176 protein-coding genes and 1 pseudogene (1 of these 177 cut by a window edge) are annotated in these 196,339 nt (G+C 64.9%); 80 read left to right on the top strand and 97 right to left on the bottom strand.

Annotation, left to right across the window (positions count from 1 at the left end; genetic code table 11):
• Positions 1-353: 353 nt before the first annotated feature.
• The 5 genes from JLZ96_RS21955 to JLZ96_RS21935 all read right to left on the bottom strand — a co-directional run bounded on the left by JLZ96_RS21955 (position 354) and on the right by JLZ96_RS21935 (position 9,823).
• Positions 354-1,763, bottom strand: a complete 1,410-nt coding sequence (locus JLZ96_RS21955) for a plasmid pRiA4b ORF-3 family protein (protein WP_201011245.1) — start codon at positions 1,761-1,763, stop codon at positions 354-356.
• Between the two features lie 219 nt (positions 1,764-1,982).
• On the bottom strand, positions 1,983-2,531 hold the full coding sequence (locus JLZ96_RS21950; RefSeq protein ID WP_201011244.1) for an LpqN/LpqT family lipoprotein: 549 nt from the start codon (positions 2,529-2,531) through the stop codon (positions 1,983-1,985).
• Positions 2,532-2,701: 170 nt separating this feature from the next.
• Positions 2,702-3,541 (bottom strand): HAD family hydrolase, encoded by an 840-nt coding sequence (locus JLZ96_RS21945; RefSeq protein ID WP_201011243.1) that lies wholly within the window; start codon positions 3,539-3,541, stop codon positions 2,702-2,704.
• A gap of 28 nt (positions 3,542-3,569) precedes the next feature.
• Entirely contained in the window at positions 3,570-4,787 is a 1,218-nt protein-coding gene (locus tag JLZ96_RS21940) for a metallophosphoesterase (RefSeq protein ID WP_201011242.1), read from the bottom strand.
• Positions 4,788-4,888: 101 nt separating this feature from the next.
• Positions 4,889-9,823 (bottom strand): AAA domain-containing protein, encoded by a 4,935-nt coding sequence (locus JLZ96_RS21935; protein WP_201011241.1) that lies wholly within the window; start codon positions 9,821-9,823, stop codon positions 4,889-4,891.
• Between the two features lie 216 nt (positions 9,824-10,039).
• On the opposite strand from JLZ96_RS21935, the gene JLZ96_RS21930 reads away from it, so the two are divergent.
• The 3 genes from JLZ96_RS21930 (at position 10,040) to JLZ96_RS21920 (ending at position 17,220) form a co-directional block, all read left to right on the top strand.
• Positions 10,040-10,642: a dihydrofolate reductase family protein gene (locus tag JLZ96_RS21930; protein WP_201011240.1), complete on the top strand. Its 603-nt coding sequence runs from the start codon at positions 10,040-10,042 to the stop codon at positions 10,640-10,642.
• Positions 10,643-10,656: 14 nt separating this feature from the next.
• Positions 10,657-11,328, top strand: coding sequence for a TetR/AcrR family transcriptional regulator (locus tag JLZ96_RS21925; protein WP_032371643.1), 672 nt, complete (start codon positions 10,657-10,659; stop codon positions 11,326-11,328).
• A gap of 414 nt (positions 11,329-11,742) precedes the next feature.
• Positions 11,743-17,220 carry a carboxyl transferase domain-containing protein gene (locus JLZ96_RS21920; protein ID WP_032389984.1) on the top strand — a complete coding sequence of 1,826 codons (5,478 nt, stop codon included), beginning with the start codon at positions 11,743-11,745 and terminating at the stop codon, positions 17,218-17,220.
• 140 nt (positions 17,221-17,360) lie between these two features.
• Here JLZ96_RS21920 and JLZ96_RS21915 read toward each other — a convergent pair whose 3' ends face one another.
• From JLZ96_RS21915 to JLZ96_RS21900, 4 genes are all read right to left on the bottom strand, one after another.
• Positions 17,361-17,576, bottom strand: coding sequence for a hypothetical protein (locus JLZ96_RS21915; RefSeq protein ID WP_032383864.1), 216 nt, complete (start codon positions 17,574-17,576; stop codon positions 17,361-17,363).
• Positions 17,577-17,675: 99 nt separating this feature from the next.
• Entirely contained in the window at positions 17,676-18,551 is an 876-nt protein-coding gene (locus JLZ96_RS21910; RefSeq protein WP_201011269.1) for a pseudouridine synthase, read from the bottom strand.
• Between the two features lie 3 nt (positions 18,552-18,554).
• Positions 18,555-19,397, bottom strand: a complete 843-nt coding sequence (locus JLZ96_RS21905; protein WP_048315819.1) for a rhodanese-related sulfurtransferase — start codon at positions 19,395-19,397, stop codon at positions 18,555-18,557.
• Between the two features lie 18 nt (positions 19,398-19,415).
• Complete coding sequence (locus JLZ96_RS21900; protein ID WP_201011239.1) at positions 19,416-21,068, bottom strand: alkaline phosphatase; 1,653 nt, start codon at positions 21,066-21,068, stop codon at positions 19,416-19,418.
• A gap of 127 nt (positions 21,069-21,195) precedes the next feature.
• Between JLZ96_RS21900 and JLZ96_RS21895 the strand changes: the two genes are divergently transcribed.
• On the top strand, positions 21,196-22,668 hold the full coding sequence (locus tag JLZ96_RS21895) for a cryptochrome/photolyase family protein (RefSeq protein ID WP_201011238.1): 1,473 nt from the start codon (positions 21,196-21,198) through the stop codon (positions 22,666-22,668).
• A gap of 278 nt (positions 22,669-22,946) precedes the next feature.
• The gene (locus JLZ96_RS21890) at positions 22,947-24,374 is read left to right on the top strand and encodes an HNH endonuclease signature motif containing protein (RefSeq protein ID WP_201011237.1); all 1,428 of its coding nucleotides are present in this window, start codon (positions 22,947-22,949) and stop codon (positions 24,372-24,374) included.
• Positions 24,375-24,524: 150 nt separating this feature from the next.
• Here JLZ96_RS21890 and JLZ96_RS21885 read toward each other — a convergent pair whose 3' ends face one another.
• Positions 24,525-25,586 (bottom strand): iron-siderophore ABC transporter substrate-binding protein, encoded by a 1,062-nt coding sequence (locus JLZ96_RS21885; protein ID WP_201011236.1) that lies wholly within the window; start codon positions 25,584-25,586, stop codon positions 24,525-24,527.
• Between the two features lie 101 nt (positions 25,587-25,687).
• On the opposite strand from JLZ96_RS21885, the gene JLZ96_RS21880 reads away from it, so the two are divergent.
• Together JLZ96_RS21880 and JLZ96_RS21875 are read left to right on the top strand one after the other, a co-directional pair.
• Positions 25,688-26,512 carry an SDR family oxidoreductase gene (locus tag JLZ96_RS21880; RefSeq protein ID WP_201011235.1) on the top strand — a complete coding sequence of 275 codons (825 nt, stop codon included), beginning with the start codon at positions 25,688-25,690 and terminating at the stop codon, positions 26,510-26,512.
• Positions 26,509-27,003, top strand: coding sequence for an SRPBCC family protein (locus JLZ96_RS21875; RefSeq protein ID WP_201011234.1), 495 nt, complete (start codon positions 26,509-26,511; stop codon positions 27,001-27,003). Before JLZ96_RS21880 ends, JLZ96_RS21875 begins: the two co-directional genes overlap by 4 nt.
• A 3-nt stretch (positions 27,004-27,006) precedes the next feature.
• On the opposite strand, the gene JLZ96_RS21870 is transcribed toward JLZ96_RS21875, so the two are convergent.
• Entirely contained in the window at positions 27,007-27,516 is a 510-nt protein-coding gene (locus tag JLZ96_RS21870; RefSeq protein WP_027497983.1) for a DinB family protein, read from the bottom strand.
• A gap of 97 nt (positions 27,517-27,613) precedes the next feature.
• Here JLZ96_RS21870 and JLZ96_RS21865 point away from each other — a divergent pair, with 97 nt between their 5' ends.
• Positions 27,614-28,648 (top strand): NADPH:quinone reductase, encoded by a 1,035-nt coding sequence (locus JLZ96_RS21865; protein WP_201011233.1) that lies wholly within the window; start codon positions 27,614-27,616, stop codon positions 28,646-28,648.
• Position 28,649: 1 nt separating this feature from the next.
• Here the strand turns inward: JLZ96_RS21865 and JLZ96_RS21860 are convergent, their stop codons facing one another.
• Positions 28,650-29,123: a phosphoribosyltransferase gene (locus JLZ96_RS21860; protein ID WP_027497985.1), complete on the bottom strand. Its 474-nt coding sequence runs from the start codon at positions 29,121-29,123 to the stop codon at positions 28,650-28,652.
• A gap of 84 nt (positions 29,124-29,207) precedes the next feature.
• Here JLZ96_RS21860 and JLZ96_RS21855 point away from each other — a divergent pair, with 84 nt between their 5' ends.
• From JLZ96_RS21855 to JLZ96_RS21845, 3 genes are all read left to right on the top strand, one after another.
• Positions 29,208-29,876: a class I SAM-dependent methyltransferase gene (locus JLZ96_RS21855; RefSeq protein WP_081371415.1), complete on the top strand. Its 669-nt coding sequence runs from the start codon at positions 29,208-29,210 to the stop codon at positions 29,874-29,876.
• Positions 29,877-29,886: 10 nt separating this feature from the next.
• The gene (locus tag JLZ96_RS21850) at positions 29,887-30,249 is read left to right on the top strand and encodes a VanZ family protein (RefSeq protein WP_201011232.1); all 363 of its coding nucleotides are present in this window, start codon (positions 29,887-29,889) and stop codon (positions 30,247-30,249) included.
• A 153-nt stretch (positions 30,250-30,402) separates the two neighbouring features.
• Complete coding sequence (locus JLZ96_RS21845; protein ID WP_176457011.1) at positions 30,403-31,902, top strand: stealth family protein; 1,500 nt, start codon at positions 30,403-30,405, stop codon at positions 31,900-31,902.
• Here JLZ96_RS21845 and JLZ96_RS21840 read toward each other — a convergent pair.
• Positions 31,899-32,810, bottom strand: a complete 912-nt coding sequence (locus JLZ96_RS21840) for a phosphodiesterase (RefSeq protein WP_027497988.1) — start codon at positions 32,808-32,810, stop codon at positions 31,899-31,901. The two genes, JLZ96_RS21845 and JLZ96_RS21840, sit on opposite strands and share 4 nt — an antisense overlap.
• A gap of 158 nt (positions 32,811-32,968) precedes the next feature.
• On the opposite strand from JLZ96_RS21840, the gene JLZ96_RS21835 reads away from it, so the two are divergent.
• Complete coding sequence (locus JLZ96_RS21835) at positions 32,969-33,778, top strand: alpha/beta hydrolase (RefSeq protein WP_201011231.1); 810 nt, start codon at positions 32,969-32,971, stop codon at positions 33,776-33,778.
• Between the two features lie 69 nt (positions 33,779-33,847).
• Here JLZ96_RS21835 and JLZ96_RS21830 read toward each other — a convergent pair whose 3' ends face one another.
• Both JLZ96_RS21830 and JLZ96_RS21825 read right to left on the bottom strand, forming a co-directional pair.
• Positions 33,848-34,975 carry an acyl-CoA dehydrogenase family protein gene (locus tag JLZ96_RS21830; protein WP_201011230.1) on the bottom strand — a complete coding sequence of 376 codons (1,128 nt, stop codon included), beginning with the start codon at positions 34,973-34,975 and terminating at the stop codon, positions 33,848-33,850.
• 16 nt (positions 34,976-34,991) lie between these two features.
• Positions 34,992-36,167 (bottom strand): acyl-CoA dehydrogenase family protein, encoded by a 1,176-nt coding sequence (locus tag JLZ96_RS21825; protein WP_027497991.1) that lies wholly within the window; start codon positions 36,165-36,167, stop codon positions 34,992-34,994.
• Positions 36,168-36,245: 78 nt separating this feature from the next.
• On the opposite strand from JLZ96_RS21825, the gene JLZ96_RS21820 reads away from it, so the two are divergent.
• From JLZ96_RS21820 to JLZ96_RS21805, 4 genes are read left to right on the top strand one after another with little or no spacing between them, the layout of a single operon-like run.
• A complete protein-coding gene (locus JLZ96_RS21820) occupies positions 36,246-36,800 on the top strand; it encodes a histidine phosphatase family protein (protein WP_032392500.1) in 555 nt (184 codons plus the stop codon).
• 14 nt (positions 36,801-36,814) lie between these two features.
• Positions 36,815-37,297 (top strand): RidA family protein, encoded by a 483-nt coding sequence (locus JLZ96_RS21815; RefSeq protein ID WP_032371653.1) that lies wholly within the window; start codon positions 36,815-36,817, stop codon positions 37,295-37,297.
• 39 nt (positions 37,298-37,336) lie between these two features.
• Positions 37,337-38,827: an ABC transporter permease subunit gene (locus JLZ96_RS21810; protein ID WP_201011229.1), complete on the top strand. Its 1,491-nt coding sequence runs from the start codon at positions 37,337-37,339 to the stop codon at positions 38,825-38,827.
• Positions 38,824-39,570, top strand: a complete 747-nt coding sequence (locus JLZ96_RS21805; RefSeq protein WP_027497994.1) for an amino acid ABC transporter ATP-binding protein — start codon at positions 38,824-38,826, stop codon at positions 39,568-39,570. Before JLZ96_RS21810 ends, JLZ96_RS21805 begins: the two co-directional genes overlap by 4 nt.
• A 181-nt stretch (positions 39,571-39,751) precedes the next feature.
• Here JLZ96_RS21805 and JLZ96_RS21800 read toward each other — a convergent pair whose 3' ends face one another.
• The 4 genes from JLZ96_RS21800 to JLZ96_RS21785 all read right to left on the bottom strand — a co-directional run bounded on the left by JLZ96_RS21800 (position 39,752) and on the right by JLZ96_RS21785 (position 45,190).
• Positions 39,752-41,818: a xanthine dehydrogenase family protein molybdopterin-binding subunit gene (locus tag JLZ96_RS21800; protein ID WP_201011228.1), complete on the bottom strand. Its 2,067-nt coding sequence runs from the start codon at positions 41,816-41,818 to the stop codon at positions 39,752-39,754.
• Positions 41,815-42,828 carry a xanthine dehydrogenase family protein subunit M gene (locus JLZ96_RS21795; protein WP_201011227.1) on the bottom strand — a complete coding sequence of 338 codons (1,014 nt, stop codon included), beginning with the start codon at positions 42,826-42,828 and terminating at the stop codon, positions 41,815-41,817. The genes JLZ96_RS21800 and JLZ96_RS21795 overlap by 4 nt, the downstream gene beginning before the upstream one ends.
• Positions 42,825-43,325, bottom strand: coding sequence for a 2Fe-2S iron-sulfur cluster-binding protein (locus JLZ96_RS21790; RefSeq protein ID WP_032386333.1), 501 nt, complete (start codon positions 43,323-43,325; stop codon positions 42,825-42,827). Before JLZ96_RS21790 ends, JLZ96_RS21795 begins: the two co-directional genes overlap by 4 nt.
• A 98-nt stretch (positions 43,326-43,423) precedes the next feature.
• Positions 43,424-45,190, bottom strand: coding sequence for a DEAD/DEAH box helicase (locus tag JLZ96_RS21785; RefSeq protein ID WP_236254199.1), 1,767 nt, complete (start codon positions 45,188-45,190; stop codon positions 43,424-43,426).
• A 310-nt stretch (positions 45,191-45,500) separates the two neighbouring features.
• On the opposite strand from JLZ96_RS21785, the gene JLZ96_RS21780 reads away from it, so the two are divergent.
• Positions 45,501-47,288: a long-chain fatty acid--CoA ligase gene (locus JLZ96_RS21780; RefSeq protein ID WP_201011226.1), complete on the top strand. Its 1,788-nt coding sequence runs from the start codon at positions 45,501-45,503 to the stop codon at positions 47,286-47,288.
• 90 nt (positions 47,289-47,378) lie between these two features.
• Here JLZ96_RS21780 and JLZ96_RS21775 read toward each other — a convergent pair whose 3' ends face one another.
• Positions 47,379-47,996: an alpha/beta hydrolase gene (locus JLZ96_RS21775; RefSeq protein WP_032375181.1), complete on the bottom strand. Its 618-nt coding sequence runs from the start codon at positions 47,994-47,996 to the stop codon at positions 47,379-47,381.
• 81 nt (positions 47,997-48,077) lie between these two features.
• Here JLZ96_RS21775 and JLZ96_RS21770 point away from each other — a divergent pair, with 81 nt between their 5' ends.
• Positions 48,078-51,527, top strand: coding sequence for a bifunctional RecB family nuclease/DEAD/DEAH box helicase (locus JLZ96_RS21770; RefSeq protein ID WP_201011225.1), 3,450 nt, complete (start codon positions 48,078-48,080; stop codon positions 51,525-51,527).
• Here JLZ96_RS21770 and JLZ96_RS21765 read toward each other — a convergent pair.
• Together JLZ96_RS21765 and JLZ96_RS21760 are read right to left on the bottom strand one after the other, a co-directional pair.
• Positions 51,497-52,711 (bottom strand): alanine racemase, encoded by a 1,215-nt coding sequence (locus JLZ96_RS21765; protein WP_201011224.1) that lies wholly within the window; start codon positions 52,709-52,711, stop codon positions 51,497-51,499. The genes JLZ96_RS21770 and JLZ96_RS21765 overlap by 31 nt on opposite strands.
• Positions 52,712-52,794: 83 nt before the next feature.
• On the bottom strand, positions 52,795-53,436 hold the full coding sequence (locus JLZ96_RS21760) for a TetR/AcrR family transcriptional regulator (RefSeq protein ID WP_027498003.1): 642 nt from the start codon (positions 53,434-53,436) through the stop codon (positions 52,795-52,797).
• Between the two features lie 75 nt (positions 53,437-53,511).
• On the opposite strand from JLZ96_RS21760, the gene JLZ96_RS21755 reads away from it, so the two are divergent.
• Positions 53,512-54,825, top strand: a complete 1,314-nt coding sequence (locus tag JLZ96_RS21755) for a D-arabinono-1,4-lactone oxidase (protein WP_201011223.1) — start codon at positions 53,512-53,514, stop codon at positions 54,823-54,825.
• 61 nt (positions 54,826-54,886) lie between these two features.
• Positions 54,887-56,374, top strand: coding sequence for a molybdopterin-dependent oxidoreductase (locus JLZ96_RS21750; RefSeq protein ID WP_201011222.1), 1,488 nt, complete (start codon positions 54,887-54,889; stop codon positions 56,372-56,374).
• 1 nt (position 56,375) lies between these two features.
• Here JLZ96_RS21750 and JLZ96_RS21745 read toward each other — a convergent pair whose 3' ends face one another.
• Together JLZ96_RS21745 and JLZ96_RS21740 are read right to left on the bottom strand one after the other, a co-directional pair.
• Positions 56,376-57,317: an adenosine deaminase gene (locus JLZ96_RS21745; protein ID WP_201011221.1), complete on the bottom strand. Its 942-nt coding sequence runs from the start codon at positions 57,315-57,317 to the stop codon at positions 56,376-56,378.
• A gap of 10 nt (positions 57,318-57,327) precedes the next feature.
• The gene (locus JLZ96_RS21740) at positions 57,328-58,119 is read right to left on the bottom strand and encodes an enoyl-CoA hydratase/isomerase family protein (protein WP_032375185.1); all 792 of its coding nucleotides are present in this window, start codon (positions 58,117-58,119) and stop codon (positions 57,328-57,330) included.
• A gap of 86 nt (positions 58,120-58,205) precedes the next feature.
• Here JLZ96_RS21740 and JLZ96_RS21735 point away from each other — a divergent pair, with 86 nt between their 5' ends.
• Positions 58,206-59,351 (top strand): acyl-CoA dehydrogenase family protein, encoded by a 1,146-nt coding sequence (locus JLZ96_RS21735; protein ID WP_027498008.1) that lies wholly within the window; start codon positions 58,206-58,208, stop codon positions 59,349-59,351.
• Positions 59,352-59,403: 52 nt separating this feature from the next.
• Here JLZ96_RS21735 and JLZ96_RS21730 read toward each other — a convergent pair whose 3' ends face one another.
• From JLZ96_RS21730 to JLZ96_RS21720, 3 genes are all read right to left on the bottom strand, one after another.
• The gene (locus JLZ96_RS21730; protein WP_201011220.1) at positions 59,404-60,867 is read right to left on the bottom strand and encodes a DHA2 family efflux MFS transporter permease subunit; all 1,464 of its coding nucleotides are present in this window, start codon (positions 60,865-60,867) and stop codon (positions 59,404-59,406) included.
• A complete protein-coding gene (locus JLZ96_RS21725) occupies positions 60,864-61,481 on the bottom strand; it encodes a PadR family transcriptional regulator (RefSeq protein WP_052054800.1) in 618 nt (205 codons plus the stop codon). Before JLZ96_RS21725 ends, JLZ96_RS21730 begins: the two co-directional genes overlap by 4 nt.
• A 272-nt stretch (positions 61,482-61,753) precedes the next feature.
• On the bottom strand, positions 61,754-61,957 hold the full coding sequence (locus JLZ96_RS21720; RefSeq protein WP_008714360.1) for a cold-shock protein: 204 nt from the start codon (positions 61,955-61,957) through the stop codon (positions 61,754-61,756).
• A gap of 194 nt (positions 61,958-62,151) precedes the next feature.
• Here JLZ96_RS21720 and JLZ96_RS21715 point away from each other — a divergent pair, with 194 nt between their 5' ends.
• Positions 62,152-62,895 (top strand): GNAT family N-acetyltransferase, encoded by a 744-nt coding sequence (locus tag JLZ96_RS21715; RefSeq protein WP_201011219.1) that lies wholly within the window; start codon positions 62,152-62,154, stop codon positions 62,893-62,895.
• A gap of 63 nt (positions 62,896-62,958) precedes the next feature.
• A complete protein-coding gene (locus JLZ96_RS21710; protein WP_045840759.1) occupies positions 62,959-63,972 on the top strand; it encodes a glutathione S-transferase family protein in 1,014 nt (337 codons plus the stop codon).
• Positions 63,973-63,981: 9 nt separating this feature from the next.
• Here JLZ96_RS21710 and JLZ96_RS21705 read toward each other — a convergent pair whose 3' ends face one another.
• Positions 63,982-64,362 (bottom strand): VOC family protein, encoded by a 381-nt coding sequence (locus JLZ96_RS21705; RefSeq protein WP_201011218.1) that lies wholly within the window; start codon positions 64,360-64,362, stop codon positions 63,982-63,984.
• Between the two features lie 233 nt (positions 64,363-64,595).
• On the opposite strand from JLZ96_RS21705, the gene JLZ96_RS21700 reads away from it, so the two are divergent.
• The 6 genes from JLZ96_RS21700 (at position 64,596) to JLZ96_RS21675 (ending at position 75,994) form a co-directional block, all read left to right on the top strand.
• A complete protein-coding gene (locus JLZ96_RS21700) occupies positions 64,596-65,315 on the top strand; it encodes a hypothetical protein (protein WP_167326850.1) in 720 nt (239 codons plus the stop codon).
• Positions 65,316-65,358: 43 nt separating this feature from the next.
• Positions 65,359-66,198 (top strand): LLM class F420-dependent oxidoreductase, encoded by an 840-nt coding sequence (locus JLZ96_RS21695; protein ID WP_032375503.1) that lies wholly within the window; start codon positions 65,359-65,361, stop codon positions 66,196-66,198.
• Positions 66,199-66,304: 106 nt separating this feature from the next.
• Entirely contained in the window at positions 66,305-67,345 is a 1,041-nt protein-coding gene (locus JLZ96_RS21690) for an ATP-binding cassette domain-containing protein (protein ID WP_032390658.1), read from the top strand.
• 8 nt (positions 67,346-67,353) lie between these two features.
• Positions 67,354-68,112, top strand: a complete 759-nt coding sequence (locus tag JLZ96_RS21685; protein WP_230591922.1) for a hypothetical protein — start codon at positions 67,354-67,356, stop codon at positions 68,110-68,112.
• A 65-nt stretch (positions 68,113-68,177) separates the two neighbouring features.
• Complete coding sequence (locus JLZ96_RS21680; protein WP_201011217.1) at positions 68,178-72,086, top strand: ABC transporter ATP-binding protein; 3,909 nt, start codon at positions 68,178-68,180, stop codon at positions 72,084-72,086.
• Between the two features lie 110 nt (positions 72,087-72,196).
• A complete protein-coding gene (locus JLZ96_RS21675) occupies positions 72,197-75,994 on the top strand; it encodes a multifunctional oxoglutarate decarboxylase/oxoglutarate dehydrogenase thiamine pyrophosphate-binding subunit/dihydrolipoyllysine-residue succinyltransferase subunit (protein WP_201011216.1) in 3,798 nt (1,265 codons plus the stop codon).
• 279 nt (positions 75,995-76,273) lie between these two features.
• On the opposite strand, the gene JLZ96_RS21670 is transcribed toward JLZ96_RS21675, so the two are convergent.
• A complete protein-coding gene (locus tag JLZ96_RS21670; RefSeq protein WP_032371667.1) occupies positions 76,274-76,921 on the bottom strand; it encodes a TetR/AcrR family transcriptional regulator in 648 nt (215 codons plus the stop codon).
• Between the two features lie 69 nt (positions 76,922-76,990).
• Here JLZ96_RS21670 and JLZ96_RS21665 point away from each other — a divergent pair, with 69 nt between their 5' ends.
• Genes JLZ96_RS21665 through JLZ96_RS21655 form a run of 3 tightly spaced genes read left to right on the top strand, consistent with a single transcriptional unit; the run spans position 76,991 to position 80,358 of the window.
• On the top strand, positions 76,991-78,559 hold the full coding sequence (locus tag JLZ96_RS21665; protein WP_027498020.1) for an NAD(P)/FAD-dependent oxidoreductase: 1,569 nt from the start codon (positions 76,991-76,993) through the stop codon (positions 78,557-78,559).
• Positions 78,556-79,389 carry an SDR family oxidoreductase gene (locus JLZ96_RS21660; RefSeq protein WP_027498021.1) on the top strand — a complete coding sequence of 278 codons (834 nt, stop codon included), beginning with the start codon at positions 78,556-78,558 and terminating at the stop codon, positions 79,387-79,389. Before JLZ96_RS21665 ends, JLZ96_RS21660 begins: the two co-directional genes overlap by 4 nt.
• Before the next feature lie 12 nt (positions 79,390-79,401).
• A complete protein-coding gene (locus tag JLZ96_RS21655; protein WP_032371669.1) occupies positions 79,402-80,358 on the top strand; it encodes an alpha/beta hydrolase in 957 nt (318 codons plus the stop codon).
• Here the strand turns inward: JLZ96_RS21655 and JLZ96_RS21650 are convergent.
• On the bottom strand, positions 80,314-81,207 hold the full coding sequence (locus JLZ96_RS21650; RefSeq protein ID WP_094692845.1) for a glycine betaine ABC transporter substrate-binding protein: 894 nt from the start codon (positions 81,205-81,207) through the stop codon (positions 80,314-80,316). The genes JLZ96_RS21655 and JLZ96_RS21650 overlap by 45 nt on opposite strands.
• Before the next feature lie 209 nt (positions 81,208-81,416).
• On the opposite strand from JLZ96_RS21650, the gene JLZ96_RS21645 reads away from it, so the two are divergent.
• From JLZ96_RS21645 to JLZ96_RS21630, 4 genes are read left to right on the top strand one after another with little or no spacing between them, the layout of a single operon-like run.
• The gene (locus JLZ96_RS21645) at positions 81,417-82,391 is read left to right on the top strand and encodes an ABC transporter substrate-binding protein (RefSeq protein ID WP_032365502.1); all 975 of its coding nucleotides are present in this window, start codon (positions 81,417-81,419) and stop codon (positions 82,389-82,391) included.
• Entirely contained in the window at positions 82,391-83,542 is a 1,152-nt protein-coding gene (locus JLZ96_RS21640) for an ABC transporter ATP-binding protein (protein WP_032390505.1), read from the top strand. The genes JLZ96_RS21645 and JLZ96_RS21640 overlap by 1 nt, the downstream gene beginning before the upstream one ends.
• Positions 83,539-84,204 (top strand): ABC transporter permease, encoded by a 666-nt coding sequence (locus JLZ96_RS21635; RefSeq protein WP_032390316.1) that lies wholly within the window; start codon positions 83,539-83,541, stop codon positions 84,202-84,204. Before JLZ96_RS21640 ends, JLZ96_RS21635 begins: the two co-directional genes overlap by 4 nt.
• Complete coding sequence (locus JLZ96_RS21630; RefSeq protein WP_027498027.1) at positions 84,201-84,893, top strand: ABC transporter permease; 693 nt, start codon at positions 84,201-84,203, stop codon at positions 84,891-84,893. The genes JLZ96_RS21635 and JLZ96_RS21630 overlap by 4 nt, the downstream gene beginning before the upstream one ends.
• Before the next feature lie 80 nt (positions 84,894-84,973).
• Here JLZ96_RS21630 and JLZ96_RS21625 read toward each other — a convergent pair whose 3' ends face one another.
• The 4 genes from JLZ96_RS21625 to JLZ96_RS21610 form a co-directional block, all read right to left on the bottom strand.
• Entirely contained in the window at positions 84,974-86,173 is a 1,200-nt protein-coding gene (locus JLZ96_RS21625) for an NADP-dependent malic enzyme (RefSeq protein WP_201011215.1), read from the bottom strand.
• 262 nt (positions 86,174-86,435) lie between these two features.
• Positions 86,436-86,729 carry a hypothetical protein gene (locus JLZ96_RS21620; protein WP_048315904.1) on the bottom strand — a complete coding sequence of 98 codons (294 nt, stop codon included), beginning with the start codon at positions 86,727-86,729 and terminating at the stop codon, positions 86,436-86,438.
• Entirely contained in the window at positions 86,726-87,340 is a 615-nt protein-coding gene (locus JLZ96_RS21615) for a MarC family protein (RefSeq protein ID WP_027498030.1), read from the bottom strand. Before JLZ96_RS21615 ends, JLZ96_RS21620 begins: the two co-directional genes overlap by 4 nt.
• Positions 87,337-88,173 carry a PHP domain-containing protein gene (locus tag JLZ96_RS21610; RefSeq protein ID WP_027498031.1) on the bottom strand — a complete coding sequence of 279 codons (837 nt, stop codon included), beginning with the start codon at positions 88,171-88,173 and terminating at the stop codon, positions 87,337-87,339. Before JLZ96_RS21610 ends, JLZ96_RS21615 begins: the two co-directional genes overlap by 4 nt.
• Positions 88,174-88,252: 79 nt before the next feature.
• Between JLZ96_RS21610 and JLZ96_RS21605 the strand changes: the two genes are divergently transcribed.
• The gene (locus JLZ96_RS21605) at positions 88,253-89,341 is read left to right on the top strand and encodes a magnesium and cobalt transport protein CorA (protein WP_027498032.1); all 1,089 of its coding nucleotides are present in this window, start codon (positions 88,253-88,255) and stop codon (positions 89,339-89,341) included.
• Between the two features lie 90 nt (positions 89,342-89,431).
• On the opposite strand, the gene JLZ96_RS21600 is transcribed toward JLZ96_RS21605, so the two are convergent.
• A complete protein-coding gene (locus JLZ96_RS21600) occupies positions 89,432-90,025 on the bottom strand; it encodes a suppressor of fused domain protein (RefSeq protein ID WP_201011214.1) in 594 nt (197 codons plus the stop codon).
• Between the two features lie 70 nt (positions 90,026-90,095).
• On the opposite strand from JLZ96_RS21600, the gene JLZ96_RS21595 reads away from it, so the two are divergent.
• The 3 genes from JLZ96_RS21595 (at position 90,096) to JLZ96_RS21585 (ending at position 93,226) form a co-directional block, all read left to right on the top strand.
• Positions 90,096-90,812 (top strand): metallophosphoesterase, encoded by a 717-nt coding sequence (locus JLZ96_RS21595; RefSeq protein ID WP_027498034.1) that lies wholly within the window; start codon positions 90,096-90,098, stop codon positions 90,810-90,812.
• Positions 90,802-91,665, top strand: a complete 864-nt coding sequence (locus JLZ96_RS21590; RefSeq protein ID WP_027498035.1) for a hypothetical protein — start codon at positions 90,802-90,804, stop codon at positions 91,663-91,665. The genes JLZ96_RS21595 and JLZ96_RS21590 overlap by 11 nt, the downstream gene beginning before the upstream one ends.
• A 124-nt stretch (positions 91,666-91,789) precedes the next feature.
• Positions 91,790-93,226 carry an MFS transporter gene (locus JLZ96_RS21585; protein ID WP_057472857.1) on the top strand — a complete coding sequence of 479 codons (1,437 nt, stop codon included), beginning with the start codon at positions 91,790-91,792 and terminating at the stop codon, positions 93,224-93,226.
• 66 nt (positions 93,227-93,292) lie between these two features.
• Here JLZ96_RS21585 and JLZ96_RS21580 read toward each other — a convergent pair whose 3' ends face one another.
• From JLZ96_RS21580 to JLZ96_RS21555, 6 genes are all read right to left on the bottom strand, one after another.
• The gene (locus tag JLZ96_RS21580; protein ID WP_032375493.1) at positions 93,293-94,462 is read right to left on the bottom strand and encodes an ABC transporter ATP-binding protein; all 1,170 of its coding nucleotides are present in this window, start codon (positions 94,460-94,462) and stop codon (positions 93,293-93,295) included.
• A gap of 5 nt (positions 94,463-94,467) precedes the next feature.
• Positions 94,468-95,301 (bottom strand): carbohydrate ABC transporter permease, encoded by an 834-nt coding sequence (locus tag JLZ96_RS21575; protein ID WP_027498037.1) that lies wholly within the window; start codon positions 95,299-95,301, stop codon positions 94,468-94,470.
• The gene (locus JLZ96_RS21570) at positions 95,301-96,245 is read right to left on the bottom strand and encodes a carbohydrate ABC transporter permease (protein ID WP_032406323.1); all 945 of its coding nucleotides are present in this window, start codon (positions 96,243-96,245) and stop codon (positions 95,301-95,303) included. Before JLZ96_RS21570 ends, JLZ96_RS21575 begins: the two co-directional genes overlap by 1 nt.
• Complete coding sequence (locus JLZ96_RS21565) at positions 96,242-97,564, bottom strand: ABC transporter substrate-binding protein (protein WP_027498039.1); 1,323 nt, start codon at positions 97,562-97,564, stop codon at positions 96,242-96,244. The genes JLZ96_RS21570 and JLZ96_RS21565 overlap by 4 nt, the downstream gene beginning before the upstream one ends.
• 196 nt (positions 97,565-97,760) lie before the next feature.
• Positions 97,761-98,249: a general stress protein gene (locus JLZ96_RS21560; protein WP_027498040.1), complete on the bottom strand. Its 489-nt coding sequence runs from the start codon at positions 98,247-98,249 to the stop codon at positions 97,761-97,763.
• Positions 98,250-98,347: 98 nt separating this feature from the next.
• On the bottom strand, positions 98,348-99,304 hold the full coding sequence (locus JLZ96_RS21555) for a CoA ester lyase (protein WP_032369628.1): 957 nt from the start codon (positions 99,302-99,304) through the stop codon (positions 98,348-98,350).
• A gap of 60 nt (positions 99,305-99,364) precedes the next feature.
• On the opposite strand from JLZ96_RS21555, the gene JLZ96_RS21550 reads away from it, so the two are divergent.
• The 6 genes from JLZ96_RS21550 (at position 99,365) to JLZ96_RS21525 (ending at position 105,715) form a co-directional block, all read left to right on the top strand.
• Positions 99,365-100,639 (top strand): magnesium transporter MgtE N-terminal domain-containing protein, encoded by a 1,275-nt coding sequence (locus JLZ96_RS21550; RefSeq protein ID WP_027498042.1) that lies wholly within the window; start codon positions 99,365-99,367, stop codon positions 100,637-100,639.
• Positions 100,640-100,659: 20 nt separating this feature from the next.
• Positions 100,660-101,190 carry a DUF1003 domain-containing protein gene (locus JLZ96_RS21545; protein WP_045840756.1) on the top strand — a complete coding sequence of 177 codons (531 nt, stop codon included), beginning with the start codon at positions 100,660-100,662 and terminating at the stop codon, positions 101,188-101,190.
• A 125-nt stretch (positions 101,191-101,315) separates the two neighbouring features.
• The gene (locus JLZ96_RS21540) at positions 101,316-102,188 is read left to right on the top strand and encodes a lytic transglycosylase domain-containing protein (RefSeq protein WP_027498044.1); all 873 of its coding nucleotides are present in this window, start codon (positions 101,316-101,318) and stop codon (positions 102,186-102,188) included.
• Between the two features lie 70 nt (positions 102,189-102,258).
• A complete protein-coding gene (locus JLZ96_RS21535; protein ID WP_201011213.1) occupies positions 102,259-103,395 on the top strand; it encodes an Mrp/NBP35 family ATP-binding protein in 1,137 nt (378 codons plus the stop codon).
• A gap of 92 nt (positions 103,396-103,487) precedes the next feature.
• Positions 103,488-104,945, top strand: a complete 1,458-nt coding sequence (locus tag JLZ96_RS21530; RefSeq protein ID WP_201011212.1) for an amino acid ABC transporter substrate-binding protein/permease — start codon at positions 103,488-103,490, stop codon at positions 104,943-104,945.
• A complete protein-coding gene (locus JLZ96_RS21525; RefSeq protein ID WP_051365249.1) occupies positions 104,942-105,715 on the top strand; it encodes an amino acid ABC transporter ATP-binding protein in 774 nt (257 codons plus the stop codon). The genes JLZ96_RS21530 and JLZ96_RS21525 overlap by 4 nt, the downstream gene beginning before the upstream one ends.
• A 161-nt stretch (positions 105,716-105,876) precedes the next feature.
• Here JLZ96_RS21525 and tatB read toward each other — a convergent pair whose 3' ends face one another.
• The 4 genes from tatB to sigE all read right to left on the bottom strand — a co-directional run bounded on the left by tatB (position 105,877) and on the right by sigE (position 108,919).
• Positions 105,877-106,341 carry a Sec-independent protein translocase protein TatB gene (tatB, locus tag JLZ96_RS21520; protein WP_167327612.1) on the bottom strand — a complete coding sequence of 155 codons (465 nt, stop codon included), beginning with the start codon at positions 106,339-106,341 and terminating at the stop codon, positions 105,877-105,879.
• 18 nt (positions 106,342-106,359) lie between these two features.
• On the bottom strand, positions 106,360-107,865 hold the full coding sequence (locus JLZ96_RS21515; protein WP_032383844.1) for a S1C family serine protease: 1,506 nt from the start codon (positions 107,863-107,865) through the stop codon (positions 106,360-106,362).
• Between the two features lie 84 nt (positions 107,866-107,949).
• Positions 107,950-108,276, bottom strand: coding sequence for a hypothetical protein (locus JLZ96_RS21510; RefSeq protein WP_032365497.1), 327 nt, complete (start codon positions 108,274-108,276; stop codon positions 107,950-107,952).
• A gap of 16 nt (positions 108,277-108,292) precedes the next feature.
• Positions 108,293-108,919 (bottom strand): RNA polymerase sigma factor SigE, encoded by a 627-nt coding sequence (gene sigE / locus JLZ96_RS21505; RefSeq protein WP_374758061.1) that lies wholly within the window; start codon positions 108,917-108,919, stop codon positions 108,293-108,295.
• 239 nt (positions 108,920-109,158) lie between these two features.
• Between sigE and JLZ96_RS21500 the strand changes: the two genes are divergently transcribed.
• Positions 109,159-109,770: an O-methyltransferase gene (locus JLZ96_RS21500; protein WP_032365496.1), complete on the top strand. Its 612-nt coding sequence runs from the start codon at positions 109,159-109,161 to the stop codon at positions 109,768-109,770.
• A gap of 61 nt (positions 109,771-109,831) precedes the next feature.
• Here the strand turns inward: JLZ96_RS21500 and glgC are convergent, their stop codons facing one another.
• Complete coding sequence (gene glgC / locus JLZ96_RS21495; RefSeq protein ID WP_027498053.1) at positions 109,832-111,046, bottom strand: glucose-1-phosphate adenylyltransferase; 1,215 nt, start codon at positions 111,044-111,046, stop codon at positions 109,832-109,834.
• Positions 111,047-111,122: 76 nt separating this feature from the next.
• Here glgC and glgA point away from each other — a divergent pair, with 76 nt between their 5' ends.
• Positions 111,123-112,286, top strand: coding sequence for a glycogen synthase (glgA, locus tag JLZ96_RS21490; protein ID WP_027498054.1), 1,164 nt, complete (start codon positions 111,123-111,125; stop codon positions 112,284-112,286).
• Here the strand turns inward: glgA and JLZ96_RS21485 are convergent.
• The 12 genes from JLZ96_RS21485 to JLZ96_RS21430 all read right to left on the bottom strand — a co-directional run bounded on the left by JLZ96_RS21485 (position 112,256) and on the right by JLZ96_RS21430 (position 121,910).
• On the bottom strand, positions 112,256-113,134 hold the full coding sequence (locus JLZ96_RS21485) for a putative RNA methyltransferase (RefSeq protein WP_201011211.1): 879 nt from the start codon (positions 113,132-113,134) through the stop codon (positions 112,256-112,258). The two genes, glgA and JLZ96_RS21485, sit on opposite strands and share 31 nt — an antisense overlap.
• 142 nt (positions 113,135-113,276) lie before the next feature.
• Positions 113,277-113,444, bottom strand: a complete 168-nt coding sequence (locus JLZ96_RS21480; protein ID WP_008714277.1) for a DUF3117 domain-containing protein — start codon at positions 113,442-113,444, stop codon at positions 113,277-113,279.
• Between the two features lie 96 nt (positions 113,445-113,540).
• Positions 113,541-114,149 (bottom strand): DNA-3-methyladenine glycosylase I, encoded by a 609-nt coding sequence (locus JLZ96_RS21475; protein WP_201011210.1) that lies wholly within the window; start codon positions 114,147-114,149, stop codon positions 113,541-113,543.
• Entirely contained in the window at positions 114,146-114,577 is a 432-nt protein-coding gene (locus JLZ96_RS21470; protein ID WP_052068750.1) for a DivIVA domain-containing protein, read from the bottom strand. Before JLZ96_RS21470 ends, JLZ96_RS21475 begins: the two co-directional genes overlap by 4 nt.
• Before the next feature lie 55 nt (positions 114,578-114,632).
• Positions 114,633-115,562 (bottom strand): glucosyl-3-phosphoglycerate synthase, encoded by a 930-nt coding sequence (locus tag JLZ96_RS21465; RefSeq protein ID WP_027498057.1) that lies wholly within the window; start codon positions 115,560-115,562, stop codon positions 114,633-114,635.
• Positions 115,559-116,419 carry a dihydropteroate synthase gene (gene folP / locus JLZ96_RS21460; protein WP_027498058.1) on the bottom strand — a complete coding sequence of 287 codons (861 nt, stop codon included), beginning with the start codon at positions 116,417-116,419 and terminating at the stop codon, positions 115,559-115,561. The genes JLZ96_RS21465 and folP overlap by 4 nt, the downstream gene beginning before the upstream one ends.
• 53 nt (positions 116,420-116,472) lie before the next feature.
• Positions 116,473-118,248 (bottom strand): long-chain-acyl-CoA synthetase, encoded by a 1,776-nt coding sequence (locus JLZ96_RS21455; RefSeq protein ID WP_032375483.1) that lies wholly within the window; start codon positions 118,246-118,248, stop codon positions 116,473-116,475.
• Between the two features lie 91 nt (positions 118,249-118,339).
• Positions 118,340-118,903, bottom strand: a complete 564-nt coding sequence (locus JLZ96_RS21450; RefSeq protein ID WP_230074810.1) for a TIGR00730 family Rossman fold protein — start codon at positions 118,901-118,903, stop codon at positions 118,340-118,342.
• Complete coding sequence (locus JLZ96_RS21445) at positions 118,900-119,670, bottom strand: TIGR00730 family Rossman fold protein (protein ID WP_201011209.1); 771 nt, start codon at positions 119,668-119,670, stop codon at positions 118,900-118,902. Before JLZ96_RS21445 ends, JLZ96_RS21450 begins: the two co-directional genes overlap by 4 nt.
• A 10-nt stretch (positions 119,671-119,680) precedes the next feature.
• Complete coding sequence (dapE, locus tag JLZ96_RS21440) at positions 119,681-120,766, bottom strand: succinyl-diaminopimelate desuccinylase (RefSeq protein ID WP_032365377.1); 1,086 nt, start codon at positions 120,764-120,766, stop codon at positions 119,681-119,683.
• 10 nt (positions 120,767-120,776) lie between these two features.
• Entirely contained in the window at positions 120,777-121,697 is a 921-nt protein-coding gene (locus JLZ96_RS21435) for an SMP-30/gluconolactonase/LRE family protein (RefSeq protein ID WP_236254197.1), read from the bottom strand.
• A 69-nt stretch (positions 121,698-121,766) separates the two neighbouring features.
• Positions 121,767-121,910: a hypothetical protein gene (locus tag JLZ96_RS21430; RefSeq protein ID WP_155289047.1), complete on the bottom strand. Its 144-nt coding sequence runs from the start codon at positions 121,908-121,910 to the stop codon at positions 121,767-121,769.
• A gap of 204 nt (positions 121,911-122,114) precedes the next feature.
• Here JLZ96_RS21430 and dapD point away from each other — a divergent pair, with 204 nt between their 5' ends.
• Positions 122,115-123,068, top strand: coding sequence for a 2,3,4,5-tetrahydropyridine-2,6-dicarboxylate N-succinyltransferase (dapD, locus tag JLZ96_RS21425; protein ID WP_027498065.1), 954 nt, complete (start codon positions 122,115-122,117; stop codon positions 123,066-123,068).
• A 91-nt stretch (positions 123,069-123,159) separates the two neighbouring features.
• On the opposite strand, the gene JLZ96_RS21420 is transcribed toward dapD, so the two are convergent.
• The 4 genes from JLZ96_RS21420 to JLZ96_RS21405 all read right to left on the bottom strand — a co-directional run bounded on the left by JLZ96_RS21420 (position 123,160) and on the right by JLZ96_RS21405 (position 126,561).
• Positions 123,160-124,527, bottom strand: a complete 1,368-nt coding sequence (locus tag JLZ96_RS21420; protein WP_201011207.1) for an HNH endonuclease signature motif containing protein — start codon at positions 124,525-124,527, stop codon at positions 123,160-123,162.
• A 505-nt stretch (positions 124,528-125,032) separates the two neighbouring features.
• Positions 125,033-125,488 carry a 6,7-dimethyl-8-ribityllumazine synthase gene (locus JLZ96_RS21415; protein ID WP_032383855.1) on the bottom strand — a complete coding sequence of 152 codons (456 nt, stop codon included), beginning with the start codon at positions 125,486-125,488 and terminating at the stop codon, positions 125,033-125,035.
• Positions 125,489-125,498: 10 nt separating this feature from the next.
• A complete protein-coding gene (locus JLZ96_RS21410) occupies positions 125,499-125,930 on the bottom strand; it encodes a DUF1810 domain-containing protein (protein WP_201011206.1) in 432 nt (143 codons plus the stop codon).
• Between the two features lie 46 nt (positions 125,931-125,976).
• The gene (locus JLZ96_RS21405) at positions 125,977-126,561 is read right to left on the bottom strand and encodes a TetR/AcrR family transcriptional regulator (protein WP_201011205.1); all 585 of its coding nucleotides are present in this window, start codon (positions 126,559-126,561) and stop codon (positions 125,977-125,979) included.
• A gap of 16 nt (positions 126,562-126,577) precedes the next feature.
• Between JLZ96_RS21405 and JLZ96_RS21400 the strand changes: the two are divergent.
• A pseudogene (locus JLZ96_RS21400) lies at positions 126,578-127,385 on the top strand (SDR family NAD(P)-dependent oxidoreductase).
• Positions 127,386-127,388: 3 nt separating this feature from the next.
• Here the strand turns inward: JLZ96_RS21400 and JLZ96_RS21395 are convergent.
• From JLZ96_RS21395 to JLZ96_RS21375, 5 genes are all read right to left on the bottom strand, one after another.
• Positions 127,389-127,874: a CoA-binding protein gene (locus JLZ96_RS21395; RefSeq protein WP_032365367.1), complete on the bottom strand. Its 486-nt coding sequence runs from the start codon at positions 127,872-127,874 to the stop codon at positions 127,389-127,391.
• A complete protein-coding gene (locus JLZ96_RS21390) occupies positions 127,871-129,169 on the bottom strand; it encodes an O-acetylhomoserine aminocarboxypropyltransferase/cysteine synthase family protein (protein WP_027498073.1) in 1,299 nt (432 codons plus the stop codon). Before JLZ96_RS21390 ends, JLZ96_RS21395 begins: the two co-directional genes overlap by 4 nt.
• Positions 129,170-129,173: 4 nt before the next feature.
• Positions 129,174-129,686, bottom strand: a complete 513-nt coding sequence (locus JLZ96_RS21385; RefSeq protein ID WP_201011204.1) for an OsmC family protein — start codon at positions 129,684-129,686, stop codon at positions 129,174-129,176.
• Between the two features lie 190 nt (positions 129,687-129,876).
• Positions 129,877-130,536, bottom strand: a complete 660-nt coding sequence (locus JLZ96_RS21380; RefSeq protein WP_201011203.1) for an SDR family oxidoreductase — start codon at positions 130,534-130,536, stop codon at positions 129,877-129,879.
• A 47-nt stretch (positions 130,537-130,583) separates the two neighbouring features.
• Positions 130,584-131,984: an acyl-CoA synthetase gene (locus JLZ96_RS21375; protein WP_201011202.1), complete on the bottom strand. Its 1,401-nt coding sequence runs from the start codon at positions 131,982-131,984 to the stop codon at positions 130,584-130,586.
• Between the two features lie 17 nt (positions 131,985-132,001).
• Between JLZ96_RS21375 and JLZ96_RS21370 the strand changes: the two genes are divergently transcribed.
• Positions 132,002-132,424: a hypothetical protein gene (locus JLZ96_RS21370; protein WP_032375457.1), complete on the top strand. Its 423-nt coding sequence runs from the start codon at positions 132,002-132,004 to the stop codon at positions 132,422-132,424.
• A 13-nt stretch (positions 132,425-132,437) separates the two neighbouring features.
• Here the strand turns inward: JLZ96_RS21370 and JLZ96_RS21365 are convergent, their stop codons facing one another.
• The 5 genes from JLZ96_RS21365 to JLZ96_RS21345 all read right to left on the bottom strand — a co-directional run bounded on the left by JLZ96_RS21365 (position 132,438) and on the right by JLZ96_RS21345 (position 138,186).
• Positions 132,438-133,055 (bottom strand): LysE family translocator, encoded by a 618-nt coding sequence (locus JLZ96_RS21365; RefSeq protein WP_032383859.1) that lies wholly within the window; start codon positions 133,053-133,055, stop codon positions 132,438-132,440.
• Positions 133,056-133,307: 252 nt separating this feature from the next.
• Positions 133,308-134,411 carry a succinyldiaminopimelate transaminase gene (dapC, locus tag JLZ96_RS21360; RefSeq protein ID WP_201011201.1) on the bottom strand — a complete coding sequence of 368 codons (1,104 nt, stop codon included), beginning with the start codon at positions 134,409-134,411 and terminating at the stop codon, positions 133,308-133,310.
• Between the two features lie 4 nt (positions 134,412-134,415).
• Entirely contained in the window at positions 134,416-134,739 is a 324-nt protein-coding gene (gene fdxA, locus JLZ96_RS21355) for a ferredoxin (RefSeq protein ID WP_027498080.1), read from the bottom strand.
• Between the two features lie 114 nt (positions 134,740-134,853).
• Positions 134,854-135,609: a hypothetical protein gene (locus JLZ96_RS21350; RefSeq protein WP_201011200.1), complete on the bottom strand. Its 756-nt coding sequence runs from the start codon at positions 135,607-135,609 to the stop codon at positions 134,854-134,856.
• A 36-nt stretch (positions 135,610-135,645) separates the two neighbouring features.
• Entirely contained in the window at positions 135,646-138,186 is a 2,541-nt protein-coding gene (locus JLZ96_RS21345; protein ID WP_268963062.1) for a bifunctional FO biosynthesis protein CofGH, read from the bottom strand.
• Between the two features lie 134 nt (positions 138,187-138,320).
• Between JLZ96_RS21345 and JLZ96_RS21340 the strand changes: the two genes are divergently transcribed.
• From JLZ96_RS21340 to JLZ96_RS21330, 3 genes are read left to right on the top strand one after another with little or no spacing between them, the layout of a single operon-like run.
• Complete coding sequence (locus tag JLZ96_RS21340; protein WP_201011198.1) at positions 138,321-138,800, top strand: PH domain-containing protein; 480 nt, start codon at positions 138,321-138,323, stop codon at positions 138,798-138,800.
• Entirely contained in the window at positions 138,797-140,314 is a 1,518-nt protein-coding gene (locus tag JLZ96_RS21335) for a PH domain-containing protein (RefSeq protein ID WP_201011197.1), read from the top strand. Before JLZ96_RS21340 ends, JLZ96_RS21335 begins: the two co-directional genes overlap by 4 nt.
• A gap of 26 nt (positions 140,315-140,340) precedes the next feature.
• Complete coding sequence (locus tag JLZ96_RS21330) at positions 140,341-141,042, top strand: uracil-DNA glycosylase (RefSeq protein WP_027498085.1); 702 nt, start codon at positions 140,341-140,343, stop codon at positions 141,040-141,042.
• Here JLZ96_RS21330 and JLZ96_RS21325 read toward each other — a convergent pair.
• The 7 genes from JLZ96_RS21325 to JLZ96_RS21295 all read right to left on the bottom strand — a co-directional run bounded on the left by JLZ96_RS21325 (position 140,969) and on the right by JLZ96_RS21295 (position 147,939).
• Positions 140,969-141,421: a hypothetical protein gene (locus tag JLZ96_RS21325; protein WP_201011196.1), complete on the bottom strand. Its 453-nt coding sequence runs from the start codon at positions 141,419-141,421 to the stop codon at positions 140,969-140,971. The genes JLZ96_RS21330 and JLZ96_RS21325 overlap by 74 nt on opposite strands.
• 86 nt (positions 141,422-141,507) lie before the next feature.
• On the bottom strand, positions 141,508-141,666 hold the full coding sequence (locus JLZ96_RS21320; RefSeq protein WP_008714214.1) for a hypothetical protein: 159 nt from the start codon (positions 141,664-141,666) through the stop codon (positions 141,508-141,510).
• Positions 141,667-141,693: 27 nt separating this feature from the next.
• A complete protein-coding gene (mshB, locus tag JLZ96_RS21315; protein WP_201011195.1) occupies positions 141,694-142,587 on the bottom strand; it encodes an N-acetyl-1-D-myo-inositol-2-amino-2-deoxy-alpha-D-glucopyranoside deacetylase in 894 nt (297 codons plus the stop codon).
• 106 nt (positions 142,588-142,693) lie between these two features.
• Positions 142,694-143,377 (bottom strand): haloacid dehalogenase type II, encoded by a 684-nt coding sequence (locus tag JLZ96_RS21310; RefSeq protein WP_236254196.1) that lies wholly within the window; start codon positions 143,375-143,377, stop codon positions 142,694-142,696.
• On the bottom strand, positions 143,374-145,155 hold the full coding sequence (locus JLZ96_RS21305) for an ABC transporter family substrate-binding protein (protein ID WP_201011266.1): 1,782 nt from the start codon (positions 145,153-145,155) through the stop codon (positions 143,374-143,376). The genes JLZ96_RS21310 and JLZ96_RS21305 overlap by 4 nt, the downstream gene beginning before the upstream one ends.
• Before the next feature lie 103 nt (positions 145,156-145,258).
• A complete protein-coding gene (gene typA / locus JLZ96_RS21300; RefSeq protein ID WP_032365354.1) occupies positions 145,259-147,196 on the bottom strand; it encodes a translational GTPase TypA in 1,938 nt (645 codons plus the stop codon).
• Positions 147,197-147,513: 317 nt separating this feature from the next.
• Positions 147,514-147,939, bottom strand: a complete 426-nt coding sequence (locus JLZ96_RS21295; RefSeq protein ID WP_032375450.1) for a (deoxy)nucleoside triphosphate pyrophosphohydrolase — start codon at positions 147,937-147,939, stop codon at positions 147,514-147,516.
• Positions 147,940-147,953: 14 nt separating this feature from the next.
• On the opposite strand from JLZ96_RS21295, the gene JLZ96_RS21290 reads away from it, so the two are divergent.
• Positions 147,954-148,238: a 4a-hydroxytetrahydrobiopterin dehydratase gene (locus JLZ96_RS21290; RefSeq protein WP_201011194.1), complete on the top strand. Its 285-nt coding sequence runs from the start codon at positions 147,954-147,956 to the stop codon at positions 148,236-148,238.
• Positions 148,239-148,272: 34 nt separating this feature from the next.
• On the opposite strand, the gene JLZ96_RS21285 is transcribed toward JLZ96_RS21290, so the two are convergent.
• Entirely contained in the window at positions 148,273-149,466 is a 1,194-nt protein-coding gene (locus JLZ96_RS21285) for a mannosyltransferase (RefSeq protein ID WP_201011193.1), read from the bottom strand.
• 301 nt (positions 149,467-149,767) lie between these two features.
• On the opposite strand from JLZ96_RS21285, the gene JLZ96_RS21280 reads away from it, so the two are divergent.
• Entirely contained in the window at positions 149,768-150,628 is an 861-nt protein-coding gene (locus JLZ96_RS21280) for a hypothetical protein (protein ID WP_045840775.1), read from the top strand.
• A gap of 105 nt (positions 150,629-150,733) precedes the next feature.
• Here the strand turns inward: JLZ96_RS21280 and JLZ96_RS21275 are convergent, their stop codons facing one another.
• Entirely contained in the window at positions 150,734-151,483 is a 750-nt protein-coding gene (locus tag JLZ96_RS21275; RefSeq protein WP_094622663.1) for a DUF1906 domain-containing protein, read from the bottom strand.
• A 225-nt stretch (positions 151,484-151,708) separates the two neighbouring features.
• Between JLZ96_RS21275 and JLZ96_RS21270 the strand changes: the two genes are divergently transcribed.
• Both JLZ96_RS21270 and JLZ96_RS21265 read left to right on the top strand, forming a co-directional pair.
• Positions 151,709-152,287: a TerD family protein gene (locus JLZ96_RS21270; RefSeq protein WP_201011192.1), complete on the top strand. Its 579-nt coding sequence runs from the start codon at positions 151,709-151,711 to the stop codon at positions 152,285-152,287.
• A 123-nt stretch (positions 152,288-152,410) separates the two neighbouring features.
• Positions 152,411-153,232, top strand: a complete 822-nt coding sequence (locus JLZ96_RS21265) for a hypothetical protein (RefSeq protein WP_032390341.1) — start codon at positions 152,411-152,413, stop codon at positions 153,230-153,232.
• A gap of 62 nt (positions 153,233-153,294) precedes the next feature.
• Here JLZ96_RS21265 and JLZ96_RS21260 read toward each other — a convergent pair whose 3' ends face one another.
• Positions 153,295-154,668, bottom strand: coding sequence for a sialidase family protein (locus JLZ96_RS21260; RefSeq protein ID WP_201011191.1), 1,374 nt, complete (start codon positions 154,666-154,668; stop codon positions 153,295-153,297).
• Positions 154,669-154,861: 193 nt separating this feature from the next.
• Here JLZ96_RS21260 and JLZ96_RS21255 point away from each other — a divergent pair, with 193 nt between their 5' ends.
• Both JLZ96_RS21255 and JLZ96_RS21250 read left to right on the top strand, forming a co-directional pair.
• Positions 154,862-156,241, top strand: coding sequence for a wax ester/triacylglycerol synthase domain-containing protein (locus JLZ96_RS21255; RefSeq protein WP_201011190.1), 1,380 nt, complete (start codon positions 154,862-154,864; stop codon positions 156,239-156,241).
• Positions 156,242-156,314: 73 nt separating this feature from the next.
• Entirely contained in the window at positions 156,315-157,187 is an 873-nt protein-coding gene (locus tag JLZ96_RS21250; protein ID WP_201011189.1) for a PE-PPE domain-containing protein, read from the top strand.
• Between the two features lie 6 nt (positions 157,188-157,193).
• On the opposite strand, the gene JLZ96_RS21245 is transcribed toward JLZ96_RS21250, so the two are convergent.
• The 3 genes from JLZ96_RS21245 to JLZ96_RS21235 all read right to left on the bottom strand — a co-directional run bounded on the left by JLZ96_RS21245 (position 157,194) and on the right by JLZ96_RS21235 (position 160,550).
• The gene (locus tag JLZ96_RS21245; RefSeq protein ID WP_032375443.1) at positions 157,194-157,553 is read right to left on the bottom strand and encodes a VOC family protein; all 360 of its coding nucleotides are present in this window, start codon (positions 157,551-157,553) and stop codon (positions 157,194-157,196) included.
• Between the two features lie 54 nt (positions 157,554-157,607).
• Complete coding sequence (locus tag JLZ96_RS21240) at positions 157,608-158,561, bottom strand: alpha/beta hydrolase family protein (RefSeq protein WP_032369664.1); 954 nt, start codon at positions 158,559-158,561, stop codon at positions 157,608-157,610.
• 75 nt (positions 158,562-158,636) lie between these two features.
• Complete coding sequence (locus JLZ96_RS21235) at positions 158,637-160,550, bottom strand: alpha-amylase family protein (protein ID WP_201011188.1); 1,914 nt, start codon at positions 160,548-160,550, stop codon at positions 158,637-158,639.
• A gap of 71 nt (positions 160,551-160,621) precedes the next feature.
• Here JLZ96_RS21235 and JLZ96_RS21230 point away from each other — a divergent pair, with 71 nt between their 5' ends.
• Positions 160,622-161,581, top strand: coding sequence for an SDR family NAD(P)-dependent oxidoreductase (locus JLZ96_RS21230; RefSeq protein ID WP_201011187.1), 960 nt, complete (start codon positions 160,622-160,624; stop codon positions 161,579-161,581).
• Positions 161,582-161,587: 6 nt separating this feature from the next.
• Here the strand turns inward: JLZ96_RS21230 and JLZ96_RS21225 are convergent, their stop codons facing one another.
• The gene (locus JLZ96_RS21225; RefSeq protein ID WP_201011186.1) at positions 161,588-162,127 is read right to left on the bottom strand and encodes a hypothetical protein; all 540 of its coding nucleotides are present in this window, start codon (positions 162,125-162,127) and stop codon (positions 161,588-161,590) included.
• A 59-nt stretch (positions 162,128-162,186) separates the two neighbouring features.
• Entirely contained in the window at positions 162,187-163,926 is a 1,740-nt protein-coding gene (locus JLZ96_RS21220) for a GAF domain-containing protein (protein WP_201011265.1), read from the bottom strand.
• Positions 163,927-163,997: 71 nt separating this feature from the next.
• On the opposite strand from JLZ96_RS21220, the gene JLZ96_RS21215 reads away from it, so the two are divergent.
• Together JLZ96_RS21215 and JLZ96_RS21210 are read left to right on the top strand one after the other, a co-directional pair.
• Positions 163,998-165,371 (top strand): FAD-binding oxidoreductase, encoded by a 1,374-nt coding sequence (locus tag JLZ96_RS21215; RefSeq protein WP_201011185.1) that lies wholly within the window; start codon positions 163,998-164,000, stop codon positions 165,369-165,371.
• Positions 165,372-165,406: 35 nt separating this feature from the next.
• The gene (locus JLZ96_RS21210; protein ID WP_201011184.1) at positions 165,407-165,967 is read left to right on the top strand and encodes a DUF2716 domain-containing protein; all 561 of its coding nucleotides are present in this window, start codon (positions 165,407-165,409) and stop codon (positions 165,965-165,967) included.
• Between the two features lie 50 nt (positions 165,968-166,017).
• Here JLZ96_RS21210 and JLZ96_RS21205 read toward each other — a convergent pair whose 3' ends face one another.
• Entirely contained in the window at positions 166,018-167,364 is a 1,347-nt protein-coding gene (locus JLZ96_RS21205; RefSeq protein ID WP_201011183.1) for an MFS transporter, read from the bottom strand.
• Positions 167,365-167,534: 170 nt separating this feature from the next.
• Here JLZ96_RS21205 and JLZ96_RS21200 point away from each other — a divergent pair, with 170 nt between their 5' ends.
• The 4 genes from JLZ96_RS21200 (at position 167,535) to JLZ96_RS21185 (ending at position 171,520) form a co-directional block, all read left to right on the top strand.
• Positions 167,535-168,302 carry a metallophosphoesterase gene (locus JLZ96_RS21200; protein WP_201011182.1) on the top strand — a complete coding sequence of 256 codons (768 nt, stop codon included), beginning with the start codon at positions 167,535-167,537 and terminating at the stop codon, positions 168,300-168,302.
• A 4-nt stretch (positions 168,303-168,306) separates the two neighbouring features.
• On the top strand, positions 168,307-169,476 hold the full coding sequence (locus JLZ96_RS21195; protein ID WP_201011181.1) for a winged helix DNA-binding domain-containing protein: 1,170 nt from the start codon (positions 168,307-168,309) through the stop codon (positions 169,474-169,476).
• Positions 169,477-169,613: 137 nt separating this feature from the next.
• Positions 169,614-170,516: a glycosyltransferase family 2 protein gene (locus tag JLZ96_RS21190; RefSeq protein ID WP_201011180.1), complete on the top strand. Its 903-nt coding sequence runs from the start codon at positions 169,614-169,616 to the stop codon at positions 170,514-170,516.
• On the top strand, positions 170,513-171,520 hold the full coding sequence (locus tag JLZ96_RS21185; RefSeq protein ID WP_201011179.1) for a polysaccharide pyruvyl transferase family protein: 1,008 nt from the start codon (positions 170,513-170,515) through the stop codon (positions 171,518-171,520). Before JLZ96_RS21190 ends, JLZ96_RS21185 begins: the two co-directional genes overlap by 4 nt.
• Positions 171,521-171,545: 25 nt before the next feature.
• On the opposite strand, the gene JLZ96_RS21180 is transcribed toward JLZ96_RS21185, so the two are convergent.
• Positions 171,546-172,163 carry a class I SAM-dependent methyltransferase gene (locus tag JLZ96_RS21180; RefSeq protein WP_201011178.1) on the bottom strand — a complete coding sequence of 206 codons (618 nt, stop codon included), beginning with the start codon at positions 172,161-172,163 and terminating at the stop codon, positions 171,546-171,548.
• Positions 172,164-172,719: 556 nt separating this feature from the next.
• Complete coding sequence (locus JLZ96_RS21175; RefSeq protein ID WP_201011177.1) at positions 172,720-173,094, bottom strand: hypothetical protein; 375 nt, start codon at positions 173,092-173,094, stop codon at positions 172,720-172,722.
• 1,007 nt (positions 173,095-174,101) lie between these two features.
• Here JLZ96_RS21175 and JLZ96_RS21170 point away from each other — a divergent pair.
• Both JLZ96_RS21170 and JLZ96_RS21165 read left to right on the top strand, forming a co-directional pair.
• Entirely contained in the window at positions 174,102-175,133 is a 1,032-nt protein-coding gene (locus JLZ96_RS21170; protein ID WP_201011176.1) for a nucleoid-associated protein, read from the top strand.
• Positions 175,130-176,086 (top strand): GTP pyrophosphokinase family protein, encoded by a 957-nt coding sequence (locus tag JLZ96_RS21165; protein WP_032375430.1) that lies wholly within the window; start codon positions 175,130-175,132, stop codon positions 176,084-176,086. Before JLZ96_RS21170 ends, JLZ96_RS21165 begins: the two co-directional genes overlap by 4 nt.
• 735 nt (positions 176,087-176,821) lie before the next feature.
• Here the strand turns inward: JLZ96_RS21165 and ychF are convergent.
• Positions 176,822-177,901, bottom strand: coding sequence for a redox-regulated ATPase YchF (gene ychF / locus JLZ96_RS21160; protein ID WP_027498119.1), 1,080 nt, complete (start codon positions 177,899-177,901; stop codon positions 176,822-176,824).
• A gap of 85 nt (positions 177,902-177,986) precedes the next feature.
• Entirely contained in the window at positions 177,987-178,823 is an 837-nt protein-coding gene (locus JLZ96_RS21155; protein WP_201011175.1) for a helix-turn-helix domain-containing protein, read from the bottom strand.
• A 102-nt stretch (positions 178,824-178,925) separates the two neighbouring features.
• Between JLZ96_RS21155 and JLZ96_RS21150 the strand changes: the two genes are divergently transcribed.
• Positions 178,926-179,696 carry an SDR family NAD(P)-dependent oxidoreductase gene (locus JLZ96_RS21150; RefSeq protein WP_201011174.1) on the top strand — a complete coding sequence of 257 codons (771 nt, stop codon included), beginning with the start codon at positions 178,926-178,928 and terminating at the stop codon, positions 179,694-179,696.
• 22 nt (positions 179,697-179,718) lie between these two features.
• Here the strand turns inward: JLZ96_RS21150 and JLZ96_RS21145 are convergent, their stop codons facing one another.
• Positions 179,719-180,021: a CD225/dispanin family protein gene (locus JLZ96_RS21145; RefSeq protein WP_052057009.1), complete on the bottom strand. Its 303-nt coding sequence runs from the start codon at positions 180,019-180,021 to the stop codon at positions 179,719-179,721.
• 194 nt (positions 180,022-180,215) lie between these two features.
• On the opposite strand from JLZ96_RS21145, the gene JLZ96_RS21140 reads away from it, so the two are divergent.
• The 5 genes from JLZ96_RS21140 to JLZ96_RS21120 all read left to right on the top strand — a co-directional run bounded on the left by JLZ96_RS21140 (position 180,216) and on the right by JLZ96_RS21120 (position 185,975).
• Complete coding sequence (locus JLZ96_RS21140; RefSeq protein ID WP_027498123.1) at positions 180,216-182,489, top strand: carbon starvation CstA family protein; 2,274 nt, start codon at positions 180,216-180,218, stop codon at positions 182,487-182,489.
• The gene (locus JLZ96_RS21135) at positions 182,490-182,660 is read left to right on the top strand and encodes a YbdD/YjiX family protein (RefSeq protein WP_072692145.1); all 171 of its coding nucleotides are present in this window, start codon (positions 182,490-182,492) and stop codon (positions 182,658-182,660) included.
• A gap of 57 nt (positions 182,661-182,717) precedes the next feature.
• Entirely contained in the window at positions 182,718-184,184 is a 1,467-nt protein-coding gene (locus tag JLZ96_RS21130) for an AlkA N-terminal domain-containing protein (RefSeq protein ID WP_201011173.1), read from the top strand.
• The gene (locus JLZ96_RS21125; protein WP_201011264.1) at positions 184,184-184,678 is read left to right on the top strand and encodes a methylated-DNA--[protein]-cysteine S-methyltransferase; all 495 of its coding nucleotides are present in this window, start codon (positions 184,184-184,186) and stop codon (positions 184,676-184,678) included. The genes JLZ96_RS21130 and JLZ96_RS21125 overlap by 1 nt, the downstream gene beginning before the upstream one ends.
• Before the next feature lie 70 nt (positions 184,679-184,748).
• Positions 184,749-185,975 (top strand): AI-2E family transporter, encoded by a 1,227-nt coding sequence (locus JLZ96_RS21120; RefSeq protein ID WP_032386274.1) that lies wholly within the window; start codon positions 184,749-184,751, stop codon positions 185,973-185,975.
• Between the two features lie 6 nt (positions 185,976-185,981).
• Here the strand turns inward: JLZ96_RS21120 and JLZ96_RS21115 are convergent, their stop codons facing one another.
• Together JLZ96_RS21115 and JLZ96_RS21110 are read right to left on the bottom strand one after the other, a co-directional pair.
• The gene (locus JLZ96_RS21115) at positions 185,982-189,002 is read right to left on the bottom strand and encodes an AAA family ATPase (protein WP_201011172.1); all 3,021 of its coding nucleotides are present in this window, start codon (positions 189,000-189,002) and stop codon (positions 185,982-185,984) included.
• The gene (locus tag JLZ96_RS21110) at positions 188,999-190,189 is read right to left on the bottom strand and encodes an exonuclease SbcCD subunit D (RefSeq protein WP_094692918.1); all 1,191 of its coding nucleotides are present in this window, start codon (positions 190,187-190,189) and stop codon (positions 188,999-189,001) included. The genes JLZ96_RS21115 and JLZ96_RS21110 overlap by 4 nt, the downstream gene beginning before the upstream one ends.
• A 123-nt stretch (positions 190,190-190,312) precedes the next feature.
• On the opposite strand from JLZ96_RS21110, the gene JLZ96_RS21105 reads away from it, so the two are divergent.
• Complete coding sequence (locus JLZ96_RS21105; protein ID WP_094692916.1) at positions 190,313-191,479, top strand: DNA recombination protein RmuC; 1,167 nt, start codon at positions 190,313-190,315, stop codon at positions 191,477-191,479.
• A 20-nt stretch (positions 191,480-191,499) separates the two neighbouring features.
• Positions 191,500-192,606 (top strand): DUF6542 domain-containing protein, encoded by a 1,107-nt coding sequence (locus JLZ96_RS21100; RefSeq protein WP_179274086.1) that lies wholly within the window; start codon positions 191,500-191,502, stop codon positions 192,604-192,606.
• Positions 192,607-192,636: 30 nt separating this feature from the next.
• Here JLZ96_RS21100 and JLZ96_RS21095 read toward each other — a convergent pair whose 3' ends face one another.
• Positions 192,637-193,644: a 4-hydroxy-3-methylbut-2-enyl diphosphate reductase gene (locus JLZ96_RS21095; RefSeq protein ID WP_032375426.1), complete on the bottom strand. Its 1,008-nt coding sequence runs from the start codon at positions 193,642-193,644 to the stop codon at positions 192,637-192,639.
• A gap of 96 nt (positions 193,645-193,740) precedes the next feature.
• On the opposite strand from JLZ96_RS21095, the gene JLZ96_RS21090 reads away from it, so the two are divergent.
• Genes JLZ96_RS21090 through JLZ96_RS21080 form a run of 3 tightly spaced genes read left to right on the top strand, consistent with a single transcriptional unit; the run spans position 193,741 to position 195,871 of the window.
• Positions 193,741-194,358: a lipid droplet-associated protein gene (locus JLZ96_RS21090; protein ID WP_201011171.1), complete on the top strand. Its 618-nt coding sequence runs from the start codon at positions 193,741-193,743 to the stop codon at positions 194,356-194,358.
• Positions 194,355-195,617, top strand: coding sequence for an exodeoxyribonuclease VII large subunit (xseA, locus tag JLZ96_RS21085; RefSeq protein ID WP_027498132.1), 1,263 nt, complete (start codon positions 194,355-194,357; stop codon positions 195,615-195,617). The genes JLZ96_RS21090 and xseA overlap by 4 nt, the downstream gene beginning before the upstream one ends.
• A 29-nt stretch (positions 195,618-195,646) precedes the next feature.
• A complete protein-coding gene (locus tag JLZ96_RS21080) occupies positions 195,647-195,871 on the top strand; it encodes an exodeoxyribonuclease VII small subunit (RefSeq protein WP_027498133.1) in 225 nt (74 codons plus the stop codon).
• On the opposite strand, the gene JLZ96_RS21075 is transcribed toward JLZ96_RS21080, so the two are convergent.
• On the bottom strand, positions 195,868-196,339 hold the 3' portion of the coding sequence (locus tag JLZ96_RS21075; RefSeq protein WP_027498134.1) for a DUF4245 domain-containing protein. 98 nt of this gene lie beyond the right edge of the window; 472 of the gene's 570 nt are visible here — the last part of the coding sequence; its start codon lies off the right edge, out of view; its stop codon occupies positions 195,868-195,870. The two genes, JLZ96_RS21080 and JLZ96_RS21075, sit on opposite strands and share 4 nt — an antisense overlap.

Raw genomic sequence — 196,339 nt, 5'->3', positions numbered from 1 at the left:
CGAATGCATTCACCAAATAAAATTCGGCACTGACATTCATCGACACACTGTTGAGTTCTCAAAGAACACGCACACACTCGAACCCCACGAACACACAATCCGTAGGCCTCAAGGGCAACTGTTCCAGCCTATCCCAGCTTGGTCTCGGACACAAGGCCCGACTCTTGGGGGATAAAACCTGCCGAGCCACACGTAGAACCTCGTTCACCCAGTCCGTGAAGACCGGGTCGGTGTCCGTCGCTCTGACTCGACAAAAGTTACGCCACCAACCCCACACACGCAAATCGGCTGGTCAGGCCCCTGGAGACGCGTCGAGCCGGCCGAGACGGCACCGAACGCCTCGGAATCGGCGGTCAACTGGACAAAGCGTCGCGTGCAAATCGACGGGACCAACTCGGTGAGTCCGATACGGCTTCCCGAAAGTAGAAGCTCGGGCCATGGGCACCGATGAGGTCGAGAAAGCTCATGGTCGTCTGAGCAGCGAACTTGGCGTCGAACACACCGGAATCCTCACTGGCCCAGCCTAATTCGGAGACCGTCTCGATCAGCATCTCGTTACGGTGGGCCGCTGAGGCCGATGCGGCCAGAGAGATCAGGAACAGCGTCGCGGCATCGGTCTCGTATGTCTCCTTCCCCAGCGGAAGCCGCGAGGCCGCATGCCGCCACATGCCGATCGGGTCGTCGGCCAGTGATTCGCCGAGCTTCGTGCGCAGCAGCCGCCCCTTCGCGATGCGGGTCAACCCGAGGTGTCGGACCGCCTCGCGCAAGTCGGTGACCTGATGGTGGTCGATCTCGCGGCTGCTCGACCCCACCCACCCCAGACCCCAATCGAGCTCGTCGCGGATCGCTGCAACGAAAGCGGGCTTGAGGTAGCCGGCATCGGTGAGGACAGCGCCGCCGTCGCCGACCTTTCGGAGGAACCAGGTGAGCTTGGCCATCGCGATCTCGGCAACCGGCAGGTCCACCGAACTTTCGACGGTGAGCTCGCACCGGGGCAGCAACGCCATCAGTGACGGCACGTGGGTGGGTCGTACTCGGTCGAACAGTCGCCCGATGGCCGGTGCGGCCGCGACAGCTTCGGCGAGCGTCGACCTACCGACATCTGCGGATTGCAGCACGCGGTTGACTGCATCGACCTCGAAACGGGCCGGGTCGAACGTCGGACCCCACTGGGAGAGAAGTTCGGAGTGTTCGGGGTCGGACGAGTCTGCCGCGATGTCCAGCGCCTGGGTATAGCGCGACGGACCGCCCGAGGACTCGGGAGGACACGCGCGGGCACCGTCGAGACAGATCGAACGAAGGTCGTCGATATCGGAGTCCTCGTGTTCCAGCTCGACTGTGTGGGTCCACCCGTCACCGAAATCGTATTCGTACGTCATGACGGATCCCGGGTGCGTCAACACCTCGTCGACGCGTACCCGCTCCTCACTGGAGGCGTCGTCGTCCGGTTCGTCGTCGAGGGTCTCCTGCATCTCGAACCGTCGGGTCGCCCCTGCGGTTCTGACGCTGAATGCGTGCAGGTGTCGGTCTTCCCAGCCCACGGCGATCTGCAGTACCGAATGCAACTCGGACAACAACAGATCCGATCGCACGCGCACTCGTCGCCAGATCGACGGCCGCGTGTGATCGATACTCACCCTCAGCACCAGATTCGCCAGGCCACGCGCGGCACCCTCCGTTGCGCTGGGTTCGGCCGGCTCGTCGGCTTCGGGGATATCCGGCACCACCGACAGGTGCCGAACGCGGCCGGTTCTGATCGACATGCGAACGACCCTAGCCGGATCGGTGCGGCATACCCAGGTGTCGCTGCCCGTCGCACTCGGTCGCCGTCTGCGCCGATGGAGCGGACAGGCATCGCCTACTCTCGCGCGGAGCAGACTCCGTGTGCCCTGGACTGCTGCGGCTCGGTTGCCAGGGCGTCCGCCCGACTGCATCTTTCCCGGCCCGACAGCACGGGGTTGGCATAGAAAATCCGAGTGCCTCTACGCCGCGGGAAGCGTCAGTCCGTCGTTGATCGCGGACACGTCGAATGCGAGCGCATCCAGCTGAGACTCGAGCGTCGTCACGGTCAATTGGACCAAGTACTGAGCTTCCTCGCCGACCACTGCGTAGCGCGTCGTCACCGCAGCCTCGAGCCCTTGGGCGACGTAGGTGCCCCGAATGAACCGTGACGGCCACCCGGCCCACGACGCCGTACTCGCCTCCCGCTCGACCCACCCGGGCATCGCGCGCCCGTCACCGAAACCCAACGCCATCAACGCTTCCGGGTCGATGGAGTGAGAGAGCTTCCCGACCAGCAAGACAGCATTCGGCGCGAAACCGTTCTCCACCAGGTTCGGCTCGACCGTCACTTGGGTCGCACCGGGAAACTGTGCCGGATCGAGCGTCTGCCACCCCGCGGGAACCGGCACCGTGATGCCGAGATCGGCCGCCGCAGCGCCGTCCAGCGGCAACACCTGCAGTGCATGAGCGTCGAGATACTCGGCGATCGTGGTGGGTTCGGACGGTCGGGTCGTGGGAGAGTCGTTCACTGCAGGCCCTTCGTGGTGGTCGATTCGGCACGACCGAGGCTACCGGCGTCCGCCGAACCTACCTCGACGACTCCACACAGCAGGTCACTGTTGTTCGGAGACAACGCCATCCGTGATGTCGGACCCAGATGGGTCGAAGGCCGGTCGACCGAGAACAGTATCGCGAACGACTACCGCTGCACTCGACGCTCGGTGAGTTCTTCGAGATAGCGGGCAACCGCATCGTCGTCGTGCGAATGCAGTACACGATCGGCCACAGCGCGCACCGGCTCCGCAGCATTCGATGGACACAGCGCGGTACCGGCCCACGCCAGCATGGGAAGGTCGTTGCGCGCATCTCCCACCGCTGCCACGTCGTCCTGAGCTACGCCCCACTGTTCGCACAACTCCGCCAGAGCAGTGGCCTTGGATACCCCGGCGGCGGACATCTCGATGTACGGTGCCCCGGAGTGCGTCAGCTCCACACCGACGAGACCTGCCTCGGCCACCAACGCGTACAACTCCTCGCTCGGCGTATCACTGTGTCGTGCAACAATTTTGACTGTCGGCTCGATGTCGGCCGACAGACCGTCCTCCGACAGCTCCATCTCGTGCGGGTGGCGGTGATGGTCGGCGAAGACACACAGCTCCGCGTATCGCGACTCGGCGACGAAACGAGTGGCACCCACAGTTGCGAACGCCACGCCGGGAACCAGAGATCGAACGGCGGAGGTGACAGCCGCGACCGTCTCCGTCGGCACCGACCTGGTCGCGACGATGACCGGGCTGCCATCGGCAAGGTCCAGCACCACCGCACCGTTCGCTCCCACTGCCGTACCGGTGAACCCGCACGACGTCGCGAGCTCGGCGATGGAGTGCCGCGCCCGCGCCGTCGCCCACACCACCCGGATACCCGCGGCTTCGGCCGCGGCCATCGCATCTGCAGTCCGCGCCGACACCGTTCGATCCGAACGAAGTAGCGTGCCGTCGAGATCGGTTGCGACTACCTGGATCTCTCCCGTGTGCCTCACCCGTCCGATACTGCCAGGTGCCGACGCGTCAGCCTGCCACCAACGTCAGGACCGAGATCTCACTCGGTGCGAACACCCGGAACGGCGGCCCCCAGAATCCCGACCCCCGACTGGTGTAGAGCTGCGTACGCGCTCCATGCCTGCTCAGTCCGTGCACCACCGGCTGGTCCAGTCGAACCAATGCCGCGAACGGCCAGATCTGACCGCCGTGGGTGTGGCCGGACACCTGCAGATCGACGCCCGCTCGGACGGCGTCGCCGATCTGTTTCGGCTGGTGGGCCAGCAGCAACACCGGGATCGACGGATCGGCCCCGGCCAGTGCCCCAGCCAGATCGGCACCGTGACCGGGGGCACCCGACCCTGCTGCCGTGGCGTCGTCCACACCGGCGATGACCAAGGCATCGTCACCTCGATGCAGCACGACATGACGATTGTGCAGCGCGTTCCACCCGATGCTCTGCATGTGGTCCAGCCACTCCTGCGCCTCACCGAAATACTCGTGATTCCCGGTGACGTAGACGCGGGCGGCGGACGCGCGCATCGATTCCAGCGGCGCAGCCTGTTGCCTGCGCGTGGACACGGAACCGTCGGCAATGTCGCCGACGTGCGCGAGCACGTCCGGTTCGAGCGCGTTGACGGCGTCGGTCAGTCGCCTCGACCACACGGTTCGGTTCACCGGACCGAAGTGGGTGTCGGTGACCAGGACGACTCGCAGGCCGTCGAATCGGGCACCGAGCCGGGCGATGCTGATGCTCGTGTGCCGAACGCGCGGAGTGCGCATGGCCTCGTAATGGCCCCAGAGGGCAAGGCCGACGATCACTGTCACCGTCGCCGCCGCCGTGATTCGCGACCGCAATGGATCGTCGACACCGGCCGCCCACAGCCCGAGCCTGAGCAACAGTGAGAGCGCCGACCATACGAACGCGATCCAGGCGAGACCCAGCAGGACGTCGCCGAGACGCGCCCAGGCGTCCCTCCTGTCCCCCTCACTGCCGGGCCGGTGACCGAGATACATCGCGGTGGGCAAGGCGAGCGCGGCAGCGATCACCAGTGCCGCGCCGAGCAGCCGGACCACCGGCGGCCACTGCGCCCCCGCGAACAGCACGGTCCACATGGGCAGCCCGAACAGCACCGCACACAGTGCAACAACCGTGGCCGGCAGCAAGATTCGCCGACGAAGCGTTCGGTCGGGCCGTTCGGGCACCGCCCTGTCGGCGTGCAGCCCCTGCGTCTGTCGATCTGCCATCGGCGGAGACCCTCTTTGCTCGAACGTGCGCGAATACCGCGAACCAGACTACGACGGTAACGAGCTGCACGCTGACGGGCCGCGACTCCCGCGGACCACACCTACGGGCTTCGGCGCGTGGTGTATCCCCGCAGTCCGTTGAGAGGCAGTTGGTGCTCGGCGACCACCTCGTCGACCGAGCTCTCGGACTCCTCGTCGCCACCACTCGATTCGACTCCGTCGACCGCGCCCCGCACTTCTTCGGAGCTGTCGACCGAATCGGATGCACCCGGTCCGTCCGAGTCCGCAGCTGCAGCAGGCTCTTTCGGTGCTGTCGGGGGTGTGGACGCGCGCGGAGCTCCGGTCGCGTCGATCGTGCTCGAACCGTTCGCAGCACTGGTTCCGTTGGTCAACCCCGACCGTCTGGATGTGCCGGTTCCGTTCGTGGTGTCGGTGTCGACGGTGTTGTCGGTAGGTATGTCGAGGCGGGGCATCGTCCACAGAGACAGCACCGAATCATGCCGAACGGGTGCGTTCGTTCGTGTCGCAGCCTCGAAAGCCCCGGAATCGTCGAACTGCGAGGACTCGAGCGGTACCGGTGTCCAGGTCTCCTCGGACGCCGTTCCGCCTTCCGCACCAACGGCACCGGGCTTGATTCCCAATCGCGCGAGGGTGAACCACAGACTGTCGAGAGCACCGTCACGATCGAGGTGGTACTCCGATTCCCGCACGCGCCAGAACGTCCACCCGCATCGCTTGAGTTCCTGCTCGCGTTGCAGATCCGCCGATCGTTGCGCGGGGGTGGTCGAGAACGAATCGACGTCGCATTCGACGGCGAGGCGAGAGGACTCCCCCGTGACGACGAGCGCGATACGCCGATTGTTCACTTCGACACCGGGATTGACGTGGAAGCCACGCTCGACGAGGTCGTTGAACAGCTGCTGTTCCAGCAGCGTCTCGAACGGGGCTTTCCTGATCTCGCGCGAGACGTTCTGGGGCATCGGATCGGCGGGAGCGGGTGAGACCGACGTGACGTAGGAGAGCAGAGAGTTACGCAGGTCTGCTCGTTTGAGGCGATCGACGGTGACCGAATGGAACAGCCACAACTGATCCTGCGCCCGCGACGCGGCCACGTTGAACCGACGCTTGTACTGGTTCGAGGTCAGGGTGGCGAAGTTCTGATCCGGTGCCACCACCATCGACAGGAACACGACGTTGCGCTCGTCGCCCTGGAAGTCCGGTGGGGTGCCCACTCGCAAGCGGCGTTGTTCCCACTGTTCGATGCCGATACGTTTGATCAGCTCGTTGCGAATCTCGTCGACCTGCGACTGCCCCTGCAGCACAACGACTCCGAAGGTCAGGTCGTCGTACGCGGCATCGGCGAGGCACTCGGATATCTGCTCCGCGATGGCAATGGCCTCGGTCCGGTTGACGAGCGAGGCGTTCTTTCCGGTGACCGTCGCCCCGCGAACGTACGTGTGCCGAAGCGGCGGCAGTCGATCGGAACCGAACTGCCGCACCGGCACCAGTGGCGAGTCTCCGTAGAACTGCTGACTCGACCAATTGATGATCTCCGGCATCGAACGGAAGTGCTCTCGTAGTCGCACCACCTGACCGAACCGGGTGCGCAGCATGGAGAACAGACTCGACCGCGGTGTCAGCGTCGCCCGCACGTGCTCCGGTAGATCCGGGAGATATACATCGAGGCGGTCGAACACGTCCTCGAGCGTGCCGGCCTGAGGGACATCGGCGGGCGCGCACTGCCGGTCGTCTCCCACCACGATCACCCGAGGCGCGAGGTACAGCAGGAACAGGCTCGTGATGTCGGCCTGGCTGGCCTCGTCGACGATGACGACGTCGAAGCTACCCGGCACCGGCGGAATCGACGCGAGCACCTGGGAGAGCGGCATGACCCAGGCGGGCACCGCGCTCTGTGCCTCTCGCATCGCCGATCGTGCTGCGCTGCGGTAGGTTTCGGCGTACTTGCCGGCACCCGAACCGATACTGGAAATGTGCTCGCGGTAAGTCTGCAGTGCGCGAACCTCGACGGCCGTCATCCGCTGCAGGCTGTTGAGCCAGGCACTGGCGGCAGCGAGACGAGTCGTGAGATAGGCGATGTCGACATCCGCGGCGGCCAACTCCGCTTCCAGCTGCTGCTCGAGACCCCCGTGGTGCTGCTCACCGACCCATTCGCGCGCGCGACGCCACGCCCACGCCTTGGACAGCTGCCAACTGAGCTCGTCCCATTCCGGGTCTGCCGCGGTGTCCTTGACCAACTCGAACAGGGCCGGCGCGACTGCCGACAGTGTGGCCGACATCGACTCGAGCAGCAGCTGATTCTCCTGCTCCGCGCAGGCCTGCGCGTAGGCGGAGACCGCGCCCGCCAATTCCGCAGGATCGGCAGCGCCGAGGGCCGTCACCAGATTCAGACCTTCGGGCGACGGTCCCGCGTCGATACGAGTGGCCACCGCGAATTGCAGAGCGTCCAGCTCGGCGCGGGCGATGTCGATGTCGACGCGCGCGGAGATGGCCGCAGCGGCTCCGGCTATCTCCTGAGCTTCGGCGAGGCTCCGAATCCACGGCGCAGCAGGCGACACCGTGTAGAGCCGGTGTACCAGTGCGTCACGAGCGGCAACCACGGCCGCTACGGAACGGAGTCGATCGGCGATCTGCGCAACGGTGTTGACGCGAATCGATCGCGGGCCGTCGAGCGGGACAACGATCGCCAGGTCGGCCAGCAACACCGCCGCCGTCTGCACGGTGTCGAGAGCCCGAATGTGTTCCGCGACAAGCCGAGCGGCCATCGCACTCGTCGCCGGTTGCCCGTCGACGGTGGCGACGATGCCGAGAGCTTCGACGGTCTTCTGCTCCTCGCTACGACGAAATCGCGGCTTCCATTCGATTCCCGATTCCAGCGCAGCTGCGAGCGCATCCATAGCCTGCAGAGTCGCAGCAGACGTGGACGAGCACTGCACGTCGTGCGCGCCGATGTACCGGTCGGACGCTGCGGCAGTGGCAACGAGGTCGTCGATTCCGCTGACCCGCGACCACAAGTGAGACGCTTCGCCGGACAGCACCGAGTCGGTCACCCGCGCATACGTGGCATCGAGCTCCGCGACCACTCGCACGCGAGCCGCCAATTCCTCGCAGAGAGAACGGATGTCGGACGAGACCGCAGGTTCGACGCCGCCCAGCAACGTGATCAGGTCGGCAGCCAGCGGCGGGACGGCGTCTATCGGCGTATGCACACGCCGGCACAGCGCTGCGAGTTCGGCCGAATTCGGCAGCATCGTTTCGGGACGCGGCAGCACCTGGCGCGATCGTTGCTCGCGGGCACCGTCGGAGGTCGCAATCAGCGCTCGGAGTTGGTCGACCTGGGCACCGTCGAACGGTGGCCGGTCGGCGAGCAACGGCCCGGGCAGCCACTCGTGGGCTCCTTCGGCTGCTTTGACCTTACGTACGATCGACGCCACCGTGCCGTCGTAACCATCCGAAACATATTCGTGCACAACGTTTTCGGATTCGCGAAGGGCGCTGACACGGTTCAGTAGTTCCGTCCGACGAGCGAGCGCGGCCGCGCGGCGGGTGGTGAGCGCGTCGATCTTCTGCTGCTCACTGGCTTCGTCGAACGAGGTCTTACGCTCGGCGATCTTGGCGACGCTGCGATTCAACTCGTCCGAACCGCCACGGGAGAGGTCGGTGATCGAGACACAGAGCTCCTGCAACTCGGGCGGCAGCTTGTCGCGCAGGACTCGCAAAGCTTGTGACTTTTCACTAGTGACCAGAACCCGCTGACCTCGCGCCAGCAGCCCGGACATCAGGTTCGCGATGGTGTGGGTCTTCCCCGTCCCGGGCGGCCCTTCGACGACCACACCGCTGTCGCGTCCGAGTCGTTCGATGATCTGCGACTGCTCGGCATTGGCCGGCAGCGGAAACAGAGGATCTTCGGCCAGCGCCGCCGACGCGCCGGCTCCGGTCCGTTCGAGCCATGCCATCCGATCGGCCGGCTCGATCGCGTCGACCAATTGCGCGAGGCCCAGCGGAACCGGTGAGTCGGCGGCGTCGAGATCGGCGATCATCTGCTCGTAGTACTCGACCAGCGCGAACGAGTCGCGGGTTCGGAGCACGAGTGCGGGTGAGACCGTCAGCGTTCGATCGTCGTCGATGTACGCGAGAGCTCCCGGGGGCCCGAGGCGATCGAGCACCTCGATCTCGTGACGGGGAACTCGCGTCGCCCATTCGCGCAAGAATTCTTCGACGCTCTCACCGAGGGGCGAGTCGACGTTGCCGTGCAGCTTCTCGGCGAGGGCCACCGAGCCGGAGGTATCGAAGTCCTTCGATCCGGTGAGCAGCTGGCCGTCCTCGAGACGCGGGGCACTACCGGCGACCAGTCGAACCAACAGGTCGCCGGTCCGCACATCACGTTCGATTCCGGCCGACTGGGTGAGGAGGTGAGTACGCACGCTGCGCTGGGGGTCGGGGTTGCTCGACGTCAGCAGACCCGACGCCACCACCAGTTCGATCGACTCGGGACGCGAGGCGAGCTCTTGCATCATCAGTTGCAGCGCCTGATACAGCGCTGCCTTGGGCCGCCGGTCTCGATCTTCCTGAGCCCACTGCTTCCAGGACTCCGAGTACTGCTCGAAAGCCTTCTTGATCTCGTAGGCCTTGCGAATATCGAAATCGGCGTCGGACTCCTGCGCCTCGCCGCGACGACGTGATGCCGCCGTCGACGCGTCGGCGAGCTCGATCTCGCGGTAGCGACTGTCACCGACGACCTGGGGATCGAGCCAACCCGTCAGAAGCGCCGGTGGCTCGGGTGGGTCGTCGACGGCGATGCGCGGCGCCCGAAGTACGACCCCGCCCTGGCCGGCCTTCGGGTCCAGACGAACCGGAATCTCACTGGAGTACAGCCACTCGACCTGGACATGATCGTCGAACCTCAGGACCGGATTCGACCGCGCCTCGACTATCTCGCGCAGGAAGCGCAACAGGCGCGCAACCCTGCTCTTGAGCTCGTCGTCGTATTCACGACCGGTAGCCGCTGCAGCCGTCACAGTTTCCCCACAAATGCTCGAATGGCCGTCCCGCCAGGGGACAGTGCTTACGCACCCGCGTCACAGTAGCCGTTGAAAAGCAGTTGTTCACCGGGGTCCGAGCACACAGAATGCGTTCTAGTGTTCGGTCACAAAGACCGACTTGGTTGCTTGGAACAACAACAGAAAACGCGGCCCGTCCGGACACGCGTCGGCCGCCGATCGCAGGAGCGTCGTATGCGCAAGCTGGTCTACTACATCGCCGTCACACTCGACGGATTCATCGCCGCGCCCGACGGCACCTACGACTGCTTCGCGACCGAGGGTGATCACCTCGAGGCCATCGTGACCGAGCTGCCCGAGACGCTGCCGGTGCACGTCCGCGCCGCACTCGGCATCGATTCCCCGCCGGCGCGGTTCGACACCGTGGTGATGGGCCGGGCGACCCTGCAACCCGCACTCGACATCGGCATCACCAGCCCGTACCCCCATCTGCGGCAGTACGTGCTCTCCCACACGTTGCCTGCCGCGACGGACCCGACCGAGCCGATCGTCGGCCGGAACCCGATCGACCTGGTTCGAGAACTCAAAGCCGAGGACAGCGACGCCGACGTGTGGCTCTGCGGCGGCGGCCACCTCGCGGGGCAGCTCGTCGACGAGATAGACGAGCTGTTTCTCAAGGTCTATCCCGTCGTGCTCGGCCGAGGCATCGGGCTGTTCGCGCCCGAGACCGGACCCGAGCCGCCGATCGCACGACGGTTCGAGCATCTGCACTCACGCCAGTTCGACAGCGGCGTGCGGTTCACCCGGCTGGTTCGACCCGACGGCGGTGAGCGATGACGTATAAAGACTGAATGCCTGCCGCACCGGTGTCCGAAGGGGAGCAGCCGACTCGCCGGCCGACGACCCAGCGCGGGCTACGGACCCGATCCGCCTTGGTGGCAGCCGCCCGACGCGTGTTCGAGGACAGCGGCTACCTCGACTCCCGGCTGATCGACATCACCAGAGCCGCGCACTGCTCGGCTGGGACCTTCTACACGTATTTCACCAGCAAGGAAGAGATTCTGGCCGCGGTGCTCGAACAGGCCAGGGACGACATGCTGCACCCCGGCACGGAACGGGTGGACCCGCACGACGATCCCGCTGCCGTGATCGCAGCCAGCAACCGGGCGTACTTCGAGGCATATCGGCGCAACGCCAAGCTGATGGCACTGCTCGAGCAGGTCTCCAACATCGATCCCGACTTTCGCCGCCTGCGCCGCGAACGCGCCGACGCGTTCGTTCGACGCAACGCACGCAGTATCGAGAGCCTGCAGAAACGCGGCGTGGCGGATACCGACCTCGATCCCCTGCTCGCCTCCCGCGCGTTGTCGTCGATGATCAGTCGTCTCGCGTTCAACCACTTCGTCGTCGACGCCGAGGACGGCAATCCCGACGCCGACTACGAGGCGCTGCTCGCCACTGCGACGAGGCTGTGGGTCAACGCGTTGCGGATACCGGACAAGAGCGTCGGACACACCGGATGAACGCCTCCTCGGCAACCTGCTGCTCGTCCGAAACCGCCTTCGTCGACCTGTACCCGTCGGTAATGTACTCGCCGGTAGCCAGAGATGGTGAGGAATCACGAATTATGCTTCCCGACAACGCTACTCGTGAGTACGAATCCGATGTGAGGCAGAGTAAAGAAAATGTCCAGTACGGAATGCGTTGTCACAGAATTGAATTGGCTCGTTCGTGATCAATCACACTCAACCCGAACGCCGTTGGCACGGCACAGGGCCCGGTTGCCGCTAGAATAAGTCGACCGGAGTGCTGCATGGGCGCAGGACCGGAGCCTGCGGAACGACCCGACAACCATCAAACGGACATGCCCAGCCGGACCCACCTCCCATCGAGTGCACAGACGCGATGTGCGCCTACACCGAGCGAAGAGAGATACGTTGTTCAAGCGGATTGCAGTAGTCAACCGAGGCGAGGCAGCAGTACGGCTGATCCGAGCCGTCCGAGAGCTCAACGCCGAACACGATTACGGCATCCGCACCGTAGCGCTGCACACCGAGGCCGAGAAGCGGGCCATGTTCGTCCGCCTGGCCGACGAAGCGGTCACGCTGCGTAAGCCTGCGAGCGGTTCGGCCTACCTCGATTACGGCGTGCTGGAAGCGGCACTGGTGGAATCCGGGGCCGACGCCGTATGGGTCGGCTGGGGCTTCGTCGCCGAGGACCCGACGTTCGCCGACCTGGTCGCCCGCTTGAACATCACCTTCATCGGCCCGTCCGCGGACGCGATGCGCCTGCTGGGCGACAAGGTCGAGGCCAAGATTCTCGCCGAGAAAGTCGGCGTTCCCGTTGCACCGTGGTCCGGCGGCCCCGTCGAGACCCGCGCCGACGCCCGTCGGCACGCCGCGGCGATCGGCTACCCGTTGATCATCAAGGCCCGCTCGGGCGGCGGTGGCCGCGGTATCCGCAAGGTCTTCCACGAGGACGAACTCGAACTGTCCCTCGAACGCACCCAGGGTGAGGCCGAGCGCTCGTTCGGCGACCCCGTCGTGTTCCTCGAGCGTCTGGTCACCGACGCCCGGCACGTCGAGGTCCAGGTCATCGCCGACAGTCACGGCAACGTGTGGGCCCCCGGTGTGCGCGACTGCTCGATTCAGCGTCGCAACCAGAAAGTCATCGAGGAGTCCAGCTCCCCGCTGCTGACCAAGGAACAGTCCGATCAGCTGCGCACGGCCTCGGCCGAGCTGGTCAAGGCAGCCGGATATCAGGGCGCGGGCACCGTGGAGTACCTCTACCAACCCGAGCAGAAAATCTTCACCTTCCTCGAGGTCAACACCCGCCTCCAGGTCGAGCACCCGATCACCGAATACACCACCGGCATCGACCTGGTGAAGCTGCAGATCCTCGTCGCCGACGGCCAGGCACTGCCCGGCGACTGCCCGCCCGAGTTCGGTCACGCCGTCGAGGCCCGCCTCAACGCCGAGGACGCCGACAACGGCTTCGCACCGGCCCCCGGCACCGTCGAGCTGCTCAAGTTCCCCCTCGGCACCGGCATCCGCGTCGACACCGGCATCGCCCAGGGCGACGTCATCCCACCCGACTACGACTCCATGGTCGCCAAGGTCATCGCCTGGGGCCGCGACCGCAGCGAAGCGCTGGCGAGACTGCGCAACGCACTGCGCGAGACCACGGTCGTCATCGACGGCGGCACCACCACCAAGTCGTTCCTGCTCAGCCTGCTCGACCGCGAGGAAGTCATCTCCGCCTCCGCCGACACCGGCTGGCTCGACCGCACCGAAGCCGGTTCCCAGGTGGGGCCGACCGCCGTCGCCGACATCGCCATCATCGCCGCAGCGATCGACGCCTACGACGCCGAAGAAGGCCGCGAACGCACCTCGTTCCTCAACTCCGCACGCGGCGGGCGCCCACGCGCGACACACGCCATCGGCCGAACCGTCGAGCTGAACTACCAGGGCCAGGCCTACAAGCTCGAGGTCGGCCAGACCGGTACTCACCGCTACAGCATCGAGAGCGACGGCATCGGCGAACTGCAGGTCGACGTCGAGCGCCTCGGCACCTACGAGAGCCGCCTCGTCATCGGTGACCGCCGCTACCAGGTGGTCACCGTCGCCGGAGCCGCCCACTTCCTCGTCGAGGTCGACGGCATCAGCCATCAGATCTCCCAGGACGAGGCCGGGCTGGTCCGCGCGCCTGCACCCGCTGTCGTCGTCGCCGTCCCGGTCGCCGTCGGCGACGAGGTCGAAGCAGGACAGACCCTCGTCGTCCTCGAATCGATGAAGATGGAAACTGCCGTCCGGTCCCCGTACGCGGGCACCGTGCGTGAGGTCCTGGCCTCGGTCAACGGACAGGTCGACGCGGGAGCTGCACTGCTGCGCGTCGATCAGGCCGGAGAACAGAAAGTATCCGAGCAGGCACCTCGGGTGCAGTTCCGTGGCGTCGACGACGCCGCGCAGCGCTCGCCGCAGCGTCGCGCACTGGATCGGCTCGACGAACTTGCAGCCCTCATCACCGGCTTCGACGTCAGCGGTGCCCGGGCTCGAAACCTGTTGTCCACCTACGAGACTCTGCGTGCCGAGGTGCCACGCGACGATTCGGAGCTGGTCACCGCCGAACTGGCGTTGCTGAACACCTTCGCCGACATCTGCGAGCTCTCCCGCAACCGTCCGACGATGGACGAGGAGAACAACGACGAGCGAGTCCACTCCCCCCGCGAGCACTTCCACTCGTTCCTGCACTCGCTCGACGCGGACGTCCAGGGTCTGCCGGAGTCGTTCCGCGCCAAGCTCACTCGCGCGCTCGCGCACTACGACGCCGCCATCGACGAGGGCCGAACCCCGGCTCTCGAAGAGGCCGTCTACCGTGTCTTCCTCGCCCTGCAGCGCATGGAGAACCAGGTTCCGGTGATCGCGGCCCTCCTCGGCCACTGGCTCAGCGACTCCTCCGCCCAGCCCGAGGCCACCCCGGCCATGGCCGAGGTACTCGAGCGCCTCATCGGCGCCACTCAGGCCCGCTACCCCGTCATCGGCGACGTCGCCCGCAACCTGCGCTTCCGGTTGTTCGACGAGCCGCAGATCCGGATCGCGCGCGAGAAGGTCTACGACGGTGTCCGTGGCAGCCTGCAGTACCTGGCCGAGAACCCCGACGCAGCCGACTACTCGGCTCGTGTAGCCGCTCTCGTGGCGACACCGGAACCGCTGATCGAGCTTCTGGCACAACGGATCACCGATCCCGGTGCTCTGCTCGAGGTGATCACCCGTCAGTACTACGAAATTCGCACCCTCGAGGATGTCAAGGCCTTCGACCGCGACGGTAAGCACTTCGTTACCGGCAACTTCGAGCTCTCGGGCGAACGACTGCATCTGATCTCGACCGCGACGGACTTCGATTCCCTCGCAACGACTCTCGACGCTGTCGAGGACATCGCCGGCCCGTCGCCGGAAAACCTGGCCGTCGACCTGTACCTGTCGTGGCCGGACGCCCCCGCCGACGGCGACGTGCTCTCGGCCCGTCTGCAGGAAGTTCTGGCCGCCCACTCCGGGTCCGGCCGCTGGCGCCGGGTCACGGTCACCGTGTTCGGCGCGGTCACGCGAAAGATGACGTACCGCCGCACCACGGTCGAGGGATCCGAGCCCCTCGCCGAGGACACCATCATCCGGGACATGCACCCACTCACCGGTCAACGACTCGACCTGTGGCGACTGAAGAACTTCGACGGAGTTCGCCTGCCCGCCAGCGCCGGGACCTACCTGTTCCACCTGACGTCCAAGGCCAACCCGTCGGACGAGCGACTCGTCGCCCTCGCCGAGATCCGCGGCATCACAACACAATTGGACGACGCCGGAAACATCGTCGCCGTGCCGGAGATCGAACGAACCGTCGCAGCCTGCCTCGACGGCATCCGCCGCGCACAGGCCGGACGCGGCAAGAAGCGTCTCGACGCCAACCGCGTCGTGCTCTACGTCTGGCCGGTACTGAACGTGCCCGCCGACCGCATCGCCACCATCGCCCGGCACATCGCGCCGCTGACCATCGGAGCCGGACTCGAAGAGATCACGCTGATCGCACGCCTGGCCGAAACACCGGGCGCGACGCCGCGCGAGGTGGCTCTGCGCCTGTCGTACCGGTCCGGTGCCGGCATCGTCGCCAAGGTCACCCCGCCGCCGACCGAGCCGATGCGCCCACTGGACGAATACACCCAGAAGGTGCAGCGGTCCCAGGCCCGCGGCACCGTGTACCCGTACGAGCTGATTCCGTTGCTCAGCAGCAACGGCGGCACGTTCACCGAGTACGACTTCGACGCAGACGGCGTGCTCGCCCCGGTCGATCGTCCCTACGGCCGCAACTCCGCGGGCGTCATCGTCGGTGTGGCCACCACCCCGACCGCCAAGTACCCCGAGGGCATCACCCGCGTCGCACTCTTCGGTGACCCCACCAAGGCGCTCGGCACCGTCGCCGAGGCGGAGTGCTCGCGGATCGTTGCGGCCATCGACCTCGCCGAACAACTCGGTGCCCCCGTCGAATGGTTTGCATTGTCCTCCGGCGCAACGATTTCCATGGAATCAGGCACCGAGAACATGGACTGGGTCTCGCGCGGACTGCGCCGCATCATCACCTTCACCCAGGCCGGCGGAGAGATCAACATCGTCGTCGCAGGCATCAACGTCGGCGCGCAGCCGTACTGGAACGCCGAAGCCACCATGCTCACCCACACCAAGGGCATCCTGGTGATGACCCCCGACAGTGCGATGGTGCTCACCGGAAAGCAGTCCCTGGACTACTCCGGCGGCGTCTCGGCCGAGGACAACTTCGGTATCGGTGGCTACGACCGCGTCATGGGCCCCAACGGCCAGGCGCAGTACTGGGCACCGAACCTGCGGGCCGCATGCGACATCCTGTTCGCCCACTACGATCACGCGTATGCCGCACCGGGAGAACGCTTCCCACGCCGTGCAGCCACCGCCGATCCCACCGAGCGTGACGTGCGCACCTACCCGCACGTGCACCCGTCCAGCGACTTCACCACCGTCGGCGACATCTTCTCCTCGGTCACCAACCCGGACCGCAAGAAGCCGTTCGACATTCGCACCGTGATGCGCGCCGTGGTCGACCAGGACCACTCGGTGCTCGAGCGGTGGGCCGACATGGCCGACGCCGACACTTCGGTGGTGTTCGACGCCCACCTCGCCGGAATCCCGGTCAGTGTGATCGGTATCGAATCGCGAGCCATCCCCCGCAAGGGCTGGTTCCCGTCCGACGGCCCCGATCAGTGGACCTCGGGAACCCTGTTCCCGAACTCGTCGAAGAAGACGGCACGCGCCATCAACGCTGCCAGCGGAAGCCGGCCGATCGTGGTGCTGGCCAACCTCTCCGGCTTCGACGGATCACCGGAATCGCTGCGCAACATCCAGCTCGAATACGGCGCCGAAATCGGCCGCGCCATCGTCAACTTCGACGGACCGGTCGTGTTCTGTGTCGTCTCGCGCTACCACGGCGGCGCGTTCGTGGTGTTCTCCGGAGCACTCAACGACAACATGGAGGTCCTCGCGGTCGAGGGCTCCTTCGCCTCCGTACTCGGCGGTGCCCCGGCAGCCGCAGTGGTGTTCACCCGCGACGTCAACGCCCGCACCGCAGCGGACGCCGACGTCAAGGAGCTCGAAGCACGACTGAACGCAGCCGAGGACGACGCCACCCGCTCGGCTCTGCGCGTCGAGCTGGCCACCGTGCGAGCGAACGCCCGCAACGCCAAACTGGGTGAGGTGGCAGCCGAATTCGAGGCCATCCACAACATCCAGCGCGCACAGAGCGTCGGATCGGTGCACCACATCGTCCCCGCTGCCGAACTGCGACCGCAGCTGGTCGCCGCCGTCGAACGCGGAATGGCGCGGTCGCTGGCCAAGTAGGGCTCAGGCTCCACGCACACGCGCGCGCGTTTGCTGGATGCGAGCGGAATGGTTACCTGTTCCGCGAGCGTCCGGCGAACGCGCGCGCGTTTGTCGGTGCAGGGGGGTTTGTCGGTTGGGGGTTCAGTACAGGGCGTGCGCTACCAGTAGGTCACGTCCGTTGCGACGATTCCGGTGCACTGACCGGTGAAGATGGTCACCGAGCAGGCCTCCCACAACCGGGACAGATCCGAGAACAAGCTCGACACTCCGTTCGCGCTACCGGTGCTCGCGCTTCCGGTATCGGCCACGGCTACCGCCGGCGACGCTATAGCGATGACGGCAGCTCCCAACACAACAGCAATACGACGCTTCACGCAGTTCTCCTCTGTTCTTCCATCGGACATATCTGCTCGTCACGCTAAAAACCTCGCGCCCGAATTGTCACCATCGTCCGAACGAACGATTCCTGGGCGTCAGAGCTGGAGTTCTCGGGCGCTCGCGAATCGCCGCTGTTCGCCGGTCAGCGGGTCGGTGAAGTCCAGTGCCCGGGCCAGGAGTTGCAACGGCCGAGTGAAGTCGTCGGCGGGAGTCGATGTGTACACCGGATAGTACGGATCGTTGACGATGGGAATCCCCAACGACGACAGATGGATTCGCAGCTGATGGGTCTTACCCGTCTTGGGGAAGAGTCGATAGCGGGCGAGGTCGCCGAAAGTGTCGATGAGCTCGATTCTGGTTTCACTGTTCGGCTCCCCCGGCTCCTCGTACGCCGTCATGACACCGTGTTCCTTGAGGATCCTGCTCTGCACGAAGCACGGAAACTGCAGTGCTGCATCGAATTCCGCGACGGCCTCGTATTCCTTGGTGACGTTGCGCGTCGAGAAGAGTTCCTGATACGGCCGTCGGGCATGCTTGGTCTTGGTGAAGAGCAGCACTCCAGCGGTGGCGCGATCGAGTCGATGCGCGGGCGTGAGGTCGGGGCAGTCGAACTGCTTGCGCAGCCGCACGGTCGCGGTTTCGGTGACGTGCCGACCACGCGGGATGGTGGCGAGGAAATGTGGCTTGTCGACCACCAGCAGATTTTCGTCCTCGTGCAGGATGCCGATCTCGAACGGCACCGGAACCTCTTGCGCCGGAACACGATAGAAGTACACCAGACTGCCGGCGCGGTAGCGAGTGTCCAAAGTTATGGGCCGACTCTTCTCGTCCACCAGTTCGGCGTCGCCGATTGCCCGACGCCAATCGTCGTCGGGCATCTCACGTTCGAGATATTCGACGATGGTCGCGGACGGATCACCATGCGGTAGAAGCAGTCTCAGAGGCGCGAGACCGTCTCGAAAAGGCAGCATCACTCAGGCGCAGTCGAGACAGATCAACCGCAAACCACGGCCGGCATCACCGTCGAAGTCCTGGTAACGCGACGTCGGGTTGCCGCACGCACTGCAGCGACCGATGACGGCGGTGTGGTCGGAGAAGTTCTGTGCCATCCGCTTGTCGAAGACGAAGAGCGAGCCCTCCCAGAGCGCGTCGTCGCCGAAAGTCTCTGCGTACCGGACGATTCCGCCGTCGAGCTGATAGACCTCCTCGAACCCGCGAGCCACCATCAACGAGGACAGCACCTCACACCGCACTCCCCCGGTGCAGTACGTGACCACCGGGGACTTCTTGAGATGGTCGTAGGCACCGGAATCGAGCTGCGAGACGAAGTCCTTCGTCGTCTCGACGTCGGGCACCACCGCGTTCTTGAACTTGCCGATCTGCGCCTCGAACGCGTTGCGGCCGTCGAAGAAAACCACGTCGTCACCGCGGGAATCGACGAGCTCGTGCACCTGCTGCGGGCTCAGATGAGTGCCACCGCCGACCACGCCGTCGGTGTCGACCTTCAGTTCCCCGGGGGCTCCGAACGTGACGATCTCGTCGCGCACTCGCACGCTCAATCGCGGAAAGTCGTTGCCGAGGCCGTCGGACCACTTGATGTCGGCCGACTTGAAGGCCGGATAGCTGCGGGTGCCGCGGACGTACCTCTTGACGTCGTCGACGTCGCCGCCCACCGTCGCGTTGATGCCGTGTTCGGAGATGAGGATGCGTCCGGTCAGGTTGTTGGACGCGGCCAGCGTCTGCTGCCACAGCCGGATCGCCTCGGGATCTGGCAGCGGAGTGAACACGTAGAACAGGACGATTTTCGGTACAGCCACGCCGTCCAGTATGGCGGGTCAGCCCAGTGGCGGTGCCGCCGCCCGAAGCCGCTGGGTGCCGGAGTCGACGGTGTAGCCCGCTCCCCAGTACACGCCGGTCCGCGGATCCTCCTTGGCGGTGAGGAACCAGTGGTCCATCCGAGCCGCCGTCTTGGTGACCTCGAAGACGCCGAAACCGTGACTGTCGAGATCGACGAACTTCACGTGCTGGTTGAGCGCCTTGAACGCTTCCTCGGCGACCCGGCCCAGCGTGTGCGGCGGAGTGTGCGTCAGATCGTCGATGTTGGCCGAGCTCACCGAGGTGACGACGAGCTCGGTGGCAGCCGGTTCCGTCGTTGCGTAGTGCGCTGCGTCGAGGGGTACCTCGCAGGCCCAAGCGGAGTGGATGTCGCCGGTGATGAAGACCGTGTTGTCGACGCCTGCGTCCACGATCGCACCGAGCAGCTTGCGGCGGTCGGCCGTGTATCCGTCCCAGGGATCTGCGTTGTAGGGCAAGCCGCCCTCCGGGATTCCGAGGAGCGAGGTGACGGCCTTGGCTGCGTCTCGATCGAGCGGTGGGATCAGAGTGGGCGTGATCATCACCGGGTTGCCGACGATCTTCCACTGCGTCGGCGACGACACGATGCCGTCGGTGAGCCACTGCATCTGCTCGGCACCGGTGATGGTGCGGTTCGGTGAATCGACCTCGGGGCCGTTGAACGGCAACACCTGCTGCGAGCGGTAGGTGCGCAGGTCCAGCATCGAGAGTTCGAGCAAGTTGCCGAACCGCAGCCTGCGGTACAGGTGACGGTTGGTGGCAGTGCCTGCTGCGCGGACCGGCATCCACTCGTAGTAGGCCTTCTCGGAGTTGGCCTTGCGCGTGTACCAATCGCCCTCGGTGGCCGGCGTGTGGTTCTCGGCGCCGCCGTCGTACGCGTCGTTGGCCGACTCGTGGTCGTCCCACGTGCAGATCCACGGAACGTCGACGTGGGCGGCCTGCAGATCCGGGTCGGACTTGTACTGACCGTGCCGCTGGCGGTAGTCGGCAAGGGTGACGATCTCGTGGGTGGGCGAATGCTGCCGGACGACGCCGTCGCGCCCCGGAAAGCCGCCCGTCTCGTACTCGTAGATGTAGTCGCCGAGATGGACGATGGCGTCGAGGTCTCCCCTGGCTGCCAGGTGACGATAGGCACCGAAGTAGCCCGACTCCCAGTTGGAGCACGAGACGACGCCGAAACGCATCGCAGAGATGTCGGCATCGTTGGCCGGGGCGGTGTGCGTGGTCCCGACGGCCGACGCCGCGTCGTTCGTGCGGAAATCGTAGAAGTACGTGGTGTCTGCGCTGAGGCCGTCGACGTCGACCTTCACGGTGTGATCGGCGTCGGGGCCGGTGGAGACGGTTCCGGAGGCGACGACGCCGCTCATGTCTACGTTCCGGGCGATGCGCCAGGTCACCGATACCTGCGGGCCGACGCCGGAGCCCGGGGTGGCGTCGGGCGTGGGGGTGATGCGGGTCCACAGGATGATCGCGTCGGGCAACGGATCTCCCGATGCCACCCCGTGCAGGAAGCCTCGATCGCTGCCCTGGGCGTGGGCGACCGCGGGCAGTGTCGTGACGACTCCGGCCACGGCAACAGCGACCGACGACGAGCGAAGAAACGTTCTTCTGGACAGCGCAGAATCAGCGGGCATCGGGTCAGTCCATGCGATGGATCGTCGGTGGTCAAGTAAGGCGCGCCTGGGTCGGCCACAGTGTTCACCAGCCGGCCATGCTGCGGACGCTGGTTTGCCGTCGTCGCTGCGGGAGCACACTCCGAGAATGGACGCTCTGTGGTTGTTCGGTGATCAGCTCGGCCCGCACTTCCACTCCGTGGACGAGCATGCCGAGCGAGACGTGCTGATGATCGAGTCCCGGCGCGTGTTCCGCCGTCGGCGATACCACCGACAGAAGCTCCATCTCGTGCTGTCGGGGATGCGTCATCTGGCCGACGAACTGGGTGATCGCGTCACTTATCTGCAGACCGAGACGTATCGCGAAGCCCTGGCCGAGTACGGCAAGCCCGTGGTGGTGTTCGAGCCCACCTCGCACGCGGCGGAGAAGTTCGTCGCTGCCTTGCACGAGGAGGGTCTGGTCTCGGAAATTCTGCCGACGCCGATGTTCGCGCTCCCCCGGGCCGAGTTCGCCGACTGGGCGGCCGAGCGCGGCACCTTCCGCATGGAGACGTTCTACCGCGAGCAGCGCAAACGATTCGATGTACTGATGGACGGTGCCGACCCGGTCTCGGGCAAATGGAACCTCGACGCTGAGAATCAGTCGCCACCCCCGAAAGGTCGGCTGACCCTGGGCGTGGAAGAACCATGGTGGCCGACCGAGGATGCCATCGACGACGAGGTGCGTGCCGATCTCGATACGTGGGAGCTGGACACAGTCGGAGTCGACGGGCCCCGAGTGTTCGCGGTGACCGCTTCCGAGTCCTCGGAAGCGTTGTCGCACTTCGTGAATTACCGCTTGGACGACTTCGGCAAATACGAGGACGCGGTGATGGCCGACGACTGGACGATGTCGCACTCGCTGTTGTCGGTCCCACTCAACCTCGGTCTGCTGCAGCCATTGGATGTGGCGCACGCCGCCGAGGACGCCCATCGCGACGGCACCCCGCTGGCGAGCGTGGAGGGATTCGTTCGTCAAATACTCGGTTGGCGCGAATACGTGTGGCACCTCTACTGGCATATGGGGCCGGAATACCTCGAACGGAACAAACTCGAAGCCCATGAGCCACTGCCGGATTGGCTACTCGAGTTGGACGGCGACGCCGTGGTGGCGAAATGCCTGTCCAGTACCGTCGACGGCGTACGCGACCGCGGCTGGGTGCACCACATTCCGCGGCTGATGATCCTGGGAAACTTTGCGCTGCAACATGCCTGGGACCCACGAGCGTTGACCGAGTGGTTCGCCACGGCATTCGTCGACGGATTCGCCTGGGTGATGCCGGTGAACGTCATCGGCATGAGCCAGCACGCGGACGGCGGACTGATCGCGACCAAGCCCTACGCCTCGGGCGGGGCGTATCTGAACCGCATGACCGACTACTGCGGCACATGCGAATTCAATCCGAAAAAGAGGCTGGGTGACGACGCCTGCCCCTTCACCGCCGGCTACTGGGCCTTCGTCCACCGACACCGCGAGATGCTGGCACTGAACCACCGCACCGCGCGACAAGTGTCGTCGATGAACCGATTGAACGACCTCGAGCAGGTGCTGGAACAGGAACGTCAACGCGAGGTGTACTGACGCGCCCCGGCAAATTGTGCACGGCCGGACCCTGTCGAGTGGTCTCTGTTGGTATCGACTGCGCAACGCGCACCACTATTACTGAGGCGCTGACACGGGAGCCGGCCGTGTTCCACAGCTCCTGTCGCCGCAGAATGGCGGCCTGGTGCGATCGTCGGGGAGATCGAGCCTCTACCACGGACCACTGACAGGTTTCGGTTCCCGAATCCTTATGCAGGGCAATAGTTTTCGATTGCACCATCATTGTGTATCGAACACACGTTCGATACACTTGGTCCATGACGACGGAGATCTGGCAACTGAGCGAAAGCGAACTCCTCGCCGACGCTGCTGATGTCTCCCACCGAATCCAACTGCTCGAAGCCCGGCGGATCGCCCTCGTCGCCGACATCGACATTCGCGTCAGCCGGGAGAAGCTCGGCTTCCCCGGCCCCGCAGGGTGGCTCACCTCCACCACCCTCCTCACCCCCAGCAAAGCCACCAAGATCGTTGCCCTCGCCCGCGGACTGAAGAACTTCCCCGACATCGCCGACGCCGTCAACACCGGCGTCATGTCCGTCGACCACGCCGCCCTGATCCTCACCTTCGCTGAAACACCACCGAAGAACCTCCCGCAAGAGGGTCGCGACATCGCCCGCACCGCGATGATCGCCGCCGCCACCGGGCCTGGGGCACGCACCGACAAGATCCGTGAAGCGATCACCAAACTCGAAGACACCTACGGCAGCGACAAGCCGCCCCCTGAGGACACCGACCGCAACGAACTGTTCGCATCGAAGATGCTCAACCAACGCCTGTGCCTCAAGGCCGACTTCGATGCCGTCACCGCAGAAAAGCTCTTCACCGCACTCTCACCGCTGACCGAACCTCGGCCCGCAGCCGACGGCACCCCCGACGAACGCAGTCCTGCGAGGCGACGCGCCGACGCATTCGGGCAGATCCTCGACCACTACCTCGCCTCGAAGGATCGCCCCACCGAAGGCGGAGAGAGACCCCACATCAACCTCCACATCCGGTTGCAGGACCTCCAGAGCCTGAGCGGTCAGAACAGCGACGACATCACCGACGACGAAACCACCCGCGCTGCAGCAGAATCCGACAACGCCGATCCAGCCGACCCGGTGGACATCGACGCCGGCAACCCGATCCACTCCGACCCAATACGATCCGACCCGACCGAGTCGGACGCGGCGAATGAACTCGAGACCGACAGCGCTGCCGGACCGAGCCCGGATCGCGGCGCGTATCGCGACTTGTTCGGTGACGGCACGTCGGTCGGGTGGCTACCGTGGATGGGACCCCTCTCCCGCAACACCTCTCGCCAACTCGCCTGCGATTGCCTTCTCACCGCCATCGTCATGGACGAGAACGGCAACCCACTCAACCTCGCCCGCACCGCCCGTACCGTCACCGCGAAACAGAAACGCGCCTTGACGGCCCGCGATCACGGCTGTGCGTTCCCCGGCTGCGGAAAACCCGCCGCCTGGACCGAAGGTCACCACATCTGGCACTGGGCCGATGGTGGCCCCACCGACATGAACAACCTCGTCCTCCTGTGCGGATTTCATCACCGACTCATCCACCACTCCGATTGGGAAGTGTTCATCGGCAGCGATCAACACCCCTGGTTCGTACCCCCGGCATCCGTCGACCCCTACAGACAACCCCGACAATCCCACGCCCGAGCCGGCCCCCACATCGCATAACCACCTGAACGCACACCAGCCCCGCACCGAGAACACGGTGCGGGGCTGGAAGAGATTGCTCAACAGATTGATTCGAGTAGACCGCCGTGGGCTTTCTGCACCGCCTGCGACTCGATGGGGTCGAGATCAACCGTCTCTTCTACGCTCCGCTCAATTGGTCGAAGACATGCCGGCGTCGACCTTCGCAACAGCCTCGTCGATCATCGGCACGTAGCGCTCGAGTGCCCACGGCACTGTCAGCGGGTTGATGATCGACGACCCGGTGACGAAGGACTGATCCGTCGGCGCAACGACCGAACCGCGGGACACGGCCGGAATCTGCTTGTACGCAGGCTGATTTTCGGTGTCGGTGCGGTTCTGCGGATCGGAGTAGAAGGTGAAGATCAGATCGGAGTCGTTCAACAGATTCGCGTTCTCCAAGCCGATCACGGATGAGTCGGTGCCCTCAGTCTCGTCGAGCGTGTTCACCACCGGATCGACCTGCAGCCCGAGGCCGCGGACCATCGCGACGCGCTGCTCGTCGGCGAGGAACACTCCGAGCGTTCCGGGGCCGGTGTTGTAGATGTAAGAGAAGCTCACGTCCGAATACTCGGGGTGCTGGGCGGCAGCGTCGGCGAAGCGGTCCTCGATCTTGTCGATCTCATCCGCCGCCTTCTGCTCCTCGCCCATGGCCTTGCCGATGACGGTGATCTGGTCCTGCCACGTCGTGGTCCACGGCTTCTCCTCGTAGGCGACCACCGGGGCGAAGGCACTGAGCTTGTCGAACTGATCCTGCGTGACGCCGGACCACGGTGCCAGAATCAGATCCGGTTCGAGAGCCGCGACGGCCTCGATGTTCAATTCGGTTCCGCCCGTGAACTGCTGAGGAAGCTCGGCACCCAATTCGGTGACCGCGTCGTGCACCCACGGGAGGTAGCCGGTGTTGTCGGCACCCCAGGAATACTCCTCGACGCCCACCGGGACGGTACCCAACGCGATCGCCGTTTCGGCCGAGCCCTGGCCGAGCGTCACGATGCGCTCCGGCTTCTCGGCGATGACGGCCTGACCCAGCGCCGAATCGATGGTGACGGCCGCGAAGTCGCTGCCCGCCTGTGGTTCCTCAGCGGTATCGGTACTCGAACACGCACCGACCACAAGGGCCGACACCGTGAGCGCGGACAGCAGGGTTGCGCGGCGCGCAGTCCGTCGACCGGTCGGTGAAACAGAGAACATGGTTACCTTTCGACAAGCAAAGGGACTTTAAAGTAACCCTAGGCTAACCTCTCATCCGGATTCAAATGCGTTGCACAGCGGGCGTTCGCTACGGTGGGGGCATGAGCCTCCCTCGCCCCGCACCCGACCGGACTGCCGTCGTGACCGGAGCGTCTTCCGGAATCGGTGCCGCCATCGCTCGCGAACTCGCCTCCCGAGGTCACGGGGTCACCCTCGTCGCCCGCCGCGCCGACAAGCTCGACGAGCTTGCGGACGAGCTCCGCTCGCGGGGAGTTCGCGCAGAGGTGCTCGCAGCAGACCTGTCCGATCGCACCGCCCGCGCCGAATTGCTCGGGCGCATCACCGAACTCGGACTGATACCGGACATCCTGGTGAACAACGCCGGGCTGTCGACGCTCGGCCCGGTCGTCGAATCCGACCCCGAAGCAGAGATGAACATGATCGAGGTCGACGTGGTTGCCGTCGCCGATCTCTGCACTCGATTCCTCCCCGGCATGACCGAGCGACGACGCGGCGCTCTGCTGAACGTGGCCTCCACCGCCGCGTTCCAGCCGCTTCCAGGCCAGGCCGGATACGGCGCATGCAAGGCGTTCGTCCTCTCCTACACCCAGTCTCTGACCGGAGAATTACGCGGAACGGGAGTGACCGCCACCGCGCTGTGCCCTGGACCGGTGCAAACCGGTTTCGGCGAGGCCGCGGGCTTCGCGAAAGACGACGCCGAGAAGGCACTGCCATCGATCATGTGGGTGTCGGCAGAAACGGTGGCCAAGACCGCCGTCGACGACATGGCCAAGGGACGGATGGTGTCGATCCCCGGGCCCGCCAACCGCATCGGATCGATCTTCGCCCAGATCACCCCGCGAACATTGTTGGTGCCCATGCTCACTCGTATTCATCCAGGCCTGAAGAACGGCGCATCCTCATGAGCCGCGAGTTCACAGTGTCCGACAGCGTCGTTGTCAACGCCGACGCCGACACCCTCTACGCTGCGATCAGCGACCCCACCAAGATGGGCCAGTGGAGTCCCGAAAATACCGGTGCCACTGTGCACGATCCTCGCGAGAGCGCCTACGTGGGAATGGTATTCGACGGAACCAACAAGCGCGGCCGGGCGAAGTGGATCACTCGCTGCACCGTGACCGCAGCCGACCCGGGCAAGACCTTCGAGTTCCGCGTCCACGCCATCGGCAAGAGCGCTCCGAAGATGAAGGGCGCGAACGCAACCTGGCGATACGACTTCGAGCCGGTCACGGGCGGCACAAAGGTCACCGAAACCTGGACCGACGACAGAACGAAATGGCCCGATGCCCTGGCGCTCGTGTTCGACAAGATCGTCACCAGCGGCAAGACGTTCCCGCAGTTCCAGCGTCGCAACATCCGAAAGACGCTGGAGAACCTGCAGAAGCGTTACGCCTGACGGCTATGCCTGCCGGGTGTACAGGCCGAGAACGTACGACGCCTGCCCGGCATGCTGAAGGTCGTCGGAGACCACGGACACCAGGCGCGCACCCAACGTGACCGGCGGATCCCAGTTCTCGTCGACGATTCGGTCCAGATCGTCGGTCGAGATACCGCTCAGGTACGCAACGGTTTTCGAGTGCACGGCGTCGTGGTATTCGCGCAACAACTCGGCGCTCGAGGTGACCTGAGCGACGTCGGAGGACGATTGGCCGTACCCGATGTCGGACTTGTCGAACGGCAATCCGAAACGCTCGAACCACGAGTCCGACGTCCAGACCTGTTCGCTCCCGGCCACACCCGCGATGTGGTCGTCCTGCACACGCGTCAGGTGCCACAGCAACCACGCGATGCTGTTGGCATCGGCGTCGGGCCGATAGGTCAACGCGGCAGCGGGGATGTCGTCCAACACCGAGTGAACGAGTTCCTTGATTCGACCGAATGCGTCGGTCAGCAGGTCGTTGTGGTTCATCGAGTACGCCTCTTTCGTCGAGCACTGATAGCCAGTCGTGCATACCCCGATTGCCGCGAAGGGAACATCGGCGCCCTCCAGGCGCGTTGAACCCGGTATGACTTCTCCAGCAATTGTGTACACCCGCACCGGCGATTCGTCCGTCCTCGAACCGAAAGATCGCGAGGTGACCGAGCCGGCCGCAGGCGAAGTGCGCGTGCGCGTCGTGGTCTCGGGCGTCAATCCGACGGACTGGAAGAACAGGACCGGTTCCGGACCGGGCGAGAAGCTGGCGTTCGACGAGGTGGTTCCGAACCAGGACGGTGCCGGAGTGATCGACGCCGTGGGCCCTGAAGTCGAGGGGCTGGCCGTAGGAGATCGCGTCTGGGTGTACCTGGCCCAGCATCAGCGCCCGACCGGAACGGCGCAGAAGTTCACCAACCTTCCCGCATCACGTGTGGTGGCTCTCCCCGACGGCGTCAGCTTCGACGTCGGCGCGAGCCTCGGCGTACCCGCGATGACGGCACACCGCGCACTGACGGTGTCCGAGGACGGCCCGTCTCGCTTGCATCCCGGCGCGTTGGAAGGCAAGTCGGTACTCGTCGCCGGTGGCGCCGGTGCCGTCGGCCATGCCGCGATCCAATTGGCCCGCTGGGCAGGCGCGACCGTGGTGACGACCGTCAGCGGACCGGAGAAGGGCGCACTGGCCACCGCTGCCGGCGCGCACCACGTGGTGAACTACAAGACCGGAGACGCCGCCGCTGACATCCGCGAATTGGTGCCCGGCGGAATCGATCTGGTGGTCGAGGTCGCTCCCGCACAGAACGCCGCACTCAACGCGGCCGTGGGAGCGAACCGAGCATCCGTAGCCGTCTACGCCAACAACGGCGGCGACACCATCACCCTCGACGTCCGGCCGAACATGGTGCTCAACACTCGCTACCAGTTCGTGCTGCTCTACACCGTGGGCGACGAGGCTCTGCGCAACGCCGAGGCGGACGTCAGCGCGGCGGCGGCAGCAGGTGTGCTGGAAGTGGGCGAAGCCACCGGCCTGCCACTGCACCGCTTCCCTCTGAGCGAGACCGCGGCCGCACACGACGCCGTCGAGAACGGAACCGTCGGCAAGGTGCTGATCGACGTCTCCAGCGAATAACTCAGGTGATGACCGGCAACGTGGACCACGGGAAATTGATCCACTTGTCGGTCTCTCGCCACGAGTAGTCCGGCTGCACAATGGTTCTGGGCTTGGTGTAGATCACGGCCGACCGCACGTCGGCCGTGTGCGCCTTCAGTAGATCGATCACCAGCGCCAGGGTGCGGCCGGAATCGGCGACGTCGTCGACGACGAGCAGCTTCTTGCCGACGATCGCGTCGGTATCCAGAAGTGGTTCGAGCACAACAGGATCGGGCAAAGTCTCTTCGATATCGGAGTAGAACTCGACGTTGAGGGTGCCGGCAGCCTTGACGCCCATGGCGTAGGAGATGGCACCGGCAGGGATGAGTCCGCCGCGGGCGATTGCGATGACGATGTCCGGAACGAACCCGTCGCCCACGATCTTCTTCGTCAGATCGCGCGAGGCGTCTCCGAAGGTCTCCCACGTCAGTACTTCGCGTTCCGGTTCGGTCATGACGGATTACTTTACCCAAGGCCTATTTTTGCCGAATGAGCAAATTCGTTTGCGCTCGGGGACGACAGCGGGCAGTCTCGAACCATGGCCGACCACACACCTGCGCACACTCATCCAGCCGACCCGACCCACCCGGAACCGGATTTCGAGAACGGTGCCTTCGACGAATCGTTCTGGGACAACCTCTACAACCAACGCACCGCCATCTGGAGCGGAAATCCCAACGCCGTGTTGGTACAGGAAGCGTCCGAGCTGATTCCGGGCCGCGCCCTGGACATCGGCTGCGGTGAAGGTGCCGACTCACTCTGGCTGGCCGGCGAAGGATGGAACGTGACCGGCGTCGACATCTCCGATGTGGCCCTGGGCCGCGCTCGCGCCGCACAGCAGGCACTCGGGTCACAGACGCTCGCGGTGGATTGGCGTCAGGAAGACGTACTGGACTGGACTCCCCCGGCCGCGGCGTTCGATCTGGTGTCGGTGCACTTCTTGCAGGTGCCGCCGGACGAATTAGAACTGACCACCCGCAGGTTCGCCGCGGCGGTCGCGCCGAAGGGCCGTCTACTGATCGTCGGTCACAGTCCCAGCGACAGCCACGCCTCGCAGCACCCGGCCAAGCACCGACTGTTCGCACCGGAACCGGTCGTCGCTGCGGCGGGCGACGGGTTCGAGGTGATCCACGCCGAACACCGCACCCGGACGACGCCGGACGGCGACGAGCGAATCGACACAGTGGTGGTGCTGCAGCGCCGGTAAACTCTTCGCAGTGATCTCGCAGTCGACGTACCGAATTCCCCTGGCCGTCACGTTCGTCGTCGCGCTGATCGTTCTCTTCACCCCCGCGTCCGGGGTGCCGTCCGGCTTTCAGCACAGCGACAAGATCATTCATTGCATCCTGTTCGCTGCTCTCGCCTACACCTCCCGACTCGCCGGCATCGGCTGGGTCAGCACCGCACTGTGGGCGTCGGCGTTCGCAGTGGTGTCGGAGTTCCTGCAGGCGATCCTGCCGCTCGGTCGCTCCGGATCGGCCGCCGACGCACTCGCCGACGCCGTCGGTATCGCACTGGGCCTGGTCGCAGCGAGCAGGGTTCTACCGCAGCGCGTCCGAAAGGCACCGCACCTGCACTAGACTGAGACGGCACCGGGGTTCCTCGGCCAGCGCGAACACTCCGGAAGGAACGTCATCACCTCGTCTTCTGCCCCGCACGATATCTACCTCGTTCCACCGGAGCACGAGACCAACGATGCCGTCACCCGAGAATCCGACGCTGCCGCCGCGCGCTTGAGCGAACGGTCCGACGTCGTCAGCCACGACGGCCGCTACGCACTGACCATCACCTCGACCACCCCGCACCAGGCGATGGTCGAAGATCTGCTGTTCGTGCGCGCCGTGCTCGACGCCGCGCGGATCAAGTACCTACTGGTGCGCGGCAACGACGAGCGTCCCGTCATCGCCATAGAACTGGCCGCTCGCGAGGCACTGACCACGGCCCTGGTGCATGCCTGCCGCGCCGAGCCCTTCTATTCCAAGACCGTCGACGCCCGCGGAAAAGCGGTACTGGTAGCCGATGGCACCTTGTCGCCGTCGTCGAACGCGCGCATCGTGCGGCTCTACCGCCCACGTGTCGAGCCGTTCAGCGGGCTCTACTACGGCGCATCGACCGCGGTGCAGATCGAGCTGTGGTCGTTCTCACCGTCCGAGATCGTGCTGCCGATCGAGAACTCGCTCACTCGCCGCAACATCCGGCCCGACGAGGCCGTCCGCGGCACCGTCGAGCGCTTCGGCCGAACCTGGCCGACCATCGAGAACATGTTCGCCGACCACGCGTCGGACATCAATTTCGACATCGACATCGTGTTCTCGTGGGTCGACGGTTCGTCCGCGGAATTCCAGGCTCAACGCGCCCGCCGGATGGCGAACTACGTCGTCGGCGAAGGCGACGATTCGGCCGCCCGGTACCGGCAGATCGACGAACTGAAGTACGCACTGCGGTCGATTCACCTGTACGCACCGTGGATCAGGCGCATCTTCGTCGCCACCGACTCCCCGAGGCCGGCGTGGCTCGCCGACCATCCCAAGGTGACGTTCGTGCCGAGCGAGGCGTTCTTCGTCGATACCTCCGTACTGCCGACGCACAATTCGCAGGCCGTCGAATGCCAGCTGCACCACATCCCCGGGTTGTCCGAGCACTTCCTGTACTCGAACGACGACATGTTCTTCGGTCGCCCCGTCAGCCCGTCGATGTTCTTCTCCCCCGGCGGAATCAGCATGTTCATCGAGGCGACGACGCGAATCGGATTGGGCTACAGCGACGCCGACCGCAGCGGCTTCGAGAACGCGGCACGCGTGAACCGTCGGATCCTGCAGGACCGCTTCGGGATGACGACCACCCGGCACCTCGAGCATGCGGCAACGCCGTTGCGCCGCAGCGTGATGCAGGAAATGGAGAACGAGTTCCCCGACGAGTTCGCCTCCACCGCTGCCAGTGCATTCCGCGCGAGTACGAACATCTCGGTCACGAATTCGCTGTACCACTACTACGCGCTGATGAGCGGACGCGCCGTGGTCCAGAAGGATGCGAAGGTTCGGTACATCGACACCACGTCCGTCGCGGGTCTCGAGTTGATGGAGAAGCTGCTGCCCAAAAGATCGGTCGACTTCTTCTGCCTCAACGACGGCAGCTTCCCGGAGGTCGACCTCGATCTGCGCACGCGCACCGTGACGCAGTTCCTGGACAAGTACTTCCCCATCGTCGCGCCGTGGGAACGCACCCCGAACTAGGCGTCGCTGAACAACTTTCGACGGGCGCTGTCGGCAATGGTCACTCCCGCTGCGTCGAGCCGGCGCGCGGTCTCCTCTGCCGACACTGCCTCTCCCACAGTGTCGTACGAGCCCGTCGGTACCACCGAATGGACGACGGTGTCGTCGTAGAGGTGAACCAGGTTGTAGCCCTGGGCTCCGTCGCGACCGCGTAACCCGCCGGCGGGAACATTGAGATCCTGGGTGTAGCACGTGGCCGACGCGACCGAGACGGGGATACCCGCGAACGTCGCTGTCGTCGAATAGTGCAGATGCCCTGCGAGTATCGATCTCACGTCGCTGCCGCGCAGCACGTCCGCCAGGCGCGGCTGATCGATGAGCTCGACCAGAACTGCGAGATCGAGCACGGTCGGTACCGGCGGGTGGTGCATCGCCAGAATCGTCCCGAACTCGGCAGGGGTTGCGAGAGTGTCTGCGAGCCAAGCCAATTGCTCGTCGGCGAGCTCACCGTGATGCTTTCCGGGGACCGTCGTATCCAGGGTGACGATGCGAAGCCCGTCGACGTCGTGCACGCGATCGATGGACTGCCCGCTCGGTTCCGCGTCGAGCAGGGTCCGACGGAACGTCGCGCGGTCGTCGTGATTGCCCATCGCCCAGACGATCTGCGCGCCGAGCTCCTCGGCCACCGGCTCGACCAGAGCGCGGAGCTTCTCGTAGGCACCCGCCTCGCCCTTGTCCGTCAGATCACCGGTGAACACCAACGCATCGGGCCGCACCCCCGAGTTCCGAACATCGGTCATCACTTGTTCGAGCCGCAACTCACTGTCCACGCCGCCGTACAAGCGACCGCCGCCGTCGACGAGATGCGTGTCGCTGATGTGCAACAAGCAGTGATGGGGACGTGGGTACTCGGCCATCCGAGACTTCATCGAACTCTCGCTCACGATCGGACCTACCGTTTCACGATCACCCGGTCGGGCGAACGCCACTGCCACAAGCCAAGCATACGAGCGTTCACTGAGAAAAAGCTGGTCGAATCCGGACGGTGAACACCGTGGAAACTCCTGGCGTGTGGCAGGTTGAGAACATGACGTCTTCCAAGTGGACCTCCCTGCTCGCAGCCGCGGCACTGACCGTGGGCACGATGCTCGGGATCGGGGTGGCTCCGGCCGCTGCGCAGGGCCTGCCGACCGTTGTCCTCGTGCACGGTGCCTTCGCCGACAGCACCAGCTGGGACGGTGTCGCGGCCGACCTACGCGGCCGCGGCTACCCCGTCGTCACCGCCGAGAACTCACTGCGCGGCCCGGCGATCGATGCGGCCTCGGTGACCGACGTCGTCGAGAACATCGACGGGCCCGTGGTGCTGGTCGGCCATTCCTACGGCGGCACGGTGATCAGCAACGTGCACGCGGACAACGTGGAGGCTCTGGTCTACGTCGCGGCGTTCATGCCGGTCGAAGGCGAACCCGTCGCACTCGAACTCGACCCGTTCCGATTCCCCGTGACGGCTCTGGTCCCACCGGTGATCGGGCTGTCTATCGTCGACGATTCGTCCAACCTGATCGGCAAGAACGTCGACTCGTACATCACGCCCGCGCTGTTCCGTCCGTTCTTCGCCCCCGACGTCACCGAGGAGCAGGCCGCCCGCATGGCCGCTCACCAGAAGACCATCGCTGCCGGTGCCTTGCTCGAACCGAGCGGTCCGCCGTCCTGGGCGCACACCCCGTCGTGGGCGCTGATCCCCCAGCAGGATCAGATCATCCCGACCTCCGCCGAGCGGTTCATGGCGCAGCGGGCCGGGGCCCGGGTGACCGAGGTTCCGGGCTCGCACGCGATCCTGGTTTCCAACCCCGCAGCTGTGGCCGACCTTGTGGTGCAGGCGGATTCGGGTAGCTGACGCGTCCGAGAGACGAGAACGGGCCCGACCACCTGGACGAGGTGGCCGGGCCCGTATCCTTTTACCGGATCAGATTCCGATGAGGTCGTGATCGGCGACCTTGTCCGACAGGATGCGCAGGTGCTCGTCGGCCCCACCGAGAGTGTGCTCGATGGCAATGAGCCGACTGGTGTAGTGCCCGACGGGATATTCGGCCGTGACGCCGATTCCGCCGTGCAGCTGAATTGCCTCCTGGCCGATCTTGCGACCGGAACGCGAGATCTGCAGCTTGGCGCGCGAGGCGATGGTCGTGTCGACATTGCCGTCCGCCAACGACATCGTGGCGTAGAGGCTCATGCTGCGGGCCAGCTCGAGTAGCACGTACATGTCCGCCGCACGGAAGGTGAGCGCCTGGAACTTGGCCAGCGGAACCCCGAACTGCTTGCGCTGCTTGAGGTAATCGGTGGTCAGCCGCAGCGCCTCCTCCATTGCTCCCACTGCCTCGGCACACAGTGCGGCCTGTGCGCGCACCTCGGCACCGGTGATCGCCGCGGCTGCGTTCTCGGCCGAACCCAGCGGTTCTGCAGCAACGTCGGAGAATTCGATCTGCGCGGCGCGCTGCCCGTCGTGGGTGGCGTACGACTTGCGGGTCAGCCCGGTCGCGTCGCCGTCGACGACGAACAATCCGGTTCCACCGCCGGGGAGCACGGCACTGACGACGATGACGTCAGCGCTGCCGCCGTGCGGAACCGGGTTCTTGACGCCGCTGATCGACCACGATCCGCCGTCCTCGGTCGCCGTGGTGGCAACCTCGACGTTCGGCCAGCGGCTGCCGGATTCGTTGTGCGCGAACGCCAACATCGACGAGCCCTCGGCCACGGGTGGCAGAAGTCGCTTGCGCTGATCGGCTGAGCCGAGCTCGGAGATGAGCCCGCCGGGCACCAGAACGGCGTCGAGAATGGGCTCCGGCGCGAGCCGTCGTCCGACCTCGGTCATGACCGCCATGATCTCCACGGGACCGGCGTCCATACCGCCGTCGTCCTCGCTGAACGTCAGACCCAGCAGACCGACCTCGGCCAGCTGCTTCCAGACGTCGGTGCTCCACCCCAGCTCACCGGCCACGATCTTGTTGCGCTTCTCGGTGTCGTAGGCGCGCGAGAGAACCTCACGGGTGGTGTCGCGCAGCAGTTTCTGCTCTTCGTTGAGTTCGAAATCCATGTCTTCAGATGCTCCCTTACAGTCCGAGAATCGCCGACGCGATGATGGTGCGCTGAACCTCGTTCGAGCCGCCGTAGATCGAGACCTTGCGATAGTTGAGGTAGTTCGGTACCGACCGCTGTGCCCAACCGTCGCTCTCGATGTCCTCGCCTGCCTCGTAGGGCAAGGAGTCCGGCCCGGCGATGTCCATCAGCAATTCGGTTGTGGTCTGCTGCAATTCGGAACCCCGCAGCTTCAGAATCGACGATGCCGGGTTCGGCTTGCCGTCGTCCGAGCTCGAGACCATCCGCAACTGGGTGAGCTCGAGGGCGAGCAGTTCGTTCTCCACCTCGGCAAGCTTGGCCGCGAACAGTGGATCCTCGAGCAGCGTCCCGGTGCCGACCTTCGTCTGCGCCGCGTGCTTCTTCGCCTGTCCCAGTCGAACTTTGGTGTGTCCGGCGCGGGCGACGCCGGTGCGCTCGTTGCCGAGCAGGAACTTCGCGTAGCTCCAGCCCTGGTTCTCCTCGCCCACGAGATTCTCGGCCGGGACGCGGACGTTGTCGAAGAACACCTCGTTGACCTCGACGCTGCCGTCGACCAGCTTGATGGGACGCATCTCGATGCCGGGGGTGTTCAGATCGATGAGCAGGAACGAAATTCCGGCCTGCTTCTTCGGTGCATCGGGGTTGGTGCGTACCAACGCGAAGATCCAGTCGGCGTACTGGCCGAGAGTGGTCCACGTCTTCTGGCCGTTGACGATGTAGTCGTCACCGTCCCGAATGGCGGTGGTACGCAGCGAGGCGAGATCCGAACCGGCCTCGGGCTCGGAGAACCCCTGACACCACCAGATGTCGAGGTTCGCCGTCTTCGGCAGGAACTTCTCCTTGATCTCCTGCGACCCGAACGTCGCAATGACCGGGCCCACCATCGACGCGTTGAACGCCAGCGGCTCGGGTACCGAGGCCAGCTGCATTTCGTCGAGCCAGATGTGACGCTGGACCGCAGACCAGTCGCGGCCACCGAACTCCGCAGGCCAATGCGGTACTGCCAGGCCGTTCTCGTTCAGGATTCGCATGGTCGTGACCACTTCGTCCTTGCTCAACTCCTGACCCGTCGCGTTCTTCTCGCGAATCTCGGCGGGGATCTTCGTGGTGAAGAACGTCCGCATCTCGTCGCGGAATGCGGCCTCTTCTTCTGTCAGGGCAAGATTCATCGACAATCCTCCGTGCTCGTTCGCTTATCTCGGTATCGACCGTACTCCCTGGTAACTCTGGGATATTCTCCGCTCACTATGACTTTTCTGGCGCTGGTTCGGCACGGTGAAACGAACTGGAATTTGCACGGCCGCCTGCAGGGCTCTTCGGACATCCCTCTCAACGACACCGGACGAGCTCAGGCCCGCGAGGCAGGCTACGAACTGGAGTTCCGTACGTGGGATCACCTGGTCAGTTCGCCGCTGGCGCGGGCCGCGGAAACCGCCGACATCATCGGGACCCATCTGGGCCTGAACCGAACCGCCGAATTCCCGGATCTGGCCGAACGTCACTTCGGTGACGCCGAGGGATTCACCGACTGGGACGCGTACTCGCATTGGCCGGACGGGCGATACCCGGGCCTCGAGCCACGATCGAATCTGATCGTCCGGGGCGTGCGAGCCGTCGACGAGATCGCCTCGCGCTACCCCGACTCCGCGGTGATCGCCGTGGCCCACGGTGGCGTCATTCGAGCCATCTTCGACGCAATCCGTCGACGACACTCACCCCGCATACTCAACGCCGGTGTGTCCACACTCGAACACGACGGCACCCGATGGACGGTTCGCACCATCAACGGCGTTGCGGTCTGACAGGATTTTCGTTCATGGAGATCGAACGTCGCATCGCCGAACTCGGCTTCGAGCTGCCCGGTGAACCGAGCGCACCACCGGGATTCGAGTTCTCCTTCGATTGGGTTCGCGTGCGCGGCAACCGCGTCTTCGTCTCGGGTCATTCGCCGCTCGCACCGGACGGAACCCTCGCCGGTCCGTTCGGTGCGGTGCCGTCCGAAGTCGACCTCGACGCCGCCACCGACGCCGCGCGTGACACCGCCCTCGCGGTATTGGGCAGCCTCGCCCGTGCCATCGGAGATCTCGATCGAATCAGCGCGTGGCTGACCGTCACCGGCTCGGTCAACGCCGATCACGGCTTCACTCAGACCACCACCGTCGTCAACGGGTTCTCCGATCTGGTGTTGGCGATCTTCGGACCCGAGGTCGGTGCGCATGCGCGGACTGCGCTGGGAGCGGCCGCATTGCCGATGAACAACACCGTCGTCGTGTCAGCGGAACTGGAGATCGACGGGTAGGTTTTTCTCCACTCGTCATTACAGCGAAAGCAGGCCTAGATGGTGCGCAGATCCACTCTGGTTCTGGTCGCGATTCTGATCGGCATACTCGGATTGTCCGGGTGTAGTTCGTCGTCGCAATCCCTCCTGGACCGAGTGCGCGACGACGGTGTACTCGTCGTCGGCACCGAGGGCACGTACAGCCCGTTCAGTTATCAGGGCGGGGACGGCCAACTCACCGGCTACGACATCGACGTCATCAACGCGGTCGGCGACGAACTGGGCGTCCGCGTCGACTTCGTGCAGACCCCCTTCGATTCGATCTTCGCCGGGCTGCAATCGCAACGCTTCGACCTGATCGCGAACCAGGTGTCGATCACTCCCGCCCGGCAGTCGACCTACGACCTGTCCAAGCCCTACACGGTGTCCGAAGGCCAGATTCTCACCGCCGCGAACAACACCACGATCACCTCGACGGCCGATCTGGCCGGCAAGACCACCGCCCAATCGTCGACGAGCAACTGGGCCGAGGTCGCTGCCGACGCGGGCGCGAACGTCGAGGCGGTCGAGGGATTCGTCCAAGCGGTCGCGCTCGTCAAGGACGGCCGGGTGGACGCCACCGTCAACGACTCGCTCGCCATCGCCGAATACCTGCAGCAGACCGGCGACACGGGAGTGCGGGTCTCCGGAAACACGGGCGACACGACGCTGCAGTCCTTCGTGGCCCGCAAGAACAGCGGCCTGATGGAGGAGGTCGACGCGGCCATCGACACCCTCCGTGACAACGGCACCATCGCCGAGATCTCGAAGAAGTACTTCGGCAGCGACGTCGCGGCACCGACCGCCGACACCGCGGCACCGGTGAGCGAGGACGCAGGAACCACTGCGCCGTCGAAGATGCAGTTGGTACTCGACAACCTGTGGCCGATGCTCAAGGCGACGGTCACCATGACGATCCCGCTGACCGCCGTCAGTTTCGTTGTGGGACTGATCATCGCGCTGGCCGTGGCACTCGCCCGGATCTCGTCGATCAAGCCCCTCGCCGCAGTGGCCCGGTTCTACGTCTCGATCATTCGCGGCACTCCCCTACTGCTGCAGCTGTTCATCATCTTCTACGGCCTGCCGCAGTTCGGCATCGTGATCTCGCCGTTTCCGGCGGCGGTCGTGGCGTTCTCGCTCAATGTCGGCGGCTACGCGGCCGAAGTCATTCGCGCTGCGATATTGAGCGTGCCCAAGGGCCAGTGGGAGGCCGCGCAGACGATCGGCATGGGATACCGAACCACGTTGCAGCGCATCGTGCTTCCGCAGGCACTGCGCACCGCCGTGCCGCCGCTGTCGAACACGTTGATCTCGCTGGTCAAGGACACCTCGCTGGCATCGACCATCCTGGTGACCGAACTGCTGCGCGTCGCGCAGCTGGCGGCGGCTCCGACGTTCGACTTCTTCACGCTGTACTCCGTTGCCGCCCTGTACTACTGGGTGATCTGCATAATTCTCTCGTTCTTCCAAGGCAAACTCGAAGTCCGACTCGACAGGTACGTGGCGAAATGACAGACCTGCTGGAAGTATCCGCACTGAAGAAATCGTTCGGACCGATCGAGGTACTGAAGGACGTCTCGTTCACCGTGCCGTCGGGCACCGTCACCGTCATCATCGGGCCGTCCGGCTCCGGCAAGACCACCGTGTTGCGAACGCTCAATGCTCTCGACCGAGCCGATGCCGGCCTGATCCGCATCGGCGACGTGTCGGTCGACTTCGCCGAGCCCGTGGACGCCGCGCGACTGCGCCACTTCCGCGCGCAGAGCGGCATGGTGTTCCAGAGCCACAATCTGTTTCCCCACAAGACCGTGCTGCAGAACATCATCGAGGGACCGGTGATCGTCCAGAAACGGGCCAAAGACGACGCCACTCGCGACGCTCACGCGATCCTCGATCAGATCGGTCTCGACGCCAAGTCCGACCAGTACCCGTTCCAGCTTTCCGGCGGCCAACAGCAACGCGTCGGAATCGCCCGGGCCCTCGCCCTGCGCCCCAAACTGATGCTGTTCGACGAGCCGACCTCCGCGCTCGATCCCGAACTGGTCGGCGAAGTACTGGGCGTCATCAAAGGCCTTGCCGCCGAAGGCTGGACGATGGTGATCGTCACCCACGAGATCCGCTTCGCCCAGCAGGTGGCCGATCAGGTGCTGTTCCTCGAGAACGGCGTCGTCGTCGAACGCGGGACGCCCGAGCAGGTTCTCGCGAACCCGACCGAGCCCCGCACCCGACAGTTCCTACAGCGAATCTTGGCGTAGAGGGGCTGCGCCCGATCGTGAGTGGAGCCTGTGGAACGAATCCATCGAGGCATGTGAGTGGAGCCTGCGAAACGAATCCGTTGAGGCAGGTGAGTGGAGCCTGCGAAACGAATCCGTCGAGGCATGTGAGTGGAACTTCGTAGCAGGGGTCGAGTTTCCACTCACATGCGGCGAAGCCGCTCTAGAGGTGCGGTAGCACCTTGTCCAGGGTGATCGGGAGGTCGCGGACTCGGACGCCGGTGGCGTTGTAGACCGCATTGCCGATGGCTGCCGACGAGCCCACCGCACCGATCTCACCGATTCCCTTGCCGCCCATCGGGGCTAGCTCGGTGTCGACCTCCTCGATCCACACGGCCTCGAGATCGGTGACGTCCGCGCAGGCCGGGATGTGGTACTCGGCGAGGTCGTGGTTGGCGAAGCCGCCGAATTCGTGATCGACGACGCCGCTCTCCATCAACGCCATTCCGAGTCCGAACGTCATGCCGCCGATGAGCTGCGACCGGGCCAGCCGTGGATTCATCACCTTCCCGATGCCGAACGCCCCCAGCATCCGGCGCACGCGTACTTCACCGGTGTCGACGTCGACCGCCACCTCGGCGAACTGGGCACCGAACGCCATGCGCGCCAACTCTTTCTGGGCTTCGACGTCGTCGGTTGTATCGGCCTCGGCGGAGTTACCCGGCTGCAACGGTCCCTGGTCCCGCAACGCGTTACAGACCTTGGTGACCGCCCAACCCCAGGAGGAGGTGCCCGAGGATCCACCGGCACCGGGGGCCTTGGGCAGAGCGCTGTCGCCCAGTTCCAGTGTGACGGCATCCGCGTCGACCTCGAGCGCATCGGCGGCAATCTGCCGCAGCACGGTCCGAGCGCCGGTTCCGATGTCGGATGCAGCGACGGACACCGTGATAGTGCCGTCCTGCTCGACGCGAGCCGCCGCGGTACTCGGCGAGATCAGCACCGGGTAACTCGCTGTGGCGACGCCCATTCCGAGCAGAGTATTGCCTGCTCGGCGTCGGCCCGGCGTGGAGTCTCGACGGTCCCAGCCGAATTTCTCGGCACCCTCGCGCAGGCACTGCACCACACTGCGGGAGCTGAACGGATTCCCACTCGCGGGATCGACGTCGGGTTCGTTGCGGATCCGAAGCTCGATCGGATCGATTCCGGTGGCCGTTGCCAATTCGTCGATCGCCGTCTCGACTGCAAACATGCCGGGTGCCTCACCCGGGGCTCGCATCCAGCGCGGGGTGCCGACATCCAGCGCGGCGAGCCGATGCGTTGTGGCGCGGTTGGGCGAGGCATAGATGTGCCGGGTCGATTCCGACGTCTGCTCACAGAACTCGAAGATCGTGCTCGTCTGTTGGAAGGAATCGTGCGCGATGGCCTGCAGCCTGCCACTCGAATCCGCACCGAGGCGAACGTGATTGAGGGTCGGGGTGCGGTATCCGACGACATCGAACAGGGCCTGCCTCGGTAGAACCAGCTTGACGGTCTTGCCGGTTGCTCGCGCCGCCATCGCAGCGAGAACTGCGTTGGGCCGAGTACTGCCTTTCGCCCCGAAGCCTCCGCCGACGTTCTCGGCAATCACGCGAACATTCGCGGGTTCCAGTCCGAACGCCGTCGCGAGATCGCCCTGAACGCCCGACGGTGCCTGCGTCGAATCCCAGACCGTGAGTACACCATCGGACCATTGCGCCGTGGTGGCGTGCGGTTCCATCGGACTGTTGTGCATCGGAGCCGTCGAGTACCAGTTGTCGACGACATGCTCGGCCGTCGTCAATGCAGCGTCCGGATCACCGACCGTGACGTCGGTGGGGAACCCAGCGTTGACGGACTCGGGCGCATACAGCGAGCTGTGATCGGCGCTCAGGGTGTTGTCGGGTGAGCGAACGTCGGCGTAACGCACCTGTACTCGGGCAGCAGCCGCGCGGGCAGCCTGGAGGGTGTCGGCCAGAACGACGGCCACGATCTGGCCGCGGTAAGCAACGGAATTCGATTGCAGCACATGCAGTTCCACATCTTCCACGTCGCCCAGCTTCTCGGCGTTGCCGTGCCACAGCAGCGAGTGCACCGACGGGCCCCCGTCAGCGAGTTCGACGTTCTCGACCGTCCCGACGGGAACCGTCGCGGGCACGTACCAGGCGTACACCTGGCCGGCGATCGGCGGCTGCTCGGCGGCGTAGCGCGCTCGGCCGGTGACCTTGTCGACGGACTCGGTGCGCTGAATCGACCGGCCGATCGATGCCGTCATGACCGATCTCCCAACTCTTCGTGTGTGCCCAGCTCTGCCAACTCCGTCAGCGTGCGCGTCACCAGGTTCGTGACCAGCGGAATTTTGAACGCGTTGTCTCGCAACGGCTCTGCTGCGTGCAGTTCCTCGGTGATCGCAGCCCGGAACGACGCCTCGTCGGGAGCGGTTCCGAGCAAAGCATGTTCGGCGGTTCGGGCCCGCCACGGTCGGTGCGCGACGCCGCCCAGCGCGATCGCCACCCCACGTACGATTCCGTCCTCGACGTCGAGCACAGCGCCGATCGACGCGACCGCGAACGCGTACGACTGCCTGTCCCGTACCTTCCGATACGTCGAGACAGTGCCGTCGGCAGCCTTCGGAATTTCGATGGCGGTGACGATCTCGTCTCGGGCGACAGTGTTGTCTCGCGTCGGATCATCGCCGGGCAATCGGTAGAACTCGTCCATCTCGAGTTTCCGTTCACCGTCGACTCCGCGAACGACGATGCGCGCGTCGAGAGCCGACAGCGCGACGGCCATGTCGGACGGATGCGTCGCCACGCACGACGACGAGGCTCCGAGGATGGCGAGGTTTCGATGCTCGCCATTACGTGCCGGACAGCCCGAACCGGGTTCGCGCTTGTTGCACGGCTTGGATGCGTCCATGAAGTAGACGCATCGGGTGCGCTGGAACAGGTTTCCGCCGGTGGTGGCCATGTTGCGTAGCTGGCCCGAGGCCCCGGACAGCACTGCCCGCGAGAGCACCGGATACCGCTGGCGGACAACCGGATGCACCGCAAGATCGCTGTTGGACACCCCGGAGCCGATCCGCAACGCTCCGTCGTCGGCGACGTCGATGTCGTGCAACGGCAATGGCGTCACATCGATCAACGCCGATGGTGCGGCCACACCCAGCTTCATCAGATCGACCAGATTGGTGCCGCCACCGAGCAACATTGCGTTCTCGTCCCCCGCCAGGCGCTCGAGAGCGTCGTCGATCGCAGTGGCGGTTCGGTATTCGAAGGTTCTCATGACGCGTCCTGCACTGCGGGAACGATGTTCGCGTACGCACCGCAGCGGCACAGGTTGCCGCTCATGCGTTCGCGCACTTCGCCGGAGTCGAGTTCGACATCGGTGGCCTCGAGGTCTTCGGTGACCGCGCTGGGCCAGCCCTGTTTCGCCTCCTCGATCACCGCGACCGCCGAGCAGATCTGCCCGGACGTGCAGTACCCGCACTGGAACGCGTCACGATCGACGAAAGCCTGCTGCACGGGATGCAGAGTGTCGCCGTCGGACAGTCCCTCGACCGTGATGATCTCGCGCCCGACCTGCGCGACGGCGAACGTGAGGCAACTGTTGATTCGCCGGCCGTCGACCAGGACGGTGCAGGCACCACACTGACCGTGGTCGCACCCCTTCTTGGCCCCGACGAGATCCAGGTTCTCGCGAAGTGCGTCGAGCAGAGTGGATCGAGTGTCGCAGTCGATCTCACGATCGGTTCCATTGACACGCAGAGTGACGTTGGTCATGCACGTGTGGATACCCGGGGCCTGAGCCATCAAACGCTCGAGCCGGCGGGTCGTGCGCGGAACTTCGTAGCGGGCTACGAAGTTCCGCGCACGTGGTGCTAGCGCTTGCCCTTGAACTTTCCGCCGCCGCGCGGCCCGCCACTGCGTCCGGGAGGACCGGAGTCGGGCTGCAGCTGAATCAACACGCCGCTGATGCGGGTGCGGCGCAGCGCCTCGACCGTCTCGTCGGCGAGGTCGGCAGGCAACTCGACCAGCGAATGGTCGGGACGAATGCTGATGTGCCCGAAGTCGCTTCGACGCAGACCGCCTTCGTTGGCGATGGCACCGACGATGGCACCGGGAGCGACGTGATGACGCTTACCGACGCTGATGCGGTACGTCGCCATTTCCTGGCCGGTCTTGCGGTGGTGCGAGCTGGCCGCATCCTCGTCGAACGTCCGCGGTGGCCGCGGCTCCCGAGGCTCGCGGGGTGCCCGCGGCGGGGCAGGCGGCTCGGGCTTGAGCAGGAAGGCTTCGCCGTCGCGCGACTGGATGGCCAGAGCTGCTGCGATATCGACCAGCGGCACGTCGTGCTCGCGCTCGTAGTCCTCGATGAGCCGGCGGAACAGCGCCAGATTCTCGTTGCCGAGGCTCTCGGTGATGGAGTCCTTGAACTTCGTGACGCGCTGCGCATTGACGTCGTCGACGCTGGGGAGCTGCATCTCGGTGATCGGCTGCCGCGTCGCACGCTCGATGGCCTTGAGTAGGTGACGCTCGCGGGGCGCAACGAACAACAGGGCCTGACCGGCGCGACCCGCGCGGCCGGTACGGCCGATGCGGTGTACGTAGGACTCGGTGTCGTGCGGGATGTCGTAGTTGATGACGTGCGAGATGCGGTCGACGTCGAGACCACGAGCCGCAACGTCGGTGGCCACCAGAATGTCGATCTGGCCATTTTTGAGCTGGCCGATGGTGCGTTCGCGCTGTGCCTGCACGATGTCGCCGTTGATCGCGGCGGCGGAGAATCCCCGTGCGCGCAACTTCTCGGCGAGCTCTTCGGTGGCCTGCTTGGTGCGCACGAACATGATCATGGCCTCGAACTCTTCGACCTCGAAGATTCGAGTGAGCGCCTCGAGCTTGCGCTGATGGGCCACCTGGACGTAGCGCTGCGTGATGTTCGGTGCCGTCGACGTCTTGGTCTTGACGGTGATCTCCACCGGGTCGTGCAGGTACTGCTTGGAGATCTTGCGAATCGCGGCCGGCATCGTGGCCGAGAACAACGCGACCTGCTTGTACTCGGGAGTGTCGGAGAGGATGCGCTCCACGTCCTCCTGGAACCCCATCTTGAGCATCTCGTCGGCCTCGTCGAGCACGAGGTACTCGAGCCCGGACAGGTCGAGTGTGCCCTTCTCGAGGTGGTCGATGACGCGACCCGGGGTGCCGACGATGATCTGCGCACCCTTGCGCAGGCCGGACAGCTGGATCCCGTAGGCCTGGCCGCCGTAGATGGGCAGAATGTGCAGACCCGGAATGTGGGTGGCGTACTTGCCGAACGCCTCGGCCACCTGCAGCGCGAGCTCGCGGGTCGGTGCCAGCACCAGGGCCTGCGGCGTCCGACGCGAGACGTCGAGACGGGACAGGATCGGCACTGCGAACGCAGCGGTCTTACCCGTTCCGGTCTGCGCGAGGCCGACGACGTCGTTGCCCGCCATCAACGGCGGGATGGTGGCCGCCTGGATGGGCGACGGGCTCTCGTATCCGACGTCGCGCAGGGCCTTCAGGACCCGCTCGTCTATTCCGAGATCGGCAAAAGTGATGTCATCCGCTGTCGAAGAAGACTCACCTGCGTGGACGGGAGGGGACGAACTCGTCTCGTCAGACGTCACGGCGGCATCCTGATCAGATTCTGAAGTGCTCATATACACCCGAGTTTAGTACCTGCCCGGCCCCTGCGACTCCTTCTGCGCTGATCAGGTGACGAAAACAGCGGCGGTGGACGGCAGGTGCGAGCGTTCTCACGACGGCAACCCGACGGAGATGCACGACCGGACACCGTTATGTTGTACCCCGAGTCACACTCAACTCCACTCGAAACGACGGAAAATCGACAAACCGGACAACCTCGGTGGTGCGTTACGGACTCGGGTGTGATGAAATGCACAACTACCACGCTATTTATCCGTAAGGGGTCCAGCAGTGCGCGAATATTCTGTGCCGGCGTCATTCACCATTCCCGACGACGCATCCATGGCCGACACCGTCTTCCGGTACGAGAAGGAAGCACCGAATCTCGTCCCGTTCCAGCGCCTGGTGAACGGGACCTGGACCGACGTCACCGCAGGTCAGTTCGCCAAAGAGGTCACCGCGTTGGCCAAGGGTCTGATCGCGTCGGGCATCGAACTGGGCGACCGCGTCGCCATTCTCAGCGCGACTCGCTACGAGTGGGTCGTCCTGGACTACGCCATCTGGACCGCGGGCGGATGCACCGTCGCGATCTACGAGACCTCGTCGCCCGATCAGGCGCAGTGGATCCTCGAGGACTCCGCGACCAAGCTGCTGATCGTCGAGACCGCGTCTCACGTCTCGAACCTGAAGGACGTCACCGACGGGGCCGCCGACCTGCGTGAGGTACTCCAGATCGACGGCGGTGCCATCGACGAGCTGACCACCCGCGGCGCAGGAGTCAGCGACGAGGACGTGCATACCCGTCGACACCAGGTCACTGCCGCCTCCCCCGCGACACTGATCTACACCTCGGGCACCACCGGCCGCCCCAAGGGTGTGCAGCTGACACACGCGAACTTCTACGCCGAGGTCCAGGCCACCCAGATCGCGCTGCACGACTCCATGCGCGAGGGCAACCGCACCTTGATGTTCCTGCCGATGGCGCACGTGTTCGCCCGCGCGGTGTCGTTCGGCTCGTTCGAGTCGAAGGTGACCGTGGGCCACACCTCGGACGTATCGACCCTGGTGGATCAGTTCGCCGTCTTCAAGCCGAACTTCATTCTGTCGGTGCCGCGCGTGTTCGAGAAGGTCTACAACTCGGCCAAGCAGAAGGCACACGACGGCGGCAAGGGCAGCATCTTCGACAAGGCCGCCGCGACGGCCATCGAGTGGAGCGAGGCCCAGGAGAAGGGCGGCGCAGGCCTGGTCCTCAACCTCAAGCACACCGTCTTCGACAAGCTCGTCTACTCCAAGTTGCGGGCTGCGCTCGGCGGCAACTGCGATCGTGCGGTCTCGGGCGGCGGCCCCCTCGGCGCTCGCCTCGGCCACTTCTTCCGCGGCGCAGGGGTACCGGTCTACGAGGGCTACGGACTGACCGAGACCAGCGCGGCCGTCACCGTCAACACCACCAAGGAACAGCGCGTCGGCACCGTCGGCAAGCCCATCGACGGCCACGCGGTCAAGGTCGCCGAGGACGGCGAACTGCTGCTCAAGGGGCCGGTGGTGTTCAGCGGCTACTGGCACAACGAGAAGGCCACCGCCGAAGCGATCGTCGACGGCTGGTTCCACACCGGCGACCTCGGCTCGATCGACCAGGAAGGCTTCGTCTCGATCACCGGCCGCAAGAAGGAAATCATCGTCACCGCAGGCGGCAAGAACGTCGCCCCCGCGGTACTCGAGGACGCGCTGCGCGCCAACGCGATCATCAGCCAGTGCCTCGTCGTCGGTGACGCCAAGCCATTCATCGGTGCGCTCATCACCCTCGACCCCGAAGCGATGCCGGGCTGGCTCGAACGCCACAACCTCGCTGCCGACATCCCGTTCTCGGAGCTGTCGAAGAACGCCGACCTCGTCGCCGAAATCGACAAGGCCGTGGCCGAGGCCAACAAGAAGGTCTCCAACCCCGAGCAGATCAAGAAGTACACGATCCTCGAGAACGACTTCACCGTCGAGACCGGCGAGCTGACTCCGACGATGAAGCTCAAGCGCAACATCATCCACACCGAACGTGGCAGCGACATCGAGGCCATCTACTCGTAGATCGCCCAGCACGAGTGCCGAAGGGCCCGACGCGAGCAATCGCGCCGGGCCCTTCGTCGTACAGCATGTGATCGTCAGTGCATGTGGTCGTCAGTGCATGTGATCGTCGAGGAATTCGGCGACGACCGTCGTCACGGCCTGGTGGATCTTTTCGTGCAGCAGATCGTGTCCGCCGTCCTCGAACTCGCGCAGGCTCGCCTGCGGAACGCGTCCGATCCATTCACGCACGGCATCGACCGGTGCCAGACGATCGTCGACCCCGTGCACGGCCAGCAACGGGATGACGTTGTCGGACAGGTCGTCGGCAGAACCGGTCACGGACTTGGGCGTGCCGCACAGGATCGCGCATCGGACGGCCTCCGGATGCGCACCCAGCGCAGCGATGGCCGTCGCGGCACCGAGCGAGTGGCCCATCAGAGCGAACGACAGCTCGGGGTGCTCGGCCTCGGCGATGTCGATCAACTGCAGCGCGTTCTGTGCGAGACCGGGGATCTGCGCTGCGTCGGTCAGTTCACCCTCGGTCAGGCCGTGCCCCACGTGATCGACCGCCCACACGTCCACCCCACGCTCGTTCAGCAGCCGCGCGAAGCGGTGGTAATGGGCGCTGTTCTGGCCGAGACCGTGCAGGAAAACGAGACCGAATCGAGCGTCGGCGACGGTCCAGGTTCGATAGTGGACAGCACCGGTGGCTCCGTCGAAAAAAGGCATTGAATCATTTTGCCTGTTCCCGCCGGCTTCCGCGCGCAACGTGACCGGTGCCGCTGTCGCGGGTCGCTAGGGTGGACGCTTGTGTTCCTCCTCGGCGATCAGGTCGTCTACAGCGCCAGCGACCTCGCCGCGGCGGCGTCCTGCGAATTCGGCCTGCTCCGAAGACTGGACGCTGTCACCGGCCTGATCCCCCGGCAGAGCGTCGCAGCCGACCCGATGCTCGACCGCACGTCCACGCTCGGATTCGAGCACGAACGACGCCAACTCGAGGCGTTCGAGCAGCGTTTTCCCGGTGGCGTCCTGACCATGGACCGACCGGGCCGTACCGCACAGGAACTGGCGGACGCGGCGTGGGCGACCTTCACCGCCCTGACCTCACGCACGCCGGTGCTCTATCAGGCCACCTTCTTCGACGGACGATTTCTCGGTTTCTGCGACTTCTTGGTAGCCGACGGTTCTCGTTACACCGTCTACGACACGAAACTGTCGAGACATGCAAAGGTGCCGGCGCTGCTGCAGTTGGCCGCGTACGCCGACGCCCTGCACACCGGGGGTATCACTCCGAGCGAGCAGGTCCATCTGATGCTCGGCGACGGCAGCGACTCCGCGCACGCACTGGCCGACATTCTTCCGGTCTACCGGCAGTCGAGAGCACACCTGCAGCACATTCTCGACGAGCATCACGCCGAGGGCACCGTCGTCGAGTGGTTCGATCCGCGGTACTCGGGATGCGGGCAGTGCGATGCCTGCACCGCCGAGGTGGAGCAGCATCGCGATCTGGTGCTCGTCGCCGGCATGCGCGGCAGCACCAGGGACCGTCTACTGGACGCAGGAATCTCGTCGATCGACGAGCTCGCAGAGTCGAGTACCCCGGTGGACGGCATGTCCTCCCGGACACTGGAGAACCTGCGGTCGCAGGCGGCCTTGCAGGTACGCCAAGAGCGCAGCGGGGCAGCCGAATTCGAGATCTTCGACGCCGAGGCACTGGGGGTGATTCCCGAGCCCGACGACGGCGACATCTTCTTCGACTTCGAGGGAGATCCGCTGTACGCGGAGTCCGGTTCGTCCGACTGGGGTCTCGAGTACCTGTTCGGCGTCTACACCGCGGACGGCGACTTCCTGCCGTTCTGGGCACACGACCGTGCGCAGGAACGTCGTGCGCTCATCGACTTCCTCGACTATGTCGCCGCCCGCCGATCCGAGTATCCGAAGATGCACGTGTATCACTATGCGCCGTACGAGAAGACGGCTCTGCTGCGGCTGGCCGGCCGGTACGGAGTGGGCGAGGACGCCGTCGACGATCTGCTGCGGGAGAACGTTCTCGTGGATCTCTACCCCGTCGTGCGGTCGGCTGTTCGGATCGGTGCTCGCTCGTACAGCATCAAGAAACTCGAACCGCTGTACATGCCCGCGGCCCGTGACGGAGACGTCACCGACGCGGCGGCGTCGATCGTCGAATATGCGCACTGGTGCGAACTGCGCGATCGAGGCAAGGACGCCGAGGCGGCAGCTCTGCTCGCCGACATTGCCGAGTACAACCGCACCGACTGCGAATCGACACTGCGACTGCGTGATTGGTTGCTCGATCGGGCATCGGACGCTGGGGTGGCACCGCGGTCCCCGCAGCAGCTGGACCTCGAGGACGTCGTCGACCGCACCGCGACCCCACTCGAACTCGAACTGGCCGAGCACGCCGGACTGCCGTGGGATCGCACGCCGACGCAGCACGCGCTCGGATTGTTCGCCGGTGCCATCGGATATCACCGACGAGAGAACAAGCCGTTCTGGTGGGGCCACTACGACCGCCTGACCCATCCGCTCGACGAATGGGCCGACGCCGCGGACGTATTGAAGGTCGAGCGCGCCGAGCTGGTGCACGACTGGATGAAAACTGCACCCGGACAACGGGTGCTGCGTCGTCAGGTCAAACTGGTCGGGCACCTGAGCAACGGCGTGCTGTCCGGCTCGAAGGTGAAGCTGCTGTACGAGAACCCGGCGCCGGAGGGGTTGACGAAGCAGCAACCGACGCATCGGGCCACCACATCGGTCGAGATCGTGCAGACCGGGTACGAGGGAACCCTGGATGTGGTTGTCGTACAAGAGAATCTACGCAAGGGCGTGGAGGAGTACACCGATTTCCCGGTTGCCACCGCGCCCGAGCCGCCGCCGAACACCAAGCATCTCGAGCAGGCGATCGTCTCCGTCGCGACCGAGGTTCTCGGCGGGTTGCCGGAACTACCACGTACGGCTGTCGCCGATCTGCTGACGCGCTCGACGCCCCGAACTCGTTCCGGCGCCGGCCTTCCCGTGGTCCACGACAACGACTACGCACATGCGATCACGGCCGCGCTGCTCGATCTCGACAATTCGTACGTCGCGGTGCAGGGCCCGCCCGGCACTGGGAAGACCTACACGGCGGCGCGCGTCATCGAACACCTGGTGAACACACATCATTGGCGGATCGGGGTGGTCGGCCAGTCGCATCACGTGGTGAACAACCTGCTCGACACCATCGTCGGGGCCGGGGTCGACGCCTCGAAGGTGGGCAAGAAGGCCCCGACCGCGCACACCGTCGTGGACATCGCCGGATACTCGCACTTCGTCACTGAGGCCGACGAGGGCTGCGTCATCGGCGGCACTGCTTGGGATTTCTCCAACCCCGGCCGAATTCCACCCGGCTCCCTCGATCTACTCGTCGTCGACGAGGCCGGTCAGTTCTCCCTCGCCAACACCATCGCGGTCTCGGTATCGGCGCGCAATCTGCTGCTTCTCGGCGACCCGGCGCAGCTCCCCCAGGTCAGTCAGGGCACCCACCCCGAGCCCGTCGACGAATCGGCCCTGGGATGGCTGACGACCGGGCACGCCACCCTGCCCGCCGACCGCGGCTACTTCCTGGCGACGACGTGGCGGATGCATCCGGATCTGTGCGCGCCGGTGTCGACGCTGTCGTACGAGGGCAAGCTCGAATCGAACAAGGATGTGACACAGTCACGTTCGCTGTCGGGTCTGGAACCGGGCCTGCACGTCGTCCTTCTGGACCACCACGGCAATTCCACCGACTCGATCGAGGAAGCCGACGAGATCGTCACGCGGGTCCGGTCGTTGCTCGGTCGGCCGTGGGTGGACCCCGCACACGGCAGCGACCCGCGCCCGATGCAGCAGTCCGACTTTCTGGTGGTCGCGGCCTACAACGCACAGGTTGCCGTCATCGTCGAGCAACTCGCAGCCGCCGGGCTCGACGAGGTGTCGGTGGGAACCGTCGACAAATTCCAGGGCCGTCAGGCACCGGTGGTCCTCATCTCCATGGCAGCGTCGGCCATCGAGGACGTGCCCCGCGGAATGGGATTCCTGTTGTCGCGCAACAGACTCAACGTCGCCATCTCCCGCGGCCAGTGGGCCGCGATCCTGGTGCGCTCGCGCGCGCTGACCCATTATCTACCGTCGACCCCGGACGGACTCGTCACGCTCGGCACGTTCATGCGGCTGTGCGAGAACGCACGTCAGCCGAACGCCATACCCTCGCCGCGGTAGGTGGGAACGGCGTCGACCGATCCGTCGGCATGCACCAGAGTCAGGGTGTCGAACCGCTCGCACAACTCCCCGGCCTTGGCGTGGCGGAACCAGATTCGATCGCCGATACGCACCTCCTCGGCGCCGCTCACCGGGGTCTGCACCTCCCCCGCGCCCTCGTTGCGCAGCAGTTTCAGGCCCGACGCGACAACGCCCGCTGCCCTCCTGGACCAGCCGACCGGTCGGGGTGATCGCGACCAGGACGCCGGGCCCGACGCGATGTAGCCGCCGCCGAACGCGGTGGCGATCCGCGGAGTCGGCTTGCGCACCACCGGCAGTGCGAAGAACAGCGAGGGTTCGGCCGAGAACGCGCGATACCGATCGAACAGGGTCGGCGCGAACAGACCCGAACCCGCGGTGACCTCGGTGACGGCCGGATCCGCGGCAGAGAAATCGATCGACCCGGTACCACCGCTGTTGACGATCTCGAGCGGCCCGATCGCCGCGGTCACGGCGTCCACCACTGCTGTTCTCCGCGCACCGATCTCACGAGACGACAGCGACTTCATCAGCTCGACAGCGACGTTGGCGTCGGGAACACCGGCGATCTGCGCCTCGTAGAACATCAGACCGACAACCCGGAACCCCCGCGAGCGAGCCTGACGGGCGAACTGCGCCACCTGCTCCGGATCTCGAAGCGGAGAGCGCCTGACCCCGATGTGCAGCGGCCCCACCCGCAACGATGCGTCCACGTCGATACAGATGCGGGGCTTGAGCAGGTCGCTCCGAGCGGCGTCTCGGACGAGGTCCAGTTGCGCGACGTCGTCGACCATCAACGTGATGCGTCCCGACAGCACGCGGTCGTTGACCACCTCGGCGAGCGCTGTTCGATCGACCGTCGGATAACCCATCAGAATGTCGTCGACGCCGGACTGCGCCAACCAGATCGCTTCGCGCAGCGAATAGGCCATCACTCCGGATACACCCTGCGCCGCGAGGACCCGATTCAACACGGCTCGGCACCGCACCGACTTGCTGGCGATCCTGATCGGTACACCGTTCGCGCGGGCGCGCAGTGCTGCAGCATTGGCATCGAGAGCTGTCAGATCGACTGCTGCCGAAGGAGATTCGAGACCCTCGGTGGCTGCGGCAATGCGGGACAGCGGGGTCGTAGCGGTGGTGGTGTCACCGGCGATCGAACTCATTCGGCACATTCCTTCGTCGTCGTTGCCGGGCCGACACAGTCAAACACTCCGCAGCCGAGAAGTCCCGTCGAGCGGTTTTCCACTCAGCGATCTTCTGCCTTCGCGGCGATCAACCCGGACAGGTCGTCGATCTGGGCCAACACTTCGAGATCGTCGCCGTCGACCAACCACCGCAGCACCAAACCGTCGAGAGTCGCCATCCCGAAGCGGGCGATCGACTCCACTGGTTCGAGCCACCGCGTGCCGGTGTGGTCGGAACAATTCTCGAAGAACAGCTGCGCCTCGGAATCCCGGATTCGATACTGCCCGCTGGCGATCTCGGCGGCCGTGGCCGAACCCAGTGCGCGATGCCGCAACAGATACGTCTTGATCTCGTACGCCAACAGCTGCCGACCGTGCGATTTCTCGATCAGCAGCCACACCGCGCTCAGCCCGCTGTGCACCAGCTCGCGCAGCCCCCGAACACCGGGTAGTTCGTGTGTTCCGACCGCGCTGTCCAACGCGGCGTGCAGTATCTCGGTGACGTCGACGATGAGGTGCTCGCCCATCGCGATCACCAGATCCTGCTTGGTCTCGAAGTGGTATTGCACGATGCCTTTGGTGACGTCGGCATATTCCGACAGCGCCCGAACGGTGAGCGACTCGATACCGACCCGCTCGGCGACGTCGATTGCCGACTGCACCAGTTGTGCGCGGCGCACGTCGGCGGGCAGCCTCGATTGCATGACCCGATACTAGGTCGCGGTCGACATCTGTGCCTTGGATTGCCCCAGGGGAGCGCGCTGCGAGATAGTGTTTCGATGATCGAGCGGTCGTGGCAGAACTGGGCGGGCAATCAACATGCATTCCCGGCACGTCGAGCCGAGCCCTCGTCGGTCGAGGAGCTGCGTGCGATTCTGCGCGATGCCGCCGAACGGTCTCTGCCGGTGCGCTGCGTCGGGGCAGGGCATTCCTTCACTCCCATTGCCGTCACCGACGGTATCCAGATCGTCTTGGACGCGCTGAGCGGTATCGAATCCGTCGAACGCGCCGACGACGGATCTGCCCAGGTGACGGTGCTGGCCGGCACTCGACTCCGGGAGTTGTCGGCGCGGTTGTGGGAGCTCGGGCTGGCGATGACCAATCTGGGCGACATCGACGAGCAGTCCGTCGCCGGGGCCATCTCGACGGGCACTCACGGAACCGGTGCCGGATTCGGCGGCATCGCCACCCAGGTGCACGCGCTGGAGCTGGTGACCGCAGACGGACAGTCGGTGCAGTGCTCCCGAGACGAGAACACAGAACTGTTCGACGCGGCCCGCATCGGTCTCGGCGCTCTCGGCGTCATCACGCGTGTGACGTTGAACTGCGTCGCGGCGTTCGCGCTGCAGGCCGTCGAGACGCCGTCGACGCTGACGGCGACGCTGCGTGATCTCGATGCCACCGTCGCCGGCGTCGACCATTTCGAGTTCTATTGGTTTCCGCACACCGATCGTGTGCTCACCAAACGCAACACCCGCCTGCCCGGTGACACCGATCTGCGTCCGCTGGGCAAGGTGCGCTCGTATCTCGACGACGAACTGCTGTCCAACACGGTCTTCGAGGGCCTCAACCGACTGGTGACGCGGGTGCCTGCGCTGATTCCCAGGGTGAACGCGGTCTCGGCCCGAGCACTGTCGGCTCGCGAGTACACCGACCGCTCGTACCGGGTGTTCGCGTCGTCGCGGACGGTCAAGTTCGTCGAGATGGAATACGCCGTGCCCGTCTCCGAGATCGCCTGGGTGCTGCGCGAGGTGGATCGCTGGCTCGAGCGTTCGGCGATCTCCATCGCGTTCCCCGTCGAGGTGCGGTTCGCGGCCGCCGACGACATCTGGCTGTCCACGGCATCCGGGCGTCCGACGGCGTACATCGCCGTGCACCAGTATCACCGGCGTGATCACCGCGAGTACTTCGACGCTGTCGAAGCCATCTGCCGCAGCGTCGGGGGTCGGCCGCACTGGGGCAAACTGCACTCTCTCGGCAGCGCCGAGCTGCGTGATTCCTACGAGCACTTCGACGATTTCCTGCGCATCCGCGATTCCCTCGACCCGACGCAGCTGTTCCGCAACGACTACTTGGCGCACCTGCTGTCGTGAGCGGTATCTCGTACCCTGCTACGAAATACCGCGCACGACGAGTTCGCTTACATTGGACTCGGTGAGCACAGGAAAACGCGCGCTGTCCGGCATCATCGCCGCCGGAGTCGTCCTCGGCGTCGGCGAATTGATCGCCGTCCCCATCGGACCGAACTCGTCACCACTGACCGCCGTCGGATCCTCGGCGGTCGACAACAGTCCGGCGCCGGTCCGTGAATGGGCCATCGACACGTTCGGCACCTCCGACAAGCTCGCCCTGTTCCTCGGTATGGCCGTGGTCATCGGTGCTATCGCCGCCGCGGCAGGAATCGCTCGCAAACCGATCGGGGCCGCGGTGTTCGCCGCCCTGGGCGTAATCGGCGTCCTCGCCGCGGTGACCCGACCCGACGCGACGGTGTTCTATGCAGTCCCGACCATCGGCGGCGTCATCGTCGGCATCGTCGTGCTGCACGCCCTCATCGGATCCGCCACCCCGGCGACCGACGGGATGAACCGACGCAGTTTTCTGACCCTCGCCGCCGGTGCCGCAGTACTCGGAGTCGTCGCAGGGACCGCCGGACGAATGCTCACCTCGGCGCGAGCGGTCACCGCCGATCGACTCGGCTTCATGCTCCCGACCCCGACGCCGCAAACGCCGATACCGGCGGGGGCGGACCTGAAGATCGACGGCCTCGCGTCGTACATCACCCCGAACGAGGACTTCTACCGCATCGACACCGCGTTGGTCGTGCCGCGGGTGGCGTCGGATACGTGGTCGCTGCGTATCCACGGGATGGTCGACCGCGAGATCGAGCTGACGTTCGCCGATCTGGCGCAGCGCCAGGCCGTCGAAAAGACGGTCACCCTGACCTGTGTGTCGAATATCGTCGGCGGCGACCTCGTGGGCAATGCAACGTGGATCGGCTACCCGCTCAAGGACATTCTCGAAGAAGCAGGCATCTCCCCGGACGCCGACATGGCTCTGTCGTCGAGCAGCGATGCCTTCACCGCGGGCACCCCACTGGAGGTTCTGCTCGACGGCCGCGACGCCTTACTGGCGGTGGGAATGAACGGCGCACCGCTGCCCGTCGAGCACGGCTACCCGGCGCGGCTCGTCGTTCCAGGCCTGTACGGCTACGTCTCGGCGACCAAGTGGGTCACCGACATCGAGATCACCCGATTCGACCGAGTGACGGCATATTGGACCGACCGCGGTTGGGGCGCACTCGGACCGATCAAGACGGCCTCCCGGATCGACACCCCGAGATCGGGCAGCTCCATGCCGGCCGGGAAGTCGGTGATCGCAGGGGTGGCCTGGGATCAGCACACCGGCATCCAGAGCGTGGAAGTCCAAGTGGACGAGGGCAACTGGGTGCCGGCCACGCTCTCGGAGGAGTACTCCAAGGACACCTGGCGGCAATGGAGCGTCGAACTCGACCTGCCTGCCGGCCAGCATGCGATCCGTGCCCGCGCCACCAACTCTGCCGGAGACCTGCAGACCAACAAGACCGCCGATACCGTTCCCGACGGAGCGACCGGTTACCCGAAGATCTCGGTGACGGCGAGCTGATCTAGGTAGCTGGGAAGCTCGCGCGAATCGAGTTCTCGGCCAACTGCTTTCGCTCGGCCGAGGTGAGGCCCATTCCCGCTTCGAGGGCAGCGAAGTTGTCGTCGACGTAGCCACCGAAGTAGGCCGGATCGTCGGAGTTGATCGACACCGACAGGCCGCGCTCGAGCATCTGCCGCAACGGCAGTTGCCCGACGTTGTCGATCACCTTGAGCCGGACATTGGACAGCGGGCACACGGTGAGCGGAATCTGTTCCTCGACAAGCCGATTGACCAGCGCCTCGTCTTCCAGGCACCGCACGCCGTGATCGATGCGCTCGACCTTCAGCAGATCCAGCGCCTGCCAGATGTAGTCGGGCGGGCCTTCCTCACCGGCGTGGGCGACGACATGCAAACCCTCGGCGCGCGCCTTGGCGAACACGTCGACGAACAGCGACGGCGGGTAGCCGACCTCGGCAGAATCGAGACCGAGACCGATGATCGGAGCCTGCATTGCCAACAGGTCGTCGAGCAGCTGGTTGGCGTGGAGCACCGGCTTGTCGCGCAGGATCGACGCGATCAAGCCACTGGTGACGCCGAATTCACGCTCACTGGTGGCGCACGCGTCGGCCAATCCCTCGACGACGGCCGCGAGCGGCACGCCGCGCTCGGTGTGCGCCTGCGGATCGAAGAAGATCTCCGCATGCGTCACCCCGGCCTGCGCGGTGCGGCGGAAGTAGGCGCGCGCCAGATCTCCGAAATCCTCGGCCGTGCGCAACACGGCCATGTTCGCGTAGTACAGGTCCAGGAAGGATTGCAGGTCGGTGAACTCGTACTTCGCCTGCAGTTCGTCGATATCCTTGTACGGCAGCGTGATTGCGTTGCGCTCGGCAAGATCGAAGATCAGCGGAGGCTCGAGCGACCCTTCGATGTGCAGGTGCAGTTCGGCCAGTTGATCATTACTCACTCATACGATTCTACTTGCCGGTGTACGTCGCCTTACCCGGGCCGACCTCGAGGAAGCTCGTCACCGCACCGCGCAGATCATCGGTCTCGAACAATGCGCCCGACACCTCCGACGTGATGTCGTCCGCGTGCGCCACACCGCCCGAACGCCACGCCGCCACAATCTGTTTCGTGGCCGCATGGGCGACGGTAGGGCCGTCGGCCAGTCGGTGTGTCAACGCGAGCGCCGCGGCATCGACGTCGTCGTGGATCTGGTTGACCACGCCCCACTCTTTCAACGTCTGGGCGTCGTAGAGATCTCCGGTCATGACGAATTCACGTGCCCGACCCGACCCTGCCCGCTCGGCCAGACGCTGCGGTCCGCCCATCGACGGCGTCAACCCGACGACGGTCTCGACCAGACCGAACTTCGCCTTGGGTCCGGCGAGAACGATGTCGCAGGCCAGCGAGATCTCGAACGCCGCGGTGAGCGTCAAACCGTGCGCGGCGTAGATCACCGGGCACGGCAACGCCTCGAGCGGGTGAATGATGCCGGCGAACAACCCACGCCACAGATCGGCACCCTCGGCCGCGGACAATCCCTCGAACACGTGCACGTCGACGCCCGCCGAGTTGACCTTGCCCTCGGCACGCAGCAGAACCGCACGCGGCGGGTTCGCGGCCAGATCGGCAACGTTCGCGGCCACCGCGTCGAACATTGCCTGATCGAACAGATTGAGGGGGCCGTGGTCGAACGTCAGGACAGCGACCTCGGCGCCGGCCGCAGTGGTCGATCGGACGAGCGAGGTAGGTGCGTCAGCCATGCCTCGCATAGTGCCATACGCGTTCCGGGGCGTAGTTACCGACGAGTATTGTGCGCGTATCAGCCGTTACCGAGAGGAACAAGTAAGTGAAGCGCAGCCTGTTCGAGTCCGACCACGACGACTTCCGCGCATCGGTACGCGAGTTCGTCACCAGGACGATCACACCGGTCGAGGAAAAGCTGGTCGAGCAGCGATACATCGACCGCGAGATCTGGCTCGAAGCAGGACGCAACGGTTTCCTCGGCCTCGAAGTGCCCGAAGAATACGGCGGCAGCGGAGCTGAGGACTACCGATTCAACGCCGTCCTCGGTGAGGAACTCGCCCGCTCGAGTGCCGCGGTGGCGTCGTGCTTCGGTATCCACGTCGACATCGTCGCGCCCTACCTCGTCAAGCTCACCACCGAGGAGCAGAAGAAGCGCTGGCTGCCCGGGTTCTGCAGCGGCGAGATCCTCACCGCCATCGCCATGACGGAGCCCTCCGGCGGCTCGGACCTGGCCGCGCTGAAAACCACCGCCGTCAAGGACGGCGACGACTTCATCATCAACGGCTCGAAGACGTTCATCACCAACGGCAATTCCGCCGACCTCGTCATCGTCGCCACGCGCACGACGCCCGAGAAGAAGGCGAAGGGCATCACGCTGTTCGCCGTCGAGAACGGAACCGAGGGATTCACCCGCGGCCGCAAACTCGACAAGGTCGGCCAGCCCGAATCCGACACCGCGGAACTGTTCTTCGAGAACGTGCGAGTACCCAGCGCCAACATGATCGGCGAATTCGACGGCGGCTTCATCCACATGATGCAGCTGCTCCCCCAGGAACGCATCAGCTGCTCGGTGGCCAACCTCGGACACGTACGGCCCATTCTCGAAGAGACGCTGCAGTACGCCAAGGACCGCAAGGCATTCGGTCAGCAGATCGGCTCGCTGCAGTGGAACAAGTTTCTGCTCGCCGAGCTCGTCACCAAACTCGATGTGGCACAGGCATACATCGACAACTGCATCGTCGCCCACGGCCAGGGCGAGCTGACGGCCATCGATGCAGCCAAGGCCAAGTGGTGGAGCTCGCAGGTGCAGAACGAAATCCTCGACCACTGCGTCCAGCTGCACGGCGGCTACGGATTCATGAACGAATACCGCGCCGCCCGCGCGTGGAAAGACGCTCGCGTGACCAAGATCTGGGCCGGATCGAACGAAATCATGAAGGAACTGATCGGCCGGGATCTGGGGCTGTAGAGCGGCTTCGCCGCATGTGAGTGGAACTTCGTAGCAGGGGTCGAGGTTCCACTCACATGGGTTTCTCGAACGCAGGCCGGGCGTAGAAGCAGACCGCGATCATGCCGACCAGGAGCACGACGGCGGGCAGAATCAGCGACTGCGCCATGGCGGTGGTGAAGCCGTCACGCAGCATCTCGGGCACTCGGCCGGCGAATTCGTTTGCTCCCGAAGCCGATCCACCGGTAGGTAGTTCGGCGGCCAAGCGCGATTGGATGAGCGCGCCGATGCCCGCGCTGCCGAGCACGGACCCGATCATGCGGGTGGTGTTGTAAACACCCGAACCCGCGCCCGCCTGGCTCATCGGAAGATTACGAGTGGCCGTCGCTGCCAACGGAGACCAGATCAACGCATTCGCCACACCCATTGCAGCGACGGGGAGCAGCAACTTCCAGATGGCCGTCGTCGGCGTCATCTCGTAGGCGAACCACAGCAGCGACGCGGCGAGGATGAACAGTCCCGATCCGGCGATGTACCGCGGATGAGTCCTGTCGACGAGCTTGCCGATATTGGGTGCGAGCAGTCCGGTGAGCAGCGCCATCGGAACGAACAGCAATGCCGATCGGGTGGGCGTCAGACCGGTGACGCTCTGCGCGTAGAACATTATCGGCAGCATCATGCCGGACATCGCGAAACCCATTGCGGCGATACCGATATTGGACAGCGAGAAGTTGCGGTCGCGGAACAGGGCCAAGGGCACCAGCGGCTCGCTGGTGTTCACGGACTGCCAGTAGACGAACCCGGCGAATACCAGCAGACCGACACCGATGAGGATCCACACGCCGGTACCCCAGTCGTACTTCTGACCTTCCTGGATACCGAAGACGATGCAGAAGAGTCCGACAGCGCTGAGCGCAACGCCCAGCAGATCGAACTTGTGATCGTGGGTCGGCAGCACCGGAACGAATTTCAGCGCCAACGCAATTGCGAGAATGCCCACCGGCACGTTGATGAAGAAGATCCATTCCCAGCCGAGCGAGTCGACCAGCACACCGCCGAGAATCGGCCCGACGAGCGTTGCGACGCCTGCGACGGCGCCCCATGCCCCCATTGCCGTTCCACGCTTCTCCGCCGGGAACACACGAGTGATCACCGCCATCGTCTGCGGGGTGATCATCGCCGCGCCGAGACCCTGAACCGCGCGCGCCGCGATGAGCATCTCGATCGATCCCGACAGTCCACACCACACCGATGCGAGAGTGAACAGCACCAGGCCGGCGATGTACAGATTCCGCGGACCGAACTTGTCACCCAATCGGCCCGTGACCAGCAGTGGAACGGCGTAGGCGAGGAGATACGCGCTGGTGACCCAGATGACGTTGTTGATGTCGGTGTTCAGCCCGGTGAGGATCGCAGGTTGCGCGACCGCGACGATCGTCGTGTCCACCAGGATCATGAAGAAGCCCAAGCACAGTGCCCACAGCGCCGGCCACGGTCTGATCTCGTGCTGCGACGGGGCAGTCTCGACGGAATTCATGTAGCGCTCCCTATCCCCGAAGTCGGGTTCGTGTGATGTGCGGAGATGTGATGCGGCCAGTCGAGCTCGCCGCTGTCGATCCGATCGAGGTAGCGCGTCAGCCACTGCACTTCTGCGCGCAGCATGTGGTGAATGTAATCAATTCCGGCCCAATAGATTTCGGATATCTGGCGATCTGCTGCGAGCTGTTGATAGCCCGACAGTTCGTCGATGTCCGCGGTCAGGTCCACGATTCGCTCCCGCAACAGGGCGGTCGCGTCGGATGCGGGTAGGTTGTGCATTTCGGACAGGCCGAGGACGAACTGCGGGTATTCACGCACCGGGGTTCTCAGAATTTCGGTCAGCCGATCGGTCAGCACGTGCCGTCCGGCCGAGGTGATCCGATAGGTGGTGCGCTCCGGACGGTTGCCACCCCGGTCGGTTCCGACCTCGTCGACCAGTTCCTGCTCGTGCAGACGTGCGACCGCGTGATAGAGCGAACCCGGGCGAATCTTGACGATTCGATCTTCCTTGCGGGAGAGCAGCAATTGATACATCTCGTAGGGATGCATCGGGCCCTCCGAGAGCAGAGCCAGAATCGATACGCCCAGCGGATTGACGGTTCCAGCTCGCATCGATCCCCCTGTCACCTATCCCGCACGAATTATTCCAACTGGAATATAGGGCCGGCGGTAGCCTCGGAGCAACCCGGACAATGCGCCCACCAGGGGACAAAGGCGTCTTTCGACGCAGAATGGGCACCGACCGCGGTCGATGCCCTCACCGAACAGACGAAGGCCGGATACTCGGAATTACTTCCGTGTATCCGGCCTTGTCACCGAGTTTCTGGTGCTGAAAAAGTCTAGAGTTTCAGTCCACCAGGAGAAATCGGGTTACGAAGCTTGAATCAGATGGCGCGGACGCCGGTAGCCTGGGGGCCCTTCTGACCCTGGCCCACCTCGAACTCCACGCGCTGGCCCTCGTCGAGCGACTTGAAGCCGCTACCCTGAATCTCCGAGTAATGAACGAAAACGTCCGGTCCGCCACCATCCTGCTCGATGAAGCCGAAGCCCTTTTCGCCGTTGAACCACTTCACACTGCCCTGCGTCATTCTGTAAACCTTCTGTAAGCGAGCTAGATCTTCACGTCGAAGCTCTAATCTCAAAACCGAGTCTGCCATCTATCGGCGCTGAGCGAAACACCGGGGGCGAAAAAGTTCGAAAGATTGCTTTGGGACGGTGAAACAGAAATGCCGCCACAGCTGCCGCAGCCCGTCGGTTCAAGTGCCGTCGCTACTGTCGAACCGTGGAATTGCCTGCCTACGATGCCGACCGATTCGATCCCCACCGACTCGACATCGTCCGACTCGCCTGGTGCCGACGGCTGTCGTTGGACGACCGTGCCCTCGATACCACCGCGGACCGCGTCGAACATCGGACCGACACCGAGAACATCGTCGTACTCCGACTGGCACAGACCACCCTGATCGTCGGTCCGTCCTGGGCCGTGGACGCCGCACGCGGCATCGAGGGCCAGGCAGACACCGGTCGGACGTGGTTGGCGACGCTGCTGGGCGATCGCGTCGAGCAGTACGAGATCGACTCCCACACGCTGGCCTACGGATCCGAGATCGGCCACACCATCGACGTCCACGATCCGCTGATCTCCCACGACGCAGAGCACGCCCGTGCTCTGGCGGAGCACTGCAGCGAGGCCGACGTGACGGAGGCATTCGGCGAGCCGGTGTCGCGGCACTGGTTCACTTTGCTCGGAGACGACCGACCCGCGGATTCGGCGCGATCCCTGGCCTCGGCCGGGTACTCGGAAGAAAACATGATCCTGGCCGACATGCGCGTTCTCACCGACCCGGACCACCGACGACACGGATACGCCGCGGTCGTCGGGCGGCTCGCGACCAACGATGCCATCGACGACGGCCTGATACCGCAGTGGCGAGCGCGACCGGAGAACACGACCGCTCGACGCCTTGCCGCCCGGCTCGACTACGTGGAGATCGGCGCCTGCCACACCGCCGTGCGTCGAACCTAGGCGCTTGAATCCGGTCCGGACTGGGTAGCGTTCGTGAAACCGACCGATGTGAGGAGTTCGATCATGGCCGAGGACGCCACCTACGTGAAGCCGGGCGAGGAATTCAAGCGCGATACCAACTACATCCCGACGCGCATCACCGCCGACGGCCGGGACGGATACCCGGTGGAGCCCGGGCGTTACCGGTTGATCGCGGCGCGGGCCTGCCCGTGGGCCCATCGATCCATCATCGTGCGTCGACTCCTCGGACTCGAAGATGTTCTGTCCCTTGGCATTCCGGGTCCGACCCACGACCCGCGCAGCTGGAACTTCCAGGAGGAGCCGGGCGGCGTCGACTCGGTTCTGCAGATCCCTCGGCTGCAGGACGCCTACTTCGCACGGTTCCCGGACTACGAACGAGGCATCACCGTGCCGGCGATCGTCGACGTTCCCACCGGCCAGGTCGTCACCAACGACTACCCACAGATCACCCTCGACCTCAGCACCGAGTGGACGCAGTACCACCGCGAGGGCGCGCCCGATCTGTACCCGGAGGCGCTCCGCGGCGAGATCGACGAGGTGGCCGATCTGGTGTTCAAGGACGTCAACAACGGCGTCTACCGCTGCGGATTCGCCGGCTCGCAAGAGGCCTACGAAAAGGCGTACGACCGCCTGTTCGCTCGCCTCGACTGGCTCGTCGAACGGCTGTCCACCCGGCGGTATCTCGTCGGCGAGCACATCACCGAGGCCGACGTGCGACTGTTCACCACCCTCGTCCGTTTCGATCCCGTCTACCACGGCCACTTCAAATGCAACCGCAGCAAGCTCACCGAGATGCCGGTGCTGTGGAACTACGCACGCGACCTGTTCCAGACCCCCGGATTCGGTGACACCGTCGACTTCGATCACATCAAGCGGCACTACTACGAGGTGCACACCGACATCAATCCGTCGGGCATCGTGCCGAAGGGGCCCGATCTGGCCGGCTGGCTCGAACCGCACGGACGTGAATCACTCGGCGGATCGCCCTTCGGCGACGGCACCGCGCCGCAGCCGCCGAAGCCGGACGAACTGGTTCCGCCCGAGCACTGGGTGTAACAGTGACGGCTATGCCCCGGCGAAGGTACCGAAGCTCCAGTAGACCCCCTCGGCGTCGCGGCAGGTGAAGCCGCGGCTGCCGTAGTCCTCCTCGCGCAGGCTCTGCGTGACGGTGCCGCCCGCCGCGACGACGCGATCGTGGATGCCGTCGGGGTCGTCGGTGACGATGTAGATCGACCCGACACCCGGCGGCAGTTCGCCGATGGCACTCCCGTCGCGAACACTGCCCAGCATCACCCCGCCGCCGTCGGGCCAGCGCAGTTCCGCATGATCGACGCGGTCGCCTTCGCCGTGAACCGCGCACTCCTCGAATCCCAACACGTCGACGATGAATCGGATCGCGTCGCGAGCGTTGTCGTACTTCAGAGTGGGCCAAATGTGTGTGGTCATGACGCCATACCTTCCTCGTCGGCCGCGCGGATCGTCACCGGCGACGTCGTGATGCCGCTCGCCAGGGTCTCGAACACGCCTGCACCCCGACGCGGCGCGCGCCACCGGACACCACCTCGCTCGGAGCAATCTGCACGCCACGAGTCTAAATTGCCCCGAACGTGTGCAACGAGGAATTCGCGGGTAACTCCCCCGACCAGCGTCACCGACGCTCGCAACCGAAAGAGGTATCGATGGCAGGCAAGAAGGACGACGCTCAGGTCGAGATCTCGAGCGGAGGCAAGCTCGAACGGGCCCTGGTCAACATCCTGGACAACGCCAGCCGCCTACAGGGGCCCGCCGTCGACAAATACGTCGCGCACGTGCGTCGAGCACACCCGTACGACACCCCGGCCCAGATCATCGAACGGCTCGAGAAGCGATTTTTGCTGGCGGTCACCGGCAGCGGATCGGCAGTGGGAGGCGCAGCGGCGGTCCCCGGAATCGGTACGGTCGCATCGCTCGCCGCCGTCGGTGCAGAGACCGCCTTCTTCATCGAGTCGTCGGCTCTGTTGACGCTGTCGGTCGCGTCCGTGCACGGCATTCCCATCGAGAATCACCAGCAGCGACGCGCGCTGGTGCTCTCGGTGGCACTGGGCGAATCGGGCATGCAGATCGTTCAACGAACAGTGGGCAAGACAGCCAAGAACTGGGGCCCACTCATCACCTCGCGCATCCCGGGCGGCTCGATGGCCAGCATGAACAAATCGCTGGTGAAGAAGTTCGTCACCAAATACCTGGCCAAGCGCAGTGCACTGCTGGTCGGCAAGATGCTTCCCGCCGGAATCGGCGCGGCGATCGGCGGCGCGGGCAACCGAGTGGTCGGCAAAGGCGTCATCAAGAACGCCCGTGACGCCTTCGGCCCGCCGCCCGCACGGTTCCCGGAAAATCGCATCATCGAACCGGACGAATGAGAATGCCCGGAATCTTCGAGAGGCTGCTGCGTTGACTTCGAACATGACTTCCACACCTGAACTCGGCAAGTACGGCGTCTGGCGACTGCACTCGGCGTTCACGCCGGAGTTGTCCCGCGCCATCGAGTCCTTCGGCTACGGGACCATCTGGCTCGGCGGATCCCCGCCCGCGGACCTGACGACCACCGAGGAGATCCTCGACGCCACGGACACCATCGTCGTCGCCACCGGCATCGTCAACATCTGGTCCGATGCAGCCGCCGACGTCGCCGCGTCGTATCACCGCATCGAGAGCAAGCACCCCGGACGGTTCGTCCTGGGCATCGGTGCCGGTCACCCCGAGGCCACCCAGGAGTATCGGAAGCCGTACGACGCATTGGTGAGCTACCTCGACGACCTCGACGAGGCCGGAGTCCCGATGGAGCGTCGGGTCCTCGCCGCGCTCGGCCCCAAGGTACTCGCGCTGGCCGCAAGCCGTACCGCAGGTGCGCACCCCTATCTGACCACTCCCGAGCACACCCGTGAAGCCCGAGAAGCAGTGGGGCCGAACAAGATCCTCGCTCCCGAGCACAAGGTGGTGCTCGAGACCGATCCGGAGAAGGCACGCGCGATCGGTCGGCCACCGGTGAACAATCCCTACCTGCATCTGCGCAACTACACCAACAATCTGAACCGGCTCGGCTACTCGGACGAGGAAATCGGCGACGGCGGCAGTGACCGACTGATCGACGCGCTCGTCGCACACGGCGATGCCGACGCCATCGCGGCGCGACTCGACGAGCACCTCACTGCAGGCGCGTCGCACGTGACGCTGCACTCGCTGCCCGACGACGCCGACCCGCTCGAGACGTACCGGGAGATCGCTGCGGCGTTGCATCGCTGAAACCGGGTCATCCCGCCCGTCGGTCCCACCCCGTAACCTCGTGTACCGGTTGCCGCAAAGCAACCGGCACACGAGGTGCACCGACGGCCAGGGGGACACCGCACAGATGACCAGCTACTCGGCTCCGGCGCTGGAAGCGCAGGCTCTGACGAAACAATTCGGTACCGTTCGCGCGGTCTCGGACCTGAGCTTCGTCGTTCCACGCGGAACCGTCACCGGATTTCTCGGGCCGAACGGCTCCGGCAAGTCCACGACACTGCGGATGCTGCTCGGCCTCGTCGCCCCGACTTCGGGCGTCGGCCTCGTCAACGGCGTTCCGTTTCGCACGGCGACCCACCCGGCCCGTTCCGTCGGGGCCGTTCTCGACTCGCTGAGTCTGCACCCCAAACGCAGCGCCGAGCACCACCTGAAGATCTACACCGCGGCGATCGGGGTACCCGACAGCCGCGCCCTCGACGTCCTGAACCTCGTCGGTCTGGGCGACGCCGCGCACCGCGCAGCAGGCGGGTTCTCTCTCGGCATGCGTCAGCGATTGACGTTGGCAACAGCTCTACTCGGCGATCCCGAGATCCTCGTACTCGACGAACCCGCGAACGGCCTCGATCCCGAGGGGATCGCCTGGCTTCGAGACTTCCTCAAAGCGTTCGCGGCATCGGGGAGAACCGTGCTGGTATCGAGCCACATCCTGCGCGAGATCGAGCAGACCGTCGACACTCTCGTCATCGTCAGCGCCGGCACCCTGATGTACCAGGGATCCATCGCTCAGCTGCGATCCACCCGCCCGACCCGCGTGCTCGTCGCCGCGTCCGACCCGGCGAAACTGGCTCTGGCATTGGCGTCCATCGGACTCACCGACACCCAACTGCTGCCCGACGGCCGCATCGGCGTCGCGGGTGCCGACGCTGCCACTGTCACGCGCATCGCGGCCGACGCTGGGGTCACGGTCTTCGGCACCACCAGCGAACACGTCGACCTCGAGCAGGTGTTCCTGTCGATGACCGCCGGTCAGTACACCGCAGCACCCGTCCAACCCACTGCGTACGGACCACCGCCTGGATACGGGCCACCGCCTGGTCACAACCAGGGGTACTCACCGCCGCCACAGAACTACGGACCACCGCAGAACTGGAACGGGGGTTCGCGATGAACGCGCTGTTGACATCAGAGATCCGCAAGGTCACCACACTGAAGTTCTGGTGGGCGCTGGCGATCGCACCGATCGTTGTCGGCGTGTTCGCGTCCGTCATCACCTCGGTGATCGCGAACCAGCTGGGCGAGTTCGAGGAAGATCTTCAGATCGCCGGCGGTGTCGCCTCCATCGGCCTGTACGTCGCCGCGGGTGCCGCCATCCTGTTCGCCGGCATCTTCGGCGCGGTCAACGCCGGAACCGAGTTTCGACACAAGACCATCACCACCAGCTTCCTGACGGCCCGCGGCAGAGACGGCGTCGTTGCCGCCAAACTCATCGTCACCGCCCTGTTCGGCCTGGGGTACGGCCTCGTCGTGCTCCTGGCGAGCCTGGTGTGTCTGCTGATCTTCAGCCAACGAACAATCGTCCTCGACGGCGCTTTCATCGGCGTCGTCGCGTCGTGCCTGCTCGCCGTGGTGCTGTGGTCGCTCATCGGAGCCGGGCTGGGGTTGCTGCTCAAATCCCCGACCTGGGCCGCCATCGTGCTCGTCGCCTGGCTGCCGTTCGGTGAAGGACTGCTGTCCCTGATTCTGTTCGGAGTCGGTTTCGGACCGGTGGCAACCGCGCTGCCGTCGAACCTGACATTGCCGACGATGGCAGCGACACAATTGGACGATGCGGGCGACCTCGCGTCGTGGCCGTGGGCTCCGCTCGGACTTGCCCTGTGGGCCGTGATCCTCACCGGTGGCGGGTGGTTCCTGGCCCGAACCCGGGACATCGACTGACCACCGCATCGGTGGGGATGTTCGCCCGATCCTGCTGTCGGTAGCCGGGTCTACCGTGTGAATCGATGGCACACAGCGAATACGTGAAGGATCGAGCAGGGTCGGGCAGCAATACGGGCAGTACCCGTCTGCTGGAAACCGACCCCGGCTCGTCCGGCGTACCCACCGACTCCCGGCCGACCACCGCGTCGTCGATCACACGGCGTGGCTGGATCAGACGTCTGCTCGCGCAGTGCATGTTGCACCGGCGGACGGCACTCGGCGCACTGGGCGTGACGATGATCGCCGCCCTCATCGACATCTCGTTTCCGCTGCTGACGCGCCTCGCGATCGACGACGCCAGCGCAGGCAAGAACGACGTGATCGCCGGAGTCGCGATAGCCATCGCACTGCTGGGTGCTCTGCGATTCGCCTGCCAGTTCGGTCGGCGCATGCTCGCCGGTCGCCTGTCGATCGATGTCCAACACGATCTGCGGATGGACCTGCTGGCATCGCTGCAGCGGCTCGACGGTCGCAAGCAGGACGAAATCCGAACCGGCCAGGTCGTGTCGAGATCGATCACCGACCTGCAGTTGGTGCAGGGTCTGCTCGCCATGGTGCCGCTGTCGGCCGGGGCAATTCTGCAGTTCGTCCTGGCCCTGGTCGTGATGGCCTACCTCTCACCGCTGCTCACCCTTGTCGCGGTCGTCATCGTTCCCGCGGTCAGCGTCGTCGTCTACCGGATGCGACCCACCCTCTTCGCTGCCACCTGGTCCGCACAACAGCGCGCCGCCGATCTGGCCCAGCACGTGGAGGAGACCGTCACCGGAGTCCGGGTGGTCAAGGGCTTCGGGCAGGAAGCGCGTGCGGTGGATCGCATCGAAGCTCTCGGGCGCAGGCTGTTCGCCGAACGTATGCGCTCGGCCCGCATCAATTCACGGTTCGCACCGACCATGGCAACCATTCCTCAGCTCGGACTGGTCGGCGTCATCGCTCTCGGCGGCTGGTTGGCACTGCACGGCCACATCACCATCGGCACCTTCCTCGCCTTCGCCACCTACGTGGCCACGCTGTCGGCCGTCACCCGAACCGTGTCGTCGGTGGTGATCATGGCGCAGCTCTCCCGCGCGGCCGTCGAGCGCGTCTACGAAGTGGTCGACACCGAGCCGACCGCACCGGAACCGGCGCACCCCATCGCACTGCCCGACGGCCCCCTCGGCGTCCACCTCACCGGCGTCACGTTCGGATTCGAGGCAGAGCGCAACGTTCTCAGCGACCTCGACCTGAGCATCGCCCCCGGGGAGACGGTGGCCGTCGTGGGACACGCGGGCTCGGGAAAGACCGCGCTCTCCCTGCTGCTCCCCCGCTTCTATCGCCCTACTCGCGGCCGGATCGCGGTGACCTCCGGGGACACGTCCATCGACATCGACGACCTGGATTCCGCGTCACTGCGCGAAGCGGTGTCGTTGGTCTTCGACGAGCCGTTTCTGTTCTCCGACACCATCGCCGCCAACATCGCGCTCGGCAGGCCCGAGGCAAGCGCGGAGGAGATCGAACACGCGGCTCGGCTGGCTCAGGCCTCGACCTTCATCGACGCTCTGCCCGATGGCTACGACAGTCTCGTCGGCGAACGCGGCCTCACCCTCTCGGGCGGGCAACGCCAACGCATCGCCCTGGCTCGCGCCCTGTTGGTCGAGCCGCGGATTCTCGTCCTCGACGACGCCACCTCCGCCGTCGACGCCGAGACCGAGGCCGCCATCTTCGACGCACTGCGCGGCGTGCGCACCCGGGCGACCCTCGTCCTCGCACACCGCCGATCGACACTGACGTTGGCCGACCGAGTAGCCGTCCTCGACGGTGGACGCATCATCGACACCGGCACAGTCGACCAACTCGACGAGCGCTGCCCACTGTTCCGCGCTCTCCTCGCCGGCGGAGACGAGAACGAACACAGCGACGCCGCACCGGAACCGCGCACGGAACCGTCGGCGGCGATGCTCTGGCCGGACGATGCTCTGGAAGCCGCATCGAACCCCGGTGGCGCGATGCCGCCCGCAGGTGCCGGAGGCGGAGGCACCCACGGCGCAGCGATGGCCGGCGCATTCGGCTCGTTGGCACCGACGCAGGCCATCTCCGACGCGGTGGCAGCCCTGCCACCGGCAACGGAGGAACCAGGCGGATCGGGACAACAGTTGCGTCGACCCGACCCGGAATTCCGGCTCTCACGACTGCTGAGTCCTGTCCGGCTGCTGCTGGCAGGTGTCGTGGTGCTGCTGGCGCTCGACTCGATCGCCTCCATCGCCTTCCCTTCACTCGTCCGGTACGCGGTGGACAGCGGCGTGGCCCGCGGGGACTCCGACACCCTATGGATCGCAACGTCGATAGGCGTCGCCCTGGCTGCTGCCAGCTGGTTCGTGGTCTGCGCGACGACCGTGCTCACCGCACGAGCCGGCGAGCGGGTGCTGTTCGGATTGCGAGTACGCAGCTACGCGCACATTCAGAGACTCGGGCTGGACTACTACGAGCGCGAGCTGTCCGGGCGCATCATGACGCGAATGACCACCGACGTCGATGCGCTGTCGTCGTTCATCCAGACCGGCGCGTCCACGGCCGTGGTCAGCGTGCTGACCGTCGTCGGCATCGCGATCGCGCTGCTCGTCACGGATACGACACTCGGGCTGGTCGCCCTGGCGGTCGTGCCGCCGCTCGCCGTCGCAACCGTCGTCTTCCGACGCATCTCCTCGGCTGCGTACTCGACCTCGCGCGAACGCATCTCCATCGTCAACGCCGATTTCCAGGAGAACGTCACCGGACTGCGCGCAGCGCAGGCATACCGACGTGAGGAGTACGCAGCCTCCCGCTTCGCCGAACGCAGCAACCGCTACCGAGCGAGCCGCATGCGATCGCAGACCGCGATCTCGGTGTTCTTCCCGTTCATCACGCTGCTCTCGGATGTCGCGCTGGCCGTCGTCGTCTTCGTCGGTGCGCATCAGATCGCCACGGGCACCGCCACCGCGGGCACCCTGGTGGCGTTCGTGTTGTACCTCGGACTCCTCTTCGGCCCGATCCAGCAACTCTCGCAAGTATTCGACGGCTACCAGCAGGCCCGCGTCGGCGTCGGCCGAATCGGAGACCTCCTACGCACGACGAGTTCGATCGAAACAGCAACAGCGACCGGGTCCGGTGCAGTCGTCGGCGATCGCCTGCACGCCGACATCGACCTCGTCGACGTCAGCTTTCGGTATGCCGGAGCTCACTCCGACGCGCTCAGTGAGGTATCTCTCAGCATCCCGGCCGGCACCACCGTCGCATTGGTCGGTCGCACCGGAGCAGGCAAATCCACCGTCGTGAAGCTGCTCGCTCGGTTCTACGACCCGACCTCGGGATCGGTACGCGTGGGTGGCCACGACCTTCGCGACTACCGGTTGTCGGACTACCGCCACCGGCTGGGCGTCGTACCGCAGGAAGCCCACCTGTTCACCGGAACCATCGCGTCGAACATCGCGTACGGCAGGCCCGACGCCAGCAGGGCCGACATCGAGAACGCGGCACGCTCGGTCGGGGCCCTCGACACCATCGCTGCACTTCGCGGCGGTATGCAGCAACCTGTCGGAGAACGCGGCCAAGGGTTGTCGGCCGGCCAACGACAGCTCATTGCGCTGGCCCGCGCCGAACTGGTGGATCCCGATCTACTCCTGCTCGACGAAGCGACCGCGACCCTCGATCCGGCCACCGAACGCAAGGTCCTCGAAGCCAGCAACGCCGTTGCGCGAACCCGCACCGCAGTGGTCGTCGCGCACCGATTGGCCACCGCCGCACGAGCGGATTTGATCGTGGTCGTCGACGGTGGTCGTATCGTGGAAGTCGGACGACATTCCGAACTTCGCAAACGGGACGGCTTCTACGCCACATTGTGGGCTGCAGCCGAAACGAACCGGGGGAATAATTCGATAGTCAACGGGGTCATCGACAACGAGGCCGATGGTTACCGGTGAGTACATATCACAGCTACGTCCCGGACGCACGCGATCTCGACCGGAGGTCTAGCCTGGAGTCGTACGCGCGCTGATCGGGAACGAAGACAGAAACGAGGCGAACTACTGCCGTGAGCAGCAGCTCTACTACCCAATTCGGACAAAATCAATGGCTGGTCGACGAGATGTACCAGCGGTTCAAGCAGGACCCGTCCTCCGTCGACGCGAGCTGGCACGAGTTCCTCACCGATTACGACCCCGAAGCCGTGATCGACGAGAACCCCATCTCCAACGGTAAGTCCGGTTCCAACGGCTCGGCCTCGAACGGCAGCTCGGCCAAGTCCGCTCCTCCCGCAGCACCCGCGCCTCCTGCGAAGCCCGCCGCCTCGGCCGCGAAGACCGAAGCTCCCAAGAAGACCGAAGCCCCCGCGAAGGCCGCAGCTCCCAAGGCTGCTGAATCCAAGCCTGCTCCGGCGAAGTCGGCCCCGGCCAAGCCGGCCGAGAAGAAGGCAGCCCCGGCCAAGCCCGCCGCTGCCGAATTCGGTGAAGAGTCGAGCAAGATTCTGCGCGGCGCAGCTGCAGCGGTTGCCAAGAACATGTCCGCTTCGCTGCAGATTCCGACAGCTACCAGCGTGCGAGCCATCCCGGCCAAGCTCATGGTCGACAATCGCCTCGTCATCAACAACCACCTCGCGCGTACCCGCGGCGGCAAGATCTCGTTCACGCACCTGCTCGGCTACGCCATCGTGCAGGCCGTCAAGGCGTTCCCGAACATGAACCGCCACTTCGCCGAGGTCGACGGCAAGCCCAATGCCGTCACTCCGGCGTCGATCAACCTCGGTCTGGCGATCGACCTTCCCGGCAAGGACGGCAACCGTTCCCTCGTCGTCGCGGCCATCAAGAACACGCAGGACTTCACGTTCACGCAGTTCTACAACGCGTACGAGGACATCGTCCGGCGTGCCCGCGACGGCAAGCTCACCGGCGAGGACTTCCAGGGCGTCACGATCTCGCTGACCAACCCCGGCGGAATCGGCACCGTCCACTCCGTCCCGCGCCTGATGAACGGCCAGGGTGCCATCATCGGTGCCGGTGCCATGGAGTACCCGGCGGAATTCCAGGGTGCCAGCGACGAGCGTCTCGCCGAGTTCGGCGTCGGCAAGCTCATGACGCTGACCTCGACGTACGACCACCGCATCATTCAGGGTGCGGAGTCGGGCGACTTCCTCAAGACGATCCACAATCTGCTGATCAGCGACGAGTTCTACGACGAGCTGTTCCATTCGCTCAAGATCCCGTACGAGCCGATCCGCTGGCGCAAGGATCTGCCCGAGGGCACCGTCGACAAGAACACCCGCGTGCTCGAGCTCATCGCGGCGTACCGCAACCGCGGTCACCTGATGGCCGACACCGACCCGTTGCAGTTCACCAAGGACAAGTTCCGGATGCATCCGGACCTCGACGTGATCAGCCACGACCTGACGCTGTGGGATCTCGACCGCGAGTTCAAGGTCGGCGGATTCCACGGCAAGGACAAGATGAAGCTGCGCGACGTGCTCAGCGTCCTGCGCGACTCGTACTGCCGCCACGTCGGCGTCGAGTACACCCACATCCTCGAGACCGAGCAGGTCTCGTGGCTGCAGGAACGCGTCGAAGCCAAGCACGTCAAACCGACTGTGGCGCAACAGAAGTACATCCTCAGCAAGCTCAACGCAGCCGAGGCCTTCGAGACGTTCCTGCAGACCAAGTACGTCGGACAGAAGCGCTTCTCGCTCGAAGGTGCCGAGTCGGTCATCCCGATGATGGACTCCATCATCGACCAGAGCGCCGAGTACGCCCTCGACGAGGTCGTCATCGGCATGCCGCACCGCGGTCGCCTGAACGTGCTGGCCAACATCGTCGGCAAGCCGTACTCGAAGATCTTCACCGAGTTCGAGGGCAACATGAACCCGGCTGCCGCACACGGCTCCGGTGACGTGAAGTACCACCTCGGTGCCGAGGGCACGTACATCCAGATGTTCGGCGACAACGACATCAAGGTCTCGCTCACGGCGAACCCGTCGCACCTCGAAGCCGTCGATCCCGTTCTCGAAGGCCTCGTCCGGGCCAAGCAGGACCTCCTGGACAAGGGCACCGGCCAGGGCGGTTACTCCGTGCTGCCGCTGATGCTGCACGGCGACGCGGCCTTCGCAGGCCAGGGCGTCGTCGCGGAAACGCTGAACCTGTCCGATCTGCGTGGCTACCGCACCGGCGGAACCGTGCACATCGTCGTCAACAACCAGGTCGGCTTCACCACCTCGCCGGAGTTCTCGCGCTCGTCCGAGTACTGCACCGACGTGGCCAAGATGATCGCCGCGCCGATCTTCCACGTCAACGGCGACGACCCCGAGGCATGTGCCTGGGTGGCTCAGCTGGCAGTGGACTTCCGTCAGAAGTTCCACAAGGACGTCGTCATCGACATGATCTGCTACCGCCGTCGCGGACACAACGAGGGCGACGACCCCTCGATGACCCAGCCGGCGATGTACGACGTGATCGACACCAAGCGCAGCGTCCGCAAGAGCTACACCGAATCGCTCATCGGCCGTGGCGACATCTCGCTCAAGGAAGCCGAGGACGCGCTCCGCGACTACCAGGGTCAGCTCGAACGCGTCTTCAACGAGGTACGCGAACTCGAGAAGTACACCCCGGAGCCCAGCGAATCGGTCGAACTCGACCAGCAGTTGCCGACCAAGCTCACCACCGCCGTCGACAAGGCCGTCCTGCACCGCATCGGTGATGCGCACCTCGACATTCCCGAGGGATTCAACGTGCACCCCCGCGTCAAGCCGGTGCTCGAGAAGCGTCGGGAGATGGCGTACGAGGGCAAGGTCGACTGGGCCTTCGGCGAACTGCTCGCACTCGGCTCGCTCGTGGACGAGGGACGTAACATTCGTTTCTCGGGCCAGGACACCCGCCGCGGCACGTTCACGCAGCGGCACTCGGTGATCATCGACCGCAAGACCGGTTCCGAGTACACGCCGCTGCAGAACATCGGCAGCGACAATCCCGGCAAGTTCATGGTCTACGACTCCGCACTGAGCGAGTTCGCGGCCGTCGGCTTCGAGTACGGCTACTCCGTGGGCAACCCGGACGCACTGGTGATGTGGGAAGCGCAGTTCGGCGACTTCGTCAACGGTGCCCAGTCCATCATCGACGAGTTCATCTCGTCCGGTGAAGCCAAGTGGGGACAGCTCTCCGACGTCGTGCTGCTGCTCCCGCACGGCCACGAGGGTCAGGGCCCGGACCACACGTCCGGACGCATCGAACGCTTCCTGACGCTGTGCGCCGAAGGATCGATGACCGTCGCACTCCCCTCGACCCCCGCGAACTACTTCCACCTGCTGCGTAGGCATGCGCGTGACGGAATCCGTCGCCCGCTGATCGTCTTCACCCCGAAGTCGATGCTGCGCAACAAGGCAGCAGTGAGCAACATCGAGGACTTCACCGACGGCAAGTTCCACTCGGTGTTCGACGAGCCCACCTACGACACCGGCACCGGCGACCGCAGCAAGGTCAAGCGCGTGCTGATGGTCAGCGGCAAGCTCTACTACGAGCTCCTCGCTCGCAAGCAGAAGGACAACCGCGACGACGTCGCCATCGTCCGCATCGAGCAGCTCTACCCCGTGCCGACGCGTCGAATCCGGGAAGCACTCGAGAGCTACCCGAACGCAACGGAATTCCGCTGGGTTCAGGAAGAGCCTGCGAACCAGGGTGCCTGGCCGTTCTTCGGTCTCGCACTGCCCGAACTCATGCCCGAAAAGCTGGTCGGCATCAAGCGCATCTCCCGTCGCGCCATGTCCGCACCGTCCTCGGGATCGAGCAAGGTGCACGCCGTCGAGCAACTCGAAATCATCGACGAGGCCTTCAACAAGGTCGGCGAAGACTAGATCTCCGACAGCGACAAGCGGCCCACTCCTTCGGGAGTGGGCCGCTTTCGTCGTTTCTGTGTGCACCCGGGTTGGGATCAATGTGGGATTCAGTCGGTCAGACTGCAACAGAGCCGCATTCACTCGGCTGTGGCCTCGGCCGCACTTCGGATGAATGCGAGATTCAGTCGGTCAGACTGCAACAAAGGGACATTGATCCCAACCGGGGAGGACCTGCAACCGGGGCGATACCAACCGGGGAGGACGTCGATCCAGGGGGGACGCACACTGGGGCGGGGCTCAGGCGTCGGCGTCGGCTCCCAGCAGCGCGGAGATCATGCCCGGGGCCAGGGCGACAGCAGGTAGGGCGTTGACGTTCAGGTCGATCAACTCGTCGCGGGTGATCTGTGGATTTCTGAGCCAGGTGATGGTGGCTTCTTCGACGAAGGCGATCCACCCGCGGACGGCGAGGTCGATGGTGGGGGTGACATCGACGTCGAGTTGAGCGAGTTGGACGAGAGTGCGATCGGCCATGGTGGTGCGGGTCTGCTCGAACACCTCGCGCATCTGGGGGTCTCCGCTTGCCGTGCCGCGGAGCAGGGAGATGAAGGTGTCGCGTTTCTCGCTGACGTAGTCGACGTAGTTGGCGATGGAGTCGCGCAGAATCTCGAAGGGTTCGAGGTCGGGGTCGGGTGCGGTCCGTTCGATCATCGACCGCGACGCCTCGCGGACTATTTCGAGGTGAAAGTCCTGCTTGGACGCGAAGTAGTGGAACAGTAGACCTCGGGAGACTCCGGCCTGATCGGCGATGTCCTCGACGGAGATCTGTTCGAGTGGCCGATCGGCGAGCATCTCGGTGCCGAGCTCGATCAGCTGCGCTCGTCGTTGCTGCGGACTGAGTCTGGTCCTTTTCGTCGTCGATACTCCAGCGCGGTTCACATCCGCCATGCAATCATCCTATTGAATAGTAGTCAATAACTATTGACTCACACTCAGTAAGCTTCTAGTCTGCTCTACATGAGTCTTCCCGTAACAGATACTTCGGACCGCGCAACGTCGCCGCGTCACGTCGATACGCTGATCATCGGCAGTGGTTTCGCCGGGCTCGGAGCAGCGATCAAGCTGACCAAGGCAGGCAAGAAGAATTTCGTCGTCGTCGAACGCGGCCACGATGTGGGCGGTACCTGGCGCGACAACACCTACCCCGGTGCAGCCTGCGACGTGCCCTCGCATCTGTACTCGTACTCGTTCGCGCTGAACCCGGAGTGGACTCGTTCGTTCTCCACCCAGCCCGAGATCCAGAAGTACATCGCCGGAGTTGCGCGCAAGTACGGCGTCATGGACAAGCACGTCTTCGGCACGGACGTGACGTCGGCGCGATGGAACGCCTCCACCAGCCGCTGGGACGTCGAGACGACCACCGGCAACTACACCGCCAAGATCGTCGTCTCGGCCGTCGGCGCACTGTGTGAGCCGAACCTGCCCGATATCAAGGGAATTCACGATTTCGAGGGCGACGTCTTCCACTCCGCTCAGTGGAACCACGACGTCTCGCTCGCCGGTAAGCGCGTCGCCGTCATCGGGACCGGCGCGTCGGCGATCCAGATCGTTCCCGCCATTGCAGGCCAGGTCGAGCACCTCGACGTCTACCAGCGCACCGCGCCGTGGATCCTCCCTCGCGCCGATCGCCCGTACACCAAGCTCGAGCGCTTCGCCTTCAAGCATGTGCCCGGCTTCCAGCGCCTCGCCCGCGCCGGCATCTACGCGATGCGTGAGACCCAGGTCGTCGGGCTGGCGAAGAACCCCGCGTTCATGAAGCCGCTGCAGTGGGCGTCGGAGAATCATCTGCGCACGCAGATCAAGGACAAGGCGCTGCGCGCGAAGGTGACTCCGAACTTCCGCATCGGCTGCAAGCGCATGTTGATCTCCAACGCGTACTACCCCGCTCTCGCGCAGAGCAACGTCGACCTCGTGACCGACGGCATCGCCGAGATCCGGAAGGGATCGATCGTCACCAAGGACGGCACCGAGCGCCCGATCGACGCACTCGTCGTCGCCACCGGCTTCCACGTCACCGATTCGCCTGCATACCAAGCCATCGTCGGCAAGGACGGCCGGACGCTGGCGCAGACGTTCGACGACGGCGGACAGCAGGGCTACAAGGGCGCCGCGGTGGCGAACTTCCCGAACATGTTCTTCCTCGTCGGCCCCAACACAGGCCTCGGGCACACCTCGATGGTCTTCATGATCGAGTCGCAGATCAACTACCTGGTCGACGCCTTGAACACCATCGACAAGCACGACATCGGGACCATCGAAGTGCGCAAGGACGTGCAGGACGAGTACAACGTGACTCTGCAGGACCAGCTCGCCAAGAGCGTCTGGATGAACGGTGGCTGCGCCAGCTGGTATCTGGACAAGCACGGAAACAACACCACCCTGTGGCCCGGGTTCACGTTCGAGTTCCGTCGTCAGACCAAGCATTTCGATCTCGATGCGTACCGTAGCGTCGCAACCGCAGATCTGACCTCCGCGTCGGCGAGCACGGCCGCCGGCAACAACACAGACAAGGTGTCCGCACGATGAGCACATTCACAGGCAAGGTGGCCGTCGTCACCGGCGCGGGTTCGGGAATCGGCCGGGCCCTGGCCCTCGAGCTGGCCGGACGCGGAGCCAAGCTCGCACTGTCCGACGTCGACACCGCCGGACTCGACGAGACGGTGCGCCGCGTCGAGGCACTCGGTGCCGAGGTGAAGTCCGATTTCCTCGACGTCTCGCAGCGCGAGACCGTGCTGGACTACGCCGAGGCCGTCGTCGCGCATTTCGGCAAGGTCAACCAGATCTACAACAACGCGGGCATCGCATACCACGGTGACGTGGAGAAGTCCTCGTTCAAGGACATCGAGCGCATCGTCGACGTCGATTTCTGGGGCGTCGTCAACGGCACCAAGGCATTTCTGCCGCACATCAAGGCCTCCGGCGACGGCCACATCGTCAACATCTCCAGCCTGTTCGGCCTGTTGGCGATGCCGTCCCAGTCCGCGTACAACGCTGCGAAGTTCGCCGTCCGCGGATTCAGCGAGTCGCTGCGCATGGAGATGTTGATCGCGAAGGCTCCGGTGAAGGTGACCGTGGTGCACCCCGGCGGCATCAAGACTGCCATCGCCCGCAACGCCACCGTCGCCGAGAATTTCGACCAGGCCGACGTGGCGAAGTTCTTCGACAGCAAGTTGGCGAAGACCACCCCGATCGACGCGGCCAAGACCATTCTCAAGGGCGTCGAGAAGGGCCGGGGTCGCGTGCTCATCGGTTCCGACGCCATCGCGCTCGATCTGCTGCAACGCATCACCGGCTCGCGGTACCAGGGCCTGATCGCTGCGGTGTCCAATCGGGCCATGCCACGGTCGAAGAAGTAGGCGGGCCGCGTCGTGAAAGCCTTCTACGTTCCACTGCCGATCGTTGCGGCGGCGCTCAAGCCCTTCTATCGCCTCGCGCTGAATCCGCGTCTGTCCTTCCGGGCGCAGCGGGCGGTCCTCGAGGCCGCGGCTCCCGTGCAGACGCTCCCGCACGGGACCGTCGCGCAGAAGCTGACGCTCGCGGGCAGGCGAGCCGAGCGCATCACCGTCGGAGCCACCGAACGCGACACCGCCATCCTGTACCTCCACGGGGGCGCGTTCACGATCGGTTCGATCAACACCCACCGATCGCTCGCCGCCCATCTGGCCCGAGAGTCGGCCAGCGCCGTGTACGTACTCGACTACCGACTGGCCCCGGAGAACCCGTACCCGGCCGCGCTCGACGACGCCGTGGCGGCGTTCCGAGAACTGGTGCGTTCGCACGGCTTCACCCCGGATCGCATCGCCATCGCCGGTGATTCGGCAGGCGGCGGGTTGACCGTCGCGACGGCGAGGCGGCTGGTGGACGACGGCGCGAGGCCGGCAGCACTCGGATTGATCTCACCGTGGGTCGATCCGGGCGCACGCGACGCGGTCAAGCCGCGCGACCTGGTGGTCAACACCGGGTGGTCGAACTCCTCGGCCGACGCGTATCTCGGGGCGGGCGACCCGCTGGATCAAGGCTTCGCGCCGCTCCAGGGCAACCTCGATGAGCTGCCTCCGGTCGTCATGCACGTCGGGACGGACGAGGTGCTCTATCCGCAGATCACCGCGTTCGCGGACAAGCTGCGCCTGTCCGGCGTCGAACTCGAGTACATCGAGTACAAGAAGCTCTGGCACGTGGCGCATCTGCAGGCGTCGATCCTGCGGGAAGCAGCCGAAGCCGTCCAGCACATGGGTGCGTACCTGGGCCGCAAGCTCAGAGCAGAGCAGAAGTCCGACGTGTCAGAGGCTGTGCTCGCCGAGCCAGCGGCCGGCGACATCGCCTGACGCAGCACCGCCGCGGACCTCGCCGATCATGTCGGCGAGGTCCGCTGTCGTCAGCTCCCCCGCCACCACCGAGAACGACTTCACCGCACTCTCGTCCAGCACACCGGTGCGGTACAGCGGAACGACGTTCTGCGCTGGATACACATGATCGTCGTCGGGCAGAGTCGTCAAATCCTTGGCCAGCGGACCGAACGACGCCGTCCGAATCGCGAGAGCATCCACCACACCGGAATTCAGGTCGTCGACAGCGAACTGCGCATCCGGGTAGACCATGAACTCGGAGAAACGGGCCCCGGTGAAGCTGGGACTGCCCACACCCTCCATCCTCACGTCCATCGGATCGACCTCACCCTCGACCGTCCCGACGGTTACGTCGTCCCGACGAAGAAATTCGGCGACGTTCGGCTCCTCGTCCGAGATCGCGTCTGGAGCGACCGCAAGGGCCAATCGATCCTCGGCGGTTGCGTAGTCTCCCACCGACAGTCCGGCGGGCAGCGATCGGTTCAGTTCGGTGTACACGTCCTCTGCTTCGGTTGCCCCGGCCAGGGTGTCGAAGGTGCGCAACAGGTCCCCGGTCAGGTCGGGGATCATCGATACCTCGCCGCGGTCCAGCGCCGCGAGGTACGCCGTCCGATCCCCCAGGTTCTCGGCGACGGAGACCTCGGCTCCCGTCGACCGGAGTCCTCCTGCGTAGATCTGTGCGAGCAACCGGGAGAGGTCGGAATTCCCGGCTCCGACGACGACGGGCACGTGCCCGGGTTCGGCCCGGTCGGCCGCACTGCACCCACCGACGGAACCTGCAATAGTGACCGCGAGGGCCGCTGCCAGAATCGACGAACGCACTCTCATTTTCTCCTGTTCACTGCCCGTGGGGTTTACCGATCCCGACCGCGGGGCACAGATGCGAACGAGAGGGTAGTCGAACCAACCTTATGGGCACGGCGACGTCGACTACCATCCCGAGCAGCCCGAGTCCTGGTTCGGCGGTGTCCCCGGTGATCGGGCGGCACCCGTCGGAGTTGGGGCTTCGTCTGTGCCCGAACCGATGGAAGGACACCATGACCACCTCCCGAATCACGCGCGCGTTCTCCGCCCCGAAGGCAGTGGCGGCCGTTGCCGCGCTCGCCCTGTCGGTCACCGCACTGACCGCCTGCGGCGGAAATTCGGATCCGCTCTCGAGCGGAGGCGGCGAGAGCAACGACGACACGAACTCGATCATCGTCGGCTCGGCCAACTTCCCGGAGTCCGAGACCGTCGCGAACATCTACGCAGAAGCATTGCGCGCCAACGGTTTCGAGGTGAGCACCAAGCTCAACATCGGTAGCCGCGAGGCGTACATTCCCGCCGTCCGCGACGGCTCGATCGACCTGATTCCCGACTACACGGGCAACCTGCTCCAGTACTTGGACGAATCTGCCACGGCCACCTCGTCCGAGGACGTGCTGGCGGCACTGCCCGCCGCACTCGGCGACGACCTCTCGGTGACGGCCCAGGCACCCGGCGAGGACAAGGATGCCGTCGTCGTCACCCGCGCGACCGCAACCGAGCGCAATCTCAAGACCGTCGGCGATCTCGCACCGTTCTCTTCGGAGGTGACGTTCGCGGGCACGCCGGAATTCCAGGAGCGCGTCGGCGGACTGCCGGGCCTGAAAGCGAAGTACGGCCTGGACATCTCCCCCGGTAACTACGTGCCCATCTCCGACGGCGGCGGACCGGCCACGGTCGAGGCACTCGTGTCGGGCCAGGTCGTCGCGGCGGACATCTTCACCACCTCGCCTGCCATCGCGCAGAACGATCTCGTGGTTCTCGAAGACCCGGAGAACAATTTCGCCGCTCAGAACGTCATCCCGGTGCTGCGGACGTCCAAGCAGTCCGACAAGCTCACTCAGGTTCTCGACGCCGTCTCGGCGCAGATCACCACCGAAGAGCTCATCGCACTGAACACGTCGGTGTCCGGCGACCAGAAGGTCGAACCGGCTGCGGCGGCAACGGCGTGGGTCAAGGACAAGGGTCTGGACCAGCCGGTCAGCTGATGATCACCTTCGAGAACATCACCAAGACGTACCCGGACGGCACCACGGCAGTCGACTCGTTGGACCTGGTGATCCAGCCACACTCGTTCACCGTGTTCGTGGGGCCGTCCGGCTGCGGCAAGACGACGTCGATGCGCATGATCAACCGGATGATCGCGCCCACCTCGGGTGTCATCACGGTCGACGGCCGCAACATCGCCGACACCGACGCGGTGAAGCTGCGCCGAGGAATCGGCTACGTCATCCAGAGTGCCGGGCTGCTGCCCCACCGTTCCGTCGTCGACAATGTTGCGACGGTTCCGGTCCTCAACGGTCAGTCCCGGCGCGCGGCCCGCAAGGCGGCGCTCGAGGTACTGGAACGAGTGGGCCTGGATCCCGCTCTCGCGTCCCGCTACCCGGCACAGCTGTCCGGCGGGCAGCAACAGCGCGTCGGGGTGGCCCGCGCGCTCGCCGCGGACCCACCGATTCTGTTGATGGACGAACCCTTCAGCGCCGTCGATCCGGTGGTGCGTGAGGATCTGCAGACCGAGATGCTCAGGCTGCAGGCCGATCTGAAGAAGACGATCGTGTTCGTCACGCACGACATCGACGAGGCCGTGCGGCTGGGCGACCACATCGCAGTCTTCGGACCGCAGGGTCGTCTGCAGCAATACGACAAGCCCGAGACCGTGCTCGCGGCACCGGCGACGTCGTTCGTGGCGTCGTTCGTCGGCCGCGACCGCGGCTACCGAGGCCTGTCTTTCCGCTCCGCGCAGTCGGTGACGATGCATCCGATCCATACCGCGACCGAGGACGAGATGAGCACCCTGCGACTCGACCAGGGGCAGTGGGTTCTGGTCGTGGACTCCCAGCGTCGTCCCCTCGGCTGGATCGACGCCACCGGCGTCGAGAAGGTACGCGGCGGCGGCAGCCTGGACGAGAGCACCGCGGCCGGTGGGTCGCTGTTCCTCGAGGGCGGCGATCTACGGCAGGCGCTCGACTCGGCGATCTCGTCTCCGTCGGGAATCGGCGTCGCCGTCGATTCGACCGGTGCCGCCGTGGGTAGCGTCGACGGTGCGGAGATTCTCGAAAACCTGGCCGTACAGCGCAAGTCGGAGGACGAGGAGCGCAATCGCCACCACTTCGGCGCGGCCGGGAACGACGCACAGTGACCTGGCTGTTCGACAACTTCGGCGTCGTACTGGGGTACACGAAGACACATCTGTATCTTTCGCTCGTGCCCCTGCTCATCGGACTGCTCATCGCGGTTCCGGTCGGCACTCTGATTCGCAACACGCGGTGGGTCCGCCGAATCACGTTGACGGTGGCCAGCATTGCGTTCACGTTGCCGTCACTGGCACTGTTCGTCACCATTCCTGCGGTCGTGGGACTGCCTGTGCTCGATCCGCTGAACGTGGTGATCGCACTGACGGTGTACTCCACGGCCCTGCTCGTTCGCGCGGTTCCGGAGGCACTCGATTCGGTTCCGTTCGCCGTCGTCGATTCGGCTCAGGCCATGGGCTTTTCGTCGTTACGACGGGCGGTGACCGTCGAGCTACCGCTGTCCTTGCCGGTGCTCATCGCCAATATTCGAGTTGTCACGGTCACCAACATCTCGTTGGTCTCGGTGGGTTCGGTGATCGGTATCGGTGGGCTCGGCCAGCTGTTCACCCAGGGCTACCAACGTGACTATCCCGATCAGATCTTCGCCGGCATCATCTCGATCGTGTTCTTGGCGTTGATCTTCGACGCCGCCCTGTACCTGGTGGGCCGTCGACTCACGCCGTGGACCCGGCAGGGCACGAGCTCGTCGACGAGGAAGGCGCGCGCATGAATCTGTTCTCCGAAGCGTTCTCGTACATCCTCGACGGCGCCAACTGGGCCGGGCCGACGGGAATCGGTGCTCGACTGCTCGAGCACATGTGGTATTCGCTGTTGGCCGTTGTGCTTTCGGCCGCTGTCGCGATTCCCATCGGACTGATCATCGGTCACCTGCGCCGCGGCGAAGCAGTGGTCGTGGGACTGGTCAACGCTCTGCGCTCACTGCCGACTCTGGGTGTGTTGGTGTTCCTGGTCCTGGTGATCGGATTGGGTCTGATCCCGCCGATCATCGCGCTGGTCCTGCTCGGGATACCGCCGCTGCTGGCGGGCACCTACTCGGGAATAGCCAACGTCGACGCCCACGTGGTCGACGCCGCCCGTGCAATGGGGATGACCGAATCACAGGTGCTGCTGCGGGTAGAGATCCCCAATGCACTCCCACTGATCCTCGGCGGACTACGGAACACCACCCTGCAGATCATCGCGACCGCGACCGTTGCGGCGTACGTCAACCTGGGCGGGCTGGGTCGCTACATCTTCGACGGTCTCGCGCTCTACGACTACGGCCGGGTTCTGGTCGGGGCGATCCTCGTCGCGCTGCTCACACTCGTCGTCGACGGCCTTCTCGCCCTTGCGGTGTGGACGTCGGTGCCGGGAACCGGTCGCCTCCGGCGCATGCCGACCGGACTGGCAAAAGTCTGACGGGCGACTCACACGAACGAAAAGCACCCCGAACCACCGGCCCGGATAGGGCGGGGTTCGGGGTGCTTTTTTCTGTTTTCCTACGCGACGCCCTCGGCTCGCGCTGCTGCCGCAACTGCGTCCGCAACGGCCGGGGCGACGCGAGGATCGAGTGGGCTCGGGACGATTCGGTCCGCGGCCAACTCGTCGCCGAGAACCGAGAGGATTGCCTCGGCAGCGGCGAGCTTCATGCCTTCGGTGATACGGCGTGCGCCGGCGTCGAGCGCGCCCTTGAACACACCGGGGAAGGCCAGAACGTTGTTGATCTGATTGGGGAAATCGCTTCGTCCGGTCGCGACGATGGCCGCGTACTTCCTGGCCACCTCCGGGTGGATCTCCGGATCCGGGTTCGAGAGCGCGAACACGATGGACTCGGGGGCCATCGAGGCGATGACGCTCTCGTCCACCTTGCCTGCGGACAGTCCGAGGAACACGTCGGCTCCGGCCAGCGCATCGCCCGGTCCCCCGCTCAGTCCACGAGGGTTGGTTCGCGCAGCGAGGTCGGCCTTGACGCCGGTGAGGTCACCGCGATCGGCCGAGACGACGCCCTTGGAGTCGAGGACCACGACGTCGGAGATGCCGGCGGCGAGCAGCATGTTCGCGCACGCAACGCCTGCAGCGCCTGCGCCCGAGACGACCACTCGGAGCCCGGCCAGGTCCCGGCCCTGTACCCGTGCAGCACCCGTCAGCGCCGCAAGGACGACGATGGCCGTGCCGTGTTGGTCGTCGTGCATCACGGGGCAGTCCAGTGCCTCGACGACGCGTCGTTCCACCTCGAAACACCGCGGGGCGGAGATGTCTTCGAGGTTGACGGCTCCGAAACTGTGTCGCATCCGCACGATCGTCTCGACGATCTCGTCGACATCGTGGGTATCGAGCACGATCGGGATGGAATCGAGGCCGGCGAACTTCTTGAACAGCGCCGCCTTGCCCTCCATCACCGGCAACGACGCGCGCGGACCGATATCGCCCAGGCCGAGCACCGCGGAACCGTCGGAGATGACGGCGACCAGCCGGTCGGTCCAGGTGTAGCGCTTGGCCAGTGCCGGGTCGGCGGCGATGGCACGGCTGACCTGGGCCACTCCCGGGGTGTACGCGATCGAGAGATCGCGCTGGGTCTCGAGCGGCGCGGCCAACTGGACCGAAAGCTTGCCGCCGAGATGCCCGGCGAAGATCTCGTCGTCGGTGATCGCGGCCCCAACTGCCGATGGTGTTCCTGTGGTGTCTTCGACTGCCGTCACGGTGAAAGCTCCTCGCACTGTCGGCCTCGACGAGGCAACACGTGTCTACGAAGTGATTGATGCTCGAAAGGGTCGCGGACTACCGGAGGGCGCCAGTACTGGCTGCCGACTGCCGAAAAGCGTGTCTCGCACGTGCGGCGGGTGTGCCTGCACAGTCAACGATGGGCTGTAGCCGCATCGCTGCAACGGCCCAAGTGTGCCATACCGCCCACCGAACTGACCATAGAGTCAGAAACCAGCGTGAACTACTGCCACCACTGCGCTACTGCCACCACTGGGTCCAGAGGACGAGACCGGTGACCACGAAGACCACGATCGCTCCGAGGAATGCGGTGAATCCGCGTCGGTGATCGGCAATGCGCTGCGCTGCGATGGCGACGACAGCGGCAACGATGTGCACGGTGACCGACAGCGCGCCCGGTCCCGGGTAGCCGCGGGACTGACCGAGATATTGGGTGACGCCGACGCCGATCGCCAGCACCACCAGTCCGGCGGTGACGATGCCGCTGAGCCCGCGCAGGAAGCGCAGTCCGGCACTCGCTCCGGCCCCGCTCATGCTCCGGCCACGAATCCGCGGACGGAGTCCGCGATCAACTGCACTGCGATGGCGGCGAGCAACAGACCTGCGATGCGTGCCAGCAGCGAGATGCCGCCCTCGCCGAGCAGCCGAATGAGGACGGTGGAGAAGCGCAGAATCACGAAGAACAGGACGTGAATCGTGATGATGCCCAAGGCAATTGCGAGCAACGAGCTCGCGTTGCCGTCGGCCTGACTGACGTAGACGATCACCGCGGCGATGGCTCCGGGGCCCGCCATCAACGGCGTACCCAGCGGCACGAGTGCGACGTTGACGTCCTCGGCCGCCGCGTCGCCGCCCGCACCTTTTCCGGTGAGCAACGACAGCGCGATGAGCAGGAGCAGAAGTCCGCCCGCGCCCTGCAAAGCCGGAATACCGATGTGTAGGTAGCTCAGAATTGCCTGGCCGCCGATCGCGAACACCGAGATGACGGTGAGCGAGACCGCGGGTGCCTGCCATGCGGCCTTGTTGCGCACTTCCTTACTCTTGCGTCCCACCAAGGACAGGAACACCGGAATCGCGCCCGGTGGGTCCATGATCACGAACAGCGTGATCAGAACCGTCAGGTACAGCGTCACGTCGAAGTTCATGACCGGGCCGCCGCGATCAGTCGGTCGTACTGCTCCGGGTCGGTGGTGTACTCGCCCAGCTTCACGGTCTTGTTGGTGCCGTGATAATCCGAGGACCCGGTGACGATGAGGTCCAACTCCGCGGCCAACTCGGCCATCACCACGGTGTCCTCCGGCGAGTGGTCCATGTGGTGGACTTCCACACCGCCGAGCCCGAGCGGGGTGAGTTCTCGGATGTGGTCCAGATCCAGGATGCGTCCGCGCTTGCGCGCCCGGGCATGCGCGAGCACGCTGACGCCGCCTGCGGCGGCAATCATCTCGACGGCGACGTCGAGTGGAGTGTCGACCTTGCCCACGTAATACTTGCCACCCGTTGCCAGCGGACCGGCGAACGCCGCGTCCATGTCCGAGACGTAGCCGGCCTCGATCAGAGCCTGGCCCAGATGGGGACGACCGGCGGCTTCCCCGGCCGAGGCGAGAACCGCGTCGGGATCGATGGGTAGGCCGTCCGCGGCCATGTTCTCGGCAATGGCCCGCAGCCGGGTCACCCGCTCACCGCGCAGTCGTGCACGCTCGGCCGCGAATGCCTCGTTCTCGGGGTCGAACAGGTACGCCAGCAGGTGCACCGGGACGGGCGTGCCGTCCTCCCCACGACCGGTGCACGACAGTTCCATGCCGCGCACGAGCGTCAGGCCGGCGGGCGATGCGGCAGCGGCCTCGTCCCATCCGGCCGTGGTGTCGTGATCGGTGAGCGCCACCACCGACAGGCCCGCTGCCGACGCAGCGCGAACCAGCTCGGCCGGGCTGTCGGTACCGTCGGACGCTGTCGAGTGGGTGTGGAGATCGATGAGCACCAGAACAGTGTCCCAGGCGCACCGCCGTGACGTTCCGGGCCCACTGTTCTGTCGTTTTCCTGGCGTACGATTGCCCGCCATGCCGTCCCTTCCACCGCGTCCCTCACTGCCCTCGCTGCACCGACGAGGAAACAAGGCCGTTCCCGATTCGAGTCCACGAATACCGGTGCCGACGGCGCGCGCCATCGTCGACTGCGCTGTCTACGTCGACGGCTCCCGACTACCCGGCCGGTTCACTCACACGTCCGCGATCGCCGAAGTACGAGCCCGCGGCGAGGGGTTCGTCTGGGTGGGCCTGCATGCGCCGGACGACCGTCAGATGAACGCGATCGCTCAGTGTTACGACCTGCACGAGTTGATGGTCGAGGACACCGTGCACGCGCATCAGCGGCCCAAGCTCGAGCGATACGACGACGTCGCATTCCTCGTCCTGCGCACGGTCAAGTACGTCGAACACGAGTCGGTGACGACGGCGAACGAGATCGTCGAGAGCGGCGAGATCATGGTGATGGTCGGTCGAGATTTCGTCATCACCGTCCGACACGGCGAACACTCCGGATTGGCCGGCGTGCGCCAGCGCCTCGAGGACAATCCGGAACAGCTCGCACTCGGCCCGTCGGCGGTGCTGCACGCGGTTGCCGACCACGTCGTCGACGAGTACCTGGCCGTCACCGACTCGATCGAGAGGGACGTCGACGGCATGGAGGAGGAGGTGTTCTCTCCGCATCATCACGTGCCGATCGAGAACATCTATCTGCTCAAGCGGGAGGTCGTGGAACTGCGCCGGTCGGTGACCCCACTGTCGACGCCTCTCGCACGGCTGGTCCAGGAGCCCAGTGTTCCGAAATCCGTCCGGCGGTACCTGCGCGACGTGCAGGACCATCACACCACCGTCGCCGAACGTATCTCCGAATACGACGAGGTACTCAGCTCGCTCGTCGACGCCGCCCTGGCTCGGGTGACGATGCAGCAGAACCTCGACATGCGCAAGATCTCGTCCTGGGTGGCGATCGCGGCGGTGCCGACCATGGTGGCCGGCATCTACGGCATGAACTTCGACAACATGCCCGAGCTGCACTGGACCTATGGGTATCACACGATCGTCGCGATCGTCGCCTGCGTGTGCGTCGGTCTGTGGCGAACGTTCCACAAGAACAACTGGCTGTAGATCCCGCGCCTGAGATCTACAGCCAGGGACGAACTCCGGCAGAAGCGGGTAGCCACCGGAAGTCGACACCCTGTGCGCAGGAGCGCCCGATCAGAGGCTGGCTGCGGACCGGTTGGGGTCTCGGACGTCGATCCCCGCTTCCTTCCAGGCCTCGCGCAACGCGTCCGCCCCGCGTAACCGCACCCAGGCGGCCTCGGTTCCGGTCAACGGCACCGCGGCGAAGAAATGAACCGGATCGAAAGGCTCCGGCAGCGGCAGGTCCGCGATGTCGCTCGGCCCGAGCAGCACGGCCGTGAACGGCGCGTTGGTCCACAGCGGCTCACCGAGATCGAGCAGGGCGTCCTCCACCAGCACGACGCCCTCCACCGCAGGCGAGGCCGCGAGCACGGCCAAGCTCTTGTGGACGCCCGACGCCGCGCCTGCGCCACCGCGAAGGGTCAGTACCAGTTCGGCGCGAGGGCCACGGGACGGATCGGCGACCATGTCGTTCGGGTCTGCCATGGGATGACGCGAGCAGCCGAGGCTGACGTACCGCACCACCTCGGAGTCCGCTCCGAATCGCAGCACGTCCAGTGACTCCAGGCCGAGGAACGTCACGGACGCGGACGACGGGTTGTCGTCGCCGATCTCGGTCACCAGGTGTGCGCGTACCGCGGTAATGACACTCTCGCTCACGAGACCCATCCAACACCACCGGTGCCCGAGAAGTCCGTTCGGAGGTGCCACCGCGGACGAGGTGGGTACCGTCGTACCCGTGGTATCCGTTCTCGCTGTGTCCGACGAAACGATCGAATCTCTGTGGAGTCCGCAGGTGAAGTCGCTCGGCGTCGATCTGATTCTCGGCGCGGGCGACCTTCCGTTCGATTACCTCGAGTACCTGACCGATGCGTTGAACGCTCCGTGCGTGTTCGTGCCCGGCAACCACGACGCGGACCTGACGGGTTATTCGGCCGGGAAGGCCGGCTGGATGCGCGCCGGGCTGCCTGCCACCTGGCCGGGGCCGGTGGGTGCGATCAACGTCGACCGGCGGATCGTGTCCGCGGCCGGTCTGCGTATCGCCGGTCTCGGCGGGTCGATCCGCTACAACGGCGGACCCAATCAATGGACGCAACGTCAGCAGCGCAGACGCTCACGCACCCTCACTCGAACATTCGCGTGGAATCGCAACGTCCGCAAGGACGTACGGCCGGTGGACATTCTGCTCACTCACAGCCCACCCCTCGGAGTCGGCGACGACACCGACCCGGCACACGTCGGCTTCGACTGCCTGGACGAGGTGACGCGTCGGCTCTCCCCACAGTTGTTGTTGCACGGCCACATTCATCCACACGGCCACACCCCGGACGATCTGGCCCTGCACGGGGCGGCGGTGATCAACACCGTCGGATACACCCTGCTCGACGTCGAACCGGGTGGGCAGCGACAGCACGTCGAAGCACCGAGGATCGTGAGGCGCAGACATGGCACGTGACACCGGATTTCCGGCCGCCGACGCGGAGAACGACTTCACCCGCCAGCGTCGACGCGCCGACGTGGCGAGACTCGTCGGGTGGCTGCGGCGTCAACCCGACGACGTCAACACCATCCTGCCGTTCGACGAGGTGGTCGCTGCCCTCGGCAAGGTCGGTGAACGGCACCTGGGTCTGCAGGTCATTCGCGTCGAGACCATCGTCGGAAGTGTCGACCGCACCCGCGACTTCGACAGGTTCTTCAGGCCGACCTCGGCGCGGATCAGGGAACGCTGGCAGCGGTTGGCGGCGGCGCAGCGCCGCGGTGAAGCGATGCCGCCGATCCAGGTGTATCGCATCGGCGGCATGCACTTCGTCGTCGACGGGCATCACCGGGTGTCGATTGCGTTCGCGATGCATCGCACGACGATCGACGCCGTCGTCACCGAGATCATCACGCGTATCTCCCCCGAGGGGATCACCCGGCGCGGCGATCTGTTGATCAAGGATCATCGCCGCATCTTCCTGAGTCGGGTGCCCCTGGTGGGACGCGCACGCGAGGCGGTACAGGTCACCGACCCGTTCGATTACGCGCAACTGAGCGAGTCGGTGGAGGCCTGGGGATTTCGGCTGATGCAAGAACTCGGGGAGTTCGTCGACCGCGGAACGGTCGCACGACGCTGGTTCGGTGAGGAGTACCTGCCGGTGGTCCGCATGGTCCGGGCGGCCGAGATTCTCGAGGACCGCACCGATGCCGAGGCCTATCTGTGGATGAGCCGTGAGCGCTATCGGTTGGTGCGCGAGCACGTCTGGAACGACGAGATCGTCAGTGAACTCCGGCAGAAGGCCCTGGGGAAGCCCAACCGGACGCAGTAGCTCCTCCGAGGCACCTCGGCTCACACCGGGGAAACCGGTACCCGATAATTAATTAGATGCGTTCAACATTTTAGTTCGATCGGTTCGTATTTTCGGTTGTCATAGGTAACGAGGTAGCTCTTCCATGTCCACCCGCCGCACACTGCTGCCAGGACTCTGTTTCATCGTCATGACCCTCGCCGTCCTGCAGACGATGGTCGTTCCCATCGTGGGCACCATCGGCACCCAACTGGGCGTCAGCACCACCGCTGCCGGGTGGGTACTGACGGCGAACCTATTGGCCGCGGTCATCGCCACCCCCGTCATCGGCCGACTCGCCGACCTGCACGGCAAACGCCCCGTGCTCATCGGCGTCCTGACCGTCGTGCTGGCCGGGTCGCTGCTGGCAGCGCTGACCGATTCACTGACCTGGCTGCTGGTCGGCCGCATTCTGCAAGGCGTCTCGTACGCCCTGTTCCCCATCGCCCTGGCGGTGTTGCGCGACGAGATGCCACCGCGCGCACTCGTCGGCTCGATGTCGATCCTGTCCGGCACTCTCGGCGTGGGCGGCGGATTCGGATTGGTGCTGACGGGGCTGCTCACGGCCAACGGTGCCGACTACCACCGCGTCTTCTGGCTCACCGTCGCCATCGTCGTGGTTGCACTCGGCATCGCGTGGTTCGGTGTCCCTGCCCGACCGCGTAGCGGCAGCGGGTCGGTCGACTGGTGGGGTGCCGTACTGCTGGCGGGCACACTCCTGCTGCTGTTCCTGGCCCTCACCCAGGGCCGCACGTGGGGCTGGGGTTCGGTGGCCACCATCGGATGCGCTGTCGCGGGCGTGCTGCTGGGAACCGTCTGGTGGATCTTCGAGAAACGCATCGATGCCCCGCTCGTCGCACCCCGCATGCTCACTCACGGGCCACTGCTGGCCACCAACGTCGCCACCCTGTTCGTCGGCGTCGGAATGTTCGCCAACTTCCTGGCCTGCTCCTACTTCGTGCAGACCCCACGTGCCGTCGCCGGCTACGGATTCACGGCCAACGTTCTGGAAGCCAGTGTCGTGTACCTGCTACCCGGTGCAGCGGTAGGAGTGGTGGCCGCGGTGATCAGCGGTCGCCTCATCAGATCGTTCGGGCCGCGCCGAGTTCTCGTCGGCGGCGCGGTGATCGGCGTTCTCGGATTTGCGTTCGTCGCGGTGGCCCACGATCACACGTGGCAGCTCATCACCGCGGGCATCGTCATCAACACGTTCGTCAGCCTCGCGTTCGCGGCCCTGCCCAACCTGCTCATGGCCGAGGTCAGCGCAGCGGACACCGGCGTGGCCAACAGCGTCAACTCGATCGTGCGCACCGTCGGCACGTCGATCGCGAGTGCGTCATTGTCCACCGTGCTGGCGATGTTCACCATCGACGGCACAAACGTGGCCCGCGAGAGCGCGTACACCGCAGCCTTCGTCGCCGGTGCCGTCGCCTGCGCCGTCGTCGCCGCGGCAGCCCTGGCCATCAGAAGCACCCCGGCAGCGCGGCAATCGGTGCGGGTTGCCGAGTCCGAACCGAACACCACGTCGAACGTGCCACTGTAGAGCCTGCGGCATGTGAGTGGAACTTCGTAGTGGGCTACGAAGTTCCGCTCACATGGGCGTAGCGCTCTACAACGTCAGGTTCGCACCCGACGCCTGGTCGAACACCGAGATCTTGCCCGGGTCGAACCACAGTTCCACCTGACCACCCTCGGCGGCCTTGGATTCGGCTGCCAGACGCGCAACCACCTGTGCGCCACCGAGATCGGCGATACCGGCATCGGCGGCCAGCTCCTGGAGTTCGCTGGACTCGACCTTGGCACCCTTCAGCGTGAAGTAGACGTACTTGTCGCTGCCCATGGACTCGAGCACGTCGACGGTTGCGGTGAAGGTGGCACCGCTCATCTTCTGGTAGCCGTCGATCAGTGCCGCGTCCTCGAAGTGCTCGGGACGGATACCGACGACCACCTCGCGGCCCGGGTTCTTGGCCTTGATCGCGTCCATTCGCTCGAGCGGGATCTCGATGTCGCCGAGGGCCGTGGACACTCCGTTCGAGGTGAGCTGTCCCGGAACGAAATTCATCGAGGGCGATCCTATGAAGCCGCCCACGAACAGGTTTCGCGGCTTGTCGTAGAGCTCCTGCGGAGAACCGATCTGCTGCACCAGCCCACCGCGCAACACCACGACGCGGTCGCCGAGGGTCATGGCCTCGGTCTGATCGTGCGTGACGTAGACGGTGGTGGTGCCCAGGCGCTTCTGCAGCCGCGAGATCTCGGCGCGCGTCTGGACTCGCAGCTTGGCGTCGAGGTTGGACAGCGGCTCGTCCATCAGGAAGGCCTTGGGGGTGCGAACGATGGCGCGGCCCATCGCAACTCGCTGTCGCTGACCACCGGAGAGGTTGGCGGGCTTCCGGTCGAGGTGCTGACTGAGATCGAGGATCTTGGCAGCCTCTTCGACCTTGTCGTTGATCTCGGTCTTGGAGAGCTTGGCGAGCGTCAGCGGAAAGGCGATGTTCTGCCGGACCGTCATGTGCGGGTACAGCGCGTAGGACTGGAACACCATCGCGATGTCGCGATCCTTCGGCGCCTTCTCGTTGACGCGCTCCCCCGCGATCCGCAGCTCACCGGACGAGATGTCCTCCAGCCCGGCGATCATGTTGAGCGTGGTGGACTTTCCGCAGCCGGACGGTCCGACGAGGATGATGAATTCGCCGTCGGCGATGGTGATGTCGACGTCGCTGACGGCAGCGGCGCCGTCCGGGTAGAGCTTGGTGACTTTGTCGAGAACGATTTCGGCCATGACGGTTATCCCTTCACTGCGCCGGACGTCAAGCCCGCCACGATACGTCGTTGGAAGAAGAGCACGAAAATGATGATCGGGATGGTGATGACGACGGCGGCTGCCGCGATCGATCCCGTGGGCTCCTCGAACTGAGAGCTACCGGTGAACTGCGAGATGGCCGCCGGGACGGTGACCGAACGTTCCGTCGCCGTCAGCGAGATGGCGAGCAGGAGGTCGTTCCAGGCGAAGATGAACACCAGGATCGACGCGGTGACGATACCGGGTGCCGCCAGCGGGGCGATGACCTTGCGGAAAGCCTGTGCGGGCGTTGCTCCGTCCATCTTCGCCGCCTTCTCCAGCTCCCACGGGATCTCGCGGAAGAACGCGGAGAGGGTGTAGATCGCCAACGGCAACGCGAAGGTGATGTACGGGATGATCAGACCCGGCCAGGTGTCGAACAGACCGAGCGAGCGCGAGATGTCGAACAACGGTGTCACCAGCGAGATCTGGGGGAACATCGCGATCAGCAGAGCCGCACCGACCAGGAGCTTCTTGCCCGGAAAGTCCAGCCGGGCAACGGCATACGCGGCCATGGTGCCGATCACGACGGCGATCACCGTGGTGATCAACCCGATTCCGATGGAGTTCACCAGCGCCGAGGTGAACTGGTTGGTGGAGAAGATGCCCTTGTAGTTCTCCAGAGTGAACGATTGCGGGATGAACTTTCCGTCGGCGATCGTGGCCGTCGATTTGAACGACAGGCTGATGATCCACGCCAACGGAACGAGCGCGTAGAGGAGGACGAGGACGTTGACGACCGTCCAACCGACCTTCTTGCGAGGCGTAACAGTGGTCATTACTTGCGGCCTCCGTCGTCGGATCCCGGTGCCGAGGCACCGAACAACTTGATGAACACGAACGCGATGATCGCGACGCAGAAGAAGATCAGAATGCTGATCGCCGACCCGAGTCCGAGGTTGAACGCGCCGAACAGGTTGTTGTAACCGAGAATCGACACCGATCCTGTCTCGTTGCTCCCTCGGGTGAGGACGTAGATGTTGTCGAAGATGCGGAACGCGTCGAGCGTGCGGAAGAGGACCGCGACGAGAATTGCCGGCTTCATCAACGGAATGGTGATCCGCATCAGCCGCGTCCAGCCACCCGCTCCGTCCACCTCGGCGGCCTTGAGCAGATCGTCGGGCACCAGAGCCAGGCCTGCCAGCAGCAGCAGGGCCATGAACGGGGTCGTCTTCCACACCTCGGCCAGAACCACGATCGCGAGCGACGGGAACTGCTCGGTGAGCGGCGCGCTGCCGTCGGGCAACAGGTTGGCGAGATAACCGGTGCCCGGGGTCCAGGCGTAGTACCAGCTGTACGCGGCGGCGACGGTCACGATGCCGTACGGAATGAGCACCACGGTGCGGACGAGTCCGCGGCCGAAGATGGTGCGGTGCATGACCAGAGCCACTGCCAGACCGAGGATGAACTCGATGATCACCGAGATGATCGTGATGCCGGCGGTGACGCCGAATGCCGTCCACCAGTAGCCGTCGGACAGCACGGTCACGTAGTTGGAGATGCCGACGAATTGGCGATCCTCGGGGAACGCGAGGTTGTACTTCTGCAGACTGAGCCAGAAGGCGTACACGATCGGGTAGCCGGTGACCGCGAGCATCAGGATCGCCGCGGGTGCGACGAGGAGCAATCCCAGGCGTCGTTCGGCTTTCTTACCGTCGGAGATGTTCTTCAGAGCCGCCTGCCGATCGGCGGGCTGCGGCTGCGATTGGGTGGGATCGCTCATGGAATCAACCCTTCGGAATTGACGGCCTTGCTGACCAGTTCTGCGAGCTTGTCCACGTCGGCAACCGGATCGATGTTCTGCGGCGGGTTGAGGGCATCGGTCAACAGAATCGAAATGCTCTGGTAGGCAGGCGAAACGGGCCGCACTGCCGCGGACTCGATGGAACCGAGCACCCCTTCCCATGCGGGATAGACGGCCTGGAACTCCGGATCGGAGTACAGCGACTTCAGCACCGGGGGCACGCCGCCGTTGACGGCGTTGTTGCGCTGATTCTCCTGGTTGGTGAGGCACTCGACGGCTTCCCAGGCGAGGTCCTCGTGCTGAGTGGTCTTCGCGACGCCGATGTTGAAGCCGCCGATGGTGACCTTGGCGGGCTCCCCCGCGTTCACCTCGGGATACGGAGCACTGCGGAAGACCTCGGCGATGCGTGCATCCTGCTGATCGGCAGGCACATTCGCCAGATCGAGGAACGACACTGCCCCGGCGACGGCGTTCTCCTTCAGGCCGGGAAGCACGAACGGGTAGTTGACCTGGAAGGCCATCCGCCCCGACTCCATCCCGAGTCGAGCTGTCGCCTCGTCGCTCTGCGAGACCGATGGATCGCGGCCGTCGGCCGTGGCCACCCGCTTGATGATCTCGAGGGCCTTCTCGGTGGCGGCGCGGTGCTCGGGAGTGTCGTTGAGGGTCACCGTCGTTCCGTCTTCGGCGACCACCGACCCACCCGCGCTCTCGAGCAGCGAGTTGAACCAGACCATGAAGCCCTCGTACTGCTTGGCCTGCACACCGATCTGAGCGGGCTTACCGGCGGCCGCGTTGGCCTCGGCCACGTCGATCAGCTGATCCCACGTCTGCGGCGGGGTACCGCCCGGCACCTCGTCGGGCCGGTACCAGAGCAACTGGGTGTTGGAGTTGAGCGGAACGGCGTAGAGCTGGTCCTGCCATTCCGCGGTGGCGAGCGGGCCTTCCAGGGTGGACCCGTCGCGCAGCTTCGCCGAGAGGTCGTCCGGGACGGGCAATGCCCATCCGGCCTCGGCGAATTCGGCGGTCCAGACGACGTCGAGCGTCATCAGATCCAACGTCTTGTCGTTTCCGGCGAGACGCCTCGCGAGCTGCAGGCGCTGATCGTTGGCACTCTTGGGCAGTGTTCGCTGCTCCACCCGATACCGGCCGTTGGAGGCGTCCGAACACACCTGTGCCGCAGCGGCGTACTGCTCTGCGCCGTCTGCGGCAGTGTAGAAACTCAGAACCGGAACCGAACTGTCCGACGAACCACACGCTGCGAGCAACGGACTCGTCACCAGAGCCGCTGCCGCCAACACCCCTATCCTCGTTGCTTTTCCACGCCTACGACCACGATGTCTCGGCACTGTCCCGCCTCCGTACGTTCGGTTACTCGCGCAGCCCTTGTGTCGGCACTGCCGTGCACGAGAGAAACGTAACCGAACTCACTGGCCTCGAGGGCGATTTGGGGCTATTCCGTTACCTGTCGGTTGCCTGGTCGTCCAACCGTTGTGATCAAATCGACAGTTTGGCGAGCAGGTCGCGTGCTTTCTCTGCCGTCCGGGGCTCGCAGATGACGTCGTAGCGTCCGGCGACCAACTGCATGCTCGACGCGAAATCACGCTGTCCCTTGGTCGCGGCATACGGAATGGACGCCGAGATCAGGCCGAAGATGATGCCGCCGCCGACGCCGATGAGCAACGCGCCGAAGATGTTCTCGCTGAAGATCCCGAGGACGAGACCGAGGAACACGCCCAACCATGCACCCGAAACGATGCCTCCGCCAATGACTTTGGGCCAGGTGAGCCGGCCGAGAACGCGTTCGACCTGCATCAGATCGACGCCGACGATGGTGACGTCCTGTACCGAGAATTCCTCGTCGGAGAGGAAATCGACGGCGCGCTGCGCCTCGGCATAGGTGGGGTAGGAACCGATGGGCCAACCGGACGGCGGCGTCGGCAGTCCTTGCCCTGGGCGGCCCGGCTGTGAGAGGGGATTGGTCATGACTCCATTGTGCCCCGAAACGGACTTTTCCGGTCGCTTCTGCAGGCTCCGCTCCGGCACCGTCACACCCATTGTTCTGTCCGCGAACACTGCGTGGATCAGGAGGTGGGCGGCTCGAACGTCGTCGTGCGTGTCAGACCGGCCGCGCGGCCCTTCGCCGAGACGACCAGCGCCATCTTGCGGCTCGCCTCGTCGATCATCTCGTCGCCGAGCATCACCGCACCGCGAGCGCCGCCCGCCGCCGAGGTGTGGAACTCGTACGCGTCGAGAATCAGCTCGGCCTTGTCGTAATCGTCCTGTCGTGGCGCGAAGATCTCGTTGGCCGCCTCGATCTGCGTCGGATGCAGCACCCACTTGCCGTCGAACCCGAGGCCGGCCGTCCGTCCCGCGGCCCGGCGAAACGCATCGAGATCGCGTATCTGCAGGTACGGTCCGTCGATTGCCTGCAATCCGTGCGTCCGAGCCGCCAGCAGGATCGTCATCAGAATGTGGTGATAGGCGTCGCCGGTGTCGTATCCCACCGGCTGTTCCCCGACGACGAGGGTGCGCATGTTGACGCTCGCCATCAGGTCGGCCGGCCCGAACACCAACGTCTGCACCCGGGGGCTCGCGGTCGCGATCTCGTCGATGTTGCGCAGGCTGCGTGCGCTCTCGATCTGCGGCTCGATGCCGATGGCCCCGACGTCGAGACCGTGCTCCTTCTCGAGTTGAGTGAGAAGAAGATCCAATGCCTGCACGTGCGCCGCGCACTCGACCTTCGGCAACAGGATGGCGTCGAGATTGCCACCCGCCCCGGAGACGACGTCGATGACGTCTCCGTACGTCCACTGCGTCGTCCAGTCGTTCACGCGCACGACCTTGAGCTGATCGCCCCAACCGTCGGAGTTCAACGCGTCGACGATGCGCGCGCGGGCCTCGACCTTGGCGATCGGCGCGACGGCATCCTCGAGATCGAGGAAGATCGCGTCCGCAGGCAGGCCCTTGGCCTTGGCGATCATCTTGTCCGAACTGCCCGGAACGGCCAGTACCGATCGACGCAATCCCGAAGCACCCATCGAAAGCACTACCCCTGTCTGATTCACCCGCTGTATTGCCCAGCCTCTAACCTTGCCATCATGGCAGCACTGAGCAAGGTATTCGCGGCCAGGCTCGCCGGCCTCGGCGTCCTGGGCCCCGACGGCGAATCGATCGGGCGAGTGCGCGACGTGGTGGTCTCCATGCGCGTGGGCAGGGCACAGCCGCGAGTCCTCGGACTCGTGGTCGAATTGGCAACGCGCCGAAGAATTTTCGTCCCGATGCTGCGAGTGACCAGCATCGAGCCCAACTCCGTTCAGCTCACCACCGGAAACGTCAGTCTGCGCCGATTCACTCAGCGCGCGAACGAGATCCTGGTGTTCGCGCAGATACTCGACTCCAAGGTGCGCGTCGACGATCCCGAGCTCGACGAGTTGCACGACACCGATTCCGTCGTCGTCGATCTCGGCATCGAGCTCACCCGAACTCGAGACTGGAAGGTCGCACGCGTGGCGGTGCGTAAGCAGCGCCAACGCCTTGCGCGACGCGGTGCCATCCACGTCGTCGACTGGCAGCACGTGCAGGGGCTCACGCAGAACGAACTGTCGATGCCCGACCAGGGTGTGGCGCAGCTGTTGATGCAGTTCGAGGACCTGCGCGCCGCCGACGTGGCGAATGCGATGCGCGAGCTGCCCGTCAAGCGCCGCATGGAGGTGGCGCGGGCCCTCGACGACGAGCGCCTCGCCGACGTCGTCCAGGAATTGCCCGACGACGATCAGGTGGAGCTGATGCACTACCTCGGAGTCGACCGTGGTGCCGACGTGCTCGAGGCCATGGACCCCGACGACGCCGCCGACCTCCTCGGCGAGCTACCCGAGACCGAAGCGGAATCGCTTCTGCGACTGATGGATCCAGAGGACTCCGCGCCGGTCCGCCGCCTGCTCGAGCACTCCCCCGACACCGCCGGCGGTCTGATGACGCCCGAGCCCGTGATCCTCACCGCGTCGACGACGGTGGCCGAGGCCCTCGCTCGGGTACGCAACCCCGACCTGACGCCTGCGCTGGCCTCACTGGTGTTCGTGGTGCGGCCGCCGACCGCAACACCGACCGGCCCATATTTGGGCTGTGTTCACCTGCAGCAACTGTTGCGAGAACCCCCGGCGAGTCTGGTGGGCGGAGTCGTGGACAGCGCACTCCCGCGGCTGTCCCCCGAGGACAGCCTGACCGCGGTGACGCGGTACTTCGCGACGTACAACCTCGTCTGCGGCCCGGTGGTCGACGACGAGGACCACCTGGTCGGGGCCGTGACCGTGGACGACGTCCTCGATCACCTGCTGCCCGAGGACTGGCGAGATCAGGAAGTGGCCGGACAGTGAAAGAAACAGCACGCCAAAGAATGGACACGCCGCGCGGTTCGCGGCTGTTCAACGTCAACTTCGACTTCGATCTCGGCAAGTCGGGTGAGAAAGCCGCCAGGTTCTTGGGCACCGGACGCTATCTGGCGATTCAGACCGGCATCGTCATCGTCTGGATCTTCCTCAACGTCGTGGCCGTCAATCTGCAGTGGGACCCGTATCCCTTCATCCTTCTCAACCTCGCCTTCTCGACGCAGGCCGCGTACGCCGCGCCGTTGATCCTGCTCGCCCAGAATCGGCAGGACGATCGCGACCGCGTCTCTCTCGAAGAGGATCGGTCGCGGGCTCAGCAGACCAAGGCCGACACCGAGTTCCTCGCGCGGGAGCTCGCAGCTCTGCGTATCGCCGTCGGTGAAGTCGCCACCCGTGACTATCTGCGCCGCGAACTCGACGACATCAGGGCGTTGCTGGAACAAGCGACGGGTCAACCCGCCAACGCACCGAAGAAGGCGCGCAAGAAAGCGGCCGCACGCCTGGCCGACGACGCGTCGGGCGAGACCGACCCGCAATAAACCGCGCACCCCTCCGCGCCTGGTAACGGCCCGATAACGGAACAGTCTCGAATCAGGTACCCTCGATCCCGGTCATCAGGTCGGGCCCCGGAGATCATCCGGGGAAATCAGGAGGTACAGCGCGCGTGGGTCGTCACAGAAAAGCATCGAATTCCAAGGTTCGACGGAACTCGGTGATTGCTCTGGCAGGCCTCGTCCCCGCAGGACTCGTCACGGCCGCGACCAGCGCCGGAGCCACCGAATACATCCCGTTCGTCACCGCCAAGACGGCCCCGGCCGCACAGGAATCGAACTCCGTGGTCGAGACCCCGCAGCCGATCGCCCAGGACCAGCAGGCGCAGCCGGTGGCTCAGGCCGAGCTGCCGACACCCGCCCCGGTCCCCGCGCCCGCCCCAGCTCCCGAGATCCCGCCCACACCCGAGCTGCCCACCAACCTTGCTGTCAGCCCCATCGCGATCCCGGTCGTCAACGTCTCCGCCTACAAGAACGCCGAGCGCATCCTGGCCCAGCAGCAGCCCGGCTGCGGCATCAGCTGGACCGTCATCGCCGGCATCGGCCGCGTCGAGTCCACCCACGCCAACAACGGCAAGGTCGACGACTCGGGCGAACTGCACGAGCCCATTCTCGGACCGGTTCTCAACGGCACCCTCGCCGGCAATCAGGTGATTCGTGACACCGACGGCGGCGCACTCGACGGCGACACCCAGTACGACCGCGCAGTCGGCCCGATGCAATTCCTGCCCTCTACGTGGAACCTCTACCACGCCGACGGCAACGGCGACGGAGTCTCCGACCCACAGAACCTGTACGACGCGGCCCTGGCCACCGGTATGTACCTGTGCGACGACGGCACCAACGCCCGCGACCTGGCCTCGACCACCCGAGCAATCCTGCGCTACAACAATTCGATGGCCTACGTGGCGAACGTGCTCGCATGGTCGGCCGGTTACGCCACCGGCATCGTGCCCTCCTCGGACCAGCTGCCGCGGATTCACTGAATTCAACGCAGCACTAGATCGAGCTGCCCTGCTGTTCATCGGGACTCGGTGCACCGCCTAGCATGAAGCAATGGCTGTACTGACCGAATCCGACGTTCGGACCGCGCTGACGAAGGTCATCGACCCCGAGATCCGTAAACCCATCACCGACCTCGGCATGGTCAAGAGCATCGACATCGCCCCCGACGGAGCCGTCGGCGTCGGCATCTACTTGACGACCTCCGGTTGCCCGATGAAGACCGAGATCAGCGATCGCGTGAAGAACGCCGTCGCCGACGTCGAGGGTGTGGGCACCGTGACGGTCGAACTCGACGTGATGAACGACGAGCAACGCACCGCACTGCGCAAGTCCCTGCGCGGCGATTCCGCCGAGCCGGTCATTCCCTTCGCGCAACCCGGATCGCTGACGCGCGTGTACGCGGTGGCGTCGGGCAAGGGCGGCGTGGGTAAGTCCAGCGTGACGGTCAACCTTGCCGCGTCCCTGTCCGCCCGCGGCCTGTCGGTGGGTGTGCTCGACGCCGACATCTACGGCCATTCCGTTCCCCGCATGCTCGGCAACGACGCGCGACCCACGCAGGTGGAGAAGATGATCATGCCGCCGCAGGCGCATGGCGTGAAGTTCATCTCGATCGCTCAGTTCACCGAGGGCAACACCCCGGTCGTCTGGCGCGGACCCATGCTGCACCGGGCCTTGCAGCAATTCCTCGCCGACGTGTTCTGGGGCGACCTGGACGTGCTCCTCCTCGATCTTCCGCCCGGCACCGGCGACGTGGCAATCTCTGTCGCACAACTGATTCCGAACGCAGAGATCCTCGTGGTCACCACCCCTCAGCAAGCCGCTGCCGAGGTCGCCGAGCGCGCCGGAGCGATCGCACTGCAGACGCGTCAGCGCGTCGCGGGCGTCGTGGAGAACATGTCTTGGCTCGAGCTGCCCGACGGTACCCGCATGGATATTTTCGGATCCGGTGGCGGACAGGACGTATCGGATCGCCTCACCAAGGCCGTGGGTGCAAAGGTGCCTCTGCTGGGCCAGATTCCGCTCGACACCGCCGTCCGCGAGGGCGGCGACGCCGGCACGCCGATTGTACTGAGCGACCCGAATTCGCCTGCAGCACAAGCACTCGAGTCGGTCGCCGCAAAGCTTGCGGTACGCGAGCGCGGACTGGTGGGAATGTCGCTGGGAATCGACACGACCCGGAAACTGTAAGGCAGGCGCTTATACCCGACAAACGACGCGGGAGACAGGGTTGGAGCCTTATGATTTGCCTTCAATCCTACTGTCGATAGAGAGTGGCCTTCATGAAGAAGCCGCATCGGGTCAGGCCGGTCGTCGTTCCGGTACTGATCGCACTGCTGATGACCCTGCTGGGATCCGTACTCGGTCCCGGGCTGGCGTCGGCACAACCTGCCCCGCCTGCCCAGAATTACTCGATCGCGACAGACACCACGTTCGCGCCCTTCGAATTCCAGGACGAGACAGGCAAACTCGTCGGAATCGACATGGACCTGCTCGCGGCCATCGCCGTCGACCAGGGCTTCGACTACACCGTCGAACAGGTCGGTTTCGACACCGCACTTCAGGGCGTCACCAGCGGCCAGTTCAACGGAATGATCGCCGGCATGTCGATCACCGACGAGCGCAAGGCCACCTTCGACTTCTCCGATCCGTACTTCGATTCCGGTGTCCAGATGGCGATTCTGGATTCGAACGACGAGATCAAGGGCTACGAAGACCTGCGCGGTAAGTCGGTCGCGGTCAAGAACGGCACCGAGGGTGCGACGTTCGCGACGTCGATCGCCGATCAGTACGGCTTCACCATCCGCAGCTTCGACGACTCCGCGACCATGTTCGAGGAAGTGCGCACCGGAAACTCCGCAGCGGCCTTCGAGGACTACCCGGTGCTCGCCTACGGCATCACCCAGGGCAACGGATTCAAGACCGTCACCGAGAAGGAAGCCGGTGCGAGTTACGGATTCGCGGTCGCCAAGGGCACAAACGCCCAGTTGCTCGAACAGTTCAACACCGGACTCGAAAACCTGCGCGCCAACGGCCAGTACGACGAAATTCTCGACACCTACCTCAACGCCGACGCGTCCACCGCCGACACCTCCATCCCCGGCCTGATCGCCAGCAGCTGGCAGTTGCTGCTCAAGGGTCTGTGGCTCACGATCGTGCTGACCGTCATCTCCATCGCCATCGCGTTGGTACTCGGCGGGATCTTCGGCCTGTTCCGCGTTTCGACCAACATCGTGCTCCGCGGCATCGGTACCACCTACGTCGACATCTTCCGTGGCACACCACTTCTGGTGCAGGCATTCTTCATCTACTTCGGCGTACCCGCGGCACTGAACTTTCAGATGTCGGCGTTCACCGCAGGCATCATCACACTCTCGCTCAACGCCGGTGCTTACATGGCCGAGATCGTCCGCGGCGGCATCCTCGCCGTCGACAAGGGCCAGATGGAGGCGTCGCGCAGCCTCGGCATCAGCTACCTCAAGTCGATGCGAAAAGTGGTGATGCCACAGGCAATTCGCACGATGATCCCGTCGTACATCAATCAGTTCGTCATCACACTCAAGGACACGTCGCTACTCTCGGTCATCGGCCTCGCCGAGCTGACGCAGACCGGTCGTCTGATCATCGCTCGCAACTTCGAGTCGTTCAACATGTGGCTCATCGTCGGCGTCCTGTACTTCATCATCATCATGGCTCTCACCAAGCTGTCGAACCGGCTCGAGAAGAGGATCAACAAATGAGCACCGAACTGACCAAGGACCTGCCGGTCGACAAAGGTCCGGGAACGAAGATCTCGATCAAGGCCCTGCAGAAGGCGTTCGGCGACAACACGGTTCTCAAGGGCATCGACGCCGAGATCGCCAACGGTGAAGTGGTCTGCGTGATCGGACCGTCCGGCTCCGGCAAGAGCACGTTCCTACGCTGCCTGAACAAGCTGGAAGACATCACCGCCGGATCGGTCGTCGTCGACGGAACCGACCTGACGGCGAAGAACGTGGACCTGGACAAGGTGCGCCAGAACATCGGCATGGTGTTCCAGCACTTCAACCTCTTTCCGCACATGACAGCCCTCGAGAACGTCATGCTCGCACCCGTCGAAACCAAGAAGATGACGAAGTCGCAGGCCAAGGACGCGGCCCTGCAGCTGCTCGAACAGGTAGGACTGTCCGAGCGGGCCGACTACAAGCCCGCCAACCTCTCCGGTGGGCAAAAGCAACGCGTGGCCATCGCGCGGGCACTGGCCATGAACCCGTCGATCATGCTGTTCGACGAAGCCACCAGCGCCCTGGACCCCGAAATGGTCGGCGAAGTTCTGCAGGTACTGCGCGACCTCGCCAAGGGCGGTATGACGATGGTGGTCGTCACCCACGAAATGGGCTTCGCGCGTGAGGTCGCGGATCGAGTGATCTTCATGGCCGAGGGCGTCATCGTCGAGGAGGGAACACCCGACGAGCTGTTCGGGAATCCACAGAACCCACGCACCCAGGACTTCCTGAACAAGGTGCTCTAGCCACTGGCCCGCCCGCTCCCGCCGCCCCGCCCCGCCGCGGATCAATGCGCCTTTGTTGCACTCAGAGCGACTGAATCCCACATTCATCCGACGGGGGGCGCAGCGGTCGGGCGGGCGCAGCCTGCAGACTGGGTGGTTCGTCGGGCCGGTTGGGGCTATGCCTACGTGGCGTCCGCGTCGATGGGCGGGGTATCGCCCGCCGCGAGTTTCGGTTCGTTCTTGCTCATCGACACGGCTCCCCCGGATGTACTGCCCGAGGACACGCCGTTCTGCGGCGTCGGTCCGCCCATGTTCTTGGGCTTGGTGTCGAAGGGCTTGCCCTTGAAGGTGTCGTCCAGCGGGTTCTTGAAGACCGAGTCGTCGCCGTCGAGCAGGTGTTTGGTGATCACGGCTCGGGGTGTCATGCCGCGGAGTTGGTTGAGGTCGGCGAGGGGCTTACGCAGGTCCTCGAAGTCGGTGCCGAGCTCGTCCTTGAGTTGTTGGCTCGCGCCGTTGGCGTAGTCCTTGACCTGGCGGAGCGATTTCGACACCCAGCTGATGGCACCGGGGAGACGATCCGGGCCGAGGATGACCAGAGCTGCTACGAGGAGAATGACGAGCTCTCCCCAACCGATGTTGCCGAACACGGGTGCCAGCCTACGTCGTCAGTCGGAAACCGGCGTGACGGACAGGTCCACCAGCCGTCCGGAGCGGACGAGTTGCACCGGCACCGCCTGGCCGATCGTGGTTTCCTGCACCGCGACGACGAGCTCGTCCGCGTCCCCCACCGAGCGGTCGCCGACCTTGGTGATGACGTCCCCTTCGACGATTCCGGCTTGCTGGGCCGGCCCACCGGCCCGGACGTTGGCAACTTCTGCGCCGGCCGAGGTTTCGTTGATCACCGAACGCGCGTTGATCCCGAAATCCGGGTGCCGCATGACGCCGTCCCGAATCAGGGCCTGCGCTACTTCGGTGACCTCGTCGACGGGTATCGCGAAGCCCAGTCCCACCGATCCGCCGCTCTCGCTTCGGATGGCGGAGTTGATGCCGATGACGCGACCTTCGAAGTCGATGAGGGGGCCACCGGAGTTACCCGGGTTGATGGCTGCGTCGGTCTGTACCGCGTCGATGACGGCGTTGGTGTCGGTGCCCTCCCCCGACAGCGCGACGGGGCGGTCGAGCGCACTGACGATGCCCGAGGTGACCGTCTTGTTCAGGCCGAGCGGCGACCCGACGGCGATGACGTCCTGGCCGACGCGGACGTCGTCGGAGCGCCCGAGCTGAGCCTCGGTGAGGTTGCCGACGTCCGTCTTGAGTACGGCGAGGTCGGTCTTGGTGTCGCGGCCGACGATGCGTCCGGGCACTTTGGTGCCGTCGGAGAAGGTGACTTCGAGAGTCGACTTGTCTTCGTCGGATGCGGCGAGCGAGATCACGTGGTTGTTCGTGACGATGTAGCCCTCGTCGGCGTCGATCACGACGCCCGAGCCGGTGCCTCCGGTCTCGCCGAGGGTCACCTGAATGGAGACGACCGACGGCAGGACCGCGTCGGCCACCTTGCTGATCTGGCCGCGTGGGACGTCGTCGCCACTGGACTGGGTCAGTGTCACTTTCTGGCTGGTCAGTGCGCCGGTCACTTCGGCGGTCAGGCGGCCGAACAGTCCACCGACCAAGCCGATGACGAGGGCAACGACACCGAGTACGACGAGCGCCCGCACGGATACCGATCGCCCGAACAAGACGTCGCGCACGCCGAGCTTGGTTCCAGGAGGGAGTACAGGAGGTGGTGGGGTGTCGAGGGCCGCGCCGCCCAGCGACACTCGGGACGCGGGATCACGCCACGGATCGGCCGGAACCTGGGGGCCGGCGTCGGACTCGTCGACGGCGTCAGGGTCGCGCTGCAATGACTCGGTGGCGTCGTCGGGACGTCCGAAGGCCTCGGCCAGGACGGGGTCCGGCGGCCGGACCGACAGCCGGGAAGGCAGTTGTTCGTCGGGGCGACGTGGGGAGAACGAACCGCCGACGTCATCGGGACGTCCGAACACCGAGGCCGACACCGGATCGACGGTGGGTCGATGGACCGGACGCGGCGGCAACCGTGGACCTTCGTCTGCTGTGCCTGTGGTCTCGGTGCTGGTCGAATTCGATGTCACGCGTCCGGTTACCCCTCGCATACGTCGGTGTGAGAGTTCAGTATCACTCGAGCGGTCGGGGCAGCTCGATGCAGGTGAGGACTCGTCGGGCAGAAAACGCGGCGGTCAGCGTCGACGACGGCGCACGGCCTCGACGGACGCCATGAACGACCGCTTGGATCGAGCGGGCCCGTCTTCGCCTGCACAGGACGGAATCTGGCTCAGCAAACCGAGGAGCGAATGTGGCATCGACATCTCGCCTGCTCCGCGCAGCGCACGACGCGCCTGCTGCTGCGCCTCGACCTCGGCCGAGCATTCCGGGCATTCGGAGAGGTGGTGAGCGGCGCGGAGGTGAGCGGGCATTCGTAGTTCACCATCGACGTAGGCTGCGACGGCTTCACTGGCCAGATGTTCGGTGGAGCTGAATTGCCGAGGCTTGCGTGCCTGCGTCATCCAACCCTCCTCGTAGCTAGTGGACACTTGCGTGACCCGAGTCGACCTTCCCGTGCACTCGAAGGTACTCCCGTAGCGCGTGACGGCCACGGTGAATGCGACTACGAACCGTTCCGAGCTTGACGCCCAGTGTCGCACCGATCTCTTCGTACGACAGTCCTTCGATGTCGCACAACACGATTGCGGCGCGAAACTCGGGTGCCAGCGAATCGAGCGCAGACTGCAGATCCGGGTCGAGGCGAGCGTCGTGGTAGATCTGCTCGGGGTTGGGCCGGTCCGACGGAACACGGTCGTAGTCCTCGGGCAGTGCTTCCATGCGGATACGGCTGCGGCGACGAACCATGTCGAGGAACAGGTTGGTCGTGATGCGGTGCAGCCAGCCCTCGAACGTTCCCGGCTGGTAGTTCGACAGGGAGCGGAACACGCGGATGAAGGTGTCCTGAGTCAGGTCCTCGGCGTCCTGGGCATTGCCGGAGAGGCGGTACGCGAGTCGGTAGACGCGGTCGCCGTGTTCGCGAACGAGCTCGTCCCAGGACGGCATGGTGGAGTTCTCGCCGGTCGCATCGAACACTGCGGTGCCGCTGAGGTCGTCGGGGGTGGGCACGGACTCGGGTAGAAGAGCGATGTCGCGATCGCCGTTGATCTTGTAAATAGTTGGATCCTCCTGCTCAGGACTGCGTACGTCCTTCTGATGCAACCGACGACTACCCTCGGATGTTCCAGCTCACACTTCGCAATCGAGACGGACCTGCGATTCCTCCATAGCCTGACCGACCCGCGTGTGGGTCCGGTATGAATCACCTGAGGCCCACCTGAGAATGTGTGCGTGAGATCGAGCCCCGGGCACGATAACCTCGGGACGTGCCGACCAACGCCGAGAAGATGCTCGCTTATGCCGAAGACTCCGCTCAGGAGGACGAGGTTCTGATCGCAGCCAGAGAGCGAGCCGTCGACCTCGGTGCCGCTCCGGTGCCGCCGTCCGTCGGTGCCATCCTGAGCATCTTCACTCAGATGCTCGGCGCGAAGACGGTCGTCGAAATTGGAACGGGCGCGGGAATCAGCGGTCTGTGGTTGCTCGACGGGATGCGAGCGGACGGTGTGCTGACCACCATCGACACCGAGCCCGAACACCAGCGGGCAGCGCGAGAAGCATTCCGGGCAGGGGGAATCGCGCCGTCCCGCACTCGGCTGATCAACGGCTGGGCGTTGGACGTGCTCCCCCGATTGGCCGATGACACCTACGATCTGGTCTTCATCGACGCCAGCCCGGCGGACCATCCACACTTCGTCGCCGAGAGTGTGCGGTTGCTACGCCCCGGCGGAGTTCTGGTGCTGCACAACGCATTGCTGGGTGGACGGGTTGCAGATCCGACTCAACGAGACGCAACTGCGGTGGCCGTTCGATCGGCCGCGCGAGCCATCGCCGAGGACGAGCGCCTGACGACGGTGCTGCTCCCTCTGGGCGACGGGTTGATCTGCGCGTCGCGGGCGTGACCATGTGAGTGGAAATCCGTAGCACGCTACGAACTTCCACTCACATGCCGCAGGCTCTGCTCTAGATCCAGACGCCCTTACCGACGGAGACGACTCCCCCGGCACTGACGTTGAAGCGTTCGCGATCGCGTTCGAGATCGACTCCGACGATTTCGCCGTCGCCGACGACGACGTTCTTGTCCAGGATCGCGTGCCGAACGACGGCACCCTTGCCGATCCGGACACCGGGCATCAGGACGCTGCCTTCGACGGTCGCGCCGCTGTCGATCATGACGTTCGAGCTCAGTACCGAGTTGCGGACGGTGGCGGCGCTGAGAATGCAGCCGGCACCGACGACGGATTCCTGAGCGAGGCCGCCCTGGACGAACTTGGCGGGCGGCAGATTCTCGGCCGATCCGCGTATGGGCCAGCGGCGGTTGTAGAGATTGAAGATGGGATGCACCGACACGAGGTCCATGTGGGCGTCGTAGAAGGCGTCGATGGTGCCGACGTCTCGCCAGTAGCCGCGATCGCGTTCGGTGGCACCGGGAACGACGTTGTCGTTGAAGTCGTAGACCGAGGCCACGCCTGCTTCGACGAGCGCCGGGATGATGTCGCCGCCCATGTCGTGGTCGGAGTCGGAATTCTCGGAGTCCGCCTTGATGGCATCGACGAGCACCTTGGTGGTGAACACGTAGTTGCCCATAGACGCATACGTGACGTCCGGGTCGTCGGGGGTCCCGGGCGGCTGCGCCGGCTTCTCCAGGAACTGGGTGATCTTGCCGTTCTCGTCCGAGTCGATGCAGCCGAACGCGAATGCCTCGCTGCGCGGAACCCGGATACCTGCGACGGTGACGCCCGCGCCGGAGTCGATGTGCTGCTGCACCATCTGCTCCGGATCCATTCGGTACACGTGGTCGGCACCGAAGACCACGATGTACTCGGGGTCCTCGTCGTACACCAGGTTCAGCGACTGGAAGATGGCGTCGGCGCTGCCGGTGTACCACCGGGGACCGAGACGCTGCTGTGCCGGGACCGGAGTGATGTACTCCCCGGCGAAACCGGACAGTCGCCACGTCTGCGAGATGTGGCGGTCCAGGGAATGGGACTTGTACTGAGTCAACACGCAGAGCCGGAGGTAACCGGCATTCACGAGATTGCTCAACACGAAGTCGATGAGTCGGTAGGCGCCCCCGAAGGGAACGGCTGGCTTGGCTCGGTCCGCGGTCATCGGGTAAAGGCGCTTACCCTCTCCGCCGGCAAGCACAATCCCTAGTACGTGCGGTTGTGTCCTCACCCACCCAACCTATCCGCACCGAGAGAACCTTGCTACCAGTACACGCACAACTGCCGGGGAATGTAGGTTCGTTCACGTGCGAGTAGCGATGATGACCAAGGAATACCCGCCGGAGATCTACGGTGGCGCAGGAGTTCATGTCACGGAGTTGACCGCGCAGCTGAAGTCGCTGTGCGAGGTGGACATCCACTGCATGGGAGCTCCGCGCGACACCGCACAGGTGCACGATCCCGATCCGGCACTGGCCGGAGCCAACGCAGCACTGACGACGTTGTCGGCGGAACTGCGGATGGCCAACGCGGCCGCCGGAGCGGACGTGGTGCATTCGCACACCTGGTACACCGGCCTCGCCGGTCACCTCGCGGCCGAACTGTACGGCGTTCCGCACATCCTCACCGCGCACTCGCTCGAGCCCCGGCGGCCGTGGAAGGCCGAGCAGCTGGGCGGCGGTTACCGCATCTCGTCGTGGTCGGAAAAGAACGCGGTGGAATACGCCGACGCCGTCATCGCCGTCAGCGAGGGTATGGCCAAGGACGTGCTCGACGCTTATCCGCGCCTCGACCCGAGTCGAGTCCACGTGGTGCGCAACGGGATCGACACCGAGCGGTGGTACGCAGATCACGGCACGTCGACTCTCGACGAGATCGGGGTGGATCCCAGCAAGCCGATCGTCGCGTTCGTCGGCCGCATCACTCGGCAGAAGGGCGTGGGTCACCTCATCGCCGCGGCACACCATTTCGATCCGTCGATTCAGCTCGTCCTGTGCGCGGGCGCGCCCGACACTCCGGAGATCGCCGCAGAAACCGAACGCGCAGTGGCGTTATTGGCCGAGCAACGCAGCGGGGTCTTCTGGGTCAAGGACATGCTCCCCACCGACAAGATTCGCCAGATCCTTTCCGCCGCAGCAGTATTCGTCTGCCCATCGGTGTACGAGCCACTCGGCATCGTCAACCTCGAGGCGATGGCCTGCGAAACCGCGGTCGTGGCGTCGGACGTCGGCGGCATCCCCGAGGTCGTCGACGACGGCCGCACCGGACGGCTGGTGCACTACAACTCGTACGAGCCCGACGTCTTCGAGCGAACCCTCGCCGACACCGTCAACGAGGTCGCTCTCGACCCCGCACTGGCGACGGCGATGGGCAAGGCCGGCCGCGAGCGGGCCGTTGCCGAATTCTCGTGGGCCTCTATCGCGAAACAGACCCTCGCCGTCTACAACGACGCGCTGGCGCGTCGGGGCTGAGAGATCTTTCGGTAGGTCGACACCGTCACCGACGCGGTGACCGGGACGGTGTCGGGCAAATCCTTCAACGCCGCGGACCGCGCGTCGGGGTCACCGTGCCGAATCGACGGCCCCATACCGATGAGTTCCTCGATGTCGTTGTGCGAGAGCATCATCGAGTACTCGAGCGGGGCCTCGGCCACCGACTCGAACAGACCCGACAGCGACTCACCGAGCCGACGGGTCTTGTCCTCTTCGACGCCGATCAGCCCCAGCGGCCCGCGCAGCTCACGCTGATGCCGCGACGTCGGCGTGACGACCACCAACGTGCCGTCGTCGCCGAGAACCCGATGCAGTTCACCGGCATTGCGCGGCGAGAACACACACGTCACCGCAGACACGGCACCCGCCCGAATCGGTAGCCCGCTCCAGATGTCCGCAACGACGCACCCGAGCCGCGGATGCGACCGCGCGGCTCGGCGCGCCGCGAACTTGGACACGTCCACCCCGACCCCCAGCGCGGCCGGACGCGCGTCCAGGACACCCGCGAGGTAATACCCGGTGCCGACCCCGACATCGAGGACCACGTCCGACTCGGGCGGTACAGCTGCCGACACCGCCGCCGCGATGGGCTCGAAATGACCGCCACCGAGGAACTTCTCACGGGCTGTGACCATCTCGGCCGAATCACCGGTGAACTTGCCGCCGTCGCCGGTCAACAGGCTGACGTACCCCTGCCGGGCCACGTCGAACGAATGACCACGATCGCACCACAGACTTCGATCGGTCTCACCGAGACCCAGGCCCGACTCGACCTCACGGACGCGGCACTGTGGGCAGACCAGCAGATCGACGACGTCGGTCAGCATCGAGCACCTCTTTCACATCGAGACAGATTCTCCGGCACTCCCCCGGAAACGACCTGCCGATCACAACACCGCTGATGACAACACAAAGCCCCGCTGGCCGGTGCGGCGAGCGGGGCTGAGCGATGATCGATCGACGTGGCGATCAGCCGGTGACGCCCTTCAGTTCGTCACCGAGTGCCGCGGCCTCGTCGGGGGTCAATTCGACGACCAAACGGCCGCCCCCCTCGAGCGGGACACGCATGACGATTCCTCGTCCCTCTTTGGTTGCTTCGAGGGGACCGTCCCCGGTCCGGGGCTTCATCGCCGCCATCCTCTGCTCCCTCCAGATCTGCGCCCACCTGCTCGGCGCCTCGGCCTAAAAGATAAATTCGTCGCGGGGCGACGGAGTGTCCTGTGCCATTCTTCCCTATCGCCGTCGATGGGGGGAACCTGAGTCGGTATTCGTGACCTGCACCCAACACCTCGACAGGTGATCGTCGACCATTCCGGTGGCCTGCATCAATGCGTAGGCGGTAGTCGGACCGACGAACCGTAGCCCGCGGCGTTTGAGCTCTTTGGCCAACGCCGTCGATTCGGGTGTCGACGCGGGCACGTCGGTGAACTCCGTGAGCCGCTGTGACCTGGGCTCCGGCGCGAAAGACCACAGCAGAGTGTCGAGATCGGTGCCGTCGAGGTCGATGATCGCGCGAGCGTTGCTCACCGCCGCCTCGATCTTGAGCCGATTCCGCACGATCGACGCGTCGCTCATCAATCGCTCCACATCGGCGTTGTCGAAGCGGGCCACTGCGTCGGGATCGAACCCGGCGAAAGCAGTGCGGAAGCTTTCCCGCTTGCGCAGGATCGTGATCCACGCCAGGCCTGATTGGAACGCTTCCAGACACAGGCGCTCGTAGAGCTCATTGCGGCCGTGCAGCGGCTGCCCCCACTCCGTGTCGTGATAGGTGCGATACAGCTCGTCGTCGGTGGCACCCCACGGGCAGCGCAGCTTGCCGTCCGGCCCCGCGACTGCGCTCACCGTTCGTCCGACTCGACCGTGCCTGTGACGCCCGAACTATCCGTGAGGCCCGAACTATCCGTGAGGCCCGCACTGTCTGTGAGGCCAGAACTATCCGTGAGGCCCGCACTGCCGGGCTGCCCCGACAGCGGGGATCGAGAACCTGACTCCTGCGCCGCGGACAGCCGTGACCGCAGCATGTCTATCTCGCCGCCCAGGCGCTCGAGGGCCCAGTCGACTTCGCTGGGCTTGTAACCCCGCAACGTCTGCTGGAACTTCAACGCGCGCACATCGGCACCGGTGACTCCTTCGGCCGGCAGCACTGTTGCGGTGGTTCCCTCGGGCAACGGCCCCAGCTCTTCACCGCGACCGAACACCGCTGCGGCGATGAAGAACAACGCCGCAGCGACGACTGCAATGACGATGATGTAGATCAACAGCGTCAACATGCCACGATCTTGTCACGGCTGTCCGACACGTCGGCTGGACGCACCTGGTGGTCGGTCAGATCAGCGAGTTCATCGCCGGTCGATCGGCCAACGACACTTCGGTCGAGAACGGCTCGAACGAATCCCCTGCCACGCGGAACTGCATCAGTCCGGCACCGGAATCGACCATGCCGCACCGATTGAGCATCGTTCCGACGATCTGCCGACTCATCGCCCCGAGTTCGACAAGCGGCCGATTGCGATGCTTTCGCACTCCCAGGTTCACCTGTCCGATGGCCTGCAGACCGAGCCGGTCGTACGTGTCGAGAAGCAGGCCGATCTCCACCCCGTAACCGGGCGCGAACGGCACCGCCGACAACAACTCGCGAGTGCCCGCGTACTCCCCGCCCAGCGGCTGGATCACGCCGGTCAACTCCGGGCGCAGCGCCGCGAGCAAGGGTCGAGCCACCAACTCGGTGACGCGTCCACCGCCGTTGGCGTCCTCGGTGCCACTGACGCGAAGTGGACGTCGGTAGTAGCCCTTGACGAGATGAATGCCGTCGCCCATCAGCAGTGGTCCGAGCAGTTTCGGCACGAACGCGGGGTCGGGATTGATCAGATCGGAATCGACGAAGGCGATGAGGTCACCCGTCGACGCCGCGACCGATCGCCACAGCACCTCGCCCTTGCCCGGTACCGGATCGAGCCCCGGTACTGCCTCCTCGCGACTGATGACACGGGCACCGGCCGCTCTCGCGCGTACTGCCGTCTCGTCGGTCGAGCCCGAGTCGAGCACGATCAGTTCGTCGACGAGGCCACCGAGCAACGGGTGGATGGTGTCGATGACGGCAGCCACCGTCTGTTCCTCGTTCAGCGCCGGAAGCACCACGGACACCGTCCGGCCCGCCTTGGCGGCCTCGAGCTCGGCGATGGTCCATTCGGGGGTGTCCCAGCTGTTGGTCTCGGACCACATTCGGGTCACGTCCGTTCGATCGGCCAGTGTCATGCCAGCCCCCTGACCGTCCGCGCCGGGGTTCGTCGTCCCTGGATCGCTGCCACCATGTCGACGACTCTTCTGGTCGACGCAACTTCGTGCACCCGGAACATCCGGGCTCCGCCTGCTGCGGCCAATGCTGTCGCTGCCAATGTTCCCTCCAACCGGTCGGCGAGCTCTACCCCTAGAGTCTCGCCTACGAAGTCCTTGTTGCTCAGCGCCATGAGCACAGGCCACCCGGTGTTTACAAGAACGTCCACGCGACGCAACAACTCGAGCCCGTGATAGGTGTTTTTCCCGAAATCGTGGGTCGGATCGATCAGAATCGAATCTTTCTTCACCCCCTCCGCGACCGCGTTATCGGCAGCTGCGGTGACTTCCGCGACCACATCGGCCACGACGTCGGTGTACCGAACCCGGTGCGGGCGGGTCCGCGGAACGGCACCGCCGGTGTGCGAGCAGACGATCCCGACTCCTTCGGCAGCGGCGACGCGCACCAACTCGGGATCGGCTCCGGCCCAGGTGTCGTTGATCAGATCGGCTCCCACACCGCAGGCCAGGCGAGCAACCTCGCTACGCCAGGTGTCGACACTGATCAGCAGATCCGGATACGCATCCCGGATGGCCTCGACGAACGGCACGACGCGGCGGATCTCCTCCGCCGCGTCGACGAGGTCACCGGGGCCTGCTTTGACGCCGCCGATATCGACCATGTCGGCACCCTCGGCGACAGCCCTGTGCACGGACGCCATCGCTGCATCGTCGGAGAAATTCGCTCCCCCGTCGTAGAACGAGTCGGGGGTGCGATTGACGATCGCCATGACCAACGCGCGATCGTCGGCGACCGGTTTGCCACAGAGGGTGCTCATGAAATCAATAGTGGCACGCAGATTTCACCGCACCCGATCGGCGGGAACCGGCCCTATCCCTTGGGGGCCTTGCCTGCGGCAACCTCGTCGACGTAGCCGTCGTAGAACTTCTCGTAGCCACCGGACTTGCCGCGCAGCACGTGGAGTTCGCTGTCACCGTCTTCCTGGAACCCCAGCTTGCGTAGAGCGACCTTCTGGCTCTTGAACGTCGAGGTCTGCTCGAGGCTGTCGACGATGCGTACGAACAGCGGCACCGCATACGTCGGCAGCTTGTCGTAGAGGTGCTCGGCGAACGACTTGCCGTCGAAGGACTCACCGTCGCGCAGGGTCACCGCAGCCATACCGGCCTTGCCGTCGGCACCTTCGATATCGACGCCGTAGACGACGGCACCGTCCACTGCCGGGTGGCTACCGAGTGCACCCTCGACCTGGGTCGTGGCGACGTTCTCGCCCTTCCAGCGGAAAGTGTCTCCCAGTCGGTCGACGAATGCGACGTGCATCCAGCCCTGCTTGCGAACGAGGTCGCCGGTGTCGAACCACGCGTCACCGTCTTTGAATCCGTCGCGCACCATCTTCTTCTCGGTGGCCTTGTCGTCGGAATACCCGTCGAACGGGGCCCGGTCGGTGATCTTGGACAGCAGCAGGCCCACTTCACCGTTGCCGACCTTGCGGAGCTTGCCGTCGTGGCCGCGCTTGGCCTTGCCCGATTCTTCGTCGTACTGCACCACGGCATACGGCAACGGGCAGATTCCGGCGGTCTTCTTCATGTTCAGTGCGTTGATGAAGGCGATGTTGCATTCGCTGGCACCGTAGAACTCCGCGACGCGGGAGATACCGAATCGCTCGGTGAACTCCTCCCAGATCTCCGGTCGCAGTCCGTTGCCGACGATCAGCTTGACCGAATTGTCCCGGTCGGAATCCTTCTTCGGCTGCGTGAGCAGGTACCGGCAGAGCTCACCGATGTAGGTGAACGCCGTGGCCTTGTTGACGCGAATGTCTTCCCAGAAGTTGCTCACCGAGAACTGCTTACCGATGGCCATCGTCGCGCCGCCGGCGAGCACCGAGGACAGCGTCACCGTCAGCGCGTTGTTGTGATAAAGCGGAAGGCAGCAGTAGATGACGTCGTCGCCGCGCAGTCGCACGCCCATGTTGCCCAGGCCCGACATCGACTTGAGCCAACGGAAGTGGCTCATCAGGCTGGCCTTGGGCATGCCCGTCGTTCCCGAGGTGAAGATGTAGAACGCCTTCTCCTTGGCCTGGATCTCCGCGGTGACCGACGGGTTGGCCGTCGACGCCTTCGCGGCCAGCTCGCCGAGCTCCTTCAGCGGCAACACCGACCCGACCTTGGGCTCGCTGTCCAGAGAATCCAGCGCTTCCTGCGCGTTCTCGTCGAGGACCAGCACCTTCGCTTCGAGAATTCCGAGGCTGTGCTCGAGCACGTCGCCGCGCTGGTTGTAGTTGAGCATGCCTGCGGTGGCACCGAGCTTCACGGCAGCCAGCGCCGCGAACAGCGCCTCGGGGCGGTTCTTGCTCAGCACACCGACGACGTCGCCGCGTACGACACCCCGGTCGGTGAACACTGCGGCGTACTGATTGACCAGCGCGTTCGCGTCCTTGTAGGAGATCGACTCACCCTCGAAACGGACGAACGGTCGAGTGCTGTTCTTGGCTGCCGCGTCCTGGAAAATCAGTCCGATGGAGACCTTGTGGTCGGGCTTGCGGGTGAAGCCCGCCAGCCCCTTGAGCAGGCTCGGCACCTCCGTCACCATTTTCGGCAACGCGACCGCGAGGTCGGTCACTCCGATTTTCTGACGGGCATCGACAGCCATGAGCTCCCCTTTGAGACGATGTGAGATAACTAACCCTACTAGAGAGTAACAACTTCCAGCACTTCGTCAGGCGGGCTCGGTTAGTGAACTTTCACAACGCGCCGCACACGTCCAGGGCCTCGTCGACAGAAGTGGTGCGCACGAGCGCGTCGAGGGCTCGTTGCTGCACGAACCCGGTGGAGCTCAGACCGTCGATCCACTGCATCAGGCCGTCGAAGTGCCCGAACGGATCGAGCATCACCATCGGCTTGCTGTGCATGCCCAGATAGCCGGCCGTCCACGTCTCGAAGAGTTCTTCGAGCGTTCCGATGCCGCCGGGCAACGTGATGAACGCGTCGGCTCGGTCCTCCATGATCTTCTTCCGCTCACGCATCGTGTCGGTGACGATCAACTCGTCGGCATCGACGTCGGCGACCTCGCGGTGCACGAGCGCTTTCGGGATGACACCGACGGTGTTGCCTCCGGCTGCGCGTGTCGCCGCGGCCACCGCGCCCATCATCGAGACGTTGCCGCCGCCCGACACCAGCTGCCAACCACGTCGACCGATCTCGGTACCGACCTCACGCGCCAGATCGATGAACGACGCGTCGACCGGTCCCGATGCGCAGTAGACACACACGCTGATCCCCGAAACGCCGACCGGCTGCACGCTCACTGCTGGGCCTCCCGGACGATGCGGACGGCCTCGTCGACGCTGTCGGTGCAATGGATGAGGTCGAGGTCCTTCTCGGACACCTTGCCTTCTTTCACGAGAGTGGTCTTGATCCAGTCGAGCAATCCCGACCAGAAGTCCTTGCCCAGCAACACGATCGGGAATCGTGTGACCTTCGCGGTCTGCACGAGTGTGAGCGCCTCGAAGAGTTCGTCGAGAGTACCGAAGCCTCCGGGCAGGCACACGAACGCTTGGGAGTACTTGACGAACATGGTCTTGCGTACGAAGAAGTATCGAAAGTTGACACCGAGATCGACCCAGTCGTTGAGGCCCTGCTCGAACGGCAGCTCGATGCCCAGTCCGATGGAGTACCCGTCGGCCTCGCTCGCGCCGCGGTTCGCGCCCTCCATCACACCGGGACCGCCGCCGGTGATCACGGCGAAGCCTTGACGCGCCAGGGCAGCTCCGAGTTCACGCGCCCGCTCGTATTCGGGATGGTCGACGGGTGTGCGCGCCGAACCGAACACCGTCACCGCTCGCGGCACCTCGGCCAGAGCACCGAAACCTTCGACGAATTCGCTCTGAATGCGCAGCACGCGCCAGGTGTCCGAGTGGATCCAATTGCCGGATCCGCGTTCGTCGAGCAATCGTTGGTCCGACGTGGACGTCTCGGTGTTTCGACCGCGGCGAAGTACGACGGATCCCTTGTGTTTGGCGGGCTTTTCGCTGCCGATCTGTTCGTAACTACCTGGGTCGTCGACGCTGTTCATGGCGTTCAGGCTATCCGGCGGAGAGGTAGCTCCGTAGAACCTGTGTCACGTGGGTGATCTGTTCGACCGGGACGCGCTCGTCGCGTTTGTGGGCGAGGTTGGGATCGCCCGGTCCGTAGTTGACTGCGGGTATGCCGAGGGCGGAGAACCGGGAGACGTCGGTCCAGCCGTACTTGGCCCGGAACTGTCCTCCCGCTGCCTCGATGAGGGCAGCGGCAGCGGGCTGGTTCAGCCCGGGCAGCGCACCCGGTGACGAGTCGGTCACCTCGAACCCGAGATCGAGTCCGTCGACCACCTCACGAACATGCTCGACGGCCTCGTCGACGCTGCGGTCCGGCGCGAAGCGGAAGTTGACGTCGAGCTCCGCGGCATCGGGGACGACATTGCCCGCCACCCCGCCGGCGATCCGAACTGCTTGCAGCCCTTCGCGATATACACATCCATCGATATCGACGCTGCGAGCGTGGTAGGCCGCCAGCCGATTGAGCACCGCACCGAACTTGTGAATGGCGTTGTCGCCCAGCCAGGACCGGGCACTGTGCGCTCGGGTTCCCGACGCCGTCAGCCGAACACGCAGTGTCCCTTGGCAACCGGCTTCGATGAACCCGCCGGACGGTTCGCCCAGAATCGCTACATCGGCGTTCAGCCATTCGGGTAGCTCACGTTCGATGCGACCGAGACCGTTGCGTGAGGCAGCAATCTCCTCGCAGTCGTAGAACACCAGAGTCAGGTCGTGTGCCGGGTTGTCGATCGTTGCGGCGAGGTGAAGAAACACCGCATCGCCCGACTTCATGTCGACAGTCCCGCAGCCGTGCAGGATGTCCCCCTCGGCGCTCTCGTGCTCGCGCCGCGACGGGACGTTGTCGGCAATCGGCACTGTGTCGAGATGACCGGCGAGCATCACCCGTGAACCCAGCCCGCGGTTGGTCCTGGCCAGGACGGCGTTGCCGCTCCGGATTATCTCGAAGCCCGTGGTCTGCTCGCGAAGTGCCTGCTCCACCTCGTCCGCGATACGCGCCTCGTCCTCACTGACACTGGGGATGTCCACCAGCGCTGCGGTGAGGTCTATCGGGTCGGCATGCAAATCGAGCGTCACGGCGACAACCCTAGGCTTTGGGCCCCGGAATCTCGCGGACCACGCCGTCGAAGCCTGCGCCGAACAATCTTCCGCTCGAAAACCCCTGCTCGGAGCGACCGTAGGAGACGACACTGGTCAACCGAGTACCGGTCCCGATCACGCAGGTGACCCCCGGAGCATCGATGCGGACGACGGAACCGCCTGCATTGAGCGGTACCACCGGACGGCCGGCGGCGTCGAGAGTAAGACCGTCCGGGGCAGCCAACGAATCGAGCCCCTTCAGATCGAGCAGGTCTTCCGGTGCCGACGGATTCGCAATCGGGATTCGACTGACGCCCGCGTTCACGAACGTCCGAGAGACGTAGAGATATTTCCCAGCGGCATCGAGCACCGCGCCGTTGGCGCTCGGCAAGCGCGACCAGCTCGGATCGACAGAACCGTCGGGGCTGATGCGGCCGATGAGCGCACCGAAGTCGTTGGTGGCGTAGACGGTTCCGTCGGCAGCAACGGCGAGTCCGTTGGCAGCACTGAGTCCCTTCGCAAAGGGAGTGACGGCAAGGGTGTCGATGTCGAGTCGAACGATGCCGGCGGCCTTGACGACGTCTCCGACGAATACACGGGGATCGGCACCGTAGCCGACCAGGAGCGTCCCGTCGGGCATCCACGCCAGAGCTCCGCCGCCGCCGCTGGGCACCTTCGCAATGGGGTACGCGGGCTGTCCAGGTGCGTCGATGCGGTACACCCGGCCCGAGACGATATCGGTGACATACGCGCGGCCCGACCCGTCGACGGCAAGGCCCTCCAGTGCAGCCCCCGGAACTTTCGCGACCTCTGCCGACTTCCCGCCGACTCCGGCGCAGTTGGGTGCGGCGGCTGCGGTGCCGGAACCGGCAACTACGCCGGTCACCGCAAGGAGTGATGCAGCGACCACCGAAATTATCGAACGCATAGCTATTGACCTGCTCGAACTCATGGAATCCCCCGCCTACGGCGACCCCCTGTCAGCCGATGGGCATTTCTACCACGCCTCGGCGACAACCAAGCCGAAAGCGACTCCGAGAATGATGGTCGAAGCGAAGGTTGCCACCAACCCGGTGAACGACATCCCGTCGGCCATCATCGACACTGCTCCTCTTCCGAGCGAAACCCTGCGGGTGGTCATTGTCGTCACTCTGTCAGCCCACAGGCCCCGGGCCGGTCTCCGCGAATCCCGATGTGGTCACGCTCGTCAGTCGAACGGATAACGAACCGCCGTCGTGACCGAACCGGCGACTACCGCCGGTCGGTGTGCCCGGAAATCACCTGGGAACCTGCGGCGCCCAGTCACCGAACCACGCACGGCGCACCACCGCGTATTCTTCGAGCCGTGAGTGCACAGGGAGCAACAGCAGTAGGTATTGCCAACATCACGACGTCGGGCGTAGTTCTCGACACCTGGTTTCCGAGCCCGGAGCTCGGGTCGGGACTCGAGGCCGGCACGACTCGACTCGAAGGATCCGACATCCCCGCGGAGCTGGCCGCGCTGGTCGGTGCGGACGAGGCGCGCGGCGTCGAGGTCGTCGCAGTGCGCACCAACATCGCATCTCTGGACGATGCTCCGATCGACGCCCACGACGCGTACCTACGACTGCATCTGTTGTCGCATCGCCTGGTCGAGCCGCACGGTCAGAATCTCGACGGGCTGTTCGGACTGCTCGCCAACGTCGTCTGGACCAACTTCGGACCCGCAGCGGTCGAGGGCTTCGAGACTGTGCGTGCGAAGCTACGTGCCCGCGGCCAGGTGACGGTGTACGGCGTGGACAAGTTCCCGCGTCTGGTCGATTACGTCGTTCCCACCGGCGTCCGCATCGCCGACGCCGACCGTGTGCGTCTCGGTGCTCATCTGGCCAGTGGAACGACGGTCATGCACGAGGGCTTCGTCAACTTCAATGCAGGCACGCTCGGTAACTCGATGGTCGAGGGACGCATCTCCGCGGGCGTCGTGGTGGGTGACGGTTCCGACGTGGGCGGCGGTGCGTCGATCATGGGCACGCTGTCCGGTGGCGGCAAGAACGTCATCTCCGTCGGCAAGAGCTGCCTGCTCGGTGCCAACTCCGGACTCGGCATTTCACTCGGTGACGACTGCGTCGTCGAGGCGGGGCTGTACATCACCGCCGGAACGAAGGTCAGTGGACCGGATGGAACTGTGGTGAAGGCGGCGACGCTGAGCGGCAAGTCCAACCTCCTGTTCCGTCGTAACTCGCTCTCGGGTGCGGTCGAGGTTGTGCCGTGGAAGGGCACCGGCGTCGAGCTGAACGCTGCGTTGCACGCCAACGACTGAGAGCACGATCGACTCCAATCGATCAGTCGGACAATCTCTTCCAGCCCCGCACCGTGTTCTCGGTGCGGGGCTGGATTGTTTTCGCGCGTCTCTATGCGATGTGAGGGCCTGCTCGGGCGTGGGATTGTCTCGGTTGTCGGTAGGGGTCGACGGATGCCGGCGGTACGAACCAGGGGTGCTGATCGGTGCCGATGAACACTTCCCAATCGGAGTGGTGGATGAGTCGGTGGTGGAATCCGCACAGGAGGACGAGGTTGTCCATGTCGGTGGGTCCGCCGTCGGTCCAGTGCCAGATGTGGTGACCTTCGGTCCAGGCGGCGGGTTTGCCGCATCCCGGGAACGCGCACCCGTGATCGCGGGCAGTCAAGGCGCGTTTTTGTTTCGCGGTGACGGTACGGGCGGTGCGGGCGAGGTTGAGTGGGTTGCCGTTCTCGTCCATGACGATGGCGGTGAGAAGGCAATCGCAGGCCAGTTGGCGAGAGGTGTTGCGGGAGAGCGGGCCCATCCACGGCAGCCAGCCGACGGTGGTGCCGTCGCCGAACAGGTCCCGATATGCGCCACGATCCGCAGTCACTGAACCGGCCTCGTTGTTGGTTTCTGCTGTGGTGTCGATGTCGACCGGGTCGACCAGGTCTGAGTCGAATTCTGTTGCAGCGCGGGTGGTTTCGTCGTCGGTGATGTCGTCACCGCTCTGGCCGCTCAGGCTCTGGAGGTCCTGCAACCGGATGCGGAGGTTGACGTGGAGTCTCTCTCCGCCTTCGGTGGGGCGATCCTTCGAGGCGAGGTAGTGGTCGAGGATCTGCCCGAATGCGTCGGCGCGTCGCCTCGCAGGACTGCGTTCGTCGGGGGTGCCGTCGGCTGCGGGCCGAGGTTCGGTCAGCGGTGAGAGTGCGGTGAAGAGCTTTTCTGCGGTGACGGCATCGAAGTCGGCCTTGAGGCACAGGCGTTGGTTGAGCATCTTCGATGCGAACAGTTCGTTGCGGTCGGTGTCCTCAGGGGGCGGCTTGTCGCTGCCGTAGGTGTCTTCGAGTTTGGTGATCGCTTCACGGATCTTGTCGGTGCGTGCCCCGGGCCCGGTGGCGGCGGTGATCATCGCGGTGCGAGCGATGTCTTGACCGGCTCTAGGGAGGAGTTTGGGTGGTGTTTCGGCGAAGGTGAGGATCAGGGCGGCGTGGTCGATGGTCATGACGCCGGTGTTGACGGCGTCGGCGATGTCGGGGAAGTTCTTCAACCCGCGAGCGAGGGCCACGATCTTGTTCGCTTTGCTGGGGGTGAGGAGGGTGGTGGAGGTGAGCCAGCCTGCGGGTCCGGGGAAGCCGAGCTTCTCCCGGCTCACGCGGGTGTCGATGTCGGCGACGAGAGCGATCCGCCGGGCCTCCAACAACTGGATCTTGTGGGAGACATCAGCAGCGTCGGCGAGGAGTTCGCTTTCGCTCAGTTGCCAGATCTCCGTTGTCATGGACCAAGTGTATCGAACGTGTGTTCGATACACAATGATGGTGCAATCGAAAACTATTGCTGTGCATAAGGATTCGCGAACCGGAACCTGTCGGTGGCCCATGGTAAGAGAAATGCCTACTGCACGACGGCCCCTGGTGATACAGAATCGTCCACTCCCCTGCCGTCGCTGCCAGAGTGTCGCTCGCCGGGTGCGTCTGTCCATCTGCAGGAGCGAGTACGTCAACAGGTACGTGTCCGAGGCGATCTCACGGACCTCGAATTCACTGGCTTCCCAGTCGATATCGCGGTCGCCGAACGGGTCCTCCCGATAGCGCTTTTCGAGAACGGCCCAGACCTCGTCACGGTCGTATCGGGTACCGGACGCACCGACCTCCCAGAAATCGACATCGGTCAGACGATCGAAATCGTCACGCGTGATGCCGTACTCACGGCGGTGAAAGATCGGTTCCCGCCGTTCGAGCTCCGCGAGCACGGATCGCACGTCGACCATCGGCTGCCGGTCGTCAGCCGATGGTTCCGAGCGAAGCCAGTGTCTTGACCACGGCGCGCGCGGCCTCGGCACCCTTGGTTTCGAGGTGCGCGGTGAAGAAGGCGTTGTGATCGGCGTGTTCGTGGAAGTGATGTGGAGTCAGGACCACCGAGAACACGGGGACGTCGGTGTCGAGCTGCACCCGCATCAGCCCGTCGATCACCGCCGTTTCGACGAAGTCGTGTCGGTAGATTCCGCCGTCCACGACGAGTGCTGCGGCGACGATCGCCGCATACTTTCCTGTTCTGGCGAGCCGCTGCGCGTGCAGCGGGATCTCGAATGCTCCGGGCACCTCGAAGACGTCGACCGCGGTGTCGGCATGGCCCAACTGCTCGAGTTCGGCGGAGAAACCCACCCGCGCACGATCGACGATGTCCAGATGCCAGGTGGCATGGACGAAGGCAATGGATCCGGCGAGTGGAGTGGTCATGGATGCGATGCTAGCGGTATCGCTCGTCGAGCAAGTCGAGTGTTGCGCCATCGAATTCGCCGGAGAAATACTTCTGCAACACTTCGACGAAAACGGACTGCCCCTTGGTAGCTTCGGCGAAAAGCGTCATGGAGGACTGCAGCTTCAGATTGTCCGGGTAACCGAAGATCTCGTCGACCGTGCTGCCCTCGACCGCAAGAGTGAGCTGCGCGGCTTTCTTCAGGCGTGGCCCGAGAACTTCGTGGGACAGGTACAGTTCGGCCTCGGTCAGGTCTGCGATGCCGAAGTGCTGAGCGGTGGCACTACGGCCCAGGCCGGCCAACTGCGGAAACACGAACCACATCCAGTGCGTCTGCTTCCGACCTGCCTTCAACTCCCTCACCACGACGTTCCAGACGGGATCCTGGGCGTCGACGAAGCGTTGCAGGTCGTATTCGGTCATACCGACAACTTAGCGACACAGGAGTGGAGCCTGCGGAACGACCCGGTCAGGTGAATCCGCGGAGCAGGGTGTCGACCGTGGCGTCGAGCAGGTCATCGGCAGGCATGCCGTCGAGGAGGTCGCCGGCGGCGAGCACGGCGAGTCCGTGGACGCTCGCGAACGCGACGCGGGCGAGGACGGCAGGCGATGCTTCGGTGATGACTCCCGCATCCATCGCAGCGTGCAACAAGGATTCCGTCGCCGCCATGCTTTCGTGCGCAACGTCTTTGAGTTGTTCGCTGGCCTCGGGGTGATGCTTGGTGCTGTACATGACGTCCAGTAGCTGTGGATGTTCGACGGCAAAACCCAGGTAGGCGCGGGCGACACCACGAAACTTGGCCAGCAGCTCTCCCGGACCGGTGGCCGCGTCGATCATTCGCCGATTCATTTCCTGAAAGCCGTGCAGTGCCAACGCATCCAGCAGTGCTTGCTTGTCGCGAAAGTGGCGCGCAGGGGCTGCGTGACTGACACCCACGTCTCGGGCCAACTGCCGCAGCGACAGCGCATCTACGCCGTCGCGGGCGATGCTCTGCTCGGCCTCCTCCAGGAGCACCGCGCGCAGATCACCGTGGTGGTAGCGCTCCGTTGCCATGGACTCACCCTAGGCGATGTTGACGTTGACAACAATGATGACAGTGCCTACATTTGCTCGCATGACATCCACAGCACTCATCACCGGGGCGAGCTCCGGCCTCGGCGAGGAATTCGCACATCGCTTTGCCGCACGCGGCGAGAACGTCGTCCTCGTGGCACGCCGGGCGGACCGACTCGAGACACTTGCCCGCCGCATCGAAGCAGACCATGGCATCACCGCGACCGCCGTCGCCATGGACCTGGGCGTGCCGGGCATCGGCGAGTCACTACGAAAGGCGTTGACCGACAAAGGGATAACACCCACTACGCTGGTCAACAATGCAGGATTCGGGACCCACGGGCGCTTTCGCGACGAGGATCCGGCGCGGGTGGCGTCGGAAATCGCATTGAACGTCAGCGCGCTGGTGGATCTGACACATGCGTTTCTGCCGAATCTGACCGGCGCGTTGATCAACATCGCGAGTACCGCTGCGTACCAGCCCACTCCGAACATGGCGGTCTACGGGGCGACGAAGGCCTTCGTACTGAACTTCACCGAGGCGCTCGCCTACGAGTACCGCACGTCACCGCTGAAGATCCTCGCTCTCTCCCCCCGGCCCGACGCGCACCGAGTTCTTCGACGTCGTCGGATCCGAGGATGCCGCAGTGGGCAACTTCCAGACCTCCGAGCAGGTGGTCTCGACGGCCATGCGCGCCTTGGACTCTCGCCGTACCCCTGCCAGCGTCGTGTCCGGTCTTTCCAACAAGATCAGCGCCGGCAGTGTGCGTCTCGCGCCACGATCGTTGGCCGCGATAATCAGCGGTCGCCTACTGAAGGCCTGACCCCTAACCCCGCGTTCGACGCGAATCGATCACTCCCGTGTCGAATCCGGCCAGATGCAGTCCTCCGTGGAAGCGGGCGTGTTCGATCTTGAGGCACCGGTCCATGACGACGTTCAGTCCCGCCGCCTCGGCGTCGTGGGCCACCTGCTCGTGCCACAACCCGAGCTGCAACCAGATCGTCTTCGCCTGCGCGGCAATGGTTTCGCTCAACACCTCCGGGAGATCGTCGTACTTGCGAAAGACGTCGACCAGGTCCGGACTCTTCGGTAGATCCGCGAGAGTCGGATAGACGGTCGTTCCTTCGATGTCCGAGACCGTCGGATTGACGAGAAATATTTCGTAGTTGCTTGTCGAGGACAGATACCGATTGACGAAATAGCTTGCTCGCGACGGGTTCTTGGACGCACCGACGATCGCGACGGTTTTCGTCTCACGCAAGATCCGCTGACGGTCCTGAGCGGAGGGTCCCTGCCAGGTTCGTTCGCTCATGACCGCGCCTTCCCGGTTGCCAGCGTCAAGGCCTGATCGAGATCCCACAGCAGGTCCTCACCGTCTTCGAGGCCGACACTGATCCGAATGAGTTCGGGCCCCACCCCCGCGCCGGCCAGTTGATCATCGCTGAGCTGTCGGTGGGTGGTGCTGGCCGGGTGGATGACCAGGGTACGTACGTCGCCGATGTTCGCGACGTGACTGGCCACCTGGACGCTCTCGACGAACGTTCGGCCGGCGTCGCGACCACCTTCGATGCCGAATGCGAACACCGCACCCGGACCCGAGGGCAGATATTTCGCGGCGCGATCGTGGTGCGAATGACTCTGCAATCCAGCCCATCTCACGTACTCGATGCGTGGGTCCGACTCGAGCCACTCGGCGACGACGCGCGCATTGGCCACGTGCGCGTCCATGCGCTGCGGCAACGTCTCGACGCCCTGGATCAGCGTGAAGGCAGAGTGTGGAGCCAGTGCTGCACCGATATCGCGCAGTTGCTCACTGCGCAGTTTGGTGAGAAATCCGTACTCCCCGAAGTTGCCCCACCACGACAGGCCTCCGTACGAGGCCACCGGCTCGGTCATCTGCGGGAACTTGCCTCGGCCCCAATCGAATCGACCGGATTCCACCACGACGCCGCCGAGCGTGGAGCCGTGACCGCCGAGAAACTTCGTTGCCGAGTGGATGACGATGTCGGCTCCGAACTCGATCGGCCGGCTCAACCACGGTGTCGCCATAGTCGCGTCGACCACCAGCGGGATCCCATGATCGTGCGCGACCGCGGCGAGACCCTCGAGATCGGCGATTTCACCGGAGGGGTTACCGATGACCTCCGCGTAGATCAACTTGGTCGAATCTGTTACCGCCGCCGCATAATCGGCCGGGTCCGTGCCGGGAACGAAGGTGGTCTCGACGCCGAAGCGCCGCAGTGTCACGTCGAGTTGCGTCACGGTTCCGCCGTAGAGTCCGGCTGCCGCGACGATGTGATCACCGGTGCCGGCCAGCGCGGCGAACACCGCGAACTCGGCCGCGAGCCCGCTGGCGAACGCGACCGCCCCGATGCCGCCTTCGAGGCTCGCGATGCGCTCCTCGAAGGCGGCGACCGTCGGGTTACCGATGCGGCTGTAGACGTTGCCGTACTTCTGCAGAGCGAACAGATCCCCTGCGTCAGCAGAATCCTCGAACACGTAGCTCGCCGTTTGATAGATCGGCACCGCACGCGAACCGGTTGCCGAGTCGGGCCGCGCGCCGGCGTGAATTGCTCTGGTACGCAGGCCGAATGTTCGCTCGCTCATGACGTCAGGCCGTTTCGAGGACGGTGTGGATCGGCGTGGGGTTACGCGTGAGATCCAGGACCGGGCAGTGATCGTCCACGGCCTGCTGCAATTCCTCGTACCGCTCGCGGCTCTCGGGTCCGGTGACCGTCACGACGACGCGTACCTCACCGAATCCCGGCCGGACGTCGTCGTCGAAACCGAAGAAGCCACGTACGTCGAGGTCGCCCTCGGCCTTCGCCTTGACGTCGTCGACGACGATACCGAGCTTCTCGGCCCAGACGCGGTAGGTGACCACCTGGCAGGACAGCAGTGACGCGAGGTAGTACTCCACGGGATTGGCGGCCGTGTTCTCACCGCCGAGGGCCGGCGGCTCGTCGACCTCGACGCTGTACTTGCCGAGTGTGACGGTGCTGGCGACGGCATCGTGCGCGGTGGCGGAGGCACGGAATACAGCGTGAGCGTTCTTCGCGTCCGCGCGTACTGCGTCGTCGGTGGCAGCGATGACGCCGCCGAGATGGGAGACAGATGTGGTCATGAGTGATCCTGTTCGTAGAAAGAGGTTGCCGGAACGACCCGAGGAGCGTGTGGAACTCGTCGGGGCTGGGTTCGATCGACAGTTACGAACAGGAAGAAGTGCAGACCAGGCACAGATCGATGGTGCGACGACGCACGAGCCTTCTGCCCGCGTCGGTCACATGTGTCTCGGTCACGGTGCCGACAATAGCCTAAGAGAACTGGTCTGCGCCGACGTCGGTTTCGTCGTCGGTGATCGCGGCAACGATCCGTGAGGCCACTGCCTCCGGCGTCAGGCCCTGCGGTAGTTTCGGTGCCTGCCCGGCGATCGGCCGCGTCGCCAGCCCCGTCTCGGTGTGCGGAGGCCGCACGTCGACGATACGGATCTTCGACTTCCGTGCCTCTGTGCGAACACTTTTCAGCAGCGCACTCGCCGCGGCCTTGCTCGCCGAGTAGGCACCCATGTTGGGCATCGGCTTGTCTGCGACCACCGCACTGATGTTGAGCACGAATCCACCCTGATCCAGAGTGGTCAGCGCTTCACGCATGATGCGCAGCGGTGCCAGGTAGTTGAGCAACAGCAGCTCGTCGACGGTGTCGTCGTCCACCTCGGCGACCGAACCGAAGGCCACCACACCGGCGGCGATCACGATCCCGTCGAGACCGCCGTGGTGTTCGACGGCCTCCGCGACTACCGAGCGAGCCGAATCCGGCAGCGTCAGATCGGCATTCACCGTGTGATGCTCCGCGGACTCGAGGCTGCGTCCGCTGATGGTAAGCCGCGCGCCGGCCTGGGCGAGTTGCTCGACGATCGGGCCGCCGAGTCCGCCACTGGCACCGAATACGAGAATGCGTGCGCCGTCGAGGTTCATGACACGAAGCTAGCGCGTTGCACCCGACCCGCGCTCACAACGCGGAGTCAGCCGAGGAGCTTCTTCTGCACCTTGCCCATCGCATTGCGCGGCAGCGAGTCGACGACGCGAATCTCCCGGGGCCGCTTGTGGATCGACAATTCGGTGGCCACCAGGTCGATGAGCACTCGATCCTCGACCTCGGTACCGACGACGAACGCCACGATGCGTTGACCCAGATCGTCGTCGGGCAGGCCGACGACAGCTACTTCGTCCACGCTCGGGTGGCCCAGCAACACCGTCTCGATCTCCCCCGCGCCGACGCGATAGCCGCCGGACTTGATCAGGTCGGTCGAGGCTCGCCCGACGATGCGATGGAACCCGTCGGGCTCGATGAGGGCGACGTCTCCGGTGTCGAACCACCCGTCCTCGGTGTAGGTCTTCGCCGTCGCCTCGGGGTTGTTCAGGTAACCGTCGAACAGCATGGGGCAGCGGATCTGCAAGGCACCGATGGATTCGCCGTCGTGGGGCAGAATTTCGCCCTTCTCGCCCAGCAGTCGGGTTTCGACGCCTGCGACGGGCAGTCCTACCGATCCTGGTCGACGTTCACCGTCGGCGCGGGTGCTGATGGTGATGAGGGTTTCGCTCATGCCGTACCGCTCGATGGGAGCCTGACCGGTGAACTCACGCAGCTTCTCGAACACCGGAACCGGGAGCGGCGCACTGCCGGACACCAATAGTCGGGCGTGGGCCAGGGCGCGGGCGGACGTCTCATCCGCGGCGACGCGCGACCATACGGTCGGCACCCCGAAATACAGAGAACCCCGCGCTGCCGCATAGAGCTCGGGAGTCGGTTTGCCGGTGTGGATCAACGGGCTTCCGACTCGCAGTGGGCCGAGCAACCCGAGAATCAGTCCGTGCACATGAAACAGCGGAAGACCGTGCACCAGAGTGTCTTTCCACGTCCAGCTCCAGGCCTGCGCCAACGCGTCGAGCCCGGCCGCGATGGCGCTGCGAGAAACCAGCACACCTTTCGGCGGGCCGGTGGTGCCGGAGGTGTAGAGCACGAACGCGATCGACGACGGCTGCGGCTCGGGGTAGCTGTGCCACGACCGTGCGTGCTGACGCACCGGCAGAACCGTCAGACCCGCGGTGTCCGGCGGCGCTTCGCCGAGCCACGCCTGCGCACCCGAATCGCGGAGGATGTGCTCACGTTCGGCCGAGCCTGCATCCGGTGGGACGGGAACAACGGTGACACCGGCAATCAACGCACCGACGACGGCGAGCACCGTTTTCACCGACGGCGTCGCGTGGATGGCGAGCCGATCTGCCCGGCCGATGCGCTCGGCAACAGAGGTAGCCGCGCCCAGGATGTCCGCACGAGAGAGAGAAACTCCGTCGATGGTGACGGCGTCGGGAATATCGTCTCCCCGCGCAACGGCGAGTGGGTTCAGTGAACGAAGCAGCACATGGCTACCGTACAGACATGGACGTGGACGGAATCGACACCGGCGACTACGCCGAGTACATGACGGTCGCCGCCGGTGACCTGCAGGCGGGTGTCTATCTGATCGGGACCGACGCCGAACAGGACGTCGATTCCGAGGACGACCTCGACCTGGACCTCGAGGACGAGGACTCCGACGACGAGGACATCGACCTCGCGCACGTCAGTGACGGAGCGCCGCGACTGGTCTACTCGGTGCAGTCCGACGATTTCTGGACGCGAGTGGAGTTGGCCGACCTCCGAGCGACTCAGCTCTACGAGGAGGCGCACGCGCGCAACCCCGAGGTCAACGCCGAACCGAAGCGGTTCACCACCGTCGAAGCCTTCGGCAGCAACGAATTGGTCTACATCCTGCGCATCAGGCGCGGCGGATGGGACGTCGGCGAGCCGGGTCTCGACTGACGGTCCACCGCAACTAGGCCGAAGACGCCACCGTTCCGATTCCGAGGGCGACGAGGAATCCAGCGCTGATGCGGTCCAGCCAGTCGGTCACGGCCGGTTTACGCAGCAGCGTCACAGCGCGTGAGGCGAGAACGGAGAACACTCCCATCACCACGGCAGCGACAATCACCTCGACCAGACCGAGCGTCATGGCACCGGTGAACGTGACGACGGTGAGGAACTGCGGTACCACCGCGAGGTAGAACAGTCCGACCTTCGGGTTGAGCGCGCACGAGAGAACTCCGGCACCGAACGCCGACCACGCGGACGCAGCGACAGGCAGGAGCGGCTCGCCGTCCACCTTGTTCTTACGTCGCGCCCGGAAAGCCTTCACGCCCAGATACAGCAGGTACAACCCACCGAGAACTTTGACGACGCGGTATGCCGTCGCGGATTGCTCGACGATCGCCGCCAACCCGACGGCAACCAGCACGGCCCAGAACAGTCCGCCGATCGCGACACCCATCGCCGCAGCGACGCCTGGCTTGAGGCCGCCGATGCTGTAGCGGAGCACCAGAAACGAATCCGGCCCGGGCAGAATCGCCAGCAGAAAGCACACACCGGCGAAGCTGAGCAGCAGGCTGAGGGTCATGGGTACATGAGAACACCCGATCCGAGCAGGGACCAACTGAGCTCAGTGTCCACTATTCGTATCGAGAAGCGGGATCCCGTCGATCGGGCCGAATAGTGGACACTCAGCGCACCTCGAGCTCACACGCGTCAGCGGGGCCGAAGCCAACTGAGGTGAGTGTCCACAATTCGAGTCGAGCGACTGGATCCCGTCAGCGGAGGGAAATAGTGGACACTCAGCGCACGACGACACTCAGCGCACCAGGAAGCTCGGCTAACCGCGCAGGCGAGTAGCCGCAGCCTCGATTCGCTCGTCCGTCGCAGTCAGTGCGATGCGGACGTGTTTGCCACCGTTCGGTCCGTAGAACTCTCCCGGTGCGGCGAGGATGCCGCGTTCGGCGAGCCAGTCGACGGTGTCGCGGCACGGCTCGTCGCGGGTGGCCCACAGGTACAACCCGGCCTCCGAGTGGTCGACGCGGAATCCGGCTGCCTCGACGGCAGACTTCAAAGTCGTTCGCCGGGCGCGGTATCGCTCTCGCTGGATGTTCTCGTGCTCGTCGTCGGCCAAAGCTGCGGTCATGGCGGCCTGAATGGGGAGCGGCACCATCATGCCTGCGTGCTTGCGGACCTCGAGCAACTCGGCGATCAGGGCCGCGTCGCCGGTGACGAAACCGGCGCGGTAGCTGGCCAGATTCGAGGTCTTCGAAAGTGAATGCACGGCAAGCAGATTGGTGTGATCGCCGTCGCAGACGCGCGGGTCTAGCACCGAGACCGCGTCGGCTTCCCAGGTCAGCCCCAGGTAGCACTCGTCGGAGACGACGATGGCGTCGCGCTCACGGGCCCACTCGACGACCTTGCGCAGGTGCTCGACTCCGAGCACCTTCCCCGTCGGGTTCGACGGCGAGTTGACGAAGATCAGCGAGGCACGTTCGGGGCCGAGACGATTCAGTCCGTCTGCACGAAGAATTCGCGCGCCGGCGAGCAGCGCACCCACTTCGTATGTGGGATACGCCAATTCGGGGATGACGACCAGATCATCGGCACCCAGACCCAGCAGACTCGGCAACCAGGCGATCATTTCCTTGGTGCCGATGGCCGGAAGCACCGCGTCGGTCGAAATACCGGTGATCGAGTAGCGACGTTCGAGCGACGCCACCGCGGCCTCCCGAAGCGCCACGGTACCGACGGTCGTCGGGTAACCGGGCTCGTCGGCCACCGAGTTCAACGCGACCCGAATCACCTCGGCGACCGGGTCGACGGGCGTGCCGACCGACAGATTCACGATGCCGTCCGGGTGCGCCGACGCCTTCTCCTTGGCAGCGGTCAGCGAGTCCCACGGAAAGTCGGGCAGCGTCGCTGCCACCGCTCTGCGTGCCAAGGCGTCAGTTCTCGCCCATGGGAGGCAGAGCCTTGATGAACGGCGGGTCGTAGTCGGTCTTGCCGAGTTTCGCTGCGCCACCCGGAGATCCGAGATCGTCGAAGAAATCGACGTTGGCGCTGACGTATGCACTCCACTGCTCGGGCACGTCGTCTTCGTAGAAGATGGCCTCGACGGGGCACACGGGTTCGCAGGCTCCGCAGTCGACGCATTCGTCGGGGTGGATGTACAGCATTCGGTTACCCTCGTAGATGCAATCCACCGGGCACTCTTCGATGCACGCTTTGTCCAGTACATCTACGCACGGTTCTGCAATCGAGTAGGTCACTGCTGCTCTCCCCTCCTTGTATAGATCGTGGGCGCTCTCGCGCCCTCAGCATCCTAGTATCGCCGTCCGAACCTGGGGCAATCCGACCAGGGTGGCCTCACCTGCTCCGGCCTGCTATCGCCGAAGCTGCTTCGCGGGCGGGGTCACCGATGCCGACGCCGTCTTGTGGGCGGCGAGCCACTTGCGTCCCTGCTTGGCAGCGCGCGACAGTGCGCCCCGCTCACCGAGATATCCGGCGATGCCACCGACGAGCGGGATGGCTCCGAGTACCCGGTAGAACCCGCGTGGATGCGGGCGCTTCTCCAACTCGCCTGCCACGTCGCGCAGCACGTTGGCGATCTGCCACATTCCGCGCAGCAGTGCGAACGGTCCGGATTTCGGCGATTCTTCCTTCTTCGCAGGAGCACTGTCGGCCAAGGATGTCAGGTCACGCTTGCACAGCACTGACCCGAGCAGCGCCACGTGCGTCTCGCGGTCGGTCACTCCGGATTCGCGAGCCACGGCGACGAGCACCATCGCCTGGTTGGCGAACCCGAGCAGATCCTGGATCGGCAAACGGTTGACCAGGATGCCGAAGACGCCGGGGAAGGCGACGGCGACAGTGTTGAGAGCTCCGATGCGATTGACCCACCACTGCGAACGAGCATCACTGTCGAGCTTCTCCCAGCCGGCGGTACCCGGGAAGTCGGTGGTGTCGAACGCCTTGGCCAGGAAGTCGATGACGTTGTCGAGGGTCGAATCGTCCGCGGAGGACTCGCGGAACGTCCGTCCTTTCAGTCCGATCGGGTCACGCGTGGCCAGGATGTCGAGCACGGGATGAATGATGGCGACGGCACTGCTCAGTACCGCGGCGACTCGACGGTCGTCCATGTCGGGCAAACTCCGTTTCGGGTAAAGACCTGTAGGTCAAATCAGGCCGGCGACCGACACCGCCGGTGCCGGGCCGTACGTGGTGGTGCGCTGACGAACCGGTCGACCGATGCCGTCGGCGATCTCGTGCAGTTCCGCGACGGTCTTCTCCGAACCGTTCTGCGAACCCGCCATGCGCGAGATCGTCTCTTCCATCAGGGTCCCGCCCAGATCGTTCGCGCCTCCGTTCAGCATCGCCTGTGTACCCGTGATTCCCAATTTCACCCATGAGGTCTGAATGTTGTCGATACGGCCGTGCAGCATGATCCTGGCCAGAGCATGCACCGCACGGTTGTCCCGATTGGTCGGGCCGGGACGCGAGGCACCCGCCAGATACAGCGGCGACGACTGGTGCACGAACGGCAGCGGCACGAACTCGGTGAATCCACCGGTCTTGTCCTGGATCTTCTTGAGTACGTTCAGATGCCCGACCCAGTGCGACGGATTGTCGACGTGGCCGTACATCATCGTCGAGCTCGACCGCAGGCCCACCTCGTGCGCGGTGGTGATCACTTCGATCCATTCGGCGGCGGGCAGCTTGCCCTTGGTGAGCACCCACCGCACCTCGTCGTCGAGGATTTCTGCGGCGGTACCCGGAATCGAGTCCAGGCCGGCGGCCCGTAGCTCGGTGAGCCACTCGCGGATCGACTGGCCGCCGCGGGAGGCCCCGTTGACGATCTCCATCGGCGAGAACGCGTGCACGTGCATCGACGGCACTTTCGCCTTGACCGCACGGACCAGATCGGCGTATCCCGTCACCGGCAGTTCGGGGTCGATACCGCCCTGCATGCACACCTCGGTGGCCCCGACGACGTGTGCTTCCCACGCACGGTCGGCGACCTCGGCGGTGGACAGCGTGAACGCGTCGGCGTCACCCTTGCGCTGCGCGAACGCACAGAAACGGCATCCGGTGTAGCAGATGTTGGTGAAGTTGATGTTCCGGTTCACCACGTAGGTGACGGTGTCTCCGTTGACCTGCTTGCGCAGGTCGTCGGCGAGCGCGGCGACGGCGTCCATGCCGGGGCCCTCGGCCGTCGCCAGTGCGAGGTACTGCTCGTCGGACAGACCGGCCGGGTCCTTCTCAGCCGCCGTCAACGCCGACACGAGGTCGCGGTCGACTCGTTCGAGACCGGCCAGGTCGCGCACCTGCTCACGAATGGAATCCCAGTCGCCGAACGCATTCGCCAGATCCGAGCGGGTCTCGGTGTTGCGGCCCTCGGTGTCGATCTCGGTGTTCAGATCCACCCGTCCCGAGGACTCCCATTCCTCGTCCGGCTCCTGCCACGGCAGACCGGTCGGGTTGACGCCCTCGCGTGCCATCCCGGTCTCCGGGTCGGCAACCGCCCGCACGTGCGCCGAGATCCGCGGGTCGATCCACGGTGCACCGGCCAACACGTACTGCGGCTGCGCGGCAGTGCGTTCCACGAGCGTGTAACCAGCGGCCGCCGACAACCCGGCGAGAGTGTCGAGGTTCGGCCACGGCCGCTCGGGATTGACGTGGTCGGGAGTCAGCGGCGAGACACCGCCCCAATCGTCGACGCCTGCGCCCAACAACGCAGCAGTCTCCTCCGCAGCGACCAGGTTCGGCGGGGCCTGAATCCGCATCGACGGACCGACCACCATGCGCGTCACCGCGATGGTCGCCAGGAATTCTTCCAGACCGGCGTCGGGCACGGACCGCATCGCGGTATCGGACTTGGCCAGGAAGTTCTGCACGATGATCTCTTGCACATGGCCGAAAGACTTGTGCACCTTGCGGATTGCCATGATGGACTCGGCCCTGTCCCGCAACGTCTCACCGATGCCGACGAGGATGCCGGTCGTGAAGGGAATGTTGAGCCGGCCCGCGTCGGTCAGCGTGCGCAGCCGAACCTCGGGATCCTTGTCGGGACTGCCGTAATGCGCTTGCCCCTTCTCCTCGAACAGCCGACGCGAGGTGGTCTCGAGCATCATGCCCATCGAGGGGGCCACCGGCTTGAGGCGCGAGAGTTCCTGCCACGACATCACTCCGGGATTGAGGTGCGGCAGCAGGCCGGTCTCCTCGAGCACCCTGATCGACATCGCGCGCACGTAGTCCAGAGTCGAGTCGTAGCCGCGTGAATCGAGCCACGCCTTGGCCTCGGGCCACCGCTCCTCCGGCCTGTCGCCGAGCGTGAACAGCGCCTCCTTGCAGCCCAACTCGGCACCCTTGCGGGCGACGTCGATGATCTCGTCGGGATCCATGAACATCCCGTGCCCGGCCGCATTGAGCTTGCCCGGCACCGTGACGAACGTGCAGTAGTGGCACTTGTCGCGGCACAACCGAGTGATGGGCACGAACACCTTGCGCGAATACGACACGGTCTTCGGCCGGCCCGCCGACTCCAACCCGGCATCGCGAACCCGGGATGCCGACGCCATCAGATCCACGAGGTCGTCACCGCGAGCGTGCAGCAAGACCGTGGCTTCGTCGACGTTCAGCGACACCCCGTCGCGGGCGCGACGCAGAACGCGGCGCATGGCGGAGGCGGCTGGAGCGGTATCAGGCTGCGAAGTCACCAGTCGATCATGCGCCTTCTTGGTACGCACGTGCCACCCGCGGGTGGGCCTGCGGCCCTTGTGCGCGTTTTGCGTACCTGGAAGGGCACACAACGCGCACGACGGGGCAGCGCTAGGTTTGTACCGTGACAACGATGACAGACCCACAGTGGCAGCCTTCTCCCCGTGCGCGTCTGCTCTGGACCCTGAGCGCCGGACTGCTGTGGCTACCGGTGTTCATCGCTCAGATCGTCTGGTTTTTCGTCGACTCGAACCGGACGTCCTGGCTTCATGTCACCGTCCTCGTCGTATCGGTCGTGCTGACCGCACTGCACCTCGCGATCGTGCCGCAGTGGCGTTACCGGGTGCACCGCTGGGAGATCAGCGACACCGCCGTGTACACCCGCACCGGTTGGCTCAGCCAAGAACGACGCATCGCCCCCATCTCGCGGGTGCAGACCGTCGACACCGAGCGCGGACCACTCGATCGCCTGCTCGGGTTGGCGACGGTCACCGTGACGACGGCATCGTCGGCGGGCGCGGTGAAGATCACCGCACTCGATCAGGCCGTTGCGGACGAGACCGTCACGCGACTGACCGATATCGCCGGCCACACCGTCGGAGATGCCACATGACCGATCAGGCGGAGTTGCTGGCAGTCGAGGAGGAGCAGCCGTGGTTGCGCCTGGACAAGCGAATGTTGTTGGTGCATCCGGTGAACGAGGGCATCAAGATCCTGCCGGTACTGCTGATCTCGTTCTTCGTCGGCAGTCAGAGCGGTAATCACTACTGGAGTCTGGGCATCCTCGCGGTCGTCGTCGTGTTCGCGATTGCGCGCTGGTTCACCACCAGCTACCGGATCGGGCCGGTGCACGTACAACTGCGCACCGGGGTGTTGCAGAAGAAAGTACTGTCCATTCCGCGCAACAGGATTCGATCCGTCGACGTGGAAGCGAACGTACTGCACCGGGTGCTCGGACTGTCCATTCTCCGCATCGGGACCGGACAGCAGGCGGGCAAAGGCGAGGCCTTCGAGCTCAACGCCCTCGACACGTCTCTGGTGCCGGAGCTTCGCGGCGAACTGCTGCAGCGAGTGTCGGGCCGAACAACGCCGAGCGACGGAATGCCCGTTGCCGCAGCCGACCCCGGCGTCGAGATTGCGCACTGGCAGTTCTCGTGGGTGCGGTTCGCGCCGTTCTCCATCACCGGCATCGTCACCATCGCCGCGGCAGTGGGCGTGCTGTTCCAGTACGGCATCGGACAAACGTTGGCGGACACGTCGGTGGTCTCGAACAGCGTCGAATCGGCGCAACGGTTCGGCATCGCACTGTTCGTCGTCCTCGCACTGATCGTGCTCCTCGTGGTGTCCAGCATCTTCGCCTGCGTTCGATACCTGATCACCTACGGCAACCTGACCGTCACCGACCAGGGTCGCACCCTGCACGTCAGCCACGGGCTGCTCCGCACCCGTCAGTCGACCCTCGACCGCAAGAGACTGCGCGGCACTTCCCTGTCGCTACCACTACTACTGAGGTCTGTAGGCGGGGCGCGACTCGACGCCATCATGACCGGAGTGAGCGCCGAGAAGAAGGAATCGTCGCTACTGCTCCCCCAGGCTCCGCGGGCCGAGGCGCTGCGCATGATGACCACGGTGCTCGGCGATGCAGGCATGCACGGCAATGCCGACCGCCCGCTTCTGCAGCACGGACCTGCCGCGCGGCGACGCCGCTACACCCGGGCGGTTCTACCGCTGCTCGTCGTCGCGGCCGGACTGGGAATTGCGCAGTCTCTCGGCGCACCGATCCCGATCCTCGCGTGGATCGCCGTGGCCGTGCTGTTCGTGGCCGCCGTCGGACTCGCTCACGACCGCTACCGCGGCCTCGGGCACGCCGTCCTGCCCGGCTGGCTGATCACCCAGCACGGATCGCTCGACCGCACCCGGCACAGCCTCGAAGCCGGCGGCATCATCGGTTGGACGGTGCGCCAGACGTTCTTCCAACGTCGCGCCGGCGTGGCCACCGTCGTGGCAGCGACACCGGCGGGCGTCGGACGCTACGAGGTGGTCGACATACCCATCGAGAACGCGTGGGCAATGATCGACGCCGTCACACCGGGTGCCGGAGACATCTGGCTTCGACCCAGCACGTGAAAACGTAGCCGATAAAGAAGGAGCCGATGAAGAAGGAGCGCCCGCAGACCATCGCGCAACTCGACCTGGCGGTGTCCCAGTGTCGTGCCTGTCCACGGCTGGTGCAGTGGCGCGAACAGGTCGCTGCCGAGAAGCGCGCCGCGTTTGCCAACGAAACGTATTGGGGGCGAGCCGTTCCCAGCTTCGGCCCGGCCGATGCGTCGATGTTGATCGTCGGGCTCGCTCCGGCCGCCCACGGCGGCAATCGCACCGGTCGGATGTTCACCGGGGACCGCAGCGGAGACGTACTGTACCGAGCCATGCATGCCGTCGGGCTCGCCAGCCAACCGACCGCGACGCACATCGGCGACGGGCTGACGCTCAACGGAGTTCGTATTGCAGCCCCCGTGCACTGCGCTCCGCCGCAGAACAAGCCGACTCCCGCCGAGCGTGATCGCTGCCGTCCGTGGCTCGACGACGAATTGCGCTTGCTGCGTCCGCGACTGAAGTCGATTCTCGTGCTCGGGGCGTTCGGGTGGCAGTCGCTGCTACCGATTCTCGCCGCGAACGGGTGGGAAATACCCAGGCCTGCACCGAAATTCGGTCACGGCGTGCAGCTCGATCTGGGCTCGATCACCGTGTTCGCCAGCTACCACGTGAGTCAGCGAAACACGTTCACCGGACTGCTGACTCCGACGATGATCGAGGACGTGCTCCGGAATGCGGGTCGGCACGCACGCTTGCTGTGATGGCTTTCATTCGGAACAAGAACAGCAGCACACCGGCCGGCCCGGCACCGGCCACGATGAGCAGCATCGTGCGCCAGTCGGCCAGCAGCAGAACATCGTTGCCGGGGCCGCCGAACATGCACAGCACTACTGCGACGAACCATCCGAGCAGCGGCGACGCCACCCAGATCGGCCGTTCGGCGACCTTACGCGCGGCCAGAACCAGAGCGACGTTTGCGATGCCCCCGAGCAACGCGCTGATGGGAAACTGCACCGACCCCACGTAGGTCGGGAGAAAGAAGACCGACAGGATTCCGGACAGGAAGCCGTCGAACACCAGTACTGCGACCGTCGCCCACGACACCAGGGCGACAGTATTGGATGCGGCCTTCGAGATCATGCGCCCAATACTGCCTTGGCCCGGGTCGTTTCAGTGCACCGCATTCGAAAACCGGGCATCGCATTCGAAAAACCGGGCACCGGCACTCAGGAAACCGGCGGATAGCCCAGCGAGGTGAGCAAGTTGCTCGCACCCATGGCGATCTGACCCAGAACGTACTGGTACAGATCTGCCTGTGCGCCGAACTGCGGCTTGAGAGAATCGACGAACGCGACGATTGCGTCCTGCACTACCCAGTTGTACATGTGTGTTCCGCCCCTGTTGTCATGAGATCAGTGATTCGGAACACAGCCTAGTACGCCCGCGAACAAGTCGTTCTCCCTGCCCGCCCCGTCGGAGCCGAGCACGCCCCGCACGAGTACGTACTGCTCGTCGAGCAGGATCGGCTGAACGATGCCGTTGGAGAGTGCGTACTCGGCACCCGAGGGCGCAACCGTCACCTGAGTTGCGTGCGCACGCAACGCGTCGGTCTTCGCGTCGAGCACACCGCGAACGTCGATGCTGGTGGTGATCATGTCCTCGGCCACACTCGGCAACTCGCCGGCGAGGGGCATGCGCCACCCCTCGGGGATATCGGCGATCGCCCGGAGTCCCGCGTCCAGTTGATCGCGGCCTGTGACGGTCCAGTAAAACTTCGCCACCTCCCACGGAGCTCCGGCCGCGGGATGGGCGTCCGTTCCACAGACCTCGACCGCCTCGGTCACCAGGGAGTGGACCTGCTGATGATCGGGGTGGCCGTAGCCACCCTCCGGGTCGTAACCGACGACGACCTGAGGCCGGAGTTCGCGGATCACCGACACGAGCGCCCCGAGCGCCTCCTGCCGGTCGGCGTTGACGAATGCGCGCGGTTTGAGAGCAGCCGGGGTTCCGGCCATTCCAGAATCTCGCCAGCGGCCGGCACCACCGAGAAAACGGGGCGGGTTACAGCCCAACGCCGCGAGCGCGCGATGCAGTTCCAGAATCCGGTAACCACCGAGTTGGTCGGCTCGGTCGACCACGAGATCGGCCCACGTATCGCCGATCACTTCACCCTCTTCACCGAGCGAGCACGTGAGCACGGTGACGTCCACGCCCGCGCGCACGTAATGGGCGATGGTCCCGCCGGTGGTGATGCTCTCGTCGTCCGGGTGCGCATGGACCAGCAGCAACCTCTGCGGCTGCGTCATCGCTTGTTCTGTCACAACCTGCTCTGTCACAACCTGTTCCGTCATGCCTCGTCGCTCGCTACTCGCTGTGTCATCGTTTGTCTCGGTCTCTGGGTCGGGCAGTCGTTCATCGCTCGCCGAGCATTCGCGCCACATCCGGTAACGACTGCGCTGTCACATCGGCAGGCACGAAATGGTCGGGATAAGGACGGTTCTCGCGATCGAGCCACGCCGTCGACAGGCCTGCCCGGTGCGCACCGTCGATATCCCAGGGGTGCACGGCCACCAGCATCGCGTCGCCGGGTTCGACACCGCACTGCTCCAACGCGTAGCGGTAGGCATCGGCGTGCGGCTTCCACCGTCCGGCGTCCTCGACCGACAGCAGCAACTCGAAAGCACTCCGCACGCCGGCTCGTTCGAGCAGAGACTGCGCGAGCGACGCGGACCCGTTACTGAGGGTGATCATCCGAATGCCAAGCGCTGCAAGAGCATTCACTCCGTCTACCACATCGGGATGCACCTCGAGCTCGGCGAAACCGGCCATGATGTGGTCCACAGCATCGTCCACCCGGCGATCGATCGCGGCACCGGACAGCAACGCCTCGAGCACACCGGAACCGACCTCGGCGAACGGCCGAGCGGTACCTGCGACCGCGAGCGCGAACCCGTCCCGCAGCACTCCTGCGAACCACGTCGAGAACAGGTGTTTCGGCGCTCCGACCTCGGCGAATCGCGCCGCCATGGGAGCCATGTCGGACAGGGTCTCGTTCACGTCGAAGATGATCACCCGAGGCAAGCGCACGGTGTTCACCGGACCGTCCGGATCCACTTCGCGGCATCGGCGAAGATGCCGACCTCGACCGGCCCGGTCAACGAGACGCCGGTGATACCCGGCACCGCAGCCACCACGGACTGGTCCTGCATGATCGGCAGCGTCGACGCCAGAGACCACAGCTTGGGCTCGATCTCCTCGGCAACGATCGTCGCATCGACGCCGGTTACCAGGGCGCGGTCGATCGTCGGCTGTAATTCCGGAACACACAGACCGGACAGATTGCGCGGGGCGTCCACGCTGCCGCTGCTCCCCGGAGCCGGCTCGACAACACAGCCGAAGCGCGAGGCCAGGGCCGTTGCCGGGTCCACGCCCGCACTGGTCCACCCGACCACGGCGTCGACGCCGCCGTCGGTCAGCGCCGTCGAGTACAACTCGTCCGAGGGCAGCGGAGTGACGGTCGCGTCGATACCCGCACTGACGAGCTCGTCCGCGGCGGTGCCGGCCACGGCCAGTGCGATGTCGTCGTTCTCGACGGCACCGATGACGAATCGCAGCGCGGTACCGCCGGCGTCTGCGAGTCGGGGCACTCCGGGAGCCGGCGCGCTCGTGGTCGGCGCGCTGGTGGTCGGCGGCGCAGCAGAGGTCGTGGATGCGCTCGCGCTCGGCGTCGAGGTCACGATCGCGTCGGGTGTCGGAACGAAGCCGGCGCGGCGAAGCAGGTCGAGGGCCGCGGTTCTGCCGATCGGGGCGGGTGCGGTCGCGGTGTAGCCGGGGTCCGATGGCGACGACAACTGCGCTGCTGCTCGGCGATCCGTCGCCCCTCCGCCTGCCCCGACCGTGGCCAGCAGGTTCGGGTCCAGCAGACCCATGATCCCCTGCCGCACAAGCGACTCCGACATATTCGGGGCCCGGCCGTTCACGGTCATCGACAACACTCGTGATTGGTGGATCGTGTCGGTGCGGACCCCGGGAATTGCCGAGAGTTGCGCGCGCGTCGCAGACCCACCCCGAACCTGTGCGATCTGCGCATCACTCGACCGCAACGAATCGGCCAACTGTGCGGGGGTGCCACCGCGCCGAATGAGGATCTGGTCGGGCGAGGCGGGTTGGTCCCAGAAGCGATCGTTGCGTTCCAGCAGAATCTCGTCCCGGCCCTGGTCGACGGTCTTGATGTTGAACCGCGAACCGGAGACCGGCACGTTGTCGGTGAGGCCACCCTCGAAGCCGCCGGGCGAATCCTTGAGCAGGTGCGAGGGCACGAGGTCGGCGAACAATCGCTGCCACGCCGGATACGGCGACTCGAGGGTGACGTCGACGGTCTTGCCGCCGCCCGAAGAGGCAACATCGCTGATCAGTGCGTAGCCGGCCGGATCGACGACGCCCGGCTGCGTGATCATCTGCTGCCAGAGGTACCGGAAGTCCTCGGCCGCGATCGGTGCGCTGTCGGACCACTGGGCCTCGTTGCGTAGCTGGTACCGGATGGTGAACGGAGACTGAGACGTCACTTCGGCGGAGATCAACAGCGACAGGTCCGGCTCCCACGTGGTCACGCCGGTGTCGGGGTTCAGGGTGGGGCGGAACGGGCTGGGCAGCACGAGCGAACTGACCGCAGCGGTGGCGGGCGACTGGTCGGCCAGCAGATGTGGGTTGAACCCGATGCCCACGTCGTCGATCGCCACGACTACGGGGTCGCCGGTCTTCGACGGCACGGTCGTCGTGGTGACCGGAGTTTCGACGCTCTCGATCGGTGGCGGTGGATCCGCGGTGCATGCGGTGAGTACCAGGGCAGTGGCGGAGGCCAGAACCACCGGCATCAGTACGTTACGCAACGAGGATCTCCTTCGTGATCGGCTACAGGTACGGCAGAAGCGACGTCCCACGATGGTGACACGTCGCTTCTGCCGTACAGGATCTGTCTTACAGAGCAGCCTTGTCGCGCGTCTTGCTGCGCGAACGCTCACGGGCGCGCTCGTTGGAATCGAGGTGCACCTTGCGGACGCGGACGACCTCGGGGGTCACCTCGACGCACTCGTCGCCTGCACAGAACTCCATGGCCATTTCCAGGTCCAGCTTCTTCGGCTTGGCCAGGGTCTCCATGACGTCGGCGGAGGACTGACGCATGTTGGTCAGCTTCTTCTCGCGAGTGACGTTGATGTCGAGGTCTTCCTGACGCGGGTTGATGCCCACGACCATGCCCTCGTACGTGTCTGCGCCCGGCTCGACGAAGAACGTGCCGCGGTCGGCCAGCTGGATCATCGCGAACGGGGTCACGGTGCCGTGACGGTCCGAGACGAGCGAGCCGGTGTGGCGGGCGCGGATCTCGCCGGCCCACGGCGCGTAACCGTGGAAGACGGCGTTGGCGATGCCGGTGCCGCGAGTGTCCGTGAGGAACTCGGTGCGGAAACCGATCAGGCCACGCGAGGGAACGATGAATTCCATGCGAACCCAGCCTGCGCCGTGGTTCGTCATCTGGACCATCTTGCCCTTGCGTGCGGCGAGCAGCTGCGTCACTGCACCGAGGTATTCCTCCGGTGTGTCGACCATCAGCTCTTCGAAGGGCTCGTGCAGCTTGCCGTCGACCTGCTGGGTGACCACCTGGGGCTTGCCGACGGTGAGCTCGAAGCCTTCACGACGCATCTGCTCGACGAGGATGGCGAGCGCGAGCTCTCCACGACCCTGGACCTCCCAGGCATCGGGGCGACCGATGTCGAGGACCTTGAGCGAGACGTTACCGATGAGCTCCTGGTCGAGGCGGCTCTTGACCATGCGCGAGGTGAGCTTGTGGCCGCTGACGCGTCCGACGAGCGGGCTCGTGTTGGTGCCGATGGTGACCGAGATGGCCGGCTGGTCGACGGTGATGCGAGGCAGAGCGACCGGGTTCTCCAGATCGGCGAGGGTGTCGCCGATCATGATGTCCGGGAAGCCCGCGACGGCGACGATGTCTCCTGCGACACCCTTCTCGCCGGGAACGCGCTCGACGCCGATGGTGTTGAGCAGCTCGGTGATCTTGGCCTTCTGGACGACGGGCTCGCCGTCGACCTCACGCATCCAGCTGACGGTCTGGCCCTTGGAGAGCTGGCCGTTGTGGATACGAACCAGGGCGAGGCGGCCGAGGAAGGCCGACGCGTCGAGGTTGGTGACGTGTGCCTGCAGCGGCGCGTCGACGTTGCCCTTGGGCGCGGGGACGTAGCTGAGCAGAACCTCGAACAGCTCGTCGAGGTTCTCGGCGTCGGGAGCGTGTCCGTTCTGGGGCTGGACCTTCGAGGCCTTGCCCTCACGGCCGGAGGCGTAGAGAACGGGGAGGTCGAGGGCGAGCTCGGCTGCCTCGGACGCTTCGTCGTCGAGATCGGACGCGAGGTCGAGCAGCAGATCGTGGCTCTCCGAGACGACCTCTTCGATACGCGCGTCGGGACGGTCGGTCTTGTTGACGACCAGGATCACCGGCAACGACGCGGCGAGCGCCTTGCGCAGCACGAAACGGGTCTGCGGCAGCGGGCCCTCGGAAGCGTCGACGAGGAGCACGACGCCGTCGACCATGGACAGGCCGCGCTCGACCTCTCCGCCGAAGTCGGCGTGGCCGGGGGTGTCGATCACGTTGATGACGGTGATGGTGCCGTCGGCATTGCGCTTGTGAACGGCCGTGTTCTTGGCCAGGATCGTGATGCCTTTTTCTTTTTCGAGGTCACCCGAGTCCATGACGCGGTCGATCGCTTCGGCACGTTCCTCGAACGCGCCGGACTGCCGAAGCATGGCGTCGACCAGGGTGGTCTTGCCATGGTCGACGTGTGCAACGATGGCGACGTTGCGAAAAGTAGTGGTGCTGTCGATGTTGTCTGCACTGCTTGGGGCGCTCACGCGAAAAATTCTCCTGGAGTCGAATGCGGGCTCTTGTTCGCTAGCGGGCTTATGTCGCTAGAGAAGCGCGCTGCACCGCGAGGTTCTCGCGACTGATCGAGTTTACCCGTAGTCCGGCAGTGCCCCGCGCCACCCTCAGGTCTGTGACCTGCGCCACCCATTAGTCTTGGTGCCCATGGGCAAGATAAAGGCCGCAGATGTCTCGGGGATGAAGCCCAAGAAAAAATGCTGCCGCAAGAAAGTTCGCTGCATCATATGCCCCGTCGTGATCATGCGAATGAAGAAGTTGGAATCCGCGGGCGCGACCAAGAAAGACCTCAAGAAAGGTCTGAAGACCGCTCGGGCGAAGTGAGCAGAATTTCCTGTAGGTCCGGCAGCCACAGTCGGTCCGCATCGACCAGATCCACCGTCGGCAGCGTCGCGGCATCGACCCACCGTAGAGCCGAATGCTCCAGCGGCGCAGGGGTTCCCGAGACGATCGAGGCTCGGTAGGCCCGCAACACCATGCCACCGGAAAGCTCGACATCTCCGCTGAGCGCGGCACCGATCGAACACTCGACCCCCAGTTCCTCGCGCAGTTCGCGCGCCAGTGCGACGTCCTCGGACTCCCCCGGCTCGACCTTGCCGCCGGGCAGCTCCCACCGACCGGCCAACTCCGGCGGACGAGTTCGTTGCGCGAGCAGCAGACGACCGTCGTCGATCAACGCGGCCGCGACAACCACAGCGGTAGGGGTACCGGACATGCCACCATCTTTCTATGACCGAATTGCTGACCGACCGCGATATCGAGGACGCACAGCTCACCCACTGGACGGTGGCGGAGAAATCTCTGACTCGCACCGTCGAGCTGACGTCGTTTCCCGCAGCGATCGAGGTGGTGAACCGCGTGGCCGACGCCGCGGAGGCGGCGGACCATCACCCCGACATCGACATCAGGTGGCGGACGCTCACGTTCACGCTGTCCACGCACAGCGCCGGCGGTCTCACGCAGAAGGACGTGGATCTGGCGCGTCGGATCGATGCGCTGATCGCTTCATGCTGACTTACACGGTCGTTCCGCGGGCTCCACTCCTGACTCACACGGTCGTTCCGCGGGCTCCACTCCTGGCCCGTCCCGCATAGGCGACCCAGCCGAGGAACAGAGCAGATCCGATCACGTCGACGGCACCGGCCCAGGCCTCGAGGCCGGGACGGGGAATGGTCCAGATCGATTCCTGGAAGAAGCTCAGCAACCAGGGCACCCCCACCGTGACCGTCACCAGCCAGTAGCCGGCAACGATCTTGGCTCCGGCGATATCGCGTAACGGCCCGTGCAGCAGCCAGATCACCATCGGAATCACCCAGATCCAGTGATGCGACCACGAAATCGGCGACACCAACAGGCCCAGGAGTTGGACGATGACCAGGGTTCCCAGGTGGTCGCGGCGGTCGAGTGCCCGCCATGCCAGCACAGCGAGAACCACGGCGATCACTGCGGCGGCGATCCACAGCGGTCCCTGGCCGACGTCCTCGCCCACGATCCGGCTCAGAGCTCCACGCAGAGACTGATTCCAGACCGAGCCGACGGGTCCGATGCGGTCGGCATCGCCGAGCAACGTGGTGAAGTACGTGGCCGCCTGACGCCCCAGCACCGCGTAGCTGACCGCGACACTGAGCGCGAATGCCACCGCAGAGAATGCTGCAGCTTTCCACCGCCGAGTGGCGAGGAAGTACAGGCCCGTGATGGCCGGGGTCAGCTTGATGCCCGCGGCGAACCCCACGAGTCCGCCCGCCACCCACCAGCGCGAGCTGCGTACCGCGAGTAGCGCCAGCAGCACCAGGAACACGTTGACCTGGCCGTAATCGAGGGTGGTGCGCACGGGCTCGGACCACAGCCCCAGCGCGGTCCACAACATGGCGATTCTCACCCAGCGGTTCTCGGCGGCCCGGTCGTCGCCGAGAACCATCGACAGGGCGAGCCGGACCACTGCGAACAACGCGATCATCGTCGCGGCCTGCCAGACGATGCCGACCACCGTGAACGGCAGATAATGGAGCGGGAAGAACACCAGGGCGGCGAACGGTGGGTACGTGAACGGCAGCGGGAAGTCCGGGGTCTGCACCGAGTACGTGTAGTCGTACAGGTTGTCGCCGAGCAGCGCAGCGGAGCCTTCGACGTAGACGTGCAGGTCGACGAGGTTCATACCGTTGGGGGTGACGAACGCCCAGACGAATCGGCTGATCACCGAAACTGCCAGCAGAACGGGGGCCAGCCGAACAAGTCGGTTCACGGTGCGTGTGGTTCCGTTCGGTATCGATGCCGTTTATCGACAGCCGAGCTTATAGGGCGATCGATACCCACCCTAACCGTGCCGATCCGCTCGTAACATTTACATCACCTTTCACACTGGTCACTCGTGTAACACGCTATTGTTCGATTCTGCGGAGAATTCGCAGCGCGTGGCCCATAGAATCCTCGATAGAGTTCAGCCGGGGAGGACTGGACCTACTACGGCTGTACATCCGGGATCGCTCTACATAGAGTGACCCCTCGGGCACCGGCTGTCGCCGTGGACCTGCGTCATGATCAGAATGGGGAATATCACCGTGCTTCGTACTCGCGGAACGCGTCGCGTCGTCACAGCTCTGGCTGTGGCCGCAGCCGCCGCACTCGTTGTGCCGACCAGCGCATCCGCTCAGCCTCTGGTGCCCATGGCTCCGGCAGATCTGCCGGCTGCTCCGGCCGATCCCGCAGCGCTGATCGCCCAGTTCCTGCCCGCTCCCGGTGAACCCCTACCCAACCTCTCCGACATCGAGGCACTCGCGTCCTTCGCGCCTGCAATCGTCGGTGCAGCTGCAGGACCGGCCGATGTGGGTGCCGCTCCCGCAGCAGATCTCCTCGGCCAGGCTCGCGCACTTCTCGAAACCGCGCAGCTTCCGGACCAGGTCAAGTCGCTGCTGGAATCGGTCATCACCTTCCTGGACGGATCCGGCGGCGGCGGGCCCGAGCTGCCCTCCGACGGCCCCGTCATCGCACAGTTCCTGTACCCGACCCTGGGCAAGGGCTGCATCTCCGACACCGCAGATTCCGTCGGAACCGCCTTGGCCGTTCCCGGACCGGCCACGTTGCCGCCCCCCGGACCGGCTGCAGGCCAGGCCGGTTTCGTGTTCACCGCCCTCGGTACCGCGCCTCTCGCCGCGCAGCAGTCCGCTCCGCTCACCGTGACGTGGCTCAACATCGACAACCGCCGATCGGGAACCCAGGACCTGACCGGCGCAGCCAAGATCAACGCCGACGGCCCCGCGACGTTGTCGGCCATCGCCGACACCGGCCCCGGTCGCGTGCTGTCCGTGGTGTCCGGATCGATCACCACTCAGTCCAAGGAAGACGCCGCAGCGCCGCCGCGCAGCTGCAACTTCCTGCCGACGATCGGCACGGTCTACGTTCCGTAGCTCACGAGACCACAGCAATTCGCCCCCGGCTTCCTCGAAGCCGGGGGCGAATTGTTTTCGTGCTTATCGGCCGGAGAAAAGACCGCCGAATTACACGGATGGTATTCAGACGATGTCGGCACCGGATTTCGACCACTGGCCGTAATCGGACTTCAAGACATTGTTGATATCCACTTTCACTCCACCCACCGTGTCCTTGTCGATACGAATCTGGTGAATGTGCGCTTCGGGATGTACGAACCCCTTCGGGGTCCCCCAATTGTGCTGCCAATACCACTGGCCCAGTCCTGCGACGGACGCCAATTCGATGGTCGGAGAATTCGCGTAGATACCGGTGTTCTCCGCTCCGATCACCGACTGCCAGCCCAAGATGTACGGCGCGATGAGGGTGGCGAACTCGACGGCTGTCGGGTTGTCGTCGATCGATGCGTAGATCGGCCGATCGGACGGGCCACCGGCCGCCAGATGTAGCTCGAGTCCACGTTTCGCATGCTTGACGCCCGCAACGTACCCGCCTCGCCAATCTGCGGTGGCACCCTTACCGAACTGGTAGTTGGAGACCACCTCCAGGCCGGCCTCGGTGAGGGACTGCGCCTCCAACGCGGTCATCGGCTTGCCGACCATCCAGGTCGCGTCGGGACGCCGATCCGACACGTAGCGGACAGCTCCGAGATGGCCTGCGCTCTTGATGGCCGACGCCGACGGCACCCCTCCCGCGTAGTCGACGAGCGTTCCCAGCCCCGCGTCTGCATGAGCGGTGGCCGAACCCAACGCGGCCAGGCCGACGGCGGCTGCGGAGCCGGCCGCGGCGTACTTGAACAGTTCACGTCGCGAAACCTGCACAAAATCTCCCATGCCGTTCGATTGCCACGGCGCGCCTACGTAACGAAACGCGCCGTCACTGCTATTTTCCGATGTTTTGTCGTATCCCATCACAAACACATGTGCACCGCCAGCCCCACTGCTCACACCCCACCCGCGTGGCTCGTCGTTCACACATGCAACTCGAGCACCGCACCCGCAGTCATGAATAGGGTGGGGAGGACGAAGCACGAACGACGCGTGAAGGAGTGGTTGGACATGGGCGTAACACTCGCCAAGGGCGGAAATGTCTCGCTGACGAAGGAAGCACCGAACTTGACCGCGGTCACCGTCGGTCTGGGCTGGGACGTTCGCTCCACCACCGGCGGGGACTTCGACCTCGACGCGAGCGCGATCGGCCTCGGTACCGACAAGAAGGCGCTCAACGACAACTACTTCGTCTTCTACAACAACCTGCGGTCCCCCGACGGCGCGATCGAGCACACCGGAGACAACCGCACTGGTGAGGGCGAAGGCGACGACGAGAGCATCGACGTGGACCTTGCAGCGCTGACACCCGAGGTGGATTCCATTGCATTTCCGGTATCGATTCACAACGCGGACGCGTTGGGACAGAACTTCGGTCAGGTCGTCAACGCCTTCATTCGCGTGGTCGACAAGTCCGACGGCCGCGAACTCGCGCGCTTCGATCTGAGCGATGACGCGTCGACCGAGACTGCGATGGTCTTCGGCGAGTTGTACCGCCGCGGTGCCGAATGGAAGTTTCGCGCAATCGGTCAGGGCTACGCGTCCGGCCTGGAGGGCATCGTGCGCGATTTCGGCATCGACGTCGGCTGACGCAGGGTGCGCGAGTCCGTCTCGATTGCACAACGGTCTACAGCTGAGCTTGTGACGCCAAGATGATGTGTGGTGATATCAGCGCACACGCAACATCAGCCACATAAGTCACAGGAGTCACACATGTCTCGTCGCCTCAGCCGTCTGGCGGGCGCGCTCGCGCTCTCCTGCGCGGCATTGCTCGCCGTTCCCGCCACTGCGGCAGCGGATCCGGCTCCCGCCGATCCGCTCGCCCGGGCGATCGCCGCATTGCAGGGGCAAGACGGTGCCTCGCTCGCCGCAGCGACTGCCATCGCCGACTCGCGCACCCCGGTCGCCGAGAACACCTCCGCAGACCCCTTCGCTGCCCTCGACGCGGCCAACAAGGCTCTCACCGACTTCGGCATCACGCCGTTCTTCTACCCGACCGCTGCGATCAACTGCGCCGCCACACCGGGCGCGCCGCTCGGAATCGTGCCGGGCGTCGCCGGTGGTGCCGGCGGACCGTGGCCGCAACTGAAGGCACCCGCCATCCCCACAATCCCAGGTGTGCCGTCCTTGCAGATTCCCGATCTCAATGCCGTCGACAAGGGCGAGACGATGTTCGCGTTCGTTCCGGCCGGCATCGTCAACGATTCGGCCGACAAGTCCGGCATGCAGGTGGCGTGGTTCAACGTCAACACCCTGCAGGGCGGCTTCGCAGACTTCGGCGGCCTGGTCACCACCATGGCCCAGTCGATCCTCGACAACTCCGGAATTCCGGCGGAGTTGAAGGATATGGCCCGGCCCCTCGTGGTCAACGCACTCAATGCGTTGCCCGCTGCCGGTGCACGCGCTGTCCCCGTGCAAACCGGATCGGGAACCGTTCTGGCCGCGGTGTTCGGCACCGTGAACCACAAGGCAATCGACGGCTCGGACAAGAGTTGCTTCTTCTTCCCGACGGTCGGCCTGGTGAACGTCGCCTGACTCAGGTCCAATCGAACGATCGAAAAGCCGTGTAGCTCTGCGCTGCACGGCTTTTCGCTGCATCAGGAACGTTCGATGCGGCCGAGCCGACCCAGAACCGCCTGCATCTCGGTGCGCCGCGCGCGTGCGGCCCAGGGACGCAAGCGGTTCCGCCCGCGCATCTGCATGACCGCTCCGGTCACGAGATCTCCGTTGGGCGCGAACCGGACCCGCACCATCTCGTCGAGAGATCGCCTGAAAACGGAGCCGGGGAAACCTCGACGGAACCCGTACGGAAACAGCGGAGCATCGGGTTCGTTGTACTTTCCACCGACGAAAACCGGTCCTGCAGTGCGGAAGTCGCGACTCTGCGCAATGAAGCCGTGGAATGCGCGGCCGACCTCACGCCCGTAGTACGAAATTCCGACGCGCCCCGATCCCGTTGCGGTGATCGCGCCGAACCGCGCACCTCGCACTCCCGGAGCGGACACCACGACGGGTCTCGACCAGCTGTTCGCGCCGTCGGAAGACCACGAAGCGTGCAGCAACCCGTCCCGGTCCGGCCACAGGGCGTACAGGGTGCCGTCGCAGTCGACGGCGACCGACTCCGGCAGTAGGTATCGGGAAGCGAGCAGCAGAAGGTGCAACGGGTTGTGATATTTGGCGAGCGCCGATCCGGGGACTATGCGGACATCCCAGGTCAAACCCTCGTCGCGGCTGACCGCGACCGCGAAACGACGGCCGTATCGGCCGCCGATGTAGACCGTGCCGTCCGGGCCGACGACACCGGTGCCGAATGCGACGTAGTCCGTACCGGGAAGTCCCGGAATGTTTTTCGGGTCGATGTCGAACCCGCCGGCTACCTCCCATTTGATCCCGCCGTCGTACGAACGCCAGATCACCTGGCGAGTGGCATTGATCAGCGGTCGCACCCGGAGGGCGAACGGCGTGGGAGCGGACAGGTACGTCACGCGAGCAGATGACGGAGACGACGCGTCCGGTGCGGACACCCGAGGTCCGGCGAATACCTTGGCACCTGTCCTGGCCTTGGCTGCCACTCTCCGGAAGCGCCACGTTCGACCTCGGTCGTCGCTGATTCCGAGGTCGAAGCCCGATCGAAACATGCGCGTCGGTGTCGAGTCGACGCGACCGGCGGTGAGAAACAGCCGGTCGTCGGCATCGTCGAAGTACATGTGCGCTCGGCGGCCGGTGTTCACCGTGCCGTCCGGCACCGATGCTCGCCAGGATTGTCCGAAATCGGAGGACTGCAGAACTCCGACGCCGTCGACGGTGTATGCCGGGGCGAGAAAGACGGTGTTGTCCGCGGCTGTTCCGAGGGTGCAGGCGGACGACCCGTATTCGGTGTAGGAGATATCGGTGGCGTAGTCGGCCGATGCTGCCGCGTTGGTCGAAAAGCGAAGCCCTGCTCGATATCCCGACGCGACCCGCGGTGTCACGACACCCGCCCGCGGCGGCGCGGGCGTCGTGATATCGGGGCGCGGTGGTGCATTGGATCAGGCTAGCGTCGATTCACGCCGAAAACGCCGAGGCCGATGCAGAAGTCCTGGGCCGAACGTCGTGACAGCTCACAGAACGAAACCGGTCTGTTTCGAGACCGTCGACCGGCGATGCACGCCCTAAGCTTCTGGTGTGCCCTGTGCGATCGCCGAAACTCTGTTGTCGGGCTCTGCGCGTCTCCACCCGGTCGATGCGCAGGCGTACTGGATGGCGTCGAAGGTGCCCAGTGACCAGTTTCTGCTGTATTGCTTCGAGGGAGCGCGCGAACCACTGGAGTCCACGGTGCGACGGCTGCGCATTCGCAGCGCCGGTATCGAGGTGCTCGGTCTTCGAATTACAGAGGTTCCGTTCGGTCTCGAGCGTCCGCACTGGACTGCGATGGACCCCGCCGCGGACACGATCAGCGTTCACCCCGAACCCCGGACGTGGCAGGAGTGTCTCGACGCCGTCGCGTCATCGTTCGAGCGTCAGGTCGACCCGCGACACACGGTCTGGCATCTGCACCTGTATCCGAACGTATCGGGTGCTCCTGCGTGTGACGGACCGAGTCTTGTTGCTGTTCTGCAACTGTCGCACGCAGCCGCGGACGGTGTACTGGCCGCCCGCACTGCTCGCGAGCTGTTCGGTACACAACCCGTGCCCTCTCGGCCCGTTACACCGACTGTGCCACCCGCACCCCTGACCGCCGCCGTCGCCGCCCTGACTCTGCCTGTGCGAGTAGTGCGCATGGCTCGCGCCGGCATTCGGGCGCGACGCGACGCACTGCGATTGGAGGAACACACCGCGTCCGGTTCGGTCCCTCCTCCTGCACGTTCTCGCGCGTTGACGACTCTCGACGTTGTGCCTACGGACCGGACGGATCTGCGAACGATCGTGCTGCCCAAGTCGGCTCTCCAGTTCGCCGACACCTCGATCACCGTCACTGCTCTGACCGCCATTTCCGTTGCACTCCAACGGTTCCTCGGCGATTCGGACGATGCTTGGGCCGATCTCGCCGCCGAGGTCACCGTCGCACAGACGGCTGCAGTGGGCGCACGCAACAACTTCGGCAACGTCGGCGTCGGCTTGTTTCCCGCCGAACCGGACCTGCGGACTCGCAGCCGACTCGTGGCCGCAGACCTGGCCGAGCGCAGAGCGCGAGCAGGTCACCCGGTGTCGTTGACAGCCCGCGCATCTCAGAACGAGACAGAACGCCACGTCCCGGCATTCCTGGCGGCGTGGGGAGTCGCACAGTTCGATCCGACTGCGGTGCCGCCGACCGTCACGGGCAACACGGTCGTATCCAGTGTCTCGCGCGGTGCAGCGGACCTCACGCTCGGCGGCGGGCCCGTTCGGTTCACGGCAGGGTTCCCTGCCCTCTCCCCTGCCATGAGCCTCACGCACGGCGTGCACGGTATCGGCAACACCGTCGCGATCAGCGTGACGTCCAACCGAGCGGCCGTACCGGATCCGGATCGCTACCAGACACTTCTGCGCGATGGCCTCGACGACGTACGTGCCGCACTGAGTTGAACGAGTCAATGCCAGACAGTTCTCAGCATTTGTCGGGCGTTCGGCTCAGGTTCGTCGGCCACACTCGGTAACCATGAACCAGGAGCAGGTAACCGTACTCGCGGTCGGCGGCACCGGCGAATCGCGTCCGGCCGACCATCGGACCCGCGTCACCGGTCTCCTGTCGTGTGTCGTCGGCGCACTCGACGATCGCTTCGTCGGCCGCTGGGTGGGCTACCCGGCGTCGTACGGGCCCGTTGCGTTCGGGGGACTGAGCTACCGGCACAGCACCGAACTCGGAGTTCGTCGCCTGCGCCGCGCGATCGAGAACACCACTGGACCTCTAGCTCTGATCGGATATTCGCAGGGAGCCACGGTCGTTCGCGAAGTACTGGGCCTCGTTCACGACGGAATCGTCGACGGCAGCCGCATCGTCGCGGCCGGTCTGGTCTCGGATCCACAGCAGCCGACCGGTGCGGTGCCCGGCTGCACCGGCCGCGGGGTTGCCGGAACCGGGCCGGCTCTGCCGGAGTCGATTCCGACCCACTGGATAGCTCTCGCGTCGGACATGATCTGCAACGCCAGCGACGACAGCCTCGTTCGCGACATCGCCGACCTGACGCGCTGGATGTCGTTCCGCACGACCGAGACCTGGTTGCGCGAGCTCTGGCTACTCGTGCGCAGCAACAGCTTTCAGAACGCGACTCGTACTCGCCTACGACCGGCCCAGTGGGCGAAAGATGTTCGACGCCTCCGTACCGCGGCCACCGAGGTGGCCGGGTACCTGCCCACGTCGCTCGGCTGGAGACGATGGGTGTGGACCAACTCGGGTGGCGGTCGGCACATCGCCTACGCGTCGGAGCCGTACGCAGACGGCCTCACCGGATGCCAGGTTCTCGCCCGCTGGCTCGGCGAGCAAGAGGATCATCGGCTCGGCCGAGCTCTGCCGGCCGCGCAGGTCGCGTAACGCAGATCAGTCTCTCTTGCAGAGACAGAAGATGTGGCCGACCGGGTCTCGGTACACCCAGAACGACTCGTGCGCGTCGTCGATCAACGTCGCTCCGGCCTCGACGACGAAGTCGCGGGCCCGTTCCATCTCGTCGACGACGAAATCGAGGTGAATCTTGATGCCGTCGTTCGGCCAGTCGACCGGGGTGAAGTCGGGGGCCTTCTGGAAGGCCAACCGGAGTTCGCCCGGACCGTGGACGACCACCCAATCTCCGTCGTCGCGCACCGGTTCCCAGCCGAGGATCGTGCTGTAGAACCGGGCGAGCGCTGCCGGATCGGGACAGTCGAGAACCGTGTAGTCCACGGCGATGACGGGTGCATTCATGTCGGAATCGTAGCGAGAATCACCCGGGTCGGACTATCGATTACTCGCTGTCGATCAACCGCCGACTGCCGGGGCAATGGTCTCGAACCACGCCTCGTGCAGATGCTGCTGCCAGTGGTTCCACCAGTGCACGCCGGTGCCGGTGATCTTGACGTTGGGTCGACCGCCTGCGGCCTGCAACAACGGAACGAATGCCCGACTGCTCATGCCTGCGGCGGTTTCGAGCGGCACCATCTGCGCGAACTTGACGGGGTCGAAGCGGCTGCTGGCCGGGTTGAACACCGGGTCCGTCGCCGGTGAGCCGCTACCCGAAGAGACGAAGACTGCCGTGTTCCGCAACGCGCCGACATTGAGCGACGGATCGTTGCGGATCCAGTCTGCCGACGGCCAGGTGCCCCACATGTTGCGCGCGTTGCCGCCCATCTCGCCGACGGCGACCGAGATGCCCTGAGCGAATCCGGGGCTGCTGGCCGTCGGGTAGCCACTGAACGACGCCACCGCCTTGTAGAAGTCCGGCCGGTGAGCCGCCAGGTTCAGTGCCGAGGTGCCGCTCATCGACAGGCCGGCCACGGCGTTGTTGACGTTGTCGCTACCGAAACGATCGGCCATGAAGGGCGGCAATTCCTGGGTGAGGAACGTTTCCCACTTCACCCGTCCGAGCTTGGGGTCGTCGCGCTGCCAGTCCGAGTAGAAGGTTCCGCCGCCGCCGAACGGAATGACCACGTTGACGTGCTTGTCGGCGAAGAAGCTCTCGACGTCGGTTTCGATGAGCCAACCGCTGTTGTCCTCGGGCGCACGCAGCCCGTCGAGCAGATACAGCGTGGGTGCAGGGCCGCCACCGGCAGCTCGGAGCACCTTGATCGGGATGTTCTTGTCCATCGACGGCGAGTAGACGTAGACCAGCTCGGAGTCGGCTTTCGCCACACCGGTCCCCATCAGCACCGTTGCCATCGTGGCGACCATGACCGCTACCAGAGCGAGCACCGTACTTCGTAACCGACCGCGCATCGAGATTGTCCCCTTGTTCGTATCCAGCCCCACCGTCCCGGGGAGGGTAACAGCTCGGTCACGGTAATGCGTCCTCTAGCGCGACGGGCTGTCGACGATCCACCAGGCCGCGTACGGCGGCAGCCATACCGATCCGTTGTCGTCGACCGCCAGGTCGTGCTGCGAGAGCACCTCGGTGGGGGCCGGGATGCCGAGCTCGATCAACTGCGCATGGGGGAACGGGCGGTGCTCAGAAGTGACGTTGTAGAGCCCCACCAGGGTGCCGCTGGGATGACGTCTGCGCACCACGAGCAGGCCGTCGTCGGATTCGGTCTGGACGTCGACCGGCGCCTCGGCGTGCAACATCGGTAGACCGGAGCGCACCTTCGCGATGCGAGCGATGCCGTCGAACACTCGTTGGGCGTCGCTCCCCTGCTGGAATCGGCCGGCGCGGTCGGCGTCGGTGACGCGGGGTCGATGCACCCACCTGTTGTCCTCGGCATGAGCCGGTTCGTCTGCCCAGTTCGGGTCTCCCGGCGAGCCGAGCTCGTCACCGCTCCACACGACGGGAATGCCGCCCCATCCGGCAATGATGGCGTGCGACAGAAAGATTCGCCCGAACGCGCCGTCGGGATCCAGGCGGGCCGGGCCCAGACCGGTGAGCGCGGCTGCGGTTCCACTGATCCGGCGATCCCCGGTGTCCGGGTTGTACTGGAACACAAGCCCTTCGGCCCAGGAACCGTCGAACTCGCCGGAGTACCAGTCGGCCAGAAAATGCCGATGGCCTGCACCCGACAGTCCGAGCGACGCCGCGTCACCGTCGTCGATGGCCCAGCCGATGTCGTCGTGGCATCGCACGTAGGTCACCCAGGTGCCACTCGGTGGCGTGGGCGGTAACGACGCCAGGGCATGACGCGCCAAAGCCGTACTGCCCGTGGCCAACATCGACCAGACCTGCACCATCAGCGAATTGTGGTAAGCGACGTCCGATACTCGCCCGGTGTGTCTGCCCTGCCCCAGATACGGCAACAGATCGCGTGGGCCGACGATTGCTTCGGCCTTGAAGAGCGTTGCCGGAGCGGCAAGGCGAGCGGTCGCTCGGAGAGCCTGGGTGATCGCATGCACTTCGGGCTGGTTCTGGCAATTGGTGCCGAGCCGCTTCCACAGAAATGCGATCGCATCGAGGCGGAGCACTTCCACCCCGAGATTGGCCAGGTGCAGCACGATGCTCGCGAACTCTTGCAGCACAGCCGGATTGGCCCAGTTCAGATCCCACTGCCACTCGTTGAACGTGGTCCACACCCACTCGCCGAGTTCGTCGTCGAACGTGAAGCTGCCCGGCGCGAAGTCCGGAAATACCTCGGGGAGGGTGCGCTCGTAGGAATCCGGGGTCGTCCGATCGGGGTAGATCAAGAAATAGTCGCGGTACTTCGGATCACCGGCTCGCGCCTTGACAGCCCATTCATGTTCGCGGGCAACGTGATTGAGGACCAGGTCGACCACCATGCTGATACCACGTCCGCGCAGAGTTTCGGCGAGTGTACGCAGATCCTCGTTGGTGCCCAGATCTTCTCGCACCGCGCGATAGTCCATCACTGCGTAGCCGCCGTCGTTGTCGCCCGGCCGCGGTCGAAGCAGCGGCATCAGATGCAGGTAGGTGACACCCAGATCGGTCAGGTGATCCAGTCGTTCACCGACTCCGCGCAGCGTCTCGCCGTAACGGTCCACATAGCAGGCGTAGCCGAACATGTCCGGCTGCTGAAACCAATCGGGTTCGAGCAGTCGACGCTGATCGAGTCTGTGCAGATCCTCGGACCGCTCCGCGTACGCACGGGCGGCGATCTCCACGAGCGTGGCAGCCACTGCATCAGGCTCGGGGTAGACAGCCGTGACGGCGTCGTGCAGATCGGGAAACCACTGTTCGAGGCGGAGCTCGAACGTCTCGCGTCGATGGGCGGGCAGTTCGGCGAGGATGTCGCGGGTGACGTCTGAGACCGTGGTGTGCGCCATGGACTCATCATGGCATCGCGCAGTCGCTGCCGACGCGCATACATCCCAACTCCCCGGGGTACTGGCGCAGCATGTCATTGCTGAGCCGCACGGTGGACACGATTCTCGACAGAGCCGTCGTTCCCGGTTACTCCCGAATCGGTGCGACGGTGCGTCGGCGATTCTGGGCCGCCGATCCGTTACCGTTCGCCTCCCCCATCGACATGGTGGTCACCGGCGCATCCTCGGGTTTGGGAGCAGCTACTGCGAAGCAGCTCGCCCGCCTCGGAGCGCGGGTGCACCTGGTCGGACGATCGGCCGAGCGACTCGACGCCGCCGCTGCTGCCATCCGAACCGAAGTGCCCGACGCCTCTCTCGTGGTGCGTGAGTGCGATGTCAGCGATCTCGATTCGGTGGCGGCCCTGATCGCGGCGTTGGCGTCCGAACTGACATCGGTGCATGCACTCGTACATTGCGCCGGGGTGATGCCGGACGAGCGGCGGTTGTCGGCACAGGGACACGAATCCGCTTTCGCCACGCACGTTCTCGGACCGGTCGCGCTGACGGTGGGACTGAGAGAATTGTTCGACGCCGGATCGCGGGTGGTGTTCGTATCGAGCGGCGGCATGTATGCGGTGCCGCTGCAGAACCCGGACTTCGAGTACGAGAACGGCAAGTACTCCGGCATGACGGCGTACGCCAGAACGAAACGAATGCAGGTGGTGGTGGCCGAGCAACTGGCCGAGCGCTTTTCGCTCGAGGACGATCCGGTGGTGCACAGCATGCACCCGGGCTGGGCGTCCACGCCGGGCGTCACCGGCTCTATGCCACTGTTCGATTCGGTGATGAAGCCAATTCTGCGCAGCGCCGACGACGGTGCCGACACCATCGTCTGGCTCGTGGCCGCCGATCCCGCGTTGACCAGCACCGGCACATTCTGGCACGACCGAGCGCCGCGGCCGACGCACTATCCCTCCTGGCGCGGAGATTCCGCGCGGGTGCGAGATGCATTGTGGGCGAATATGGTCGAGGCAACGGGAATCGAGATCTGACGTCAGTTACGGCTCGACCGCCGGCCGCTTTCGCCCACCGACCACGTTCCGAACGAGTATCAGCAGTGTCAAGCTGGTACCCCAGCCCATCATGCACAGGATGACACCCACGCCCGATTGCCCGGTGACATCGGTGCTCGCGTCGACGCAGAACGCCGTCGAGAACCCAGCGGTCGTACCCAGCGCAGCGACGTGTCCGCCGGTATTCGCCCATCGCGACAGATGCGCGGCCAGCAGGCATAGCAACACCACCGTCGTCCCGCACGCGGCCACTTGCCAGGACGGGAACGCGTTCGGGGCCGGAAGACCCGGTCCACGGAACTCGCCCCGATAGTCGGCAGACCAGCTCAGCCACCCTGCACACGCGGCGAAACCCGATGCGCCAGCAATCCATCCAGTGGCCCATAGCCCCATAGATCCCTTCCCCGGCCCCTCTCGCAGTCTCGAGAACAGAGCCCACAGAAGGAGCGCCCAGAAGGTCGACGGCACGCCGACGAAAACGAAGACTATCCACAGAAACTGAGACCACGAAAAGTCGACTGCCATGACCCGACGCTATCCGACTCACCGCGAGCCTGGCCCCGATCCGAAGAGCCCGATCGACGTCACAGACCCAGCAGGTCGGCCGATCTGCGCAGCCGCATCAGGACCTGAAGATCGAGAGCATTGTCCGGGTCGCGCCAGTGCGTTCCGATCAGACGGTCGATCGCGTCGAGTCGTTGATAGAGCGTGTTGACATGCACCCCGAGAGCCGACGCGGTTGCCGAATGATGGCGTCCACGCGCCAGATAGGTCGAGAGTGTCTCCATCAGCGGAACCCCGCGCTTGTTCTGCTCGGCCAACAGCGGACCCAACTTTTCCTGCGTGAGTTCGTCGAGATGTTCACGCGCCAAGTGGCTGAGCAGAATTCGATAGATTCCCAGCCCCCGCGCCGAACATGCTTCCCCCTCGCGGCCGAGGGTGACCAACACGTCGACGGTCTGCCGAGCTTCCCGATAGCCCTTTGCCAGCGCCTCGGGTCCGGTGCTCGGCTCGGAGATTCCGACGGTGGCACCGGCGAAGAACATCGGTGTGACCGTCGCCGAATCGTGCGCGGGCACCACCACGATCAGGCTCGAACCTTGCTCCGCGACAACAGATCCTGCCGGGAATCGGCCGAGCTTGGTTCTCGACGCACCCTGCGCGATGGCTACACAGTAAGACGTGTCGGGGGCAAGTCCGGCCAAATGGAGTTGTCGCCGTTCGGCATCCGGAGTGGACGCCGGGTGCGAGAGCAGGTCCACCAGGAACGCATCCTGGGCGCGCCGCGCGGAATCGGCGGCGGCCCGCTCCTCGGCGAGTGACAGGGCCACTGCAGGCGCGGCTCGATCGAGCAGCAGACGCGTCCTGGCATCGTCCGGTCCGATCGAGATCAGCGCGCCGAGGAATTGTCCGGCTGCGGCCACCCGATGAGCCGTCATCGACGGCGTCGATACGGAGTCTTTGCCGTCGCCACACATGCGTAGCAGTTCGTCGACCTCCGCCGAGTGGACGGCCAGTGCCGCGGGAATCGCAGCGGCATCCGGAACGAAGTACGCCGGACGCTCGGTCAATACGGCAATCTCGCGCACCAGTGTCCGTACGCCGCCGCCGCGCAGGACCACCTGGGTCAACGTTCGGTCCCACTGCAGTGTCTGTTCGAGTTCGGCTGTGCGTTCGGAGAATTCGGCATTCAGCGTCTCGAGCCGGTCGATGGTCCGTACGTTCTCGATGGCGATGGCCGCGTGCGCGGCCAGTGCCGAGAGCAGGGCGATCTCACTGTCTGCGAAGTCGCGTTCCTGGCGCTTGCATGCAAACAATGCGCCGATCACTCGATCGCCCACTCGCAGCGGCACACCCAGCAGACCTCGCATGTTCTCCGACCGGGCCGCGCTGTCCGCACCGGTGATGTGCTGGAACGCCGGTTCGCTCTGGTAGTCGGGGGTCCACGACGGCGACGCACTGCGCACGATGAGTCCGACGAGCCCTGCGTCCTGTTCGAGCCGGAGGCCGACGAGTCGGGGAGTCAGGGCTCCGCTGGTGACGTCGATGACGAACTCGTCTCCCTGTACGGACCCCATGTAGGCGAGGTCGACGCCGAGAAGCCTGCGTGCCTGGTCGACGACCTCTTGGAGAAGAGCACGGTTGTCTCGCACCGTCGTCAGTCGCACAGCGATGTCGTTCAGTGCCGCCAACTCCGTGCTGCGTTGACGTCGCTGATCCAGCAGGGCGCGTAGCCGCAGAGCTGCGTGCGCCTCGGCACCTGGAAATGCCTTCCGGTGCTCCTCCAGACGATCGATCGACGCGTCGTCGAGCAGAAGTTCCATCCATGACTTCTCCGCGGACATAGAGAGAACCTACATTGGCCGAGACCCAGCTCACAGCTAGAGTCGAGAACATGACGCTCGTCGAACAACTGTCCGAGGCCTTGCCCACCGATCGCATCGTGGTCGACCCGGACGTCATCGCCTCCTACCAGCACGACGAGGCGGAGTGGGCCCCGTATTCGCTGCCCGTTGCCGTCGTGCGGCCCCGGACCGCCGAGGAGGTGCAGACCGTCGTTCGAGCCTGTCTTGCCCACGGAACGCCGATCGTCACTCGCGGGGCGGGTACCGGTTTGTCCGGCGGAGCCAACGCCACCGAAGGCTGCGTCGTGCTCGCACTCGACGGGATGGACACCATCAAGGAGATCGACGCACTCGAGCGTTATGCCGTTGTCGAACCCGGAGTCGTCAACGATCACCTGAGAGCAGCCGTCGCAGAGCAGGGCCTGTGGTATCCGCCGGATCCGGCCAGTGCGCCGTGGTCGACGATCGGCGGCAACGTGGCCACCAACGCCGGTGGGCTGTGCTGCGTCAAATACGGCGTCACCCGCGACTACGTCATGGGGATGCAGATCGTCACCGGTACCGGAGAATTGGTACGACTCGGGCGTAAGACCGCGAAAGGCGTTGCCGGATACGATCTTGCGGGCCTGATGGTCGGATCGGAGGGCACCCTCGGCATCATCACCGAGGTGACCCTGAAACTGCGTCCGCTCCAGGATCCGCAACGGACCGTTGCCGGGTACTTCGATTCGATCGTCGACGCCGGACGTGCCGTGGCCGCAGTGGCCGCCGCCGGATTGACGCCGTCCGCGCTCGAGCTGATCGACAAGCAATGCCTCATCGCCGTCGACGCCTGGAAGAACATGGGGTTGTCCGTCGAGGCAAATGTGGTGTTGCTCGGGCGGATCGACGATCCGGGGCTCGTCGGAGACCAGCAGGCCGAGAAGATGCTGACGTGCTTCGACGAGGCCGGAGCCACGTGGTCTGCGGTATCGACCGATCAGGAGGAGGCCGACGCCCTGTTCTCTGCTCGGCGGTTGGCGTATCCCGCGATGGAGCGACTCGGACCGGTATTGACCGAGGACGTCTGTGTGCCGAAGAAGCATGTGCCCGAGATGCTGTCGCGTATCGAACAGATCGGCCTGCGCTACGAGACGACGATCGCCAACATCGCCCATGCGGGCGACGGAAACCTGCATCCGTTGCTCATCACCCCGCACGACGACATCCCGGCCCGCGAGCGCGCTCAGGCCGCCTTCGCCGAGATCATCGACGCTGCACTGGAACTCGGAGGCACTGTCACCGGCGAACACGGCGTGGGGTTGCTCAAGATGGACGGATTGGCACAGGAGCTGGACCCAGTTGTGCTGGACATGCACCGCGCGGTGAAAAAGGCACTGGATCCGCACGGAATCCTGAACCCGGGCAAGGTATTCGCGTCCTGAAAGCGCAGCCTCTCAAGCCCTGGGACGATGGACCTATGACTAGCAAGCTGACCATGGACTTCGGTTCTGCGTTGCCCATCGGGTGGACCGAACTCGACCGAAGCGTGACATCGGAGCATTGGTCGCGGTTCGACAACAAGTTCGGGTTTCGGCCCGGGACCACACCTGACTCATGGCCGGCCATTGCCGAGCCTGCCCCGTCGATGACATTCGACCTCGACGCAGACACCGTACGCACGATGGCCTCATGGTCCGCGAGAGTCGACGCAGTCAATGCGGAAGCCCTGCGCTGCTTCGTCACCGAATTTGCGGATGCCCCCACGTTTGTGGTCCTGGACTGGCAACACCCCGGCTACAGCTTCGATGCCCAAGCGCACGCCGATCCGGCCGAGAACGCCGAGTGGCGGGTACCCGTCTATCCGGACGGCGACTACTACATCTTCACCCGCGACGGATTCACCGAAGGGACCTTCGGTCACCCGTGGGAACGCACCTTGTGTGTCTTCGGACCGCGCATGGTCGCCACCCTCGGGCGCACCTTGGCGACGTGGCTCCCCACGATCCGGGTCGACGGGCGACGGGTCGCGGATCGATAGCCGATCCGCTCGGCGTCGAGACGACTTGCCGCTCCGGATCCACTCGGTCGTCAGTGCGAGACCGGCGCTCCCGCATCACTGCTCGTGCTGTCACCCACCGTGCGACGGTGCAGCGCCAGCACCAACCCGACGGCCACCATCATGACGCCGCCGACGACCCACAGTCCGGCGCGGGCGTTCCCTGTCGCGTCGAGTAGCCAGCCCGTCACGTACGGCGCGCCGAAGCCGGACAGGTTGCCCACCGAATTGATGATCGCGATGCCCGCGGCCGCGCCTGCCCCGGTGAGGAATGCACTGGGCAGGTACCAGAACACCGGCAGCGCGCAGAACACTCCGACTGCGTTGACCGTCACCGCGATCATCGTGGTGAACGGCGAATCCATGTACAGCGCAACAGGTATGGAGACCGCGCCGATCAACGTGGGGATCGCGACATGCCAGGTGCGCTCACCGGTCCGATCCGAATGTCTGCTCCACAACACCATGGCGAGAGCACCCACGGCGAACGGAACCGCGACGATCAGCCCGGTTGTCACGAGAGAGAAGTCGGTATCGAACGTCTTCTTGAAACCGGCGACGATGCTGGGCAGGAAGAAGCTCAGCGAATACAGGCCGTAGGTGATCCCGAAGTACACCAGCCCGAGCATCCATACCCGTGCGTCGGTGAGAGCCCGCTTGACCGAGCCGGTGACGTGCGTGCTCTTCGACGAGCCCTCGGACTCCAATTCCGCTGTCAACCAATTCTTCTCGTCGTCATCCAGCCATGTGGCCTGCGACGGCCGATCGGTCAGGTAGAACCAGGTGATCACACCGAGAACGATTGCCGGCAGGCCCTCGAACAAGAACATCACGCGCCAACCGGAGAGTCCGAACATTCCGTCCCAGTACTGAATGATCGCGCTCGACAGAGGCGCACCCAGCGCCGAGGAGACCGGCAGAGCCAGCATGAACAAGCCCATCAGCCGAACTCGATAGGCCCGCGGGAACCACATCGTCATGTACAGCAGGACACCGGGGAAGAAGCCCGCTTCGGCGATGCCGAGAACGATGCGAAGCCCGTACAGCCAGCCCGCTGTGGGTACGAATGCCATGGCGGCGGCCACGATTCCCCACGAGACCATGATGCGTGCAATCCAGCGGCGTGCGCCGAACTTGTGGAGGGCCAGGTTGCTCGGCACCTCGAACAGCAGGTAGCCGATGAAGAACAGCCCGGACGCCAATCCGAACATCGTCTCGGTGAGCCCCAGCTCGTCGCTCATCGTGAGCTTGGCGAGACCGATGTTGGTGCGATCGAGATAGTTGACGAAGTAGGCCACCCCGAGGAACGGAATGATGCGTCGGGCGACCTTCTTGACCACCCTCGTTTCGATTTCGGGCTTCGTCGTGACTGCAGGCATGGGCTCGGCTTTCCATCGAACGGAAGTGACTTGGACCACACTATGGACCAGTCGGTCGAGGGTCTATGGAGAAATCACCCATCGAAGATGGAGATCCGAGGGCGAAGTCTCCAACGCTCGACGAGGGTTGCCGTGTTGCAGTCGAATGCCCACGCTGCGATCCTGTGCTTGTGCGAGTAGCTCTCATTGCCGATATTCACGGCAACATCGCGGCGCTCGACGCCGTCCTCGAAGACATCGAACGGCAATGCGTCGACTCCGTGGTGAACCTCGGCGATCTACTCTCCGGCGGACTGCATCCGCGCCGAACTGCGGATCGATTGATGGCACTGGGTTTCCCCACCATCGCCGGCAATCATGATCGCTACCTCCTCGAGCAGGAGCCCGATTCCATGGGCAGTTGGGATCGGCATGCCCACGATCGACTCGACGACGAGCATCGACGTTGGCTGGGTTCGCTCCCGTTCTCGCTGGAGCTGGGCAACGGAATCCTCGCAGTACACGGAACACCCACCGATGATCAGCAGTACTTCCTGCACTCGGTGGACCCTCATGGCTCTCGCGAGGCAACCGAGGTCGAAATCACCGAACGGGCAGCAGGTTTCACGGACCGATCTGTCATCGCCTGCGGCCACACCCATCTGCAGCGCCAGTGGACTCTTCCCAGCGGCACGCTCGTCGTGAATCCGGGCAGCGTCGGCGCGCCCGCGTACGACGACGATAAGCCCTACCCCCACGTCATGGAATCGGGGTCTCCACACGCCCGATACGCAGTGCTGGACTATCACAGCACGGGCAGCTGGACGGTGTCGTTCGAGCGCGTCGAGTACGACCACATCGGTGCCGCCGACGATGCCCGCGCGCACGGAATGACCGAAATCGCCGACGCGCTTCTCACCGGTTTCGTCGGTCCCGCGCCACGCGAGCAGTCACACTGAGCCCGTGAAGATCACCGACGTCCAGCGGCGACAGCGGCTCGTCGCGCAGCACTTGTCCGACGCCCCGAGTGCGGAATCCGTGGTGTCGTCGTTGCTCGCACTGCATGCCACCGATCCCGCGACCGTGTATCTCTCCGTGCTTGCGCGCGCTCGATCGCTGGGACTGTCGGACGTTCGTGACGCGATGTACGAACGCCGTAGCTTGGTTCGCTTGATGGCGATGCGTCGCACTATGTTCGTCGTCGCGCACGACGACGTTCCGATGATCCACGCTGCCGCCAGCCTCGGAGTTGCCCGCACGATGCGAACCCGGTTGATCAAGCAGGTGTCGACGCTGCCGACCGAACCGGTGATCGACGACGTCGAATCCTGGCTCGCAGCAACCGAAGCCGAGACCGATGCCGTCTTGCGCTCGATGGGTACGGCGACCGGGGCGGAGCTGTCCGCAGCAGTACCCGGACTCAAGACCGCTCTGTTGCCGACCACGGACAAGGTGTACGACGTCAAACGCTATGTGACCTCCGAAGTGTTGGTGATGATGGCCGCGGAGGGAAAGCTGGTACGGGTCGAGCCGCGCGGCGCGTGGACGTCGCGCCGACATGCCTGGGCACCGATCGATCAGTGGTGGCCCAACGGGATTCCCGAGTTGGACGAAACTTCCGCCCGAGCCGATATGGCCCGGCGCTGGCTCGACGTGTTCGGACCGGCGACCTTGGACGACCTGCAATGGTGGACGGGATGGAGCAAGACGCAGACCCGTGGAGCGGTCGCCGAACTCGACACCGTGGCCGTCGAACTGGCCGAGGGTGACGGAATCATGTTGACCGACACGGTGTTCCAGGACGCCCCGCCTCGGGCGATACTGCTTCCCGCCTTGGATCCCACTCCGATGGGGTGGAAGCACCGACACTGGTATCTCGGCGAACACAAGGCCCCACTGTTCGATACCTTCGGAAATATCGGACCGACCATCTGGTGGGAGGGACGCATCGTCGGCGGATGGGCCGTGGATTCCACCGGTTCGGTGGTCACGGAATTATTCGAGGACGTCGGGTCTGCGGTATCGAAAGAGGTTGCAGCAGAAGCCGGTCGGATCACCGCCCTGCTCGACGGTACCGCGGTGGTCCCGTCGTTTCCGACGCCGTTGGAGAAGAGACTGCGCGGAAAGTCGTAGCCACATCGGTCCGAGGTGACAGTCGAACTGTGTGTGTAAATGGCGGTGCCACACAACCCTTCGAGTTGTGTGATCCCCACTCCTACGGTTGGGATGCCTAACCAAACAGCACCCGGATTTCGTTGTAGGGTCACAACGTGCCTATCAGTCTGGTTTCTATCGTCCTCCCCGTGTACAACGGTTTGCCCGAACTGAACGAGCAGCTCCACGCGCTCGCTGCGCAGGACTACACAGGCGATGTAGAGCTCATCGTCAGCGACAACGGCTCCAGCGACGGCCTCCGCTCACATCTCGAAGAACTGTCTCTACCTCTGACGATGCGCATCGTCGACGCGTCCGCCAAGCGTGGCGTCTCCTACGCCCGCAACGTCGGCGTGGAAGCCGCGCGGGGCGACATCATCGCCTTCGTCGACCACGACGACGTCGCTTCTCCGACGTGGCTGACTGCCATGGTGCGCGCACTCGACAGCTACGACGCCGTGGGCGGCGCAATCGAACACGATTCCCTCAATCCGCCCGAGGTGACGGCGTGGCGAGACAACCCGCCGAACGGCACGCTGTTTCCCACCGCCTACCTGCCGTACGCCCCGGGAAGCAATTTCGCGCTGTGGAGGCGAGTCTTCGACGAGGTCGGAGGCTTCGACGAAGACCTCGTGGGCGGTGCCGAAGACGTCGATTATTCGTGGAGGCTTCAGCAAGCAGGATTCACTCTCGGACATGCCGCGGATGCGTCGGTCGCCTACCGCATCAGAACCACGGTTCGTCGATCGTTCTTGCAAGGCCGCGCGTACGGACGCACGTCGTACCAACTGTCGACCAAGCACCGTGCTGCGGGCTGCCCTCATCCGTCGTCCCTTGCCCGGATTCCCGCGCACACTGCGGCGATCTTGTATCTCGCGACAATTCGCAATCCGTGGTTGCCGAAGGTACTACGACCGATGCCCAGCGGTCTGTGGGCCCATTACATCGGAATCCACTACGGCGCACTGCGGATTCGAGTGGCCGCGCTCGGCCGACCACTGAGACGGAGCCCCCGATGACACGCGAGGTAGTCGACGCGATACGCAAAGAGACCATGGCCGTCCTGCGGCAACATGCGTCACCCGGAGATCGGGTGGCTCACTTGGACTTTCCGAATCACTTCAATGCCGGTGACTCGCTCATCTACGCCGGTGAGGTCGAGTACCTGAAGCGGTTGGACGTGCACGTCGACTACGTGTCCGATCCGTTCACCCACAACCACGATCTGCTCGAACAACGAGTCGGTGATGGGACCCTGTTTCTGCAGGGCGGAGGAAATTTCGGTGACCGCTGGCCGATGGACCAGAAATTTCGTGAAGCAATCGTTGCGCGGTTTCCTCGCAACAAGATCGTGTGCCTGCCCCAAAGCATCGACTACTCCGACGCCGACGCCATGCACAGGACCGCGGCCCTCTACGCACAGCACCCGGACCTCACCCTCATGCTGCGTGAACAGCGTTCGTACGAGCTGGCGCTCGCCCATTTCCCGCACAACCGCGTCGAATACTGCCCGGACATGGCGTTCGGTGCCGAGATCGCACACAGCGCCGAAGGCTCTGCAGTGGACGTCGTGAAACTCGTGCGCGACGATTCCGAAAGCCTCGGTCATGCTTCGGTGAACGTCGACGCGTCGTCCGTCCAGTACGACTGGGGTCTGCACGGAAGGGATCTGGCGATCTCGACGGTGGTGACGCTGCCGACCCGAATCGCATACAACTTCCCCAAGGCGAATCGCCTGCTGTACCCCGCTCTCGTTCGCTCGTACGAGCAGACAGCGAAGCTCAACCTCCGTGTGGCGCAGCGCATTCTGAATCTCGCACCCGTCGTGCTCACCGATCGGCTGCATGCGGCCGTATTGGCCGCGATGATGGGCAAGCGCGTCGTGGCGATGGACAACGCGAACAGGAAAGTATCCGGCATCTACGACGCCTACCTGCACCGGTTCGACAACGTTCATTTCGCAGCGACACCCGATGCGGCCGCCGACATGGTTCGGCAGGCCGTGTCCGACAGTCGACGATGAACGCTGGTCGACACCCCGTCCGTTTTCAGAAGGGATAGCGGCCCTCGGCCCAGGCACGCGCGGCGGGAGGAGTCACCGCGTCGACGGGTTCGCCGTCGCGAAAGTAGTTGGTGTGCAGGATTCGACCCGCGTCGACGGCCTCTTGCCAGGCCTGCGTCGGGCCTTCGCCGAACCAGAGCCACGGCGTGATGTCGTCCATGATGACGACCGATTCCGGGGTGGCGAGCGCGCGAAGATCGTCGAGGTCTGCGCGGGCACCTTCCACAGAATGGTCACCGTCGATGAAGATTACATCGAAGCGCGCGTCCGGGTGTTGCTCGGCATAAGCCTTGATGGTGGTGTGGGAATCTCCCTGGATCAAAGTGTGTCGGCCCGGGAAGTGTTCGTCGACATGGGCTTTCGCGGCATCGCTGTACGCGTATGCGGCCAGATCGAAGGATACGACGGTCACGTCGGGAGAAGACTCGAGGAACGCCCAACTCGAGAAGCCCGCATTGAACCCGACTTCACAGATCAGTTTCGTACTCGGCCGTGCCGCAAGCGAAGACAAGTATGCCTGCTCCGCCTCATCGGCTCCACGCTCGAAAGGTTCCCCAGCAGTGGCCGTTCGGTGAACCAACGCCTCGAGTTCCTGCAGACCCATCTACGTTCTCCTATCCTCTGATTCGGAGCTTAGTCAACATCGTTGGGCGGCGCAGACGACGACGCCCACTCGCAGAACATGCCGCGATGATCACCGACAGACGTTCCTGCGATGAGCAATTGCGATCATTCGCGCCACAACTCGGGTGTCATAGATTTGGTAGACGACGCGAAAGTCGCTTCTACGGGAAGAAACGTGGTCGATGGCGAGATTGGAGCGGGCCTGTTCGGACTGACAATCTCGGTGGCAGCGGGTATGTGGGCAATTCGCGAACGATCTTCTGCAATGCTTCGCGCCAGCAACAATTCCGACCCAAGGACCGAAGAGGGTCGACCTTCGGAACCGGAAGTACCAGACAGTGGCGAATACCCTTCGAGCGGTGACAGATGATCCGCTGCTGTTGACGTTAGAAACTATCGCACCGTAAGCGATGAGACCCGGGCCATGCCTGCGAACAGGGATCCGGTCTCCCTGCCTGGCATTGGCACCTACAGCTTTGGGGCATCTGGGCTGAGATGGCGTTGGCTCCGGGTTTACTCATACCGAGAGGTTTGGTTCACGAGTCCGCAGCGTAAACCTTGGCCGTCGAGGAATCGACGTGGCACCGGGATCGGCGCATCGAAGCCGAACTTCCCCAGAGTCCCTCGCAGACGCCCTTAGGATCTCGGTGGACGCCCAGCGTCGCCGTTCTCCTCGCTGCACCCGAGCAGATCTCCCACCTGGAGGTCCCACTCGGAGCCGTTCCCGACGTTCTCCTCAGCTGGTCGTACTTCCTGCTCCAATCCTCCATCGTCAGGTCGCCGCCGTTCGCGATGTACCGCTCCCAGGCGTCCTGCTTCCACTTCGGGAAGACCGGAGACGTCTTGACCGTGCCGTCTTCGTTGATCTCGAACGTCGCAAGCGGCTTCTCTGTCGTCTCTGCCAGCCGCACTGTCAGCCCTGATCTCGGTCATCGCCGAGGTCGTCACAACGACATCCGATTCCAGCGCGCCGATCACGTTGTAGATTCGTCTGCCTGTCGACGCGATCCGCGCAGCGGTGACCCCCGCTGCGACCAGATCTGACCCTCCAGCCGTGACGAGGGTCGCTGCGATGCCGACAGTGAGTGTGACAACCATCGAGATGACGAGTTCGTCGATCGCAGACGCGACCTCGTTACGCCGGTTCACCACTGCAGCACCGAACGAGGTCGCGGCGGAGGCGAGGGTAGCAAGTGGACCAGGATCAGACCCAGACCGAGCACCGCGACGATCACACGGTAGGTGAAATACATCGTCGACCATCCGATCGGAGGCGCTCCGCGCGGGGATTGACGGCGCGGGATGTCGTGAAGATCGACTCGTCAGGATCTCGGCGCGGTCGACCCGGGATTCTCTCGGCATCGAGTTCTCGTCCCAACCGAATCGAAGCGAGGCTCGACCGGACCTGCAACTCTGAGACGCGCTGCTTCTGCAATGTTTCGGGAAAACTCTGTTGCAACGAATTGAATGACCTTGACAGCGTCGCTCTGTTGCAAATTTCCACTCCACAATGCGTTGGCTCATTGCACCCATATACGAGCATCAGATCGGGCCGTGGACTCCTTCTTCACCGGTTGTCGAACTCGCACCGCCGACACCGGACGCGCTCACGTCCCAGCGCCTATCTGGCACCTCGCCTTCACCGGAGACTGAACAGTTGGTTGTCCGTTGCCAGCTGCGCACGCTTAGCTCACACACCCGCGACACTGCCGCAAGCGTTACGCCTTCTGCGGTACCGTGACCAGCACAAACAGGCCGACGAAAGAGCATTTCCCCCTCGCGACCCAGGCAAATGTGCTTAGGAGCCGCCACGCCGAGGGCGACATATGCGTCGGCGAGTTGGGAATGCACCGCAGATGTGCGTGTGTGGCGTATACATACCCACGGAACACTTTCGCGCGTGTGAGGAGTATTTGCCTTGAGTCTAGATACCGGTGACGTCACCGTCGACGAATGGGTGATACACCAGATCCCGAAGGTTTTCACCGCCGGGTCCACCAAGGCTGCTCCAACCCTGAGTGAAGCAATCTCTCCGTATGACGTGGACGTTGCGAGGTTCTTTGAGCGGAAGGTGAGCGAGAGCTTCGCGCGTTCAAGGCACCAGATAGACAGCGACAGCTCCCGCAACATACCTGGTCAAATCCGAAACTATCTCGTCGAGGAGGATCCTTCACTCGTTGAGCTTTCCAAGGAACTAGCGAACCATCTAGTCGCCTCACAGTCCGGTTCGATGTCCGCCGGTTTGCTGGTGACCATGGGCGGCGCGCATGCGAACGACAAATTCATCGCGATTTTGAAACTCGAAAAGGAGGAAGGAGCGCGAGCGGTATCGGCTGACGTTGAAGGAAAAACAACATACAACGTCGAGTATCTTAGAGATCTATTCCTGACGGGAAAGACGCGAGTTTTTAAAGTCGCAGTCTTTTTTTCGCTAAAGGACGCGGATGAAACACTGGAGGGTTGGGCTAGCGACCCCCAATCGAGAGGATCGGAAATTGCCGATTTCTTCCTCGAGACATTTCTACAATGCACTCTGCATGAAGACCCTCGGGTGGCAACCAGAATCTTCCATACAGAATCAGAAAAGTTCTTGAACGAGAAGATACAGGACGGCGAGAAGCGGGCCAGGTACGAAATCGCCCTGGTTGCGGAACTGAACAACAACTCACACCAGGTCAGTCTGAAAGATTTCGCAAGGAACAATCTGGATCTGCCAGACAGGGATGCCTTTGTGTCTGCACTTACAACAGCTGGGGTGCAAGATAACTTCATCAAGAACATCGATGACATAAAATCGCGTCTTCGGAAGGTTCAATATGAAACAGATGGCGGCGTTAAAGTTAGCGTACCGGAACAGGCGCAAGACCTTGTGACTGTGGAGAACGCAGATGGCGGACGAACCGAGATAAGGGTAGTGGATACCCTTAAAAAGTTGAGCAGTCGAGGATGACCACGATTGCGGAGGCGAGAGATCGTCTGATTGCCGACACGCCAGTTCTGACAGCCTTCGGTGATTCGATCGCCGACGCAATCCGCTCCGCTACGAATAAGCTGAGTGTCTCCTGCAAGGTGTCGGCGCGTGTCAAAGACCCGGCAAGCTTCGTCGGCAAGTGTCTTCGGAAGAGCTACCCAGACCCATGGACAGATGTAACCGACAAGGTCGGGGTACGTGTGACCGTGGAGAATATTGCTGACATCGCGCGGATCGAGACGGTTGTGGCGGAGCACCCGGCCCTCGAGGTGGTCGAGCGGCAAGACAAGACTCAGGAACTGTGGGAGCAACGGAAGATCGGCTACCTGGGCCTTCACCTGCAGGTGAAGGGCTTGAGCTCCGACTCTGTCGGTATGGCGTGCGAGATTCAAGTTAGAACTGCTGCTCAAAACCTGTGGTCGGAGATGGATCACAAGCTTGTGTACAAACCGAGTCACGAGCCCGACAGCGACACAAAGCGGGCGCTGCACCGACTCGCGGCGTTGATGGAGATTTTCGATGAGGAGGTGAACCGCCGAATGAGCCAAATAGTCGCGGCTCCGGGATACGCGGTCGAGCCCCTGATCGACGCGTGCGTGCGTCACTTCTTCATGTTCAGCGCCAGCGAATTCGACCGCTCGCTGAGCCGATTTGTTTTGATCGAACTCGGCGCAGCCTTACCCGACAGCGCTGACCTGCCGGCCTACGTGGAGCGGTTGTCGGTTTTTGTTTCCAAACACAAGGACAAGCTCCAACGAATTTACACCCGGTATGAGACCGTCAAGGAGGCCCCCTCACTGCTGATACATCAGCCTGAGTCAATTTTAATCTTCGAGCGTCTCGATAGCGCGTCAATGCTGTTCGAGGAGGAATGGCCCGAGACGTTGCCGATGTACGAATATGACGCTTTAAAAGCTATCTGGGGTACCTAAGATGAGCGTAGAATATCTGACCGTTTGTATGAGTTGCTACTAATTGAAGCACTCTGGTCGAGCCCCAATTTAATGAACGCTTGGGTGGCGCGTAGCTACATCGGCACCGTTCGTGTCCAGCCCGGATCCAAAGGTCGGGCTCGTACGATCGATGCTGATTCGGGTAGAACGCGTAGCTTGCCGGACAAGGGCGAAATCTAACTCCGCAGATCCGACACGATGTGCTTTACTGGCCCCGTGATGACCCGTACACAGCTCTGGCGGCCGCTCTCCTAGCGGCATCGAAACTGTGCTTTTGCCGCCCGTCGTGCGGCCCGAAGCTCCCCTCTGCGCAGTCTGTCGGTACCTACGCGAATTCCTACGCGGTCGCGACGAACAAGGGCTGGGCGTGGGGTTCTTGGAAGCGATACCGCTGAGCACCAACCTGATCGTGCACCTCGCCCCCCCCGTACGTGCCGGGTGCTCGGCACGCTTGTCCGCGGCGACGACCATCATCGGTGACTTCGCTTCTCAACCGAAACGGGAAAAGGCTGAACACGATTCTAGCCCGAACAGCCTCCCTAACGCGGCCAGAACCCCGCCGCTCAGCAACGCCGGATCTGCCTCGACCGCGTTGATGAACTTCTTGACTTGTTGTGGCGCTAGTTCTCCGAGCGCAGCGGACAAGCTGCTCCGCGAAGCCACGGCGGACCCACTGCGGACCGAAGGGGCTTGAGACGCGTGTCAGCTAAGTTTTCAGACGTTGAAGCGGAACTCCACCACATCGCCGTCGGACATGACGTAGTCCTTACCCTCGATGCGCACCTTGCCCGCGGCTTTGGCCGAGGCCATCGAACCTGCGGCGACGAGGTCGTCGAAGGAGACGATTTCGGCCTTGATGAAGCCGCGCTCGAAGTCGGTGTGAATGACGCCTGCGGCCTGGGGCGCGGTGTCTCCCTGGTGAATTGTCCACGCGCGAGCCTCTTTCGGGCCTGCGGTGAGGTAGGTCTGCAAGCCCAGGGTGTGGAAGCCGGCGCGGGCGAGAGCGTCGAGGCCGGGCTCGGTCTGTCCGACGGATTCGAGCAGCTCGGCTGCCGACTCCTTGTCGAGTTCGAGCAATTCCGACTCGATCTTCGCATCGAGGAACACCGCATCGGCAGGTGCGACCAGTCGAGCGAGTTCACCGATCTTGGCGTCGTCGGTCAGCACCGACTCGTCGGCGTTGAACACGTACAGGAATGGCTTGGTGGTGAGCAGCTGAAATTCACCGAGCAGCTCGAAGTCGAGCTTGGCCTTCGCCGAGAACAGCGTCTTGCCGTCGTTCAGAACGGCCTGCGCGGCCAGAGCCGCGTCGAGCGCCGGCTTGCGATCCTTCTTGATCCGCACCTCTTTCTCGAGGCGCGGGATCGCCTTCTCGAGAGTCTGCAGATCGGCAATCGCGAGTTCGGTCTCGATGACCTCGATATCCGCGGTCGGGTCGACGCGACCATCGACGTGCACCACGTCGTCGTCGGCGAAGACGCGCACGACCTGGCAGATGGCGTCGGCCTCACGGATGTTGGCGAGGAACTTGTTGCCCAGGCCTGCGCCCTCCGACGCACCCTTGACGATGCCGGCGATGTCGACGAACGACACCAGCGCGGGCACGAGCTTCTCCGAACCGAACACCTCGGCCAGCTTCTCGAGCCGGGGATCCGGCAGCGCGACCACGCCGACGTTGGGCTCGATGGTCGCGAACGGATAGTTCGCGGCCAGCACATCGTTGTTGGTCAGTGCATTGAAGAGGGTGGACTTGCCGACGTTGGGCAGTCCGACGATTCCGAGGGTGAGGCTCACGGTCTATGGAGTCTACTTTGACGACACGGCCAGCTCGGACAGTGCCCGGCCAGCATCTACTCGACGGCGTGATCGGCCATGCCGGTCACGTGGTGATCGCCGAATTCGGGTCCCAGCTCGCCAGGATCGGCAGGACGTGTGCCGTACTGGAATTCTCCTCGACCGTGTAGACGATCAGACTTTGATCCTGCGCGCTCGGCGAGGTCAGGAACTCGATTCCGAATTGCAGGGTGCCCGCCGCCGGGTGCTGGATGATCTTGGTTGCACCTGCGAATTCGGCGACCTCGTGATCGCTCCACCATTGCTCGAAACACGGCTCGGACGAACGCAATTCGTCGATCAGTGCGGTCAGGGTCGGATCGCCCGGTCGACGAGCAAGATCGCGGCGCAGCGCGGCAACCGAGGCAGCCGCGAACTGCGACCAGTTGACGATTCGCTCCCGCGCGATGGGATTGCGAAACAGATAGTGGAACAGCGAATCCCCGGCGGACGACTGCAGACTCAACACCGCACGAACCAGCGCATTGCTGGCCAAGATGGTTCCCGAGCGCCCGAGCAGTAGCACCGGCACGTGATCGAGCGCCCGCATGACCTGCAGCAATCCCGGATCCGGTCGCTCCGGGGCGCTGTCGACCGGCACAGCTGGAGATGCGAGATCGAGCAGGTGCGCGGACTCCACCCGGTCGAGTTTCAACGCCCGAGCAATTGCTCGCAGCACCTCGGATGAGACATTGGCCTGGCGACCCTGTTCGAGCTTGCTGTAGTAATCCGGACTCACTCCGGCCAGCGCTGCGAGCTCTTCGCGCCGCAGGCCCGGTACCCGTCGCGCACCGGGATAGGTCGGTACTCCCGCCTCGGCGGGAGTGATGCGGTCGCGTCGATCACGCAGAAACGCACTCAGCGCCGACCTGTCGTTGTTCACGAAATCCACAGTAGCCACGCGAGCGATCGCGAACCTGGTCATGACAGACCTAGGTCGAACAACACCTGGTCCGCTCGATTCGGCGACCGTAGACATGGCGTCATGACATCTCCCAGGTCCACACAACTCCATGGACGCACCGCCGTCGTCACCGGATCGACCAGTGGGATCGGTGCGGCCATCGCGCTCACCCTCGCCGCCCACGGGGCAAAGGTGGTCGTCAGCGGCCGCGACGCCGAGCGCGGCAAAGCCCTGGCGGCCCGCATCTCGGAAACCGGCGGCACAGCGGCATTCGTCGACGTCGATCTGTCGGGCAGCTACGACGAACTTCGCGAGTTCGCCGCCCGCACTACCGACGCCCTCGGCGGCCGCATCGACATTCTCGTCAACAACGCCGGTATCTATCCGGCCACCGCGACAGCCGATCTTCCCGACGACCAGCTCGACGCCATGCTCGCCGTCAACGTCCGAGCACCGCACGTGCTCGTCGGTGAGCTCGCACCGGCCATGGCCGAGCGCGGCAGCGGAGTCATCGTGAACATCGGGTCGTGGATGGCCACGATGGGCAGTCCGTTCGCTGCCATGTACTCCGCCACCAAAGCCGCCGACGAGCAGCTCACTCGTAGCTGGGCCGCTGAGTTCGGCCCCCGCGGTGTGCGAGTGAACGCCCTCGCGCCCGGAGCGACTCTGACCCCGGGCAACGAGGACGCACGCCAGGTCCTCGACGCCATGACGGCCGGAACCCCGGCAGGCACGGTGCTGTCACCGCAGAACATTGCCGACGGCGTTCTGTTCCTGGTCTCGGACAACGCCGCAATGGTCCACGGAACCACGCTCTACGTCGACGGCGGTATTTCGGTCACCCGCGGGTGATCAGCACACCGCCGTCGACCCGTCACATGTTCGAGACGACCAAGCCGATGAACGCCAGGTAGAGAACGATGAAGACGCCGAAGATGATGAGGGACAGCTTGCCGAAGAACGCTGCGCGCTGCGACGAGTACTGCGCGCCCTGGACATCACCCATCGACCACAGAGGATGGACCTTGAGCGCGTGATTGAACGCGGGGATGGCCAGTGGCCAGAAGAAGATGACTGCCACCACTGCCCACCCTGCGTTCGACGCGGGCAGCACGGGCGCGAAGGGCTGCGCCGCGGGAAAGGTCTGTTGATGAGTTTGCTCGTACGGTCCCGACATGTGGTGTTCCCCCCGAATGAATGAAGTGATGACACCCGGTACGACGCAGCCCAGGACCATCCGGTTCCAGGCCGCCGCCACTCGGCGCACACGAATGACCGCCGGGCGCACCGCGAAGTGTCGATTCGAGGACGTGCAAGTGCGTCACGCATAGGGTGATCGCAGTCACACCTGCGACCATGGAGACCCCACACATGTCACTGAAAGCGGCCGACGATCCACACGTCGAATTGCTGAAGACAGACCCCGACCTACCACCTGTCGGAGTCGTCGATTCCCATCCCATGACGCCGATCAAGCGTCTGATGCTCGTCGTGATCGGCCTGCTCGGCGGCGTCGCCTGGACGATCATCGCCATCGTCCGTGGCGAGAATCCCAACGCAGTCTGGTTCGTCATCGCCGCGGTGTGTACCTACATCTTCGCGTTTCGCTTCTACGCCAGACTGATCGAACGCAAGATCGTCTTTCCTCGCGACGACCGAGCCACGCCCGCCGAGATCTTGGAGAACGGCAAGGACTACATGCCGACGGACCGTCGGGTGTTGTTCGGCCATCACTTCGCCGCAATCGCGGGAGCGGGCCCCCTCGTCGGACCGGTTCTGGCGGCCCAGATGGGCTACCTGCCCGGCACCATGTGGATCATCATCGGCGTCGTGTTCGCCGGAGCCGTCCAGGATTTCCTGGTGCTGTGGATCTCGACGCGCCGCAACGGCCGCAGCCTCGGCCAGATGGCCCGTGACGAACTCGGAGTAGTCGGCGGAACCGCCGCGCTGATCGCGGTGTTCGTCATCATGATCATCTTGATCGCGGTTCTTGCTCTCGTCGTCGTCAACGCGCTCGCCGAAAGTCCGTGGGGCGTGTTCTCCATCGCGCTGACCATCCCCATCGCCCTGTTCATGGGTGTGTACCTGCGCTACCTGCGGCCGGGCAACGTCACCGAGGTCTCGCTCATCGGTGTCGTCCTGCTTCTGCTCGCCATCGTCGCCGGCGGCTGGGTCGCCGAAACCGAATGGGGCACAGACTGGTTCACGCTCTCCAAGGTGACGGTCGCCTGGCTGCTCATCGGCTACGGTCTGCTGGCCTGCATCCTGCCGGTGTGGCTGCTGCTCGCCCCGCGCGACTATCTGTCGACGTTCATGAAGGTCGGCACCATCGCGCTGCTGGCCGTCGGCATTCTCATCGCCCGTCCAGAGATTCAGATGCCCGCGATGACCACCTTCGCCACCGAGGGCAACGGACCGGCATTCGCAGGATCGCTGTTCCCGTTCTTGTTCATCACCATCGCCTGCGGCGCGCTGTCGGGCTTCCACGCTCTGATCTCCTCCGGCACCACGCCGAAGTTGCTCGAGAAGGAAAAGCAGATGCGCATGATCGGCTACGGCGGCATGCTCACCGAGTCGTTCGTCGCCATCATGGCGCTCATCACCGCCTGCGTTCTCGATCAGCACATCTACTTCGCGCTGAACGCACCGGCGACGCTGACCGGCGGTACTCCCGAGACCGCGGCGGAGTACGTCAACGGTTTGGGATTGAGCGGCGGAGACATCTCGGCCGGCGAATTGAGCCAGGCCGCAGCCGATGTGGGCGAGGAGTCGATCATCTCCCGTACCGGCGGCGCTCCGACGCTGGCGTTCGGTATGTCCGAGGTTCTGCACCAGGTGTTCGGCGGAGAATCGCTCAAGTCGTTCTGGTACCACTTCGCGATCATGTTCGAGGCACTGTTCATCCTCACCACGGTCGATGCCGGCACCCGCGTCGCACGCTTCATGCTCTCCGACAGCATCGGCAACCTGCCCGGAGCCTCGGCCAAGAAGTTCAAGGACCCGTCGTGGCGTCCCGGAGCATGGATCTGCTCGCTGATCGTCGTCGCAGCCTGGGGCGCAATCCTTCTCATGGGAGTCACCGACCCGCTCGGCGGCATCAACACCCTGTTCCCGCTGTTCGGTATTGCCAATCAGTTGCTCGCCGCCATCGCCCTGACGGTGGTCATGGTGATCGTCGTCAAACGAGGTCTCTACAAATGGGCCTGGATCCCCGGCATTCCGCTCGCCTGGGACCTCATCGTCACGATGACGGCCTCGTACCAGAAGATCTTCTCCTCCACCCCGGCCATCGGTTACTGGACGCAGCATTCGCAGTTCCGTGACGCAAAGGAGCAGGGCCTGAGCAGCTTCGGCAGCGCAAAGACCCCCGAGGCCATCGACGCGGTCATTCGCAACACGTTCATCCAGGGCACCCTCTCGATCATCTTCGCGGTACTCGTCCTGGTCGTCGTCATCGCCGGAGTCATCGTGTGCGTCAGAGCCGTTCGCGGAGCTGATCTGCCGGACAACGAGGAGCCGGAGGTGCCATCGAAGATCTTCGGTCCTGCCGGATTCGTCCTCACCCCCGCCGAGAAGCAGATCCAGGCCGAGTGGGACGAACTGATCGATGCGGGCACCGTCCGACGCCCCGGGTCGGCGCACTAGATGCGCGGGCTGTGGTGGTGGATCACCTCGGTGATGGGTGATCACGATTACGACCGCTACGTCGCGCATCTGGCCCGGCACCACCCGGGCCAGGAGCCACCGACCGTGCGGCAGTACTGGAAGGACCGGCACGCGGAAGCGGACCGAAACCCAGGGGCTCGATGCTGCTGACACGGTGCTGTCCGATTTCCGCTAGCACTGGCGGGATCGCGCTGACACAGTAGGAGCATGAGCAGCGAACGGCAGGTGCAAGAACTGGACTTCGATCGGTGTTATCGCGCGGTCTCCTCGCGTGACGCACGGTTCGACGGCCAGTTCTTCACCGCCGTCTCCACCACCGGCATCTACTGTCGACCTTCCTGCCCGGCGCGCACCCCCAAGCCCGGCAACGTCTCGTTCATGGCCACGGCAGCAGCGGCCCAACAATCCGGCTACCGCGCCTGCCGCCGTTGCCAGCCCGACGCCACCCCCGGTTCCCCACGATGGAACATCCACTCGGATCTCAGTTCTCGTGCGATGCGGCTGATCTCCGACGGAGCCGTCGAGCGCGGGGGCGTCGACGGCCTCGCCAGCACCCTCGGCTATTCGAGCCGGCAATTGACCCGCGTTCTGACGGCAGAAGTGGGTGCCGGGCCGCTCGCGTTGGCTCGCGCCCATCGCGCGCATACCGCCCGCACGTTGATCCAGACCACCGACATGTCGATGGCCGACATCGCCTTCGCCGCCGGCTTCTCGAGCGTCCGCCAGTTCAACGACACCGTCAAAGAGGTCTTCGCGGTCGATCCGACGACCCTGCGGCGAGAAGCGCACCGCTCGGCCGTACCTACTGCGGGTGGCACCGTCACGTTGCGCCTGCCGTACCGCCCGCCGCTGGACCGCGGCTGGGTCGAGTGGTTTCTCCGAGGCCACGTGGTAGAGGGCATCGAATCGTTTTCCGACGACGGCGAATACGTGCGTTCACTGCAGTTACCGCACGCTGCCGGACTGGTGGCACTGCGCATCCTGGACGGATTCGTCAGCGCCGCACTGACTCTGCAGGACATGCGCGACCTCGCTCCGGCCGTGGCCAGGATTCGACACCTGCTCGATCTCGACGCCGATCCACTTGCCGTCGACGAAGCCCTACGCGCCGACCCCCAACTCGCGCCGAGCGTCGAGGCCCATCCGGGTATCAGGGCACTCGGGGTCGTCGACGGGGCGGAGATGTTGCTGCGCACCGTCATCGGGCAACAGATCTCGCTGAAGGCAGCGGCCACCCACACCGCCAGGCTCGTCGACGCGCTCGGGGCACCACTGGATTTCGGCGAAGGACGCGTCGGACGGCTGTTCCCCGACGCTGCCGTCATCGCCGAACGCGGCCACGAGGTCCTCACCGGCCCGGCCGCTCGGGTCCAGACCGTCATCCGCGTCGCCGATGCCATCGCGTCGGGAACGGTGACATTGCACCCCGCGCGGGAGGGCCCGGATCTGGAACGAGAACTGCTCGCGCTCAAGGGAATCGGGCCGTGGACGGCCCGCTATGTCGTCATGCGACTGCTGGGCGACCCCGACGTTCTGCTCGACACCGATCTCGTTGTCCGCCAAGGCGCGCAGGCGCTGGACATTTCGTTGAAGAACTCCCAACGCTGGGCACCGTGGCGTTCGTACGTCTCGATGCACCTGTGGATCACCGCACTGGAAAGAAGGCAGGCATGATGGCCACCTCCGCAACGCAGGACACCCCTATCGGTCCGTTCACCACCATCGTCGACGCCGATCAGCGCGTGCTGGCGTCTGGCTGGACCGCCAATGTCGAGGAACTCCGAGTGTTGATCCATCCGACGTTGCGACCCACCGACGTCCGCTCGGCGACCGACCTCGGTGCCGTCACCGCAGCTGTCGACTCCTATCACCGCGGCGACGTCGACCACATCGACGACATCGACGTCGCACAACGATCGGGCGAATTCCTGATGCACGCCTGGGACGTGCTGCGCACTGTCGAACCCGGAGCGCCGGTGACGTACTCCGCGTTCGCGGAATTGTCGGGACGGCCGACGGCGATTCGCGGTGCCGCGTCGGCGTGCGCGCGCAATGCCGCCGCCCTGTTCGTACCGTGCCACCGAGTGGTTCGGATCGGCGGTGCGCTCGGTGGATTCCGTTGGGGACTGCCGACGAAGAAATGGCTGTTGGCCCACGAGGCGCTCTGACCGACACCGCGTCGGAGTGGGACGTTAAGGTTCTTCACGAACCGCCACCCGCCGAATGTGAGGACCCACCGTGACCGAATCGGCAGTTCCCGGCAGTACTGCGAAGCCCGCGAAGTCCGGACGAGATCGCGGGGACCTCATCGGAACCGGTGGCCTCTGGCTGGCGAAATGGTCGCTCATCCTGATCTCCATCGCGGCCGGCGCGTGGGTGTTCGGTTGGCTGATCGGTCATCTCTGGGTGATTCTTCTACCGGTTCTACTCGCGGTGATCGTGGCCACGGTTCTGTGGCCACCGGCGAAATTGATGATGCGCCTTGGCTTTCCGCCTGCGCTGGCATCGTCCGTGTCGCTCGTGGTGTTCTTCGTCGTGATCGGCGGGGTCATCACTCTGATCATTCCGTCGGTGGCCGAGCAGGCTCCCGAGTTGGTCGATCAGGCGTCGGGCGGCATCGGTCAGGTGCAGGACTGGCTCAAGGGACCGCCGCTCAACATCGGCGACGACCAGATCGACAATGCGGTATCGGCCATCGTCTCGCGGTTGCAAGACAGCGGCGACGTCATCGCGACCGGCGTGTTCAGCGGCGTCTCGGCAGCCGGTTCCATCCTCGTGACCCTTGCCCTGGTGCTCGTGCTGTCGTTCTTCTTCGTCAAGGACGGCCCGAAGTTCCTGCCGTGGCTGCACGGATTCTCCGGCGGCCGCGCGGGACGCCATCTCGGCGAAGTCCTCTCCCGCATGTGGGTGACGCTGGGCGGTTTCATCCGGACCCAGGCCATCGTCAGCTTCATCGACGCGTTCTTCATCGGGCTCGGATTGGTGATCCTCGGTGTCCCGCTGGCATTGGTGCTCGCCACACTGACGTTCCTCGGTGGCTTCATCCCCATCGTCGGTGCGTTCGTCGCGGGCGCTCTCGCTGTGCTCGTCGCATTGGTAGCCAACGGTCTGACGACCGCGTTGATCGTGCTCGCGATCATCCTCGCGGTGCAGCAGCTCGAAGGCAACGTGCTGCAGCCGATCCTGCAGAGCCGCAGCATGAATCTGCATCCAGCGATCGTGCTGCTCGCCGTCACCGGAGGTAGCTCGCTGTTCGGGATCATCGGCGCGTTCCTCGCAGTGCCCGCCGCGGCGGTGGCTGCTGTGCTGATTCGCTACGTCTCCGAACAGATCGACGAGCGATCGAACGAGCCCGATCAGGACGAGCTCGAGGATCAGATCCCCGCACCCGAGGGACTGACCGACGAACAGGCCGGCCTCGAAGATGAGGACGAGGACGAGAAGGCTACGACGGAGAAGAAGTAGCTCCGATCAGGACGCAACGACCTGCAGTGTCGAGCCCGCGCGTCCACGCTTGACGTAGAGGCGGCTCGGAATGCGCTGACGCATTTCGTCGACGTGACTGACGACTCCGACGACGCGGCCGCCCGCACGTAATTCGTCGAGCACGGCCATCACCGATTCCAGCGTGTCCGCATCCAGCGTGCCGAACCCCTCGTCGATGAACAAGGTGTCGAGCACGACCCCGCCGGATTCGGCGGCCACGACATCGGCGAGACCCAGCGCGAGCGAGAGCGACGCCAGAAACGCCTCGCCGCCCGACAACGTCTTGGCCGAACGCACCACACCGGTGTAGTCGTCGCGGATGTCGAGACCGAGCCCACCCCGCTTTCCGCGGACGCCGGCCTCGTCGGAGTGCACGAATTCGTAACGACCCGAGGACATCCGACGCAAGCGTGCCGATGCCGACTCGGCGACGTCCTCGAGACGGGACGCAAGCACGTAGGACCGCAGCGACATCTTGCGTGCATTCTGCCCACGCCCGGCGACCACATCCGCCAGGTTGGCGAGCTCGTCGAACTCGGCGCGTTGCGGCGCGATGGCCGCAGCCGCCACGAACAGTTCGGCGATCAGCCGCTCGAGCTCGTCCGCGCGTCGGCGACACTCGGCCACCTCCCCCGCGGCAACCTTCGCCGCGCCGTCCAGTTCGGCGAACCGGGCACGCAGCGGATCCAGGTCGATCGGCGGTTGCCCGCTCTGGGCGACGATGCCGGGTTCGAGCAGCACGTGTTCGGCGTGTGCCCGACGCTCCTCTGCCAGACGAAGCTCGGTCTCGATCTGCTCGACGCGGTCTTCGGTGAGAACGGCATCTGCTGCTGCATCGGCGGAATTGAAGTTCGATGCCGATACCCGTCGATCCAGTTCGCCGCGCAGCGCGGCGTGCTGCTCGCTGGCATCGAGCCAGGCGATTCGCGCTTCCTGCAGTCGGCGGGCACCGTCGATGAGCTTCTCGCACTCGGCAATTCGCTCGGTCAACGATGCGCCTTCGGCAATTTCCTCGGCTACCGACGCTCGCATCTGCGCCACCGATCGCTCGGCGGCTGCGATGCGTTCGTCCAGCGCGCTGCGCCTGGCGACGAGATCCTGCAGCGTGACCGCCAGCGCATCCGACTCGGCGCGCAGCCGGCGCAGCTCGGTCGTCGCCGGGTCGAGGTCGGCGGCCCTCGCTCGGGCGTCTCGGACGGCAGTGGTCGCCGCGTCGAGGGTGTGAGCAAGCTCCGCGGCGGAGGCTCCGCCCGTCCGGTCGTGCAGCAGATCGACCGCACGACTGGCGTCGGCGACGGCCGCGATCGACCGTTCCAGCTCGGCAGCGCATTTCCGCTCCGCGACAGCGGCCTTGTCCTCCTGCGCTTTCGTGACCGTCGACGTCGCGGCAGCGGCCGGATTCGGGTGTTCGGCCGACCCGCACACGACACACGGCGCACCGGGCTCGAGGCGGGCAGCCAACTCTGCGGCCATGCCGTCGATGCGGCGTTCGCGCAGCTCGAGCAAGTGTTCCCAGGCGCTGTTGCGCGCGGTTGCAGCACGGTCCCTGACGCGTTCTGCCTCGACGAGAACAGCTCGGGTCCGCACCAATTCGAGGGCCGACTCAGCGGCCGCCTGAGCGCGGGCACACCGCTCGTCCAGTCCCGGAAGCTCGGCAGCGGCCGCGGCTGCGCGGGCCACCCGCGCTTCCACAGCGGAGAGGGTCTCGGGAAGTGTCGCCTGTTTCGTCGTCGTGCGTTCGATGGCAGCAACGGTCTCGGCACGCTGTCTGCGCTGTTCTGCGAGCTCGGCGTCCAGCCGGTCGGCCTCACGGGCTGTTCCGAGCAGCGACTGCAGCCGTGCGACATCGGTGGTCCATGCTCGTACGAACTCGGCAACCACTGCTCGCTCGTCGGCCGGATCGGTTCGTAGCGGCGGCCACTGCAGTGCGTCGTGGAAGCGCCTGCCCTCTGCGGACGTCGGCAGTGCCTGTTCCGCGGCGGTCAGCGCTGTGGTGGCCGCATCTGCGGTGGTGGCGGCAAGGCGCAGATCGGCGACAGCGTCGGCGATGGGACCCGCAGCAGCAGAGTCGGCCAGTTCCGCGCGTCGCGCTGCTCGGGCGGCTTCGCCGTCCCGGTACTGCGCGAGTTGCTCTTCGGCGATGGCGCGTCGGCGCTGCAGGTCCAGGGCGCTGGTGGCCTCGGCCAGCGCGGCGGACGCACGCCCGGCCGCCGCGTCGACCAGCACCGCACGACCCTGGGCGAGAGTTCTGTTCTGCCGTGCACCGTCCAGAACCCGTGCCGCCCATTCGAGGGGATCCTGGGCCTGCTCACCGGGCGCGGCGTCGTCGGTGGACGGCTCGGGTACGCCCGCGGCCTGGGACACTCTGCCCAGCATGATGTCGATGGCCTGGTCGGCGTCGGCAAGACCGGCGGCCAATTCTCGACGCCGCTCGGCAAACCACTCCTCCACGTCGCCGAATCTGCCTGTGTCGAAGAGTCTTTCGAGTAGGTTTCCGCGCTCGTCGCTGTCTGCTCGCAGAAACTTCGCGAACTCGCCCTGCGGCAACAACACCACTTGAAAGAACTGATCGGCACTCATTCCGAGCAACCCGTTGACCGCGTCGCCGATCTCGTTGAGCCGCGTCAGGTTCTGCCCACGCCCATCGAGCCACGTGAGACTCGCCTTGGCATGCTGCTTGGTGGTGCCGGCAGTCCTGAGCTTGGGGCGCAGAAACTCCGGACTGCGCACGATCCTGATTCGTCGCCCACCGAGCGTTGCTTCGAGGGTCACCTGCGGGACGGCACCTCTCGCGGCGTGGTCGGACAGCAGCCTCTTGCCCTCCCGCCGCGCTCCGGGAACGGTGCCGTAGAGCGCAAAGGCAACGGCGTCGAGCACTGTCGTCTTCCCGGCTCCGGTCTGACCGTGCAACAGAAACAACCCGTCGGCCCCCAGCGCGTCGAAATCGACCGTCTCCGTTCCCGCGAAGGGACCGAAGGCGGTGATCTCGAGTGAGTGCAGCCTCATGCAGCGCCGCGGTCGACGGTGCTCGCCGGTGTGCGCGTGGATTCGGCCTCGCGCTGCACGGAAGCAAGTGCGCGCTCGAAGAGTGCGGACTCGGCTGCGGTGGGCGCGCTCCGCATGTCCGTCAGGAACGACGTCGCGATCTCGAGGTCGCTGCGGCCGCGGACACGATCGCGATACCGAAGCCCCCCGTCGTCTTCGGGTCGACGCCACTCGAGATGGATCGCGTGCCGAAAACGCTGTTGCAGCAACCGCATTGCATCGACGGGACGTACCTCGTCGGTCAGCACCGCCGAGACGTAGTGGTCCTCGTATTCGGAAAAGGCTGCGTGAGTGGTCAATTCCTCGACCGTGCCCTCGATGCGGGCGAGACCGCGAACCACCGGTAAGTCCACTCGATCGACGCTGCCGAGCCCGTCGGCGTCGAGTTCGAGAATCCACACGGCCTTACGGTGCGAGCGTTCGCCGAACGAGTAGGGCAACGGGGAGCCGGAGTAGCGGACCCGCTCGGTGAGTGTCTGCGGAGAATGCAGATGACCCAGGGCCACGTAGTCGACGCCGTCGAATGCCGATGCCGGTGCGGTTTCGATTCCCCCGGACGAAATCGATCGCTCCGAACCTGTCGCTTCGCCGCCGACGATGAACGCATGCGCGAGGACGACGGACCGAACATGTTGCCCTGCTTCGTCTCTCGCTGCGAGGTCGGCGCGCACCAGGTCCATGGCAGCATCGAGCACCTCGGCGTGCGTCCGTGCCGCCGGAACGTCGAGTTCGACTCGGGTGGTCTCGGGCTCGAGGTACGGAATGCCGTAGAACGCAACCGATCCGTGCTCGTCGTCGACGACCACCGGGGTCGCGACGTTGCCGACCTTGGTCATCAGATGCAGTCCACCGGCCGAGGCGAACGCAGCTCCGGCACCCAACCGAGCGGGTGAATCGTGGTTACCCGACGTCGCGACGATGACGGCTCCGGCGGCTCTGATCGCTTCGAGTCCGCGATTGCACACCACTACGGCATCCGCGCTCGGCACGGCGCGGTCGTAGATGTCACCCGGGACGACGACCACGTCGATCGACTGTGCGGCAACCAGTTCCGCGATGGACTCGAGCACTGCGCCCTGATCGGCCAACAGGTCGACACCGTGAAAGGTGCGACCTACGTGCCAGTCCGAGGTGTGCAGGATTCTCATGTCCACGACGCTATCGGCAACCACCGACAAACTATTCGAGGCTCGTCGGCCTGTCGGGCGTGAGCATCGACCCACAGCTCGTCTCGCCCGAACTTGTCGGTGGCGTGCTGCATCATCGGCACCATGAACATTCTCACCGCGCTCGGCCTGCTCGTCGCCCTCGCCCTCGGCGGCGTGGTGGGGTGGCTGTTGCATGCCTCTCGGGTGGGTGATCGGGCCGTACGAGCGGAGGCACAGCTGGCGGCTCTACGCCAGAACGAGGCGCTGCTACGCCAGTCGCTGAGCGCGGTGAACGAGGATTCCGCGCGGCGCAATTCGACGGTCATCGGCCAACAGGTGTCCCATCTGGTGGAGCCACTGCACGACGCCGTCGACGCCCTGGCCGAGCACGTGCGAGAAGTCGAGCACCACCGCATCAGGGCGTACGCGGGGCTGTCGGAACAGGTCACCGGAATGCATCGCGCGTCGATGCAGCTCTCCATGCAGACCGGACAACTGGTCACCGCGCTGCGCGCACCGCAGATCCGAGGTCGGTGGGGCGAGATCCAGCTCGAACGGGTCGTCGAACTCGCCGGAATGGTCAAGCACTGCGACTTCGACACTCAGGTGAGCAAGGACGGCTTTCGACCCGACATGATCGTTCGCCTCGCCGGCGATCGGCAGATCGTCGTCGACGCCAAGGTGCCGTTCGCGGCCTACCTCGACGCCGCGCAGGACGAAGAACCCGGTGCTCGCGACAAGCATCTGCGCCGCCACGCCAAGCAGTTGCGCACCCACATCGATCAACTGGCAGACAAGGCCTACTGGGAGGCATTCGAGCCGACGCCGGAGTTCGTCGTCCTGTTCGTTCCCGGCGACCCGTTTCTCGACGCCGCGCTGACGTCGGATACGAGCCTGCTGGAGTACGCCTTCGGCCGGAACGTGATTCTTGCCACCCCGACCACTCTGGTCGCTCTGCTGCGCACCGTCGCGTACACCTGGAAGCAGGAGTCGATCGCCGAGGACGCTGCGCGGATCCACCAGCTGGGCCGCGAACTGTACGGCCGCATCGGAATCGTCTCGACACATCTCGACAAGCTCGGAGCCCACCTCGGCAAGGCCGTGGAGTCCTTCAACTCCACCGTCGGGTCGGTCGACAGCAGGGTGGGTGTCACCGCACGCAAGCTGCACGAGCTCGAGCTGTTCGATGCCGAACCGGTGGAGATTTCACGCGTGGACGAGCGTCCCAAGCTGTCCGATTCGTCCCGCTACCGGCACGACTTCGGTCATGTCAGCGATGCAGTGGGCTGAACTACGGCTAACCTCGAGGGGTGTCTACCTCCCAACGTGCCCGATCCGGGGTACCGCTGGATCACCGATCCATCCTCGCGACCCTGCCCGGCGTACCAGCGTGGGGTGCCGTTGCGATCGCCGCAGGGCTGGCCTTTCTCGGGTTTCTCATCGACGCCGCGCGTGGAACCGAGCTGACCGGTGCGTTCGCGTTCCTCTACATCCTCGGCTGCATCGCGGCGGTATTGCTGGTCCGCTACCGCGGCCTGTTCACCGCGATGGTCCAAGCCCCGTTGATTCTGTTCGTGGCAGTGCCGCTGTCGTACCAGTACTTCACCGACAACGCGGGCACCAGCCTCAAGGACATCATCCTGAACGTGGCGATTCCGCTGGTCAACCGATTTCCATTGATGCTGCTCGGCACCCTCGTGGCCGTCGGCCTCGGTGCCGTACGCATCGTGCTGAAGCGGCAGAACACGCACGCGCCCGCAGTTCGACGCAGCACGAAGACCGCCGACACCGCTCGGCGTCGCACGAAACCGGAAGACGCCCCTCGTCGAAGCACCAAGGCCGGAGACTCCGCTCGCCGGAGCCCGACCTCCGAGGACGACACACTCACCCGGGCACAGCGGCGAGCACAGGAAGATCGTCCGTCACGCGCACGTAGCCGTCGAGCTGCGGCGGACCGTGACGACGTGTCCGCGGTCGAGGCCACCGACATCGTGCCCGAGCCGTACGTGGGCCGCCGAGGAACCTCTCGCGCCGCAACCGACTCCGGTGCCGCGCCACGACGGTCGGCAACAACCCCCGGGGCGACGCCCGGATACGCACGTCAGGCGAGTCCGCAGCCCGAGTACCAGCGGCCCTCCCGCTCCCACGCCCAGTACCCGCAGGATCGCACGCCCCCACCCGGCGTAGCGCGCCCGTCGCGGCCCCAGCCGTCCGAGGCACCGTATTCGACGGAACCTCGCAGGGAGCGTTCACCTCGGGTTCAGCCGCCGCGGGACGCCGTCGATCCGTACTCCAGCAGCGCTCGGCACACAGTCGAACCGGTTGTGAACGACGCGCCGCCGAACGTGCGCCGTGACGACATTCCTCCGCATCCGGTGCCGCAGGTTCGGTACCGCGACCGCCACGCCGACGACTGACCCCACCGACACCGGCCGGTCATGGACCGGTCAGCGTGCGGGGCGCAGCTCGCGGGGCAAGGAGAAGACCAGGGTCTCGTTCGCGGTGGTGACGGGCTGCACGTCCGCGTATCCGTGCTCGGCGAACAGGTCGATGACGCCCTGAACCAGGATCTCCGGCACGGACGCTCCCGACGTGATGCCGATGGTCTCGACGCCGTCGAGCCACGCCAGGTCGATCTCTTTCGCGTAATCCACCAGGTAGCTGGCCCGTGCGCCGGCACCGAGGGCGACCTCGACCAGGCGCACCGAGTTCGACGAGTTCTTCGAGCCGACGACGATCACCAGATCGCACTCCGGTGCCATCGCCTTCACCGCGACCTGACGGTTCTGCGTGGCGTAGCAGATGTCGTCGCTCGGCGGATCCTGCAAGGTCGGGAACCGCTCCCGCAGCTTCGCGACCGTCAACATGGTCTCGTCGACGCTCAGCGTGGTCTGCGAAAGCCAGATGACCTTGTTCTCGTCGCGCACCGTGACGCTGTCCACCGACTCCGGGCCGTCCACGAGCTGGATGTGCTCGGGCGCCTCACCTGCGGTGCCCTCGACCTCCTCGTGGCCCTCGTGGCCGATGAGCAGAATGTCGTAGTCGTCTCGGGCGAACCGCTTGGCTTCCTGGTGCACCTTGGTCACCAGCGGGCAGGTCGCGTCGATCGTCCGCAGGTTCCGCTCAGCGGCAGAAGTGTGCACCGCAGGCGAGACACCGTGCGCCGAGAACACCAGCAGCGAACCCTCGGGCACCTCGTCGGTCTCCTCGACGAACACCGCACCGCGATCGGACAGCGTCTCGACCACGTGCTTGTTGTGCACGATCTCCTTGCGCACGTACACCGGCGCACCGTGCTGTTCGAGTGCCTTCTCGACGGTCTCGACGGCGCGATCCACGCCCGCGCAGTAGCCGCGCGGCTCGGCGAGAAGCACTCGCTTACCCCCGGCATGCGCGGTCGTGTGCGAGCCGGCGGAGTGTGCGATACCAAGATTCAAAGGAACGGCCGAAGACATACCTCCCAGGATACGTGTATCGCAGCAACCGGGTCATTCCGCAGGCCCTGGCCTGTCGGCTACCCAAAGACGACGACTTCGGGCAGTCTGGTGTGCATGACTCGACTCCCCTTTGCGGCGCGGGTGGCTGCAGGCGTCGCCGTGACCGTCGTGGAAGAGGCCCGCAAGCTTCCCGGTTCCGCGTTGATGTTGCCGATGACCGTCGTCAGCGAGGCGTTGGCGCGCGGCATGCGGCTGCAGCAGCAGGTGACAGCCCTCGCCATCAAGGGCGATCTGGTCATTTCGGCTCTGCCGGTGATCGGAACTCCGCGCGAGGAGCAGCCGTCGTGGGCGAGTTTCGACGAGGACGAGGACGACGCGTTCCCGACCACGTCGAGGTTCGACTCCGCAGCAGTCACCGACGACGTCGATGTTCCCGACGCACCGGTGGCCGAGCCCATCGCCGCGAACGGACGATTCGCTCTGTACTCGACGCCTCCGCTGGACGAACCGGTGCAGGACACGTCGGCGAAGCCCGCAGCAGCTGCGACGAAGCCCGAGATCGTCGAGATGATCGACTTCGACACTCTTGCCCTGGCTCAGTTGCGCGCACGGCTGCGCACGCTGTCCATCGAGGATCTGGAAACCCTGCTCGAGTACGAGAACGCGACGTCGGCTCGCGCACCGTTCCAGACCATGCTCGCCAACCGAATCACCACCGCCAAGGCGAAGTGAGCACTCCCCCCACTCAGTCCGGCCCCGCCCCATCCGGTGCGAGCACCGCCGAACAACCATGGCCGGTGCGCACCGTCGCGATGAAGGTCGCCGGGTGGATCGACAAACTCGGCAGCATCTGGGTCGAGGGTCAGCTGACGCAGATCAACGCCCGCCCCGGCACGCGCACGGCATTTCTGACTCTGCGTGATCCGTCGGCGGACATGTCGTTGTCGGTGACCTGCTCGCCGCAGCTGCTGGATCGTTCGCCCGTTCCGCTGACCGAGGGCGCGCGCGTCATCCTCTACGGCAAGCTGTCGTTCTTCACCGGCCGCGGCACCATTTCGCTGCGCGCCACCGATATTCGCGCTGTGGGTGTCGGCGAACTACTGGCCCGCATCGAACGGCTCCGGGCTCTGCTGGCGGCCGAAGGACTGTTCGACCCGCGACTCAAGCGTCCGCTGCCGTTCCTGCCCGGCACCATCGGGCTCATCACCGCTCGCGCCAGCGCAGCCGAGAAGGACGTCCTCACCGTCGCGCAGAGGCGTTGGCCCGCAGTGCGATTCGAGGTACGGAACACTCCGGTCCAGGGTCCACAAGCGGTGCCGGCAATCCTGGACGCGTTGAAGGATCTGAACGACGACCCGCGCGTCGACGTCATCGTTCTCGCCCGCGGCGGCGGTAGCGTCGAGGACCTGTTGCCGTTCTCCGACGAGGCACTGTGCCGAGCCATCTCACGGGCGACGACGCCGATCGTCAGCGCCATCGGACACGAACCCGACAGTCCCCTCAGCGATCACGTCGCCGATCTGCGCGCCGCCACCCCCACCGATGCCGCCAAGCTCGTGGTGCCCGACGCCGTCGCCGAACAAGCGTTGGTCGCGGAGCTGAAGGCCAGAAGCGCTGCAGCGCTCCGCAATTGGGTGGAACGGGAGGCACGCGGGCTGGAGATGCTGCGGCATCGACCCGTGTTGGCCGATCCATTGGCGGCCCTCGAACAGCGTCGCGAGGAAGTTCGGCGACTCGCAGATGCAGCTCGACGCGACGTGCAGCGCGAGCTGACCACCCAGGACACGCTCGTCGAACATCTGCGGGCGAGGCTGTCGACGCTGGGGCCTGCTGCCACACTTGCCCGGGGCTATGCCGTCGTACAGCGGGTGGTGCCGGGTGCAGATCCCGAGGTACTACGTTCGGTCGAGGACGCGCCGCCGGGTACACAGATCAGGGTGCGGGTGGCCGACGGTGCCGTCACCGCAGCAGTAATGGGCCGAGTGAAATGACGCCGAGTGAAAAGACAGAGGGAGATTCGATGAGCGAGAACGAAGACAAGCCGGTGTCCGAACTGGGCTACGAGGAAGCCCGCGACGAGCTGGTCGGCGTGGTGAAGATCCTCGAGCAGGGCGGGCTCGATCTCGACGCATCCCTCGCTCTGTGGGAGCGCGGCGAACAACTGGCGACGCGCTGCGAAGAACAACTGGCGGGCGCACGCAAGCGCATCGAGACCGCGCTGGCGAGCACCGAGAACGACAGCTAGGGCGCGAGCGGTTCGGTGGCCTCGACCGCAGCCGCGAGAGTGGTGAATTCCTCGGTGTTCGCCGTGCCGCCCAATAGGATTCGCACGTCACCGAAGTCCGAGACCCAGTAGGTGCGCGAGCCTTCCTCGCCGTACACGACCCAGTCTCGACCCGAGACGTTCTGCGCGCCCGACGCGTACACCGTCTCCCCGGCCACGAACGGCACCACCAGTTCCTCGGACGCGGCTGTCTGAGTCAGTTGCAGGTACGCACCCGATCCGGTGATGTATCCGACAGTCGACGCCGCTCCACCGCTGTCACCGGAAATGGTCGCGCGGCTGCCCGAATTGGGCGTCCATTCCTCGGGAACGACCGGATTGCGCACCGGGAACCCTATTTCGGCCGCGTCGTACTGCAGTGCCGAGTTCACGTCGAAGTTGGGAATGGGTCCCTGCTTGGGTCCACCCGGGCTCAACGAGCACTGACTG

The sequence above is a fragment of the Rhodococcus sp. NKCM2511 genome, assembly GCF_014905595.1.
Lineage (GTDB): Bacteria > Actinomycetota > Actinomycetes > Mycobacteriales > Mycobacteriaceae > Rhodococcoides > Rhodococcoides fascians.
Note: the sequence above shows the minus strand (reverse complement) of the source record. Positions and strands in the feature narration are given on the sequence as shown.

Coding starts and splice junctions, on each gene's coding strand:
- JLZ96_RS21500 (WP_032365496.1), top strand. CDS start 109,159: ATGCTCGCTTATGCCGAAGACTCCGCTCAGGAGGACGAGGTTCTGATC.
- JLZ96_RS21290 (WP_201011194.1), top strand. CDS start 147,954: ATGACCGAATTGCTGACCGACCGCGATATCGAGGACGCACAGCTCACC.
- JLZ96_RS21430 (WP_155289047.1), bottom strand. CDS start 121,910: ATGACCACCCGCAGGGTTTCGCTCGGAAGAGGAGCAGTGTCGATGATG.
- JLZ96_RS21225 (WP_201011186.1), bottom strand. CDS start 162,127: ATGGCAGTCGACTTTTCGTGGTCTCAGTTTCTGTGGATAGTCTTCGTT.
- JLZ96_RS21295 (WP_032375450.1), bottom strand. CDS start 147,939: ATGTCCGGTACCCCTACCGCTGTGGTTGTCGCGGCCGCGTTGATCGAC.
- JLZ96_RS21240 (WP_032369664.1), bottom strand. CDS start 158,561: ATGCGCGGTCGGTTACGAAGTACGGTGCTCGCTCTGGTAGCGGTCATG.
- JLZ96_RS21710 (WP_045840759.1), top strand. CDS start 62,959: ATGGCCGAGGACGCCACCTACGTGAAGCCGGGCGAGGAATTCAAGCGC.
- JLZ96_RS21730 (WP_201011220.1), bottom strand. CDS start 60,867: ATGAATTCCGTCGAGACTGCCCCGTCGCAGCACGAGATCAGACCGTGG.
- JLZ96_RS21515 (WP_032383844.1), bottom strand. CDS start 107,865: ATGCGAGGGGTAACCGGACGCGTGACATCGAATTCGACCAGCACCGAG.
- JLZ96_RS21615 (WP_027498030.1), bottom strand. CDS start 87,340: ATGAACTTCGACGTGACGCTGTACCTGACGGTTCTGATCACGCTGTTC.
- JLZ96_RS21580 (WP_032375493.1), bottom strand. CDS start 94,462: ATGGCCGAAATCGTTCTCGACAAAGTCACCAAGCTCTACCCGGACGGC.
- JLZ96_RS21695 (WP_032375503.1), top strand. CDS start 65,359: ATGACTTCCACACCTGAACTCGGCAAGTACGGCGTCTGGCGACTGCAC.
- JLZ96_RS21180 (WP_201011178.1), bottom strand. CDS start 172,163: ATGGGTCTGCAGGAACTCGAGGCGTTGGTTCACCGAACGGCCACTGCT.
- JLZ96_RS21080 (WP_027498133.1), top strand. CDS start 195,647: ATGAGCGAGAACGAAGACAAGCCGGTGTCCGAACTGGGCTACGAGGAA.
- JLZ96_RS21220 (WP_201011265.1), bottom strand. CDS start 163,926: ATGGAACTTCTGCTCGACGACGCGTCGATCGATCGTCTGGAGGAGCAC.
- JLZ96_RS21305 (WP_201011266.1), bottom strand. CDS start 145,155: ATGCCGGTGGTTCTGGCCTCCGCCACTGCCCTGGTACTCACCGCATGC.
- JLZ96_RS21320 (WP_008714214.1), bottom strand. CDS start 141,666: ATGTACAACTGGGTAGTGCAGGACGCAATCGTCGCGTTCGTCGATTCT.
- JLZ96_RS21510 (WP_032365497.1), bottom strand. CDS start 108,276: ATGACGCAGGCACGCAAGCCTCGGCAATTCAGCTCCACCGAACATCTG.
- JLZ96_RS21560 (WP_027498040.1), bottom strand. CDS start 98,249: ATGACCAATCCCCTCTCACAGCCGGGCCGCCCAGGGCAAGGACTGCCG.
- JLZ96_RS21265 (WP_032390341.1), top strand. CDS start 152,411: ATGTCTCGTCGCCTCAGCCGTCTGGCGGGCGCGCTCGCGCTCTCCTGC.
- JLZ96_RS21130 (WP_201011173.1), top strand. CDS start 182,718: ATGAGCAGCGAACGGCAGGTGCAAGAACTGGACTTCGATCGGTGTTAT.
- JLZ96_RS21765 (WP_201011224.1), bottom strand. CDS start 52,711: ATGAGTTCGATCGCCGGTGACACCACCACCGCTACGACCCCGCTGTCC.
- JLZ96_RS21665 (WP_027498020.1), top strand. CDS start 76,991: ATGAGTCTTCCCGTAACAGATACTTCGGACCGCGCAACGTCGCCGCGT.
- JLZ96_RS21900 (WP_201011239.1), bottom strand. CDS start 21,068: ATGCCCGCTGATTCTGCGCTGTCCAGAAGAACGTTTCTTCGCTCGTCG.
- JLZ96_RS21385 (WP_201011204.1), bottom strand. CDS start 129,686: ATGACCACATCTGTCTCCCATCTCGGCGGCGTCATCGCTGCCACCGAC.
- JLZ96_RS21600 (WP_201011214.1), bottom strand. CDS start 90,025: ATGGGTCTCGTGAGCGAGAGTGTCATTACCGCGGTACGCGCACACCTG.
- JLZ96_RS21790 (WP_032386333.1), bottom strand. CDS start 43,325: ATGACCAACGTCACTCTGCGTGTCAATGGAACCGATCGTGAGATCGAC.
- JLZ96_RS21810 (WP_201011229.1), top strand. CDS start 37,337: ATGGTGCGCAGATCCACTCTGGTTCTGGTCGCGATTCTGATCGGCATA.
- JLZ96_RS21405 (WP_201011205.1), bottom strand. CDS start 126,561: ATGGCAACGGAGCGCTACCACCACGGTGATCTGCGCGCGGTGCTCCTG.
- mshB (WP_201011195.1), bottom strand. CDS start 142,587: ATGACGCAGCCGCAGAGGTTGCTGCTGGTCCATGCGCACCCGGACGAC.
- JLZ96_RS21485 (WP_201011211.1), bottom strand. CDS start 113,134: ATGCTGACCGACGTCGTCGATCTGCTGGTCTGCCCACAGTGCCGCGTC.
- JLZ96_RS21890 (WP_201011237.1), top strand. CDS start 22,947: ATGACGACGGAGATCTGGCAACTGAGCGAAAGCGAACTCCTCGCCGAC.
- JLZ96_RS21530 (WP_201011212.1), top strand. CDS start 103,488: ATGAAGAAGCCGCATCGGGTCAGGCCGGTCGTCGTTCCGGTACTGATC.
- JLZ96_RS21545 (WP_045840756.1), top strand. CDS start 100,660: ATGGACACGCCGCGCGGTTCGCGGCTGTTCAACGTCAACTTCGACTTC.
- JLZ96_RS21640 (WP_032390505.1), top strand. CDS start 82,391: ATGATCACCTTCGAGAACATCACCAAGACGTACCCGGACGGCACCACG.
- JLZ96_RS21125 (WP_201011264.1), top strand. CDS start 184,184: ATGGCCACCTCCGCAACGCAGGACACCCCTATCGGTCCGTTCACCACC.
- JLZ96_RS21620 (WP_048315904.1), bottom strand. CDS start 86,729: ATGAGCGGGGCCGGAGCGAGTGCCGGACTGCGCTTCCTGCGCGGGCTC.
- JLZ96_RS21535 (WP_201011213.1), top strand. CDS start 102,259: ATGGCTGTACTGACCGAATCCGACGTTCGGACCGCGCTGACGAAGGTC.
- JLZ96_RS21350 (WP_201011200.1), bottom strand. CDS start 135,609: ATGGACGACCGTCGAGTCGCCGCGGTACTGAGCAGTGCCGTCGCCATC.
- JLZ96_RS21940 (WP_201011242.1), bottom strand. CDS start 4,787: ATGGCAGATCGACAGACGCAGGGGCTGCACGCCGACAGGGCGGTGCCC.
- JLZ96_RS21865 (WP_201011233.1), top strand. CDS start 27,614: ATGACTTCTCCAGCAATTGTGTACACCCGCACCGGCGATTCGTCCGTC.
- JLZ96_RS21650 (WP_094692845.1), bottom strand. CDS start 81,207: ATGAGAGTGCGTTCGTCGATTCTGGCAGCGGCCCTCGCGGTCACTATT.
- JLZ96_RS21895 (WP_201011238.1), top strand. CDS start 21,196: ATGGACGCTCTGTGGTTGTTCGGTGATCAGCTCGGCCCGCACTTCCAC.
- JLZ96_RS21795 (WP_201011227.1), bottom strand. CDS start 42,828: ATGAGAACCTTCGAATACCGAACCGCCACTGCGATCGACGACGCTCTC.
- JLZ96_RS21805 (WP_027497994.1), top strand. CDS start 38,824: ATGACAGACCTGCTGGAAGTATCCGCACTGAAGAAATCGTTCGGACCG.
- JLZ96_RS21860 (WP_027497985.1), bottom strand. CDS start 29,123: ATGACCGAACCGGAACGCGAAGTACTGACGTGGGAGACCTTCGGAGAC.
- JLZ96_RS21330 (WP_027498085.1), top strand. CDS start 140,341: ATGAAGAAGGAGCGCCCGCAGACCATCGCGCAACTCGACCTGGCGGTG.
- JLZ96_RS21645 (WP_032365502.1), top strand. CDS start 81,417: ATGACCACCTCCCGAATCACGCGCGCGTTCTCCGCCCCGAAGGCAGTG.
- JLZ96_RS21660 (WP_027498021.1), top strand. CDS start 78,556: ATGAGCACATTCACAGGCAAGGTGGCCGTCGTCACCGGCGCGGGTTCG.
- JLZ96_RS21095 (WP_032375426.1), bottom strand. CDS start 193,644: ATGTCTTCGGCCGTTCCTTTGAATCTTGGTATCGCACACTCCGCCGGC.
- JLZ96_RS21435 (WP_236254197.1), bottom strand. CDS start 121,697: ATGCGTTCGATAATTTCGGTGGTCGCTGCATCACTCCTTGCGGTGACC.
- JLZ96_RS21410 (WP_201011206.1), bottom strand. CDS start 125,930: ATGACCGAATACGACCTGCAACGCTTCGTCGACGCCCAGGATCCCGTC.
- JLZ96_RS21525 (WP_051365249.1), top strand. CDS start 104,942: ATGAGCACCGAACTGACCAAGGACCTGCCGGTCGACAAAGGTCCGGGA.
- JLZ96_RS21245 (WP_032375443.1), bottom strand. CDS start 157,553: ATGAATGCACCCGTCATCGCCGTGGACTACACGGTTCTCGACTGTCCC.
- JLZ96_RS21380 (WP_201011203.1), bottom strand. CDS start 130,536: ATGAACCTCGACGGCGCACGCATTCTCGTATTCGGTGCCAGTGGCGGA.
- JLZ96_RS21455 (WP_032375483.1), bottom strand. CDS start 118,248: ATGGCTGTCGATGCCCGTCAGAAAATCGGAGTGACCGACCTCGCGGTC.
- JLZ96_RS21555 (WP_032369628.1), bottom strand. CDS start 99,304: ATGGGTGCTTCGGGATTGCGTCGATCGGTACTGGCCGTTCCGGGCAGT.
- JLZ96_RS21820 (WP_032392500.1), top strand. CDS start 36,246: ATGACTTTTCTGGCGCTGGTTCGGCACGGTGAAACGAACTGGAATTTG.
- JLZ96_RS21390 (WP_027498073.1), bottom strand. CDS start 129,169: ATGAGCGAGCGAACATTCGGCCTGCGTACCAGAGCAATTCACGCCGGC.
- JLZ96_RS21700 (WP_167326850.1), top strand. CDS start 64,596: ATGGCAGGCAAGAAGGACGACGCTCAGGTCGAGATCTCGAGCGGAGGC.
- JLZ96_RS21090 (WP_201011171.1), top strand. CDS start 193,741: ATGACTCGACTCCCCTTTGCGGCGCGGGTGGCTGCAGGCGTCGCCGTG.
- JLZ96_RS21910 (WP_201011269.1), bottom strand. CDS start 18,551: ATGCTGCCTTTTCGAGACGGTCTCGCGCCTCTGAGACTGCTTCTACCG.
- JLZ96_RS21835 (WP_201011231.1), top strand. CDS start 32,969: ATGACGTCTTCCAAGTGGACCTCCCTGCTCGCAGCCGCGGCACTGACC.
- JLZ96_RS21215 (WP_201011185.1), top strand. CDS start 163,998: ATGACGCTCGTCGAACAACTGTCCGAGGCCTTGCCCACCGATCGCATC.
- JLZ96_RS21140 (WP_027498123.1), top strand. CDS start 180,216: ATGTCACTGAAAGCGGCCGACGATCCACACGTCGAATTGCTGAAGACA.
- JLZ96_RS21885 (WP_201011236.1), bottom strand. CDS start 25,586: ATGTTCTCTGTTTCACCGACCGGTCGACGGACTGCGCGCCGCGCAACC.
- JLZ96_RS21670 (WP_032371667.1), bottom strand. CDS start 76,921: ATGGCGGATGTGAACCGCGCTGGAGTATCGACGACGAAAAGGACCAGA.
- JLZ96_RS21145 (WP_052057009.1), bottom strand. CDS start 180,021: ATGTCGGGACCGTACGAGCAAACTCATCAACAGACCTTTCCCGCGGCG.
- JLZ96_RS21465 (WP_027498057.1), bottom strand. CDS start 115,562: ATGACACTGGCCGATCGAACGGACGTGACCCGAATGTGGTCCGAGACC.
- JLZ96_RS21775 (WP_032375181.1), bottom strand. CDS start 47,996: ATGCCTTTTTTCGACGGAGCCACCGGTGCTGTCCACTATCGAACCTGG.
- JLZ96_RS21705 (WP_201011218.1), bottom strand. CDS start 64,362: ATGACCACACACATTTGGCCCACTCTGAAGTACGACAACGCTCGCGAC.
- JLZ96_RS21760 (WP_027498003.1), bottom strand. CDS start 53,436: ATGCAATCGAGGCTGCCCGCCGACGTGCGCCGCGCACAACTGGTGCAG.
- JLZ96_RS21150 (WP_201011174.1), top strand. CDS start 178,926: ATGACATCTCCCAGGTCCACACAACTCCATGGACGCACCGCCGTCGTC.
- JLZ96_RS21680 (WP_201011217.1), top strand. CDS start 68,178: ATGGCACACAGCGAATACGTGAAGGATCGAGCAGGGTCGGGCAGCAAT.
- JLZ96_RS21855 (WP_081371415.1), top strand. CDS start 29,208: ATGGCCGACCACACACCTGCGCACACTCATCCAGCCGACCCGACCCAC.
- JLZ96_RS21205 (WP_201011183.1), bottom strand. CDS start 167,364: ATGCCTGCAGTCACGACGAAGCCCGAAATCGAAACGAGGGTGGTCAAG.
- JLZ96_RS21480 (WP_008714277.1), bottom strand. CDS start 113,444: ATGGCGGCGATGAAGCCCCGGACCGGGGACGGTCCCCTCGAAGCAACC.
- JLZ96_RS21340 (WP_201011198.1), top strand. CDS start 138,321: ATGACAGACCCACAGTGGCAGCCTTCTCCCCGTGCGCGTCTGCTCTGG.
- JLZ96_RS21235 (WP_201011188.1), bottom strand. CDS start 160,550: ATGGCGCACACCACGGTCTCAGACGTCACCCGCGACATCCTCGCCGAA.
- JLZ96_RS21395 (WP_032365367.1), bottom strand. CDS start 127,874: ATGAGCGAACGAACCTGGCAGGGACCCTCCGCTCAGGACCGTCAGCGG.
- JLZ96_RS21550 (WP_027498042.1), top strand. CDS start 99,365: ATGGCAGCACTGAGCAAGGTATTCGCGGCCAGGCTCGCCGGCCTCGGC.
- JLZ96_RS21725 (WP_052054800.1), bottom strand. CDS start 61,481: ATGCGAGCTGGAACCGTCAATCCGCTGGGCGTATCGATTCTGGCTCTG.
- JLZ96_RS21115 (WP_201011172.1), bottom strand. CDS start 189,002: ATGAGGCTGCACTCACTCGAGATCACCGCCTTCGGTCCCTTCGCGGGA.
- JLZ96_RS21585 (WP_057472857.1), top strand. CDS start 91,790: ATGTCCACCCGCCGCACACTGCTGCCAGGACTCTGTTTCATCGTCATG.
- JLZ96_RS21875 (WP_201011234.1), top strand. CDS start 26,509: ATGAGCCGCGAGTTCACAGTGTCCGACAGCGTCGTTGTCAACGCCGAC.
- JLZ96_RS21880 (WP_201011235.1), top strand. CDS start 25,688: ATGAGCCTCCCTCGCCCCGCACCCGACCGGACTGCCGTCGTGACCGGA.
- JLZ96_RS21630 (WP_027498027.1), top strand. CDS start 84,201: ATGAATCTGTTCTCCGAAGCGTTCTCGTACATCCTCGACGGCGCCAAC.
- JLZ96_RS21815 (WP_032371653.1), top strand. CDS start 36,815: ATGGAGATCGAACGTCGCATCGCCGAACTCGGCTTCGAGCTGCCCGGT.
- JLZ96_RS21325 (WP_201011196.1), bottom strand. CDS start 141,421: ATGATCTCGAAGGCCGCATCCAATACTGTCGCCCTGGTGTCGTGGGCG.
- JLZ96_RS21210 (WP_201011184.1), top strand. CDS start 165,407: ATGACTAGCAAGCTGACCATGGACTTCGGTTCTGCGTTGCCCATCGGG.
- JLZ96_RS21420 (WP_201011207.1), bottom strand. CDS start 124,527: ATGACAACGGAGATCTGGCAACTGAGCGAAAGCGAACTCCTCGCCGAC.
- JLZ96_RS21270 (WP_201011192.1), top strand. CDS start 151,709: ATGGGCGTAACACTCGCCAAGGGCGGAAATGTCTCGCTGACGAAGGAA.
- JLZ96_RS21185 (WP_201011179.1), top strand. CDS start 170,513: ATGACACGCGAGGTAGTCGACGCGATACGCAAAGAGACCATGGCCGTC.
- JLZ96_RS21335 (WP_201011197.1), top strand. CDS start 138,797: ATGACCGATCAGGCGGAGTTGCTGGCAGTCGAGGAGGAGCAGCCGTGG.
- JLZ96_RS21800 (WP_201011228.1), bottom strand. CDS start 41,818: ATGACGGCATCGATCGGCCGGTCGATTCAGCGCACCGAGTCCGTCGAC.
- JLZ96_RS21925 (WP_032371643.1), top strand. CDS start 10,657: ATGCCTGCCGCACCGGTGTCCGAAGGGGAGCAGCCGACTCGCCGGCCG.
- JLZ96_RS21445 (WP_201011209.1), bottom strand. CDS start 119,670: ATGAACAGCGTCGACGACCCAGGTAGTTACGAACAGATCGGCAGCGAA.
- JLZ96_RS21570 (WP_032406323.1), bottom strand. CDS start 96,245: ATGAGCGATCCCACCCAATCGCAGCCGCAGCCCGCCGATCGGCAGGCG.
- JLZ96_RS21840 (WP_027497988.1), bottom strand. CDS start 32,810: ATGAAGTCTCGGATGGCCGAGTACCCACGTCCCCATCACTGCTTGTTG.
- JLZ96_RS21230 (WP_201011187.1), top strand. CDS start 160,622: ATGTCATTGCTGAGCCGCACGGTGGACACGATTCTCGACAGAGCCGTC.
- JLZ96_RS21365 (WP_032383859.1), bottom strand. CDS start 133,055: ATGACCCTCAGCCTGCTGCTCAGCTTCGCCGGTGTGTGCTTTCTGCTG.
- JLZ96_RS21575 (WP_027498037.1), bottom strand. CDS start 95,301: ATGACCACTGTTACGCCTCGCAAGAAGGTCGGTTGGACGGTCGTCAAC.
- JLZ96_RS21250 (WP_201011189.1), top strand. CDS start 156,315: ATGAACCAGGAGCAGGTAACCGTACTCGCGGTCGGCGGCACCGGCGAA.
- folP (WP_027498058.1), bottom strand. CDS start 116,419: ATGAGCACCCTCTGTGGCAAACCGGTCGCCGACGATCGCGCGTTGGTC.
- JLZ96_RS21415 (WP_032383855.1), bottom strand. CDS start 125,488: ATGACCACTCCACTCGCCGGATCCATTGCCTTCGTCCATGCCACCTGG.
- JLZ96_RS21110 (WP_094692918.1), bottom strand. CDS start 190,189: ATGAGAATCCTGCACACCTCGGACTGGCACGTAGGTCGCACCTTTCAC.
- JLZ96_RS21740 (WP_032375185.1), bottom strand. CDS start 58,119: ATGGCTGACGCACCTACCTCGCTCGTCCGATCGACCACTGCGGCCGGC.
- JLZ96_RS21830 (WP_201011230.1), bottom strand. CDS start 34,975: ATGGATTTCGAACTCAACGAAGAGCAGAAACTGCTGCGCGACACCACC.
- JLZ96_RS21955 (WP_201011245.1), bottom strand. CDS start 1,763: ATGTCGATCAGAACCGGCCGCGTTCGGCACCTGTCGGTGGTGCCGGAT.
- JLZ96_RS21605 (WP_027498032.1), top strand. CDS start 88,253: ATGCCGTCCCTTCCACCGCGTCCCTCACTGCCCTCGCTGCACCGACGA.
- JLZ96_RS21870 (WP_027497983.1), bottom strand. CDS start 27,516: ATGAACCACAACGACCTGCTGACCGACGCATTCGGTCGAATCAAGGAA.
- JLZ96_RS21690 (WP_032390658.1), top strand. CDS start 66,305: ATGACCAGCTACTCGGCTCCGGCGCTGGAAGCGCAGGCTCTGACGAAA.
- JLZ96_RS21105 (WP_094692916.1), top strand. CDS start 190,313: ATGAACATTCTCACCGCGCTCGGCCTGCTCGTCGCCCTCGCCCTCGGC.
- JLZ96_RS21825 (WP_027497991.1), bottom strand. CDS start 36,167: ATGAATCTTGCCCTGACAGAAGAAGAGGCCGCATTCCGCGACGAGATG.
- JLZ96_RS21280 (WP_045840775.1), top strand. CDS start 149,768: ATGGGGAATATCACCGTGCTTCGTACTCGCGGAACGCGTCGCGTCGTC.
- JLZ96_RS21590 (WP_027498035.1), top strand. CDS start 90,802: ATGGCACGTGACACCGGATTTCCGGCCGCCGACGCGGAGAACGACTTC.
- JLZ96_RS21470 (WP_052068750.1), bottom strand. CDS start 114,577: ATGTTGACGCTGTTGATCTACATCATCGTCATTGCAGTCGTCGCTGCG.
- JLZ96_RS21370 (WP_032375457.1), top strand. CDS start 132,002: ATGGACGTGGACGGAATCGACACCGGCGACTACGCCGAGTACATGACG.
- JLZ96_RS21930 (WP_201011240.1), top strand. CDS start 10,040: ATGCGCAAGCTGGTCTACTACATCGCCGTCACACTCGACGGATTCATC.
- JLZ96_RS21275 (WP_094622663.1), bottom strand. CDS start 151,483: ATGGGAGATTTTGTGCAGGTTTCGCGACGTGAACTGTTCAAGTACGCC.
- JLZ96_RS21165 (WP_032375430.1), top strand. CDS start 175,130: ATGACCACGATTGCGGAGGCGAGAGATCGTCTGATTGCCGACACGCCA.
- JLZ96_RS21755 (WP_201011223.1), top strand. CDS start 53,512: ATGATCGAGCGGTCGTGGCAGAACTGGGCGGGCAATCAACATGCATTC.
- JLZ96_RS21135 (WP_072692145.1), top strand. CDS start 182,490: ATGCGCGGGCTGTGGTGGTGGATCACCTCGGTGATGGGTGATCACGAT.
- JLZ96_RS21720 (WP_008714360.1), bottom strand. CDS start 61,957: ATGACGCAGGGCAGTGTGAAGTGGTTCAACGGCGAAAAGGGCTTCGGC.